This window comes from Steroidobacter agaridevorans (assembly GCF_009932555.1).
In the GTDB taxonomy this organism is placed as follows: Bacteria; Pseudomonadota; Gammaproteobacteria; order Steroidobacterales; family Steroidobacteraceae; genus Steroidobacter; species Steroidobacter agaridevorans.
In genome coordinates this window covers 448,735-620,447 of sequence record NZ_BLJO01000006.1, presented here as the reverse complement: position 1 = coordinate 620,447, position 171,713 = coordinate 448,735, and the positions used below count along the sequence as shown (strand labels likewise).

Annotated in this window: 158 protein-coding genes and 1 pseudogene (1 of these 159 running past the window's edge); 51 read left to right on the top strand and 108 right to left on the bottom strand. The window is 61.8% G+C overall.

The window, feature by feature from the left end; all coding sequences use genetic code 11:
* Positions 1 to 81: 81 nt before the first annotated feature.
* The 11 genes from hemE to GYH35_RS23700 form a co-directional block, all read right to left on the bottom strand.
* A complete protein-coding gene (gene hemE / locus GYH35_RS23750; RefSeq protein WP_161829637.1) occupies positions 82 to 1,167 on the bottom strand; it encodes a uroporphyrinogen decarboxylase in 1,086 nt (361 codons plus the stop codon).
* Between the two features lie 60 nt (positions 1,168 to 1,227).
* Positions 1,228 to 1,416, bottom strand: a complete 189-nt coding sequence (locus GYH35_RS23745) for a hypothetical protein (RefSeq protein WP_161810192.1) — start codon at positions 1,414 to 1,416, stop codon at positions 1,228 to 1,230.
* Positions 1,409 to 2,959, bottom strand: coding sequence for an anti-phage dCTP deaminase (locus GYH35_RS23740; protein ID WP_161829636.1), 1,551 nt, complete (start codon positions 2,957 to 2,959; stop codon positions 1,409 to 1,411). Before GYH35_RS23740 ends, GYH35_RS23745 begins: the two co-directional genes overlap by 8 nt.
* Before the next feature lie 174 nt (positions 2,960 to 3,133).
* Positions 3,134 to 4,297, bottom strand: a complete 1,164-nt coding sequence (locus tag GYH35_RS23735) for a deoxyguanosinetriphosphate triphosphohydrolase (RefSeq protein WP_161810194.1) — start codon at positions 4,295 to 4,297, stop codon at positions 3,134 to 3,136.
* Positions 4,294 to 5,394 carry a 3-dehydroquinate synthase gene (aroB, locus tag GYH35_RS23730; protein WP_161810195.1) on the bottom strand — a complete coding sequence of 367 codons (1,101 nt, stop codon included), beginning with the start codon at positions 5,392 to 5,394 and terminating at the stop codon, positions 4,294 to 4,296. The genes GYH35_RS23735 and aroB overlap by 4 nt, the downstream gene beginning before the upstream one ends.
* Complete coding sequence (gene aroK / locus GYH35_RS23725) at positions 5,391 to 5,939, bottom strand: shikimate kinase AroK (RefSeq protein WP_161810196.1); 549 nt, start codon at positions 5,937 to 5,939, stop codon at positions 5,391 to 5,393. The genes aroB and aroK overlap by 4 nt, the downstream gene beginning before the upstream one ends.
* A 101-nt stretch (positions 5,940 to 6,040) precedes the next feature.
* Complete coding sequence (gene pilQ / locus GYH35_RS23720) at positions 6,041 to 8,242, bottom strand: type IV pilus secretin PilQ (protein ID WP_161810197.1); 2,202 nt, start codon at positions 8,240 to 8,242, stop codon at positions 6,041 to 6,043.
* Between the two features lie 20 nt (positions 8,243 to 8,262).
* On the bottom strand, positions 8,263 to 8,784 hold the full coding sequence (locus GYH35_RS23715) for a pilus assembly protein PilP (RefSeq protein ID WP_161810198.1): 522 nt from the start codon (positions 8,782 to 8,784) through the stop codon (positions 8,263 to 8,265).
* A 32-nt stretch (positions 8,785 to 8,816) separates the two neighbouring features.
* Positions 8,817 to 9,512 carry a type IV pilus inner membrane component PilO gene (locus GYH35_RS23710; protein ID WP_202624544.1) on the bottom strand — a complete coding sequence of 232 codons (696 nt, stop codon included), beginning with the start codon at positions 9,510 to 9,512 and terminating at the stop codon, positions 8,817 to 8,819.
* Positions 9,509 to 10,141, bottom strand: a complete 633-nt coding sequence (locus GYH35_RS23705; RefSeq protein ID WP_161810199.1) for a PilN domain-containing protein — start codon at positions 10,139 to 10,141, stop codon at positions 9,509 to 9,511. The genes GYH35_RS23710 and GYH35_RS23705 overlap by 4 nt, the downstream gene beginning before the upstream one ends.
* A gap of 1 nt (position 10,142) precedes the next feature.
* A complete protein-coding gene (locus tag GYH35_RS23700) occupies positions 10,143 to 11,204 on the bottom strand; it encodes a pilus assembly protein PilM (protein WP_198683065.1) in 1,062 nt (353 codons plus the stop codon).
* Between the two features lie 525 nt (positions 11,205 to 11,729).
* On the opposite strand from GYH35_RS23700, the gene GYH35_RS23695 reads away from it, so the two are divergent.
* A complete protein-coding gene (locus GYH35_RS23695) occupies positions 11,730 to 14,207 on the top strand; it encodes a penicillin-binding protein 1A (RefSeq protein ID WP_161810200.1) in 2,478 nt (825 codons plus the stop codon).
* Between the two features lie 150 nt (positions 14,208 to 14,357).
* Positions 14,358 to 14,984, top strand: a complete 627-nt coding sequence (locus tag GYH35_RS23690; RefSeq protein WP_161810201.1) for a hypothetical protein — start codon at positions 14,358 to 14,360, stop codon at positions 14,982 to 14,984.
* Between the two features lie 23 nt (positions 14,985 to 15,007).
* Here the strand turns inward: GYH35_RS23690 and GYH35_RS23685 are convergent, their stop codons facing one another.
* The 7 genes from GYH35_RS23685 to GYH35_RS23655 form a co-directional block, all read right to left on the bottom strand.
* The gene (locus GYH35_RS23685; protein ID WP_161829635.1) at positions 15,008 to 16,303 is read right to left on the bottom strand and encodes a citrate synthase; all 1,296 of its coding nucleotides are present in this window, start codon (positions 16,301 to 16,303) and stop codon (positions 15,008 to 15,010) included.
* Positions 16,304 to 16,643: 340 nt separating this feature from the next.
* Positions 16,644 to 18,131, bottom strand: a complete 1,488-nt coding sequence (locus tag GYH35_RS23680) for a M48 family metalloprotease (RefSeq protein ID WP_161810203.1) — start codon at positions 18,129 to 18,131, stop codon at positions 16,644 to 16,646.
* 223 nt (positions 18,132 to 18,354) lie between these two features.
* Complete coding sequence (gene rpmE, locus GYH35_RS23675; protein ID WP_129641557.1) at positions 18,355 to 18,555, bottom strand: 50S ribosomal protein L31; 201 nt, start codon at positions 18,553 to 18,555, stop codon at positions 18,355 to 18,357.
* A gap of 456 nt (positions 18,556 to 19,011) precedes the next feature.
* Entirely contained in the window at positions 19,012 to 20,169 is a 1,158-nt protein-coding gene (hemW, locus tag GYH35_RS23670; RefSeq protein ID WP_235936846.1) for a radical SAM family heme chaperone HemW, read from the bottom strand.
* A 10-nt stretch (positions 20,170 to 20,179) separates the two neighbouring features.
* Entirely contained in the window at positions 20,180 to 20,785 is a 606-nt protein-coding gene (gene rdgB / locus GYH35_RS23665) for an RdgB/HAM1 family non-canonical purine NTP pyrophosphatase (protein ID WP_161829634.1), read from the bottom strand.
* A gap of 10 nt (positions 20,786 to 20,795) precedes the next feature.
* Complete coding sequence (gene rph, locus GYH35_RS23660; RefSeq protein ID WP_161829633.1) at positions 20,796 to 21,521, bottom strand: ribonuclease PH; 726 nt, start codon at positions 21,519 to 21,521, stop codon at positions 20,796 to 20,798.
* A gap of 144 nt (positions 21,522 to 21,665) precedes the next feature.
* Positions 21,666 to 22,412 (bottom strand): PP2C family protein-serine/threonine phosphatase, encoded by a 747-nt coding sequence (locus GYH35_RS23655; protein WP_161810206.1) that lies wholly within the window; start codon positions 22,410 to 22,412, stop codon positions 21,666 to 21,668.
* Positions 22,413 to 22,551: 139 nt separating this feature from the next.
* Between GYH35_RS23655 and GYH35_RS23650 the strand changes: the two genes are divergently transcribed.
* The 4 genes from GYH35_RS23650 to GYH35_RS23635 all read left to right on the top strand — a co-directional run bounded on the left by GYH35_RS23650 (position 22,552) and on the right by GYH35_RS23635 (position 26,148).
* Entirely contained in the window at positions 22,552 to 23,406 is an 855-nt protein-coding gene (locus tag GYH35_RS23650) for a YicC/YloC family endoribonuclease (protein WP_235936845.1), read from the top strand.
* Entirely contained in the window at positions 23,403 to 24,032 is a 630-nt protein-coding gene (gmk, locus tag GYH35_RS23645; RefSeq protein ID WP_161810208.1) for a guanylate kinase, read from the top strand. Before GYH35_RS23650 ends, gmk begins: the two co-directional genes overlap by 4 nt.
* A 111-nt stretch (positions 24,033 to 24,143) precedes the next feature.
* Positions 24,144 to 24,887 (top strand): SIMPL domain-containing protein, encoded by a 744-nt coding sequence (locus GYH35_RS23640; protein ID WP_161810209.1) that lies wholly within the window; start codon positions 24,144 to 24,146, stop codon positions 24,885 to 24,887.
* A gap of 121 nt (positions 24,888 to 25,008) precedes the next feature.
* Positions 25,009 to 26,148 (top strand): hypothetical protein, encoded by a 1,140-nt coding sequence (locus tag GYH35_RS23635; RefSeq protein WP_161829632.1) that lies wholly within the window; start codon positions 25,009 to 25,011, stop codon positions 26,146 to 26,148.
* Positions 26,149 to 26,224: 76 nt separating this feature from the next.
* Here the strand turns inward: GYH35_RS23635 and GYH35_RS23630 are convergent, their stop codons facing one another.
* The 6 genes from GYH35_RS23630 to GYH35_RS23605 all read right to left on the bottom strand — a co-directional run bounded on the left by GYH35_RS23630 (position 26,225) and on the right by GYH35_RS23605 (position 34,196).
* Positions 26,225 to 26,512 carry an NfeD family protein gene (locus GYH35_RS23630; RefSeq protein WP_161810211.1) on the bottom strand — a complete coding sequence of 96 codons (288 nt, stop codon included), beginning with the start codon at positions 26,510 to 26,512 and terminating at the stop codon, positions 26,225 to 26,227.
* 201 nt (positions 26,513 to 26,713) lie between these two features.
* Positions 26,714 to 28,639, bottom strand: coding sequence for a tRNA uridine-5-carboxymethylaminomethyl(34) synthesis enzyme MnmG (gene mnmG, locus GYH35_RS23625; protein ID WP_161810212.1), 1,926 nt, complete (start codon positions 28,637 to 28,639; stop codon positions 26,714 to 26,716).
* 85 nt (positions 28,640 to 28,724) lie between these two features.
* Positions 28,725 to 30,089, bottom strand: a complete 1,365-nt coding sequence (locus GYH35_RS23620; protein WP_161829631.1) for a DUF3999 domain-containing protein — start codon at positions 30,087 to 30,089, stop codon at positions 28,725 to 28,727.
* A gap of 32 nt (positions 30,090 to 30,121) precedes the next feature.
* The gene (locus GYH35_RS23615; RefSeq protein ID WP_161829630.1) at positions 30,122 to 32,860 is read right to left on the bottom strand and encodes a DUF2339 domain-containing protein; all 2,739 of its coding nucleotides are present in this window, start codon (positions 32,858 to 32,860) and stop codon (positions 30,122 to 30,124) included.
* Positions 32,861 to 32,935: 75 nt separating this feature from the next.
* The gene (locus GYH35_RS23610) at positions 32,936 to 34,015 is read right to left on the bottom strand and encodes a DNA topoisomerase IB (RefSeq protein ID WP_161810215.1); all 1,080 of its coding nucleotides are present in this window, start codon (positions 34,013 to 34,015) and stop codon (positions 32,936 to 32,938) included.
* A 16-nt stretch (positions 34,016 to 34,031) separates the two neighbouring features.
* Positions 34,032 to 34,196, bottom strand: coding sequence for a hypothetical protein (locus tag GYH35_RS23605; protein ID WP_161810216.1), 165 nt, complete (start codon positions 34,194 to 34,196; stop codon positions 34,032 to 34,034).
* A 136-nt stretch (positions 34,197 to 34,332) separates the two neighbouring features.
* Between GYH35_RS23605 and GYH35_RS23600 the strand changes: the two genes are divergently transcribed.
* Positions 34,333 to 36,366, top strand: a complete 2,034-nt coding sequence (locus GYH35_RS23600) for a S9 family peptidase (protein WP_202624542.1) — start codon at positions 34,333 to 34,335, stop codon at positions 36,364 to 36,366.
* A 9-nt stretch (positions 36,367 to 36,375) separates the two neighbouring features.
* Here the strand turns inward: GYH35_RS23600 and GYH35_RS23595 are convergent, their stop codons facing one another.
* Both GYH35_RS23595 and GYH35_RS23590 read right to left on the bottom strand, forming a co-directional pair.
* On the bottom strand, positions 36,376 to 37,251 hold the full coding sequence (locus GYH35_RS23595) for a hypothetical protein (RefSeq protein ID WP_161829629.1): 876 nt from the start codon (positions 37,249 to 37,251) through the stop codon (positions 36,376 to 36,378).
* The gene (locus tag GYH35_RS23590; RefSeq protein ID WP_161829628.1) at positions 37,248 to 38,645 is read right to left on the bottom strand and encodes a metallophosphoesterase family protein; all 1,398 of its coding nucleotides are present in this window, start codon (positions 38,643 to 38,645) and stop codon (positions 37,248 to 37,250) included. Before GYH35_RS23590 ends, GYH35_RS23595 begins: the two co-directional genes overlap by 4 nt.
* Positions 38,646 to 38,731: 86 nt before the next feature.
* Here GYH35_RS23590 and GYH35_RS23585 point away from each other — a divergent pair, with 86 nt between their 5' ends.
* Entirely contained in the window at positions 38,732 to 40,843 is a 2,112-nt protein-coding gene (locus GYH35_RS23585; protein ID WP_161810219.1) for an ATP-dependent helicase, read from the top strand.
* Between the two features lie 34 nt (positions 40,844 to 40,877).
* The gene (locus tag GYH35_RS23580) at positions 40,878 to 42,881 is read left to right on the top strand and encodes a C1 family peptidase (protein WP_161829627.1); all 2,004 of its coding nucleotides are present in this window, start codon (positions 40,878 to 40,880) and stop codon (positions 42,879 to 42,881) included.
* Here GYH35_RS23580 and GYH35_RS23575 read toward each other — a convergent pair.
* From GYH35_RS23575 to GYH35_RS23505, 15 genes are all read right to left on the bottom strand, one after another.
* A complete protein-coding gene (locus tag GYH35_RS23575; RefSeq protein WP_161810221.1) occupies positions 42,811 to 43,344 on the bottom strand; it encodes a DUF192 domain-containing protein in 534 nt (177 codons plus the stop codon). The two genes, GYH35_RS23580 and GYH35_RS23575, sit on opposite strands and share 71 nt — an antisense overlap.
* Before the next feature lie 21 nt (positions 43,345 to 43,365).
* Complete coding sequence (locus GYH35_RS23570) at positions 43,366 to 43,950, bottom strand: type II secretion system F family protein (RefSeq protein WP_161810222.1); 585 nt, start codon at positions 43,948 to 43,950, stop codon at positions 43,366 to 43,368.
* Between the two features lie 320 nt (positions 43,951 to 44,270).
* A complete protein-coding gene (locus tag GYH35_RS23565; protein ID WP_161810223.1) occupies positions 44,271 to 45,056 on the bottom strand; it encodes a type II secretion system F family protein in 786 nt (261 codons plus the stop codon).
* Between the two features lie 79 nt (positions 45,057 to 45,135).
* Entirely contained in the window at positions 45,136 to 46,428 is a 1,293-nt protein-coding gene (locus GYH35_RS23560; RefSeq protein ID WP_161810224.1) for a CpaF family protein, read from the bottom strand.
* Positions 46,429 to 46,454: 26 nt separating this feature from the next.
* The gene (locus GYH35_RS23555; RefSeq protein ID WP_161810225.1) at positions 46,455 to 47,003 is read right to left on the bottom strand and encodes a hypothetical protein; all 549 of its coding nucleotides are present in this window, start codon (positions 47,001 to 47,003) and stop codon (positions 46,455 to 46,457) included.
* Positions 47,000 to 47,194, bottom strand: a complete 195-nt coding sequence (locus GYH35_RS23550) for a hypothetical protein (RefSeq protein WP_161810226.1) — start codon at positions 47,192 to 47,194, stop codon at positions 47,000 to 47,002. Before GYH35_RS23550 ends, GYH35_RS23555 begins: the two co-directional genes overlap by 4 nt.
* Positions 47,195 to 47,450: 256 nt before the next feature.
* Positions 47,451 to 48,611 (bottom strand): hypothetical protein, encoded by a 1,161-nt coding sequence (locus GYH35_RS23545; RefSeq protein ID WP_161829626.1) that lies wholly within the window; start codon positions 48,609 to 48,611, stop codon positions 47,451 to 47,453.
* Between the two features lie 17 nt (positions 48,612 to 48,628).
* On the bottom strand, positions 48,629 to 50,860 hold the full coding sequence (locus GYH35_RS23540; RefSeq protein ID WP_161829625.1) for a TadE/TadG family type IV pilus assembly protein: 2,232 nt from the start codon (positions 50,858 to 50,860) through the stop codon (positions 48,629 to 48,631).
* Positions 50,861 to 50,896: 36 nt separating this feature from the next.
* Entirely contained in the window at positions 50,897 to 51,958 is a 1,062-nt protein-coding gene (locus tag GYH35_RS23535; protein ID WP_161810229.1) for a type II and III secretion system protein family protein, read from the bottom strand.
* Between the two features lie 3 nt (positions 51,959 to 51,961).
* Positions 51,962 to 52,759 carry a Flp pilus assembly protein CpaB gene (gene cpaB, locus GYH35_RS23530; protein ID WP_161829624.1) on the bottom strand — a complete coding sequence of 266 codons (798 nt, stop codon included), beginning with the start codon at positions 52,757 to 52,759 and terminating at the stop codon, positions 51,962 to 51,964.
* A 39-nt stretch (positions 52,760 to 52,798) separates the two neighbouring features.
* The gene (locus tag GYH35_RS23525) at positions 52,799 to 52,945 is read right to left on the bottom strand and encodes a hypothetical protein (RefSeq protein ID WP_161829623.1); all 147 of its coding nucleotides are present in this window, start codon (positions 52,943 to 52,945) and stop codon (positions 52,799 to 52,801) included.
* A complete protein-coding gene (locus GYH35_RS23520; protein ID WP_161829622.1) occupies positions 52,942 to 53,637 on the bottom strand; it encodes a hypothetical protein in 696 nt (231 codons plus the stop codon). The genes GYH35_RS23525 and GYH35_RS23520 overlap by 4 nt, the downstream gene beginning before the upstream one ends.
* 3 nt (positions 53,638 to 53,640) lie before the next feature.
* A complete protein-coding gene (locus GYH35_RS23515) occupies positions 53,641 to 54,438 on the bottom strand; it encodes a hypothetical protein (RefSeq protein ID WP_161829621.1) in 798 nt (265 codons plus the stop codon).
* A 2-nt stretch (positions 54,439 to 54,440) separates the two neighbouring features.
* A complete protein-coding gene (locus GYH35_RS23510) occupies positions 54,441 to 55,649 on the bottom strand; it encodes a pilus assembly protein TadG-related protein (protein ID WP_161829620.1) in 1,209 nt (402 codons plus the stop codon).
* Positions 55,636 to 55,929: a Flp family type IVb pilin gene (locus tag GYH35_RS23505; protein WP_202624540.1), complete on the bottom strand. Its 294-nt coding sequence runs from the start codon at positions 55,927 to 55,929 to the stop codon at positions 55,636 to 55,638. The genes GYH35_RS23510 and GYH35_RS23505 overlap by 14 nt, the downstream gene beginning before the upstream one ends.
* Positions 55,930 to 56,080: 151 nt before the next feature.
* On the opposite strand from GYH35_RS23505, the gene GYH35_RS23500 reads away from it, so the two are divergent.
* Complete coding sequence (locus GYH35_RS23500; RefSeq protein ID WP_161810235.1) at positions 56,081 to 57,370, top strand: metal-dependent hydrolase family protein; 1,290 nt, start codon at positions 56,081 to 56,083, stop codon at positions 57,368 to 57,370.
* Between the two features lie 12 nt (positions 57,371 to 57,382).
* Here the strand turns inward: GYH35_RS23500 and GYH35_RS23495 are convergent, their stop codons facing one another.
* Together GYH35_RS23495 and ada are read right to left on the bottom strand one after the other, a co-directional pair.
* Complete coding sequence (locus GYH35_RS23495; protein ID WP_161829619.1) at positions 57,383 to 58,159, bottom strand: dienelactone hydrolase family protein; 777 nt, start codon at positions 58,157 to 58,159, stop codon at positions 57,383 to 57,385.
* A 165-nt stretch (positions 58,160 to 58,324) separates the two neighbouring features.
* A complete protein-coding gene (ada, locus tag GYH35_RS23490; RefSeq protein WP_161810237.1) occupies positions 58,325 to 59,395 on the bottom strand; it encodes a bifunctional DNA-binding transcriptional regulator/O6-methylguanine-DNA methyltransferase Ada in 1,071 nt (356 codons plus the stop codon).
* 223 nt (positions 59,396 to 59,618) lie between these two features.
* On the opposite strand from ada, the gene GYH35_RS23485 reads away from it, so the two are divergent.
* On the top strand, positions 59,619 to 60,524 hold the full coding sequence (locus GYH35_RS23485) for a cytochrome c (RefSeq protein ID WP_161810238.1): 906 nt from the start codon (positions 59,619 to 59,621) through the stop codon (positions 60,522 to 60,524).
* Positions 60,525 to 60,534: 10 nt separating this feature from the next.
* On the opposite strand, the gene GYH35_RS23480 is transcribed toward GYH35_RS23485, so the two are convergent.
* The 12 genes from GYH35_RS23480 to rpmH form a co-directional block, all read right to left on the bottom strand.
* A complete protein-coding gene (locus tag GYH35_RS23480; protein ID WP_161810239.1) occupies positions 60,535 to 61,620 on the bottom strand; it encodes a hypothetical protein in 1,086 nt (361 codons plus the stop codon).
* Positions 61,621 to 61,678: 58 nt separating this feature from the next.
* Positions 61,679 to 62,059, bottom strand: coding sequence for an eCIS core domain-containing protein (locus GYH35_RS23475; protein WP_161810240.1), 381 nt, complete (start codon positions 62,057 to 62,059; stop codon positions 61,679 to 61,681).
* A gap of 199 nt (positions 62,060 to 62,258) precedes the next feature.
* Positions 62,259 to 65,363: a type I restriction endonuclease subunit R gene (locus GYH35_RS23470; protein WP_161829618.1), complete on the bottom strand. Its 3,105-nt coding sequence runs from the start codon at positions 65,361 to 65,363 to the stop codon at positions 62,259 to 62,261.
* Positions 65,356 to 66,537, bottom strand: coding sequence for an ATP-binding protein (locus GYH35_RS23465; RefSeq protein WP_161829617.1), 1,182 nt, complete (start codon positions 66,535 to 66,537; stop codon positions 65,356 to 65,358). Before GYH35_RS23465 ends, GYH35_RS23470 begins: the two co-directional genes overlap by 8 nt.
* 2 nt (positions 66,538 to 66,539) lie before the next feature.
* A complete protein-coding gene (locus GYH35_RS23460; protein WP_202624538.1) occupies positions 66,540 to 67,829 on the bottom strand; it encodes a restriction endonuclease subunit S in 1,290 nt (429 codons plus the stop codon).
* A complete protein-coding gene (locus GYH35_RS23455) occupies positions 67,826 to 69,382 on the bottom strand; it encodes a type I restriction-modification system subunit M (RefSeq protein ID WP_161810244.1) in 1,557 nt (518 codons plus the stop codon). The genes GYH35_RS23460 and GYH35_RS23455 overlap by 4 nt, the downstream gene beginning before the upstream one ends.
* A gap of 161 nt (positions 69,383 to 69,543) precedes the next feature.
* Complete coding sequence (locus GYH35_RS23450) at positions 69,544 to 70,593, bottom strand: Fic family protein (protein WP_161829616.1); 1,050 nt, start codon at positions 70,591 to 70,593, stop codon at positions 69,544 to 69,546.
* Positions 70,594 to 70,742: 149 nt separating this feature from the next.
* A complete protein-coding gene (mnmE, locus tag GYH35_RS23445) occupies positions 70,743 to 72,104 on the bottom strand; it encodes a tRNA uridine-5-carboxymethylaminomethyl(34) synthesis GTPase MnmE (protein ID WP_161810246.1) in 1,362 nt (453 codons plus the stop codon).
* Positions 72,105 to 72,120: 16 nt separating this feature from the next.
* The gene (gene yidC, locus GYH35_RS23440) at positions 72,121 to 73,836 is read right to left on the bottom strand and encodes a membrane protein insertase YidC (protein WP_161829615.1); all 1,716 of its coding nucleotides are present in this window, start codon (positions 73,834 to 73,836) and stop codon (positions 72,121 to 72,123) included.
* The gene (yidD, locus tag GYH35_RS23435; RefSeq protein ID WP_161810248.1) at positions 73,829 to 74,071 is read right to left on the bottom strand and encodes a membrane protein insertion efficiency factor YidD; all 243 of its coding nucleotides are present in this window, start codon (positions 74,069 to 74,071) and stop codon (positions 73,829 to 73,831) included. Before yidD ends, yidC begins: the two co-directional genes overlap by 8 nt.
* The gene (rnpA, locus tag GYH35_RS23430; RefSeq protein WP_235936844.1) at positions 74,056 to 74,526 is read right to left on the bottom strand and encodes a ribonuclease P protein component; all 471 of its coding nucleotides are present in this window, start codon (positions 74,524 to 74,526) and stop codon (positions 74,056 to 74,058) included. Before rnpA ends, yidD begins: the two co-directional genes overlap by 16 nt.
* On the bottom strand, positions 74,465 to 74,599 hold the full coding sequence (gene rpmH / locus GYH35_RS23425) for a 50S ribosomal protein L34 (protein WP_161810250.1): 135 nt from the start codon (positions 74,597 to 74,599) through the stop codon (positions 74,465 to 74,467). Before rpmH ends, rnpA begins: the two co-directional genes overlap by 62 nt.
* A 255-nt stretch (positions 74,600 to 74,854) precedes the next feature.
* Between rpmH and dnaA the strand changes: the two genes are divergently transcribed.
* The 4 genes from dnaA to gyrB all read left to right on the top strand — a co-directional run bounded on the left by dnaA (position 74,855) and on the right by gyrB (position 81,071).
* Complete coding sequence (dnaA, locus tag GYH35_RS23420; protein ID WP_161810251.1) at positions 74,855 to 76,222, top strand: chromosomal replication initiator protein DnaA; 1,368 nt, start codon at positions 74,855 to 74,857, stop codon at positions 76,220 to 76,222.
* 219 nt (positions 76,223 to 76,441) lie between these two features.
* Positions 76,442 to 77,539, top strand: a complete 1,098-nt coding sequence (dnaN, locus tag GYH35_RS23415; RefSeq protein ID WP_161810252.1) for a DNA polymerase III subunit beta — start codon at positions 76,442 to 76,444, stop codon at positions 77,537 to 77,539.
* Between the two features lie 21 nt (positions 77,540 to 77,560).
* Complete coding sequence (gene recF, locus GYH35_RS23410) at positions 77,561 to 78,625, top strand: DNA replication/repair protein RecF (protein ID WP_161829614.1); 1,065 nt, start codon at positions 77,561 to 77,563, stop codon at positions 78,623 to 78,625.
* 28 nt (positions 78,626 to 78,653) lie between these two features.
* Positions 78,654 to 81,071, top strand: coding sequence for a DNA topoisomerase (ATP-hydrolyzing) subunit B (gene gyrB / locus GYH35_RS23405; RefSeq protein WP_161829613.1), 2,418 nt, complete (start codon positions 78,654 to 78,656; stop codon positions 81,069 to 81,071).
* 67 nt (positions 81,072 to 81,138) lie between these two features.
* Here gyrB and GYH35_RS23400 read toward each other — a convergent pair whose 3' ends face one another.
* From GYH35_RS23400 to glyQ, 3 genes are read right to left on the bottom strand one after another with little or no spacing between them, the layout of a single operon-like run.
* On the bottom strand, positions 81,139 to 81,897 hold the full coding sequence (locus tag GYH35_RS23400; RefSeq protein WP_161810255.1) for a lysophospholipid acyltransferase family protein: 759 nt from the start codon (positions 81,895 to 81,897) through the stop codon (positions 81,139 to 81,141).
* Between the two features lie 14 nt (positions 81,898 to 81,911).
* Positions 81,912 to 83,993, bottom strand: coding sequence for a glycine--tRNA ligase subunit beta (glyS, locus tag GYH35_RS23395; RefSeq protein WP_161810256.1), 2,082 nt, complete (start codon positions 83,991 to 83,993; stop codon positions 81,912 to 81,914).
* Complete coding sequence (gene glyQ, locus GYH35_RS23390; protein ID WP_161829612.1) at positions 83,990 to 84,928, bottom strand: glycine--tRNA ligase subunit alpha; 939 nt, start codon at positions 84,926 to 84,928, stop codon at positions 83,990 to 83,992. Before glyQ ends, glyS begins: the two co-directional genes overlap by 4 nt.
* Positions 84,929 to 85,342: 414 nt before the next feature.
* Between glyQ and glnA the strand changes: the two genes are divergently transcribed.
* From glnA to GYH35_RS23365, 5 genes are all read left to right on the top strand, one after another.
* Positions 85,343 to 86,755 (top strand): glutamate--ammonia ligase, encoded by a 1,413-nt coding sequence (gene glnA / locus GYH35_RS23385; RefSeq protein ID WP_161810258.1) that lies wholly within the window; start codon positions 85,343 to 85,345, stop codon positions 86,753 to 86,755.
* Between the two features lie 176 nt (positions 86,756 to 86,931).
* The gene (locus tag GYH35_RS23380) at positions 86,932 to 87,660 is read left to right on the top strand and encodes a DUF4124 domain-containing protein (protein ID WP_161810259.1); all 729 of its coding nucleotides are present in this window, start codon (positions 86,932 to 86,934) and stop codon (positions 87,658 to 87,660) included.
* Between the two features lie 77 nt (positions 87,661 to 87,737).
* Positions 87,738 to 88,853, top strand: coding sequence for a nitrogen regulation protein NR(II) (glnL, locus tag GYH35_RS23375; protein WP_202624536.1), 1,116 nt, complete (start codon positions 87,738 to 87,740; stop codon positions 88,851 to 88,853).
* Complete coding sequence (gene ntrC / locus GYH35_RS23370; RefSeq protein ID WP_129641508.1) at positions 88,822 to 90,237, top strand: nitrogen regulation protein NR(I); 1,416 nt, start codon at positions 88,822 to 88,824, stop codon at positions 90,235 to 90,237. Before glnL ends, ntrC begins: the two co-directional genes overlap by 32 nt.
* A gap of 116 nt (positions 90,238 to 90,353) precedes the next feature.
* Positions 90,354 to 90,809, top strand: coding sequence for a tRNA (cytidine(34)-2'-O)-methyltransferase (locus GYH35_RS23365; protein ID WP_161810261.1), 456 nt, complete (start codon positions 90,354 to 90,356; stop codon positions 90,807 to 90,809).
* A 4-nt stretch (positions 90,810 to 90,813) separates the two neighbouring features.
* Here GYH35_RS23365 and GYH35_RS23360 read toward each other — a convergent pair whose 3' ends face one another.
* The 5 genes from GYH35_RS23360 to GYH35_RS23340 all read right to left on the bottom strand — a co-directional run bounded on the left by GYH35_RS23360 (position 90,814) and on the right by GYH35_RS23340 (position 93,539).
* A complete protein-coding gene (locus tag GYH35_RS23360) occupies positions 90,814 to 91,209 on the bottom strand; it encodes a VOC family protein (RefSeq protein ID WP_161810262.1) in 396 nt (131 codons plus the stop codon).
* Positions 91,210 to 91,213: 4 nt separating this feature from the next.
* A complete protein-coding gene (locus GYH35_RS23355) occupies positions 91,214 to 92,236 on the bottom strand; it encodes an NAD(P)H-dependent glycerol-3-phosphate dehydrogenase (RefSeq protein ID WP_161810263.1) in 1,023 nt (340 codons plus the stop codon).
* A gap of 7 nt (positions 92,237 to 92,243) precedes the next feature.
* Entirely contained in the window at positions 92,244 to 92,741 is a 498-nt protein-coding gene (gene secB, locus GYH35_RS23350) for a protein-export chaperone SecB (protein ID WP_161810264.1), read from the bottom strand.
* Positions 92,742 to 92,826: 85 nt separating this feature from the next.
* The gene (gene grxC / locus GYH35_RS23345; RefSeq protein WP_161810265.1) at positions 92,827 to 93,093 is read right to left on the bottom strand and encodes a glutaredoxin 3; all 267 of its coding nucleotides are present in this window, start codon (positions 93,091 to 93,093) and stop codon (positions 92,827 to 92,829) included.
* Positions 93,093 to 93,539 carry a rhodanese-like domain-containing protein gene (locus GYH35_RS23340; RefSeq protein WP_161810266.1) on the bottom strand — a complete coding sequence of 149 codons (447 nt, stop codon included), beginning with the start codon at positions 93,537 to 93,539 and terminating at the stop codon, positions 93,093 to 93,095. Before GYH35_RS23340 ends, grxC begins: the two co-directional genes overlap by 1 nt.
* 109 nt (positions 93,540 to 93,648) lie before the next feature.
* Between GYH35_RS23340 and GYH35_RS23335 the strand changes: the two genes are divergently transcribed.
* The 3 genes from GYH35_RS23335 to GYH35_RS23325 all read left to right on the top strand — a co-directional run bounded on the left by GYH35_RS23335 (position 93,649) and on the right by GYH35_RS23325 (position 97,406).
* Entirely contained in the window at positions 93,649 to 94,818 is a 1,170-nt protein-coding gene (locus GYH35_RS23335) for a murein hydrolase activator EnvC family protein (RefSeq protein WP_161810267.1), read from the top strand.
* A gap of 272 nt (positions 94,819 to 95,090) precedes the next feature.
* Positions 95,091 to 96,368 carry a S41 family peptidase gene (locus tag GYH35_RS23330; RefSeq protein ID WP_161829611.1) on the top strand — a complete coding sequence of 426 codons (1,278 nt, stop codon included), beginning with the start codon at positions 95,091 to 95,093 and terminating at the stop codon, positions 96,366 to 96,368.
* A gap of 6 nt (positions 96,369 to 96,374) precedes the next feature.
* Complete coding sequence (locus GYH35_RS23325) at positions 96,375 to 97,406, top strand: GGDEF domain-containing protein (protein WP_161829610.1); 1,032 nt, start codon at positions 96,375 to 96,377, stop codon at positions 97,404 to 97,406.
* 4 nt (positions 97,407 to 97,410) lie between these two features.
* Here GYH35_RS23325 and GYH35_RS23320 read toward each other — a convergent pair whose 3' ends face one another.
* The gene (locus GYH35_RS23320) at positions 97,411 to 97,809 is read right to left on the bottom strand and encodes an MAPEG family protein (protein ID WP_161810270.1); all 399 of its coding nucleotides are present in this window, start codon (positions 97,807 to 97,809) and stop codon (positions 97,411 to 97,413) included.
* Positions 97,810 to 97,960: 151 nt separating this feature from the next.
* Between GYH35_RS23320 and GYH35_RS23315 the strand changes: the two genes are divergently transcribed.
* Positions 97,961 to 98,335 carry a phage holin family protein gene (locus GYH35_RS23315; RefSeq protein ID WP_161829609.1) on the top strand — a complete coding sequence of 125 codons (375 nt, stop codon included), beginning with the start codon at positions 97,961 to 97,963 and terminating at the stop codon, positions 98,333 to 98,335.
* Here the strand turns inward: GYH35_RS23315 and GYH35_RS23310 are convergent.
* The 7 genes from GYH35_RS23310 to dtd all read right to left on the bottom strand — a co-directional run bounded on the left by GYH35_RS23310 (position 98,319) and on the right by dtd (position 105,730).
* Entirely contained in the window at positions 98,319 to 100,265 is a 1,947-nt protein-coding gene (locus GYH35_RS23310; RefSeq protein ID WP_161829608.1) for an OPT family oligopeptide transporter, read from the bottom strand. The two genes, GYH35_RS23315 and GYH35_RS23310, sit on opposite strands and share 17 nt — an antisense overlap.
* A gap of 4 nt (positions 100,266 to 100,269) precedes the next feature.
* Positions 100,270 to 102,087, bottom strand: coding sequence for a M2 family metallopeptidase (locus GYH35_RS23305; protein ID WP_161829607.1), 1,818 nt, complete (start codon positions 102,085 to 102,087; stop codon positions 100,270 to 100,272).
* Positions 102,088 to 102,105: 18 nt separating this feature from the next.
* Positions 102,106 to 103,584 (bottom strand): peptide MFS transporter, encoded by a 1,479-nt coding sequence (locus GYH35_RS23300; protein ID WP_161829606.1) that lies wholly within the window; start codon positions 103,582 to 103,584, stop codon positions 102,106 to 102,108.
* A 153-nt stretch (positions 103,585 to 103,737) separates the two neighbouring features.
* Complete coding sequence (gene tatC / locus GYH35_RS23295; RefSeq protein ID WP_202624533.1) at positions 103,738 to 104,505, bottom strand: twin-arginine translocase subunit TatC; 768 nt, start codon at positions 104,503 to 104,505, stop codon at positions 103,738 to 103,740.
* Positions 104,506 to 104,513: 8 nt separating this feature from the next.
* Positions 104,514 to 104,939: a Sec-independent protein translocase protein TatB gene (gene tatB, locus GYH35_RS23290; RefSeq protein ID WP_161810276.1), complete on the bottom strand. Its 426-nt coding sequence runs from the start codon at positions 104,937 to 104,939 to the stop codon at positions 104,514 to 104,516.
* A 20-nt stretch (positions 104,940 to 104,959) separates the two neighbouring features.
* On the bottom strand, positions 104,960 to 105,190 hold the full coding sequence (tatA, locus tag GYH35_RS23285) for a twin-arginine translocase TatA/TatE family subunit (protein WP_161810277.1): 231 nt from the start codon (positions 105,188 to 105,190) through the stop codon (positions 104,960 to 104,962).
* 78 nt (positions 105,191 to 105,268) lie between these two features.
* Positions 105,269 to 105,730: a D-aminoacyl-tRNA deacylase gene (gene dtd / locus GYH35_RS23280; protein ID WP_161810278.1), complete on the bottom strand. Its 462-nt coding sequence runs from the start codon at positions 105,728 to 105,730 to the stop codon at positions 105,269 to 105,271.
* Positions 105,731 to 106,238: 508 nt separating this feature from the next.
* Here dtd and GYH35_RS23275 point away from each other — a divergent pair.
* Positions 106,239 to 107,054, top strand: a complete 816-nt coding sequence (locus GYH35_RS23275) for a UDP-2,3-diacylglucosamine diphosphatase (protein ID WP_161810279.1) — start codon at positions 106,239 to 106,241, stop codon at positions 107,052 to 107,054.
* On the top strand, positions 107,051 to 108,088 hold the full coding sequence (locus GYH35_RS23270; protein WP_161829605.1) for a glycosyltransferase family 4 protein: 1,038 nt from the start codon (positions 107,051 to 107,053) through the stop codon (positions 108,086 to 108,088). The genes GYH35_RS23275 and GYH35_RS23270 overlap by 4 nt, the downstream gene beginning before the upstream one ends.
* Positions 108,089 to 108,453: 365 nt before the next feature.
* Here GYH35_RS23270 and GYH35_RS23265 read toward each other — a convergent pair whose 3' ends face one another.
* Complete coding sequence (locus GYH35_RS23265) at positions 108,454 to 110,115, bottom strand: cation:proton antiporter (RefSeq protein WP_161810281.1); 1,662 nt, start codon at positions 110,113 to 110,115, stop codon at positions 108,454 to 108,456.
* A gap of 151 nt (positions 110,116 to 110,266) precedes the next feature.
* Between GYH35_RS23265 and mrcB the strand changes: the two genes are divergently transcribed.
* Both mrcB and GYH35_RS23255 read left to right on the top strand, forming a co-directional pair.
* Positions 110,267 to 112,579, top strand: a complete 2,313-nt coding sequence (gene mrcB / locus GYH35_RS23260; protein ID WP_161810282.1) for a penicillin-binding protein 1B — start codon at positions 110,267 to 110,269, stop codon at positions 112,577 to 112,579.
* Between the two features lie 103 nt (positions 112,580 to 112,682).
* The gene (locus tag GYH35_RS23255) at positions 112,683 to 113,183 is read left to right on the top strand and encodes a tetratricopeptide repeat protein (RefSeq protein ID WP_161810283.1); all 501 of its coding nucleotides are present in this window, start codon (positions 112,683 to 112,685) and stop codon (positions 113,181 to 113,183) included.
* A 25-nt stretch (positions 113,184 to 113,208) separates the two neighbouring features.
* Here GYH35_RS23255 and GYH35_RS23250 read toward each other — a convergent pair whose 3' ends face one another.
* Genes GYH35_RS23250 through uvrD form a run of 3 tightly spaced genes read right to left on the bottom strand, consistent with a single transcriptional unit; the run spans position 113,209 to position 118,220 of the window.
* Entirely contained in the window at positions 113,209 to 114,657 is a 1,449-nt protein-coding gene (locus GYH35_RS23250) for a TrkH family potassium uptake protein (protein WP_161810284.1), read from the bottom strand.
* A 9-nt stretch (positions 114,658 to 114,666) separates the two neighbouring features.
* Complete coding sequence (gene trkA / locus GYH35_RS23245) at positions 114,667 to 116,091, bottom strand: Trk system potassium transporter TrkA (protein WP_407700221.1); 1,425 nt, start codon at positions 116,089 to 116,091, stop codon at positions 114,667 to 114,669.
* Entirely contained in the window at positions 116,052 to 118,220 is a 2,169-nt protein-coding gene (gene uvrD / locus GYH35_RS23240; protein WP_161829655.1) for a DNA helicase II, read from the bottom strand. The genes trkA and uvrD overlap by 40 nt, the downstream gene beginning before the upstream one ends.
* A gap of 124 nt (positions 118,221 to 118,344) precedes the next feature.
* Here uvrD and GYH35_RS23235 point away from each other — a divergent pair, with 124 nt between their 5' ends.
* The gene (locus tag GYH35_RS23235; RefSeq protein WP_161829604.1) at positions 118,345 to 119,118 is read left to right on the top strand and encodes a COG3650 family protein; all 774 of its coding nucleotides are present in this window, start codon (positions 118,345 to 118,347) and stop codon (positions 119,116 to 119,118) included.
* A gap of 2 nt (positions 119,119 to 119,120) precedes the next feature.
* Here the strand turns inward: GYH35_RS23235 and GYH35_RS23230 are convergent, their stop codons facing one another.
* The 11 genes from GYH35_RS23230 to GYH35_RS23180 form a co-directional block, all read right to left on the bottom strand.
* Positions 119,121 to 120,341, bottom strand: coding sequence for a VanZ family protein (locus GYH35_RS23230; protein ID WP_161810287.1), 1,221 nt, complete (start codon positions 120,339 to 120,341; stop codon positions 119,121 to 119,123).
* 16 nt (positions 120,342 to 120,357) lie between these two features.
* The gene (gene cyoE / locus GYH35_RS23225) at positions 120,358 to 121,263 is read right to left on the bottom strand and encodes a heme o synthase (protein ID WP_161810288.1); all 906 of its coding nucleotides are present in this window, start codon (positions 121,261 to 121,263) and stop codon (positions 120,358 to 120,360) included.
* A 62-nt stretch (positions 121,264 to 121,325) separates the two neighbouring features.
* Positions 121,326 to 122,315, bottom strand: a complete 990-nt coding sequence (locus tag GYH35_RS23220; RefSeq protein ID WP_161829603.1) for a COX15/CtaA family protein — start codon at positions 122,313 to 122,315, stop codon at positions 121,326 to 121,328.
* 100 nt (positions 122,316 to 122,415) lie between these two features.
* Positions 122,416 to 122,766, bottom strand: coding sequence for a cytochrome C oxidase subunit IV family protein (locus GYH35_RS23215; RefSeq protein ID WP_407700225.1), 351 nt, complete (start codon positions 122,764 to 122,766; stop codon positions 122,416 to 122,418).
* Between the two features lie 77 nt (positions 122,767 to 122,843).
* Entirely contained in the window at positions 122,844 to 123,518 is a 675-nt protein-coding gene (locus GYH35_RS23210; RefSeq protein ID WP_161810291.1) for a heme-copper oxidase subunit III family protein, read from the bottom strand.
* Between the two features lie 13 nt (positions 123,519 to 123,531).
* A complete protein-coding gene (locus GYH35_RS23205; RefSeq protein WP_161810292.1) occupies positions 123,532 to 124,224 on the bottom strand; it encodes a cytochrome c oxidase subunit 3 in 693 nt (230 codons plus the stop codon).
* Positions 124,221 to 125,990: a cbb3-type cytochrome c oxidase subunit I gene (locus tag GYH35_RS23200; RefSeq protein WP_161810293.1), complete on the bottom strand. Its 1,770-nt coding sequence runs from the start codon at positions 125,988 to 125,990 to the stop codon at positions 124,221 to 124,223. The genes GYH35_RS23205 and GYH35_RS23200 overlap by 4 nt, the downstream gene beginning before the upstream one ends.
* Positions 125,991 to 126,050: 60 nt before the next feature.
* Positions 126,051 to 127,403 (bottom strand): c-type cytochrome, encoded by a 1,353-nt coding sequence (locus GYH35_RS23195; RefSeq protein WP_161810294.1) that lies wholly within the window; start codon positions 127,401 to 127,403, stop codon positions 126,051 to 126,053.
* Between the two features lie 53 nt (positions 127,404 to 127,456).
* Positions 127,457 to 128,011, bottom strand: a complete 555-nt coding sequence (locus GYH35_RS23190; RefSeq protein WP_161810295.1) for a hypothetical protein — start codon at positions 128,009 to 128,011, stop codon at positions 127,457 to 127,459.
* 124 nt (positions 128,012 to 128,135) lie between these two features.
* A complete protein-coding gene (locus tag GYH35_RS23185; protein ID WP_161829602.1) occupies positions 128,136 to 128,750 on the bottom strand; it encodes a thioredoxin domain-containing protein in 615 nt (204 codons plus the stop codon).
* Positions 128,743 to 129,489 carry an SURF1 family protein gene (locus GYH35_RS23180; RefSeq protein ID WP_161810297.1) on the bottom strand — a complete coding sequence of 249 codons (747 nt, stop codon included), beginning with the start codon at positions 129,487 to 129,489 and terminating at the stop codon, positions 128,743 to 128,745. Before GYH35_RS23180 ends, GYH35_RS23185 begins: the two co-directional genes overlap by 8 nt.
* Positions 129,490 to 129,534: 45 nt before the next feature.
* On the opposite strand from GYH35_RS23180, the gene GYH35_RS23175 reads away from it, so the two are divergent.
* Positions 129,535 to 129,735 carry a twin transmembrane helix small protein gene (locus GYH35_RS23175; RefSeq protein WP_161810298.1) on the top strand — a complete coding sequence of 67 codons (201 nt, stop codon included), beginning with the start codon at positions 129,535 to 129,537 and terminating at the stop codon, positions 129,733 to 129,735.
* A 94-nt stretch (positions 129,736 to 129,829) separates the two neighbouring features.
* Here GYH35_RS23175 and GYH35_RS23170 read toward each other — a convergent pair whose 3' ends face one another.
* The 8 genes from GYH35_RS23170 to bioB form a co-directional block, all read right to left on the bottom strand.
* A complete protein-coding gene (locus GYH35_RS23170; protein ID WP_161810299.1) occupies positions 129,830 to 130,714 on the bottom strand; it encodes a cytochrome c oxidase subunit 3 in 885 nt (294 codons plus the stop codon).
* Between the two features lie 45 nt (positions 130,715 to 130,759).
* Positions 130,760 to 131,299 carry a cytochrome c oxidase assembly protein gene (locus tag GYH35_RS23165; protein WP_161810300.1) on the bottom strand — a complete coding sequence of 180 codons (540 nt, stop codon included), beginning with the start codon at positions 131,297 to 131,299 and terminating at the stop codon, positions 130,760 to 130,762.
* 1 nt (position 131,300) lies between these two features.
* Positions 131,301 to 131,426, bottom strand: a complete 126-nt coding sequence (locus GYH35_RS35175; protein ID WP_268894955.1) for a hypothetical protein — start codon at positions 131,424 to 131,426, stop codon at positions 131,301 to 131,303.
* Positions 131,426 to 133,018, bottom strand: a complete 1,593-nt coding sequence (ctaD, locus tag GYH35_RS23160; RefSeq protein WP_161810301.1) for a cytochrome c oxidase subunit I — start codon at positions 133,016 to 133,018, stop codon at positions 131,426 to 131,428. Before ctaD ends, GYH35_RS35175 begins: the two co-directional genes overlap by 1 nt.
* Before the next feature lie 7 nt (positions 133,019 to 133,025).
* Positions 133,026 to 133,886, bottom strand: a complete 861-nt coding sequence (gene coxB, locus GYH35_RS23155; RefSeq protein ID WP_161810302.1) for a cytochrome c oxidase subunit II — start codon at positions 133,884 to 133,886, stop codon at positions 133,026 to 133,028.
* A gap of 94 nt (positions 133,887 to 133,980) precedes the next feature.
* A complete protein-coding gene (locus GYH35_RS23150; RefSeq protein WP_161810303.1) occupies positions 133,981 to 134,502 on the bottom strand; it encodes a DUF2244 domain-containing protein in 522 nt (173 codons plus the stop codon).
* Between the two features lie 66 nt (positions 134,503 to 134,568).
* Positions 134,569 to 135,441, bottom strand: coding sequence for a malonyl-ACP O-methyltransferase BioC (gene bioC, locus GYH35_RS23145; RefSeq protein WP_161829601.1), 873 nt, complete (start codon positions 135,439 to 135,441; stop codon positions 134,569 to 134,571).
* Between the two features lie 41 nt (positions 135,442 to 135,482).
* Positions 135,483 to 136,538, bottom strand: a complete 1,056-nt coding sequence (gene bioB / locus GYH35_RS23140; RefSeq protein WP_161829600.1) for a biotin synthase BioB — start codon at positions 136,536 to 136,538, stop codon at positions 135,483 to 135,485.
* Between the two features lie 125 nt (positions 136,539 to 136,663).
* On the opposite strand from bioB, the gene GYH35_RS23135 reads away from it, so the two are divergent.
* Positions 136,664 to 137,395, top strand: a complete 732-nt coding sequence (locus GYH35_RS23135; RefSeq protein WP_161810305.1) for a ComF family protein — start codon at positions 136,664 to 136,666, stop codon at positions 137,393 to 137,395.
* 4 nt (positions 137,396 to 137,399) lie between these two features.
* On the opposite strand, the gene ubiA is transcribed toward GYH35_RS23135, so the two are convergent.
* From ubiA to rpoZ, 5 genes are all read right to left on the bottom strand, one after another.
* The gene (ubiA, locus tag GYH35_RS23130) at positions 137,400 to 138,269 is read right to left on the bottom strand and encodes a 4-hydroxybenzoate octaprenyltransferase (protein ID WP_407700224.1); all 870 of its coding nucleotides are present in this window, start codon (positions 138,267 to 138,269) and stop codon (positions 137,400 to 137,402) included.
* Positions 138,270 to 139,358: 1,089 nt separating this feature from the next.
* On the bottom strand, positions 139,359 to 141,497 hold the full coding sequence (gene recG / locus GYH35_RS23125; protein WP_161829599.1) for an ATP-dependent DNA helicase RecG: 2,139 nt from the start codon (positions 141,495 to 141,497) through the stop codon (positions 139,359 to 139,361).
* Positions 141,498 to 141,554: 57 nt separating this feature from the next.
* Positions 141,555 to 141,938 carry a Rid family detoxifying hydrolase gene (locus tag GYH35_RS23120; RefSeq protein ID WP_161810308.1) on the bottom strand — a complete coding sequence of 128 codons (384 nt, stop codon included), beginning with the start codon at positions 141,936 to 141,938 and terminating at the stop codon, positions 141,555 to 141,557.
* Positions 141,939 to 142,001: 63 nt separating this feature from the next.
* Positions 142,002 to 144,173 carry a bifunctional GTP diphosphokinase/guanosine-3',5'-bis pyrophosphate 3'-pyrophosphohydrolase gene (gene spoT, locus GYH35_RS23115; protein ID WP_161829598.1) on the bottom strand — a complete coding sequence of 724 codons (2,172 nt, stop codon included), beginning with the start codon at positions 144,171 to 144,173 and terminating at the stop codon, positions 142,002 to 142,004.
* A gap of 30 nt (positions 144,174 to 144,203) precedes the next feature.
* A complete protein-coding gene (rpoZ, locus tag GYH35_RS23110) occupies positions 144,204 to 144,494 on the bottom strand; it encodes a DNA-directed RNA polymerase subunit omega (RefSeq protein ID WP_129641457.1) in 291 nt (96 codons plus the stop codon).
* Between the two features lie 160 nt (positions 144,495 to 144,654).
* Here rpoZ and GYH35_RS23105 point away from each other — a divergent pair, with 160 nt between their 5' ends.
* From GYH35_RS23105 to GYH35_RS23035, 15 genes are all read left to right on the top strand, one after another.
* A complete protein-coding gene (locus GYH35_RS23105) occupies positions 144,655 to 145,290 on the top strand; it encodes a c-type cytochrome (RefSeq protein WP_161810310.1) in 636 nt (211 codons plus the stop codon).
* Between the two features lie 52 nt (positions 145,291 to 145,342).
* Positions 145,343 to 146,335: an oxidoreductase gene (locus GYH35_RS23100; RefSeq protein ID WP_161829597.1), complete on the top strand. Its 993-nt coding sequence runs from the start codon at positions 145,343 to 145,345 to the stop codon at positions 146,333 to 146,335.
* Positions 146,336 to 146,344: 9 nt separating this feature from the next.
* Positions 146,345 to 146,977 (top strand): 16S rRNA (guanine(527)-N(7))-methyltransferase RsmG, encoded by a 633-nt coding sequence (gene rsmG / locus GYH35_RS23095; RefSeq protein WP_202624529.1) that lies wholly within the window; start codon positions 146,345 to 146,347, stop codon positions 146,975 to 146,977.
* A gap of 110 nt (positions 146,978 to 147,087) precedes the next feature.
* Entirely contained in the window at positions 147,088 to 147,897 is an 810-nt protein-coding gene (locus tag GYH35_RS23090) for a ParA family protein (protein WP_161810312.1), read from the top strand.
* 15 nt (positions 147,898 to 147,912) lie between these two features.
* Positions 147,913 to 148,851 carry a ParB/RepB/Spo0J family partition protein gene (locus GYH35_RS23085; RefSeq protein ID WP_161811322.1) on the top strand — a complete coding sequence of 313 codons (939 nt, stop codon included), beginning with the start codon at positions 147,913 to 147,915 and terminating at the stop codon, positions 148,849 to 148,851.
* 99 nt (positions 148,852 to 148,950) lie between these two features.
* Positions 148,951 to 151,287, top strand: a complete 2,337-nt coding sequence (locus GYH35_RS23080; protein ID WP_161810313.1) for a DUF5916 domain-containing protein — start codon at positions 148,951 to 148,953, stop codon at positions 151,285 to 151,287.
* A 243-nt stretch (positions 151,288 to 151,530) separates the two neighbouring features.
* On the top strand, positions 151,531 to 151,863 hold the full coding sequence (locus GYH35_RS23075; RefSeq protein WP_161810314.1) for an ATP synthase subunit I: 333 nt from the start codon (positions 151,531 to 151,533) through the stop codon (positions 151,861 to 151,863).
* 21 nt (positions 151,864 to 151,884) lie between these two features.
* The gene (gene atpB / locus GYH35_RS23070; protein ID WP_161810315.1) at positions 151,885 to 152,727 is read left to right on the top strand and encodes a F0F1 ATP synthase subunit A; all 843 of its coding nucleotides are present in this window, start codon (positions 151,885 to 151,887) and stop codon (positions 152,725 to 152,727) included.
* A gap of 56 nt (positions 152,728 to 152,783) precedes the next feature.
* The gene (atpE, locus tag GYH35_RS23065) at positions 152,784 to 153,059 is read left to right on the top strand and encodes a F0F1 ATP synthase subunit C (RefSeq protein ID WP_116808431.1); all 276 of its coding nucleotides are present in this window, start codon (positions 152,784 to 152,786) and stop codon (positions 153,057 to 153,059) included.
* A gap of 78 nt (positions 153,060 to 153,137) precedes the next feature.
* Positions 153,138 to 153,617 carry a F0F1 ATP synthase subunit B gene (locus GYH35_RS23060; RefSeq protein ID WP_202624525.1) on the top strand — a complete coding sequence of 160 codons (480 nt, stop codon included), beginning with the start codon at positions 153,138 to 153,140 and terminating at the stop codon, positions 153,615 to 153,617.
* Positions 153,618 to 153,641: 24 nt separating this feature from the next.
* A complete protein-coding gene (locus GYH35_RS23055; RefSeq protein ID WP_161810316.1) occupies positions 153,642 to 154,178 on the top strand; it encodes a F0F1 ATP synthase subunit delta in 537 nt (178 codons plus the stop codon).
* Between the two features lie 39 nt (positions 154,179 to 154,217).
* The gene (gene atpA, locus GYH35_RS23050; protein ID WP_161810317.1) at positions 154,218 to 155,759 is read left to right on the top strand and encodes a F0F1 ATP synthase subunit alpha; all 1,542 of its coding nucleotides are present in this window, start codon (positions 154,218 to 154,220) and stop codon (positions 155,757 to 155,759) included.
* A gap of 22 nt (positions 155,760 to 155,781) precedes the next feature.
* Complete coding sequence (gene atpG / locus GYH35_RS23045; RefSeq protein ID WP_161810318.1) at positions 155,782 to 156,645, top strand: F0F1 ATP synthase subunit gamma; 864 nt, start codon at positions 155,782 to 155,784, stop codon at positions 156,643 to 156,645.
* Between the two features lie 38 nt (positions 156,646 to 156,683).
* On the top strand, positions 156,684 to 158,102 hold the full coding sequence (gene atpD, locus GYH35_RS23040; protein WP_161810319.1) for a F0F1 ATP synthase subunit beta: 1,419 nt from the start codon (positions 156,684 to 156,686) through the stop codon (positions 158,100 to 158,102).
* Between the two features lie 125 nt (positions 158,103 to 158,227).
* Complete coding sequence (locus GYH35_RS23035; protein WP_116808437.1) at positions 158,228 to 158,647, top strand: F0F1 ATP synthase subunit epsilon; 420 nt, start codon at positions 158,228 to 158,230, stop codon at positions 158,645 to 158,647.
* Between the two features lie 4 nt (positions 158,648 to 158,651).
* Here GYH35_RS23035 and GYH35_RS23030 read toward each other — a convergent pair whose 3' ends face one another.
* The 4 genes from GYH35_RS23030 to GYH35_RS23015 all read right to left on the bottom strand — a co-directional run bounded on the left by GYH35_RS23030 (position 158,652) and on the right by GYH35_RS23015 (position 161,203).
* On the bottom strand, positions 158,652 to 159,239 hold the full coding sequence (locus GYH35_RS23030) for a hypothetical protein (RefSeq protein ID WP_161829596.1): 588 nt from the start codon (positions 159,237 to 159,239) through the stop codon (positions 158,652 to 158,654).
* The gene (locus GYH35_RS23025) at positions 159,214 to 159,534 is read right to left on the bottom strand and encodes a hypothetical protein (RefSeq protein ID WP_161829595.1); all 321 of its coding nucleotides are present in this window, start codon (positions 159,532 to 159,534) and stop codon (positions 159,214 to 159,216) included. Before GYH35_RS23025 ends, GYH35_RS23030 begins: the two co-directional genes overlap by 26 nt.
* Before the next feature lie 83 nt (positions 159,535 to 159,617).
* Positions 159,618 to 159,953: a hypothetical protein gene (locus GYH35_RS23020; RefSeq protein WP_161829594.1), complete on the bottom strand. Its 336-nt coding sequence runs from the start codon at positions 159,951 to 159,953 to the stop codon at positions 159,618 to 159,620.
* A gap of 164 nt (positions 159,954 to 160,117) precedes the next feature.
* Entirely contained in the window at positions 160,118 to 161,203 is a 1,086-nt protein-coding gene (locus GYH35_RS23015; protein ID WP_161810323.1) for an alpha/beta fold hydrolase, read from the bottom strand.
* 138 nt (positions 161,204 to 161,341) lie between these two features.
* Here GYH35_RS23015 and mddA point away from each other — a divergent pair, with 138 nt between their 5' ends.
* Positions 161,342 to 162,106 carry a methanethiol S-methyltransferase gene (gene mddA / locus GYH35_RS23010; RefSeq protein ID WP_202624523.1) on the top strand — a complete coding sequence of 255 codons (765 nt, stop codon included), beginning with the start codon at positions 161,342 to 161,344 and terminating at the stop codon, positions 162,104 to 162,106.
* 37 nt (positions 162,107 to 162,143) lie between these two features.
* Positions 162,144 to 163,022, top strand: coding sequence for a hypothetical protein (locus GYH35_RS23005; protein ID WP_161829592.1), 879 nt, complete (start codon positions 162,144 to 162,146; stop codon positions 163,020 to 163,022).
* Between the two features lie 110 nt (positions 163,023 to 163,132).
* On the opposite strand, the gene GYH35_RS23000 is transcribed toward GYH35_RS23005, so the two are convergent.
* The 3 genes and pseudogenes from GYH35_RS23000 to GYH35_RS35495 all read right to left on the bottom strand — a co-directional run.
* On the bottom strand, positions 163,133 to 163,690 hold the full coding sequence (locus GYH35_RS23000; protein WP_161810326.1) for a phosphodiester glycosidase family protein: 558 nt from the start codon (positions 163,688 to 163,690) through the stop codon (positions 163,133 to 163,135).
* Positions 163,690 to 164,178: an NADAR family protein gene (locus GYH35_RS35500; protein WP_407700223.1), complete on the bottom strand. Its 489-nt coding sequence runs from the start codon at positions 164,176 to 164,178 to the stop codon at positions 163,690 to 163,692. The genes GYH35_RS23000 and GYH35_RS35500 overlap by 1 nt, the downstream gene beginning before the upstream one ends.
* 105 nt (positions 164,179 to 164,283) lie before the next feature.
* A pseudogene (locus GYH35_RS35495) lies at positions 164,284 to 164,826 on the bottom strand (cysteine hydrolase family protein); the annotation flags it as partial.
* Positions 164,827 to 164,943: 117 nt separating this feature from the next.
* Here GYH35_RS35495 and GYH35_RS22990 point away from each other — a divergent pair.
* Entirely contained in the window at positions 164,944 to 166,410 is a 1,467-nt protein-coding gene (locus GYH35_RS22990) for a protein adenylyltransferase SelO (protein ID WP_161829591.1), read from the top strand.
* A gap of 7 nt (positions 166,411 to 166,417) precedes the next feature.
* On the opposite strand, the gene GYH35_RS22985 is transcribed toward GYH35_RS22990, so the two are convergent.
* Together GYH35_RS22985 and GYH35_RS22980 are read right to left on the bottom strand one after the other, a co-directional pair.
* A complete protein-coding gene (locus GYH35_RS22985) occupies positions 166,418 to 167,377 on the bottom strand; it encodes a response regulator (protein ID WP_161810328.1) in 960 nt (319 codons plus the stop codon).
* 28 nt (positions 167,378 to 167,405) lie between these two features.
* The gene (locus tag GYH35_RS22980; RefSeq protein WP_202624519.1) at positions 167,406 to 168,929 is read right to left on the bottom strand and encodes a methyl-accepting chemotaxis protein; all 1,524 of its coding nucleotides are present in this window, start codon (positions 168,927 to 168,929) and stop codon (positions 167,406 to 167,408) included.
* A gap of 327 nt (positions 168,930 to 169,256) precedes the next feature.
* Here GYH35_RS22980 and GYH35_RS22975 point away from each other — a divergent pair, with 327 nt between their 5' ends.
* Positions 169,257 to 171,494, top strand: a complete 2,238-nt coding sequence (locus GYH35_RS22975; RefSeq protein WP_161829590.1) for a TonB-dependent receptor — start codon at positions 169,257 to 169,259, stop codon at positions 171,492 to 171,494.
* Between the two features lie 104 nt (positions 171,495 to 171,598).
* On the top strand, positions 171,599 to 171,713 hold the start of the coding sequence (locus GYH35_RS22970; protein WP_161829589.1) for an amidohydrolase family protein. The gene runs 3,206 nt beyond the window's last position; the window shows 115 of its 3,321 coding nt (coding positions 1–115); it begins with the start codon at positions 171,599 to 171,601; the stop codon falls past the right edge of the window.

Below are 171,713 nucleotides of genomic sequence, written 5' to 3'. Positions count from 1 at the left end.
CGCCATGCTACGAGACGGCACTCTCTACACCCCACCGGCGGTGGAACTCCATTGACAACAACATAGGGGCACCCCCCCGCGTTAGCGGGGGGTGTGATATTGGGGACTCAACTCGTGCACGGCGGCGATCATCGCGCCGGCGTGCTCGGGCGGCACCGCCGGATGGATGCCGTGGCCCAGATTGAACACATGCCCGTGGCCGTTGCCGTAGCTCGCGAGCACTCGTCCCACTTCCTCACGAATTCGCTCGGGCGCCGCGTACAGGCAGTTGGGATCGAGATTGCCCTGTAGCGCCACGCGATCGTTGACGAGGCGTCGCGCGTCGCCAAGATCGGTCGTCCAGTCGACGCCCAATGCATCGCAGCCGGTCTGCGCCATGATGCTCAGCCAGTCACCCGCTCCTTTGGTGAACAGGATCACGGGCACGCGTCGGCCTTCGGCTTCGCGCGTCAGGCCATCGACGATGCTCTGCATGTAGTGCAGCGAGAATTCCCGATACTGCGCCGGCGTGAGCACGCCACCCCACGTATCGAAAATCATCACCGCCTGTGCGCCAGCAGCGATCTGCGCGTTGAGATAAGCGCGAGTGGAATCCGCGAGCAGTTGTAACAACGCCCGCAAAGTGGCGGGCTCGTTGTACATCATCGTCTTGATACGAGAGAACTCACGCGAGCTGCCACCCTCGACGATATACGTGCCCACGGTCCACGGACTGCCCGCAAAACCAATTAGCGGTACGCGGCCGTTCAATTCCTTTCGAATCAAGCTCACTGCATCCATCACATAGCGCAGCTCGACATGCGGATCCGGAACGCCCAGCTTCTCCACATCCGCCTTCGACCGCACCGGCCGTTCGATACGCGGCCCTTCGCCCGTCTCGAACTGCAGCCCCAAGCCGAGCGCGTGCGGAATCGTCAGGATGTCGGAAAACAGAATGGCCGCGTCGAGCGGGAAACGCTCCAGCGGCTGCAACGTCACTTCGCACGCCAACTCCGGCGTCATGCACAGCTTCAGAAAACTCCCTGCACGCTCTCGCGTCGCCCGGTACTCCGGCAGATAACGCCCGGCCTGACGCATCATCCACACGGGGGTGCGCTCCACCGGCTGCCGCAACAGCGCGCGAAGGAGCAGGTCGTTCTTTGGGGTGGGTTTGGATGTACCAGTCATGATGACTGGTAATTTAGCACTTGCGCCCTGCCAGCGCGGATCAGAAACGAGCGGATCAGCTCAATCGATGAAATCACCCGGCGACAGCCGAATCCTGCCGTCGGGCAGCTTCTCGGAAGAGGACGACTCAACGTCGTCTTTGCCGCCCATGCCGGCGGCATCCTTGAGCCACTGCGGCCAACGCTCGATTCTTTGACGAGCAAGCTCAATCTGCTCCTCGAGGTCGGAACCTTTAACGGGCTTAATCATTCGAGGTTTCCTCCACTCGAGAAATATTGCCCCGGACGAGCGTGGCGGGCAGGACATTAGCAAGCACCGAATCTTCGATCAACAAATACGAGGGTACGAACCGCTTGAGCCTGGCCTCTGCCTTCCCTTCGATCCATGTCGTCGCGCAGCCTTGACCGTCCTTCCGTTCAGTCGCGCGAAACATCTCCGTATAAATGCTTGGCGCAACGCCGACAAACGGCTCGAACGTAACTCGGTCCGTTCGCCTCGCGCGCGGGTCGACGTCAATCATGTCCTCGTATAGCTCACGCGCGAGGCTCTTAGGATAGGGCTCGACATACACTACGCGACGAATCCCGGCAGAAATGATGTGCCTGGCGCACAAGTGACAGGGAAACGTTGTGCTGTACATGCTCGCGCCCTCTACCGCGATGCCGCGGTGCGCCGCCTCGGACAAGGCCGACATCTCAGCATGCACGGAACGACCGAATTCCAACAGGTTCTGAATGTGTGTGCCGTTCAGCGTGCCCGCGGCGATCAAGGAGTCTGCGTCTTCCTGCGAACCGTCCGGCGGCATCCATCCGGCCTCGCGTAGCCGCGAAAGTGCTTGCTTCAGCAAGCGACGTTTGAACTTGCTAGTGCTGTCGAAGCCTTTGACGAAGTCACGGTGATCTGGACTCTCGCCGTTCCAGTACAATCCGCCGCCGACCTTTGGCACATCGTTGCACCCAACGGCCAGAATACTGCCATCTCTGTTGGTAATGGCAACTCCGACCTGCCGCCCCAAATCCGCGGAGCGAAGCGCAGCCGCATACGCGTGGAACATTGCGAACTCATCTCGTGTCGGCGTTTCGAATGGATGACCAAACAGAAGACGAACATAGCGCGCCAGACTATCCTGCATTCGCTCCCGTGAACTTGCGTCCACGAAGAAGTCTCCGCGAGGGAACGATTCCCGAACACTCTGGCCGAGCTTGCTCTGTTCCTGCTCATCGATCTCGATCAGATGTTCCGCCTGCGCTCGAAAGCCATCGACGTACGTTTCGCCTCGCGACTCCGCGATCGTCGAGGCCAGCTTTTCGACACGATCCTGCCGAGGCGAGTAGGTGGAAATGACATTGAAGGCTCTTCCATAGACGTGGCGGAGCACTAGAATTTCGTCCGGGTGTTTCAACGAACGAATTACAAAGGCCATTCTCTGCAGCGGTCGCATCGCCCCGTCGGGTTGTGATCTACTGGACTGCAGCGCTCGCCTGCGTCGATTGATTGCGGAGATGGCGAGCAATGCCATGACCTCTCCGGCGTTTGTTCTATTGCGCAACTCAGTCCCAGCCTTCATGTACTCCCGGATTCGTTGAAATTCGGATTCAAACCCACCATTACCCAGGCGCACATAGGGCTCGAGCTGATGAAGCAAGGAGCTGACGTGTATTTCTTCAACCGTGTAACGCACGCGCTCGAGTTCGGAAGTGAGCGTGCGTGTCACGGCTTGCAGATCGGAGCCCACGGCGCCTACCAAACCGAATACCAATTCTGGGCCTGAGAGAGCGGATAACTGGCTCATGAGAAGCAGATCTGCTTGCGGATGACTACTCTGCTTGATCGTGCTTACAGGTCAGCCTACCCCTGGAAAGCGGTCTCTGAGCGCTTATTTATTCGGATGTAATGCTCACGCTCCGCGCATGAGCGGCGGAACATTCGCCGCGGCAAGGGTTACGCGGCAACAGCGCGGCGAACGTCAACTGCGCTTGGCCGGATCGAAGAGGCGTTCGTGTTCGACGATGGCGTAGCGGTCGGTCATGCCGGCGATGTAGTCGGCGACCGCGCGGGCGCGGCCGGGTTCGCCGGATTGGGCTTCCATCTGGGTGGCGATTTGCTGATGCTCGGTAGGCAGCAGCTCGGGGCGGGTGAAGAACGTTTGGAACAGGCTGCTGACGACTGCGTCTGCTTTGTTGGTCATGCGCAGGACGCGATAGTGGCGGTACACGTGCTGGAGCAGGTAGCGCTTGAGCTCGAGATGTTCGGCCTGCACCGGCTCGCTGAATTTAACCAACGCGGCGGGCGCGGCGCGCACCGCTTCGACGTCGGCTGGGGCGGCGGCGCGTAATTGGGCGGCGGTGTTTTCGATCAGATCCGTCACGACGTACGCGATCATGCGACGGATGACTTCGTGGACCAGCCGCCGGCCGTTCAACGCCGGATAAGCCGCCATCACAACGTCGTACTGCCGTCGGAACAGCGGCACTTGTCTCAATTCGTCGACGCTGATGAGGCCGGCGCGCAGGCCGTCGTCGAGATCGTGATTGTTGTACGCGATCTCGTCGGCCAGATTGGCGATCTGCGCCTCGAGCGTCGGCTGGCGGCGCTGGATGAAACGTTCGCCCAACTCGCCGAGCTTGCGCGCATTGTTCAGCGAGCAGTGCTTGAGAATGCCTTCGCGCGTCTCGAAGGTGAGGTTCAATCCAGCGAAGGCGGCGTAGTGCTCTTCGAGCTCGTCGACGACACGCAGCGACTGCAGGTTGTGCTCGAACCCACCGTAATCTCGCATGCAGGCATTGAGCGCGTCCTGCCCGGCGTGGCCGAACGGCGTGTGGCCGAGGTCGTGAGCGAGACAAATGGCCTCGCTTAGAGTTTCGTTGAGGCGCAGCGCTCGCGCGATGGTGCGGGCGATCTGCGCGACCTCGATGGAATGCGTCAGACGCGTACGAAACAGATCGCCTTCGTGATTGACGAAAACCTGGGTTTTATAAACCAGGCGTCGGAACGCCGTGGAATGCACGATGCGATCGCGATCCCGCTGATACTCGCTGCGGTAACGCGGCGCTTCCTCCGGATACTGACGACCCTTCGAGCGGGTGTCGCAGGAGGCGTAGGGGGCGAGCGGCGAGGGCGCGGCGCTCATGCAGCGGTGTCGAAATGCGTTCGCATCGTGGCGGCGAACGCTTCGCCGGAATAGTCGCTGACGACGTCCGCCTTGCCGAGGCTTCGCAACAGCACCAGGCGCAACTTGCCGTCGAGCACTTTCTTATCGAGCCCCATCAGCTCGCGAGCACGCTCGGCGCCAATGCGTGGCGGATCGACGGGCAGATTGAATCGCTTCAGCAAAGCGATCGCGCGTTGTTTGTCGGCGCCCGGCAGCCAGCCCAGCCGCTCGGACAAATCCGCTGCCATCACCATGCCTGCGGCGACCGCTTCGCCGTGCAGCCAATTGCCGTAGCCCGAGGCAGTCTCGATGGCATGACCGAACGTATGGCCCAGATTCAGAATGGCGCGCAAGCCGTGCTCGCGCTCGTCGATGCCGACGACTTCGGCTTTGATCTCACAAGAGCGGCGCACGGCGTAGATGACGGCACTGTCGAGCCGTTTCAACAAAGCCTCGGCATGCTCTTCGAGCCATACAAAGAACGCCGGATCGTAGATCAAACCGTACTTCACGATCTCGGCGATGCCGGCGGCAAACTCCCGCTCGGGCAGCGTGTGGAGCGTCGCGGTGTCGGCAATCACACAGCGCGGCTGATGGAATGCGCCGATCATGTTCTTTGCGCTCGGATGATTGACGGCAGTCTTGCCGCCGACCGACGAATCCACCTGCGCGAGCAGCGTCGTGGGCACCTGGATGTAATCGATGCCGCGCTGATAACAGGCAGCGGCGAATCCCGCCATGTCGCCAATGACGCCGCCGCCGAGCGCGACCACGGCGGCGTCGCGATTCATGCGCTCGCTCACCAGCGCATCGAAGATTCGCGACAGCGTGTCCAGCGTTTTGTATTGCTCGCCATCCGGCAGCACGACCGCCGCCGTGCGCTGCTGTTTGAGCGCCGTTTGCAGCGGCCGCAGATACAGCGGCGCGATGGTTTCGTTGGTGACGATGAGCAGGTTGCGGGCGGCAATGTGCTCGCTCAACAACTCGTCGTCCTCGAGCAGGTGCGGCCCGATCAGGATGGGATAGCTGCGCTCGCCGAGCGCGATGTCGACCCGTTCGTGCGGTTGGTGGCTCATGCTGGGGACAGCTCCTGCAAACGCTGCACGACCTCGTCGGCCACCGCTCGCACCTGCCGGCCATCGGTGCACACCACGACGGCGGCGATGGATTCGTACAGCGGAGCGCGGAAGGTCATCAGCTCGCGCAGCTTGCGCTCTGGATTTTCGGTGTACAGCAGCGGGCGCTGGCGGCCGTGCCGGGTGCGCTCCAACTGCTGATCGACGCTGGTCTGTAAATACACCACGCGGCCGCGGCTCGCGAGGTGCTCGCGGTTGTACGGCGACAAGACAGCGCCGCCGCCGGTGGCCACGATCACATCCTGCATCTGCGTGAGCGAGTCGATCACTTCGCGCTCGCGCTCGCGAAAGCCGGTCTCGCCTTCCTTCTCGAAGATATAGGGAATATCGACGCCGCAGCGATGCTCGATTTCGGCGTCGCTGTCGTAGAAGTGGAGATGCAGCAGGCGCGCGAGCTGCTTGCCCACGGCGGTCTTGCCCGAGCCCATCGGGCCGATCAGGAAGACGTTATTGCCGCGCGCCGGCTTGGTCGGTTCGGAGGTCATGGCAAGGCCGGACTATAAACGAAACAGGCCGCTCCGGGTTTGGAGCGGCCTGAAGGTCGTAAGTCCGATGCAGCCCGCGGCGCGGGCTACAGATCAGCTGATCAGTACAGGCTGGAGCCTTCGCGCAGGATGCGCGGGGTCACGAAGATCAGCAGCTCGTCCTTGTTGTCCGTGGTCGTGTTGTTCTTGAACAGGCGTCCAACGACCGGGATGTCGCCCAGGTACGGCACCTTGACCTCGGCTTCGCGACGTTCGGTTTCCAGGATGCCGCCGAGCACGACGGTCTGGCCGTCGTTGACCAGCACCTGAGTCACGATCTCGCGGGTGTCGATCGAGGGCACGAAGCCGCCGGTGGCGCTGGCGACCAGCTGACCGACGCTGTCCTTGGACACGGTGAGGTCGAGGATCACTCGGTTGTCCGGAGTGATCTGCGGCGTCACCTTGAGGCTCAGCACGGCCTTCTTGAACTGAGTGGTCGTGGCGCCGCTGGACGAAGATTCCTGGTAGGGAATTTCCACGCCCTGCTCGATCGTGGCTTCACGCTGGTTGGCCGTGATCAGACGGGGCGAGGAGATGATCTCGCCGCGGCCTTCAGCCTGTGCCGCCGACAGCTCCAGGTCGACCAGGTAGTCGGAGTCGATCAGGGCCAGCGCCAGCCGGCCCGCCGCGTTAGCAGCCGGCAGGTTCACCAGGTAACGATCCGCCGCCGCCTCGGGCAGGCCGAAGCCGCCGAGCTGGCCGTTGCTGCCGTTGGTCGGCGTACCGATCGGATTGCCATCCTCGTCGGCCACGACCGGATACGGGCTGATGCCGATCTGTTCTTCGGTGTTCAGCGGACCGCCGAGCAAGCCCAGTCCGTCGCTGCCGCCCGGCTGGAAGGCAACGTTGGCGCCGAAGCGCACGCCGAGGTCGCGGCTGTAATCGTCGCTGACGATCACGATGCGCGCTTCGATCATCACCTGCTTGACCGGGATATCGAGCGTCGACACCAGGCGGCGGATGTCCGCCAGGCGCTCGGACGTGTCCTGCAGCAGCAGGGTGTTGGTGCGCTCGTCGATCGCGACGCTGCCGCGCTCGGAAATCAGCGAGCCGGCGCCCGACTTGATCAGCGTGGCGAGGTCGGAAGCCTTGGCGTAGTTCACCTGCAGGTACTCGGTGCGCAGCGGCGAAAGCTCCTGAGCTTCCTTGCGCGCCGTCAGCAGTTCTTTTTCGCGGGCGGCGATTTCGTTGGCCGGCGCGATGAAGATGACATTGCCTTCCTGACGGGAGTCGAGGCCCTTGGTGCGCATCACCACGTCGAGCGCCTGATCCCAAGGCACGCTCTGCAGACGCAGCGTCACGTTACCGGCGACCGAGTCGCTGATCACCATGTTCTGGCCACTCGTGTCGGCCAACAGCTGCAGCACGGCGCGGGTTTCGATGTCCTGGAAGTTCAGCGTCAGGCGCTCGCCGACGTATTCCTTCTTTTCGCGCAGCTCGGGCGGCAGCTTCACGACCGGCTTCACTTCGATGGTGTAGACGTTGTCGGACTGATAAGCGAGCTGCTCGTAGTCGCCGGAAGCCGAGATCACCAGGCGGGTGCCATCGCCGACGCGCAGGGCGTCGACGCTGCTCACCGGCGTGGCGAAGTCGACCACGTCCAGCCGCTGCAACAGGTTTTCGGGGATCGCGGTCTTGGCGAAGTTCACGACGATCTTGCCGCCTTCCTGGCGCAGGTCGGCCGGCACCTTGGAGTCGGTCAGCTCGACGATGATGCGGGCCGAGCCGTCACCGCCGCGGCGGAAGTCGATGTTGTTGACGCTGCGTACGCCGGACACCGTGGCGGCGCTGGCTGGACGCTGAGCGGCTGCGGCGAGGCCGCCGGGCTGCGCGCTCGACTGCAGCGAGCGGCCGGTGCCGGCAGAGGCGAGCGACACCACGATGGTGTTGCCCTGAACGCGGGTTTCGTACGGCACCAGCGAGTCGACGTTGAGCACCACGCGGGTGCGGCCATTCGCTTCGGCGACGTTGACCGTGTCGAGCACGCCTTGTTTCACGTCGACTCGGCGCGAGGTCATCGCAACCGACGTGGCAGGCAGATCGAGCGCGATGCGCGCCGGATTGTCGACCGTGAACGTGAGCGGTGTGGGCGCGCTCTCGGCCAGGCGGAGCGTGAGCTCCACTTTGTTTCCGGCTGTGGCCTGCGCCTGGATGCTTTCCAGTCGATTGGTGGACTGCGCCCAGGCAGCCTGGCCGAACCCGGCCAGCGCGGCCAAGGTCAGGACCAGTCCCGCGGCAGACCGTTGCACGCTTGAGAACAACATTCTGTGTTTCTCCCTGAGAATCATTCGTTCAGCGCCAGCGCCGCTGGCCGCTCGATGTATCCGCCGAGACCGTCCGGGACGATCTCGATGATGGAAATGCGCGTGGGCGTGATGCTGACGACGCGGCCGTCGTTCTGCCCCATGAAGTTGCCAGGCAGCACGCGATGAACCAAGCCATCCTTGCCCTGGACCAGACCGAAGTTCTTACCCTGCAGCTGCAGGGTGCCGACCATCGACATGGTGTCGAGCGGAAACTGTTCGAGGAATTCGCGCGTGCGCTTGCTGTCCGGGCGCACGGCGTTGGCCACGTCGCTGCGCGTCGGCGCGCTCGGCACGAACGGCGAACGCATGCTGGACGCGTTGTACACGAAACCTTCGTAGGCCTTGATCTCCGGCAGCGGCTCGATGCGCTCGCCGGGGCGGCTCTTGATCTCCGCGACCTGGGCCTGCAGGTTTTCCATGTCCGTGGAGCAGCCGCTCAGCCACAACAGGGCGAGCGCGCTGGTCGCGAGAGTTCGGAGGTGCTTGTGATGTACCGTCATAAGTGACTGCTCTTTGCGTCGAAGGCGCGGCGTTACTTGGCTGCCGGCGGGCGACCCGCCTTCTGCGTTTTCGGCCCTTTTTGCGCCTTGCCACCCTTTTGCGTTGCTTGGGGTTGCTGGGAGGCTTGTTCCTCTTCGTCGAGATAACGATAAGTCTTGGCGGTGACGTTCAACTGCAGCTGGTCGCTGCCCGCATCCTTGCCTGCCGGCACGATCTCCACGTCATGCAGCGTCACGATGCGCGGCAGAGCCGCGATGCCGCTGACGAACGCGCCGATCGCATGGAAGCTGCCGGTGAGCCGCATCTTGATCGGCAGCTCGGCATAGAAATCCTTGTTGATCTGCGCCTGCGGCTGGAACAGCTTCTGATCCAGACCCGCGCCCGCACCCTGCTGCGAAATATCGGTCAACAGGTTGGGCACTTCGGTCTTATCGGGAAGTTTCCGGAGCATCGCACCGAAGGAGCGCTCCATTTCGGCGAGCTGCGCCTTGTAAGCATCCAGATTCGCCGCCTTGCGCGCCTTGGTTTCCAAGGTCTGCAACAGCTCGGTTTCCTGGGCGCGGGCCTTATCGAGCTCCGGCTTCTTGTCCTTCCACGCCAGGAAGTAGGACATCAGGCCGGCGGCGACGATGAAGATCAAGGCGATCGCGCCGAGCCGGAACGGCAGCGGCCAGCGGCTGGGATCGTTGGGATCGAGGTCGCGGACTTGATCGATGAAATTGCTCACGACGCAGCTCCTGTACGGCGTGGCGCCTTCGACTTCGGCGCGTTGGCTTTCGGCGCGGGCGCTTTACCAGCCTCGGGCGCGGCGGCCGCCTGCGGATTTTCCTGGGTCGCGTTCAGCGTGAACTGCGAGCCGGCGTCGGTCGCACCCTTGGTCTCGAGGATCTGCAGCGCCGGATCCTTCAGCCACTCCGAGCTGTCGATGTTGCGCATGTAAGAGGCCACGCGCGTGCTCGACTGCGCGACACCCTTCAACTCGATTTTCCTCTCGATCTGTTTCACTGAGGTGAGATAGATGCCATCGGGCGTGGTGCGCACCAGCTGATCGAACACGTGCACGATCTCCGGCCGGCTCAGCTCGAGCGATTCGATCACGGTGATGCGCGCCTGCAAACGTTGCTTCTGCTCTTCCAGATCCAGGATCTCGGCAATCTGCTTGTCGAGATCGCTGATCTGATCTTTCAGATAGGTGTTGCGCGCCATCTGATCGTCGATCGCCGACTGCATCTGCCAGTTGACTACCACGTACACCAGGAAGGCCGCGATCAGCGCGCCGACCGCGCCGACCATGAACTCCTGACGCTTGCGTTTGCGTTCCGCTTCCCGCCAGGGCAATAGGTTGATTCTTGGCATGTCAGTCGAAGCTCCGTAACGCGAGACCGCACGCTGTCAATAATGCGGTGGCATCTTTCTTGACCGCCTGCGCCTTGGCCTTCTGACTTACCTTCATCTGACCCAGAGGATCGCCTCGCTGTGATTCGATGCCGACGCGACTTTGGATCATTTCCGCGGCGCCCGGGATGTTGGCGCAGCCCCCGCAGATCAGAATCTGTTCAGGCTGCTCGCGGCCGGCGCCGGAGGCGAGGAAGAACTGCAGCGAGCGGCTCACCTGCTGGCACATATCGTCGATGAACGGGCCGAGCACTTCGGTTTCGTAGTTGCCCGGCAGACCGCCTTCTTTCTTGGCGCGGCCAGCCTCTTCCATGCTAAGGCCGTACGTGCGCATCACTTCTTCTGTTAACTGCTGACCGCCAAAGGCGAAGTCGCGCGTGTAAATGACTTTCAGATCTCGCAGCACGCTGAACGTGGTGGAGCTGGCGCCGAAGTCGACCACTGCGATCACGCGGCCGAGGCCGCCATCGGGCATCTGGTGAGTCAGCAAGCGGCAGGCATTCTCGAGCGCGAACGCTTCCACATCTACGATCCGCGCGGTCAGGCCGGCGGCGGCGCACGCGGCGATCCGCTGTTCGACGTTCTCGGAGCGGGTCGCGACCAGCAACACGTCGAGCATGTCCGGATCCTTCTCGGAAGGACCGATCACTTCGAAGTCGAAGCTGACTTCTTCCATGGGGAAGGGGATGTACTGGTCGGCCTGCATTTCCACCTGGCCTTCCAGCTCGTTCTCACCCAGCGTGCGTGGCATCTGGATGACTTTGGTAATCGCGGCGTCGCCGCTGATCGCCACCGCCGCTTCCTTGGCGCGCGCACCTGAACGCTTTACGGCTCGCTTGATCGCCTCGCCGACGGCATTGGCGTCGACGATGGCCTTTTCGTTGATGGAGTTCGGCGGAGTGGCTTCCGCGGCATAGGACTCCACGCGGTATTGACCGCCGCTCATGCTCAATTCAATGAGCTTGACCGAGGAGGTAGTGATGTCCAGTCCCAGGATGGGTCTGGATTTTGCGGTTAACAGCACGCTGGTTCCCTTTCTTGATCAACCACTTAGGGCACGATCGGAGATCGGACGCGAAACACGGGCGGCAACTATATACAGCCGTGACTTAAGTTGAATGTGAGGAGCCTCACGAAATACCATCGCGGTATTCCCGCAGCAAAAGTGCTTTTTTTGCAGTAGTCAGCGCATTTCGGCCGCGTTCATTCGCCAGAGACGAAGCAGATCAGAGCCTTACCCCCTGAACGGCGTCGAGTCTCGCCTCGGTGGCCGCGCTCTCTTGCCGATATCCCTGAACGCCGTTTGCGGTTTCGTGCCGCAGACCCAATCGGTGTGAAACCTCAGAGTCGTGTGCAACGATCTTCAGGGTCTGGCCTCAAATTCAGCCAGAGGAGGCATTGCTACTATCGGTGGGTCCCCGGACCGATGGCGCGATGCCGCGGAGCTTCGCCCCAAAGCTAGATTATGTTCATGGGTTCGGGGCTAATATTGCCTAGCAGCTTTTGATATAGCAACTGGCAAAGCAAGGACTTAGGATTTTTAGTTGCCATGCGACGTTACCTCAAATCCCCTCTTCGGCTGATCCTCGCGGGCCTGATCGGAGCGGGCGGCGCGGCGGTCCTCGGACTCGCCGGCGCCTATCAGTACCTCCGTCCCAGCCTGCCGGACGTGAGCGCCATCAAAGACATCCGGCTGCAGGTGCCGTTGCGGGTGTTCAGCCGCGACGGGCGGCTGATCGCCCAATTCGGTGAGCAGCGCCGCATTCCGTTGTCCTTCGAAGCCATCCCCAGCCAGATGATCAACGCGGTGCTGGCGGCCGAGGACGACCGCTTCTTCCAGCACGGTGGCGTCGACTATCCGGGCCTGGCGCGCGCCGTGATCCGTCACCTCCTGTCGGGCAACAAAGCCGAGGGCGGCAGCACGATCACGATGCAGCTGGCTCGCGGTGTGTTCCTGAGTCCGGAGAAGAGTTATCGACGCAAGATGGTGGAAATCTTCACCACGCTGCGGATCGAGCAGGAGCTCACCAAGCAGGAGATTCTCGCGCTCTATCTGAACAAGATGTTTCTTGGCCAGCGCGCTTACGGCATCGGCGCCGCGGCCGAGGTTTATTACGGCAAGGCGGTGGATCAACTGACGCTGCCCGAGATCGCGGTGATCGCCGGCACGTTCCGTCTGCCGTCACGCGACAATCCCGTCGCGAATGCGGAGCTCGCCCGGCAGCGGCGTTCGTATGTATTGCGTCGGATGCGCGAGAAGGAATTCATCACGCAGGCCGAATATGAGTCGGCATTGAATGCGCCCGTCGAGTCGAAGCTGCACGGACCCGCGGTCGAAGTCGAAGCTCCCTATATCGCGGAGATGGTCCGAGCCGACTTGTTCAATCGACTGGGCGCGGACGCCTACACCGCGGGCTATGAAGTCATCACGACGGTCGACAGCCGCCTGCAACACGCAGCAGTGAAAGCATTGCGTGGCGCATTGCTCGATTACGATCAGCGCCATGGATATCGCGGCCCCGCGGGGCGCGTCCCGTTGCCGTCGGGCGCGCGTGAAAAGGAATGGTCGCAGGCGCTCGAGGAATATGCAGTGCGCGGCGGTCTCGAGCCTGCGGTGGTGATCGCGACGGAAGAAAAGAGCGCGGTTGCTTACTCACGCAACGGCGGCCGCATCAACTTGGGTTGGAGTGCAATCAGCTGGGCGCGCAGCCCGCTGCCCGATGGCAGCGTCGGCCCACAGTTGCAACGCGCAGCCGATGTGCTCGCGGTCGGCGACATCATCTATGTCGCTCAAGAAGTGTCCGGCAACTGGCGCATGGTGCAGGTACCGGAAGCGCAGGGCGCGTTCGTCGCCATGGATCCGCAAGATGGCGGCATCGCCGCGCTCACCGGCGGCTTCGATTATTTCGCCAGCAACTACAACCGCGCGGTGCAGGCCAAGCGCCAGCCGGGATCCTCGTTCAAACCTTTCCTCTATTCGGCGGCGCTCGATCAAGGCTTCACGCCGGCCAGCATCGTCAACGACGCGCCGCTGGTGATCGAGGATGCGGCGCTCGAAGGCAGCTGGCGGCCGCAGAACAACTCCCGCGAATTTCGCGGTCCGATGCGTCTGCGCGAAGCGCTGGTCCGCTCGCGCAATCTGGTTTCGATCCGTGTGATGAATTCGTTGGGACCTGCGTACGCAACGCAGTTCATTTCGCGCTTCGGCTTTCCAGAGGACAGCTTGCCGCGCAATCTGTCGCTGGCGCTGGGCACCGCGCAGGTGTCTCCTTTGGAGATGGCCAGCGCTTACTCGGTGTTCGCGAACGGAGGGTTCCGCATCGAGCCCTATTTCATCCAACGCATCATCGACACCAACGGCAAGGTCGAGTTCGAGGCCCAGCCGAAGTTCGCCTGCGCCGACTGCGTCCAGCCGACGCCGGCCGAGACTGAAGGCGGCACGACCAATCTGCTCGATGCGCCGATCACCACGGCCACCAACGACGAGACGCGTTGGGGCGGCCGCACGTATCTGCAGGAAAAGTTTCTGGCGCCGCAGGTGCTCTCGCCGCAGAACGATTATTTGATCACCGACATGATGGCGGACGTCGTCAAACGCGGCACCGCCGTGCGCGCCCTGCAATTGAAGCGTGGCGACATCGCCGGCAAGACCGGCACGACCAACGACCGCCGCGACGCCTGGTTCTGCGGCTTCAACAGCTCGCTGGTCGGCACCGCCTGGGTGGGCTTCGATCAGGAACGTTCGCTCGGTCCGGGTGAAGAAGGCAGCCGCACCGCGCTGCCGATGTGGATCTACTTCATGTCCGAAGCGTTGAAAGGTGTGCCTGAACAAAAACGCACAGCGCCGCCGGGGCTCGTATCGATGCGGATCTCGGCGGATACCGGCCTGGCCGCGCGGCCCGGCGATCCGAACGCTATTTTCGAGACCTTCATGGCCGGACATCTGCCGCCGCAAGCCGAAGTCGACACGGCGCTGCCCGGCGACGAAGACGAAGAGAACAAGGAAAAGGACGACTCGCTGTTCTAGTTGGAAACAGCGACTCGGGCATCCTGCCACTCGCGCTGTGGCGCAGAGGGAAAAAGGCGCGACTTTTCCCCCTGCGCTCGCCGGCGGCGGCGGGCACATCCATGTGCCTGGGGTGGCACGAGTCGAGCGGTGCTGAGTACGGGAACGAAGATGAGCAAACGAAGTAATCCACGCGCGGAGCAGCTGCGCATGGCATTGGCGCAAGAGGCGGCGCGCATCATGTCCGAGCAGGGCATCGATGATTACGGCCTGGCCAAGCGCAAGGCCGCCGAGCGCCTCGGGGCGACCGACATCGCGGTGCTGCCGAAGAACACCGAGATCGAAGCCGCGCTGGCCGCACATCATCGTTTGTTCGAAGGCGATAAACACTCGACGGCGCTGAGTGCGTTACGGCGCACGGCCCTGCAGGCCATGAAGTTGCTGGATAGCTTTCAGCCGCGCCTGGTAGGGCCGGTGCTCAGCGGCACGGCGTCGGCGCATTCGGAAGTGAATCTGCACCTGTTCGCGGACAGCCCGGAACGGGTGACGCTGCATCTGATGGACAAGAACATTCCGCATCACCTGGCCGAGCGCCGGCTGCGTTACGAGCCGAATCGGCTGGTCTCGTATCCGGTCGTGCAGTTCGTCGCGGGGGATCGGGAAATCGACGCGGTCGTGTTTCCCATCGACGGCATTCGCCAGTCGCCGGCCAGCCCGGTGGACGGCAAGCCGATGCGCCGCGCGGATGCGGCGGAGTTGGAATCTCTACTGGAATCAGAGAGCAGCGACTACTACTGAGTCGCTGCTCTCACGCGCCAGAATCAGCGCTTCTCGATTTCGACGTACTTGCGATTCGCCGGGCCGGTGTACAGCTGGCGCGGACGGCTGATCTTCATGGTCGGATCGGCAATCATTTCCTGCCAGTGCGCCACCCAGCCGACGGTGCGCGCGATCGCGAACATCACCGTGAACATCGACTGCGGAATGCCGATCGCGCTGTAGATGATGCCGGAATAGAAATCCACGTTCGGATACAGCTTGCGCTCGACGAAGTACTCGTCCTTCAACGCGATTTCTTCCAGCTTCAACGCCAGCTCGAACAGCGGGTTGTCGGACTTGCCGAGCTTCGCCAGCACCTTGTGGGCCATGGCGCGGATGATGGTCGCGCGCGGGTCGAAGTTCTTGTAGACGCGATGGCCGAAGCCCATCAGCTTGAAGTTGTCGTTCTTGTCCTTGGCCTTGGCGAGGAACTTCGGCACGTTCTCGACGGTGCCGATCTGCTCGAGCATCGCCAGCACCGCTTCGTTCGCGCCGCCGTGCGCCGGGCCCCACAGGGCCGAGATGCCGGAAGAGATCGCCGCGTACGGATTGGTGCCCGTGCTGCCGGCGAGACGCACGGTCGAGGTGCTCGCGTTCTGTTCGTGGTCGGCGTGCAGGATGAACAACAGATCCAGCGCCTGCGCCTGCACCGGATCGATGTTGTACTGCTCGCACGGCACGGCGAAGAACATGTGCAGCAGGTTCGCGCAGTAATCCAGATCGTTGCGCGGGTACATGAACGGCTGGCCGAGCGCGTGCTTGTACGCGGCCGCGGCGATCGTCGGAATCTTCGCGATGATGCGATGGGCGAAGATCTCGCGATGACGCGGGTTATTGATGTCCATCGAGTCGTGATAGAACGCCGCCATCGACGCCACCACGCCCGAGAGCATCGCCATCGGATGCGCGTTGTACTGGAAGCCGTTGAAGAATCGCAGCAGCGATTCGTTGATCATCGTGTGGTACTGGATGGCGTGCGTGAATTCGGCCAGCTGCTCGGTGGTCGGCAGTTCGCCGTTGATCAGCAGGTAGGACACTTCCAGGAAGTTGCTCTTCTCGGCCAGCTGCTCGATCGGGTAGCCCCGGTACAGCAGCACGCCGTTGTCGCCATCGATGAAAGTAATTTTACTTTCGCACGACGCCGTGGCCATGAAGCCCGGGTCGAAGGTAAACATGCCGTGTTCCTTGGCGAGATTGCCGATGCTGAGCACATCGGGCCCGAGCGTGCCGCTCTTCACTTCGGCGAGCGACTTCTTGCCGGTCGCCAGATTGGTCAGTTCAAACTTCTTTTCAGCCATGACGATAACCTGGGAGCTAATTTCGCAAACAGATGCCACAGGGGAAGCCTGACCGGGCGCTTCGGTGAGGGAGCATCTGGCCAAGCCGTGGAGAAACGAGCGAGCCCATCCGTAGGCATTCGTTCGTCGCGGCTTTTTGCAAGCGCAAAAATCGGAGGCGCAGACTTACACGTCATCGCCAGCGAATCAAGCATGGAGACTGTCGTCGGACATTAGGAATGTGCATCGCTGCGGCTGCGATGCTATAGGCCCGACTCGGCTGCGCCGAAGTCCGCCGTTGTCTATTAGGCGGACTTATCTTTCCTTCGGCGAGATTAATCCTGGCGTCGAATAACTCCGACTACTGCACGATCTTGATGAGCTGACCGGGCTGCGGCTCTTTGTTCGGGTACAGATCGTTGAGCAGGCGCAATTGCTGTTCGGCGTACTCGGGCAAAGGTGAAGTTTTCGCAAGGTCGGCGATGCGCGTCGTCTCGGTGGCGCGGATCGTCTTGATCTTGTACGGCTCGGCGAGCGCGAACTCGTTCTGCTTCAGTCGCCGGAAGGTTTTCACCGAGGACATGAACAGCGCGTCGGCCTTGGGCGCGCCAGTGGAACCCTTGCTGGCGCCAGCGAAAATGTAGGCCAGATTGTTGTGATACAGGACCACGTAGCGGGCCGGCATCATGCCGAACGGCGTGTTCGCCGCTCGCACCACCGCGGTGTAACCCTGCAGACCATTCACTTCGATAGCCTCGGACTGACTGGCGCTGGAGCGCGCGAGCAAGCGTGAAAGAAATTCACGCGGCCCCGTGTTCGGCGGCGGCGCCTGAGTCTGCATCTGCAGAACGCTGTCCTTCTGCGGAGAGAGCGCGACGACGCGATCGGCCTGGTTCTCGACGCTCCAGCCGCTCGGGAAGGCGATCGTCAGCCCCATATCGGCGTGATAGAAGCGATTACCCTTGAGCACGCCCTGCGAGCGGCTCGGTCCCATCGGCAGGCCTTCGATGGTCTTCAGATATTTCTCGCGGCCGGGATCGAGATTGTCGGTCGGCCCGCCTTTGAGCTTCTCCGCCGCTTTCACCACTTCGGTCAGACGCTGATCGTTGTCCGGGTGAGTCGCGAATACGCCGTGATACACGCGCGGCTCCCGCTTTTCCTCGCGGGCGCGAGCGATCTCGTACATCTCCTGGTTCTTCAGCAGCCGGACCACGTCGATCATGCTGGTGGGCGCGAAGCCGACGTTCTTCAGATATTCCGCGCCGAGCTGATCGGCCTCGAGCTCCTGGTCGCGGCCGTAGCCGCTGACCAATGCCGCGCCGGCATAGTTGGCGAGACCCGCAAGATCGGCGCTGCCCGTGAAGAGACCGACGGCGGCGGCGCCGATGTTCGAAAGCGTCGACTTGCTCTGCTGCCGCACTGGATGGCGCGCGGTGACGTGGCCGACTTCGTGACCCAGCACGGCGGCCAGCTCGGCCTCCGAGTTGAGGTAATTCATGATGCCGCGAGTGATGTAGACGTAGCCGCCGCCGGTGGTGAAGGCGTTGATGTCCTCGCTATCGAGCACCATGAAGTGATATTCGAGCTCGGGCCGATGGCTGGCCTTGGCGGTGCGCTGGCCCACTTCATTGACATAGGCCTGCAGCTGCTGGTCCTCATAGGGCCCGCCGAACTGCTGCATGATCAGCGGATGAACTTCCTTGGAACGCTTGATCTCGCCGGATTCGCTCTGGAACACCAGATCGGGGCTGCCGGTCACGGGATTGGAAGCGCAGCCACTGAGCAGCGCAGCCGGCCCGGCGGCGAGGGTCATGAGCAACACGGCGCGAACAGAGTTTTTCAGCGGCATGGCGGCGTCCAACTCGGCAACGGCGAGGCGGCCATTGCACTCCATAGCTCTATGTCGATGCAAATCGTCGCGAGTTCCCTGACTGGATTCCCTTTCCCCTCGGAAAGGGTGGCACGAATAACGCGAACGACAAAAGGGCGCCCCGGAAACCGGAGCGCCCCTTCGATGTAGAGCCCGCCTGCTGAATGCCTGCTTAACGCCCCAGCTTCAGCCGGCTCGCATCTTAGCGAGCGTACTTCTTGCGGAACTTGTCCACGCGACCGCCGGTATCGACGATCTTCTGCTTGCCCGTGTAGAACGGATGGCAGTTGGAGCAGACTTCGATCTGCAGGTCATGGCCCAGCGTGGAGCGGGTAACGAAAGAGTTACCGCAGCTGCAGACCACGTTGATCTCTTTGTACTCGGGATGGATGCCGTCTTTCATGGCGCTATATCTTGGGTCGGACGGGGCCGAAAAAAGGGGGCGAAGTGTAGCGACCGCACGCCACCCTCGCAAGAAAAAAACTTATCGCAATCGAGGGCCGAATGGATTCGTAGGTACTTGACGGCGGTTATCCACAAAGTCTGTGGATAAGTTTGTGGATGACTCACCACCGCAGCGACCTCGGACCTTGCAGAATTGTGACGCTGTCAAATTGCTCAATTTTTCACCAGGGTATTTCACCCTGCGCTATCAATGACTTACGAAGCCCTGCTGATATATCGCATTTGATTTTGTCATCAACGTGGGGCGCGGACGACACGCTAACCGGTGTGTGCATAACCCCGCCGTGTGCAGTGCTAAGGGATCGGTTTTCAAAGAAAATTTTGTGGGACGGATCACACTGTTTGCGGTCGGGGGAAGGGAACTTTTCGCTCCGTCGCGACGTTCGGATTTTTCCTACGTGGGTAAGAACAGCTCCTGCAGATCGTTGAGGAAGCGCTGCCCCTCCGCCGTCGCCCGCCAATGTCGATCCCCATCGCGCTCGAGCAGCCCTTTTCGTTCCGCCTGGCTCACGCTCTGCTCGAGCACGGCGAACGACAAGCCGGTGCGTGACTCGAACGTCTCCTCGTCGAAGCCGTCGATCAGTCGCAGGCCGTTCAACATGAACTCGAACGGCAAATCCCCGGCCGGCACCACGCGCTGCTCGCTCACCCTAGAATCCGCTGCGCGGGACAAATACTCCCGAGGTTGCTTCACTCGAGCGGTCCGGACGATCGCTCCGCCGGCATCGGGTCGCGTCAGCTTGCCGTGCGCGCCGGCGCCGATGCCGATGTAGTCGCCGAACTCCCAGTAATTCAGATTGTGGCGGCTCCTGCGCCCCGTTCGCGCGTACGCCGAAACTTCGTACTGCTCATAGCCGCGCGTCGCCAGCAGCTCCTGAGAATCGATCTGCATCTGCCAACAGTCGTCCGGATCGGGCAATGGAGGCGGGCGGTGATAGAACACGGTGCCCGGCTCCAGCGTGAGTTGATACTGCGAGAGGTGAGTCGGCTGAAGTGCGAGCGCGCTTGCCAGGTCCTGCAGTGCTTGCGAGACGTTCTGCGCCGGCAAGCCGTACATCAGATCCAGATTGAAGTTGTCGATGCCGGCCTGCCCTAGCTCTTCCACCGCTCGCGCGATGTCGCCGGCGCCGTGAATGCGTCCGAGCAACTTCAACTGTTCCTCGTTGAACGTCTGCGCGCCCAGCGACACGCGATTCACGCCAGCATCGCGGTAGCCCGAGAAGCGGCCGTGCTCGATGGTGCCGGGATTCGCTTCGAGCGTGATCTCGATGCCCGGATCGAAGCGGATCTGTCGGCGCACCCCTTCGAGCAGTCGGCCGATCTGATCGGGTGCGAACAGGCTGGGCGTGCCGCCGCCGAAGAAGATCGAAGTCAGCGCGCGGCCTTGTGCCGCCGCCAGGTCGTTCTGCAGATCTTCGAGCAAGGCGTCGATGTATTGAGCCTGCGGCACCAACTCGGGCGCCGCATGCGAGTTGAAGTCGCAGTACGGACACTTACGCACACACCAGGGCATGTGCACGTACAAGGAGAGTGGAGGCAGAACCAGGGACACAAGCAACTCGCTATGACGCGATCGGGTAGATCCCGCGCACTTGGGTGATCAGACCTCGCAGCGCCTGGCCGCGATGGCTGAGCTGATTCTTCTCCGCCGCGGGCAACTCCGCCACTGTCAGCGGGCGATCGGCCAGCTCGAAAATCGGGTCGTAGCCGAAGCCGCCCGTGCCACGACGATTGCTGGTGATGCGGCCTTCCCAGCTCGCCTGACAGATCAGCGGCGACGGATCGCGCGGCGCGCGCAGGTACACCAACGCGCATTGATAACGAGCCGTGCGCTCTGCCGGCGATTTGCCTTCGAGCGCGGCGAGCAACTTGCGCAGATTGTCTTCGTCGCTCGCACCTTCACCGGCATAGCGCGCCGAGTAGATGCCGGGCGCGCCCTCGAGGGCATCGACTTCGAGGCCCGAATCGTCGGCGATGGCCGGCAATCCAGACGCTTCCGCCGCGTGCCGCGCTTTCAGGATGGCGTTCTCGACGAACGTCAGCCCGGTCTCCTCGACACTCACCGAGGTGAACTGCGACTGCGGCAGGACCTCGAATGCCGGCGGCGGCAGCAGCTCGCGCAGCTCCTTCAATTTGCCGGCATTGCCGGTGGCGATCACCAGACGCATCGGGGCCCGCTCAATCCGCGTGCAACGCTTCGAGCTGGCGCGCCAGCAGCTGACCGCAACCGTTCGCGGCCAGGTTCAACAGGGCATCGAGCTCGTCGCGCCGGAAGGCATGCCCCTCGGCCGTGCCCTGCACCTCGATGAAACCGCCGCCATTGTTCATGACGATGTTCATGTCGGTCTCGGCCTCGGAGTCTTCGGCGTAATCCAGATCCAGCACCGGCTGTCCCGCCCAGATGCCGACCGAGATCGCCGCCACCTGGCCATGGATCGGGCTGTCGCGCAGCACGCCCTTGCGCACGAGTGAATTCACGGCATCGACCATCGCCACATAGCCGCCGGTAATCGAGGCCGTGCGCGTGCCGCCATCCGCTTGCAGAACGTCGCAGTCGACGGTGATCGTGCGCTCGCCGAGCGCCTTCAAATCGATCACCGCGCGCAAGGCTCTGCCGATCAGGCGCTGGATCTCCAGCGTGCGACCGCCTTGCTTACCGGACGCCGCCTCGCGCTTGTTGCGAGTGTGAGTCGCACGCGGAAGCATGCCGTATTCAGCGGTCACCCAGCCCTTGCCTGAGTTGCGCAGGAAGGAGGGGATGGTTTCCTCGACGCTCGCGGTACAAAGCACGCGCGTGTCACCGCACTCGATCAACACCGAGCCTTCGGCATGACGGGTGAAACGACGAGTAATGCGGATCGGCCGCAGCTCATCGGGAGCGCGGCCACTGGGTCTGGATTTCATTAAAAGTTACCTCAAGCAGCCTTCCCTGGAGCGTCGGCCAGCCGTTACATCCGTGTACCGGCGTTCGCGCGGTTCGTGGCGACGTTAAGTCGCCCCGAAAAGGCATCCGCGCTCACCCTCCTCGGAAGCCGATTGGATTGCGGCTCAGGCGCCGATGTAGCGCATGACCGCAGCGGTGGAATTATCGCTGAAAGGCGACGCCGCCTGAACTGCGCGGCGGCCCAGGGCTTCCAGCCAGGCCCGCAGTTGCTGCGTGTCGTCACGGAAAAATGCGGCGATATCCATGTCGCGCAGATTTGCCCAGATGCCATCGGTACACAACAGCAGCACGTCGCCAGCCTGCAGTGCATGCCGGCCGCTGATGGTCATCTCCGGGATCGCCGGATCGCCGCCGAGGCAGCATTCGACGAAATTGCGCATCGGGTGATTGGGCAGCTCTTCCTCGGTGATCTTGCCTTCGCGCAACAGCAGCTCGACATGGCTGTGGTCGCGGGTGCGCGTCACCAGCTTGCCGTGGCGGATGTGATAGATGCGACTGTCGCCGACATGCGCCCAGTAAGCTGCGCCTTCCTGGACCAGGCACACAGCGATCGTGGCGCGCGGGCGCGCATCGATGCTCTGGCCGTTGCCCAGGCGGGCGACGTCGTCATGCGCGCGGCTCAGCGACAAATGCAGAAAGCCGATGGGATCGAACATCGGCAAGGGCGTTTGCTGGAAGGAATCGAGGAGGCTTTTCAGCGCCGTATCGGCGGCGCGGCTGCCATCGGAATGACCGCCCATGCCATCGATGACCACGAGCAGCGCGGCCTTATCGGTGGCAGCGACGGTCACACGGTCCTGGTTGTCCTCACGATCACCGATCAGACTTAAATCTGCATGCTCGATCCGCAAGCGCGGGCTCCGGCCGGACGGCTCTTCAGCTGATACACTTGCCCCTTTCAAGGCGTCGCTTTATAGCATCGCGTCACGCACCGTGTAAGACAGCGTTTGCCTTAATCTCTCCCAACGGCACGAAATAATGATCCGCAGCATGACAGGTTTCGCCCGGCGCGAGCGCCAGGGCCCATGGGGTACGCTGGTGTGCGAGCTGCGCACCGTGAACCATCGCTACCTCGAGACCTCGCTGCGCCTGCCGGAAGAGCTGAAGGCGCTGGACAACGACGTGCGCCAGGCGATCACGGCGGCGCTGCGCCGGGGCAAGGTGGACGCCAACCTGTACCTGAAGTCGGCCGCCGGCACGCAGCGCTCGCTGGAGCTGGATTCGCAGTTGCTGGACGAGTTGGTCGCCCGCGTGGAGCAGGTCCGGGGCCAGCTGAAGTATCCCGCGCCGGTCAGTCCGATCGATGTGTTGCGCTGGCCCGGTGTGGTGCGCGAAGCGGAAGTGGACATCAAGCCGGTGCTCGCGGCCGCGTTGGAGCTCGTGCAGGAAGCGCTGAACGAGTTGAACGACACCCGCCTGCGCGAAGGACAACGGATTCGCGAGTTGTTGCTGGCCCGGTGTTCGACAATGCGCACACAAGTCCAAGCAGTGCGCGCGCGCTTGCCGGAAGTTTCGCGGCGCATGCGAGAACGTATCGTCGAGCGGATCGCGCAACTCGGCACGACGGCGGATCCCGAGCGCCTGGAGCAGGAACTGGTGCTGTACGCGCACAAGATGGATGTCGACGAGGAATTGGACCGCCTCGGCGCGCATCTGGAGGAAGTGACCTCGGTGCTGAATTCCGCCGAGCCCGCCGGCCGCCGCCTGGACTTCCTGATGCAGGAGCTGAATCGCGAAGCCAACACGCTCTCATCCAAGTCTCAGGACAGCGAAACCACGCGCGCCGCGGTGGACATGAAAGTCGCCATCGAGCAGATGCGCGAACAAGTACAGAACGTGGAATGAGTGCAGTGTCGGTAACCCGAGGAAAACTCTTTGTGATCGCCGCGCCGTCGGGTGCGGGCAAGACGACGCTGGTCCGCGCGTTGATGGCGCGCGTGACGTCGCTGCGCTTTTCTATTTCTTATACGACTCGCAAGCCGCGGCCCAACGAACAAGACGGCCGCGATTACTTCTTCGTCGATCATGCCGAATTCGAGCGCATGGTCGCCGCCGGCGAGTTCCTCGAGCACGCCCGGGTGTTCGACAACTATTACGGCACTTCGAAACCTCAAGTCGAAAGCATGCTTCGCAAGGGCGAGAACGTGCTGCTCGAAATCGACTGGCAGGGCGCGCAACAGATTCGCCGCGCCATGCCCGAATGTCAGTCCATTTTCATCCTGCCGCCGTCGCGCGAAGCGCTCGAACAACGTCTGCGCGGCCGGCAAACGGACAACGACGAGGTCATCGCGCGCCGCCTGCGCGACTCGATCGCCGACATGTCACATTGGAACGAGTTCGACTACGTCGTCGTCAACGACGACTTCGAGCGCGCCACCGCTGAGCTCGAAATGATCGTCGCGGGCCTGGGAGACGGGTTGCGCCGTGACCGATCCGAGCTACAAACGTTGATACGACGCTTGTTGGGTTGAGCGCGGCGATATTTTTTTCTCGTGCGGCCGGACGCTGAACTTGCCGCCGGCGCCATGGACAAAGCTTCTGACCTGCCGCGGATCAGCGGCTTGTAAGCAAGGAACATTCACATGACATTCAGAACTCTTCAGCTCAGCACCGCCGCCGCTTGCGCGTTGTTGGTATCCGGCTGGGCTGCCGGCGCGGAAGTCGAGCGTCCGCGCACCATCAGCGTCTCCGGTCAAGGTGAGATTCAGGCTGAGCCGGATCGCGCCCTGGTCACGTTGGGCGTCGAGGCGCGCAAGCCGAAGATGGAAGACGCGCGCAACGAAGTCTCGAAGACCGTCGACGCCGTGCTGAAACTGACGCGCGATTTGAAGATCGATCAGAAATACGTGCGCACCACGCGCGTCAACGTGCAGCCCGAGTACAACTGGGACAACAACGCCAAGGAACGCAACCTGATCGGCTACTTCGTGTCGCGTCAGATCGAAATCGAGCTGCGCGATCTGGACAAGCTCGGTCAGCTGATGGAGAAGTCGTTCGACCTCGGCGTGAATTCGGTCGGCGATCCGCGCCTGGACTCGACCAAGCGGCGCGATCTGGAGCGCGAGGCGCTCGCGAAGGCCGTTGCTGACGCGAAGCTGAATGCGGAAGCCGTGGCCAAGGCCGCCAACGCTCGTCTGGGCGCGCCGCGTACGATTTCCGCCAGCTCCGGCTTCGTGCCGCCGCCAGTGCCGATGATGAAGGCCAACATGGCTCGCGCCGAGATGGCTTCCGACGCGGCCGGCTCCTATCAAAGCGGCCAGATGGGATTCAACGGCAACGTGCAGGTCGAGTACGATCTGATTCCGAATGAGCCGGGTCTCAAGTAACCATCCCTGGGACGTCGGCCAGCCGGTACTTCCGTGTACCGGCGTTCGCACGGTTCGAGGCGACGTTAAGTCGCCTCGAAAAGGCACCCGTACTCACCCGTCGTGGGGGGCGGCTATTCACATGAATCGCAGCTTTCACGGAACGCTACGCAGCGCTGCCATCGCGGCAGCGCTGCTCTTGATTCAAAGCGCCGCCTCCGCCATCGAAAAGCCCAAGCAGGCGGCTCCTCCCGAAGCCCCGCCGGAAGCGCCACCAGTGACCATCGCGCCGACGGATGAAACCCAGTTTCAGCAAACGCTGCAGCGGGTCACCACGTTTCGAAACTTTCGCGGGCTGAGCATCGGCGATGAAGCGATCGATCAGATCGCGCGTGGCGAGGCGGACAAAGCCGTCGCGGGCTTGAGCACGCTCGCCGCGCAGGGAAATCGGGATGCGAACATTGCCCTCGTGCGCATTCAGCACTTGTGCAATTCGGTGTCCCAGTCGCGCCAACAGGATTGGCAGGCACAGCTGCCGCAAGTCGCCAAACAATTTCCGGCGGAACGGGCCGGTCGGGTTGCCGGCGTGCTCAAAGCCCAAGCTGAATTCAGTCCACGCGCCAAACAAGGTTGCAGCCAGGCGCGCTTCGATTTTGCCGGTATCGAATCGCGCTTGCGTGCGTCAGCGGAAGCCGGCGATCCGGCGAGCGCTGCCGAGTTGGCGCAGTTCGTTCGCGATCCCGCCAAGCGCGAAGCCCTGTTACAGACAGCGATCAGTAAAAATTACGCACCTGCGATGTATGCAGCGGCGAGCAATCTGTTGATGGCCGTTCAGCGCGGCGAGACCACCGAGAACGTCAGCAAGATCCGCGATCTGCTCAAGGTCGCCGGCCGCAGCATGCCGAAAGCAAAACTGGACCTGGCGAACTGCATGTCGCTCGGCTGCGATGGTCATCCCGCCGATGCGCGTACCGCACTGGCGTTCGGCACCGACGCCGCACGCGATGGCGAGCCGACGGCGTTCTTGTCCATGGTGCGCATGCCATGGGGCCGGCAGATGCCGCGCGTGCAACTGCTGGCGTGGCAGTATTTCGGAGATCAGTTGAATGAAGCCGGCTGCATGGGCGACGCCTACATCGTCACGTCGCTGGGCTTCGCGCAAAGCATTCCGATGCTGGAAAAAGGCCAGCCCACGCAGGTGCTGGATGCGGCGAAGTCGCAAGCCGAAACGTTATGGAAAGATAACGGCGAGCGCGCGAAGAAAGAAAACGGCTGCCGCTAGTCAATTTTGATGGTCGAAAGCGGCCGAGGCCCTTTCGACACGCCCGGCAAAAGGCGCGACTTTTCCCGGGCTACCTTCAGGCGGCGACTCGATCGACCAGCAGCACCGTGCCGTCCACGCCGGTGACCCGAACTTTCGCGCCCGGCGGCAGATTCGGCCCGCGAATGTTCCAATCGCGATTGCCCAGACGGATGCGGCCCGCGCCGTTCTGCAGCCCCTGCTCCAACACCACGACCTGGCCGATGTGACTATGGCCGGAGCGATGGCTGGCGAGCGGGCTGTTCAACTCGCGCTGCCTCTGTGCGTACTGACGCCAGAAGTACAGGCCGAACACCGTGCTGGCAAAGAGAACGAACCAGATCATGGACGTGCAAAGTCAAAAGAGTGGAGCAACTGTAGCAGTCAGCCCTCGGGGAAACGACGAATGAGGTCACAGGCTGCGCTTGTGAGCCTCGTTCAAAACATCGACCGGGGACCGTCAGACTTTACGGAATGGCGAGCGGCGCCGCCATGCCCCTTCCGCAAGTTGTGAAGCAACTTCGAGTTCCGTGGAAAAGGCGCGAAATCAGCTGGCTCGCTGTGAGGGAACACCCTGACGGCGCTTCAGATGAACCAGCAAAAGTGAAATCGCCGCCGGGGTCACTCCCGGGATCCGCGCTGCACGACCGACCGTATCCGGCCGGGCTTCCTGCAAGCGCTGGCGCACTTCCATCGACAGCCCACGCACCTGCGCGTAATCGATGCTGTCCGGCAAACGCGTATCTTCATGACGTCGCTGCCGCTCGATTTCGTCCTGCTGACGATCGATGTAGCCGGTGTACTTGGCCTGCACTTCGACTTGCAGCTGCACCTGCTCGGCCAGCCGTTCGTCGACATCGGCAGCCTTCATCCAATCGGCCTTGCCGACCTGCTCGATCGACGCGAGCGCTGCGTACGACACTTCCGGCCGTCGCAACAAATCGAAGCCGTGTGCCTCGCGACTCAGCGTCGTGCCGAGCAATTCGAGCGAACGCTCTTCGGTGAGATGCTGCGGCCGGACGATTGCTTTATCCAGGCGCGTCACTTCGGCATCGATCGCTGCGCGCTTGGTGTTGAAGAAAGCCCAACGCTCGTCGTCGACCAATCCCAGCTCGCGGCCCTTCGCGGTCAAGCGCAGATCGGCGTTGTCTTCTCGCAGCAGCAGTCGATATTCGGCGCGGCTCGTGAACATGCGATAGGGCTCGCTCGTGCCGCGCGTGATCAGGTCATCGACCAGCACGCCGATGTACGCCTCATCGCGACGAGGCGTCCACGCTTCGCGCTCTTGCGTCAGCAGGGCCGCGTTCAAACCCGCGAGCAACCCTTGCGCTGCCGCCTCTTCGTAGCCCGTCGTGCCATTGATCTGACCGGCGAAGAACAAGCCGCCGATGAACTTCGTCTCCAGGCTGTAACGCAGGTCGCGCGGATCGAAGTAGTCGTACTCGATCGCATAGCCCGGCCGCGTGATATGCGCGTTCTCGAAACCTTTGATCGAGCGCACCAGGTCCAGCTGCACATCGAAGGGCAGGCTGGTGGAAATTCCGTTGGGATAGATCTCGTGAGTCGTCAGCCCTTCGGGCTCGATGAAAATCTGATGCGAGGTCTTGTCGGCGAAGCGATGGATCTTGTCTTCCACCGACGGGCAATAGCGCGGCCCGACGCCTTCGATGACGCCTGTGTACATGGGCGAACGATCGCAGCCCGCGCGAATGATGTCGTGCGTGCGCTCGTTGGTCGCGGTGATATGGCAATTCACCTGGCGCGGATGATCGCTGCGGCGGCCGAGATAGGAGAACACCGGCGCCGGCTCATCGCCTGGCTGCACCAGCAGGCCGTCGTAATTGATCGTGCGGCCATCGATTCGGGGCGGCGTCCCGGTCTTCAAACGACCGACGCGGAAAGGCAGCGCGCGCAACCGATCAGCGAGCCGATTCGACGGCGGATCGCCCGCACGTCCACCCTGATAGTTGGTGAGACCGACGTGAATTTTGCCAGCGAGGAACGTGCCCACCGTGAGCACCACAGCCCGCGCACGAAACTCGATGCCGGTCTGAGTCACGACGCCATGAACGCGCTCGTGCTCGACGATGAGATCGGCGACTTCCTGCTGAAACAATGTCAGGTTGGGCTGATTCTCCAGCATCGAGCGGACCGCGGCCTTGTAGAGCACGCGATCGGCCTGTGCCCGGGTGGCGCGAACCGCCGGGCCTTTGCTGGCATTCAGGGTACGAAACTGGATTCCGCCGCGATCCGCGGCCTGCGCCATGGCGCCGCCGAGCGCATCGATTTCCTTCACCAGATGGCCCTTGCCGATGCCGCCGATGGCGGGATTGCAGCTCATCTGGCCCAGGGTCTCGATGCTCTGCGTGAGCAGCAGCGTGCGCACGCCCATCCGGGCCGAGGCCAGAGCAGCCTCGGTGCCGGCGTGACCGCCGCCTACCACGATGACATCGAAATCTTGCGGAAAGCGCATGGGAATCAAGGTGCCCGCGCACCCGGCCCAGGGAAAAGGGCGCCCATTCTAGTTCAGACGCCGGACGAATTGTCCGGTCGGCTGCCTAGTTCGTGGGATGCCTTACCCGCTTCAGCAACGACAGGGCCATTCCGACCAGCAGCGCCACCCCGACCACCAGGACTACCCACAAAACCACTACCTTGGCCGGGGTCTTTTTCGGCACCGGTTTCAAGGCATCGGCGCCGCCCAATTGGACGACCGGGTCCACGAAGCCCTGTTCGATCATCCGCTCGCGGTCGGCGCCGCTGATGTTCGCGAGCAGGCCATCGCAAGCCGCCGGTTGGGCGGGTTCGGCCCGGCGACTGCCGAACGCCACCGTAAACGGGCCCGGGCCCTGCGTGACAAATCGCAGCTTGGCCGGCCGGTAACCCAGCTCGAGCGTGCTGTCCTGATACACCTGGGGATCTTTCAGAATCTGCAGGCGCCAATACCGATCGGTGGTCGCCGGGAACTGCGCCGGCGGACTTTCCCGCCGCACCGTGTCCGAGACGATGACATAACTTTCGCCGGTCCAGCGACTGCGCCAGGGCGACTCTTCATCCGGCCGGCTCTGCAAACTCACGCTGACCGTGCTGTTCTGTTGAGCCAGACGCACGCGCGCATACGTGACCGGCGCCAGATGCTCGGAATCGAAATACAAAACATCCGCTTCCTTGGATGCCATATGCAGCGCGTTGAACCACAGAGGTTCGATTTCTTCCGCCGCCCCAACCTGCTCGGCCGTGACCGAATTCAGGATCAACGGCGGACCGCTGTCGACTCGCTGCACCCGGAGATATTTGTAGTCCCGGTTCAGCAACTCGATGCGCTCGCGACGTAATTCCTGATCGCCCTGCTGCGCAAGTAACAACGTGCTGGCCGGCACGATGGTCTGCCACCGATCCAGATCTTCGCTGGCCTCGATGCGAACTTTCACCTCGGAAGCGCCATCGGGGCTGCGCCAATCGAAGCGAATCGCCCGCAACCGCGGCGCCTCGCGCGCATCTATGATATGAATCAGGCCGCTGACGACTTCAGGCTGGGCGGCCAACGATTCCTCCACGTTTACTCGAGTGCCGGAGGGAGTTTCGACGGCAACGCGCGAGTTGTCGGTGTAGACCGGATCGCGGCCACGCAGGACAAACACTGGCAGCGACCTCTCTGTGACTTCTGCTGTCGTGCTCGACAGACCCGCGCAAAACGCATGCGGCACCGGCATGCCGTCTGCGTTGAACACGCGCAGATCGCCGAGGTCGGCACGAGTCACGGCGCGATACACATCATCGGGCAGCACGGTCTCGACCATCGGCTGTGAGTAGTTCGCCCGGACCGACATGCCGCTGGCATAGTCGTTCTTGCTGGGCGGAGCGGCGCCGGCACTCGCTGCCAACAGACAGCCGAATGAAACAAACATTGCGCGCACGGTCATAGACGATTCCAAGGTGCTGTTGCTCGAGCCCATCATTCCGTTACCTGCTCGTTCACCTTGCGCGGCGGCAGAGGCGCGAGATAACCCGTCACCACCAGCAACGCGCCCACTGTGAGATACGAGGCAATCTTGCCGACCGCGCCGAGATTGCGCAGATCGATAACGACCAGTTTCGCGACCACGACGATCATCAACACCACACCGACGATCCACACGTAACGCCAGCGCTGGCGCGCCGCCAGCGTCATGGCGGCGAACCCTAGCAGGCCCCAGAAGATGGAGAGCGACGCCTGCACCAGCGTGGAATGCTTCATTCCATGGAAAGTGATCGGCGCCCCGAAGTTGTGATGCAGCGTACGAATCAACGCGGCGTTCAACCAGATGAAGACCAGGCCAGCGACGATTGCAAGCAGGACCCGGGAATCGAACTGCCAGCACGTCGCGCGCTGCTCGTCGCTGAGCGAGCTCCACCACATCGCGAGCGCTGCGAAACACAGTGCGACGCTGATATCGAGCGGGTTGAGCAATGGCAGATAGGGCAGCCAGGTCGAATCACCCGTGCTACTCAGGTTGATTACGAGTATCCACAGCGCCGTCGCAACGACGGCCGGAATCGCGCCGTAGATTCGATACGCTTGTTCGCGAGCCGCGACCGGCCAACGCGGACTCAGCTGTTGTCGTCCGAGCCAGGCGACCACCAGCGCGGGCACGACGCCCCAGGGCAATAGCGCCCACACGCCAGTCGTCAGCTCGGCGATTTGATAACTCGCTTCCCACGCGACGATGAGCGTGAACACCCAGGCTGCGCCGGCGTGGAGCCAGTTCAGTCCATGCACATCGCGGCTCTCGCCAAGACGCAGCATCGCGAAGTGCGCGACGAACAGCAGCACCCAACCCACGGCGCCCCACCAGGCGAATGGATGTCCAGAGTTCACCGCGCCTGTCAAAGCAAACAAGGCGGCAAGCGGCGGCAGGTACGTCGCGATCAGCAGCGGCAATCGCCATTCGCGTTTCAAGCTCAGCCAGGCCAGCAGCGCAATCGTCAACGCGACGAAGCTCAGCGCCGCGCCATATGCCGCATCCGGGAAGTACATTTCGATCTCGCGCAATCCACCCAGCAACCACCAACCGACGCCCCAGAACGTGAACACTGCATCGGCGCCGGACTCGTAGCGCGCCTGCCGCGCCTGATTGCGGAACAGCCAGTAGGCGCTGCAAATGCCGGAGATGCTGAGCATGACTGCGCCGAGCAACGTGCTGTTGAGAATCGGCAGGTCGTCGGCATTCCGATAGTGCATGCCGATCAGATAACCCAGGCCCGCCGCGATTTGCAGCAATGCGCCGAACGCTCGAGCCAGCTTGCGGTCCTGACGCACACCGAGCCACAACAAGCCGGCGCCTTCGACTGCCCACATTGCCGCCGTCGTGCGCGTATCGAATGCAAGTGGAATGGCCAGGCTGGCAAAGATCACACCCAACGCGGCGAATGCTTCGACCAACAGACGAAAACTCTCGCGACGCGTCTGATAAAGCACCCAGCCCAGCGCCAGGTAGAACGCGCCGAGCGCAAAGGCACTCCACGCCATCGCGTACTCGATGTGCGAGACCATCGACGCGTGCAAGCCGAACGCGACGACCGGCAATCCGAACACCAGCGAACCGGAAACGTAGCCCTTCAGATCGGGCGGCTGGCGCACGCAGTTCAAGATCGATACGCCGACATACATCAGGAAGAACAGGATGAGGAAGGCGTCGGCGGCGAGCAGATCGTCGGTTTCATAGCCGTTGAAACGCCACAGACCCGTGATGGTGAACGTGAACAGGAAGCCCAGCACATTGAGCACTTTCCACGTACGGAACCACGCCACCGCGAACACACCCAGGTTGAGCACGGCGTAGTAACTGAACAAAGCGATGTAGTTGCCGCTGCCCGTCGACACCATGATCGGCGCCAGGAAGCCGCCGGCCGTGCCGATGACTGCAAGCGAAAGCGCGTTCTGTCCGACCGCCAGAATGGCTGCAGCCAGCGCAATCACGACCATCAAGCCGAAGGCGAGCCCCGTCGGCAGCAAATCGAAACGAGTCGCTGCGTAGACGGTCAGATACATACCCGCGATGCCGCCACCTTGCAGCACCTCTGAATAGACAGGGCGCTTCTCCCGCAATCGCCAACCGACGATCAACAGTGCGAACGCGCCAATCGCAATCGCCACGAAACGCAGCTCGATCGGGAACAGGCTGTTCTCGGCCGCATACTTCGCCAGGAACGACGCGCCGAAGAACAAAATGACGATACCGATGCGCGCCATCGGATTGCCGCGCTCCAGCCAGCTGATGAACTCACCGACCAAGCGATCGATGGCGGAGGGCTCGGGCGGCCGCAGGGGTGCGGCTCGCTCGCGAGGGGGAGGCGGCGTCGAGGGTGTTGGCTGAACAACGCTGGGCTGCACGGCCGAGGTTACTTGTTCTGCCGGCGCCTGAGCTGCCACAACGACAGGCGACGGCGGCGGCGCTGGTGCGACTTCTGGCTTCGGCTCTGCGGCGCGGGGCTTCGGCTCGGGATACTCGACGCGCGTCCGGAGTGACTGCAGTTGCTGATCCAACGACTGCACGCGGCCGCGCAGATGAAAGATCTGGGCCAGCAATGCTCCGAGCAGCGCACCGAACCAGAAATTCTCGAGATCCGACGTCATCGACGCGCCGGCCGCGCCGAACAGCAACGCCAGACCTATCGTCAATCCCTTGGAGGATGTTTGTTTTTCCGGCTGCATGCCCGCACCGCTTTTGTGCCGGGCCGCGTCCCGGCGCGCGCATCTTGCTGGAGAGCCGGTCGAAGCGCAAACGACCTATTTCACGGTCGTCTTATGCTGAATCTTGAGCAACGCCAGCGCCGCCTGCTCCATCTGACGTGGCGACATCGACTTGTGCGGGACTCGTTTCTCGACGATGCCCGTCTTCCAGGCATCGAACACGACCGGATTGATATATGACTTGCGACACACCGCCGGGGTGTTGCCCAACGCCTCGGCAACATTGCGAGCCGTGGCGGCGACGCAGCCATTGAAGGCGCGCTGACTCATCGGTTCCTGGCGAGCCTGGCATGCCAGGAAGGCGATGGCTCGCAACGTGCCGCCCCAGGTGCGGAAATCCTTGGCGGTGAAATCGTTGTCGCCGCCCATGGCCTCATGCAGATACTCATTCACCATGCCCGAATCCACGGGCTGGCGCTTACCGTCGTCGTCCACGTATTGGAACAGCGCCTGTCCGGGCAGTTGCTGAATGTGTTTGATCAAGCGCCCGAGCCTGCGGTCGTCCAATACCACTTCGTGCGGGCGGCCGCTCTTGCCGCGGAAGTTGAACGACGCCCGTCCGTCCCTCAGAAACTTCACATGTTTGTTTCTGAGTGTCGTCAACCCATAAGACCGGTTGGCGCGCGCGTACTCTTCGTTGCCGACCCGAATCAATGTTTCCTCGAGCAAGGTGACGATGACCGCCAGCACCTTGTTCTTCGGCAGGCCGGGCAACGCCAGATCCTGTTTGAGCCGGCGCCGCAGCTTGGGCAGCTGCGCGCCGAATTCGATCATCTTGGAGAACTTGCCGTTGTCGCGCGTGGTGCGCCACTCGGCGTGATATCGATACTGCTTGCGCCTGCGAGCATCGCGCCCGGTGGCCTGCAGGTGGCCGCGCTCCTTGGTGCAAATCCAGACCTCTGTATACGCCGGCGGAATAGCCAGCTTGCGAATACGGGCGAGAACGCGCTCGTCGGTAATGCGCTTGTGGTCAGGCCCGAGATAGTAGAAGGCCTGACCCCGTTTGTGGCGCTCGATGCCCGGCTCGGCGTCCGATACATAGATCAATCCGTTCGCGCGTGCATGCTGATGAGCCTGCACGACCGATTCGGGAAGATCTGGCGGCAGGTCACGCATGGCGCGCTATCAAATGTTAAGAAGGACTGTCGGCATGCCCCCGGTGCAGCAGGCCCCAACCGATCAGCACCACGCCGATCAGCAGCAGCGCGTGCACGGCGAACACGGCCATCTTGATGCCGAGCCAGAGGACGGCCCACGCCACGACCAATGCAAATCCCAACCACACCAACGGTTTCATGGTCTCGCCTCTTGCGACCGAAGCAGCACTGCCGAAGGAAACGCCCGGACCATGTCTTGGTTCCTGGCGAGTGAATTGACGAAGGAATTGCCGTACGACACTCTGCGCTCCTCTTCCTCCGGGAGCCCCGATCAAAATGTTGAATCCCACGTTGCGTGCCTTGCTACTCGGCTGGGTCGCGTGCCAGTTTGTTCCGTCAATGGCGATGGCGGCGACCGAGCGGCGGCCGCTCACCGCCGACGACATCAACGCCGTGCGCGAGATCGGCGATCCACAGGTATCGCCTGACGGCCAGTGGGTGGCCTATTCGGTCCGCACCGCCGATCCGGTCAAGGACAAAGGCACCAGCCACATCTGGATGTCGAGCTGGGACGGCAAACAAAGCGTGCAGCTCACCAACTCCGATGACAGCGAGAGCTCGCCCCGCTGGAGCCCCGACGGCAAATATCTGGCCTTTCTCACTGCCCGCGGCGAAGACGATCCGCCGGAACAGGTGTGGCTGCTGGATCGCCAGGGCGGCGAAGCCAAGCCGCTGACCGGCTTCAATGGCGACGTGGTGGATTTCGAGTGGTCGCCCGACGGCAAGAAGCTGGCGCTGATCGTCAGCGACGAAGATCCCCGCAAGCAGCGTGGCGCGGACAAGGACAAGACACCGCTGCCCATCGTCATCGATCGTTTCTACTTCAAAGAGGACGGCACCGGCTACCTGGGGACGCAGCGCCGCCATTTGTATGTATTCGACATGGCTACGCGCAAGGCGGACAACCTCACGCCAGATCGTTTCGACGAAAGCATGCCGAGCTGGTCGCCCGACGGCAGCCGCATCGCCTTCTATAGCAATCGCAACGAAGATCCGGATCGCAATAACGAATACGGCTTGTACACAATCGAGCCGCGTGCCGGTGCGAACGCGACGCTGGTGACGAAGTTCCAGGGCGACGCCGGCGACTCCTCATGGATGAGCGCACCGACGTGGCGTCCCGATGGGCGGGAGCTGGCGTTCGTGACCGCGGGCGACCCGAAGCTCATTTATTACTCGGTTCACAACCTGGCGATTGTCGCGGCGACCGGCGGCACGTCGCGCATCGTCACGCAGGCTCTGGACCGCAATGTGATCGAGCCGCACTGGTCGGCAGACGGCAAATCCATTTATTTCCTGCTCGAAGACGATCGCAATCAGGTGCTGTCGCGGCTGAATGTGGCGAACGGCAAGATCGATCGCTTGCTCGACGGCCGACGCGAAACGACGGACTACGATCTGGGCAACAAAGGCCGCATCGCCGTGCTCGACAGCACGGTGGACTCGCCGGATGCGGTGTATGCATTCGACGGCAAACAGGCGCGCATGCTGTCCCACCACAATGACGAGTGGCTGGCAAGCGTGCAGCTCGGCGCGACCGAGGAGATCTCCTTTCCCTCGAAGGATGGGACGCGCATCAGCGGGTTCGTTGTGACGCCGCCCAACTACGACGCTAACAAGCGCTATCCAACCTTGCTGTGGATTCACGGCGGTCCGGTCTCGCAGTACGCGAACTCGTTCACGCTGCCGTGGCAGATCTTTGCGTCGCAGGGCTACGTCATCGTCTCTGCGAATCCTCGCGGCAGTTCGGGTCGTGGCGAAGCGTTCACGACGGCGATCTATAAAGACTGGGGCGGCAAGGACTCGGAGGACGTGCTCGGCGCGGTGGACTACGTCGTGCAGCAGGGCATCGCCGATCCGAACCGTTTGGGTGTCGGCGGCTGGAGCTATGGTGGCATTCTCACCAACGTCGTGATCGCCAAGGACACGCGCTTCAAGTCGGCGACCAGCGGCGCGTCGATCTCGAACGTGCTGGCGGGCTATGGCACGGACATGTACATCCGCGAGTATGAGATGGAGCTGGGCCTGCCCTGGAAGAATCTCGACACGTATCTGCACAACTCGTACGCGTTCCTGCATGCCGACCGCATCAAGACGCCGACGTTGTTCCTGTGCGGCGAGCAGGACTTCAACGTTCCGCTGCTGAATTCAGAACAGATGTATCAGGCGCTGCGCAGCCTCGGCGTCCCGACGCAGCTGATCATCTATCCGGGCGAGCACCACGGTATTCGCAAGCCGACGTACTTGAAAGATCGGATGCAGCGCTATCTGGATTGGCACGGCAAGTATTTGAACCTGCCGCACACTTGATAATCCGCGTTACTTCTTCTTGGCTTGCGCCCCTCGCTTAGCCGTGGGGCGCGGCTTCGATGTTTTCCGCAGGCCCTCGATCAACTCATCGCTGCGCGTCGTGCCGACAATCTGATCGCCTTGTACATCGTCGCGAATGCCCAGCGCTGCGGCGGCTGGCTGGCGAATAAGATACGCGCCTCGCGGCGTGAACGAGGTCGATTCCGCAGCGTCGTACGCCTTGTACCACCAGCGCGCCGCCTGCCAGATCGCCTCGGGACAACTTGACGCCGACGGCAACCCAGGACTGAGATCGATGTTGGCCAGGCCGTGGGCCCGCTCGAGCAGCGTCGCGGACGGGATGCCATGTCCCTGCATCAACGGATTACCGCGCTCGCCCACTGCCCAGCAATAGCCCAACCACGCAACGATCTGCGCCAACAGATCGACGATCGTGCGCTCCTGGCCGATGCGCGCGACGTGTTCCCGGATCGCGGCGTGATCATCCGTGAACTGCAGAATCGCAATGTTTGGATAGAAATTCGAATCGCCGTAACGCGATTCCGCATCCAGTTTCACCGCCTCCAGGCCATTCCGTTCCACTCGCGCGCTACTGTCGCTGATGGCATCGACGCGCGCCGTCATCAGCACATTGCCGTCGATGAGCAGGCCGCAGGTCGACCAGAAGCTCGGCAACAGATCCTGGCGCAACTCCGACTGCGCCACGCGCATCCGAAAGTCGACGATGGACGTGCCGCCGAGCAATACCACGCCATCGCGATAGCCCGTCGAGCGCAGCCAGGTGAAGTTCGCCGCTGCGCCTTGTGGGGCCGACCCCGCGGGCGTTTCCTTCAGCAGAGGATTGCCGCTGTCGACATCGGAGCGGCGCAGTCCGGAAAGATTCATTGGCTGATCCCTAAGAAATATTCCCGACGAAACGACGGGCGACTGGCATCGAGATCGTTCAGCCGCCACTGCGAAACTGTACAGAACACCCGCTGTCCGCGGCGATAGAACTCCAGCAGCATCGTGCATTCGGCGGCGGAATGCAGCGACTCGTCGGTATGCATGGTGGTGCCGCTAAACGAATGTCGGGCGGGTAAGCTCGCCTTTGCCGGTGCAGCCGCCCAATCGCCGAATACAGATAACAACTGTCCGCCGGCTACCAGCGCAAGCGGCGAACTGATCAGTTCAGTAACGCGCCGTTCGTTGCGTGCCGTGGCGCTTGCTGGAAACGAAGACCATGTGACGCGGCTGAAGTGCACGTCGCCTGTGAGCACGGTCGTACTGCGAGTTGCACGGCCCAGCAACTCCATCAGCTCGCTGTACTCACGCTCATAATCCGCGAGACGATAATCGCCAAGCTCGCCTCTGCGTTTCGAGGCTCGCTCGAAGAGCGGTTGACCCAGCACCAACACCCCCAATCCCTGCGGCTCCGCAGCCCAGGCTCGAAGCTGCTGCCACTGCGCGTTGGAGAACAGACGTTCGTCGGTGCGATTCACTCGGGCGTCCAACACGAAAAAATCCAGCGGCGGCACCTGGAAGCGTTGCCCGTTCGCTGTGTCGCCTTGAAACGTTTGTCCCAGTGCACGAGCGATTGCGCGCCACGCCTCGCGCTTGGTCGGGTCACTTGTATCGCGAGCGACCACACTTGGATGAGGCGCGTTGTTCCAAAGGTCGTGATCGTCTGTGCAGAACACATTCGCTCCCTGCGGCAAGACGGCGTTCAATCCCTGATCGGCAAACCACGTGCGCGCATAGGTCGCTGAATGCAGCCTCTCCAACTCCGCGACGCTGTGAGATTTGATCGCAAACTCGTACCACGGTGCGTCCAGATACACCTGATCGCCCGCCCAGATCCTCAAATGCGGCCGCAGCCCATTGCGATCGAGCTGCCCGAACAACGATGAAGCGAGACGCGAACGCCTGTTGCCCGTGAAATAACAAGACGACAGCAACACGCGCAGCGGCTTGGTTTCGTCGCCCAGCTGCCCGGGCAAAGTGTTGAAGCGCGCACGAGCCGGCTGGCTGTCGCCGAGACTCGCGCTGGCTTCGTACACGCGATCTGGCTGCAATGGCCCTGCATCGAGGAACTGGTAAAGCAGCGGCATGGCGCCCATGGGTTGCCAGGCGCTGGAGCGGGCGGGCGGGAAATCCTGCCAGTCTTTCACCGGCACCGGCGCCTCGATGCCGTTAACTCGCAACGAGATCGAGGCCAGCTGTGCTTTATCGACGCCGCGTGCACACAGCCATAGGCGGGCAGTGTGCTGTGTCACCAGATGCGGCAAGAGGTGGAGCATGGAGCGAAATTCTGCCGATCAATGCGTTACATCGGCAAGCAAGCAGCTCTGTCGTTATATACAGTTTTGCGCCATCATAGGCGGCGATGAGTATTGCAGCCAGCACCGCCCCCGATTCCGCGCCCGCCTTTGGAGAAACCCTGAACGCCGCTCAAAGGCGGGCAGCTCTCTATGGCGCACGTTCGGCCGAAGGATTCAGCGCGGGTCCGTTATTGATCATCGCCGGCGCCGGCACGGGCAAAACCAACACGCTCGCCCACCGAGTCGCGCACTTGCTGCTCGAAGGCGTGCCGCCCGAGCGCATTCTATTGCTGACGTTTACGCGTCGTGCCGCCCAGGAAATGCTCCGGCGGGCGGAACGGATCGCCACTCAAGCATTGGCCAACTCGCCGCGAGCCGGTTCGATTCACATCAATGCCGCGCGCCTGCTGTGGTCGGGCACGTTCCATTCCATCGGCAATCGGCTGATCCGCGAATATGCGCATGTGGTCGGACTCGAGCCGTCGTTCTCGGTGATGGATCGAGGCGATGCGTCCGATCTGCTGGACGTGGTCCGCCAGGAATTGGGCTTCTCGAAGAAGGAGAAGCGCTTTCCGCGCAAAGACACATGCCTTGCGATCTATTCGCACAAGGTCAACAGCCGCGCTCCGCTCGCAAAAACACTGCAGGATGCGTTTCCCTGGTGCGCCGAGTGGGCGGACGATCTCACCAAGCTGTTCCGCCGCTATGTGGAGCTCAAGCATTCACAGCAGCTGCTCGATTACGACGACCTGTTGCTCTACTGGCATTTGCTCGTTCAGGAATCGGAGCTCGCGCAAGCCATCGGCGCCCGCTTCTCGCACGTGTTGATCGACGAGTATCAGGACACGAACGCGCTGCAGGCGGAGATCGTGATGGCCATGAAGCCGCAGGGAGCCGGTGTCTGCGTGGTCGGCGACGACGCGCAGGCCATCTACTCGTTCCGTGCCGCGAGCATCGAGAACATTCTCGAATTCCCGGCGCGTTTCACGCCCGCCGCGGAAATCATCAAGCTGGAGCACAACTATCGCTCCGTGCAGCCCATCCTCGACGCCTCCAACATGTTGATGGGCGACAGCCCGCGGCAGTACCAGAAAGAGTTGCGCTCGGGACGCACGTCGTCGCGCCGTCCTTTTTATGTATCCGTTCAGGACGACAAGGCCCAGGCGCTCTACATCGTCGAACAGATCCTGGCGACGCGCGAACAAGGCGTCGCGCTGCGCCGGCAAGCGGTGTTGATGCGCAATTCACATCATGGCGACATGCTCGAGCTGGAGCTGATCCGGCGCAATATTCCTTACACCAAGTACGGCGGCTTGAAGTTCCTCGAAGCCGCGCACGTCAAGGATGTGCTGGCGTTACTGCGCTGGGCCGACAATCCGCGCAACCGAATCGCCGGGTTCCGTGTGCTGCAATTGTTGAGCGGCGTCGGGCCTGCGGTGGCCGACCGCTGCCTGAAAGTGTTCGAGGCCAGCGGCTACGCGTGGCCAACACTGGCTTCGTATCGCATGCCCTCGGCGGCAGAGCGGGAGTGGGCGGGTCTGGTGGAATTGGTGAGCGATCTCACCCAGGCGCCCGAATGGATCGGTCAGCTCGGCCGGCTGCGGAAATGGTACGAGCCACAGCTCGAACGCATCTACGACGCCGCACGCGTGCGCATGGGCGATATCGAGCAGTTGGAACGGCTGGCTGGCCAGTACGCATCACGCGAGCAGTTCATTACCGAGCTGACGCTGGATCCACCGCAGGTCACCAGCGATCTGGCCGGCGACCCGGCGCGCGACGAGGACTACCTGATCCTTTCGACCATTCATTCGGCGAAGGGCCAGGAATGGGACTCGGTGTATGTATTGAATGTGGCCGACGGCAACTTCCCCAACGAGCACGCGACCGGCCGGCCCGACTTGATCGAAGAAGAACGGCGGCTGTTGTATGTCGCCATGACCCGCGCCAAGCATGACCTGCATCTGGTAGCGCCCCTGCGGTACTACATCACTCAGCAAAGCCGCACCGGCGACGCTCACGTTTATGGCGCGCGCAGTCGCTTCCTGACCGATCAGCTCATGCAATGTTTCGAACAGCGAGCGTGGCCGGCAACACCGCACACTCCGGGTAACAAGGCCTCTGATACCAAAGTACGAATTGACGCAGCTGCGGCGCTGCGCGCAATGTGGGATTGACCTCTTTCCATAACAACTCTTCGGTCCACTCACTATGGCGAAGCGCACGACCCGCGCGGCGGCTGGCAGCAAGCGCAAGAAAGCTAGAACCTTCGACGTCCGCCGGGACACGCTCGATTTCCGGGACAAGATGTATGTTCCGACGCTGATCGAAGTGCCCACCGAGCGCGAGCTGGCGCGCTATCGCGAGCATCGCATCCCCATCCTGAATCAAGGATCCGAAGGCGCCTGCACAGGTTACGGCCTCGCAACAGTCGTGAACTATCTGCTGACCACTCGCAAAGTGGTGAGCGATTGCAATCCCGTCAGCCCGCGCATGTTGTATGAGCTGGCGAAGCGCTACGACGAGTGGCCGGGCGAAGGCTATTCAGGTTCGAGCGCGCGTGGCGCGATGAAAGGCTGGCACAAGCATGGCGTTTGCTCCGAAGCGCTGTGGCCTTCGGTCGCCACCAAGAGCAACAAGGGCCAGTTGCTGACCGGACTGAATGACGGGCGCACCGCCGATGCTCTGCGCCGTCCGCTCGGCGCCTACTATCGCGTGAATCACAAAGACCTGGTCGCCATGCACTCCGCAATCGCCGAAGTCGGCGTGCTGTTCGCCACGTCGAACGTGCATCAAGGATGGAGTGAGCCTGGCGAAGATGGCTTGATCGAGTATTCCGACACGCAGCTGGGTGCGCACGCCTTCGCTATCGTGGGCTACGACAAGCGCGGCTTCTGGATCCAGAACTCCTGGGGCGATGAGTGGGGCTACGAAGGCTTCGCGTGCATCAGCTATGACGACTGGCTGCAGAACGCCACGGATGTGTGGGTCGCGCGTCTCGGTGCGCCGATCGAGCTGAAGAAGAGCAGCTCGACTGCGGTCGCGCATTCCGCTTCGGCGGGCCAGTCGGCGGCATATTCCTATCCGGACTTGCGGCCTCACATCATCAGTCTCGGCAACGACGGCGAATTCAAGGCGGGCGGCAACTACGGCACATCGGCCGAAGAAGTAGCGCACTTGTTCAAGAACGAGCTGCCCAAGGCCATCGAGACCGCCGGCTACAAGCACATCCTGCTTTACGCGCACGGCGGATTGGTGAGCGAAAACTCGGCGGTTCAGCGGCTCGCGGATTACCGCTCGACCATGCTGTCGTCGGGCATTTATCCCTTCACATTCATCTGGCACACCGATTACTGGACCACCGTGAAGAACGTGCTCGACGACGCGTTCCGTCGTCGCCGGCCGGAAGGCGTGCTCGATGCCGCCAAGGATTTCATGCTCGACCGGCTGGACGATGCGCTCGAGCCGCTGGCCCGTGTGCTTTCAGGCAAGGCAGCGTGGGATGAGATGAAAGAGAACGCGCTCGGAGCGACTCAGAACACCAAAGGTGGGGCGCGCGCCGTGGTCGGTCATCTGAAGCGGTTGATAGACAAGCTGCCAGCCGCGCAGGTGCCGAAGATTCATCTCGTCGGCCACAGCGCCGGCAGCATCTTCCATGCGCCGCTGCTCACTGCGCTCAACGAAGCTGGCATCGACATCGAATCGGTCACGCTTTGGGCGCCGGCCTGCACGGTCGAGCTGTTCAAGCAGCACTACCTGCCTGCTCTCAAAAAGAAGCGGATCAAACGGTTCGCGCTGTTCGCACTCTCCGACAAGTCGGAGCAGGACGATCAATGCGCCAACATCTATCACAAATCGCTGCTTTATCTGGTCTCGCACGCCTTCGAGAATCAGCCGCGCATTCCGCTCTTTCGGGAAGGCGTGCCCATCCTCGGCATGGAAAAGTACCTGCGCAAGGATGCCGAGCTGGCGGCCTTGTTCAAAGGTGAGAATGCCAGCTTGGTCATCTCGCCAAACAACAAGCCGGTCGGTTCCATCGATGCCTCGACCTCGCTCCATCACGGCGATTTCGACGATGACGCCGCGACCGTGCGGGCGACGTTGCGCAGGATTCTGGGCGATGGCGTCGGCAAGAGCGAAGTCATCAATTTTCAGCGCTCGGCTTCATCGTTGCGCGAACGTCGTGTTCGAGCCGACAAGGCCGCGGGGTTTTAGGGGCCTCGCACTGGCGCGGCAACCGCAACGAGAATTGAATGGGCGTTCGCTCGCACTGAAGGTAATCCGCACGCGGAAATTTTCTCGTCGACCGTTCGCTGGGATCGTCCGGAGGACGGTCGACGATCAGATAGATGCCGACTGCCAGTTGCGTCGCTGCGATCTTGCCCGCTGCGAGCTCCAGCACCCGGGCCGTGCCCTTCGGTGCGATCACGATACGCCACGGCGGCACGTTTTCTGCGAGCGCCAGTACTCGCATCTGACGGCTGAGAAACACCACGTCGATGTTGAATCGCATTCCGAGCGTGTGCACGCTGCTCCCCGGCATCAAGAGCAGGCCCTCATGCTCGGACATGCTTCGGCGACGTAACAAGCCCATGCATCGCGAGCGGAACGAACAGGCCATGTGCACGTGACGCACGATGCACCGTCCAGTGGCGGTGCGTAGTTCCAGGGGTTTCATTGGCTTCCTTGCACTCCTCGATTAAAACAAGTCGAGCGCGCCTGCCTCCAGCAGCTGAATCACGATCGGAAAACCGATGATGATGAAGGTCGTGGGAAACAGCAGCGCGATCAGGGGGAACAGCATCTTCACCGGCGCTTGATTCGCCAGCTTCTCGGCTCGCAGGAATCGCTCCTGCCGCCTTTGGCGTGCTTGATCAGCCAGCACGTCGCCCAGTGAACCGCCCGTCTGCTCGGCTTGCGAGACGGCGGCGGCGAAGTTCGTAACCGCCGGCAACATGACTCGGGCGGCGAGCCGATCGAGCGCTGCCCGACGTGAAAGCCCGGCGCGCGATTCACGCAAGTAGCGGGAGAACTCCTGCTTTACTGGCCCTTCACGCAGCGCGCCGACGGCTTGCTCCAAGGCGGCAATGAAGTTCAGGCCAGCTTTCATCGCGAGGACCAGCACGTCCAGGAAAAAGGGGAAGTCCTTTTCAAATCGTGACTGACGGCGCTTTGTGACTTCGCGTAGCCGGAGGTCGGGGTAGAGAAACGATAGGGGGACGATGGCGATCGCGATTGTTATGTGGAGCGGGTCGCGCAGGTTGAACCCTGCGATCGCGACCACTGACGCAGTCGCGCCAACGACACCGACGACGCGGCGAATGATGAGGAATTCCGCGGGGCTGATCATGTATGCCGCGCCGGCCGCGTCGAGTTGTGTTTGAAGCACCTCACGCCGCTGCGTCGTGAGCGCCGCGTCGACGGCTTCGCTGTACCAGCGCATGGCGGGCCGAAGGAGTCGCAGGAACCACGGCAGCTGGTCACGCCAGCCTTCATCGCGAGTAGGCGATGGTTCCGTGCCTGTGCGCAAGGCTAGCGGGAGGAGAAGGACCAGGCAGCAGCTCAGACTCGCCAATGACATTGCTAGGTAGAGGCTCATCGCTGCTACACGTCGATGCGCACGATCTTGCGGATCATCCACGCCGCCAGCGTCATCATCGCTGCGATGATCGACAGCACAACCCAGCCATACCACTGCGTGAACAACAGACTCATGCGTGCAGGTTGCTGCTGATACAGGACGAAGCCGATGAAGACGGGCAGTAGTCCGACCACCCAACCTTGCGCTCGGCCCATCGAGGTGAGCGCATCAATCTTGCCTTCCATGTGCGCCTTCTCTTGCAGCGTTCGGGCAAGCGATTCGATCGTGTCGGCGAGATTGCCGCCAACGTGGCGCGAAACATTCATCGCGGTGTTCATCAAATCCAGCTCGGGCGCACCGACGCGCAGGCGCAGATCATTGAGCGAATCCGCCAACGGCCGACCAACGCGATGCTCCGCGAGCACGATGCTGAATTCCTGACTGAGCGGCACGGGTTGACGCGCAGCCATCAGCTCGAGGCCGCGCGCGAGATTGGAGCCTGCTCGTAGCGCCGAGCTCAGAGCGAGTAGCGCGTCCGGGAGCTGGTAGACGAAGCGCTTGCGCCGTTGCGTGGCGATGCGCTTTGCGATCAACCAGGGCCCGATGAGGCTTGCGATTGTGGCGCCGATCAAGCCCACTGGGCCTGCTAAGGCGTAAGCGAGTGACCCTGTGGCGACGGTCATGATCAGGCTGATCGCAAACAACGAGCGTGGGCTCGTGAGCACGAAGCTCTGCTTCAAGCTGGCGCCGACGCCGGCGATGAAGGAGCGGCGGTAGCTGAGCACAGCTCGCAAGGCCAGTGCTGCCATTAGGAGCGCAGCGATCGCCGCGCAAACGATTGGCGTCAAAGCTGTGTGAGCGAGCTGTTCCATGCTTCGTTTGCTCCGATCAACCGACGTCGGAAAAGATGCTCCGGTCCAAGTGGACGCCCGCCTCGTCCAAGGCTTCATAGAACGCCGGAGGCTGACCGTGTCCTTGAAAGCTTCCTACCACCGCTCCGCGCGCGCCGATGCCCTTTTGACGAAAGTGGAACAGTGGCTGCGTGAGAATCACATCTCCTTCCAGCCGTTCGACAGCAACAATGGCCGTGACCCGCCGCCGTCCATCGCTGAATCGGGACAGCTGCACGATCACGTCGACGGCCGAAGCGATTTGCTCGCGAATCGCACGCACCGGCAGTTCCATGCCGGCCATCAGCACCATCACTTCCAGGCGCGACAGCAGGTCTCGTGGTGAATTGGCATGTCCTGTCGTCAACGAGCCATCGTGGCCCGTGTTCATCGCCTGCAACATGTCGAGCGCTTCGCCGCCCCGGCACTCGCCGACGATGATGCGATCGGGCCGCATGCGAAGCGCGTTGCGCACCAGATCGCGAATCGTCACTTCGCCGCGACCTTCGACGTTCGCCGGCCTCGCTTCAAGCGACAGTACATGCGGTTGCGCGAGCCGCAGCTCCGCCGCGTCTTCGATGGTGACGATGCGCTCGCTACTCGAGATGTATTCCGATAGCGCGTTGAGAAAGGTCGTCTTGCCGGTGCCGGTGCCGCCCGAGACGATGATGTTCTTCCGATACTGGACACAGATCCTCAGAAACTCCGCCATCGCTGCGGTCAGCGCACCGATGTTCACCAGTTTCACCATGGAGTAGCGCTGGCCGGCGAAGCGCCGGATCGTCAGGATGGGACCGATCAGCGATAACGGCGGAATGATCGCGTTCACGCGCGAGCCGTCGGGCAGTCGTCCATCGACCATGGGCACGCCTTCGTCGATGCGACGGCCCAGTGGCGCGACGATCCGTTCGATCACGCGCATCAAGGATTCGGCGCTGATGAAGCGAGCGGGTACGGCGGACAGCAAGCCGTCGCGCTCGACGTAAATTCTGTTCGGACCGTTCACCATGACTTCGCTGATCGAATCGTCGTGCAGGTACGGTTCGATCGGGCCGTAACCCATGATCTCCGCGGCCATCTCCTGCACGAAGCTGTTAAGTTCGATACTCGGCGGCAAACGAATGGCGCCCGATGCGAGGATGGTCTGGATGGCCTGCTTCGCTTCGGCTCGCAAGTCCGTGCCGGCGAGTGTGTTCAACGCGGTGCGGCGGAATAGATCCAGCTCACGCAGGACCAGCGGCTGCAGTTGTTCCTTCAAGGCCGCTGACAACTCGGCATGTGGTGTGCTCATCGTGCGCTCCTTCGCGGCTGGCTGCGTCAATCGAGATAGCGAAGATGGGTCCAGGAGCGTCGTATGTGCTCGGCGACGTGCCTCAACTTGCCCTTCAAGGTGACGGCTTGCATCACGACCATCGGCCTGCCTTCGCGATGGCCACAGAAGACTCGGACGTCGACGGGTATGTTCTGGGCTTCGGCCTGGAAGGTGGTTTCGTATCCGATGAGGTCGCCGTACTGCGAAGGGCTGATTTGCTCGGGTGGCTGCGTGCGATAACGAATCGCCATCTGCTGCAGCACTCCGTGCGCGGCTGCCTCGAGCTCATCAGGCTCGAACTGCAATACTGGTGCGATCGTCCAGCTCATGTGTGTCGGCGGATAGGTGAGCGCGGGCGTTTCGGCGGTAAAGGTCAGCGAGTTGGGACTCTGCTTCAGCCTGGTTTCCCACTCCGGATCGTGCTCGGTCCAGATCTCGAGGTTCATTTCGGTAACGCGATGAATGTTCATGGGACGGCCGGCTCTGGTTCCTGCGATGGCGTCGGTCATGCTTGTTGCGCACAGGGATGCGATGAGCAACGTTGCTCGCTTCATGGTCCGGCTCCGTGCGCTATGAGGCCGACCAGGAAGGTGGTGGTCGTTGCGATCAGGCCAGTCCAGTGATTGGTTCTTTTGAAGGCGTCCCGCCAGTTCAGGCGAGACAGCATCAGAAACATCACTAGCCAGATGAGGGCATACGAGAGCACGAAGCGGCCGATGAGATTGCCGAGTAGGTAGGCGGTCATGCGAACGGCCTCGCGGTGAATTTTGCTCTACGCACGGCTTTCGTTCGCGCGTGAGCTCGCTTGCAAGATGGCTTGCTTTTGACGAGGCGGTTGCTTCGTTCGTACGCGTAACTTGTGGGACGGCGGATGCTTGCTACGCAGCGGCAATTGCGTGCGGATCTTGGATCTGTGTGGAAGGGTCGACGGTTTCGCGGTTTCATTGGCGTTCCTTGCCTTTGGTTCCTGCTTGGGGGGTGTTTGGTCTCGCCGTTTGTCCTTATGACGGGGACCGGTTCAGTACTTGGTCTAGGGGCGTGTAGATCACGCGGAGTTGCTGCTCTGTGATGTTGGTGTGATCGGCTAATAGCTGGCGCGCCTGGTGGGCGGGCTCTTCCAGGCCAATGTGCCATTCAATCGGCACGCCGCCCGCTTTCGCCGCGGCCCGCACCTGGCGCTTCGCTTCGTTCAACACTGGACCGTCCCAGCCGCGCAGGCCCCATTCCTTGGGGTGTCTCTTCAAACGTCGGAACAGCTTGGCGTAGAGCAGGACTTTGCGGTCGGGGTCGTAGCCGTCGAAGTTGATGCAATGGACGGTGTACTTGCGATTCGCCGGGGCGCCGCTGATGAACTGCTCGTAGACCGCTTCCTCCTTGTCCGGCGGCCAGCCTTCGATTGCGTACGTCGCATCGTTTACCAGCCCAAATTCGTCGAGCACATCCCTCACTCGCTTGCCTGCGGCGACGTCGGCTGGGTTGTTGGCGTCGGGCATGTGTGGGGTTGTTTCAATGAGGATGCCGTTGGCGAAGGGCTCGTGACGGATGTCGGGAGGGAGGCATTTCGAGAGATGCGGGAAGGGGAGGTAGAAGAGCCATTGGCCGGCGTAAGAGTCTCGGTGGCCTGATCTAACGGCATTCTCCCAATTCTTCAAGGAAACGCCGCCGACGTTGCAGCGCCACACTCTCACAATTGCCTCAAGCAGACGTGCAGCGAGCATTCGGCTAGGACGTCCTTTTCCCGAGATCTTCAACTTTGCTCCGGCACTCGAATCGATGCCGGCTGCACCACCGCGAACACTGAGATCGATGCCCCCTTCAGCGATAGGAACTATCGTGTCTGCCGCCAAACCAGATGTACAGAATGCTGCGGCAAAGCCAATGCGGCTCAGAGAACCCGGTTGCAGTTGGCCATCGGCGCCCATTTCCAGATGGTTTCTCGCTCCGAAAGTAGAGCTAGCGATCTCACTTATCGCGTTGTCGAGATCGCTTAGATCGCTGGCAACTACTGTGGCACGCTCACTTCCAATGACAGTTAAGTTGTCAAACGCCTCTGGATCAACTCCGCGCAACGCGATGAGTAACTCGCGCGTCCGGCTTTGAAAGCTACCAAACGTATCAGGCAGGCCGAACTGTGAGCTTCCCCAAATCGAAACTTGGTCCATGGCTTGCTCTCGGCCTCTTAACCTGTGATATCCGAAATTGGAGTGTAAATAACTACGATTCTGGCTCTGTCAGCGCGCACGTCGATCCCTTCGTCCAAAATGCTTGAGATCCGTAGGGCCATCTCCTCGTCGACAACGCGCCATTCGATAGAGGTATCAGTAGTGCGTAACGCGTCTATCTGGCTGCGAGCCTCCTCGACCAGTTTCTCAGATAGTGCACGCTTCAGCGGCTCATACCGACACTTATCCCCCAACGGGCACTCCTGCGTCCAATGCTTCGCATCTAACAACACGTCGCGGTCCGCGTCGTAGCCGTCGAAATTGACGCCGTTGACATTGTACTCAACGCCGCGGGGCGCGCCGGTAATCAGCTCCTGGTAGCGGTAGGCATCGTTGTCCGGGCGGGTGATGGAGGACCAGGCGCCGGGGCCGCCGTCGGTGGCGCCGAGGGTGAAGTTGCTGGGGCTGCGAGGGACGGAATAGCGGACGCGGAGAGTGCATGTGGCGTTGTGCGCCCAGACGCGCTCGTCGCCGATGAAGTAACTCTCATCCTCCGCGACGGTGAGATTGAAAACCTGCAGCGGCGCATCCACGCGGCGGTTCTCGAGCACCAGCGTGTCGCCATCCGCAGTGGCGATCGGTGCACCGAGTGCGATGTCGCGAACGGCGGTCCAGCCGCGGCCCTGCACCCATAACGGATGCTCTTCCGTAACCGCAAACCGCGATGCTTCAGTCGCAACGAAGTGATAAGAAGACGCGCGTCGCTCAAAGGTGTGAGTAACGAGTCGCGAGCGATCGGCATAGTCGTGCTCGCTGCGCGCATCCACCCAGTCGCCAGGCTCGAGCGATTGAATGGGAACATCGCGATCGCCGCTCCAAACCGAAGTGTCGGCGGCGAAGCTGGCGCAGCCGAGTTCACGCTTGGTGGCATCGGCCGCCGCCCGAAGTTCGAGGCGGCCGAAGCGGGCGAGCTTGGCCGCGAGCTTGAGCATGAACGCCGGGCTGACATAGCTGCCCAGCACGCGACCGCGATCGAACGCATCGCACTCGATGAGCTGGCTGAGGTCGTGACCCAGCGCGGCGCCGATGATCTCGGCGGTGCCGACGGGGTCCTCCATGAAGGACATCGCCAGCTCATAAATGCCGCGCGCCGTTTCGATCGGATCGGTGATCGCAGCGACGAGATCGCCGATTTGATCGCGCAGTCCTTCCCAGAACCCGCGGACAAACTCATACGCGTCGGCAGCAAGGCTGCGAAGCTCATCCCAAACGCGGCCAAGCGCACTTCGATCTTCGGCAACGGGCGCGTCCGGTGCAGCAGCCGTGCAAAGAGGCGGCTGACTGGCAGTGCCGGAACTACCGTCGCCGCTGTCGTGATCTCCAGCATCGCCACCAACCGAATCGGCAGGCGACGCCTCTCCCTCGCCGAAGCCGAAGAACCCCTCACCGAGCGAACTACCTGCGTCGTCTGCAGATCCCGGCGAGCTATCCGTATCGCCCGACGCATCTTCACCGCCGTTGTGACTTTCGCCCCCGCCCGGTGCGCCAGCACCAGCAGCGAATCGTTCGACTTCTGGAAGATCCGCACGCGAAACCAGCAGCTCGCTGAAGCGCAGCGGGCTTTGCATGCGCACGGTCGCCGTCGACGTGATCGGCAATCGATTCCGACGCAGCAGCTGCTGATCGAACGCATCGCTATCGCGCGTCAGCCCTAGCAGGCGCGAGATGAAGCCGTTGATCAGCGGAACCTTCAGCTCATATCCATACGTAACCTCGACGCGCAGCAGGTTCGCGTCTTGAACGTTGAGTCCGCCGCGGGCTCCCGGCTGCGTGTCGCGAGCGTGGAGGCGATCGTTTGGCAGCTCACGAACGCCATCGACCTCAATGGCGAAATCGTCGAACGCTTCACGCGTCGGGTTGAGGATGCGAATGCGCGCATCGGTGAGCAGTTGGCTTTCAAGCCGAGCAACCGACTCGGCGACGCCTTGCAGAGAAGCGTCAGGTGAACTGAGCGGCGCCAGCCCCTGAGCGAGGCCTCGTCGAATGGCGGCGGGAGTCGCATTGGCAACAGCGCCAGCGCGGGCTGCTTGTAAGGCGGCATGATTGAGCGTCGCCTTCGCCTGGTAGACGAAGCCGAACTGAATCACCGCCAGCGTGACGACCAGCAACACCGGCAGCGCAATCGTCGCTTCGACGATTGCAGCTCCGTATTGCCGCCACGCGCGGCGTGTCGTTTTGGTCACATCCATGTGACGCTCTCGCTTCCTTGCGATCTTCAGTGATCGCTAGTCTTTCAGCCGCGGCTTGAGTGCTTCGTCCGATTCACGTTTGAGCCGGTCGAACCGTTGCACGCCTTCGCTCACGGCATTCGAATCGGCGCCGATGATTTCCGGCGTGACAAGCACGACGAGTTCCGTCTCGCCGCGGCGAAACTGTCGCGACTTGAACAACTCGCCAATGACCGGCAGCGCGCCGAACCCCGGAAGTTTCGTGACCGTTTTCGCGTCGTCGGCACTGAACAGTCCAGCGACGACCATCGGCTCGCCGGAGTGCACGTTCATTTCTGTATTGGTCTTACGAGTCGCGAAGCCGGGAATACCGAGCACCGAGTTGGCTTTGTCGACGCTGCTCACCTCGACACCGACCTTGGTGCGAATCAGTCCGGCATCGTTGGCGAGCGGCTCGACATTGAGCAGGATGCCGAACTGCTTGAAGACGACGTTGAGCGCGCCGTCCTGGTTCTGAACGGGGATCGGCACTTCGCCGCCCACAACGAAGTCGGCCTGGCCGCCACTGATGCAAGTCAGCGTCGGCTCGGCCAGCAGACGAGCATCGCCGCGGTTCATGAGCAGATGAATGACCGAGTCGAGGCTCGATGTCAGCCCCACACCGTCCTCCGTGCTGAACACGGGTCCCGCGGCAACGTCGGCCCAATCGACACCGATATCGCGCAGCGCCGATTTGCGGACTTCGATGAGCTTCGCCTTGATGAGAATGGTGGTCTCGGCTTCCAGCGCCGGCGCTGGTGTCACGATGGGATCGACGATGCCGAGCACTTGCACGAGGTAAGCAACGCTCGACCCGTCACGAGACCAGATGCGCAGATCGGTCGTGCCCGCTTTGCGCCCGAGCACCAGAATTTCCTGAGTATCGTCGAGCACTTTGATGTCGATGGTCGCGCCGTCGCCGGCCGACACCCGTTTCGTGCCGGGTGAGCGAATCAACAAGCTTTGACCGACCGGCACCGACAGAACGCCAACCGGTGCATGCTCGAGCGCTTCGGTCGCCGGAGTACCGAGCATCAGCGCACTCATCAGCCAAGCGCCGACTAAAAGACTGACGCTCATGATTCAAACCCCGCCGAGGATCACTTGAACGCGCAACCGCGGCTTTGCAGGAACCTCCGCCGTGTCGCCTCTCAGTAAGCTTGTTTTCGTGACCCGAGCAATGCGCGTGATCGTTTGATCATTGGACTGACGAAGCGCCACCGTGATTCTTCCCGCTTCTTGCGCGAGTGTGATCTTGGCGGCGTCGGACGGACTCACCGCGACCGTAATGGTTCGGAACGGACCAGACTGCAGTCGATCTGGCAACGAATGTTCGTTAGTCTGGGTTCGCAAACCGGTCGCAATGACGGGTACCGAGAACAGCAGCGGCAAAGTGACACTGTCATTCGCGGCCGCCGTCGTAAAGAGCAGATCGATGCGATCGCCCGGCGCGAGCATGCCTGCAATCGAGGCCTCTTCATCGACCGGGAATGTCAGCGCACGCATCCCTTCCGGAAGCTGCGCGGAGAATCCTGCGCCTGCGCCCTGAGCAAGATGCGAAGTCAGAATCGTCTCGCCGCCGCGAACGGCGCGTGACAGTACTCGCCCAGCAATCTCACTCCATTGTTCCGAGCGCACCGCATCTGCGTGCAGGAATGTATTGGGTACTTCGCGAACCGCAACCGTCTGACCTGAAAGCACGGAGCCGGGCGGCAGGTCCGTCTTCGCAACGACGACGTTGATCAGCCGATACTGCTTTTGCAGTTGCTCGCGCTCCGCTTGCACTTCGCCAGCGATATAACCTTTAACGAAGTACGCCGCGCCCCCGCCAGCCGCGAGGGCGCCACCCAGCATGAGTGTGGTGATCCAGATACCTTTCATTGCTCGTTCCTTGAGCGACTTGACATCAGAACGGGACCATCAGAACGGAATCATCAAGGTCCAGGAGAATTCATCGTGATGCTCGACCAGCAACTCCAACGCTGCCTGCGCGCCTCGCCACACCACCATCAATCCGGCGAGGATCGCGAGGTATTCCGCTGTACCCCAGCCGCGTTGGTAGTTCATGACTTCTTCCAAGTGACCACGATTGCGGTACTCGCCGGGCGCGCCGCATCGGGAATAATCACCAGCAGTGCCTGCTCCGCCTGACGCTGCGCTTCAAGCACGAAGCCGCGATAGCTCTCTCGCGTTGGGCGCGTGTCGATGATGTTCCAGCCGTTGGTAATCAGGAGCTGAGAGAATGCCTGTGCTTCGATGAACGGTGCGCGTTCGCTGGACAGACTGATGTGTTCCGACTGCATTCCTGAGTCGTCGTACTGCTGCAGATTGACGATGCGAGCCGTCGACGGCCGTGGGAAATCCGTTTGCAGTTTGAGCCCGCCGGGATCGAGAGCTGGGCTGACCAGAATGGTCCCCTCGCTTCCCGAAGCCGCACGGCGCGCATGGACAGTGATGAAGTGATCTCGCGACTTGAGCAGCAGCACCTGCCACGATGAATTCACTGAGCGGCGCACGTCATGACTGCCTGACGACCTCAGTTCGGATTCGTAGTGAGCGAGGACTGCGTCCGGCGATAGCCGCGACTCGAAGGTCTTGAGCGACATCGGCAAGCCATTCATTCGCATGTTGCGAGCGATCCATTGCGTCGAGCCCTGAGGCGGAGCAGCGAGATCTGGCAAAGCCGTGCGTTCGGCATTGGCTGGCAAGACCAACTCGATGAGAAGTATCACGGTCATTCGGAAGGGCTTGGTCAGCACGGCTCACTCACCTTCCCGCTCGACGACGTAGGCGGAGGGCAGAGCATTGGAGCGAGGGCGCAGTTTCGGGTCCCATCCATACTGACCTTCGCCATACAGCGGGCCACCCTTGGTCGGCGCCTGCATCGAGAGGATTCGTCCCGGCAGCTCGAGATCTTCGATCAGCTCGTTGGCCGTGATGCCGTCCACTCGTCGGCCGAATTCGTTCTCATCACGCGGTGACCACGTGTCGCTCAGCAGGGCGCCAGTTGCACGTTGAACAAGAGGAGACTCGCGACCTGCGAGCAGCGGCCGAACGTTTGCTTCAATGGTGGCGCTGGCGAAGGAGCGACGATTCAAGTTGAGATCGTCCATCCTCAACGCATTGGCCGCCACGCCGACCGGCCCCGTTCCGTGCGCCAATCCAGGCACGAGCACGTAGCCCGCATCGACTGGAACCATGTCGTCCGAGGATCGAAAGGAAACAGCACTTCCGACAGGCGTGGTGAGCAAGGGCTGCCGGTAGTGCCGCCAGAGCGAATTTCGTGACACGCCTTCCGAACGCAGAGAATCGATCGCCACAATGCCCGTGCTTGGATCGCCAAACGACCGATCGAGCGCCTCCATCGTGACCTGCGCTTCCGACTTCGCATTGCCGCTCCACACGGTGCGCTCCCACACCGAGTAGCGAAGCGCGTCGAAGCTTTTATGTTTCACATCCAGCTGCTTGCCGAGCAGTGCGATGCAGCCGAGGAAGGGTGAAAGCACGGTTAAGGCAACGATAGTCTCGACCATGGCGTTGCCGCGATGGGTAGCACGCATGATCAAAAGCTCCAGGTGACGGGGGCGAGCTTCGCTTCCCAGAACGGATTGAACAGATTGGCGTACTCGTGCCGGCGCTCGCCTAATGACGCGAAAGCCGAGCCGCGCGGCCGTCGAAACTCCACGCGAGCCACGGCGGCAACGGCCAACGGTTGAGCCGTCGCAGTCATGCCGAGCAGATCCACGGTCGCGACGGTTGTCTGGGCCTTGGTCGCAATCGCGGCGATGCGAAGCGAGGTGTCGCCAGGCGACCCGGCAACGTTGTAATAGGCCGGCACGCCTGAATAGTCCGAGTCGAACTCACGCGCGGTCGCGGTACTGACTCGATCGCCGATTCGTTGCCAGCTGCGCCAGCCGAACACACCCCGAGTGCGAATCTGCAGCTGATCTTCCGCGCGCCAGTCCGCCAAGCTTGCGTTCTGGTTGACCGCAGTGGCTCCGCGCTTGCGCAGCTGAACCGCGAGCAGGTTCTCTCGCCAGCCGCGCTCACCGACGATCCAACGCTGCAGATCGGCGTTGCCGCGCAGGCTCGCATTTACCAGCTGCTGCATGGAGTTGCTATCGCGGCTGGCGGTGTAGCGCTGAATGAACGCGGGTATCGCTGCCGATTGCGTCATCAGTTGGGCTTCGAGCAGCGGCTGCAGCTCGTCCGGCATGCGCGATAGAGCATCGCCGTCATTGATGCGAATGTGCAGGTCGTATGTGCGGCCCGTCTGCTCCATCAGATTCTGCACGTTGCGAAACGCGAGCGAAGCATGGGCTTCCGCCTGCGCGGCGCGGATGTTTGCATTCCACGCGTCGAGGGCCGGAACCGTGATCTCCGCTGCTTGCTCGGTCGCGTCACGGACCTGAGCGGAAATCTGCTCGGCCAGGTCCACGTACTGGCCCACGTATGGAATCCACTGGGTGACCCGGTCGATCGCCTCGATCGAGTCGTTGATGTATCGCACCCAGCTCACATAGGAGATGAAGTGCCCGACGGCGACGTGATTGGCGACCATGGCTCGATTCGCATAGGCGATGAAGTTGAGATGGCGTGCGGTCCATACCGCACCGCTGTACGCCGCGGCATCCGCGGCGTTAGCGACCTGCGATCGTTCCGTGACCTTCTGCCCGGTGTTGAACATCACAGCCAGCACGGCACTGCTGATGAGCACACCGAACAGCGCGACCGGCGCGACCTGCCCGCGATGACGGTTACTGAGCCGCATTGGTTTGCTGGTTGTAAGTGGAGAGGCTGTCTGCCTGAGCCGCGCGGTTCTGAGCAGTCGTCGCGGAGGCCTGTGCGTCGGTGATGTCTTGTGTGGCCGACTGGCCCGCCATCTCGCGACTCATGCCGGCCATTTGGTTTTGCAGTACATCGCCGAACGCTGCGAACAAGCCGATGCCGGCTACCGCCACGAGTGCGGTGATGATGATGTATTCGCTCATTCCCTGGCCGCGCTGTGCATTGCGCGAGTGCGCCATCGACTTGATGCGTTTGCTATCCATTGCAGGTCTCCACGGGTTGGTGGCGACACAGTAATTGCGTGGGCCTGGCGAAAAACGCCAAATACATGCGCGTTCGTCGAGAAATAGCCGTGCTGTTTGCCTTTAGAGCATGAACGGGTATCGTCACAGCACCAAAAGACGGGAGGACGCGATGCGTTTAGCAGTGAAGTTGGCGTTGGGATTGGCTGCCGTCGTCGGTTCGGCGCAAGCCGCCGAGCCCACTCAGCCCATCGTGCTGAAGGCGGCTTATCTGTTCGATAGCAAGTCGGGCAACCTCACGAACGGCGGCGCCGTGCTCGTGGAAGGCGACAAGATCAAAGCGCTCGGCTCACAGGCCGCGCCGGCCAATGCGAAGGTGATCGATCTCGGCGATGCGACGCTGCTGCCGGGCTTCATCGATGCTCACACGCACATCACGAACGAAGGTCACGACGATTTCTACAAGGGCTTCCATGCGGACATGTATCGGTTCGCCGCCGAGCAGTCCTTCTACGCCGCGACCTATGCAAAGCGCACCATCGAAGCCGGCTTCACCACCGTGCGCAATGTGGGCGCGGGTGAGTTTGTCGACGTCGGTTTGCGGAATGCCGTCAACGCCGGCTTGACGCCGGGCCCGACGATTCTGACGGCGGTCCACTCGGTGGGCTCCACAGGCGGTCACTGCGATCAGGGTCCGTTCCCGCCCGATCGCATCGCGCCGCTGGGCGTGATGGACGGTGTGTGCAATGGCGCCGACGAGTGCCGCGCGGCCGTGCGCTATCAGCTGAAGTGGGGCGCTGACGTGATCAAGATCTGCTCGTCCGGCGGCGTGCTTTCGGAAGCCGACCCGGTGGATGTGCCGCAGCTCACGCCCGACGAACTGAACGCGATCATGTCGGAAGCTCACGCGTGGAAGAGGAAAGTGGCCGCGCACGCGCACGGCGATCTCGCTGCCCGTCAGGCCGTCGAAGCCGGTGTGGATTCCATCGAGCACGGCAGCTTCCTCAGCGATGAGACGCTGAAGCTGATGAAAGCCAAGGGCACTTACCTGGTGCCGACACGGTTGGCGGTCTGGTGGGTGAACCAGGTGGCCGACAAGTTCCCACCGGCGATTGCAGCCAAGGCCCGCGCGACTCTGCATGAGCACGAGCGCATGTTCCGCTCGGCGATGAAGATTGGCGTGCCGATCGCGTTCGGCACCGATTCGGGGGTGTCGCCTCACGGCATGAACGCGAAGGAGTTCAAGTTGCTGACGGACATCGGCATGCAGCCGGCCGCGGCGCTGATCTCCGGCACCCGTGAATCAGCCAGGTTGCTGGGCATTGCCGATCAGGTGGGCACGCTGGAAGCGGGCAAGATCGCCGACATCGTCGCCGTCAAAGGCAATGTGTTGAACAACATCGCCGCGACGGAACAGCCCGTGTTCGTGATGAAACACGGCGTGGTGGTGAAGCAGCCGTAACGAGGCACTGCTCTAGCTGAAGCGCTTGGCGAGGAATTCTTGCCAGCGCTTCCTCGCCAGCATTTGATAACCCTTGTCGAAGTGCGGCGACGAGGATTGGTAAAAGCCCGGACCGGCGCCTCCATATAAATAGAGCTCGCGCCGGTCCGGCTCGACCGCGACGAAGCGCCCCAGCCAATTCAGTTGCTCGCGGGAGATGGCCGGATCCGCGGTGCCGGCGTGAAACTGAACCGGCACATTCAAGCGCGCCAGCAACGTAATCAAGTCCGGCCGGGGATCGGTCTGGGATTTTTCGGCGGATTCGATGGGTGTGTACATGGCGATCACGCCCACCACGCCGAGCGGATCGTTCAGCGCCATCCGTAACGCCGTGTAACCCGCCGAGCCGAATCCCACAATCACGACAGGATTCGCGTTCGGCATATTGCCATTCAACGTTACGATGCCGGCGCGCACGTCGCTCTGGACATCGCGGCTGAAGGCCTCGCTCAGCATCGCGTCGGGATGAGTGGAAATCTTGGCGGTACCGCGCTCGGCGCAGTCGACGATCAGCGCGACGTATCCAGTCCGCGCGACCTCGCGCGCCATCTCTTGCAGTTCCTTGGGAATACCCGGGCTGTCGTGAAGGATGACGACAGTGGTGCGGTTGTCCGCGCCCATCGGAGTCGCGACGTACGCTGGCAACAGCGTTCCGGCGTTGTCGACGGTGAGGCCGCGTGCCTCGATGTCCCACACTCGAGCGGCGGCATCGGCCACCGCCGTCGCGCCGAGCGCCGACGCAGCGGTCAATTGCAGAGCCGTAGCAAGGAACTCCCGTCGCGTTGCTGGTGGCTCATCTTCGTCTAAACATCCCAGGCACATACCGCCTCCCGCAGCATGCTCGTCGCATGCGCGCTCATTATCAGCACGAGAGGCGAGTGCGCAAGGATGGGGCCCGAAGATGTGAACTGCCGCTCACCGCTTGCTCGCCGCACGTTCGGTATCGAGCAACACCCGCTTGCGCTGCATGCCCCAGCGATAACCGCCCAGCTCGCCCGTCCCGCGCACGACGCGATGACACGGAATCAACAGCGCCACTGAATTGGTGGCGCACGCCTTCGCAACCGCTCGCGCCGCGCTGGGTTTGCCGATAGCCGCCGCGACTTCCGCATATGACCGGACTTCGCCATACGGCACCTTCTGCAAGTAGCGCCACACGATCAGTTGGAACGCCGTCCCTCGCACGTCCAGCGGCAGGTCCAATCGCGGCTCGAGGCCTCGGAGGTGCCGATTGAGCGCGCCCATCCATGACTCGAACTCGGTGCGCGAGCTGTCCGGCATCGGCTGCACGGTAGCGGCGGCGAATTGCAGCCGCAAATCGTCGAGCAGAGCCTGATCGCTATCGCCAAACTGCAGGAAACAAATGCCGCGATCGGTGGCGCCGATCATCATCAAGCCCAGCGGCGTCTGGCCGCTGGCATAGGAGATGGTCAGCCCTTTGCCACCGCTGCGATATTCACTCGGCGTCATGCCGAGCTGGCCATCCGCCTTCTCGTAGACGCGGCTGCCGGAACCGAAGCCGGCTTGATAGATCGCATCGGCGACGGGCGCTTCGTTGCGGAGCTCCTTCTTGAGCATGCGAACGCGCGCGGCCGTCTGATATTCCTTCGGGCTGCTGCCCATGATGGCCTTGAAGCTCCGCTGCAGATGGAACGGGCTGTAGCCGGAACGCTTGGCGAGTTGCTCCAGGCTGAGCTTGCTGTCCGGCGCGGCGTCGATTTGCCGGGCCAACTCGTGCACCACTTGATTCAGCACATTTGCCGACGCGCCGGTCGGGCGACAACGCTTGCAGGGTCGCAACCCAGCGCGCTCCGCTTCTTCGGGGGTCGTAAAGAAACGAACGTTCTTGCGCAATGGCCGGCGCGAATTGCACGAGGGCCGGCAATACACGCCGGTGGTCATGACGCCATAGAAAAACTCACCGTCGCGGCTGGCGTCACGGCCCTGCACGGCGCTCCACAACTCCTCGTCTTTGGCATTCGACATGGCGGTTCTCCTCTTTGCCTGGGTCGCAGTTTTGCGTGCGGCCGGCTCGGAAGATTCCCGCCTCTTGCTGTGCAATTTTTTGGACTGATGCTTGGCCATGTCAGCTGCCGGAAGTGTAGCCCGCCCCTGGCGAAAGTGAGCACCGGGCATGGCTCTTCAGGGCCGGTGCCCGCTGCCCGTTGGTACGCTGTAATCCAGCCTTCGATATGCAGAATACGCCGCCATGAACAAGCTCATCAAAATTGTCGGGGGCTCGTTGGCGCTGCTGGCGGCCGGTGCCGCTATTGTGGCCGGCGCAGCAGTGGTGCTCAGCGAACGCAAGATGAATCGGGTGGTCGACGTGCCGATTGCATCGGTGAACTTCGCTTCCCTCAATCCCAACCTGGAGCGCGGTGAATATCTCTTCCAGACGCGTGGCTGCACGGAATGTCACGGCACTCGCGGCGAAGGCAAGACGGTGATCGACGATCCGAGCACCGGTTTGTATATTTCCTCGCCGAACATCACTCGCGGCGGCGGCGGGGCGGCCGCGGATTACACCGATACCGATTGGGTCGCACTCCTCCGACACGGCTTGACGCCCGACCGCACGCCGATATTCGTCATGCCGAGCGAGGATTACGCTCAGATGGCCGACGAGGATGTGGCGGCGCTGGTCAGCTACATTCGCTCGATGCCGCCGTCGGCCGAGCGCAAGGCGGAGATGCGCATCCCGCTGCTGGTCAAAGCGTTATATGTCGCCGGCATCGCCCAGGATTCGTCGGAGAAGATCGATCACACCAAAGCCGCGCCGAAGCGGGTGCCGGACGATCAGCACGCGCAGGGCGAGTACATCTCGAAGACTTGCATCGGCTGTCATGGCCAGGGCTTTGCCGGCGGCCCGATTCCGGGGGCTCCGCCCACCTGGCCTGCGGCGGCGAATCTCACTGCCTCGCCGGACAGCGCGATGACGACTCGTTACGCTTCTCTCGAACAGTTCCGCGAGATGATGCGGACAGGCAAACGCGCGGATGGCAGCAGCATCGGCGTGATGCCTTTCGAAAGTCTGCGAGCGATGAGCGATGCCGAACTCGATGCGCTGTTCGGGTTCTTGAAGACCCTGCAGCCCAAGGCGTCCGGCACTCGCTGATCGGCGTCCGTTATTGGCCGGCGGCGACTTTCTTGTAGCCCGCCGGCGGCTCGAAGGACTGCGGATCCACCTTGTCCGTGCTGACGGACACGAGCTCGGTGCTCATTCCCATCAAAGAGAAGAGGCCGCCCGGCAGTTGCGCGGGTGGCGCTGCCGCTTCGGGTGCGGGCGCGGCCTTCTTCTTTCCGAACATTCCGCCAAACGCGCCGCCCAGTGCCTCGCCAAGACTCGCCGGCGAAGCCGTGCTTGGCTGTTGACCGCCGGCTTGCATCTCCTGAGTGCTTTGGCACTGCGGGCCGCCCACGCCCAGACCGAAACTCAACTTGACCGGGTAGCCTTTCACATCGCGCATCTTGTTCGAGACTTCGCCCCACAGGCCTTGGTAGCGCCCGAACATGGACTCGGCGCGCTCGGCGAAATCACGCGAACCCGAAGTCGCCAGGCCCATCTTCTGTGCGAAGGCCAGCTGATACGCTTGCGCTTCTTCGGACGCCTTGAAATCGGGCGCGACCCACTGATCGAGCACCAGGCCGAAATCGCAAACCTGCCCCGTCTTCTTGTCCTTGCACGATTGCGTCGCGGTGACCGTTACTCGCTCGGCTTGATAGCCAGCGATGGCGGCTTTCTCGCCAGAGCGGATGACCTCACCCTTCGGTTCGGACCATTCGCACTGTGAGTCATCGACCCCCGAGGTTCCGCGTTGCTGCGCCGCCTGCGCCTCCTGCATCTGCTGCGAGACTTTCTCCATCTGAGCTCGGGTCTCGGCGAAGGTGGTTTCGGTATAGGTCTTCTGCTTGTCGTTGACCGAATACATCTTGTCCTGATCCAACCGAACGATCTCGGTGGAGTCGCCGATACCGCGCGCGAAGGTTCGCATCAGGCCGGATTCGAACTGCAAGTTGCTGTCGGTGCGAGCTCGCTGGCCCGAGATCGACGTGGTCGTCGTGCCGTTCATGTTGGCCATCTTCATCATCCCGGCGCCGCTGATACTCATGCGCTCGGTGATGATTACGTCGGCCTGCGCCGCATTGCTCAGAATCGCGGCGAGGGCGCCTGCCAGAAGGGCGCGCGTAGGAATTGTTCTGAACGATTGCATCGTAACCTCCATCTCCGAACTTCAGTGCCGGTCGAAGGTAACTAACGCAATCCTCCGCTCATTCCTGCCACTTTTGCAATCGCAAGTTCAGCGCACGCAAGTGCGCCGCCGCAAACGCTCTCGCTTCGATTTCGTAACAGTTATGCCAGTAACCGTTTCTGGCTGACTCCTGCAGATATCTCCAGATCGTGAGCCGCCGGGTCTGCCACTGTCGCAGCACATGGAAGTACTCGTGCAGGATCAGCTCGGGATCGTTCCAGAAATCTTTCGCTGATCCGCGAAGCAAGATTCGACCGCGTCTTGTCGTCGCGCGTGCACCGAGGTGCATGCGTGCGTACAAGGAATTTTCGATGACGCGAACGTGATCTACAGATTCGCCGAAGACTTCGCGAAGTGCGCTGGCGATGGGGGCGGGGATGGAGGAGCGATGGCCGAGCATATGGCCGCCCGAGCTACTTTCCGATGCAGAACGTGACTTTTACGCGCAAGCGAATGATTCAGCGATACGTTCTAGGCTACGCACCCAGAGCTGCGACACCAACTTGGGCCTACCGACCGGATGCTCGATGCATAGATGTTTGGCATCGGTTTCGACCGATTCAAACTGGAGAATGCCGCCTTCGATGATGCATGTCCTGTCATTGGATCTGCCCACCTACGCCTTTGAACTTTTCGACGAAAGCAGCGATTTTCTGGAAAACGCCTTGCTTTTTCGTGAGGTACTGCGGATTCAGCGGGCTCATTTTGGGCAGAATGCCATTGAGCTCGGTGCCATTATCGCTGGCGAACTCCCGTTTTAGCGAGGTGGTGATGTAACGCTTAGCCGCCTCGGGATTCAAGTGCTCGGCATCGATGAGCTCCAGCGCCTCACGCTGTTGTTCCGCTTGAGCAAAGGCGAAGAAGGCATCGATCACGCTGGCCTTGTCGCGAAGCCGATCCAGTTCGGTTTGGTTGATGAAATCGACCAGCAAGCCTTCTTTGGCGCGGTTGCCGAGGCTGGAACGAATCGCCCGGCGCACATCTTCAACCAGGGCAGCTTTTTCCTTTATTTTTTTGTTTTTTTCGAAAATCAATTCCAGGATGTAATCAAGATTGATTTCCAGCGACTTGAGCAGGTCCACCTCGAACACCACGTCATCCCAGTCGATGGTGGACTGGTCATTGTCGTTGCCTTCTTTTTGACGGCGCAACCAATCCCGGATGTCGTTATAGGCTGAACGGTAATCCTGAATCTTTCGCTCGGAGGGAATCCTGATGGCCTGCAGTGTTGCCAGATCATCGTCGCTCAAATAGTGGTGCGCCTTGAAGGCATCGAGGGCCTGAGGATCGCTCAGGTCGATGTCCTGCAAGGCTTTCAGGCTGGCGAATTCGTCGTAATTCTGCAGCACGTTCTCCACGCGCAAATATTCGCCGAACAACTTGGCAAACGCCTTTTTGTCGGACTCTCTGACGATTTCCGCGGGATCTGGAAAACGCTGCTCCAATTCCCTCACCACATCCATGAACCCGCGTCGCGCTTCACCGGTGAGCACGTCGGTGAAGCCTTCCATGTATTCCTTGTAGCTCTTTTCCAGCACCACGTTCCTGGTGTTCTTGTCACCAAACAGGATGATGGCTTCGACTGTCGCCTTCTCCAGGTCGCGGAAGGTGACGATATTGCCAAAGGTCTTGGTGGCGTCATGAATGCGGTTGGTACGAGAATAGGCCTGAATCAGACCGTGGTAACGCAGATTCTTGTCGACAAACAAGGTATTCAGCGTGGGGGCATCAAAACCGGTCAGGAACATGCCGACTACTATCAGCAAGTCGACATTCTGGTTTCTGACGCGCTGGGCCAGGTCACGGTAGTAGTTCTCGAACTCTTTGCTGTCCACGCCGAAGTTGGTTTTGAACAGCGCGTTATAGTCGGCTATGGCTGCGCTCAAGAACTCTTTGGCGCTGCTGTTCAGGGCGGAAACTTCAAAGCTCTCATCCGCAATATCGCCCACCGCGTCCTGTTCTTCATTGGCGGCAAACGAGAAAATGGTGGCGATCTTTAGCGGTTTTTCGCTGTCTTTCTGCAGGGCTTTGAACGCCTCGTAATACAGCTTGGCGGCATCTACACTGCTCACGGCAAACAGGGCATTGAAGCCCTTGCCGCCCGTCCGCAGGCGGTGAGTTTTCCGCCGGAAGTTGTTCAAGATGTAGTGTGCAACTTCGCGGATGCGGTCAGGGTGCAACAAGGCCTGCTTGTTTTCCGCCGCATTGAGTTTTTGCTCGTCCTGTTCGCCTTCGATGGCCTTGAACCGTGGGCGTACATCGTTGTAGTCCACCTTGAACTTGAGCACCTTGTCATCACGGATGGCGTCGGTGATGACATAGGAATGCAGCTGTCGGCCGAACACGGTGGCCGTGGTGTCGGCCCCCAGGGCATTTTGCGGAAGAATCGGTGTGCCGGTAAAGCCGAACTGATAGAACCGGTTGAATCTTTTCTTCAAGTTCTTCTGTGCTTCGCCAAACTGGCTGCGATGGCATTCGTCAAAAATGAAAACCACTTGCTTGCTGTAGATCGGCAAGTCGTTTGCACTTTTCATCAGATTGTTGAGCTTCTGGATGGTGGTGACGATGATCTTGTTGTCATCCTTGTCGATGTTGCGCCTGAGCCCGGCGGTGCTGTCCGATCCGTTGACGCTTTCGGGTGAGAAGCGCTGGTACTCTTTCATGGTCTGGTAATCCAGATCCTTGCGATCCACGACAAAGAATACTTTGTCGACGAACTCCAGTTCGGTGGCCAAACGCGCTGCTTTGAAGCTGGTCAAGGTTTTGCCGGAACCGGTGGTGTGCCAAACGTAACCCCCGCTTTCCGTGTTGCTCCAGTTCTTGGCTTGATAGGCGCTTTTGATCCTCCACAAGATGCGCTCGGTGGCGGCAATCTGGTAAGGGCGCATCACCAGCAGGGTATCGCTGACATCAAATACCGAGTAATGCAGCAGCACATTGAGCAGGGTGTGCTTCTGGAAAAAGGTCGCGGTAAAGTCTTTCAGGTCCTTGATCAAACTGTTATCGGCTTGCGCCCAGTTCATGGTGAAGTCGAAACTGTTCTTGTTACGCTGCGTCGTGTTGGCAAAGTAACGGGTGTCGGTGCCGTTGGAGATGACGAACAACTGCAGGTACTTGTACAGCGACTGATCGCCGTTGAAGCTTTCCTTGCTGTAGCGGTGCACCTGGTTGAAAGCTTCACGGATAGCCACGCCGCGCTTCTTCAGCTCGACCTGCACCAGCGGCAGGCCATTCACCAGCACGGTCACATCGTAGCGATTGGCGTGGATGCCAGTTTGTTCAAATTGCCTTATTACCTGCACCTTGTTGCGGGCAAGATTCCTTTTATCGAGCAAGTAGATGTTCTGGATGCGGCCATCGTCAAACACGAAGTCGTGGATGTGGTCATCATGAATCTTGCGCGTTTTTTCGACGATGCCCTCGCTGGGCTTGTCCAGCCAGGTTTCCACGAGGCGCGACCATTCGCCGTCTGAGAACTGGACATTGTTCAAGGCTTGCAACTGCTCGCGCACGTTGGCCAGCAAGGCCTCGGGCGTATTCAGACCGGTCGGATGTTCATAACCCTGATTGACCAGGTCCTGAATGAATTCACGTTCCAGATCGCCTTCGCTTTGATAGGTATCGGCAGCCCGCCATTGCTTGGTGTACTTGTCGAGTACAATGAAGCTGTTCGACTCGGCGGTGGGTTTGATGTCATCAACCATCCTGCACCTCCTGCTGCTGCCAATAGCCATACTTGTCAATCAGGTTGTTGAGCAAGAATTTTACAGTTTGCTTCTCTTGCACCGTCGGCTCGGTGACGGTCTCATCGGACAGTGTGCTGTGGCTGGTGAATTGGATGATGCGGTTCAAATAGGCCTGCTTGTCATCGGGTAAAAGTTCCGACCATCGCGGATATCCGAGGAAGCTGGCTGTTTTCTCGTATAAATTGCGTAGCAGCGTAAAGTGATATTTCTGCACCTGGTCGTTGGCAATCGCCTGCTCAAGGGTTTGTTTCAAATACAGGTGATACGAAAAACTCTTGTTGGAGTCGCCATGCTTTTCCACAAGGGCAAAGGAGCCAGCTTCAGAACGCTCCAGAAGATAACAGGCCCTGGAGTTGAGCTCGTTGTAGAGCACGTTGTAAAACAAGGGGCTATGGGTTGTGATGACAAACTTCAGGTCGGATTGGCTGCTTTTGATCAGCCCCGCCAGATTGACGGCTAGCTCGATCAGGTGGTTTTCATCCAGCGAGCTTACTGGATCGTCAATAAACACGTACTCCAGCCGATCGAAATCGTCGGTCTCACGCTCAGCAGGTTCTGAAATATTGAGGATGCCAATCACCTGTTCCAGCAGCGTGTAGAAAATGCTCCAGATGAAATTGCTTTCTTCGCCTTTGGAGATTTTCAGATTGCCCGAATGTTCATCGTCGCCGCTCTCAAGCGAAAACGTCACCTCTGAGAAGGCCTTCACCGCAATCTCTTTGCCGTCCTTATCTCTGCGTTTGTATTCTTCGTTGAACCGTGGCGTGAGCTTCTCGTTGGTGTAGTGCTGGAAGTTCGTGATGATGTTGCGGTCTTGGCCTTGATTTATCAGTATCCAGTCGGTAAACGAATTGGGCTGAATTCTCAACTTGGGCTCTGCATCCAGCTCTAAATCGTTATCCCAGTAGAACAGATCTTCGGTGAACGCGTTGTAATATAGGATCCTGGTGCGCGACAACTCGGGCCGATCTTCATCGGCATCCCCTTCGCCACCGTTGCTCTTGGGCGCAACCAGCCGTTTGAATTCCCGCGACAGTCGCGTTTTGCCATTGCCATTGAATGCATAGATCAATTGCACTTTTTTGTTGGTGCTTCTGAGTTGCTGAGCGATTTCCGCTAGCGTCTTGCTCATGGTCAGGCCGCCACTTTTGGCCTGGGAAAGTTGAACAACAGGTCGCGATAATATTCGTATTGCTTTTGGCGCAGCTCGATTTCGCGGGGCAAGTCTTCGCTGATCGAGTTGGTCAGGGTGTCGAATTTATCCAGAATGGCGACGATGCGGGATTGCTCGGCCAGCGATTTCTCAATGTCGCCCGGAAACGGGATTGGTATTCTGACCTTTGCAATGCCATTGATCAGCAGTCTATTAACCTTTCCGCGAGACACATGTTTCGCCTTCTCGTCAATGAATGAGGCCGTTTGCATCGCATAGGAGATGAATTTTGGATTCATCGAGTGGCGAAAAGCATAGCTGTCATCGTGAATGGCTACTTTTTCACTTCCAATCCAGGCGACAGACTTGCCGACATCTTCAACAGTTTCGCCAACACCTGTTATCAGCACATCACCAGGTTCTGCAAAGCGCAAAGAGTCAGCCATGTCACTTCGAACGCGGGAAAACGCTCGATCTGTCCAAACGCCGTATCGGGTGTATATCTCACCATAGTGAATGGCGCTGATACCCTCTCCGACATAATCATTCTTGGTAAAGCGCCTTCCTCGAATGAACTCGCCCAGTTCTCCCAGCGCTTTCCACTCAACCTCCCGTTCTTCAAAGCTCAATAGCTGGTCCCGATAGTATTTGTATTGTTTTTTTCGGGCGGTGATCTCGGCGGCGAGCTCGGCGGCAAGCTCGGCGGCACGCGCGCTAAAGGCGTCCAGGATGCGGACGATTTCGGATTGAATCTCGAGCGATTTCTCCAGGTCATCGGGGTATGGGATCGGGATTTTTGCTTTGCTCAATCCATCTGCATTTATTGCAGAGATTTTTCCAGACGAGATGCTTTTCTTTATCTGACCCTTGAATAGACTGGTTCGGAGAAAATGAGATACATACTTGGGATCCAATTTGCTTTTATACGAAAAGCACGCATCGTGAATTACGGCGTCACTTTTCCCCAACCAGGCTGTGCCGTTGCCAATGTCCTCTATGGTTTCACCTGCCGCGACGATAACCACATCGCCGTGATTGGCAACGCGTAGCTTTGAGGCCAATTCATTATCAACAAAAGATTTTGCTTTGCTGGCCCACACCCCGTAGTGCGTATACAGCTCGCCGTAGTGGATACATGGGAATCCATCGGAAACCATGTCTGTCTTTACGAAGCGTTTTCCCCTGATAAAACTACCCACTTCTCCTAGCGCCTTCCATTCGACCTCAACGCTATCCATCAGCTTCGCCATGAAGCCAATCTTGCTGCTCACGCTGCGACCTCCTCGCCTTCGATTTTGGCCACAATGGCGTCAATCTCGGCCCGCAGCCTGTCGATCCTGACGACAGTGTTTTTCAGTTCGGCATTGAGCTGTGCAATCTCCACCACTTCACGGTGGTCCTTGGCTTCGACGTAACTGCTCACCGACAGGTTGTACTCATTGGCCCTGATCGCTTCAAAAAGCACTGATTTGGCGAAGTGCTCCACGTCGGCCTTGCTGTCGAACACCTGCATGATCTGTTCGATATGCGCATCGGTGAGGACGTTGTTGTTGGTTTCCTTCTTGAACAGCGCACTGGCGTCGATGAACTGGGTCGTGGTGTCGGTCTTGTGCTTGGACAGCACCAGAATTTTGACGGCGATGGTGGTGCCGAAGAACAGGTTGGGCGCCAGCGAAATCACCGTTTCCACATAGTTGTTGTCCACCATGTACTGGCGGATTTTTTGCTCGGCGCCGCCACGGTAGAAAATTCCAGGGAAGCAGACGATGACGGCGCGACCCTTGCCGGAGAGGTAGCTCAGCGCATGCAGCACAAAGGCAAAGTCGGCCTTGGACTTGGGGGCCAGCACGCCTGCCGGCGCGAAGCGTTCGTCGTTGATCAGGGTCGGGTCGTCTGAGCCTATCCACTTCACCGAGTAGGGTGGATTGGAGACGATGGCATCAAAAGGTTTTTCATCGCCAAAGTGTGGGTCGACTAGCGTGTTGCCCAGCTGGATGTTGAATTTGTCGTAGTTGATGTTGTGCAGGAACATGTTCATCCGCGCCAGGTTGTAGGTGGTGTGGTTGATCTCCTGGCCGAAAAAGCCGTCTTCAATGATATGGGCATCGAAGTGTTTTTTGGCTTGCAGCAGCAGCGAGCCGGAGCCGCAAGCCGGGTCGTAAATCTTGTTGATGCTGGTTTGCTTGTGCATGGCCAGCCGTGCAATCAATTTGGACACGTGTTGCGGCGTGAAGAACTCGCCGCCGGACTTACCAGCGTTGGCAGCGTAGTTGGAGATCAAGAATTCGTAGGCGTCGCCAAACAGGTCGATGTGGTTGCCTGCAAAATCGCCAAAATTCAGCCCGGCCACGCCTTTGAGCACGGCCGCCAGGCGGGCGTTCTTGTCGGCCACAGTGTTGCCGAGGCGGTTGCTGGTGGTGTCGAAATCGGCAAACAGGCCCTTGATGTCGCGCTCCGAAGGGTAGCCATTGGCAGAGCTTTCGATGGCGGCAAAGATCCGGGCCAGGTCGGTATTCAGGCTTTCGTTGGTGTTGGCGCCGGCGGCCACATTGGCGAACAACTGGCTGGGGTAGATGAAATAGCCCTTGGTCTTGACGGCATCGTCCTTGATTTCCGGAGTGATGACACTGTCGGACAGCTGGGCGTAGTTGATGCTGTCGTCGTCGCCTTCGATATAGCTGGCAAAGTTCTCGCTGATGAAGCGATAGAACAGGGTGCCGAGGACATACTGCTTGAAATCCCAGCCATCGACTGCGCCACGCACATCATTGGCGATTTGCCAGATCTGGCGTTGCAAGGCGGCGCGTTGTTGGGTGCTGGTCATTGTGAGAATCCTGATTCAATACGGTTGCTTGGTCATTCCACAGCGGGTGGAAGTGACTTGAGTAGTGTTGGATGCGTATGGCTTGGCCAATGATCACTGCGTCCGAAAGTGCATTTTCTTTGGCTCAAAGCACGGGATGTGATCCAAGTAAAAATGAATAGTCACCTTTCGACCTTTTCCCATTTAGCTCCTCGCCCTTTGCCAGTCGGCACGATCAAGCCTTCGGTCTTCATGGCCCGCAACACGACCCGCACCATGTCACGGCTGATTCCTGGGCATGCGTCTTCAATTTCCGAAATGGAGAAGGGCGGCGTTCGTTTGAGCACTTCAGTCCTGACCCGCTCACCTTTATTACCTCTTCCTTGTTCGACGCTTCCGACACGCTCCTCGAATTCTTGGTAGGCGCGGAGCAGGACACCCCAAAAGTAGTCGAGCCACGGCTTCACATCGTGCCGACCTTCGTGCCACCCCTGCGAGCTGGCCTCCAGCGTTTCGTAATAGCCTTCCTTGGATTCTTCGAAAAGCCGCTCCAGGCTGATGTACCGGCCTACCGCGTAGTCGAACTGATACAGCAGCAGGATGGTCAGCAAGCGGGACATCCGGCCATTGCCATCCGGAAAAGGGCAGATGCAGAGGAAGTCCAACATGGACAACGGAACGAGCACTAGAGGGTCCGCCAGGTGTCGATCCAGCGCCGTCGCATAACGATGCGTGAGTTCAGTGACGGCCATCGGCGCTGGATGCGCGGCCACGGGTTGGAAGCGTATGCGCGCATCGCCATCCGGATGCCGCTCGACAATGTCGTTGTTGGTGGCCTTCCACCGGCCGCCGGGCTGCGGCATGTATCGGTAGAGCAGCGTATGCAGCTGGAGGATCACTGCTTCGCTGAAAGGCATGTGGATAGCCGCCTCGTGGATCAGGGTCAGAGCGTCGCGATAGCCGGCCAATTCCTGCTCCGAGCGGGTCTTTGGCTGGGCGTTGCGGATAACCAGCGATCTGAGGCGCGATGGCACAACCACCACGCCTTCCAAGCGGTTCGATGATTCGGTGGATTCGATGACAGCGGTCTGGCGCAGGTCACTCTGGATTTCGGGGGACTGTTCTATGAAACGCTGCTGCTTGCCCCGGTACTCCCCCAAGGTGCGCAGGGTGGCCAACTGCAAGCCGTCGTATCGCATCGCGGCAAGGTAGTTTGGGGCCAGTGAATGCATGGCGGGATCGGTGGGTACAAACGGGGTGACTATACCTTTTATTGGGGTATTTATGGAATAAAATTACCCCCTTTATATGGCATGGAGGCACTTGCCTTCCATGGCGGTGCGAACTGCGTTTTCAGCAGAGCGAGCGCCTGCTCATTTTTTTATTTCCCGATGCAGAACGTCGTGAAGATCCGTCCCAGCAAATCATCCGGCGTGAACTCGCCGGTGATTTCGCCTAGGCATTGTTGGGCCTGGCGCAATTCTTCGGCCATCAATTCGCCGGCGCGTTTTTCCATGAGCTGGCGTTGCGCTTCATTCAAGTGAGCGTACGCGCGATCGAGTGCATCGAGATGGCGGCGGCGGGCGGAAATGGTGCTGGTGCCGGCGCCCTGGAATCCCATGCATTCTTTTAAATGCTCGCGCAGCAGATCGACGCCTTCGCCAGTCGTCGCGGACACATGCAATCGCGGCGGTTGGGATTGTTCGTAACGGGACTGCGCCTGCGCGAGATCGATCTTATTCAGCACGACGCTCACGGGAATTTCCGCGGGCAGGCCGGCGAGCTCGGCGGTCATGCTCTCGTCGTCGAGAGCGCGAGTCGCGTCGATTACATAGAGAATGCGATCGGCGCGAGTCATTTCGTTTCGGGCGCGACGGATGCCTTCGGCTTCGACGACATCGGCATCTTCACGAAGGCCGGCGGTGTCGGCGATATGCAGAGGCATGCCATCGATGTGAATGCGTTCGCGGAGCACGTCGCGAGTCGTGCCCGGGATGTCGGTCACGATGGCGGCTTCGTAGCCGGCAAGGCGGTTCAGCAAGCTGGATTTGCCAGCGTTCGGGCGGCCGGCGATCACGACGGTCATGCCCTCGCGTAACAACGCGCCTTGTTGGGCCTTCGCGGTGATCTGTTCGCACAGATCGATCGTCGACGCGATGCGCTCGTGCAAAACGGTGTCGGCGAGGAAGTCGACTTCCTCTTCGGGAAAGTCGATCGCCGCTTCCACGTGCATGCGGGTTTCGGTCACCGCTTCAGTCAGCGAATGAACGGCGACGGAGAACTCACCTTGCAACGATCGAAGCGCCGCGCGCGCGGCTTGGCTCGAGCCGCTGTCGATCAGATCGGCAATGGCTTCGGCCTGAGTCAGATCGATCTTGTCGTTTAGAAATGCGCGCTGCGTGAATTCGCCCGGCTGCGCGACGCGCGCGCCGAGACCGAGCACTCGAGCGAGCAACATGTCCATGACGACGGGGCCGCCGTGGCCATGCAGTTCCAAGACATCTTCGCCGGTGAATGAGTTCGGCCCCGGAAAATACAGGGCGAGGCCGCCGTCGAGCATTTCGCCGTCGGCGTCCCGAAAGATACGCAGGGATGCGTGACGCGGCTCGGGAAGCTCGCCGAGCACTTCGGACGCGATCGTCGGAACGAGCCGGCCCGAGACTCGCACCATCCCGACGCCACCGCGACCCGGCGGCGTTGCGATGGCCGCGATGGTGTCAGTGTCGCCGGGACGGGTCGTCATCTCGAGTCGACCGGGGTCAGCTCCGGTCTTTCTCTCTACTACCTTCCGCTGCGACCAGCTTGTTGATGCGCCACTGCTGGGCGATCGACAGCAAGGTGTTGGTCAGCCAGTACAGCACCAGGCCCGCCGGGAACCAGGCCATGGTCACCGACATGATGATGGGCATGAACATGAAGATCTTCGCCTGCACCGGATCCGTGCTCGGCATGGGCTGCAGCTTGAACTGCGCGAACATCGCACCCGCCATCAGGATGGGCAGAATGAAATACGGATCGCGCGAGCTCAGGTCGGTGATCCAGCCGAGGAACGGCGCCTGCCGCATCTCGACGCTTTCCAACAGCACCCAGTAGAAGGCGAGGAAGAACGGAATCTGGATCAGGATGGGCAGACAGCCGGCGAGCGGATTGATCTTTTCCTTCTTATAGATCTCCATCATCTGACGGCCGAGTTGCTCGCGGTCGTCTTTGTAACGTTCCTGAATCGCTTTGATGCGCGGACCGAGGTTGCGCATCTTCGCCATCGAACGGCCGCTCGCCGCGGTCAGCTTGTAGAAGGCGAGCTTGATCAGGAAGGTGACGATGACGATCGCCCAGCCCCAGTTGCCGACCAGGCCGTACACCCACTCGAGCACGGTGAACAACGGCTGCGAAATGATGGTCAGCTTGCCGTAATCGGCGACCAGCTCCAGACGCGGACCGGCTTTGGCCAGCTGTTCCTGCAGCTTCGGACCGACGAACAACGTTTCATTGAAGGTGTGCTTGCCACCGGCCGGCACCGCTGCGAGCGGACCGCGATACGAAAGCACGAAATCGTTGTCGGAATCGAGGCTCAGCTGATAGTCGTAAGTAGCATCGACCGGCGGCACGGCAGCCGCGACGAAGTGGTGCTGGAGAGCAGCCATCCACCCGCCGGCAAACGTGCCTTTGAAGGCGCGATCGTCTTCGTCTTCGATGTTCAGTTTGCGATACGCCTTGCTGTCGAAGATCGCCGGACCGCGATAGGCGTAAGTCTCGACGTTGAAGTACGAGCGTTCGACGTGCTCGTAGTGACGGATCAGCTGCACATACGAAGCGGCTTTGTATTCGGTGCCCGACTGGTTATCGACGTCGTAGCTCAGATCGACCTGGTAGCTGCCCGGCTTGAACTTGAACGTCTTGGTGACCGTCACGCCCTGGCCGTCGGTCCAGGTCAGCGGCACGGCCAGTTCTTGCTGGCCTGCCTCTAATTTGTATTCGTTCGCCGCGGCCTGGTAACTCACCTGATGCGTCGGCTCGGCGCGATTGTCCGCTGCCCGCAAACCAGAACGCGCCACATACAGCGGCGGATTTGGAGTGAACAGGCGCACCGGCACATCCGGGCGATTCTTCTGAACGGGATATTTCAGCAAGTCGGCGCGGACCAGTTCGCCGCCACGAGTGCTGATGTCGAGCGAAAGCACATCGGTGACAACGCGAATGACAGGAGCAGTGCCCGCGATCGTCTCGTTGTTGCTCTGATTGACCGTGGCGGCCGATGTACCGCTCGCGGAAACGGGCGGTGCGGTCGGATCGTTCGACGGCAGATCCGGCAATGTGTCGTTGGCCGCGGGCGCGGCGCCGTTTGCAGACTGCGCTTGCGTAGCCGCAGTGCTGGCCGGCGCGGGCGGAGGAGCATAGTCCTTCTGCCAGGCCATGAAGTTGAGGTACAGGACCAGCGCGAGCGCGGCCCAGATGAATACTCGTTGGTTATCCATGAGGAACCGGCTTGGTATTGTGAGGAGGTGGCACCGGGTCGTAGCCGCCTTCGTTCCAGGGGTGACACCGCATCAGGCGGCGCACCGTGAGATAAGTTCCGCGAGCCGCGCCATGTTGTTGCAAGGCTTCTTCGGCGTAGCAGGAACAGCTTGGGTAGAAGCGGCAGGTCGGCCCAAGCATCGGACTGATGAAGTAGCGATAGGCTCGAACGGCAGCGGTCAGGATGGCGCGCATTGTTTTACAACCGTACGCCAGTGCTTTTCCAGGCTGCGAACGATGACGGCATTGTCCGCATCGCGAGCACCGGAGCGCGCATTGACGACGATGTCCACCGCAGGCAGTTCATGCTGATGCTGACGAAACGATTCCCTGACCAGACGCTTGATGCGGTTACGCCGCACGGCGTTTCCGATAGTGCGTGCGGCAATCGATAATCCAAGTCTCGGAATCGAACCGCCGCTGTTACGAGCAAGGACTGCGAAACAGGCGTCGGTGGAGCGGCGTGAATCCCGGTAGACGCGATCGAATTCGGATTTATGCCGGAGTCGCTGCGCCGGTTGAAAGCGTCGGGCCGGGGCTGGCAAGTCTAGGATCGGACGAGTGCGAGCGCCGCTGCAGAGCCGTCGCTCAGACAGTGAGACGCTTGCGGCCCTTGGCGCGGCGACGAGCCAGCACCTGGCGACCAGCACGGGTGGCCATGCGCGCGCGGAAACCGTGGGTGCGCTGACGTTTAACTTTGCTGGGTTGGTAAGTACGCTTCATGCGGGCATCTCAACGATGTCGTAACTTGGGCTCGGGCCAGAAATCGCGCTAAAACAAGTACATGCTGGCGCGCGTAGAGGGGCGGCAAGACTACGCACCACCCCCCTTACTGTCAAGCGCGAGAGTGCCTTTCGGCGCACAAAATTCGCGGCTACTGCCTGTGGATAACTGCCTGTCCAACGGTATAGACTCGCCGCCTCTCGCGTTGACCTGGCGCAGAACAATTCTTTCTTGATTCGATTAGGGGACGAAACCGTGCAGGGTTCGTTGTGGCGCCGCTGTCTCGCGCAATTGGAAGTGGAATTGCCGGAGCAGCAGTTCAATACGTGGATCCGGCCGCTGCAGGCCGTGGAGGACGGACGGACCTTGCGCCTGCTCGCGCCGAACCGGTTCGTCGTCGACTGGGTGAACGAAAACGTCGCTGGCCGGATCACCGAGCTGGTCGATGCGGTGGGCGAGGAGCCCACGCCGGCGGTCGTGCTGGAGGTTGGCTCTCGGCCGGCTGCTCCCGCGATGACGATCAACACTCATCAGCCCGTAGCTGCTACGCGCGCCCCTGCTTACATCGCCCCCGCTCCGGTCCGCGATATCCCGACCGTGCTGGGCAGCCGGCTCAATCCCGATTTCACCTTCACGAACTTCGTCGAGGGTAAGAGCAACCAGCTCGGCCGCGCCGCGGCTTTCCAGGTGGCCGAGAATCCCGGCCGTGCTTACAACCCGCTGTTCATCTATGGCGGCGTGGGTCTGGGCAAGACGCACCTGATGCACGCGGTCGGCAACATGATCAGAGCTCGTAACGAGCACGCCCGGGTCGCCTATGTGCACTCGGAGCGATTCGTCGGCGACATGGTGAAAGCGCTTCAGCACAACACCATCAACGACTTCAAAACCGCCTATCGCTCGCTCGATGCCCTGCTGATCGACGACATCCAGTTTTTCGCCGGCAAGGATCGTTCGCAGGAAGAGTTCTTCCACACCTTCAACGCGCTGTTCGAAGGCCAGCAGCAGATCATCATGACCTGCGATCGCTATCCCAAGGAGCTGGACGGTCTGGAAGAGCGGCTCAAGTCGCGCTTCGGCTGGGGACTGACGGTGGCCATCGAGCCGCCGGAGCTGGAAACCTGCGTGGCCATTCTCATGAGCAAGGCCGCTCAGACCCGCGTCGATTTGCCGGATGAAGTGGCGTTCTTCATTGCCAAGCGCATTCGCTCCAACGTGCGTGAGCTCGAGGGCGCCCTGCGTCGCGTGGTGGCGAACTCGCAATTCACCGGCCGTGCGATCACCATGGAGTTCGCGAAAGAGTCGTTGCGCGATCTGCTGGCTTCCCAGGATCGCATGGTGACCATCGAGAACATCCAGAAGACCGTCGCGGAATACTTCAAAATCCGCGTAGCCGATCTTCTGTCGAAGCGTCGCAGCCGCTCGATCGCTCGACCGCGGCAAGTCGCGATGGCGCTGGCCAAAGAGTTGACCAGTCATAGCTTGCCGGAGATCGGCGATGCGTTCGGCGGCCGCGATCACACGACGGTGCTGCACGCTTGCCGGGTGATCAAAGAGCTCAGAGAGTCGAACACGCGCACCAGCGAGGACTACTCAAACCTGTTGAGAACCCTGGCTGGATGACTGTGGATAATTTGTGAGGGAAGCGTGGGCTTTAGTTATCCACAATTGCCGCACAGTTTCGATACAAGCTCAGGGCTAGTTTGCAGATGAGTTTTGACGGCGCTAAGCAGCTGATGGAAAACCGAAAAAACGGGTTATACACAAGCGGCGCGGGCCTTCATAATCATCATAAATTCTTTAAATACTTAATCTCTAATTAAGATTGCTAAGGTGACCACGATGAAGTTCAGCGCTGAGCGGGAAAGCATCCTCGCGCCACTGCAAGCGGTAATCGGCGTTGTGGAACGGCGCCAGACCATGCCGATCCTGGCCAACGTCCTGATCTCCGGCCGCGGCGAGCAGCTCTCGATCACGGCGACGGATCTGGAAGTGGAGTTGGTGGCCAAGGCCAACGTCACGCTGCAAACGCCCGGCGAAATCACTCTGCCCGGCCGCAAGCTGCTGGACATCATTAAGGCGCTGCCCGACAAGGCTACGGTCACGATCTCGGTGGAAGGCGAGCGAGCGACGGTCCGCTCCGGCAAGAGCCGCTTCACTCTGGCCACTTTGCCGGCGAGCGACTTCCCGACCGTGGAAGACATCCGAGCTCAGAAGGCGCTGCTGATTTCGCAGTCCGCCCTGCGCCGCCTGCTCGACAAGACCCATTTCTCGATGGCCCAGCAGGACGTGCGTTACTACCTCAACGGCATGTTGCTGGAAGCTGATGGGAAAACGCTGCGAACGGTCGCGACTGACGGCCACCGTCTCTCCTATTGCGAAACCACGCTCGAACACGAGGCCGGTGCGGCTCAACAAGTGATCGTGCCGCGCAAAGGTGTCCTCGAGCTGCAGCGCCTGCTCGCGGGCGAAGGTAATGTCGAGCTGGCGATCGGAACCAATCACGTTCGCGCCCAGATCGGCGACATTCGCTTCACTTCGAAGCTGATTGACGGCCGTTTCCCGGAATATGGTCGCGTGATTCCGAGCAATCCCACCAAACGGATCAATGCCAATCGCGATGTGCTCCGCTCAGCGTTGCAGCGTGCAGCCATTCTTTCGAACGAAAAGTACCGTGGGATTCGTTTGGCGGTTCGTCCCGGGGTTTTGCTCCTGCAGTCCCATAACCCGGAGCAGGAAGAGGCCGAGGAGGAGTTGGAGATCAATTACGCCGGCGAAGAGCTGGAAATTGGCTTCAACGTGAACTACCTGCTCGATGCCTTGGCAGCAGTCGATAGCGGCGACGTCGTGATCGGCCTTACTGACGCGAACAATAGCTGCCTGTTGAGCTCGGACAGCGCGCCACAGGCCAAGTACGTCGTCATGCCGATGAGGCTATAAAGCAATGGCGGGCGTGCACCGGTGCTGACTGCGATCACGGTCGAAAACTTCCGTTGCATCGAACACGCCAGCCTCGACTTCGATTCACGCTCGACCGGCATTCTCGGTGACAACGCCTCCGGCAAGACCAGCTTGCTGGAGGCGATTTACTTTCTAGGGCATGGGCGCTCGTTCCGCAGCGCTCAGGCCGAAAAGCTCAAGCGAGAGGGCGCCAGCTTCTTTCGCGTCGTCGGCCGGATCGCGACTCATCGCGGCTTGCTGACCGCGGGCCTCGAACACACCCAAGGCCGAACTCAAGGCCAGCTCGCCGGCCAGGGCATTTCCGGCATCGCAGACATCGCTGAAGTCCTGCCGCTCCAGATCATCGACCCTGGCGTCCATCGGTTGGTGGAGGAGGGTTCGGCTCGACGGCGCCGACTGATGGACTGGGGAGTGTTTCACGTGAAACGTGAGTTCCTCGGTTACTGGCGGCGATATCAGCGCGCCCTATCGCAGCGGAACGCCGCGTTGCGCTCTGCGCATGGGGAGGAACTGATCCAGGCCTGGGAGCAGGACTTCTGTGCCGCCGGCGCAGAGGTCGATCGATTGCGAGCTCACTATGTGGAAGAGTTCAAGCCTCACTTCGAATCCCTGGCCGCCCGCTTGGTCGGGCCCGGCACGACGCTGACGTACCGTAGGGGTTGGCCAGCGGAGGTCGAGTTGAGAGAGGCGCTCCACGACTCCATATCTAGGGACCTGCGGCTCAAGACCACCCATGTGGGTCCGCACCGGGCGGATCTCGGATTCCTGATCGACGGGACGCCGGCGAGGGACCGGGTTTCGCGTGGCCAACAGAAAATGCTGGCGGCCGCTTTCATCCTGTCTCAGTTGCAGTGTCACACCGCTCTCGGAGCGGTGCCGACCACCCTCATGTTGGACGATCCGGCGGCCGAGCTGGATGTGGATAACTTGGGGAAACTTCTTCTGGCGATCGCCGAGATCCCCAGTCAGTTGATCGTCACTTCGGTTCACGAGCGGGGACTGAAGGGCATCGAAATTGGCCGTAGGTTTCACGTGAAACAAGGCAATTTCGAGCCGATGGTATAATGCCGCCGCACTTATTTCAGGCCGGACCATGACAGATAAAGACGTCTACGATTCCAGCAAAATCAAAGTCTTGAAGGGCCTCGATGCGGTCCGCAAGCGCCCCGGAATGTACATCGGTGACACCGATGACGGGACCGGTCTACATCACATGGTATTTGAGGTCGTCGATAACTCCGTCGACGAAGCACTGGCCGGTCACTGCTCTCAAGTGACCGTCACCATCCATGCCGATCAGTCGGTCACGGTGGCCGATGACGGCCGTGGAATACCTGTGGATATCCATCCGGAGGAGGGTCGTTCGGCCGCCGAAGTCATCATGACCGTGCTGCACGCCGGCGGTAAGTTCGACGACTCTTCCTACAAGGTCTCGGGTGGTTTGCACGGCGTCGGCGTGTCGGTGGTGAACGCCCTGTCCGAGTACCTGCTCCTGACCGTCCACAAAGACGGCAAGCTGTACCAGCAGGAATATCGGTTGGGCGATCCCCAGGCGCCCCTGGCGGAGACGGGGACGACGCAGAAGCGCGGTACGAGCATCCGCTTCAAGCCCAGCGCCCAGATCTTCACCAACATCGAGTTCGATTACGGCGTGCTGGCCAAACGGCTGCGCGAGCTGTCGTTCCTCAACTCCGGCGTCCGGATCGAGCTGATCGACGAGCGCGACGACAAGCACGAGGTCTTCCACCACGAAGGCGGCATCAAAGAGTTCGTCCGTTACTTGAACCGCAATGCTCAGGCCATCCACGACACCATCATCTGGTTCCGTACTCAGGAAGGCCCGATCACCGTCGAGCTGGGTCTGCAGTGGAATGACTCCTATCAGGAGAGCATGTCCTGCTACACGAACAACATCCCGCAGCGGGACGGCGGTACCCACCTGGCCGGCTTCCGTAGCGCGCTGACCCGCACGCTCAATGCCTACATCGACAAGGAGTTCTCGGCCAAGGACAAGGTAGCCATGAGCGGCGACGACGCCCGCGAGGGTTTGACCGCGATCCTGTCCGTGAAGATGCCGGACCCGAAGTTCTCGTCCCAAACCAAGGACAAGCTGGTGTCGTCCGAGATCAAAGGCATCGTCGAGTCGGCGGTGGGCGCGAAGCTGGAGGAATTCCTGCTGGAGCATCCGCCGCAGGCCAAGGCCGTCGCGAACAAGGTGCTCGAGGCTGCTCGCGCCCGCGAAGCTGCCCGCAAGGCTCGCGAGATGACTCGCCGCAAAGGCGCCCTGGACCTGGCGGGTCTGCCCGGCAAGTTGGCGGACTGCCAAGAGAAGGATCCGGCGCTGTCCGAGATGTTCCTGGTCGAGGGTGACTCCGCAGGTGGCTCGGCGAAGCAGGGCAGGGATCGGCGCACTCAGGCCATCCTGCCGTTGAAGGGCAAGATCCTGAACGTCGAGAAGGCGCGCTTCGACAAGATGCTGTCGTCGGCGGAAGTGGGCACGCTGATCACCGCGCTCGGGTGCGGCATCGGCGCGGACGACTTCAATGTCGAGAAGCTGCGCTATCACCGCATCATCGTCATGACCGACGCGGACGTGGACGGTTCGCACATCCGCACCCTGCTGCTCACTTTCTTCTATCGCCAGATGCCGCAGCTGATCGAGCGCGGGCACATCTACATCGCGCAGCCGCCGCTGTTCAAATTGAAGAAGGGCAAGTCCGAGCACTATGTGAAGGACCAGGCCGAGCTCGATTCCATGCTGCTGACTTACGCTCTGGAAGACGCGGAGCTGTTCGCCGACCCGGCGCAGACGACGCCGATGACGGGGTCGGCTTTGGAGACTCTGGCTCGCCGCTGGATGGAAGTCGCCTCGATCATCAGGCGCTCATCTCGCCGCTACGACGAGCGCGTGCTCGAACAGCTGCTGTACATGCCTGAGGTGACGCCCGCGAACCACGATCAGCTCGACTGGCTGACTCAGTGGGGCCGTACGCTGGAGACCCAGCTCAACGCCTACGACGATGCCGCTCGGAAGTATCGGGTGCGAGTGCTGGCCGCGGTCGATGGCGGAACGCCGAGGTTGCTGGTCGCTCGCATCGAGCACGGCATCACCCAGGAGAAGCACATCCATCGCGAGTTCTTCGAGTCGGCGGAGTATCGGAGCATTGCCGATCTCGGGACGACGCTCGCCGGGTTGTTCAAGCCGGGGGCTTACATCGCCAAGAACGACAGCAAGCAGGAAGTGAGTGGCTTCAAGGAAGCGATCAACTGGTTGCTCGAGTCGGGCCGCAAAGGGCAGAGCATCCAGCGCTACAAAGGTCTGGGCGAGATGAATCCCGAGCAGCTTTGGGATACGACCATCAATCCGCAGACTCGTCGTTTGATCCAGGTGCGCATCGAGGATGCCCTGGCGGCGAACGACATCTTCGCGACCTTGATGGGCGATCAGGTCGAGCCGCGACGTGAGTTCATTGAGAAGAACGCACTCGCCGTCGCCAACCTTGATATTTAATTAAATCTAACAATCGGCGGCAGGAACGTAGAGTTTCTGCCGCCGATGATCAAGGCAGAATTAATAATTAGCCGGCAGCGATCGGCCGGCCGGACGCATCCGTCACTCCACTCGCGCCAGTAGGAGAGAGTGTCGCGAGCTTCTTCTCGATCCACGCCCGCACTTCCTCATTGAGCTCACGAGGATCGCGACCTGCCGCATCGATGGGTGGGCCGATCACGACGCGAATCGTGCCCGGCTTCTTCACCCAGCCTCGGCGAGGCCAGAAGTAGCCGGCATTGTGAGCGACCGGAATGATTTTGCAGCCGGCTTTCGATGCGAGCAGCGAGCCGCTCACGCCGTACTTTCGAGTCTCGCCGACGGCGACGCGTGTGCCCTCGGGGAAGATCAGAACCCACAGCCCTTGTTCCAGACGCTGCTTGCCCTGCTCTACTACTTGGTTCACTGCTGTCGCGCCGGCCTTGCGATTGATGGCGATGGGCTTGAGACATTTGACGGCCCAGCCGACCAGCGGGATCCACATCAGCTCGCGTTTGAGCACCCAGGCTTGAGGCGGAAAGACAGCGGCCTGCGCGATCGTTTCCCAGGCGGATGAATGCTTCCACATGGACACGTGCGCGCCCGGCGGAATGTTTTCCCTACCCTCGACCGTATAGGTCAGACCGCAGAGCTTTGCGAGCAGCCACATGTTCACGCGGCCCCAGCTCCGCGCGATCGCGTACAGCTGTTGGCTTGGCAGCCAGCCAAACGCCAGCACGACGACTGCATAGAGCAGTGTCCCGATGAACAGCGAAGTGGTGAATAGAACCGACCTCAGCAACTGCATTCAGATGCCTCGTCCTAACCCGGCAATCGCGACAAGTCCGCCACCTGCAGGAACAGTCCGCGCAGGCGTACCAACAAGCCTAATCGATTGGCGCGCACGTCCGGATCCTCGGCCATCACCATCACCGAATCGAAAAAGCGGTCTACATCCTCTTTCAAGGTCGCGAGCTGCGTCAGTGCGCCGGTGTATTCACGGCGAGAGAACAAGGGATTGACCGCCCGCTCCATGGAAACAACGTGATCGAACAGCTGGCGTTCCGCCGGCTCGCGGAACTGACCGATTTCCACGATGCCAGAAAGGTCGCCAGTCGCTTTGCGCAGGATGTTGGCGATGCGCTTGTTCGCGGCGGCCAGGCTCGCGGCTTCAGGCAATGTCAGAAAGCCTTCGAGTGCCTGCAGGCGGATGTCGAGATCGAGCGTCGACTGCGGCTTGCTCGCGAGCACGGCATCGAACATTTCCGTCGTGACTGCACGGCCGCCCGCGTCCTCCAGATACGAAGACCGCAGACGCTCCATCAAATAGCCCCAGATCTCCTCGCCGATGTTTTCCGGCGCCGTGACCGGCTGCAACGAGACCGCCCCATCCACCAGCCGGCGCAGATCCAGATCGAGCTTGTGCTCGTTGATCGTGCGCAGAATGCCCAGCGCCGCGCGCCGCAGACCGTACGGATCTTTGGTGCCGGACGGCTTCTGACCGATGCTGAAAATGCCCGCGATGGTGTCGAGCTTGTCGGCGACCGACAGCGCGATGCCGGTCTTCGTGGCAGGCAATTTGTCGCCTGCGAAGCGCGGCCAGTATTGTTCCTCGAGCGCCGTGGCGACTTCGGCGTCTTCGCCATCGAGCTGCGCGTAGTACTTGCCCATCAGGCCTTGCAGCTCGGGGAATTCGCCGACCATCGCCGACAGCAAATCACATTTGCTCAGCTTGGCCGCGCGTGCCGCGAGCTCAGCACTGCCGCCGATACTTTCAGCGATCCGCTGCGCAATAGTAACGACGCGCATGCTCTTGTCGGCCAGCGATCCCAGCTTCGCCTGGAACGTCACCGACTTCAGTGCGGCGAACCGGGCCTCGAGACGGTCCTTCCGATCGGTGTCCCAGAAGAATGCGGCGTCGGCCAGGCGCGGACGCACGACCCGTTCATTGCCATCGCGCACCCGCTCCGGATCGCGGCTGGCGATGTTTGCAACGGTGATGAAATAGTTCATCAGCTGCCCGTCGCTGCTGCGCACCGGGAAGTAACGTTGATTGTCCTGCATGGTCGCGATCGGCACTTCCTGCGGCAGGCGCAGGAACTGTTCATCGAAGCGCCCCGACAGAGGGACCGGCCATTCGACCAGCGCCGTAACTTCATCGAGCAACCAATCCTCGATGACTGCCTGGCCGCCGATCGTCTCGGCGATTGCGTTCACTTCAGCGCGAATGCGCTCACGACGAGCTGCGACGTCGGCGACGACATGCCCCTTCTCGAGCAGCACTTCCGCGTACTTCGCCGGGTTGCCGATGGCCAACTGCTTCGGCCCGTGGAACCGATGACCCTGCGATTGTTTGCCCGCCGGGATGCCGAGGATCTCCGCTTCAACGACGCTCGAACCGAACAACATCACGACCCAGTGAACGGGACGCACGAATTCCTGCGAGCCCGCGCCCCAGCGCATGCGACGGGCGATGGGCAGACCCTCGAGCGAGCTCGTCACAATGCCCGGCAACAACGACGACGTAGCAGCGCCCTGCTTCGAGCCTTCGAACTGCAGCACCTTGCCCTTCGGCCCGTCGACCTGAACGAGCTGTTCGACGGTCACGCCGCACGACGCCGCAAAACCCAGCGCCGCCTTGGTCGGCTGACCATCGGGACCGAAGGCATTTGCCACCGCGGGGCCCTGACGTTTGATCTGCTGATCCGGCTGTTGATCGGCGACGCCCGCCACGAATACAGCCAACCGGCGCGGCGTGGCGTACCACTTCACGTCACCGTGTTTGATAGATGCGTCATCGAGTCCTTTGGTCACACCGGCGGCGAAGGCCTCGGCCAGAGTGAACAACGATTTCGGCGGCAATTCCTCGGTGCCGATCTCAACCAGGAAATCACGTTTGCTCATGCTGCGGTTCCAGCTTCGGCGGTCGCGCGATTCAGCATCGGGAAGCCCAATGCTTCGCGGGTCTTGTAATAGGTCTCGGCCACTTCTTTCGCGAGTGCGCGCACGCGCAGGATGAAGCGCTGACGTTCGGTGACCGAGATGGCCTTGCGCGCATCCAGCAAATTAAAAGTGTGCGATGTCTTGAGCATCTGCTCATACGCCGGCAGCGCCAGCCCAGCCTCGAGCAGCTTCTTGCAGGCGGCCTCGTGATCGTCGAAGTGACGGAACAGCAGCGCTGTGTCCGCCAGCTCGAAGTTGTACTTCGACTGCTCCACTTCGTTCTGGTGATAAACGTCGCCGTAGGTCACGCGGCCGAGCGGACCGTCGGCCCACAACAGGTCGTACACGCTCTGCACGCCCTGCAGATACATCGCCAGGCGCTCCAGACCGTAAGTGATCTCGCCCATCACCGGCTCGCAGTCGAGACCGCCCACTTGCTGGAAGTAAGTGAACTGCGTGACTTCCATGCCGTTCAGCCAGATTTCCCAGCCGAGGCCCCAGGCGCCGAGGGTTGGCGATTCCCAGTTGTCCTCGACCAGGCGGATGTCATGAGTGAGCGGATCGAAGCCGAGCGATGCCAGCGAGCCGAGATACAGGTCGACGATGTTCGGCGGCGACGGCTTCAACACCACCTGAAATTGATAGTAGTGCTGCAGGCGGAAGGGGTTGTCGCCATAGCGACCGTCCGTCGGCCGGCGCGAAGGCTGCACATACGCCGCGCTCCACGGCTCGGGGCCGACGGCGCGGAGCAGGGTGCCCGTGTGAAAGGTGCCTGCGCCCATCTCCATGTCGTAGGGCTGCAGGATCACGCAGCCTTGCTTCGACCAGTAAGACTGGAGGGCGAAGATCAGGTCCTGAAATGTCCGCGGCGGGACGACGGCTTTCGATGCGGCCATCTGGGGTCCGGTCAGTGGGGAAAAGCGCGCGAGTATACCGTGCGGGTTATGTTCCACGACCGCGCTCGTTGAGCAGCAGGTCTCACCCGCTGCAGCCCGCTACACCCGTGAAACGCTGACCTGCTACAGATTGGGGCCTGGGTACGACAGCGTGTGCACACGTATGGTGCGGCATCCTGTCTGTGTGCTCCAATTTGGGGCGTGGTTCTGTAATGTTTTCCGCGTCGCGCCACCAAAACCAAGCAGTTGCGCCATGACGGTGCGCTGGCATGCTTCCTGCAATTTTGTCAGGCGATTTGGTGGGCCCCGCTCGAAGAACACTCAGCCATGGCCCGCAGCCTCAACAACCTCCTGGCGTCGTAGCGGCGAGCGGCCCGGGACATCTCAATCTCGCTGTCTACCGGAGGAGAACTCATGACGACCCCCGCTGAAGTCCTCAGCATGTTGAAAGAGAAGGAGGTCAGATACGTTGACTTGCGCTTCACGGACACCCGCGGCAAAGAGCAGCACGTGACCGTCCCGGCGCACACCGTCGACCAAAGCTTCTTCGACGACGGCAAGATGTTCGATGGCTCCTCGATCGCCGGCTGGAAGGGCATCAACGAGTCCGACATGGTGCTCATGCCGGATGCCAGCACCGCTGTGCTCGATCCGTTCTTCGAAGAGCCCACGCTGATCATCCGCTGCGACGTGCTCGAGCCCTCGACCATGCAGGGTTACGAGCGCGATCCGCGCTCGATCGCCAAGCGCGCCGAGGCCTACCTGAAGTCCACCGGCGTCGGCGACAAGGCGCTGTTCGGCCCGGAAAACGAATTCTTCATTTTCGACGACGTGAAGTACGGCACCAACATGCAGGGGTCGTTCTTCGAGATCAATTCCGTCGAAGCAGCCTGGTCCTCGGGCAAGAGCTTCGAGGGCGGCAACATGGCGCACCGTCCGGGCGTGAAGGGCGGCTACTTCCCCGTGCCGCCGGTCGACTCGTTCCAGGACATCCGTTCGGCCATGTGTAATGCCCTCGAAGAGCTGGGCATGAAGGTCGAAGTGCACCACCACGAAGTGGCGACCGCCGGCCAGTGCGAAATCGGCGTGAACGCCAATACGCTGGTGAAGAAGGCCGACGAAGTGCAGATGCTGAAGTACGCGATTCACAACGTCGCGCACGCTTACGGCAAGACCGTGACCTTCATGCCGAAGCCCATCGTCGGCGACAACGGCAGCGGCATGCACGTGCACCAGTCGATCTCCAAGGACGGCAAGCCGCTGTTCGCGGGCGACAAGTACGCGGGCCTGTCGGACATGGCGCTGTACTACATCGGCGGCATCATCAAGCACGCCAAGGCCATCAACGCGTTCACGAACGCCAGCACCAACAGCTACAAGCGCCTGGTGCCGCACTTCGAAGCGCCGGTCATGCTGGCGTACTCGGCGCGCAACCGTTCTGCTTCCATCCGTATTCCCTGGGTGTCGAACCCGAAGGGCCGTCGTATCGAAGTGCGCTTCCCGGACTCGACCGCGAATCCGTACCTCGCGTTCGCGGCCATGATGATGGCCGGCCTCGACGGCATCCAGAACAAGATCCACCCGGGCGAAGCCGCGGACAAGGATCTGTACGACCTGCCGCCGGAAGAAGCCAAGAACATTCCGGAAGTCTGCTACTCGCTGGAACAGGCGCTGCAGGCTCTGGATGCGGATCGCGGCTTCCTGAAGGCCGGTGGCGTGTTCACCGACGACGTCATCGATGCGTACATCGCGCTGAAGATGCAGGAAGTGACCAAGGTGCGTATGTCGACGCACCCGCTGGAGTTCGAGCTGTATTACAGCGTCTAACCCCAGCAGTCAGCGGCGGTTCACGTTGGACGCCGGGCTTCACCGCCCGGCGTTCAGCCCGGAGCCGGCATTTCGGATGCATGCCGCTGCCGAGTTTTTGATTATGGTGACGGCCATCACAAATGCGCCGTCACCGCTTTTGTCAGGTCGAGGTGGAGCGGCTATGCTCATTACATATGCGTACGGCGCTTTATGTTCTCCTCGCACTGGCGGCACCGGCCTTCGCCGGTCAGACCGTTTACAAGTGGGTGGACGAGAAGGGCGTTACGCACTTTTCGGATCAACCCGTGGCCGGTGCGGAAAAGGTGGAATTGAGCGGCGGCGCGAATCGTCCCGCCAGTCCGCCGCCTGCTTACGCGCCGTCAGCGCCGCAGGAAACGCCGGTCAAAGCCGGTCCGGCTTATTCGCGCTTCGTCATCGTCAATCCCCAACAGGACCAAGCCATCATCAATACCGGTGGCACCGTCACCGTGCAATTGGCGGCGACACCGTCGATCGATGCGCGGCATACGGTGGCGCTGTACCTGGATGGCGCGCCCGTGGCGGGTTTCAGTGGGGACAGCCACGAATTCTCGAACATGCCGCGCGGTACGCATACCGTGAAGGCTGTCATCAGCGCCGGCGGCCAGACGATTCAAGAAACGCCGGTTGTTACTTTCCACGTGCGCCAGGAATCGGGCGCGCAGCCGCCGGTCGGTCCGGCCATGCGCAGCAAACCGCCGAAGCGTGCAGCGGGCAACAAGCTGGTGACCAAGCAGCCGAGCTTTGCCGCATTGAATGGCAGCAAGGCAGCCATCGATCCGCGCACCAATCTGCCGGTGAAAACCAAGCCCGCGCCCGTCGTGCCGCCGAAGGCGCCCGCAAAGCCGAAGCCCGCGCCAGTGGGCCAGAACACCGGCAAGTAACATTTGTTTCCACCTGCGCGCCGCTCGAGCGAGCGGCCGCGTCGTTCCTTCGCTCGTGGCCACGGTGAAGGACGCGAATGGCTGCACAGCCCTCACATCGCATGGCCACCGCTGACTCCGGGCGCATCCTCGACAGTCTCAGCACCAGCGTGCTGATCGTCGACCGCGCGCGTTCCCTGCTCTTTTTGAATGTTTCGGCCGAGACGCTGTTCGGCGTCAGTCGCAACCAGGTGCGCGGCCGTCCGCTGGCCGAATTGTTAGAAGACTCGGCCGTGCTCGATGAGGTCATCGACCGGGCGGCCACGACATCGCGTCCATTCTCACGGCGTGAGCTGCAGCTGCGTCCGATCTATGGCGACGGCGAGCTCGTCGTCGATTGCACGGTCGCTCCTTATGAAGAGAGTGGCGCGCCTGGCGCCGTGCTCATCGAAATCAGCGACGCCACTCAGCACCAGCGCATCACGCGCGAAACCGCTTTGCTCACGCAGATCGGCGGCAGCCGCTTGATGATTCGTCAGCTCGCGCACGAGATCAAAAATCCCCTCGGCGGATTGCGGGGCGCCGCGCAGCTGCTGGCACGCCAGCTCGACGACGCATCGATGCGCGAATACACGACGGTCATCATCAGCGAAGCCGACCGCTTGGTAACGCTGGTCGACACGTTGCTCGGTCCCGGTCATTTGCCCCGCAAGAAATCGATCAACATTCACGAGCTGCTACAGCACGTGGGTCATTTGCTCGGGGCTGACGCGCCGCCCGGCGTCGTCATCGATCGCGACTACGATCCGAGCCTGCCGCCGCTGAACCTCGATCGCGATCTGATCATTCAAGCGATGTTGAATCTGGGCAAGAACGCCATGCAGGCGCTGGCCCAGACCGCGGGTCGCAGCGGACGGCTGGTGTTGCGCACTCGCGCGCTCACCAATGTGAATATCGGCGCGCGTCGGCACCGACTCGTCGCCAGCGTGCAGTTCGAGGACAACGGCCCGGGCGTACCCGAACATCTGCGCGACACTTTGTTTTATCCGCTCGTTACGGGGCGAGCCGACGGTACTGGACTTGGTCTGGCAGTGGCGCAAGACCTGGTGAGTCGTCACGACGGCCTGATCGAATTCGAGAGCAGGCCGGGTCTAACCATCTTTACTATTTTGTTGCCATTCCATGTTACAGACCACACCAGTCAAGCCCCTTAATGTCTGGCTCGTCGACGACGATGCCTCCATCCGCTGGGTTCTGGAGCGCGCGCTGCGCCAGGGCGGCATGGCGCCCACGGCCTTCGATCACGCGGACACAGCGCTCGCAGCGCTACGCCGGGATCGACCCGATGTTTTGATTACTGACATTCGCATGCCGGGACGCAGCGGGCTCGAGCTGCTGACCGAAATTCGAGATAACCAACCCGATTTGCCCGTCATCGTGATGACTGCGCATTCGGATCTGGATAGCGCAGTCGCTGCTTATCAAGGCGGCGCGTTCGAATATTTGCCCAAGCCCTTCGATATCGATCAGGCGGTCGATCTGGTGCGTCGCGCAGCTCAGCAAAAGACGCGAGTCGAAGAAGCTTCGACCGAAGCGCGGCGTATTCCTGAAATGCTTGGCCAAGCGCCGGCAATGCAGGAAGTGTTTCGTGCGATCGGTCGGCTGTCGCGCTCCAGCATGACGGTGTTGATCACGGGCGAATCCGGCACGGGTAAAGAGCTGGTCGCTCGCGCCTTGCACCGTCACAGCCCGCGTGCAAACAAGGCGTTCATCGCGTTGAACACGTCGGCGTTCACGGCCGATTTGCTCGAGTCCGAATTGTTCGGCCATGAGAAGGGCTCGTTCACCGGCGCAGACTCGCAACGTCGCGGACGGTTCGAGCAGGCCGATGGCGGCACGCTGTTCCTGGACGAAATCGGTGACATGTCGCCGCAGTTGCAGACGCGGTTGCTACGTGTGTTGGCGGAGGGCGAGTTCTATCGCGTCGGCGGTCAGGTGCCGGTGCGAGTCGATGTGCGAGTGATCGCGGCGACTCACCAGGATCTGGAAGGGCGCGTGAAGCAGAACCTGTTTCGCGAGGACTTGTTACATCGCCTGAATGTGATTCGAATCGAAGTTCCGCCGCTGCGTCAGCGTCGCGAAGACATTCCCGAGCTGCTGATGCACTACCTGACCGAAGCTGCGGTCGAGTTGGGCGTCGAGTCGAAGGTGCTCACGCCGGAGGCGGCGGCGGCGCTGTCCAACTTCGACTGGCCGGGCAATGTTCGACAGGTAGTGAACGCGTGTCGTCGCCTGACGGTGACCGCGCCGGGTCGGGAGATCAAAGCCGAAGACATTCCGGCGGATCTCGGTGGCGTGCCGGGGCCGGCGAAATTGCAGGACGAGTGGACCCGCCAGCTCACCAACTGGGCCGAGAAGCGCCTCGCCGCCGGCGAAACCCCGCTGCTCGACGACGCCATGCCCGAGTTCGAACGCACGCTGATCCGCGCTGCCTTACGTAAGGCGGAAGGCGGTCGCCAGGAAGCGGCGAAGCTGCTCGGCTGGGGTAGAAATACGCTGACACGCAAGCTCAAAGAGCTGGCGATGGACGACGAATAACGCCGCATTGGCTGTAGGTGGGTTGCGCGGCTTCGCCGCGCTGACCAAGACAGCGCCATCGATCATCGACGCCGGCGCTGTTAATCTCCGCGCCTGTTGGCTAGCAGGGCGCTGAGTTGTTCCACGTCATTCTTTATCAGCCGGAGATCCCTCCGAACACCGGCAACATCATTCGCCTGTGCGCCAACTCCGGCTCGTCGCTGCATCTGATCCGGCCGCTCGGTTTCGATATCAGCGAGAAGGCCGTGCGGCGCGCGGGAATGGATTACGCCGATCTCGCGAACGTCAAAGCGTGGGATTCGTTGGATGAGTGCTTCAACGCCATTTCCGTAAAGCGTTGGTACGCCATCTCAACTCGCGGGAAGACCCGCTACGATCAGCCGAAGTTCGTACCCGGCGACGCGTTCGTCTTCGGCCCGGAAACTCGCGGCCTGCCGCAGGACCTGTTGGAAACATGTCCGGCCGAGCAGCGGCTCACGATTCCGATGCGTCCCGGCAATCGCAGTCTGAATCTTTCCAATGCGGCTGCAGTAGTCGTCTACGAAGCCTGGCGGCAGCTCGGATTCATTTGAAACCTCAGGCCAGATTGAGCTGCCAGGAAACCCCGAACCGATCGTTCACCCAGGCAAACTGCCGGCTGAAACCATAGTTGCCGCGCGGCATCAGCGTCGCCCCGCCCTCGGACAAGGCCGCCAACAACCGATCCAGCTCATCTTCCGAGCTGCACTCGATGAAGAACGAAAACGCCGGCGTGAAAGTAAAAGCATGCTTCACGGGGCTGTCGATGCACATCACGCTCTGACCGGCGATGGAGAGCGTGGCTCGCAGCACCGAGCCTTCCTTGCCGGCCGCCCCCGGCCCGTAGCGCTGGATATCGGTGACCTCGGTATCGGGGAACAGCGACGCGTAGAAAGTCATCGCTGCTTCGGCTTGTTCGCCCTGGAACATCAGAAAGGGCTGGATCGATTTCATCAGCTCACTCCGGCTTGAGCGCCCGACTCATCAATTCTTTCACCGCATCTTTGGGGGCAACGCCTTCATACACGACGCGGTAAACCTGCTCGCAGATCGGCATTTCCACGCCCGCTCGCTGAGCAACGGAGCGAACGGCGTTGGCCGCGAGCACACCTTCGACGACCTGGCCGATGGTCTTCTGCGCGGCTTCCACCTTCTCGCCCGACGCCAGCGCCAAACCAAAGCGTCGATTGCGCGACTGATTGTCCGTGCAGGTCAACACCAGATCGCCGAGCCCGGCCAATCCCATGAATGTTTCTTTCTTCGCGCCGAGCGCGACGCCCAAGCGGGTCATCTCGACCAGCCCGCGAGCGATCAAAGCAATTCGTGTGTTGGCGCCAAAGCCGAGGCCATCGGAAATGCCCGCGCCAATGGCCATCACGTTCTTGATGGCGCCACCGACCTCGACGCCAGTGATATCGGTCGACGTATAAGCGCGGAAGTTCTGCCCGGAGAAACGTTGCGCCAACTCGGCAGCGTAACCAGGATCCGAGGCGGCGATCGTCATCGCAGTCGGCAGACCGGCGCCCACTTCCTTGGCAAACGTAGGTCCGGAGATCACGGCGGTGGGAACGCTTTCGCCCAGCACCTCGCGCGCAACCTGGTGCGGTAGCAAGCCCGTGGAAACTTCGAATCCTTTCGTCGCCCAGGCCACGCGGGCATCGGGCAACAAATGAGGAGCGATCTCCTCGAGCATCCCGCGCAGGGCGTGACTAGGCACAGCCACGATGACATCGCGGCTTGCCTGCAGAGCTGACTTCAAATCAGGCTCGATACGCAGCTGCTCGGGAAAAGCAGCGTCTGGCAAATAGCGCGCGTTACGCCGATCTCGTTGAAGCTCGCCGAGATGCGTCGAGTCGCGTCCCCACAGCAAGGTGGGAAGCGCGACTCGAGCTAACTGGATTGCGAGCGCCGTGCCCCAAGAGCCGGCGCCCAGCACCACGCAGGTTGAGCTGTCGGCTGCCGCCTCTGGCGCGACAGACATGGCGCGATCAGTTGACGGAAGGAGCGCCCGGAGCCGTCGGCTGCTGCCCTTGACGAGCCGCGGCCTGCGCGAACAGCGCGTCGAAGTTCACTGGTGGCAGCAGGAACGGCGGGAAACCGCCCTTCATGAGCAGATCGGAGATCACCTGGCGCGCGTAGGGCAGCAAGTAGTTCGGGCAGAAAATGCCGAGCAGACGCTGCATGTCGGCCTGCGGCACATTGCGCAAGCCGAACGCGCCCGCCTGCTGCAACTCGACCAGCCACAGCGTCTTGTTATCGGCCTGGGCTTCGACGCGCACGGTCAGCACCACTTCCTTCATGTCACCGCCGATGTCGTTCACCGCGGTGTTGAGGTTCAGGTTGATCGTGGGGTTGGTGTTCGGATTGACGCGCGGGCCGGTCGGCGCCTCGAAAGACACATCTTTCAGATACACCGCCTGCGGCGCGAACTGCGGCGCATTGGGGTCGGCGTTCTGGCCGTTGGAGGCGGGTACTTCGTCAACCATGTCGAGTCCTCTGTCGTATTCGTCGAATAATAATGAGCGCGGAATACATGAATGTGACTGGAGCCGCGCCGGGTCTGCCCTGACCTTACTTGGGCAATTGGGCCAGCAGTTTATCCAATTCGCCGGCTCTATCGAGAGCCGCCAGGTCGTCGTAACCGCCGATATGGCGTTCGCCGATGAAGATCTGCGGCACGGTACGGCGGCCGTTACTCTTTTGCAGCATCACTTCGCGCTCGCCCGGCACTTCGTCGACCTTGATCTCACGAAAGGCCGCCCCTTTGCGCTCCAACAGATTGCGCGCGCGCTGGCAGTAGCCGCACCACCCGGTTGAATACATCACGATTTCGCTCATCAGTGCTTACCGTCCTTCTTGGCGCCGCCCTTCACCAACGGCAGGTTTTCCTGCCGCCAGCTGTTCAGACCGCCGCTCAAGGTCACCACTTTGTTGAAACCCGAAGCGCGCAGCTGGCGTGCGGCTCCGGCCGAGGTAAAGCCGGCATCGCAATAGACGATGACCGGCTTCTCCTTGAATTTCTTCAAGGATTCCGCGCGGCTGCCAATTTCAGCCGCAGGGATGTGGCGCGCCTCGATGATGTGTCCAGCCTCGTAGTCCTTGCTGTCCCGAACGTCGACCACCAGCGCGCCGGTGTTGGCGAGCCGGACCGCATCCGCCGTGCCGATGGCGCTGGCGCCGCGAGAGCGATGACGCATCTCGATCACGACCGCAAGAACGGCGAGAATCGCCGCAGCGGCGATCAGGAACGGATGGTTGGTGGTGTATTCAAAGAATCGATTCATTGCAGCAGGTCGGGATTCAACCCGTGGGGCTGGCAAAAGGGCGCGAAGTATAACAGCCGGGCCACGCTGCCAGTTTCACAAGGTTCGGGACCTGGGTTTCGCCTAGCCAATGTCAAAGTTGCGTCTCGTCACGGCCGTCCTGGCGGCCATCGTGTGCACAGTGGGGTTGGGGACCGGGGCTTTTCAAGCCTGGGCCGCCGCGCCCACCCCTGCCGCCAAGGAAGCCGAGCTCAAGCAGGTTCGTAATCGAATCGACTCCATCCGTCGCAGCATCCAGGCCGAAGCCGAGCGCCGGGATGCGCTGGCCGGGCAGGTAAAGGAAGCCGAGCTGAAGATTCAATCGGCCCGCGAGCGGCTTTCGGATGTGCGCGCCCGCCGGATTGCCGCCGAGAACAGACTTTCCGATCTCAAGGCCGAGCAGCAGAGCACCAGCAAGCGCATCGACGACGAGCGGGATGCGCTCGCGGCCGAAGTGCGCGTGGCATATATGAATGGCCGTCAGGAGCAGCTGAAGCTGCTGCTCAATCAGCAAGACCCAGCGCGGCTGGGACGCATGATGGCGTACTACGGATATTTCGGTCGCGCGCGCGCCGAACGCATTACGGCGATCAGTGAGCATCTGGCTCATCTCGAGCTGTTGGCAGAGAGCATTGCCAACGAGACCGATCAACTGCGACAGCTCGAGGAAGATCAGGCGAACAACGTGAAGTCGCTCGCCGGCGCCCGCGATCAGCGGGCGCGCACGCTCGCCCAGGTCCAATCGAAAATAAGAAACCGCAACGACGAGCTCGCCAAGTTGCAGCGTGAAGCGCAGGCGTTGGAGAAACTGGTCGAAGAGCTGCGCCGGGCGATCGAAGAATTTCCCGAGCTGGCCGAACAGCCCTTCCAGCGCGTGAAGGGCAAGCTGCCCTGGCCGGTGAAGGGCTCGCTGCTGGCGCGCTTCGGAACGTTACGTGCCGGCGGACCTCTGAAATGGCAGGGCATGGTTATCGCCGCCGACCGCGGCACCCAAGTGCGCGCGCCGTATTATGGTCGTGTTGTTTATGCCGACTGGCTGCCGGGCCTGGGCTTGCTGGTCGTGCTCGATCATGGCGGCGGCTATATGAGCTTGTATGGTCACAACGAGCAGGTGTATCGCCGCGTCGGCGATCGCGTTCAGCCGGGCGATGTGCTGGCCGCCGTGGGGGATGCCGCAGGCATGGGCAAGCCGGGTTTGTACTTCGAGATCCGCAAAGGCCGCTCGGCGCTCGACCCGGCCGACTGGTTGGCAAAACGCTGACCGTGCAGCGGGTCCGAAGCGGCTGGTCAGCCGATTCAGCCATGGACTGATTGTCGCTGCCAGCGTCGGACTGACAGCCTAGAACCACTGCGCTTAGACGGGGGTCACGGTTTGGATGCCGTGATCTCTCTGTCACAGGATTTTTGGCCATTCCTTGAACGGCGTCCCGGATTCGCGACGGCCGTGGGCCGCATTGTCGCCGCGAGCTGGACGTGTACTATGTTTAAAGGCCGCCGAACTTGAATTCTCACCCCCTCATGTCACGTGTAGTCATGCCGTTTCGTTTCGCGCTGATTCTGGGCGTCGGCGTCATCATGGGCTTTGGCCTGTCGATGGGACGCACGGTCCAGGCGCAGCGGGAGATCGAGCCGCCGACCGCCGTCATGAACGACGAGAGCGACAATGACGGCGACAAGACCGTGCCGTGGCAGGACGCGCGCCTGCTCGCCGAAGTGCTCGAGCACGTCCGCAAGGAATATGTCGAAAACATCTCCGACCAGGAGCTGATCGAGGCCGCCATCCGCGGCATGATCGCCGACCTCGACGCGCATTCTGCGTATCTGGACCCGCAGGAGTTCGACGAGATCCGCATCAGCACCACCGGTGAATATTCCGGCGTCGGCATCGAGGTCGCGCTGGAAAACGGCGTGGTGAAGGTCGTGAACCCCATCGAAGGCACGCCGGCGCAGAAGGCGGGTGTGCTGCCGGGCGACACCATTCTCGCGGTCGACGACGTGCCAGTCAGTGTCGAGAACCTGAACGACACGATCGATCGTATGCGCGGCAAGGCCGGTACTGCGGTGAAGATCAGCATTGCGCGCGCCGCCGTAAAGGATCCTCTCGAATTCACTTTGTCTCGCGCGGCTGTGCAGGTTCACAGCGTGCGCGACCAACTGCTCGATGGCGGCGTCGGCTATGTGCGCATCTCGCACTTCAGCGAAACGACCACGTCCGATCTGGAACGCTCGCTCGCGTCGCTGAAGAAAAAGAATGGCGCAGCGCTGAGCGGCCTGGTGCTGGATCTGCGTAACAATCCCGGCGGCGTGCTCGAAGCGGCGGTGGGTGTGTCCGACGTGTTTCTCGAAGACGGTGTCATCGTGACGGCCAATGGCCGCGCCGCCGACGCTCGTTTTGAAATGGATGCTCACCCGGGCGATACGCTCGAAGGCGCGCCCATGGTGGTGCTGGTGAACGGCAGCTCGGCCTCGGCGTCGGAAATCGTCGCCGGCGCCTTGCAGGATCATCGTCGCGCCACGCTGGTCGGTCGTCAGACGTACGGCAAGGGCTCGGTACAGACGGTGCTGCCGTTGTCCGATGGCCACGCCATCAAGCTCACGACATCGAAGTACTTCACGCCGTCCGGTGCGTCGATTCACGAGAAGGGCATCAAGCCCGACGTGATGGTGAACGAGAACGACGTGCCCAAGCCGAAGGACGGCGTGGATGTCACCGAGTCCTACGGCAGCAAGGAGGATGTCGAGCTGCAGCTCGCACTCAGCACGTTGCAGCAGAAGGCGGTCGGCGCCATTCGTCAGAGTCGCGCTCCGTAACATTGCATGCGCTCGGCCCAGCCTGCCGCGGCCCAAACTCAGGGATTTGCCGCCAGGGCATTGTTGTGCCTGGAGCTGCTGACGCTCGCGATCGGCGCGCTGCAATTCGCATTCGTTCCTGAGTCGGTCGAGCGGCCCATGCTGGCCGCAACGGCGCTGGGCCTGCTCACCGTCAGCATTCTTTTCTCGCGCACGGTGCCCGCGTTCCAGCGGCCGATCGCGCGTCAGCACTGCATCGATATCGCCGCGCTGATCGTCTGTATCACGTTGTTCGCTGTGGCGACGGGTTCGGCGCACAGCTTCCTCGTGCCGTTGTATCTGATCCCGCTGGTCGGCGCGTCGCTGGCCTTCGGTCGCTGGTGGGTCGTGCTGTTACTGACGACCGTCATCGCAGCGGTCGGCTTCCTGCTCGGCGCGCTGACGCCGCAGATGGATATCGCCGGTCCCGAGTTCGGTGTGCAATTGTTGAGCGTGCTGGCGCCGGGCGCCGCCGTCGCGTTGATCATCGCGGCGTTGATCGAACAGATGAACAGCGCCGTGCAAAGGATCAGCGATCTGGCCTCGACCGATGCGTTGACCGGCTTGCTGAACTTGCGCTCGTTCGAAGAGATCCTGCAACAGGAACATCGCAAGGCCGAACGCTTCGGCCGGCCTTACACCATCGTCGTGGTCGACGTGGACAACCTGGCCCACATCAACGAAACGATGGGCCACGAAGCGGGCAGTCAGATCCTGGGCGCGGTGGCCGCGGCCATCACTCGTTCCATTCGCACTTCGGACGTGGCGGCGCGGCTCGGGGGCGACGAGTTCGTGGTGTTGTTGACCGAGGCGGATTCGGCGATGGGCGGAGCCATCGCCACGCGCATTCGTAACAATGTTTATGCGGGCACCGTCTCAGTCGCGAATCGGTTGATCCGCGCCAACGTCAATGTCGGTACCGCCAACTTTCCCGAGGATCATCTTTATCCGAAGGAGCTGATGATCCTGGCCGATCAGAACATGCAGCAGGATCGCGCGCTGCGCCGGCCACCGGAATAAATCCTCAGCCCGCCGCGCCCATCAGAATCGCGCGGATCGCCCAGACCCCGATACCGATCAGCATGATCAGGACCGGGAAGATGCTCAGCCCGAAGCCGAGCGAGCGGCTCTTGGGCTCGCGCACATACGAAATGGCATAGATGGCGCGGCCCAGAATGAACACGACCCCCAGCGCCGCCGCCCACAGCGGGCTGACATAAGCTGCGAAAATCCATAGCGTCGGCAGGAACATCACCAGCTGTTCCTGGGTGTTCATGTGGACCCGGAAGTGGCGTTCGAAGATTTCGTTGCCGCTCGTGGCCGGCGCCGCCACTCCATAGCGGGTTCGGGCAAAACCGACCTGGAGCGCCAGCCAAAAGAACTGCAGCAGGGCGACCACGGTGACGATTGCGACAAAAGGCATTGCGTTCCCTCATTGACGAACTGGGCAGCTCCTGCACGTCCATGTGCCCGCTGCATTCGGGCATCCTGCCCAGCACCGACACAAGATAGGCGTATCATGAGCGCGACGGATGTGAGCCGTAGCTTACCCGTCGCGCCACGAGGATCGCATCATGACCGGATTTATCTTTCGCGCCGCCATCGTCGCCCTGGGACTCTGGCTGGCCACCCAACTCTTCGACGGGCTGCAGTTCGATGGCCCGGTGACGTTGCTCGCGGCCGCGGTGCTGCTCGGAATCGTCAACGCCATCGTCCGGCCGATCGCCGTGATCCTCACCCTGCCGCTGACGTTGCTGTCGCTGGGGCTGTTCCTGCTGGTCATCAATGCCGGCATGCTCGGCCTGGTGGCCTTGCTGCTCGGCGGCTTCGCCATCAACAGCTTCTGGACCGCGCTCGGTGCATCGCTGATCGTGAGTCTCACTTCCTGGCTGGCCTCGGGCATGATCGCCAACAACGGCCGCGTCGAAGTGATCACGATGAAGAAGTAAGCGCGCCCTTCACCGCGACCCGATACAGGATCCAACCGACCACGGCGAAGATCGCCAGGCCCACCAATTCGCCGAAGTGCAGGAACTCCGGCAACGACAGCACATCCGCACTCCCGCTGTACACGATGGGAATGGCGATCACGATGCCGAGCAGCGCCTCGCCCGTGATCAAACCGGCGGAGAACAACACACCCTTGCGGTGAATGCGCTCGGCGGCGTCAGGATCGTTGTGAACTCCCGCCGCACGCTCGACCAGATGGGCCAGCAAGCCGCCGAGGAAGATCGGCACGGTCAGATCCAGCGGCAAATAAATACCCACCGCCGCGGCCAGCACCGGTGTGCGGAAATTAGCGCCGCGCTTCTTCAGGATCTCATCGCAAACGATGATCGCCGCACCGATCGCTACGCCGATCCAGATCAAATCCCACGGCAGCTCGCCACCAAACAAACCTTTCGCCACTGAAGCCATCAGCGTCGCCTGCGGCGCCAGCAACGGATTCGGATGATCGGGTGTGGGGACGCCGATGCCATACGCTTTGGCGAGCAGGTTCAACACCGGCGCCATGACCAGCGCGCATGAGGCTGCGCCGATCGCCAGCATCACCTGCTGCCGCCACGGTGTCGCGCCGATCATGTAACCAGCCTTCAGGTCCTGCAGGTTGTCGCCGGCGACGGCTGCCGCACAACAGACCACCGCGCCGATCACGATCGCGGCGACCGGACCCAGCGGAGCATTGCTGCCCATGAGCGCGGCTAACACCAGCGATGCGAACAAGATGGTGCCGATGGTGATGCCCGAGACCGGATTGTTCGACGAGCCCACCAGGCCCGCCATGTACGCCGACACCGAGCTGAACAAAAAGCCCGCGACGATCATGATGATCGTCATCGGGATGGATACGGCGAAGTTCTGCACGATCGCGTGATACAGCCCCGCCAGCGGCAGGGTGAACGCGATCAAGCCGATCAGCACCGCCTTCATCGGCAGATCCTTCTCCGTTTCCGCGACTACTTTCGAGGCGCCGGCTCGTGCCGCGTCCAGACCGCTGCGGATGCCGGACATGAGCGACTTGCGCAGCGAAATCAGCGTCCAGATGCCACCGATCAACATCGCGCCGACGCCGAGGTAGCGGATCTCCGCGCTCCAGATCGCGCCGGCCGCGTCTTCAGCGCTCGCACCGACCAGTCGAGCCGCGAGATCGGGATTGCCGTCGAGGAAGTAGGCGCTGTAGATCGGGATGGCGATGTTCCAGGACAGGATGCCGCCCGCCACCACCACGATGCCGATGTTCAGACCCACGATGTAACCCACGCCGAGCAGCGCCGGCGACAGGTTCGTTCCCATGTACGCGATGCCCTTGCCGATGAAGCCGCCGAACGCAGCCGAGTCGGGCACCAGACGCAGGCCGCTCGCCGCAATGAGCTTGCCGAGGCCGCCCAGTGCAGAAGCAGCAGCGAGCACGCGAATGCCGCTGGCCGGATTCTCGCCGGCCTTCAGCACTTCAGCCGCGGCTTTGCCTTCAGGAAACGCCAGCTGCTGATCGACGATCAGCGAGCGACGCAATGGCACCGAAAACAACACGCCGAGGATGCCGCCCAAACCCGCGATCGCCAGCACCCACCAATATTGGAAGTCGGTCCAGTGGCCGAGGATCACCAGCGCTGGCACCGTGAAGATCACGCCAGCGGCGATCGATGAGCCGGCCGACGCGCCGGTCTGCACGATGTTGTTCTCGAGAATGTGACCGCCGCCGAGCAGACGTAGCACCGCCATCGATACGACGGCGGCGGGAATGGCGGTCGCGATCGTGAGACCCGCAAACAAACCAAGATAGGTGTTCGCGGCCGCGAGAATCATCGCGAGCACGACCGACAGAATGATCGCGCGCGGCGTCAGCTGCGGCGGGCTTTGAGTCGCAGATGTATTCATGAGATCACCAGCCGCAGGTTTGGCCTTTGTTCTGTTCTTCCAGCCAGGCGAGCAGCGGCGCGAAATATTCCGTGATCGCCGATGCATCCATTTCTCGTGTGCCGGTCAGCTTTTCGAGCGTGTCCTGCCAGGGCTGGCTCTGGCCCAGCGCCAGCATTTCGCGGAAGCGCTTGCCGGCTTCCTCGTTGCCGTAGATCGAACATTCGTTCAGCGGGCCTTGGAATCCGGCCGCCTGACAGAGTGCGCGATGAAACTGGAACTGCAGGATGTAAGACAGGAAATAGCGCGTGTACGGCGTGTTGGCCGGGATGTGATATTTCGCGCCCGGATCGAAATCCTCTTCGGTGCGGGGCACGGGCGCGGCCACTCCCTGATACTGCTCGCGCAGCTGCCACCACGCGGCGTTGTAGTTCTCGGGCTTGATCTCGCCGGAGAACACTTTCCAGCGCCACTCATCGATGAGCTTGCCGAACGGCAGGAACGCGAGCTTGTCGAGCGCCAGCCGCATCTGCTGGTTGATGGTCGCTTCCTTGCTCGGCTTGACCGCGCCAGCGAGTCCGATCTGATGCAGATAAGCCGGCGTCATCGACAGATTCACCGTGTCGCCGATGGCTTCGTGGAAGCCGTCGTTCGCGCCGCTCTGATACAGGTACGGCTGGTCCTTATAGGACAAGTAGTAAAACACGTGGCCGAGCTCGTGATACACCGTCATCAGGTGTTCCTGCGTCGGCTCGATGCACTGTTTGATACGCACGTCTTCCTTGCCGTCCATATGCCATGCGCTGGCATGACACTGCACGTCACGATCGCGCGGCTTCGCGAGCAAGGAACGTTCCCAGAAAGTCTGCGGCAGTTTCGGGAAGCCGAGAGAGACGTAGAAATTCTCGGCCGACTGCGTGATCTTCACCGGATCGTATTTTTGTTTCACCAGCGCCGCGGTCACATTCACGTCAGTGGCGCCAGGGTAGGGTTCGACCAGGGGATAGATCTCACCCCACTGTTGCGCCCACATGTTGCCGAGCAGCTGCGCTGGAATCGGCTTGTTCGACGGCACGTGCTCCTGGCCGTACGTTTTCTGCAGCTTGCCGCGAACATAACAGTGCAGCGAGCCGTACAGCGGCTTCACTTGTTCCCACAGTCGCGCGGCTTCCTTGGTGAAATCGTCCGGCGGCATGTCGTAATTCGAGCGCCACATCGCGCCGAGATCCGTGAAGCCCAGTTCTTTCGCGCCTTCATTCGCCAGCTCGACGAAGCGCACGTAGTCCTTGCGGATGGGGCGCGCCGTCGAATGCCAGCCGGTCCACGCCTCGGTCAGTTCGTCGTAGTTCCGGCTGTTGGCGAGGATGTCGCTGAGCTCGGTCTGGTCCTTACAGGATTCGGGTCCCTTCGGGCAGTACTTGGCGGCGCCGTACATGCCTTCCATTTTTGAAGTGACGGCTGCCAGCTCGGCACGCTTCGTAGCATCGGCGGGCGCGGGCGCAGCCACACCGAGCTTGAGCAATTGAACCGAGCGCGCGGCATTAGGGCTCAGCTGATCCGGTTTATAAGCCTTGGCTTTCTCGACCGCGCCGCTGAAATATTCCAGCACGCGCTCGTTGGCCTTTGCATTGAGGAACTCGGTGTCGACATTGATGAAGGTCGCGTACGCGAAGCCCGCCGAACTTTGCTCTTTCGACAGATCCGCAAGCTCGCGGTTGAGACGCTCGATGAACGCGTCTGCGTTTTCGGCGTGAGCCGCGGGAGGCTGTGGCTTGCGCTCGCAGCCCGCAATAGCAAGCACGGACGCGACCGCTGCAGTCAGTCGCACGCATAGACGAGTCATGGCTGTTCTCCGACGGAGTTACTTCACACCCGCCATCATCTTGCGGATGAACGGGGTCAGCACCAGCAACACCACGCCGGCGATGAAGCCCCACCAGAACAGATACAGGAATTGACCCGGCATGCCGGGCAGATTGTTCGGATCGATCTCGCCGGCGAACTGACCGGCGAGGTTGTTGCCGAGCGCGGTCGCGAGGAACCACAGGCCCATGACCTGGCCGACGAAGCGCGGCGGCGCGAGTTTGGTCATCGAGCTCAGGCCCACCGGGCTCAGACATAACTCGCCGAATGTATGCAGCAGATACGTGAGCATGAGCCAGGTCGGCAGCACTTTCTCGCCCGCGACGACGTAACGCGCGGCGAGGAACATCACCAGGAAGCCGAAGCCCATCAGGATCAGGCCGATGGCGAACTTCGCGGGCGCCGACGGATCCAGATTGCGACGGCCCAGATTCACCCAGATCGCCGCGAACACCGGCGCGAAAACAATGATGAACGCCGGGTTCACCGCTTGCAGCGTGCCGGCCGGCAATTCCCAGCCGAACATCACGCGATCGGTGTGACGCTCGGCGAACAGGTTGAACGATGCGCCGGCCTGCTCGAAGCCCGCCCAGAACATGGCGCAGGCGATGAACAGCGCGATCATCGCCACGACGCGCTTGCGCTCATCCAGCTGCAGACCGGCGGCGAACAGCAGGTAACCGAAAAAGCCGGCGGCCAGCGCCACCAGGGCCCAGTTGAGCGCCTTCGAGACAGCGAGGGGATCGAGCTGGACCATGCCGAGCAGCACCGCTGCCATGACCGCGACGAGCACGACCATGAAACCGACAATGGGCGTCCAGGTCGCGGGCTCGCCCATCGGCACGACACCCGAGGTGCCGAGGTAATGTTTGGTGACTTGGAACTGCACCAGGCCGATCAACATGCCGATCGCCGGCAATGCGAAGCCCGCATTCCAACCGAACGCTTCAGCTGCCATCGGCACCAGCAGCGAGCCCAGCGTCGCGCCGACGTTGATGCCCATGTAAAAAATGGAGAAGCCGGCATCGCGTCGCGAGCCGCCTTCGGGATAGAGCTGCGCGACGATGGCGCTGATGTTGGGCTTGAGCAGACCGACGCCGAGCACGATCACCATCAGGCCGATGAAAAACAGCTGCGTGTTGCCGGTGGCGAGGCAGCCGTTGCCGAGCATGATCATCACGCCGCCCCAGACCACCGCGCGTTGTTGACCGATCAGGCGGTCGGCGATCCAGCCGCCCAGCAGGGACAGCAGATACGTGCCGGAAATGTACAAGCCGTAAATCGCGCTGGCGGTGCGATCGTCCAGGCCCAGCCCGCCATCGGCGATGGCCGCGGTCATGAACAGGATCAGGATGGCCCGCATGCCGTAGTAGGTAAAGCGCTCGAACGCTTCGGTGGCGAACAGGGTCATCAGCCCGCGGGGATGCCCGAAGATCTGCGGCCCATGGGTGGAATCGCGTTCGATGCTTTGATTCATATGGGAAGGATCTCCCTGCGGCAGCTCGCGGGCGCGGCGCTGCTGTTGTTATGGGTGACAACCATGACAGAAATCATGGAGGCGCAGTCTCACCGAGAGCGCGCTGCGGAGCAAGGCGCGAAGCTCAAAAGCTTATCGTGTATACCGAGACGTTCAGGTCGCGTCGTCGTCCGTCTTGGTCTCGGCCCGCTTCTTCAACAGGAAGCGCGACAGCAGGATGCCGATCTCGTACAGCAGGTACATCGGCCCCGCCATCATGGTCTGCGATATCGCATCCGGCGGCGTCAGGAACGCGGCGACGACGAAAATTCCCAGCAGCACGTAGCCGCGGTTCTTGCCCATCGTGTCGACGCTGACCATGCCGGTCGAGGCGAGCAGCACGGTCGCCACCGGGATTTCGAACGCGATACCGAACGCGAAGAACAGCAGCAGCACGAAATCCAGGTAGTTCTGCATGTCCGTCATCATCTGCACGCCGGCCGGCGCGCTGGTGGTGAAGAACGTGAACATCAGCGGGAACACGACGAAGTAGGCGAACGCCACGCCGGCGTAGAACAGCACGATGCTCGAGACCACGAGCGGCACGGCAAAGCGCTTCTCATGCTTGTACAAACCGGGTGCGACGAACGCCCACGCCTGATACAGCACATAAGGCATCGAGATGAACAGCGCGACGAACAGCGCCAGCTTCAGCGGCGCAAGAAATGGCGAGACCAGGCTGGTCGCGATCATGGAAGTGCCCACCGGCATCTTCTGGATCAGCGGCGTCGCGACCAGCGTGAACAGCTGGTTCGAGAAATAGGCACAGGGCAGAAATACGATGCCGATGCAGATCACCGCACGCATCAGCCGGTCGCGTAATTCGACCAGGTGCGAGATCAGCGTGCCTTCGGCTAATTGTTCACGCTCGTCAGCACTCATGCGCGAGCTCATTGCACAGCTTTTGTCGCGGGCGTCTCGGCAGCCGATTGTGGCGGCGGCTCCATGCCGGAAACCATGGTTTGCAGATCCAGTCCCGAAGCATTGTGAGGTTGATCGCTGGCGGGTTGCGGCTCGCTTGGCGCGGCTGCCTCAGCATTGACCGTGGTCTCGGCATGGGGAGGTTCAGCCGGCGTGGCGGTATCGGTCGGGGGCGGAGGCGATGCGGGCGGCGGCGACTGCATCGGACGGGACTTGGCCATCTCGTCCAGGGACACTTCCTGTTCCAGCTGCGTGCGCAGCTGACGCGCCATGGCGCGGGCACGGCCGGTCCAGCGGCCGACCTTCTCGGCCAGGCCAGGCAACTTTTCCGGTCCCAGCACCAGCAGCGCCAGGCCCAGGATCAGGACGATCTCGGTGAAGCCGACTTCGAACATCGCGCGTCCGGGTCAGAGCATCAAGCGTTGGAGCTCTTGCTGCCCGTCTTCTCGGACGTCGAGTTGAAGTCCGCGTCCTTCTGGGGCGAATTGAGCTGCTGAGTCTCCTTCTCGTCCTCGCTGTCCATGGCTTTCCGGAAGCCTTTGACCGCGCCACCCAGATCCGAGCCGATCGTCCGCAGCCGCTTGGCGCCGAAGATCAACAGCGCAATGGCGAGGATGATCAGAAGTTCTTTGAAACCGATGCCCATTCGACTCTCCCGCTTCGCAAAGCCGCCGGATCATACGCCACCCACTTGTCGATTGGGTGTCGGCGGCCGTGGAAAACTCTAGCCCTTGCCCGATCCTTCCGGCGGCGCCTGCAGCCAGAACGTGACCGGACCGTCATTGGTCAGGCTGACCTGCATGTTGGCGCCAAACTCTCCCGTTTGGACCGCGCCCAGGCGCGCTCGTGCCCGCCCGACCAGATAGTCGAACAACCGCCGCCCTTCCTCGGGCGCGGCGGCCGGACTGAAGCCGGGTCGAGTGCCGCTGCGCGTGTCCGCCGCCAGTGTGAACTGCGAAACCAGCAACAGCTGTCCGCCGATGTCCTGCAGGCTGCGATTCATACGGCCTTCGCTGTCTGGAAAAACGCGGTAGGTGCACAGCCGTTCCAGCAGCCGGTCGGCCTGCGACTCGCTATCGCCGCGCTCCACGCCCACCAATACCAACAATCCCGTCTCGATGGCGCCGACTTGGCGATCGGCTACACGAACTTCGGCGTGGGTGACGCGCTGGAGCAGGCCGATCATCGGAAACCGGTGTTTGGAGGGTTTCCGCAGGATAGCGGACGCGGGTGAGACATGAATGAAGATTCCGTAACAGCGAATATTTTCCACAAAAGTGCAAGATCGGCGCTAATCCCGGCGCAGGGTCTCCACTCAGCAGCAGATTGTCCGTCTGTTTGACCGCTAGCTCGGAACGCAGGCCGCTTCGCGGCCGTCGGGAGATACGTCTGTGGCCTTTGGCGCGATCGAAGGTACAAGTGGAAAAATCAGGCGCAATAATCGCTGGTCTGGACGCCGATGTGCACTCCCGAGCCTCAACAGCAGCTCGAAAATGAAACTTGCTGCTGGATTGAGCGCTGTGGCCGGCCCGGCCGTGCCTCGGGGCGGGCTTATGACAGCTCCTGACCTGTCATGGAGTTTTCTCCGCCCAACCCGCTGACCCGTCAAAGAAACTTCCCGCCGTTGTCATTTACCGGTCACGTTCCGGGCCGAGTCTGCGCGCACCGCAAAGCCTCGTCGCAGGAGGTGAACCATGAGCCCGACTCCGAGCAAACCGGTCTTCCGCTTCCGCAGCGTGTTCATTTCCGACATCCATCTGGGCTTCCGCGGCTGCAGCGCGGACTACCTCTTGGATTTCCTGCACTCGGTCGAGTGCGACACGCTCTACCTGGTCGGCGACATCATCGACATGTGGAGCCTGAAGCGTTCGTTCTTCTGGCCGCAGGAACACAACAACGTCATCCGGACCATTCTCGGCAAAGCCAAGGCCGGCACGCGCGTCATCTACATCCCGGGCAATCACGACAGCGTGTTCCGCGAGTACTGCGGCATGGTGTTCGGCAATGTCGAGATTCATCGCGAGTTCGTCCACGAGAACGCCGACGGTCGCAAGTTCCTGGTCCTGCACGGCGACGAGTTCGACAGCGTCATCAAAGCGAGCCCGCTGCTCGAAGCGCTCGGCAATCGCGCTTACGCCTTTATTCTGAAGCTGAATCGCTATGTGAATTTTTTCCGGCGCGCGTTTGGCGCGCCGTACTGGTCGATCGCCGCGTTCCTGAAGCACAAGGTGAAGAACGCGGTGAAGTACATCGCGAACTTCGAGCGCGCGCTGGCCGATGAAGCGAAGCGCCGCAACCTCGACGGCATCGTCTGCGGCCACATCCACCGCGCCGAGATCACCGAGATCGACGGCATCACCTATTGCAACGACGGCGACTGGGTCGAGAGCTGCACGGTGCTGACCGAAGACGACGACGGCCACATGTCGTTGTTGCGTTGGACGGAGCAGAAACAAGTGGTGGCGCACACCGGGGTGGTTGCAACGCTGCCGATCGGGCAGGCCGCGTGAAGATAGCGATCGTTACCGATGCGTGGCGCCCGCAAACCAATGGTGTCGTCAAGACGCTGAGCACGACCGCCGACGGCTTGCGCGCGCTCGGCCATGACGTGCGCATCGTCGAGCCGAATCAGTTCAAAACGTTTCCGTGTCCTACGTATCCGGAAATCCGGCTGGCGTGGCTGCCGTACGGGCGTGCGTCATCGTTGCTCGAAGAGTTCGGGCCGGACGCGATTCACATCGCCACCGAAGGAACATTGGGCGCGGCGGCGAGGAAGTGGTGTTTGCGCCGGCGGTTTCCGTTTACTACGTCGTATCACACTCAATTTCCCGAGTACGTGCGCGCGCGGGTGCCGATTCCGCTTGCGGTGAGTTACGCACATTTACGTCGCTTCCATTCGGCGGCCGCACGCACCATGGTCGCGACGCCGGCGATGCAGCGTCTGCTCGAGTCACGCGGGTTCAGGAACATCGTGCGATGGACTCGCGGTGTGGATGTTTCTTTATTCAAGCCAAGAGACAAGCGTTTCCTGGATTTTCCTCGGCCTGTCGCGATGTATGTGGGGCGAGTGGCCATCGAGAAGAACATCGAAGCCTTCCTGAAGCTCGACCTGCCCGGCACCAAAGTCGTCGTCGGCGACGGCCCCGCGCGCGCCGAGCTGGAAGCGAAATATCCGAACGCGAAATTCGTCGGCTTCAAATTCGGCGAAGAGCTCGCGTCGCATGTCGCTGCATCGGATGTGTTTGTATTTCCCAGCCGCACGGACACGTTTGGTTTGGTGATGCTAGAGGCGATGGCCTGCGGCGTTCCGGTCGCTGCTTATCCTGTCACCGGTCCCATCGACGTCGTGACTCAAGGCGTCACTGGCGAACTCAACGAAGATCTCCGCGCCGCCACGTTAGCTGCGCTCAAGCTCGATCCAAACCAATGCCGCGCTTACGCGCTAGCAAATACGTGGGAAACAGCGACGCGGCAGTTTCTTTCTCATCTCGCACCGAGAACGGCAACTGCTGGGGTAGCTGAGTCGGCGCTCGACTCGGCCTAAGCGCCGGAGAAGAATCGTCTACCACGAGGAGAGCCAGAAAATCTCACACCATGGCTCCAGGCTCTCTTTGCCTTTCAACCTTGCAGCTCCTCTGCGCTATCGGGCGGCGTCAGGGTGGGAGTGTCTCCTTCCGGCAGCTTTTCGGCACACGGACGGGGCCGAAACAGCAGGGCTCATCATGGACGTGACGCGAGGGGCGCAATGCGCTCCGGCGGGCGCCCGGTGCCGGAAGGAGACACTCCCACCCTGACGCTGCCGAACCACAACGCGTCAAACGCACTCGGCAGCGCCTCGCCGAGCTACCGACGCATCGAACGGCACTCTGTAGCGCGACGCCGAGCCACCGAAACGCATCAACCGCACCCTTACCGAGCCGCCCCCAACATATCCAACGCCCCATGCAACAACGCAGTCGCCCCGGCGAGCTCCGGGACAATGACCAAGTGAGCCCCGGCGGCGCGTAAGGCCGGCTCATTCACCGACTGCTCAGCCCGCGCTGCTATAACCACCGACGGGTTAAGGTGACGCAACTGGCTGATCGCCGCCCGGGCGGGGGCGAAGTCGGGTAGGGCGACGACGGCGAGTCGGGCATTGGCGACATGAGCAGCTTCCAGCACGGTAGGCGAGAATGCGTTGCCATAAATTGCTGGCAAGCCATCGGCCACGCCGTCCCGCACCCGTGACAATCTCGAATCGATGACGGCGACGCTGATTCCCGCCTCCCGCAAGCCGCGGGCGACGCTTTGGCCCACTCGGCCGTAGCCGATGACGATCGCATGAGCTTCCAGTTGCGCGCCTTCGCCGCTCGCGCCGGTGCCGGTGTCGAACCAACGGCGCAACCCGCGATTGTGCAGCATGAATTCGCCGACCTTGGGCGCGATGGCGAATGCCGAGGGCGTCAGCACGATGGTGACCAGCGCCGAGGTGAGAATCAGATTGTAGAGCTGCGGCGAAAGGGCCTGAGTCTGCAGGCCGATTTGCGCCAGTACGAAATTCAGCTCGCCGACCGGGATCATGCCGAGCGCGGTGAAGGCCGCGGTGCGGGCGGTCAAGCGGAACGGCACGATGCCGATCGCGGTAGCCGCGAACTTCAGCAGCACAGTGAAAGCCGCCACCGCCAGCACCGCCGGCCAGTTCGTGACGATGAAATTGAGATCGATCAGCATGCCCACCGACACGAAAAACAGCGTCGCGAACAGGTCGCGCACCGGCACGACCTCGGAGATCACGCGATGATCGAACTCGCTCTCCGACAGCAGCAGCCCGGCCACGAATGCCCCAAGCGCGGGCGACAGTCCGAGCAGCGTGCTGACACTCGCCGCGCCCAGCGCCAGCACGGCGGCAGTGACGATGAACAATTCGGACGAGCGCATTCTCGAGACATGGCCCATCAGAAACGGCACGGCTCGCAGACCGACGGCCAGCGACACGCCGATGAACACCGTCGCTTTCAGAATGGTGATGCCGACGTCGACGGCGACTTCCATCGGCGATGCGCCGGTCTGCGTCGAGACCAGCTGCGGCAGCACCACGATCAGCACGACGATGATCAGGTCCTGCACGATCGCCATCGACAGCAGCAGCCGGCCATGGCTGGAGGCGATCTCGCCTCGGTCCAGCAATGTTTTCAGGATCACCATGGAGCTGCTGGCCGCGAGCGCGATGCCGAACACCGTGCCCGCCAGCACACCCCAGCCCATCACGATGCCGGCCAGCGTGCCGCCGAGAATCGTCAATACCACCTGCACCGAGGTGCCGATGGTGGCGATGGCCCGCACCCGCGCCAGGTCCTTGAGCGAAAATGCCACGCCCAGGCCAAACATCAGGAAGATCACGCCTACATCGGCCAGCAGTGCGATTTGCTCGCGGTTGCCAACGAATCCCGGGGTGAACGGTCCAATGGCCACGCCGGCCAGCAAGTAGCCGAAGATCGGCGACTGGCGCAGCCAGCTGGCGAGAAAGCCGCCGGCCACCGCGATGCCGAGCGCGACCGCGACGTTCAGGACCAGAGGTATTTCATGATTCATGCATGAGTCGTCGGGGGGCCTGAGGGCGGCTTTGAGTTCCGGCGCAAAAGGCAACGGCAATGTAGCATGCGTCGCGACTTTGCCACGGGTTTGCCCGAATCCTGCCGCAAGCTGGTCGCAGTAATCCTGCAGTGGATGACACGTATTCGAGATGAGAGCACTGAAAAAATATCGCAAGCAGATCTTTGCCGGCGTGGCCCTCGCTTTCGGCGTCGCGGCGATCGCGTTCACCGTCTGGGTGTTCACGCTGGACCGCAAGATCACCAGTCAATTCGAGGGACGCCGCTGGACGCTGCCCGCGCAGGTCTATGCCCAGCCCACCGAGTTGTATGTCGGCCAGACCTTCAGCGCCGAAACGCTCGAGCAGGATTTGCAGCGGCTCGGCTACCAGCGCGTCGACAAGCCCCAGCATCCCGGCAGCTACAGCCGTAAAGGCACGCGCATCGATCTGATCAATCGTCGTTTCCAGTTCTGGGATGCGCTGCAGGAGCCGCAGCTGCTGACCATCAAAACAAACGGCAACGCCGTCGAGGATCTGCGCAACGGCCGCAATGAGGAAGTGCCGATCTTTCGGCTCGACCCGCTGCTGATCGGCAGCATCTTCCCGATCCACGGTGAAGACCGCGTCGTGGTCACGCCCGAGGAAGTGTCGCAGCTGTTGCCGTCGGCGCTGAAAGTCGTGGAGGACCGTAAGTTCGACACGCACTGGGGTGTCAATCCCACCGCCATCATGCGCGCCGCGTTCGTGAACTTGCGCGCCGGCGCGATCGAGCAAGGCGGCTCGACGCTCACTCAGCAGCTGGTGAAGAGTTATTTCCTCGACAACCGGCGCACGATCGGTCGCAAGATCGAGGAAGCCATCATGGCCATGCTGCTGGAAGTGCATTTCAGCAAGCAGGACTTGATGAATGCGTACATCAACGAGATCTATCTCGGCCAGGACGGCCAGCGTGCGATTCACGGCTTCGGTCTCGCCAGTCAGTTCTACTTTGGCAAGCCGCTAGCCGAGCTGCAGCTGCACGAAGTTGCATTGCTGGTCGCCATCGTGCGCGGGCCGTCCTACTACGATCCGCGTCGTCATCCGCAGCGTGCGCGCGAGCGGCGCGACATGGTGTTGAAGCTGATGGCCGAGCATGGCGTCATCGCGCCCGACATGGCGAACAAGGCGGCGAAGCGACCGCTCGGCATCGTCAGCTCCGGCTCGCAGGCGGGCGGCGGTTATTACCCGGCGTTCCTCGATCTGGTCCGTCGCACGCTGCGACGTGACTATCGCGAAGAAGATCTGACCGAGGCCGGGCTGCGGATCTTCTCGACCCTCGACCCGACCGTGCAGACGCAAGCCGAAAAGGCGCTGACCCAGGAGCTCGATCGGCTCGACAAAACTCGCAAGACGAAGTCGAAGGCGCCGCTCGAAGGCGTAGTCGTCGTCACGGCCCCGCAGAACGGCGAAGTCATCGCAATGGTCGGCGGCCGGCAGGCGAGCTTTGCCGGCTTCAATCGCGCGCTGGATGCGAAGCGCTCGATCGGCTCGCTGGTCAAGCCGGTGATCTATCTGGCCGCCATCGAAAGCGGCCAGTTCAATGCCGCGTCCATCGTCGAAGACGGTCCGGTATCCGTGAAGCTCGCGAACGGCCAGCTTTGGGAGCCGAAGAATATTTCCGAGCAGTATTACGGTCCCGTGCCGCTGGTGCGCGCGCTCGCGCAGTCCATGAATCTGGCGACTGTGAATCTCGGCATGTCGGTGGGCCTGCCCAAAGTAACGCGTGAGTTCGTGGCGCTCGGTCTGGAGAAAGAGCCGCCGCAGTTGCCTTCGGTGTTGCTCGGATCGCTCGATGTTTCTCCGCTGGAAGTGGCGCAGTTGTACAACGCGTTTGCGAACGGCGGCTTCAGCACGCCGCTGCGGGCGGTGCGGTCGGTGCTCGACACGGAAGGCAAGCCGCTGAAGTCGTTTGCTCTGGAAGTGACGCCAGTGGCGAGCCCCGACGCGGTTTATCAGGTGAATCGCATGATGGTCGAAGTCATCGAGCACGGCAGTGGCCGAGGCGCGCGTGCGCAGATTCCGCCGGATGTCGTGGTGGCCGGCAAGTCGGGCACGTCTTCGGACTATCGTGACAGCTGGTTCGCGGGCTTCTCCGGCAGCCATCTCGCGGTGGTATGGATCGGGCACGATGACAATTCGCCCACCGGACTGACCGGCTCATCGGGCTCGCTGCCGGTGTGGTCGCGCCTGATGGCGAATCTTGGAACAACTTCCTGGAGTGCGCCGTTGCCGGAAAGCCTGGAAGAAACCTGGATAGAATTCCCGACCGGCCTGGGCGCCCGGCCGGACTGCGGCGAGGAACCGATCGCCATTGCCGTGCCCAAGGGGACCGAGTTGCCGATGCAGCCGTCATGCGGAACCAACGTGTTCGGGGAATTCGGCGAGAAGGCCAAAGAATGGTGGCGAGGCATCACCCGGCAATGACGAGGCGCCTGAATCCAGCGGTTCAGTTTCGGGCGAACACTTTTTCAGTCGATGACGGTCTAACAATCTTGTGATTACCTGGCAGCGGAAACTTCCCTCGCTCGTGGCTGTGCTCGTCGTTTCGGCGTGCGCGGTTCCTCCTCCTTATCGCGCGCCGGCGCCGCCCGCTCCGGTGCCTCCTCCGACGCAGGAGCCGCCGGTCGAAACACGTCCCGCCCCGGCGCCCGAACCGCCGGTCGAGCAACCGCCGCCACCCGCGCCGGTCGTTCGCGAGCCGGTGTTGAGCGCCGCTTCACGAGCGCTGGTGAGCCAGGCGCAGATCCAACTGCAGTCGAAGAACTATCCGGTCGCGGCGTCCTCGATCGAGCGCGCGCTGCGTATCGAGCCGGACAATCCGCTGCTGTGGATCGAGCTGGGCAAGGTACGGCAGGCGGAAGGGAATTACGTCCAGGCCGAGAACATGGGCCGCAAGGCGGCGTCCATGTCCGTCAATGCGCCGAGGGCGAACTCGTCGGCGTGGACTTTGATCGCCGAGTCGCTGCGCGCCAGAGGCAAGAACTCCGAAGCGCAGGAAGCGCTATTGCGAGCCCAGGGTGTTCGCTAAGACGGGCGTTCGCTGAAGCGCCGTCTCAGCGACGCCAGAACGATGGCGTCGCGATGACCAGCAGCGGGAAGATCTCCAGGCGCCCGAGCAACATCGCGATCACGCACAGCCATTTGCCAGCATCGGAGATCGAGCGAAAGTTCGAGGCGACCTCTCCCAGGCCGACGCCGTAATTATTGATACACGCCGCGATCGCGGAGAACGCCGTTACGTGGTCGGCGCCCGCGATCATCATCAATACCATCAGCACCGCGAACAGGATCATGTACACGGCAAAGAATCCCCACACCGAGTCGATGATGCGCCAGTCGACCGGCTTGCTGCCGATGCGCACCGGAATTTCGGCGCTCGGGTGGATCAGCCGCTGAACTTCGCGTTGGCCTTGTTTCCAGATCAGCAGCCAGCGAATCACTTTCATGCCGCCGGACGTTGAGCCCGCCGAGCCGCTGATGAAGGTCGCGAGCACCAGGATGACCGGGATCGCGCCGGGCCATACCGAGTAGTCGGTGGTGAAGAAGCCCGTGCCGGTTTGCGCCGAAATCGCCGTGAACACCGACGTCCGAATCGCGGTGTCCGTTGTATAGACGCCTTTGACGAGCAGCATTCCCAACGTCAGCAGGAACAGGCACGTCACCAGGATCAGGAACGCGCGCAACTCCGGATCGCGGAAATAATCCTGCAGGCGCCGATAGCGCCAAACGAAGAAATGCAAAGCGAAGTTGATCGAGCCGAGCAGCATGAACAGCGACGCTACGATCTCGATTGCGACGTTGTCGAAGTAGCCCAAGCTCAGATCGTGGGTCGAGTGGCCGCCGGTCGATACGGTCGAGAAGCTGTGCGCGATCGCATCGAACGGCGACATTCCAGCCATCCAGTAGCAGGCGGCGCATAAGACAGTGAGCGTCACATAGATTACCCACAGAGCTTTCGCTGTCTCGGTAATGCGCGGCGTGAGTCGTACGTCCTTCGCGGGCCGGGGGCTCTCCGCTTTCAACAATTGCATGCCGCCGACGCCTAGCATCGGCAGCAGGGCAACTGCCAACACGACTATGCCGATGCCGCCGAGCCACTGCGTCTGCTGACGAAAATACAAGATGGAGATCGGCAGCTCTTCGATGCCGACCAGCACGGTTGCGCCGGTGGTCGTGAATCCCGCGACGGCTTCGAACACGGCGTCCGTCAACCCGAGCTCGGGTCTATCCGAAATCAGCAGCGGCACCGCGCCCGCCAGGCCGAGCACGATCCAGAACAGCGAGACCACGAGGAAGCCATCTCGAACCCGCAGCTCGCGGTGCGCCTTGCGCGCAGGCCACCAGATGAGCGCACCGACGACCAGCATGCCGCAGAACGAATCGAAGAACGGTTGCCAATGAGCGTCCGCATAGTAGAGCGACACGCCGATGGGCGGCAGCAGGGTGACGCTGAACAACATCAGCAACTGCCCCATGATGCGCTGGACGGTGAGTAAGTTCATCGAGGGCGCTTATCTGGCGTGCCGGCGCGGCACATCGAACAAGCGCTCGACCGCTTCGACGTGGCGGCGGTCGGTGAGGAACAGAATCACGTGGTCGTCGCGCTGGATCACGGTGTCGTGGTGCGCTATCAGGACCTGATCGCCGCGTGCGATGGCGGCAATGGTCGTTCCCTCGGGCAATGGGATGTTTTCGATTCGTTTGCCGATCACCCGGCCCTCGCCCTGCACGCCGTGCACGATGACTTCCAGCGCCTCGGCCGCGCCGTGTCTCAACGAGTGCACGCGAACCACGTCGCCACGCCGCACGTGAGCGAGCAGCGAGCCGATAGTGACCTGCTGCGGCGACAAGGCGATGTCGATCGAGCCGCTCTGCATGAGCTCGGCGTAGGCCGGGCGGTTGATCAGCGCCATGACCTTGTGACAGCCCAGCCGCTTCGCCAGCATCGCCGACAGAATGTTGGCTTCTTCGGCGTTGGTGACCGCGACGAACGCGTCGGCGCTGTCGATGTTTTCTTCCAGCAGCAACTCCTCATCGGCGGCATCGCCACTGAGCACGATGGTGTTGCTCAGCTGCTCCGATACCCGCCGGGCACGCCGCGGGTCGCGTTCGATCAGCTTGACTTGATGATTCACTTCCAGCGTCTGCGCGAGCCGAAAGCCGATGTTGCCGCCGCCGGCGATGACGACACGGCGCACCGGGTCTTCCAACCGCTGCATCTCGTTCATCACGAGACGGATGTCTTCGCGAGCCGCGATGAAGAACACCTCGTCACCATGCTCGATGACCGTTTCGCCCTCGGGCTTGATGCTATGGCCGCCGCGATAGATCGCCGCGACGCGTGCATCGCGTCCTTCGATGTGAGTCGGCAATTGTTTCAGTTGCTGACCGACCAGCGCGCCGCCCTGCAAGGCTTTGACGCCGACGAGGCGGATGCGACCGTCGGCGAAGTCCAGCACCTGCAGCGCGCCCGGATACTTGATCAAGGCCACGACGTGCTCGGTCACCAGCTGTTCGGGGCTGATTGGCACATCGACGGCGAATGCGCGGTCCTCGTGCGAGAACAGCTTGGTGTGCTTGGTGAAATCGGCGGAGCGGATCCGGGCGATGCGGGTCGAGTCCTTGTTGAACAGGCTCCACGAGATCTGACAGGCGACCATGTTCACTTCGTCGCTGTTGGTTAGCGCGATGAAGATGTCGGCGTCGCGTGCGCCCGCGGCCTCGAGAACGCTTGGCTGCGTGCCGCTGCCGACCAGCGTGCGAATGTCGAGACGGTCCTGCAGATCGCGCAGCAGCTCGTCATTCACATCGACGACCGTGACTTCGTTCGCCGCTTCTCGCGCCAGATGGTAGGCGGCGGTGCGACCCACCTGTCCGGCGCCGAGGATGATTATTTTCATACCGGTTCCAGCTTCGCGTACGCCAGCATCAGCCACTTGGTGCCCTGGCGCTCGAAGTTCACTTGCACGCGCACCTGGCTGCCCTGGCCTTCGAGATCGAGCACCGTTCCTTCGCCGTACTTGCCGTGACGCACTCGCTGGCCGAGGCGCACGCCGCCCATGGCGCCGGGATCTTCCTGCACCCGACCGCCCATGCTTCGAGGGGTCGAGTAGATCGGGCGAGAGATCTGGATGCGGGGTCGGATCTCTTCGATCAGCGAGGCGGGAATTTCCCGGATGAAGCGAGACGGCGTGCCGTAGCTGTCCACGCCGTGCAGGCGTCGTTGCTCAGCGTAGGTGAGATACAGCTGTTTCATGGCGCGCGTCGTACCGACGTAGCAAAGGCGGCGTTCTTCCTCGAGCCCGTCCACATCGCTGATCGAGCGCTGATGCGGGAACAAGCCATCTTCCATACCGCACAGGAACACCACGGGGAATTCCAGGCCTTTGGCCGAATGCAGCGTCATCATCTGCACGGCATCTTCGCCGGCGCCGGCCTGTTCTTCGCCCGATTCCAGCACGGCGTGCGAGAGGAAGTTGGCGAGCGGTGAAATGTCGACGTCGCCTTCAGGCTCATAGCCTCGCGCGGCGGACACCAATTCGTTCAAGTTGTCGACGCGCGCTTCGCCGCGGTCGCCTTTCTCTTGCTGATAGTGCGCGACCAGGCCGCTTGCATGAATCACATGATCGACTTGCTCGTGCAGCGGCAACGTGCGCGTTTGCTCCGCCAGCTGCTCGATCAGCAACAAGAAGGCGTGTATCGCCTGCCCGCCACGTGCGCCCATCTCCTTGATGCTCGAGCCCGCGGCCTCCCACATCGAGGTGGCATTGGCGCGGGCATAGTTGCGGATCATGTCGAGCGTTTTGTTACCGATGCCGCGGGTCGGCAGGTTCACGACGCGTTCAAACGATGCATCGTCGGTACGGTTGTGCATCAACCGCAGGTAGCCGAGCGCGTCTTTGATTTCGGCGCGCTCGAAGAATCGCAGGCCGCCGTACACGCGATAGGGAATGCGGTGCGTGAGCAACGCTTCTTCGAACGTTCGCGACTGCGCGTTCGAGCGGTATAGGATCGCGCATTCGCTGCGCAGGCCGCCCTTCATCACGTAGTCGCGAATCCGATTGACGACGAAGTCCGCTTCGTCGCGCTCGTTGAACGCGGCGTACAGCTTGACCGCATCGCCTTGTTCGCCGCTGGTCCACAGATTCTTGCCGAGGCGGCCGCCGTTGTTGGAGATGAGTGCATTGGCCGCCGCGAGGATGTTGCCGGTGGAGCGGTAGTTCTGCTCCAGTCGGAACATCTGCACGTTGGGATAGTCGCGACGATACTGGTGCAGATTCTCCACGCGAGCGCCGCGCCAGCGATAGATCGACTGGTCGTCGTCGCCGACCGCGAACGGCAAGCCTTCGGGACCGGCGAGCAGCTTCAACCACGAGTATTGGATCGTGTTGGTGTCCTGGAACTCGTCGATCAGCACGTGGCGGAAACGTTGGCGGTAGTGATCCAACAGGGCCGCGTTATCGCGGAACAGCTCATAAGCGCGCAACAGCAGCTCGGCGAAGTCCACCACACCGGCGCGGTCGCACTGCTCCTGATACAGCCCATACAACTTGATGAACATGCGCCGCGTCGGATCGCCGTCATCCTTGAGTTGCTTGGCGCGCAGGCCCTCGTCCTTGCGGGCGTTGATGAACCACATGATCTCTTTCGGGACCCAGCGCTCCTCGTCGAGGTTCTGCGCTTTCAGCAGCCGTCGGATGGCGCGCAGCTGATCGTCCGAGTCCATGATCTGGAAGCTCTGCGGCAGATTCGTGTCGCGCCAATGGATGCGCAGCAGGCGATGCGCGATGCCGTGGAAAGTGCCGATCCACAGGGGAGCGCTCGGCACGCCAAGCATGGTTTCGATGCGCGCGCGCATCTCGCCGGCGGCCTTGTTGGTAAAGGTCACCGCCAGAATGCTGTGCGGGGAGGAGCCTTCGACCTGCACCAGCCAGGCGACGCGGTGGGTGAGCACCCGCGTTTTGCCAGAGCCGGCGCCGGCCAGGACCAGAGTCGGCGCCAGCGGAGCCGCGACGGCGGCGCGCTGAGCGTCGTTAAGTCCTTCAAGTAAATCAGAAACGTCCAGAGCGAGACCTCACGACTGGCCGCCGCCCGAGAGTGGGGCGGGGGCGTGAACCGAGGCCGCGCATTCTAGCAGGCCGGCCGTTTCTATATGCTGTGCGGCTAGAGCGGGTTGCCGGGAGGCGTGCATGCGTGTTTGGCGCGGGATGTTACTTTCCCATTGCGCGGTTTTGCTGACGTTGGCGGGATGCTCCAAGGCGCCGGAGCCCGTGGCGCCGGCCGCTGCGCCCACCGCCGATACCGCCACCTCCAGCCAGCCATCCGAAGCTCCCGCCACATCCGAGCCGCCCGCGGAGTCGGGGCTCGCCATCAAGCGCGGCATCGTCACGCTGGCCCCCGATCGCGCCAGTTTCCGTCCCTGTGGCGAGCAGAAGGATCTGCTGCTGGTCGATCAGACCGACGGCGTGTTGAAGCGCGAGTTCTCCGGAGAGAAGGATGCGAATGGTGCGGATCAGGGGTTGAAGCTGTACATCGAAGCGTATGGCGAGCGCGCTATCAATCAGCCCGCACCCGAGGGCTTCGCCGGTACCTTCTTGTTGGAAGAAGCGCTGTTCGCGGCGCCGGACGGGCAGACGCGCGGGTGCGATTCACCACCGCAGGATTACATCGTCGCCGCTCGCGGCAACGAGCCGTTCTGGGGCGCCGAGGTCACCGAAGCGGCATTGCTCTGGCGCCAGCCCGAAGATCCCAAGGAAATTTCCATCGCCGCGCCGCAGACGCAGGATTCCGAAGGGGCCGTGAGTTACGTCGCGGCCAACCCCGAGCACAAGATCGAATTGTTGATCGAAGCCCAGGCGTGCCGTGATGACATGTCGGGCGAGTACTTCGCGTACTCGGCGCGCGCGACGCTGGACGGGAAGAAATACACCGGCTGCGCACGCATCGGCAGCAGGTCGTTCTGATCTCACCTTTCGCGCAGAGACAGACTGTTGGTCGGGCCCGCGATCCGTCGCGGGCGATGACGTCGATACAGCGAACGGAACGTCAGGCCGATCGCCAGCGCCAGCAGCGGATCCGTGATCGAGGCATGTTCGCCGGGCAGCCAGATCTGCAGCAGCTCGACGACGGTGGCGATGGTCAGCATCACCCCGAACGCGAACTCCGTGGACGCGCCCCATTCGCGCACCACCCACAGCAAGGCGCCATAAAGAAACAATTTGCCGAACATCTCCACCCAGTCGACCACCGCCAGATTCCAGCCGGAATCCACCAGCGCCAGGAACGGCCAGAAATCGAACTGCGCGGCTTGCCGTGAGAAATCGAACGGCGCGAGCTCTTCGATGATCAACAACGCGACGACGGCGAGCACCAGCGCAGCCCGTCGTGGCCGCGGCCGCAGCCGATGCATGATCACGACCATCGGTAACAACAACAGCAGCGCCAGCAGTTCGGCGGGCACGAACGCCTGATTCGCGACGACCAGGCGGCCGATCAGCACCGCTGCCATCAGCAGCAACAATGTTTCCAAGCGCCGCGGCCGGCTGACCATCGCGGCGACCGCCTGATTCACGACCAGCCAGCAGGTGAGAAAGATCAGCACGGTGATGAAGTCGAAGGTGGGATTGAACAGCGGTCGCAGCGCTGCTTTCAGCTTGCCCAGATCGAACTGCGGCACGAACGGTGCGAAGCGCCATGCGAGCCACAAGCCGATCAAGAGGACCGCGCCAGGATCGCGCGTTTGTTTCTCCACGCGCGACGGCATGTGCATGAGATGACTGAGCGCAGTCCAGCCCATGCCGCCGATCGCGCCGAGCAGCGTGCCGCCGGAGTTCAACGCGAGATCGGCAAGGCTCGGCACGCGCTTCGATACGTACACCTGCGCGACTTCAATGCCGAGGGACAGCAGCGTGCCTAGCACTGTCGCAATCGTCACTGAAGGCCCGCGCCGGAGCCGCTCGTTCAGCCACAAATACAGACAGAAGCCGAGCGGTAGGTAGAGCAATACGTTGGAGATGCGATCGCCGCGGCCGGCGCGCGCCCACGACAACTGACTCAGTGCGCCGAGCAGGTCGCTCTGCGCATCGGGTTTTAGATTGAACGGATAGAGCGAGCCGTAGAGGATCAGCGCGATGACCGCGGCCGTCAGCCAGGGAATCGAGCTTCGTGGTGTGCGCGCCGGAGCCACGATGTCGGGAAGCGGGCTACGTCAGCCGGATGGTGACATAGTGATCGATCAGCAACGCCGCGAACAGCAGTGCCAGGTAGGTGATCGAGTAACCGAAGGTCTGCATGGGCAGACGGGCGTCCTGACGCACTTTGAGCTGCAAGGCGCGGAACAGGAACAACGCGCCGAGAATCAGCGCCGCCGCGAGATAGATCAGGCCGCTCATGCCGGTGAGGTAGGGCAGCAGCGTCACGATCACGAGCAGGATGGTGTAGAGCAGGATATGCAGCCGCGTGAAATCGCTGCTGTAGGCGACCGGCAGCATCGGAATGCCCGCCTTCGCGTACTCATCGCGCCGTGCAATCGCCAGCGCCCAGAAGTGCGGCGGCGTCCAGGTGAAGATGATCAGGAACAACAGCAGCGAGTGGGGATCGACCGAGCCAGTGACGGCCGTCCAGCCCAGCACCGGCGGAGCCGCGCCGGCCGCGCCACCGATGACGATGTTCTGCGGAGTCGCATGCTTGAGCCACACCGTGTAGATCACGGCGTAGCCGATCAGCGAGCAAAAAGTGAGTACGGCTGTCAGCGCATTCACACAGCCCCACAGCAACACCATCGACACCACGGCCAGCACGAGCGCATAGCCCAGCGCCTGACGCTCGGTGACGTGGCCAGTCGGCAGCGGGCGATTGCGTGTGCGCGCCATCTGCTCGTCGAAGCGGCGATCCAAGACGTGATTGATAGCCGCGGCGGAGGACGCCGCCAGGGCGATGCCCAGCGTGCCAAAAATCAGCGCATTGAGCGGCGGCAAGCCGGGTGCTGCCAGGAACATGCCGGCAATGGCCGTGAACATGATCAGCATCACCACGCGGGGCTTGCCCAGCTCGTAGTAATCGCGCCAGGAGGCGGCAGGCTGAAGTGAGGAGGTTTCCACGGCGGACATAGGCGAGACGGCAGTGACCAACGGCGGATTCTACAGGCACTTGCCTGCGCCTGGGCGCGAGATCAGCGTAACAGTCTGTTCATCCGCACCGTTGCCAGCAGCAGCAACGCCGCCACACCGTTATGCGCCGTGGCCAGCGCCAGAGGCAACGCGCGCATGACCATCACGGGACCGAGAATGAGCTGCGCGACCAAGATCAACCCGAGCACCACGCCCGCGGTCCGCACCGCCGGCGTCGTCCCCCGTCGCCAGGCGAGGAAACTCAAGGCGCCCAGGATGAGAGCCGCCGCGATCGCGCCCAACCGATGAACGAAGTGAATGGCCACGCGCGCCGGATGATCCAGCACGCCGCCCTCATAATCGATGCCCAATCCCCGCCACAGCACGAACGCGTCCTTCATGTCCATGTCCGGCCAATAGCTGTTCTGGCAGGTCGGGAAGTCCGGGCAGGCGAGGGCCGCGTAGTTACTGCTCGTCCAGCCGCCGAGCATGATCTGCAGAGCCAGCATCGCCAGTCCGAGCGCTGCAAGCTTGCGCAAGCCGCCGTTGTCGGATTGTTCCACGACCTGGGGCGGACGCATGGCCAGCCAGGCCAGCAGCGAGAGTGTCGACAAACCGCCGATCAGGTGCAGAACGACGATCAGCGGCTTGAGCAGCAGCGTGACGGTCCACATGCCCAGCAGCCCTTGGAATATCACCAGCGCGACCAGCGCGATCGGCAAAGCCACCGGCTGCTGCGGATCCTCGCGATTGCGGATGGCGAGACCGGCCAGCACCAGGATCAGCAAGCCCAGGCCCGAGGCGAAGTATCGATGCACCATCTCCTTGATGGCCTTGTGATACTCGAACGGCCGGTGCGGAAACGCCTGGTTGACGGCGTCGACGTTCTCGGCCGCGCTGCCGGCGCTCAAATGACCATAACAACCCGGCCAGTCGGGGCAACCCAGGCCCGCGGCGCTCAAGCGCACCCAGGCGCCGAGCACGACCACCACCAGCGCGAGCAGCACGCCGGCCAGCGCCAGACGGCGGAACAGAACCAAACTTGGAGTCATGAACTGCTGAGATTCGCGGCGATTTTAAGCGGGGCGCAATGATAAGCGTCCCGCCGCCCGTTGTGTGCCGGTGGGGCGATTTGCCCGCGCGTTCTTACAGTTATTTCACGAACGAGGCCAATCTCGTGAGGAACGTGTAGTCCCCTTCGATCGCCATCAGCCCGATCAGGATCAACAGCGTCAGTGGCGGCACCAGGATCGCCAGCTTCAGCGCCAGCCGTTCCCAGGCCATGTGCATGAAGATCGCCACGATGAAGCTCGCCTTGATCAGCATGAACACGATGATCAGCGTCCAGCGCAGCGCGCCCTGCAACTGGAAGTAATCGACCATGTAGGAAAATGCGCTGAAGACGAACAACAGCAGCCAGATCCACAGATACAGCTTGATGGGATGCTGCTGGCCTTCCGCATGGGCGCCGTGGCCGGCCGCATGTGCGGATGGATGATCCAAGGGTGCGTCCGCCTCGATATCGTGCTGTCTTACCGCCATGCCGCTCTCCGCAAGTAGGTTGGGACGGGCGCGGCCCGTCACCACAAATAGAAGAACGCGAAAATGAATACCCACACCAGATCGACGAAGTGCCAGTACAGGCCGGCGACCTCGACGGTCTCGTAAGTGCCTTTGCGATCGTAGAAGCCGCTCAGAACGCGCCACGCGACCACGCTGAGATAGATCACGCCGCCGGTCACGTGCATGCCGTGAAAGCCGGTGATCATGAAGAACGACGAGCCGAACTGGGCCGCGCCCATTGGATTGCCCCACGGACGCACGCCTTCATCGACGATCAGCTTGGTCCACTCGAACGCCTGCATGCCGACGAAACAAAGCCCCAGCGCCGCCGTTGCAAACATCAATTGGGCAGTGCGCTTGCGATCGCGCCGATAGCCGAAGTTCACCGCCATCGCCATCGTGCCGCTGCTGGTGATGAGCACCATGGTCATGATGGCGATCAGCAACAACGGAATATGATGACCGGCGACGGTGAGCGCGAATACTTCGGCGGTATTCGGCCACGGATCGGTCGTCGACATGCGCACGTTCATGTACGACGTGAGGAAACACGAAAAGATGAACGTGTCCGAGAGCAGGAAAATCCACATCATTGCCTTGCCCCAAGGCACCGGGAAGGCCTGCTTGTCCGCGGACCAGTCCGCGGTCACGCCTCTGAAACCAGGCTCCAAGGTGGCAGGTTCGTGGCTCATGCTTGCCTCTCGCTCACGTCGATAACAACACAGCGAACAGCCCCAGCCAGACCAGCAACAGGTAATGCCAGTAGACCGAGGTGAGCTCGACGCTCAAACGAACGTCGATCAGCTCCACGTCTTTGCGCAGCGAGCGCGCGAAGGTGCGCGCCCATACCACCAATCCGCCCAGCAGATGCAGTGCATGCACGAAGGTGAGCACGTAGAAGAATGCGACTGCGGGATTCAGCGGCGTGAAAAACTCGGAATAACGAATCTCGCTCCAGGCAAGCCACTGGCCGACCAGGAACGCGAGTGTCAGCAGGCCGGCTGCAAACAAGCGCACTCGAGTCTGGTCGACCTGACTCTTCGCGACCGAGGCCCGCGCCGACTGCATGGTGACGCTGCCGAGGATCAGCAGCACCGTGTTGAACCACAGGATCGTAGGATCGCGAATCGCCTTCCAATCGCCCGCGGCCATCGGCGAGCCGTGGCCCGCGTGCTGGCCCATCCGCATGTAATAGGCGGAGAGGAACAAACAGAACAGCGAGGTGACGACCGCAAGAAAGATCCACAGACCGATGCGCTTTGCCGAAACCGAGAAGCCCGTCCCCTGAGGAGCGGCGGCCGCGGTGGCTTCCCACGGCTTCGAGCGCAGCTTCATAACGAGTATGAACCACACAACGATGCCGGTGGCGAGCGCACCGTATGCGACCGTCAAGCTCATGTCGGCACCCCATGCTCACGGCCGACCGGCGTCTTATCGGAGTGCGGCACGTTCTGAGGAATGAAGTCCTCCGGCGCACCCGGCACGCTGTAATCGTAAGCCCAGCGATGCACTTCAGGCAGGTCCTTGCCCCAGTTGCCATGCTTCGGCGGCGTCTGCGGCGTCTGCCATTCCAGAGTCGTGGCGCGCCACGGATTGGGATCGGCCACCGGACCTTTGAAGTACGAGTGGATCAGGTTGTAGAGGAACACCAGCTGGGTGGCGGCGACGATCATCGCCGAGATCGAAATCCATTCATTGGCTTCATGGACCGAAGGCGGAATGAACTGAATGGCGTCGCTATAGCCGTAGTAACGGCGCGGCACGCCCAGGATGCCCATGTAGTGCATCGGCAAGAAGATCGCGTATGCGCCGAGGAACGTCATCCAGAAATGAAACTTGCCGAGCGCCTCATCGAACATGCGCCCGGTGATCTTCGGATACCAGTGATAGATGGCGCCGAACACCACCAGAATCGGCGACACGCCCATCACCATGTGGAAGTGCGCGACCACGAAGTAGGTGCCCGACAGCGGCACGTCGACCGTCACATTGCCAAGAAACAATCCGGTCAGGCCGCCATTGATGAACGTGAAGATGAAGCCGATCGCGAACAGCATCGGCACCGTGAGGTGCACGTCGCCACGCCATATCGTCAGCACCCAGTTGTAGACCTTGATGGCGGTCGGCACCGCGATGATCAGCGTCGTGGTCGCGAAGAAGAAGCCGAAGTACGGATTCATGCCGCTCACGTACATGTGGTGCGCCCACACGACGAAGCTCAGGCAGCCGATCGCCAGGATCGCCCACACCATCATGCGATAGCCGAAGATGTTGCGACGGGCGTGCGTGCTGAGCAGATCGGAGACGATGCCGAACGCCGGCAGCGCGACGATATAAACCTCGGGATGACCGAAGAACCAGAACAAGTGCTGGAACAGCAGCGGACTGCCGCCGGTGTGCACCGTCTTCTCGCCCATGGACGCCACGGCCGGCATGAAGAAGCTGGTGCCGATCAGCGAGTCCAGCGCCATCATGATCGCGGAAACGAACAATGCGGGGAACGCCAGCAAGCCGAGGATGGAGGCCATGAAGATGCCCCACACCGACAGCGGCATGCGCATGAACGTCATGCCTCGGCAGCGGGCCTGCAGCACCGTCGTCACATAGTTCAGGCCGCCCATCGTGAATGCGACGATGAAGATCGCGAGCGAGGCGAGCATGCAAATGATGCCCCAGGTCGCGCCTGGTGTGCCCGGCAGCACCGCTTGCGGCGGATAGAGCGTCCAGCCCGCCCCGGTCGGACCGCCGGGCACGAAGAACCCCGCCACCAGCACCAGGACCGCGAGCAGGTAAAACCAGAAGCTGAGCATGTTCAGATACGGGAACACCATGTCCCGCGCGCCCAGCATCAGCGGAATGAGATAGTTGCCGAAGCCGCCGAGAAACAGCGCCGTCAGCAGATAGATCACCATGATCATCCCGTGCATGGTGATGTACTGGTAGTACTCCTGCGGGGCGATGATGTTGAAGGTATCCGGAAAGCCCAGCTGCAGCCGCATCAGCACCGACATCGTCAGCGCCACCAGACCGATCGAGATCGCCACCAGTGCGTACTGCACGGCGATCACCTTGTGGTCCTGGCTCCAGATGTACTTGCGGATGAAACTCTGCGGATCGTGCAGGGCGTGCTCGTGATCGCGATCGGCGATTGCTACAAAAGCCATCGACACACACTCCTTCTACATGTTCTGGATAAGCCTTCTGATCTCGCCTGGGAGCGGGGTTTATAAGGTCCGTATGTAATCGAGAACGTCGGCGACGTCCTGATCGTCGGCGAGCACCTTCGCCATCGATCGCATCTGGGCGCCATGAAAGTCCTGTGGGTGACCGCCGCGAATGCCGTCGCGGAAGTGCTGGAGCTGGCGCGCCATGTACCAGTCGCTCATGTTGGACAGCCGGGGCGCGTTCGTCGCCCAGATGCCCTTGGCCGTGTCGCCATGACAGGCCGAGCAGGTTTCATACAATTCCTTGCCGCGAACCGGATCGCCTACCACGCTGGCCGCCGGACGCACTTCCGGCAGAGTCTTTATATAAGCAACGACGTTTCGAACCGCGGCGTCGTCGGCGAGCATGGACGCGAACGGAATCATTTGTTTCGCGGGCGCGTCCTGGTCATTCGAGCCGCGTACGCCCGCCTTGAAGCTCTGCAGCTGTCGCACCAGATACCAATCGGCCTGGCCGCTGAGCTTCGGCGCATTCAGCTCGCGATTGCCTTCGCCCTTTGCGCCATGACACGCCGTGCAGGTCGCGAACAATGCCTGGCCCGCGACCGGATCGCCTTTGGTCGCGGTGAGCGTTTGTTCGAACGTCGGCTGCGCATCGAGCCACTTATCGAAGTCCTCTTGGGTATTCACGACGACGCGGCCGCGCATGGCGAAGTGAGCCATGCCGCAGAGCTGCTCGCAGAGCACGTCGAACTCGCCGGTGCGCGTGGGCGTGAACCAGAAGTGCGTGACCATGCCGGGCACCATGTCCATCTTCACGCGAAATTGCGGCACGGCGAATTGATGGTTCACATCCTTCGCGCGCAACAGCATCTTCACGGGCTTGTCGATGGGCAGATGGAGCTGCGGATTGGAGACCAGCACATCGTCCTGACCGACCGGATCGTTCGGATCCATGCCAAAAGGATTGTCGACGCTGATCAGGTGGGCGTGCGATGCGCCGAGCTCGCCATCCTTGCCGGGGAACCGATAGCTCCAGGCCCATTGCTGGCCCAGCACTTCCACCGCCGCTGCGTCTTCCGGCACGGTGACGAATTTGGCCCACACCGACAGACCCGGCGCGAGCATCGCGGCGATGCCGACCGAGGTGATGCCGGTCAGCCACCATTCGAGTTTCTTGTTCTCCGGCTCGTAATGGGCTTTGTTGCCCTTGCGGTGCCGGTAACGAATGATGCAGTAGGCCAGGAACAGATTCACCGCGACGAACACGACGCCCGTCACCCAGAAAGTCACGTCGACGGTCGCATCGACGGTATCCCAGTTGGAGGCGATCGGCGTGAAGTACCAAGGGCTCAAGAAATGAAACAGCACCGTGGCCACGACGAGCACGATCAGTGCGATCGCTATCAGCATTGGCGGTTCCCCTCTTCGTTTCCCTGAAGCGCGCTTGTTGGTTGTTGTTGTCTTCAGGCTTTGGGTGCGGTGACTCGCTCCACGGACGTGAATGGGTTGACGAAGTGCGAATCGACGCCGACCATTTCGGCATCCGCATGACGTTCCGCCATCATTTTGCGGACCGTTGCTTCCTGGTGCTTACTGACATAGACCAGGATCAGATATTTGCCGGCGGCGATATCGTCGTGAAACTTCTTGAGCTTGTTGTTCTCGGTGGCGATGCCGGTCAGGCCGCCTTCCCACGCACCGAACAACGTCGCGGCGCCGACCAGGATGGCGTAGACCAATGTCGGGACTTCGAAGTCGGGGCCGAAGGGTTTGAAGTACATCAGCAGCCCGATGCCGATCAGGCCGGCGACGAAGCCGAGCGCCGCGCCGATGAAACCATCCCGGACAATGTCCAGTGTTTCTAAGTAGTTCGAGGAATGGATGTGTTGTTTCTTCAGGCCGCACTCATCTTTGGAGATGACGTGCAGATAGAAATCTTCGACGCCCACTTCATGCAGATCATCTGAAACGTCCTGTGTGCACTTCAGCGTCGACGACAGGTAGTAGATGCATTTCATGGCAATCCCCCGAGCTGCTGCAGAACTAATCGACCGTTACGCGATACCTCTTTTGTTCAATTCAATCTGCGCGCGAAGAAATGCCGTGGCGCACTCCTTCGCTAGCGGCACGAGTGTGTCACAGTTATCCGATATGCGACAGCTTCAGTAATTTCTTCAAATCTTCCAACAGCCCTTTTTGCGGCGCGTCAGGCTCATATTTCATCATCAGATTGCCGAGCGGATCGACCAGATAAATGCGTCCGAGGCTGGCTGCCTGGGCTGCATCCGGGAATGTTTCTAACAATGTCTGGCCCGCGGAATTATCGATGCGTCCGAGCAACAGGCCGCTTTGTTCAGCCTCGAGATAAGCCTGATCGCAGCAGTTGCCGCTGACCAGAAACACGCGCTGGACTCGTTCCATCTTGTCGCCGAGCGCCAGTCTCGTTTGACGCATCAACGTAAGGGCTTCCCGACATCGGGCGTCGCAAGCGCCATCGCCGATGAACAGCATGCTCCACTTGCCGCGCAGAGCATTCGCGGCAAGCGTTTGATCCGTCGCGCCCGGCAGCTCTACTTCCGGCAGCGGCCGCGCCGGCTGAATCAAATCGCCTTTGTTGGTGTTGCCATGGGGACGCACGCCCATGCCGTAATAGAGCACGAACGCCAACGCCAGCGGCGCGAAGAAGGCGCCGACCAGGATCCAGATTTGTTTGCGAGCGACCGGCCGGGGCTGGGCCGGGTCAACGGGACTATTCATCTGTTGCCTTCTTGGTACGGAAACTGGTGATAACGAACAGAATCACGGCAGCGGCGGCGAACGCGAACCACTGCACGGCGTAGCCGACGTGACGCTCGGGACGGAAGCCGAGATGGGCTTCCCAGATGCGTTCGTAGCCGTCGGGTTGTGAAGCATCGAGCAACAACAGTCCGGGAATGAGCTTCTGACCCAACTGCTGTTCGAGCGCAGCTTGCTGAGGAAAGCTGAGCACACGCGGCCAGGGAACACTGGCGTCCACCGACGGCGCCTTCAGCTCGATGCCCGCTCGAGGCAACTCATCGACGGTGCCGGTGATCGTGCGCTGGTCATTTCCGACCTGGATGTCCGGCAACTGACTGCGTGAGCCGCCCAGAGGCAACCACCCTCTATCCACCAGCAGCCAACCTGCCGCCGTTTCGAACGGAGTGACCACCCGATAGCCCGGCTGTCCGGCGTGCGAGGGCATGTTGTCGAGCAGGATCTGGTGTGCCGGATCGAACCGACCCGAAACTTCGGCTCGCTGATAGCGCGGCAGGCTGGCGGCGTTCTGCGGGGTGATCTCGACCTGCGTCTGCTGCGCGGTTGCATACTGATCGAGCAGCGCCTGCTTCTGATCGGCCCGGCCCAGCTGCCAGAAGCCGAGCCAGAGGAAGAAGGCCACGCCGAACACGGTCAGCGCGGCCCCGAACATGCTCGGACGCCAAACGCGGGTCTTCGGCTTTGTGTCAGTAGCGCTCACGATATACTGCTTGCGATCCGCGTGAAGTCGGATCAGGAGAGTGCCATGGTCAAGTTCTTCATCATCGCCTGCCTGGTCGCCATCGTGCTCAGCATGGCCTCCGGCCTGTTCTATCTGGTCACCGACAAGGGTACGTCGAAGAAGATGGTCAATGCGCTGTCGGTGCGCGTCGGGCTGTCCGTGTTGCTGTTCCTGCTGTTGCTGCTGGCCTGGTCGCAGGGCCTGATCACGCCGCAAGGCATGTAAAGCAAAAGGGCCGCCGCGTTCAGTTGAAGCGGCGGCCCCGGGAAGTCGCGGAGCGCTCGCAGATCGGCGCTCCGCAGTCAGTGCTGTCGACTGGTTACAGCCAGTACACGAATACGAACAGGCCCAGCCACACCACGTCGACGAAGTGCCAGTACCAGGCCACGCCTTCGAACGCGAAGTGATGCGTCGGCGTGAAGTGGCCCTTCAAGCAGCGGAACCACACCACCGCCAGCATGATCGCGCCCATGGTCACGTGGAAGCCGTGGAAGCCGGTCAGCATGAAGAACGTCGAGCCGTAGATGCCCGAGGTCAGCTTCAGGTTGTAGTGCTGATAAGCCTCGATGTACTCGTGCGCCTGCAGGTACACGAACAGGAAGCCCAGCGCGATGGTCAGGCCGAGGAAGATATTCAGCACGGCGCGGTTGCCGGCCTTGATGGCGTGATGCGCGATGGTGATCGTGATGCCGGAAGTCAGCAGGATCGCGGTATTGATCGCCGGCAGACCGAACGCAGGAATCACGTCGAAGTCGCCGCCGACATCGCCCGGGCCGTCGGTCGGCCAGGACGCTTCGTAGTTGTCGCCACGGATGATCTTGGTCAGCGCGCGCGTGCCTTCACCGCCCAGCCACGGCACCGAGAAGTTACGTGCGTACCACAGCGCGCCGAAGAACGCCGCGAAGAACATGACTTCGGAGAAGATGAACCACATCATGCCCATGCGGAACGAGCGGTCCACCGCGTCATTGTAGAAGCGGCCTTCGCTCTCCTTGATCACGGCGCCGAACCAGCCGGCGAACATGAACAGCAGGATGGCGAAGCCCACCGTCATCACCCACGGACCGGCGTTCGAGTGGTTGAGCCACATCGCGCCTCCGCCCACGGTCGTGAACAGAGCGATCGAGCCCACCAGCGGCCACGGGCTACTGTGGGGAACGTAATACTTCTCGGACGGCGCGTGCGTGGTCTGTGCGTGGGCCATAGTTATCTGCCACTCATTTCAACGAATCAGTTCGGTACTCAAAAATCAGCTGGTGCTCTTCGCGTCGTACATGACATACGAGAGCGTCAAGCGATCGATGTTCACGGGCAGCTTCGGGTCGACGATGAAGCGCACCGTGAGCTCCCGCTCCTGTTGCGCGTCGAACGGCTGCGGCGTGAAGCAGAAACATTCGGTCTTGTGGAAGTACTTGGTCGCTTGCAGCGGCGCGATGCTGGGGATGGCCTGAGCCACCACCGCCTGATTGCGCAGATTGCGCGCGTAAAACTTCGCTTCGCTCAAACGCCCGGGATGCACTTCGATGCTGCCGACGGCGGGCCGGAACTCCCAATCGCCGATCGCCGGCGAATCCGACAGCAGCTCGATCGTCACCAGCCGGTTCTTGTCTTCCGGCGCGGTGAAGCTGCTCGCCTCCACCAGCTTGGTGCGATCGCCGTAACCGGTGACGTCGCAAATCACGTTGTACAGGGGCACCAGCGCGAAGCCGAACGCGAAGCTGCCGGCAGCAAAGATCCACAGCTGCCGGGTCAGCGAGCGATTCGCCTTTTTGAGCGGTGCCTCTGTCATGTCACTGCGACCGCATCACCGCCATGGCGATGAAACCGAAATAGAACGACGCGGCCAGCAGCAACAGCCAGATGACCGTGCGCTGGATGCCCCGCTTGCGTTCCGGATCTCGAATCTCGGTAGCCATTACTTCACTTCAGGAGCGGTTTCGAAGCTGTGATACGGCGGCGGCGAGCTCAGGGTCCATTCCAAGCCATGCGGACGGCCGCTGTCCCAAACTTTGTCGCTCGCCTTCTCACCGCCACGGATGCACGAGACGACGATGTAAACGAACAGCAGCTGCGACAGACCGAAGCCGAAGGCGCCGATCGAGGAAATCATGTTCCAGTCGGCGAACTGCGTGGAGTAGTCCGGGATACGACGCGGCATGCCGGCCAGACCCAGGAAGTGCTGCGGGAAGAACAGCACGTTCACGAAGATGGTCGACAGCCAGAAGTGCGCCTTGGCCAGCTTCATGTTGTACATGTGGCCGGTCCACTTCGGCAGCCAGTAGTACGCCGCGGCCATCAGCGAGAACACCGCGCCCGGCACCAGCACGTAGTGGAAGTGCGCCACCACGAAGTAGGTGTCGTGATACTGGAAGTCCGCCGGCACGATCGCGAGCATCAAGCCCGAGAAGCCGCCGATCGTGAACAGGAACAGGAAGGAGATCGCGAACAGCATCGGCGGCTCGAAGCTGATCGAGCCCTTGAACATGGTCGCGGTCCAGTTGAACACCTTCACGCCGGTCGGCACCGCGATCAGCATGGTCGCGAGCATGAAGAACATCTGACCGGCCAGCGGCATGCCCACCGTGAACATGTGGTGCGCCCACACGATGAACGACAGGAAGGCGATCGAAGCGGTCGCGTACACCATCGCGTCGTAGCCGAACAGCGGCTTGCGGGAGAACGTCGGGATGATCTCCGAGACGATGCCGAACGCCGGCAGGATCATGATGTACACCTCGGGGTGACCGAAGAACCAGAAGATGTGCTGGAACATCACCGGGTCGCCGCCGCCGGCCGCCTCGAAGAAGGTCGTGCCGAAGTAGTGGTCGGTCAGCAGCATGGTCACGGCGCCCGCGAGCACCGGCATCACCGCAATCAACAAGTACGCCGTGATCAACCACGTCCAGACGAAGATCGGCATCTTCAACAAGGACATGCCGGGCGCGCGCATGTTCATGATCGTCACGATCACGTTGATCGCGCCCATGATCGAAGAAGCACCCATCAAGTGCACGGCGAAGATCAGCATCGGGAACGCTTCGCCGGTCTGCTGCGACAACGGCGGATACATGGTCCAGCCGCCGGCCGGGGCGCCGCCCGGCACGAACAGCGTGCCGATCAGCATGGTGAAGGCGAACGGCAGGATCCAGAAGCTGAAGTTGTTCATGCGGGGCAGCGCCATGTCCGGCGCGCCGACCTGCAGCGGAATCATCCAGTTCGCGAGACCCACGAACGCCGGCATGACCGCGCCGAAGATCATGATCAGCGCGTGCATGGTGGTCATCTGATTGAAGAACATCGGATCGACCAGCTGCATGCCGGGCTGGAACAGCTCGGCGCGGATCACCAGCGCCATGGTGCCGCCGACGAAGAACATCAACAGGCTGAACAGCATGTACAGCGTGCCGATGTCTTTGTGGTTGGTCGCGAACAGCCAGCGACCGATGCCCTTGGCCGGGCCGTGATCGTCGTGGTGATCGTGAGCGTGAGCGTCGTGTGCGTGTGCCATGGTTCTATTACTCCGCGGCAGCGGCCGTTACCGGCGCTGCATTCTCAACTTGGGCGGCAGCGGCGGGGGCTGCGCCACCCTGCTGCTCGGCGAGCCAGCTGTCGTACTCGGCCTGCGGCTTCACATGCACGACCACCGGCATGAAGCCATGGTCGCGACCGCACAGCTCGGCGCACTGGCCGCGATAGATTCCGGGCTCGTCGGCGCGGAACCACAATTCATTCACGAAGCCCGGGATGGCGTCCTTCTTCATGCCGAAGGCCGGCACCCACCAGGCGTGGATCACGTCGTTCGAAGTGAGCAGCACGCGCACCTTCGCGCCGACCGGCACCACCAGCGGCTTGTCCACTTCGAGCAGATAGTTGGGGACGCTGCTCGGGTCGATGCCCGAGCCGGTCTGGCGGGCGGCGTCGCTGTCGCGCGCCAGCGTGGAGAAGAACTTCACCTTCTGATCGAGGTATTCGTACTCCCACTTCCACTGATAGCCCGTGACCTTGATGGTCAGGGTCGAGTCGCGGGTGTCCTCGATCTTCACCAGCGTGGCGGCGGCCGGAATGGCCATGCCGACCAGGATCGCGACCGGAATGATGGTCCAGACGATCTCGGCCTTGGTGGAGTGGTCGAAGGTGGCCGGCACCGCGCCCTGCGAGTGACGGAACTTCACGATCGAGTAGATCATCATGCCGAACACCGCGATCGCGATCAGCACGCAGATCCAGAAGATCATCATGTGCAGGCCGTGGATGTCGCGACTCAGCTCCGTCACGCCGACCGGCATGTTGATTTCCCATGCCGCCAGCGCCGCCCCGGTGGGCAGTAACGCTGCCGCCGCTAGTGAACCGGCTGCGGCGTATTTCACGATCTTCATTGGCCCTAATGCTCCCAAGTGCTTCGTTCTGCCCGCGCCCGCGCTCGAAGTGCCGACACTCCGAGCTGCGCACGCAGTTCAACGCCGCGCTAACTCATAGCGCGGGCGTTTCGTTCATATTCCCCACCAGCTGCTTTAGACGCACCGCGAGGCTGCGGCGCTCGTCCTCTGTGAGAAACCTGCCCACCTCGCAGGCGTGACCACGCGACTCCAAGACGAGTCGGCTGGGATGTAGCGCCGCCGGCGGGGCGTGGAGTGTAACCCTCGACCAATGTCTAGGAAATACCGATGACTGCACACCACGGCGGTCCCAGTGTCTGATGATCACCGAGTCCTGGGTCACTGTAATGGTTTCCCGCTCCAGCCCTGAGCGCATGGAGGCGCGGACCGCCCAGGTCAGTAACCCGATTTCCAGGCCGGCAAAGGGCAGGACCGGCCAGAACCCCTGGGCTGTAAACATAAGTGCGACGGCGAAGGTGGGTATGGCGACCAACACGATGAAGATGCGCGCGGTCTTGGGAGTGAGCGACCGGTGGGGCACGAGCTCGAGCACCCGTTCCGCGGGAGCGGCGTCCGGGGTCGGGCGAGGCGGCGGCAGGTCGGCCCGAGCGTTCATCGTAAAGATGCTTTTACCAAAGAGTTACATTTTCTTTGTTACTGCTATCGATCGATTTCTAAAAACTTAACGCTTCAAGCGGGTGACGTTGCTCACTGGAATGCGTACTTCGCCCCCCGCGCGTGAGCGGGGACGCAGCTCGCCCGCCCAGGCATGACCGTAGACCACTTCGACGGAGACCGGTAGTGCGGCCTGTTCCGAGGCCGGTCGGACGGCTTGTCGCAGGGACTCGAGCCGGCCTTTGGCAGTCAGTCCGCGCGTCCGGCCGTGGGCCAGATTGCTCGAGCCGCTCGCGACCAGCTCGGTCAGCAACGCATCGAGGTGGGGGTAAGTTACGGTCAGCCGCTCGGTGTCCATCACCGGCTCCGCCAGTCCAGCGCGCATCAGCGCATCGCCCAGGTCGTGCATGTCGATAAAGCGATGAACGTGGGGGTAGGCGTCGATTTTTCGCCAGCCCTCGCGCAATTCGCGCAAAGTGTCCGGCCCGAGGGTCGCGAAGGTCAGCAGCCCGCCCGGCTGCAGGACCCGGCGGATTTCCTGAAACACGGCGTCCGGATCGTGGCACCACTCCAGCATCAGGTTGCTGAAGACCAGCTGCGCGCTGGCGTCTTTGACGGGAAGTCGATGCGCGTCGGCGGCGACCCGATGGAATTTGCGCAGCCAGCTCTGCTGGCGGTCGGCTTCCGCCAGCATGCGCGGCGCGAGATCGATGGCGATGACGTCGGCGGATTTGTAGCGGTGCTTGAGCGCCTTGCTCGCATGGCCGGTGCCCGCGCCGAGGTCGAGCACGACCTTCGGTTGCAGCTTTACGAAATCGAGCCGCTCGAGCAGCCGGTTGCGGATTTCGGCCGGGACGACGGCCGCGGCGTCGTAGGTCTTCGCGGCCTGATCGAAGGATCGTCTGACACGGGCGGGGTCGAGGTAATACTCATCGGGCATGGCCGAAGGATATCGCGCTTTGCGCTCGCGCCCGTCCCCCATCAATTCGCGATGAGTTGCTCGTCCTCGAAGCGGCGCGAGCAAGCAGGCGCGCTCTGCTCGGCCAGCGGCTCCGGAGTAATTCCGAGCTTGGCGAACAGCTGGCGGTCCTTGTCTTCTTCGGGGTTTTCGGTCGTCAGCAACTTGTCGCCGTAGAAAATCGAATTCGCGCCCGCGAGGAACGCCAGGGCCTGCGTTTCATCGCTCATGCCGGAGCGGCCGGCGGACAAGCGCACATGCGCCTTCGGCATCAGCAAGCGAGCGACCGCGATCACGCGCACGAAATCCACGCCATCCGGCTTCTCCGCGCCGTACAGCGGCGTGCCCGGCACCTGCATGAGCTGATTGATCGGCACGCTGTCCGGATGCTGAGGCAGCGTCGCGAGCGTGTGTAACAGCTCCGCGCGATCCTGTTCGTTCTCGCCCAGGCCGAGAATGCCGCCGCAACACACGTTGATCCCCGCGTTGCGCACGGCTTCGAGCGTATCGAGCCGGTCCTGGTAGGTGCGCGTCGTGATCACCTTCTTATAGTGAGACTCGGACGTGTCGAGATTGTGATTGTAGTAATCCAATCCCGCGTCCTTGAGCTGATGCGCCTGTTCCGGCGTCAGCATGCCGAGCGTCACGCACGTTTCCATTCCCATCGCACGCACGCCTTTGATCATCTCGGCGATCTGCGCGAGCTGCTTCGGCTTCGGGCTGCGATACGCCGCGCCCATGCAGAAGCGAGTCGCGCCGTTCGCCTTCGCTGCGCGCGCCTTCTCCATCACATCGTCGAGATCCATCAGCGGCTCGGACTTCAAACCGGTCTCGAAGCGGATGCTTTGCGAGCAATAAGAGCAGTCTTCCGGGCACGCGCCGGTCTTGATCGACAGCAAGGTGCTGATCTGCACCTGATTCGGATCGAAGTACAACCGATGCACGCGTTGCGCGTGATAGATCAGATCGGAGAACGGCAGAGCGAACAGCTCGCGCACTTCCTCCAGCGTCCAATCGGTGCGCACGGCACCCAGGCGATCGACCAGCGTAGCGTTGCGAACGGCTTCGGAACGGGTCATTTCCACGGCAAACCTCAATTTATTCGGGCGCTGCGCGCGGCTCGGCAGCTCCAAGCTCCCGTTCAGGCGTCGCGCAGGGTCAGTCGGCGCTGAGTATTCGTGGCCGCCGGGAAGCCTGTCAACCGATGGTGGGAATCACAGTCGACATTATCGGCCGATGGGCCGGCGCGGCCGCGCACTGTCTATGGCCGCCCCGCTGCGCGCTTTGCGGGCAATCCGGCCGAGAAAACCTCGATTTGTGCGCCGGTTGCGAGGGCGATCTGCCTTTGAACGACAACGCCTGCGAGCATTGCGCCGAGCCGCTGCCGGCTGTGCATTCCGGGCTGGCGCTGTGCGGTCGCTGTCTGCAGCGGCCGCCGGTGTTCGATGCCTGCGTCGCGCCGTTTCGTTATGCCTTTCCGGTCGATCGCATGATTCAGGGGCTGAAGTATCGGCGTGAGCTCGTGTATGGGCGAATCCTTGGGCAGTTGCTGGCTCGGCATCTTTCCCGCCGCCAAACGCGGCCCGAGTTGGTCATTCCCGTACCCCTCGGTCTCGCGCGTTATCGCGAACGTGGGTTCAATCAGGCGCGCGAGCTTGCGTTGCCGGTGTGCAAGTCGCTCGGGCTGACCGTGAGCAGTCATTTAGTTGCGCGTCATCGCGAGACGCAGGAACAGGCCTCGCTGGATCGGAATGAACGGCTCAAGAATACCCAGCACGCTTTTGCATTGACTGCGCCATTCACTGCACGGCATGTCGCAATCGTCGACGACGTGGTCACGACCGGCAGCACTGCCAACGAAATCTCAAAAGTGCTGCGCGCGGCGGGTGTGGAGTGGATCGAAGTGTGGGCGGTCGCTCGCGCCGAGCGGAAGTGACGTCTCAGCGGAACGTGTACTCCAGCACGATGCCGATGAACACCGACATGCCGAAGTAGTTGTTGTTGAGGAAGGCTTTGAAACAATCCTCGGGTTTGCGTTTGCGAATCAAGAATTGCTCATACAGAGCAAACATCGCTGCGAACGCCAGTCCCAGGCCATACCACAGACCCAGCTCCATCTCGTGCCCGATGAGCCAGAGGCCGAGCAGGGTCATCAGCTGCATGATGCCGATGATGAAACGATCTGCGTCGCCGAACAGAATGGCGCTCGAGCGGATGCCGAGCTTCTTGTCGTCCTCGCGATCCACCATCGCGTACATCGTGTCGTAAGCCACTGTCCACAACAGGCCGGCCATGAACATCACGATGGCCGGGCGCGGCACGGCGCCCGTCTGCGCGGCGTACGCCATCGGTACGGACCAGGTGAATGCGATGCCGAGGTAGGCCTGCGGCATCGGAAAGAAACGTTTGAAGAACGGATACGTGAGCACCAGTACGCCGCCGACCAACGTCAGCAGCTGCGCGAGCTGATTGAGCGTCAAAGCCAGGCCCAATGCGATCAATCCAAGTCCCGCGCACAGCGCGATTGCTTCTATCGGGTCGACCGCGCCGGTGACCAATGGGCGATCTTTGGTGCGCTTCACATGGCCGTCGAAATTGCGATCGGCGAAATCATTGATGGCGCAGCCGGCGGAGCGGGTGAGCACCGTGCCGAGCACGAAGACGATGAAAACATGAGGATCCGGCTTGCCGCCGGACGACAGCCACAATGCCCAGAGTACCGGCCACAACAGGAGCCAGATGCCGATGGGTTTGTTCAGCCTCGTTAGCGCTGCATAGGCACGCAACTTCGCCGCTGCGCCAGGAAGGATTTCAGTGACGAAGGAAGTGGCCGCGATCTTGTGCCCCAGCCACTGAAAGCGCTGCCGGATCGGCGCCAGCGGCTGCGGGGCGCGCAGTTGTTCAATGTCAGGTGGCGGGATCGGCTCAGAAGCCGTCGGCGCGGGCGCCGCTGTGCCTTCTGGCGTCGTCGCCATCATCGCGACTGTCTTGATGTAGTCGCGTTGAGAGGACCCGGCCGCAGCCACCGGCTTCGCCGGCTCGCTTCGCGGCGGCGCCGACGCTGTCGCTGCGCCGGACGATGCTGACGTCTTCGCGCTCGCTTGATGTGCCTGCGTTGGCGCGGCCGGCGTGTTTGTTACTTCGGACTGTGGCATAGGCCACGTCGTCGCCGGCTGCGGCGCTGTCGCTGCAGCGGAAGATGCTGATGCCTTCGCGCTCGCGAGATTTGCCGGCGTCGGCGCGGGCGATGTATTTGCTACTTCAGTCTGTGGTGCAGGCGATGGCGTCGCTGGCGCTGGTGCCTTCGGGCTCGTTTGATGTGCCTGCGTTGGTGCGGGCGACGTGTTTGCTACTTCGGACTGTGGCAAAGGCCATGTAGTCGCCGGTGACGCGGCAGCCGTCTTTGCAGTTTCAGTCTGCGCCGGCGTCCTGCTGGACTGTGCCTTCTCCGATCTTCGCTTAGCTTGCGCAGGTGTCGGTGCAGGCGGTGGAGGGGTTACGGCAGGAGCTGCTGTTGCCGCTGGCATCGCATTCAGCGGCTGCATCTTCTCCGGCTTCTGCTCGTCCGCAGACGGCGGCGCTTCGTGCGCAGGTGAAGCCGTAGCAGTTGGAGGCGTTGCCGGCGGAGTGACATTCAGCGGCTGCGTCTTGTCGGGAGCATGACTCTCCGGCGCCGCCGCCGGCGGAGCCGCCGCTGTCTTCGCAATCTCTTGCGGCGTCGGGGGCGGCGGGATGATGTGTAGCGGCTGGGTCTTTTCCATGTTGTGCTTGGCCGATGGCGTCGGCTTCAGCATATCCATCTGCGCAGGCGCGGACTTCGGCGCGGCTGGCGTCGTGTCCAGCGGTTGCGTCTTATCCGGGTGATGCGCGTTGTGTGAATCTGCCACGAATCTGACCGTTTAAACCTTGCCGAACCGTTCGCCCTGTCCAATCCAGCGCCGCAACAGCGGCGCTATGTTGGCCTCATTTTCCTTGAGCATCAATTCCGCCACTTCCTGAACTTTCGGCAGCAAATCGGCATCACGCACCAGTTCCGCCACGCGCATTTGCATCAGGCCGGTCTGTTTCGTGCCCAGCAGCTCGCCGGGCCCGCGCAATTCCAGGTCGCGACGGGAAATCTCGAAGCCATCGTTGGTCGCTCGCATGACAGATAAACGCTCACGCGCGACCTCCGACAGCGGCGTCCGATACAGCAGCACGCAGGTGCTCTCAGCCGCGCCTCGCCCGACGCGGCCGCGCAGCTGATGGAGCTGCGCCAGGCCCATGCGTTCAGCATTCTCGATGACCATCAAACTCGCATTCGGCACGTCGACGCCGACTTCGATGACCGTCGTCGCCACCAGCAGATCGATCGCGCCCTCTTTGAAGCGCCCCATCACCGCCTCTTTCTCTTTGGGCGACATGCGGCCATGAACCAGTCCGACCTTCAATTCCTGCAGCGCCTCGGCCAAGGCGGTGACCGTGTCTTCGGCGGCTTGCGCTTCGAGCTGATCGGATTCTTCGATGAGCGGGCAGACCCAATACGCCTGACGCTTCTGCCGGCAGGCATCGCGAATCCTCAACACGACTTCATCGCGCCGATTCTCGGGCAGCGCGACGGTCTTCACCGGCGTGCGCCCCGGCGGCAGCTCATCGATCACGGAAACATCCAGATCGGCGTAAGCCGTCATCGCCAGCGTTCGCGGAATCGGCGTCGCCGTCATGATGAGCTGATGCGGATATCGCCCCGACGCCAGGCCCTTTTCCCGTAGCAGCAACCGTTGATGCACACCGAAACGATGTTGCTCATCGACGATCACCAGGCCGAGTCGTCGAAACTCGACCTCCTGTTGAAAGAGCGCGTGCGTGCCGATCGCGATCTTCGCTTCGCCCGAGGCCAGATCCGCCAACGATCTCGCTCGAGCCGCGGCCGTGCGTTTGCCGGTGATCAACGCCGGATATAACTCCAGCGGCGCCAGCCAGTTTGTGAAATTGCGAGCGTGCTGGTCGGCGAGCAGTTCGGTTGGCGCCATTACCGCGACCTGAAAGCCCGCTTCTACCGCTCGCAACGCTGCCAGTGCCGCGACCAACGTCTTACCACAGCCGACGTCGCCTTGAACCAGGCGAAGCATCGGACTCGACTGCGAAAGATCGCGCTCGATATCACGCCACGCGCGCGTCTGCGCGCCGGTTGGTTTGAAGGGCAAGCTCTGGAGAAAGCGATCGATCAAGGGCTCGCCGACCGTGAACTGCCAACCCGGATCGCGCTGAATCTCACGTCGCAGCAATCGCAGGCTCAGCTGATGCGCGAGCAGTTCCTCGAATGCGAGACGTCGCTGCATCGGATGCTGCCCCGTCGCCAGCAAATCGAGATCCGCATCCGGCGGCGGCCGATGAACGTATTGAAGCGCTTCACGCAGCGGCGGCAGTTGCAGTTGCGCCAACACAGCCGGCGGCACCCAGTCCTGCACGGTTCGATTCGCAAACTCACGTAGCGCCATTGCAGTGAGCTGTCGCAGGCGGCCTTGTTGCACGCCTTCGGTCAATGGATAGATGGGCGTGAGCACATCCTCGGTTGTCGGTGCCGCATCGGCGGCGACGCGCCGATACTCGGGATGAACGATTTCCAACCCGCTCGGCCCGCGGCGAATTTCTCCGTAGCAACGCAGGCGCGTGCCGCGGCTCATCTGCTCGTGTTGTGAGTTGCTGAAATGAAAGAACCGCAACGTCAGCCAGCCGGAGCCGTCACCAATGCGACACAGGAGCTGGCGACGTCCGCGGAATGCGATCTCAGCCAGCTGCACTTCGCCTTCGACGACGGCGCGGTCGCCATGACTTAACGAGCCGATGGGAATGACTTGCGTGCGGTCTTCGTACCGAAGCGGTAACAGGAACAGCAGATCCTGAATCGTCGTGATGCCCAGCTTCGCCAGCTTCCCCGCCAACGCATCGCCAACGCCACGCAGGGCCGTGACCGGACGAATCTCCGGCGACACCGCGGCCGCGGGCAGGTCTGCGCCGCCTCGAGACCGTTTGCTGTTGGAAGGGGAAGGGCTCATTCACCGCAAGTGTACGGCAGCCGACGCCGGCAGCTGCCGCCATTCATCAAACCCTCTTCAGTCGAGCTCGACGATGCAATCGATCTCCACGTTCGCATTCTTCGGCAGCGCCGACACCTGCACAGTGACGCGCGAGGGATAGGGCTCGGCGAAATACTCCGCCATGATCTTGTTCAACGTCGGGAAGACGCCGAAATCCAGAATGAACACCGTCGCTCGCGTCACCTGCGAGAAGTTACCGCCGGCGGCGCCGACGATAGCCTTCAGGTTGTCGAACACGCGGCGGATCTCGGCATCGATCGAGGTTTGCACCATCTCGCCGGTGGCGGGATCCAGCGCGATCTGGCCGGAGACGTACACGGTCTTGCCCACCTTCACCGCCTGGGAATAGGTGCCGATGGCCTTGGGAGCGTTCGGAGTCGCAATGATTTCGCGCGCCATGATGATTCAACCGTTGCTGACGAGGAGCGCGGATTTTGCGCGCGTTCGCGCGCAATGGCCACCTCAGGCGATCACTCGCGTCACGCGCAATACTTCCGGCATCTTGCGGAGGTTCTTGATCACGTGCGCCAGGTGTTTACGGTCGCGCACTTGCAGATCGAAGATCAGGGTCGATGCGTCGCCGTCGCGCTCGTCGACCGCGACGTGTTCGATGTTGGTCTCGGTCGTCGCGATATTCGAGGCAATCGCCGCGAGCACGCCCATGCGATTCGCCACGTCGATGCGCACCTCGACGTTGAACAAGCGATCCACATTCGGCTGCCAGGTAACCGTGAGCCACTTGTCCGGCTGCTTGCGATAGTTGCGCAGATTGCCGCAGGCCTCGCGATGGATCACGACGCCTCGGCCGCTCGACAGGTACGCCATGATCGGATCGTTCGGGATCGGGAAGCAGCAGCGCGCGTAGCTGACCACCATGCCTTCGGTGCCCGCGATGGCGAGCGGTTCGGCTTGCGTGGTCGGTTCCGGCTGATGAGTGCCGTCCGCGGGCAACAGACGGCGCGCGACCAGCGCGGCCAAGCGTTCGCCAAGGCCGATCTTTTCGAACAACTCGTCCGGCGTTTTGAGATTGAGCTCCGCGGCGGCCGCCTGCAGACGCTCCTCCGGAATCTTCTTCAGCACCAGCGACACATCCTGCAGCGCCTGGCTCAGCATGCGCTTGCCCAGCTCGACCGCTTCGCCGTGTTTCAACCCTTTCAAGTAGTGACGGATCGCCGCGCGCGCTTTCGCGGTCACGACGAAGTTCACCCACGCGGGATTCGGCGTCGCGCCTTTCGCCGTGATGATTTCCACGGTCTGACCGTTACGCAGCGGCGTGCGCAGGGGCACGAGGCGGCGATCTACTTTCGCAGCCACGCAGTGATTGCCGATGTCCGTATGCACGGAATATGCGAAGTCCACCGCCGTGGCATTACGCGGCAAACGGCGAATCTCGCCGCGCGGCGTAAAGACGTACACCTTGTCCGGGAACAGGTCGAGCTTGACGCTCTCCATGAATTCCTCGGCGGAGTTGCCGCTGTGGGGCATCTCCATCAGGTGCTGCAGCCATTCGCTTGCGCGGTCGCGATAGGCGCGGCCTGCGTCGCTGGAATCTTCGCCAGTCTTGTACTGCCAGTGCGCCGCAATGCCTGACTCAGCGATGCGATGCATGTCCTCGGTGCGGATCTGCACTTCGATGGGCATGCCGTTCGGACCGAACAGGGTCGTATGTAACGACTGATAGCCGTTGATGCGCGGAATCGCGATGTAATCCTTGAAGCGTCCCGGCATCGGTCGATACAAGCCGTGCACGATGCCGAGCGCGCGATAGCAGGTGTCGATCGAGTCCACGACGATGCGGAAGCCGAACATATCGACGATGGACGTCAGCGGCGCGCGCTTACGGCGCATCTTCTGATAGATGCTGTAGAGATGCTTCTCGCGGCCTTCGACGCGGCCTTTCACCTGCGCCTTCTCGAGCGCGGTGCGCACGTTGTCCGCGATCTTGCCGACGAACTGCTTCTGATTGCCGCGCGCCTTCTTCAGCGCCTTTTCGATGATGCGATGACGGCCGGGGTAGAGCGCCTTGAAGCCGAGCTCTTCCAACTCCGACTTCACCGTATGAATGCCGAGACGATTCGCGATCGGCGCGTAGATCTCGAGCGTCTCGCGCGCGACGGTGCGGCGTTTTGCAGGCGGCACCGAGCCGAGCGTGCGCATGTTGTGCGTGCGGTCGGCGAGCTTGACCATGATCACGCGAATGTCGCGGACCATGGCGAGCAGCATTTTGCGGAAGCTTTCAGCCTGCGCCTCGGCGCGCGATCGAAACTGAATGTGATCCAGCTTCGAGACGCCATCGACCAACTCCGCGACATCGGCGCCGAAGCGTTCGGCGATCTCGTCCTTGGCCGTGGGCGTGTCCTCGATCACGTCGTGCAGGATGGCCGCCACGATGGTCGGCGCATCCATATGCAGGTCGGCGAGGATGTGAGCGACAGCGACCGGATGCGCGATGTAAGGCTCGCCGCTCAGGCGCTTCTGGCCCTCGTGGGCCTCGGCGCCGAATTCATAAGCGTCGCGGATCCGGTCGACCTGCGCGGGGGGCAGGTAGGTCTCCAGCTTATTGAGCAGCTGGTTGACCCCTATCGAGCGTCTTCCGGTAGGTAACAGGTTGAGGATGGAAGACGCGTAGTCCATAAGCTGAGGCTGGGGACTTTAAGGCGCGACTCAATCTCCGAGGCCGAGATGAGGCGCGCGCAGCTCGCCCGACATGCCTGCCATGTCCGGTTCAGGCATGAGCTCGGGCTGCGGAGCGCGCTCGGCTTCCTCGAGGATCTCGGGGCCGATGTGACCGGCGGCGATTTCGCGCAGCGCGACCACGGTGGGCTTGTCGTTTTCCCACTCCACGGTCGCCTCGGCGCCGTTGGCCAGCTTGCGGGCGCGCTTGGCGGCGACCAGCACCAGCTGGAACAGGTTCGGGATGTTGTGGAGGGAGTCTTCGACGGTAATACGGGCCATGGAAAACCTCGGACAGAACCAAAACGGGGGGAATGGCCTGGGAGTATACCCGAGGCAGTGCCCGGAACAGTGACTTCAGGTACCATACCGCGCCCCGCCGGCCGGGGTCCCTAAGGTTTTCTGGCAACAGTACGCCGGTAAGAAGCGGAGAGAGTGGGTTATGACGTTTCGATTGAGCCCGGTATCGGTCATCGGGCTGGGCTTGCTGGCTGCGGTTTCCCTGTCGTCGACCGCCAGCGCCGGCGATGCCGCCAAAGGCAAGGTCCTGGCTTACACCTGCCACGGCTGCCATGGCGTTCCCGACTATAAGAATGCTTACCCGAACTACCGCGTGCCGAAACTGGGCGGCCAGAACGAGGCTTATCTGGTCAGTGCGCTGAACGCCTACGCCAAGGGCGAGCGTCCGCATCCGACCATGCATGCGCAGGCCGCGACGCTGACCGACGAAGAGAAGGCCGACATCGCCGCGTTCCTGAGCGCGGGCGGCGGCATCCCGAACAAGGAAGTCGTCGGCACCCCGCCGCCGGCCACTCAGACCTGCGTCGCCTGCCACGGCGCCGATGGCGCCAAGACCGTGGCTCCGGACTACCCGAAGCTGGCCGGCCAGCCGGCGGACTACCTCGTGCACGCGCTCAAGGACTACAAGAGCGGCAAGCGCAAGAACCCGATCATGGCCGGCATCATCAGCGGCGTGGACGAGAAGGATTTCGAAGCGCTCGCCGAGTTCTTCTCCAAGCAGCAGGCCGTGTGCACCACCGATCAGGTTCGCGATCACGGCAAGTGCGAAACCGAGTAAGCGCGCACTCGCTTACCTGATTGTTCATTGACGCGCGCGGGAGCGACCTTTCATGCAGAGCTTTCGCGCGTTTCGCATCCACCAGGAAGGCGGCAAGATCGTCTCCCGCATGGAGACGATTGGCCTGAACGATCTCGCCGAGGGCGAGGTCGTCGTCAAAGTCCGCTACTCCACCATCAACTATAAGGACGCGCTCGCCGCGACCGGCGCGGGCAAGATCCTGCGGCGTTATCCGCTGGTGGGCGGCATCGATCTCGCGGGCGAAGTCGTGTCGTCCAGCGATCCGCAGTTTCAGCCAGGGCAGAAAGTGCTGGTGACGGGCAGCGAGCTGTCCGAAACGCGCGATGGCGGCTATGCCGAGTACGCGCGCTTGAAGAGCGATTCAGTCGTGCCGATTCCTTCGGGTCTGGATGAATTCCAGGCCATGGCGATCGGCACCGCGGGTTATACCGCCGCGCTCGCCGTTCATCGTATGGAGCAGAACGGGCAGCAGCCGGACGGCGGCGAGATCGTTGTAACAGGCGCGACGGGCGGTGTCGGCAGTATCGCCGTCGATATGTTGGCCGCGCGTGGCTACAGCGTCGTTGCCGTCACAGGCAAACAGTCTTCCGTCGATTATTTGCAGCGTCTCGGCGCCGCGCGCGTGTTGCTCCGAGATCGGATCAACACCGGCTCACGGCCGTTGGAAGAGGCGCAGTTCGCCGGAGCCATCGACAATGTCGGCGGCGAGTTGCTCACCTGGCTGACGCGCACGGTCAAGTTCTGGGGCAACATCGCCAGCATCGGCCTGGCGGCCAGTCCCGAGCTGAAGACCACGGTGATGCCGTTCATTCTGCGCGGCGTGAGCTTGCTCGGCATCAACTCTGTATACACGCCGCGACCGCTGCGCCTGCAGGTGTGGCAGCGGCTCGCGACCGATCTCAAGCCGCGCCATCTCGACAGCATCGTGACGCGCACGATTGCGTTCGAGCAGCTGCCCGGCGCGTTCGATGGTTATTTGCAAGCGGGTGTCACCGGCCGTACGGTCGTGCGCATCGCAGGTTGAGCGTTGTTCGTGAGCGATCCCACTCTCATTGCCGGTGCGGCTCAGCTGGGTATCGAGCTGACCGACCGCCAGGCCCAACAGCTGATCCGTCTGCTCGACGAGCTGGACGACTGGAATCAGCGCATGAATCTGACCGCGATCCGCGAGCGGCCCGCGCAGATCACCAAGCATTTGCTGGACAGCCTGTCCGTGCAGCCGTTTCTGCACGGGGAGCGAGTGCTCGACGTAGGCACGGGCGCGGGTTTTCCCGGCTTGCCGCTTGCCATCGTCAATCCTTCCAGGCAGTTCATGCTGCTCGATTCCACCGCCAAGAAACTGAAGTTCATAGAACATGCCGCAGCGTTGCTGGAGTTGCCCAATGTGCAAACCGTGCATACGCGCGCGGAAAATTTCCGCCCGGCGCAACGATTCGATATCGTGTTGTCGCGCGCGGTGGGGCCGGTAGAGCAATTCGTCAAATGGGCCGGTCATTTATGTGTCGGCGGCGGGCGACTGCTGGCGATGAAGGGGCGGTATCCCGAGGACGAGCTCGGCAAGTTGCCGAGCGGCTGGAAACTCGCGGCTATCCATCGACTTAACGTGCCCGCTCTGGACGAAGAGCGGCATCTTGTGGAACTCTGCCGCAGCCACGAGCGGCTGTAGCGCCACGGTCGGCGGTCGAAGCCCACTGCCTTCAGCTCAAGATTAACTTGCAGATTCAGCGTTGTGCCGATTGTGTGACTCACTAACGGACTGGTCCCATTCAATATTCCATGCATCGCATTCTCGCCATCACCAACCAGAAAGGCGGCGTCGGCAAGACCACGACGAGCGTCAATCTGGCCGCATCGCTGGCGGCGACCAAGCGACGCGTGCTGCTGATCGATATCGATCCGCAGGGCAACGCCACCATGGGTTGCGGCATCGACAAGCGCACCGTGGAGCGGTCAACCACTGACGTGCTGCTCGGTGACAGCGACGCTGCCTCGGCGCTGCGCGCGGTCGACTACGCGGATTTCAAGGTGATGCCGGCCAACCAGGATCTGGTTGCGGCCGATGTCGAGATGATGGGCAAGCCCGGTTGCGAGTCCCGCTTGCGGGACGCGCTGCAGCCGGTGCTGTCGGAGTTCGACATGGTGCTGATCGACTGTCCGCCGGCGCTGAACATGCTGACGGTGAACGCCCTGGTCGCGGCCGAAGGCGTGCTGATTCCGATGCAATGTGAGTATTACGCGCTGGAGGGGTTAACCGCCTTGATCAACACGATCGAACAGATCAAGGCCGGGCCCAATCCGAAGCTGGAGATCGGCGGCATCCTGCGCACCATGTTCGACCCGCGTAACAATCTGGCGAACGAAGTGTCGCAACAGCTGATCGAGCATTTTGGCGACAAAGTGTTCCGCTCCATCATTCCCCGCAACGTGCGGCTCGCGGAAGCGCCGAGCTTCGGCAAACCGGCGTTGCACTACGATAAAGAATCGCGCGGCGCGCTGGCTTATCTGGCGCTGGCCGGCGAAATGATTCGTCGAGAGGAAGAAACATTCAACGTGGCGCCGCCCGCTGCTGACGCGGTCGCGTCATAGTGACGAACCATGACAATGGCGAATAAACAACCCCGTCTCAGCCGTGGGCTGGGCGCCCTGCTCGGGCAGCCTGCCGCGGCCGCTTCTCCTGCCGCTGCTGCCGTGGTGACGGCGCTACGGCCGGTCGACGAAGAGTTGCGCAAGCTGCCGGTGGATTTGTTACAGCGTGGCAAGTACCAGCCGCGCATCGATCTGCGTCAGGAAACATTGCAGGAGCTGGCCGACTCGATCAAAGCGCAGGGCGTGGTGCAGCCCATCGTCGTGCGCCCGATCAATGCCGATGGCTCGTACGCGAACAATCCGGCGGAGAATCAGGCCGAGCAGCGTTACGAAATCATCGCCGGCGAGCGCCGCTGGCGCGCGGCTCAGCTGGCCGGTTTGCATGAGATCCCGGCGGTCATCCGCCGCGTGCCCGATGAAGCCGCCATCGCGATGGCGCTCATCGAAAACATCCAGCGTGAAAACCTGAACCCGCTGGAAGAAGCGCGCGCCCTTCAACGGCTGATTACTGAATTCGAAATGACGCACGCCACGGCGGCGGAAGCCGTCGGCCGCTCGCGTTCCGCGGTGAGCAATCTGTTGCGCTTGCTCGAGTTGGGCGAAGACGCCAGCAGGCTGGTCGAGCATCGCGAGCTCGACATGGGCCACGCGCGTGCGTTGCTCACCCTCGAGAACAAACGTCAGCAGGCCGAAGTGGCCTCGCAGGTCGCGCAGCAGAAGCTGTCGGTCCGTGAGACCGAAGCATTGGTGAAGCGGCTGCAGTCGCAGCCATCGGCGGGCTCGCACGATGCCGCGACCCGCGCCGATCCGAACATTCGCAAGCTCGAGGCGGACCTGAGCGAGAAGCTGGGAGCGAAAGTGCAGGTCCAGCACGCCTCATCCGGCAAGGGCAAGCTGGTGATCAGCTACCATACGCTGGAAGAGCTCGACGGCATTCTCGAGCATATTCGTTAGAACGGCGTCGCCAACGGCCACGCCTCGCCATCAGCAATACCAGGTAAGGTTCATGATTCGGCGTTTCAGGGAAGTCTGTTCGCGGGAGGTCCGTTCAATATGCGAACGGCGCCAGTGCTGAACGGCGCGGCGCCGCGCACTCCGCTCGCTACAATTCTGTGTGCGTTGCTGCTGCTGGCATTCGTTACGATTTGTTGTACGACTGCGCACGCCGAATTGGTTATCGACGGCCGCATCGACGAGCCGGAATGGCAGGGCGCGACCGTTTGCAAGGACTGGCAGCGCACATTGCCGTTCGCACGCGATCAGCCCCGTTACGGCAACGAGCTGCACATTCTCTCCACCGAAGGCGGCCTGGCCGCGGCGTTCGTCATCGATCAGCCGCCCAGCGAACGACGCATCAAGCCGCGCACGCCGCGCGATTCGGAGCGGCTGATCGGCGACACCGTCTCCCTGATGGTGGACTTCGACGCCAACGCGCAGATCGGCTACGAATTCACGGTCGGCCTGGGCGGCGGCATTCGCGACGGCTTGATCACCAACCAGAACAAATTCGACCGCGACTGGGACGGCGCCTGGCAGCACGCCGTCCACGAAACCGGGCAGCAGTGGTTCGTGGAAATATTCATTCCCTGGTCCAGCATCAGCATGCGGGGCTCGGGCGCCGATACGCGCACCATCGGCGTGTACGGCACGCGCTATCTGTTCGAGCGCGGCGAGCGCTATGCGTGTCCCGGCATCACCAGCGAAGCGGCGGTATTTCTTTCCGATTTCCAGCGCATCGAAATCTCACAGCACGCGTCGGTCGCGAGCCTGGATGTCGTGCCGTACGGCACGCTGATCTCCGATTTCGTCGATGACCACACGCGCTTCAAGGCCGGCGCCGACATCAATTGGAAAGCGTCGCCAAATCTGTGGCTGTCGGCGACGCTCAATCCCGACTTCGGCCAGGTGGAAAGCGACGAGCTGGTGGTGGATTTCTCGGCCATCGAGGTGGTGTTCACCGACAAGCGGCCTTTTTTCACCGAGAACCAGGGCATTTTCGATCTGCGCACGCCGACCAACGGACAACTCGTTTATACGAGACGCATCGGTGCGGCGGCCGACGACGGCAGTGCCGCCTCATCCGACATCGATGCAGCGCTCAAGCTCACCGGCACCGCGGGGCAGCTGGTGTACGGCGGCTTCGTCGCGCAGGAACACGACTATCGCAACGGTGCTGGCCGCTTGTTTGCGGCCACCCGCCTGGCGCTGCCGATGGATCATGCGCGCATCGGTTATCTCGGCACCTGGGCGGACCGGCCGTTTCTCGATCGCGACGCGCTCGTGAACGCTGTCGATTACGAGCTCACGCCGAGCGAGGACTGGCGCATCAGCGGCCAGGTGATCCGCTCCGATATCGGCACCAGCGGCATGAATCTCATGGACCTGGCGCTGGCGCGTGGCACCGAGCCCGCGCGTTTCGAAGAGAACACTCATGGTTACGAGAGCTGGCTGCAGGCCGACTTCAACCGCAGCTCGCCGCTCACGCACACGATGAAGCTGCTGTACATCGACGACTCGTTCGACCTGAACGATCTCGGTTACATGGAGCGCAACGCGCTGAAGCAGGTCGAGTGGGAAACCAATCTTCGCGTCGCCAGCGACGGCGGGCGCGTGAGCGGCGAAACGCAGCGGCTCTACACGTTTTATCGTGAGAACACCGACGGGCAACGGTTGCAATCGCGGTTCCTGTTGTCGCGCGATGTGAGTTACGCGAGTGCGTGGAAAGCTTTCCAGGAAGTGCGCTATGTGACCAGCGGCGTGGACGATCTGATCTCACGCGGCAACGGCCCGGTGCGCCTGGACGAGCGCGTGTCCGCATACATGGACATCACCACGCCGCGCTATGGCGACTGGCAATTCACATTGGGCGGCTATCTGTTCCAACAGGGGGTCGAGGACTATTCGGGCTGGCTGCAATTCCTGGCCGCCTGGTACCCGACCGAGAAACTGACGCTGCGGGTGGATTTATTGCCGCAATATTCCGCCGACTGGCTGGTCTGGGAGGACAGCAATCTGTTTGGCTCGTACCGCGCCAAGCGCTTCGACTACGACTTCCGCCTGGACTGGATTCCCGCGCCGCGCCATGAGTTGCGCGTCAAATGGCAGTGGATCGGCATCGACGCCGATCTGCGCAGCGCCTATCGCACCGATGCCGCGGGCAACCTGTTACCCAGCAGCGACCCGGTCGCGCCCTTCACCGTCAACAATCTCGGTCTGCAGATCCGTTACCGGTACGAGATCGGGCCGATGTCGGAACTGTTTCTGGTCTACGCCCGCGGCGGTTACAATTTCATCGACGAAGACGAGCGCGGCGTGAGCCAGTTGTTCCGTGACATGACCGATGTGCGGGACGCCGATCAGTTCCTGATCAAGCTCCGCTACAAGTTGTAATTCTGGCGTGGGTGACGCGCCGAGTGGTGTAGGTGGCTGCTGCTGTCAAGACCCTGAGACAAAATGCACCACCCGCACGGTGTCAACGCAGACCTATAGTCATAATTCACGATAAGACACGCTTCATCTTCCTTGTAGCACTGCAAAACGCTGCGTATAATTCGCCGCCGTTTCAGGCCGGGCGGTAATCCAATACGTGCCAAACACGTGAACGTCACTGCGCGCCGCGGCAAGCTCCTGGCGTTGAAATTCGCCGCCATACAGCTGGCATGCACGGGTCTGGCAGCACTCGTGTTCTTGATGTCGAGCGGCTGGAACGCGGCCCGCTCGGCAGTCGCGGGTGGTTTGATCATCGCGTTGGGGACTCTCGTGTTCGCATGGCGGTTGTTCGCCACAGACTGGCCGGCGGCCAGCGCGGCGCGCGGGTTCTACGCAGGCGAATTGTTGAAGTGGATTTGGGTGATCGGCGCATTTGCGCTGGCTTTGACTCGCGGCGGTATGGAACCGCTGCCCCTGCTGATCGGCTTATTGGCCGCGCAGTCCGGGTTCTGGGTCGCAATGGGAATCTTCAAATAGCTTTGTAGGCGAGGTGGGTTGATGGCTGAGCATGGTGGTCCGGCGACCATGACCGATTACATCAAGCACCATCTCCATTTTTTGGAGAAGCCCGTCGGTGAGGGCAGCTTCTGGGTGCTTCATCTCGACAGCATCTTTTTCAAGCTGCTGTGCGCCGCCGTGTTCCTGTTCCTGTTCCTGCGCGTGGCGCGTCGCGCGACCACCGGCGTTCCCGGCAAATTCCAGTGCTTCATCGAGATGATCGTCGAGTTCGTCGACACCTCCGTGAAGGAAACCTTCCATGGCAAGAGCAAGCTGATCGCGCCGCTGGCGCTCACCATCTTCTGCCTGACGTTCCTGATGAACTTCCTGGACATGATCCCGGTGGACTGGGTGCCGACTGCGGCGGCCGCGGCGGGCGTTCCTTATCTGCGCATCGTGCCGACCGCGGACCTCAACACCACGCTGGCCATGTCGCTGACGGTGTTCCTGCTGATCCAGGTTTTCGGCATCAAGCACAAGGGCATCGGCACGTTCGTCGGCGAGATGTTCACGGCGCCGTTCCATGCGCCGAACCTGATCGGCAAGATCCTGTTGGCGCCGGCCAATCTGCTGCTGCGCCTGATCGAAGAGGCGGTGCGCCCGGTATCGCTGGCGCTGCGTCTGTTCGGCAATATGTACGCCGGCGAGCTGATCTTCATCCTGATCGCCTGTATGACGCTGGGCGCGAGCCTGTCGAGCGGCCTCACCTACGTGATGGCGCCGCTGCAGTTCGTCGCGGGCTTCGTCTGGACCGCGTTTCATATCCTGATCATCACGCTGCAAGCATTCATCTTCATGATGCTGACCATCGTGTATCTCAGCATGGCCGCCGAGCATCACTGATTTCGTTTCGATCGTTTGATTACTAACTAGTTTTTCTGCACGCACCGGAGATTCAAATGGAGAACATCACTCAGATTGCCGACGTCATGAGCTTCACCGTGATTGCCGCGGGTCTGCTCATCGGCCTCGGCGCGCTCGGCACCGCGATCGGCTTCGCGTTGCTCGGCGGCAAGTTCCTGGAAGGCTCGGCTCGCCAGCCGGAGCTGACCGGCATGCTGCAGACGAAGATGTTCATCGTCGCCGGCTTGCTGGACGCGATTCCCATCATCGGCGTCGCCATCGCTCTGCTGTTGATCTTCGCGAATCCGTTCATCGGTCAGCTCGGCGGCTAATTCGCCGACCGAAAGTTCGATCGGCCAGGCGGTGTCAAGACCCAAGGTCTGGGCCGCCACAAGTGAATCGGAGCAAGCATGGATCCCACAATAACCATCGTCGTCCAGGGCATCGCGTTCTTCGCGGTGGCCTGGATGGTCATGAAGTTCGGTTGGCCGCACATCATCGCGGCCATCGAGGATCGGCAGAAGAAGATTGCCGAGGGTCTCGCGGCTGCCGAGAAGGGCGAAAAGAGCTTGGCGGAAGCCAAGAACTCGGCCAACGACATCATCAAGGAAGCGCACGCGCGCGCCGCGAAGATCGTCGAACAGGCCAATCGCCGCTCGGTGGAAATGGCCGAGGAAGCTCGCGGTGTCGCATCGGCGGAAGCCGAGCGTCTGATTGCCGGTGCGCGCCAGGAAGCCGCACTGGAATCGACTCGCGCCCGCGAAGAGCTGCGTCGCGACGCCGCCAATCTGGCGGTGTTCGGCGCCAGCAAGCTGCTCGGTCGTGAGATCGACGCCAAGGCCCACGCCGACTTGCTCGACAAGCTGGCGCTGGAGATCGAGCGCGGTTAACGCGCTCGTCGCAACGGAGCACTCATGGCCGAAAAAGCCACCATCGCCCGCCCCTACGCCAAGGCTGCGTTCGAATCGGCGCGTCAACACCACGCGCTGGAACGCTGGTCCAAGGTGCTGGCAACCGCCTCGTCGGTGGTGCAGGACGAGCGCGTTGCCGGACTGCTGTCGAGCCCGCGTGTCACGCCGGAGCAACTCTCCGGCTTGATCGCGGACATCGTCGGCAGCGATCTGGACGAGCAGACCCGCAATTTCCTGGCCACGCTGGCGAGCAATCGCCGACTGGTGCTGCTGCCGGAAATTGCCTCAATGTACGAGGGACTGCGGGCCGAAGCCGAGAACACCGCCGATGTGCAGGTGGTTTCGGCGGTGGAGCTGAACGAGGCGCAGAAGCAGCGCCTCGCGTCGGCCCTGAAGAAACGTTTGCAGCGCGAAGTGCGCTTGCATTGCGAAGTGGACGCATCGCTGATCGGCGGCGCCATCGTGCGCGCGGGCGATTTCGTCATCGATGGATCGCTGAAGGCGCGCCTCGACCGGTTGGCGGTCGAGATGAGTCATTGATAGCGCCGGCCCTTACACAGAATTGACCGAGGATTGAGCATGGCCATCAAGGCATCTGAAATCAGCGATCTGATCAAGTCCCGCATCGAGAAGTTCTCGAGCGCCACCGAAGAAGCGAACATCGGCACGGTGGTCACCGTGACCGACGGTATCGTGCGCGTGCACGGCCTCGCCGACGTGAAGTACGGCGAAATGTTGGAATTCCCCGGCGGCAGCTTCGGCCTGGCGCTGAACCTGGAGCAGGACTCGGTCGGCGCCGTGGTGCTGGGCGAGTACAAGCACATCGTCGAAGGCGACACGGTGAAGACCACCGGCCGCATTCTCGAAGTGCCGGTCGGCGAAGGCTTGCTCGGCCGCGTGGTCGACGCCCTCGGCAACCCGATCGACGGCAAGGGCCCGATCCAGGCAACCCGTAACTCGCCCATCGAGCGCGTGGCGCCGGGCGTGGTGTTCCGTAAGTCGGTCAGCCAGCCGGTGCAGACCGGTTACAAGGCCGTCGACTCGATGGTGCCCGTCGGCCGCGGTCAGCGCGAGCTGATCATCGGCGACCGCCAGACCGGCAAGACCGCGCTGGCCATCGACACCATCATCAACCAGAAGAACTCCGGCATTAAGTGTATCTACGTCGCCATCGGCCAGAAGCAGAGCTCGATCGCGAACGTGGTGCGCAAGCTGGAAGAGCACGACGCGATGAAGCACACGATCATCGTGGCCGCTTCCGCTTCGACGCCTGCTTCGATGCAGTACCTCGCGCCGTACTCCGGTTGCGCCATGGGCGAGTACTTCATGGACAACGGCGAAGACGCGCTGATCATTTATGACGACTTGACCAAGCAGGCGTGGGCGTACCGCCAGATCTCCCTGCTGCTGCGTCGTCCGCCGGGCCGCGAAGCGTATCCGGGCGACGTGTTCTACCTGCACTCGCGTCTGCTCGAGCGTTCCGCTCGCGTGAACGAGGAGTACGTGGAGAAGGCGACCGGCGGCCGCGTCAAAGGCAAGACGGGCTCGCTCACCGGTCTGCCCATCATCGAAACCCAGGCGGGTGACGTGACGGCGTTCGTGCCGACCAACGTCATCTCCATCACCGACGGCCAGATCTTCCTGGAAGGCGATCTGTTCAACGCCGGTATCCGTCCTGCGATGAACGCGGGCGTGTCCGTGTCCCGCGTCGGCGGCGCCGCGCAGACCAAGATCATCTCCAAGCTCGGCGGCGGCATTCGTCTCGCCCTCGCGCAGTATCGCGAGCTCGCGGCGTTCTCGCAGTTCGCCTCCGACCTCGACGAGTCGACCCGTCGTCAGCTGGAGCGCGGTCAGCGCGTGACCGAGCTGATGAAGCAGAAGCAGTACGCGCCGATGTCGGTGGCGGAAATGGCGCTGTCCATTTACGCCGTGAACAACGGCTACATGGACAAGGTCGAGCTGAAGAAGATCGGCGCCTTCGAAGCGGGTCTGCAGGCGTTCGCCAAGACCAACTACAAGGCAGCGGTCGACGGCATCAACTCGAACCCGGTGCTGTCGCCGGAGAACGAAGCTTCGCTGAAGAAGATCTGCGAAGAGTTCGCCACCTCCGGTACGTACTAACGCTCGTTTACCGAGAACGTAAATGCCCGGCGTAAAAGAAATCCGCGTCAAGATTGCGAGCTTCAAGAGCACGCAGAAGATCACCAAGGCCATGGAAATGGTGGCCGCGAGCAAGATGCGTAAGGCGCAGGAGCGCATGCGCGCGACGCGGCCGTACGCGGAAAAGATCCGCACGGTGATCGGTCACTTGCGCCTGGCGAATCCGGATTACAAACATCCGTTCATGGTGGAGCGCGACGTGAATGCGGTCGGCTTCATCATCGTCACGACCGATCGCGGCCTGTGCGGCGGCCTGAACGTCAATCTGTTCAAGGCCACGCTGGCCGCGATGCGCGACTGGCAGAAGCAGGGCAAGAAAGTTTCGGTGTGCCTGATCGGCTCGAAGGGCGTGCAGTTCTTCCGCCGTCTCGGCGGCGTCGAAACCCTGGCCACTGTCACGCACCTGGGCGACCGCCCTCACGTCAACGATCTGATCGGCACCGTGAAGGTCATGCTGGACCAGTACAAGGAAGGCAAGCTCGACCGCCTGTTCCTGGTCAACAACGAATTCATCAACACGATGAGCCAGAAGCCCGTCGTGCGTCAGCTGCTGCCGGTCGTCACCGAGGACGAAGACAAGCTGCAGAAGCTGTGGGATTACATTTACGAGCCGTCCGCGAGCGAGCTGCTCGAGGGCGTGTTGATGCGCTACATCGAATCGCAGGTCTATCAGGGCGCGGTGGAAAACGTCGCTTCCGAAATGGCCGCGCGCATGGTCGCGATGAAGAGCGCAACCGACAACGCCGGCAAGCTCATCGAAGAATTGCAGCTGATCTACAACAAGGCTCGCCAGGCGGCGATCACCAAGGAGATCAGTGAAATCGTCGGCGGAGCCGCCGCGGTCTAACGCTCGCGCGCGATTACAGAATTATTGAGGAACGACACATGGCAAGCGGCAAGATTGTCCAGATCATCGGTGCGGTCATCGACGTGGAATTCCCGCGCGACCAGATTCCGAAGGTGTATGAAGCGCTGAAGCTCGAAGACGTCGAGCTGACGCTGGAAGTGCAGCAGCAGCTCGGCGACGGCGTCGTGCGCACCATCGCCATGGGCGTGTCGGAAGGTTTGAAGCGCGGCCTGAAGGTCAACGCGACCGGCGCTCCGATCTCCGTGCCGGTCGGCAAGGGCACGCTCGGCCGCATCATGGACGTGCTGGGCACCCCGCAAGACGAGAAGGGCCCGGTGCAGACCAAGGAGCTGATGCCGATCCATCGCGCCGCGCCGTCTTACGACGAGCAGGCGGGCGGCCAGGACCTGCTGGTCACGGGCATCAAGGTCATCGACCTGCTCATTCCGTTCGCCAAGGGCGGTAAGGTCGGTCTGTTCGGCGGCGCCGGCGTGGGCAAGACCGTCAACATGCTCGAGCTGATCAACAACATCGCCAAGCAGCACTCGGGTCTGTCGGTGTTCGCGGGCGTCGGCGAGCGCACTCGCGAAGGCAACGACTTCTATCACGAGATGATCGAGTCGGGCGTCATCGACACCAACGATCTCACCAACTCCAAGGTGGCGATGGTGTACGGCCAGATGAACGAGCCGCCGGGCAACCGCCTGCGCGTGGCGCTGACCGGTCTGACCATGGCCGAATACTTCCGCGACGAAAAGAACGAAGCCGGCAAGGGCCGCGACGTGCTGCTGTTCGTCGACAACATCTACCGTTACACGCTGGCCGGCACCGAAGTGTCCGCGCTGCTCGGCCGTATGCCGTCGGCCGTGGGTTACCAGCCGACGCTGGCCGAAGAAATGGGCGTGCTCCAGGAGCGCATTACTTCGACGAAGACCGGCTCGATCACGTCGATTCAGGCCGTGTACGTGCCTGCCGACGACTTGACCGATCCGTCGCCGGCCACCACGTTCGCGCACTTGGACGCGACCGTCGTGTTGTCCCGTCAGATCGCGTCGCTGGGTATCTACCCGGCCGTGGATCCGCTGGATTCCACCAGCCGTCAGCTCGATCCGCTGGTCATCGGCGAAGAGCACTACAACGTCGCCCGCGGCGTGCAGGCTGTGCTCCAGCGCTACAAGGAACTGCAGGACATCATCGCGATCCTGGGTATGGACGAGCTGTCGGAAGACGACAAGCGCACCGTGTCCCGCGCTCGTAAGATCCAGCGCTTCCTGTCGCAGCCGTTCAACGTCGCGAAAGTGTTCACCGGCCAGGACGGCAAGATCGTCCCGCTCAAGGACACCATCCGCGGCTTCAAGGGCATTCTCGACGGCGAGTACGACAACCTGCCCGAGCAGGCCTTCTACATGGTCGGCGCGATCGAAGAAGCCGTCGCCAAGGCGAAGACGCTGCAGTAATTGTCAGGCGGCGGCCTTCATCGGCCGCCCATCGAAGCGAACTCGCGCGGCGAAAGTCGCGCCTTTCGCAAGCGAGGCGGAAAAGCGCCGCGAGCGATTTTTCCGCAATGGAGCAGTGAGAGCACATGGCAACTATTCACGTCGATATCGTCAGCGCCGAAGGCCAGATCTTCTCGGGCGAAGCCGCTATGGTTTTCGCGCCGGCCGCCATGGGCGAGATCGGTATCGCGCCTCGTCACGCGCCGTTGCTGACGACGCTCAAGCCGGGTGAAGTGCGCGTGCAACTGCCGGGCGGTGAAGAGCAGTTCTTCTTCGTTGGCGGCGGCGCCATCGAAATCCAGCCGCATCTCGTCACCGTGCTCGCCGACACTGCTCTGCGCGCCAAGGACATCGACGAAGCCGCCGCTCTGCAAGCCAAGCAGCGTGCGGAAGAAGCTCTGAAGGATCGCGCCGGCAAGATCGACGTCGCCGAAGCTCAAGCCGAGCTGGCTCGCGCCGTCGCTCAGATCAAGGCGATCGAGAAGCTGCGCAAGATCAAGCAGTGATCCGCTAGCGGGTGTCGCCCGCTGACAATGTTCCTTCACGCATCGCCTCGCCATCCAGCGAGGCGATTGCTTTTGGGGACTCCGAACGCACGCCGGAGCACGTTGCATCACGCTTCGGTTGGGCTTGTTCGAGGATCTGGCGAGGTTGCTGGCTACCCCAGAGCGCGATACCCACGAAGGCAGCAATCAACGCCAGATCGCCCGCCGCCGACACCACCGCTATCCGGCCGGTGCGGATCCTGACTTTTCCATGCACCTTCTGCCCGGGCGGCGGATATTGCCGGGCGCGAATCGAACGCAGCGCAGCTGGAACCATGAACGCGCCGAGGGAGATGGCGATCGCCAACGGAACGGCAACAAACACTACGTACAGCATCACGCTGCTGCCGGCAAAGCCAAGCACCGTCCGGCAGTGCGCAGTTCGCGCGAACTCGCTCCATTGCGGTAACGCCCACCATTGCCAGAATGCGAAGAAGATCGAGACGCAGCCTACGCCGACGATGGCGTGTCTGATCCGCTCTCGCAGCGAGTATCGCGGGGCGTACTCCTGTTGCTCTCGTTCCATTTCAAAGCGTTTCTGCGCTGTCCGCATCCAGAACGACTGCGCCGAGCTCGAGCATCTGAACCGTGAGGTTCCGCACGACGTCGGTCGCAACGTCGTCGTCGAAGTTGATAAACAAACAAGCGTCCGTGGCTATCAAAGAGGCAGCATGGCCTCCGATCTCTCCCTGTCCCTCGTCGTCACTCCAGACGATGGCACTGACAATGCGTTCCGCTAAAGCGCGGTAGTCGCCGCTCTTGAAACTGGGATCGTTATCGAGATCCAGAGGATCGATGGCGCCCTCGGGCGAGTAGGGTGTTTTGACGATAACCAGGCTGGTGGGCATTCCGTAGCTCCTCTCCGTGACGGCGACGGAATATCACAGCGAGGCCGTCCTGCCCTAGGAATTGGTTGGCGAAAAGCACGGGCCTACCGGCGCGTGAAGAACCAGGCGATCAGAACAGTCAGGACCAGATTGACCGCGTGCAGCAGGAGCGAAACAGCGAGCAGCGGCACGCGTACCGCGAAACTCGGCTTGCGAAACATAGCGGAGACACCGGTCTGAAGCAGCAGCACGGGCAGATGCCACGCTGCCCAGATGCGGAAGAACGCGACGCTCCACCATGGGCCATGGTCGAAGGGGTTGCCGCTGAAACCCTGCCGCGCCAAAACCCAAAAACGGGATTGCCAGAGGACCAGGAAAAGCAGCTCCACGGCAGCGAGTCGGGGCGCCATGTCGAGGGCGCCTTGAATCGTCGAATTCACGTCGACTCCGGCGGTCCTTTGACCGCCAGCCCACAGACGAGCGCCGTCAGATCAATGCGATCCAGCGCAAGTTGCTTCCACACCAAAACACCGCTGAGTAATCGTTATGTCCCGAATAATACGATCATTCGGCACACCCCGCGCTCGTTATTTTGGGAAATATGTCAGGTCGGTTCAGCTTTGAAGCCATGATCCCGCGCGAGCATCGCCGCCTGCGTGCGCGATTCGACATCGAGCTTCTCGAAGATTCGCGACACGATGTTACGAACCGTCTTCTCGCTGAGGTGCAGGCTCGTCGCGATCTGCGCATTGCTGTGACCGGCGGCCAGGCCGCCCAGTACGTCGCGTTCCCGAGGTGACAGCTCGCCGAAACGGTCAGCTGAGTGTTCCCTGCCGCCGCGTCCGGTGAACTCGAGCACGATCTCCTTGAAGTGCGCCCACGCCGGCTCGTGCTCGAGCAGCACGTGATTGCGCGACTCCAGCTGCACGAACTCCGCGTTGGGAATCTCGGCCGCCAGCTCGCGACTGGCGCTGAGCGGAGTGACTTGATCGTCGACAGGATGAATGACGAGTGTCGGCACCTTCAGTTGCGACAACAACTCTCTAACGTCCACTTCAGAACGGGCCAGCATCAGATGCGCGGCGATTTCGGGCGTCGTGGTCCGGCGGCAGAGCTCATTGAACCATTCGAGCTGCTGCTGACTGGCGCCCGGCGCGAAGCGCGAAGTGAACACCTGACGAAAGGCGACGGTGTCCGTGCCCCAGCCCAGGCGAATCAACTCGACGATCGCCTGGAAGCGCCGCAAGCCTTGCGGATCGCCGCGCTTCGCCCAACCGGTCGCGTAACCGCCGTAAAGAATCAGGTGCGACACACGATCCGGGTGCTGTACTGCATACGCAATACAAGCCGATGCGCCTTGCGAGATGCCAAGCAACGTCATCGGCTCATCGCAATCGGCCGCATCGATAACCGCAGTGAGATCGTCGACCCAGCGCGGCAAAGAAACTTCCGGGACTTCCCACTGCGACATGCCGCAGCCGCGCTCGTCGTAGCGGATGAAATGAAAATGTTCGGCGAAGAATTCGATCCAGTGTCGCCACACCGGGCTTTCCAGATCGTATTGCAGATGGGTCAGCCAGTTCGCTGCCTTGACCAGGGGCGGCCCGCTGCCGGTCGAGGCCCACGCGAGTCGTACTCCGTCGTTGGATCTCACGTACCGGATGGACTGACGAATCGTTTGATTCCCCATACGTGCCCTTTCTGCGGAGTCGGGACAAATGTCCCCGCCGCCCGGGCGATGATGCCTGCGTTCGGGACATCCTTCATCTGTTTCGCGGCGCCCGGCAGGACCATGCTACGAGGCCTCCACACACCCTCGGAGGCTCCCATGAAACGCACGCTGGTGTTGCTGTACGGAGTCGCGTGCTACGCCGTGTTCTTCGCCACCTTTCTCTATGCCATTGCCTTTCTTGGCAATTTCCTGATCGACAATGCCATCGATGCCGCCCCCGGCCGCGGCGTCGGCCAGGCGATTGCCATCAATATCGGGCTGCTGGCGGTATTTGCGCTTCAGCACAGCATCATGGCGCGGCCGGCTTTCAAGCGATGGTGGACGCAATTCGTGCCCGTCGCCGCCGAGCGCAGCACCTATGTGTTGTTGTCCAGCCTGGCATTGATCCTGCTGTTCGCGCTGTGGCAACCGATCGGCGCCGTGATCTGGCAGGTCGATAGCGCGCTCGGCAAGGGCCTGTTGTATGCCGGCTATGCATCCGGCTGGATTCTGCTGTTGACCTCGACGTTCCTGATCAATCATTTCGATCTGTTCGGGCTGCGCCAGTCGTGGCTGTATTTTCGCGGCCGTCCTTATACGGATATCGCGTTCCGCACGCCCAGCCTCTACAAGGTGGTGCGCCATCCGCTCTATGTGGGCTGGCTGCTCATCTTCTGGTGCACGCCGACGATGACGGCCGCTCACCTGCTGTTTGCGCTGATGACCACGGCCTATATTTTGATCGCCATTCAGCTCGAGGAGCGCGATCTGATTCGTGCCTTCCCCGAATATGCGAGCTACCGTCGCAGGGTGCCGGCACTGATTCCCTTCACCAAAGGGCGACGAGTGACCGGTCTCGCCGACGGCGTGAAACAGTCGTGATTCTGGCTGCGAGTGCTGTGATATATCGCGCACCATTATGAACGCCGCCCTCGTGGACGAGTCGCCCATCGACACCTCCCTGGAGTACTACATGGAGGAACGCGCCCTGGCCATTGCGCTCGCAATGGTCAGGACGCCCGAGGAGCAGGCCAAGATCGAGCACCTCGCGAGTCTTCGGGACGCTCTGATGGAACATCGGCAGGCGCACTCGAAGGAAGCCACTGCGAAGCGTCACGCGCGTGGAGAGATTTATTCCAAAGCGCGCGTGGCGGCGATCAATGCGCTTGCGCCAAGCCGCGAGGAAATGGATTCGAATGTGAAGGGCCTGTACCTGGAGCAGGGCACCTCCGAAGACGTCTTGCGAGCGCACGCACGTACTCACTTCGCTTCGGGTCTGGTATCGAAACGCCTTAGCCTGGCGCTGATGCCCGATGGCATCGCTGAATCCGCGCGCGAGATGCAAGAGCACGAAGAATCATTCGCTCGGGCCTGGATCGACGCAATCGGCGACTTGAGCTTCGTGAATGAAATGCGTGAGCTTCAGCGCGAAGCCGTGATGATGTTTCGAACAGCGAGCCGGCCGATGTACCTTGTCACGTATCCTGAGTCCGACGTGATGAATGACGAAACTGCGGCGGCGCTGGGCAAGGTCTGGAACAAACTCGACGCTTTGTCCCAGTCTCTCGGCGTTCAACCGCTCTCGGCATTCATTGCCTTCGATGAGGAAGGAGAAACGGCGGGAGCCGCCGCGTCCGAGATACTGACGACGGTTCGAGCTCTGATCGCCGCCATCGAGAGCGGCGCTCACAAGATCGCATCGAAGAAGCAGGTGCTCGAGATCCTTGCCAGCTTGAGCGCAACGCTCGCGAAGGCCGCAGGCAGCGGTGGGCGGGCCTGCTTCGACGTGGATGTTTGAAGCGATTCAACTTCGGCACAGCAGGACGCCTGCTTTGCGCCCTTCGATATCGAACCGCCCATACGCCTCGAAGAGCAGGGCGGCAATGCCGCATGGCCGCCGCCATTAATTTACAGGCCTGTTTCCACCACCGCGATCATAGGGCCGAGGTCGACGCTTGAATCTTTCCGCCCCTGGTCTGGAGCAAATAGAGACGAAACCACGCCATCGAAATAGAGGGCGTCCCGGCAGTGCAGCTGGTCTTTGAAGTAGGCTGCGAACTCGTAGAAGGTCACGGGCGCATTGCTGATCACAAAGATCGCTTCGCTGCCGCGCACGCCGACGCCATTGCGAATGTGCTTCGATTTGGAGGCGGGATTGAAAGCCGGGTTGATGGCGCCTCCTTCCAGCAGCAGCGGCCCCGATTGAGTGGCAAGTAACACTCCGGTTGCTGGCGCAGAATACTTCGTTGACCTGACGATCTGCGGTCCGGTCTTAGTGACGACAAAGACCCCGTTGGGCTTCATGAAGAAATTGCCGCGACCCCCTGCCAGGTTCAAGGGCGTGAGCTCGCGACCGTGCGCCACAAAGAGGCCGACCGGCGAAAGATCGGGTTCGAATGCGGTGAACTGCTGGCCGCCGGCAAGCAACGGCGCCGCGAGGAGCGTCAGGGCGAGGATGAGCTTCATCACACGTCGTGGCGTACTTGCATGAGAGCGAAGCCGAGCAGATTGAGTCCACGCCACGAGTTCGGATCATTGGCGCGATCGTGATCCTTCGCCATCCCGATGCCCCAGATCCTGTCGACCGGGCTCGCCTCGACCAGAATCCGAGAACCGGTGCTCTCCAGAAACTGGCGCAACGCAGGATTCTGAGAAAACTTGGCTTGGTTGGCCCGCACAACGATGCCAAACCTGTGCTCCGCCCACACGGCATCATCGAAGCCGCGCACCTTACGGCCGAGCGCTTTCGCAGCGCCGGGATTTGCGGCCTGGAGAATCTGCGCTCTCGTCTCCTGGTCGCCGAATAGAGCAGCCTTCTCTGCCATCATGAAGTGCTCGGCGGTCAAATAGCGCTCTGTGTCCACAACGAACGCAGCCTCATACCACTGACTGAAGCACGCCGCGGTCACTTGCTTGTTGCTGGTCTTGCGTCCCCAGAAGAACAGAAATTCCATGGGCTCGCCAGCGTTGAAACGAGAACGCAGGTTCTCGACATGCTGGCTGTCATTCGTCACGGTAGCTTTCGCCACCGTTGCGACCCTCTCGGTCTTGTTTTGGGGCAGCAGTCGATCAGTGGTTGTAATAGTCGCATATTCGCCATTGAGATTGGCGAGCGCCATTGCGTGGACCTCCTCCGCCGCGCGCTTCGTTCCGTGATAGTCGACCTTATCGAACGCAAAGGTTGCGTCCGCGACGACCTGCGTTTGGAATCCAAGATTACCTGCCGTTCGCGCCGTCGCCTCGACTGAGTTGTTCGTACTGACGCCGACGATCACCAGCTGAGAGACTCCTCGCACGCGCAGCCATTTCTCGAGCCCGGTATTCACCAGCGCATCCGGCACATTCTTCTCGACAACATGCTCGCCCGGCAGCGGCGCGAGCGCCTCCTGAAACTCAACGCCCGGCTGACCCGGCCAGAACGGCGAGCCAGGCGTTCTCGAGATGTGCCGAACGTGCACCACGGTCGCGCCAACACCCCGCCAGGCCTTCAGCAACGCCGCGATATTCCCTTCCGCATTCGGATTGTTCCTGGGCCCGGCGGCCGGGCTCGCCATGCCCTTCTGCATGTCGATGATGAGGAGTGTCGGCAAAGGTGTGTTCATAGCGTGCTGGCTGGAGCGCCGAAGCCTGAAATTCGAGATGAGCCCAAGTGTAAATGAACGCCCGAGTGTCATACATGTGCGCATGCAGGAGATCGAAGTGCGCGGTACGATGCACGAATGAAACTTGGCTTCGAACACAGCTACGCGACCCTGCCCGCAAGGTTCTACGCACGCGTCGAACCTGCGAAGGTTACCGATCCGCAGGTGGTCATTTTCAATCGCGCGCTGGCCGCCGAGCTGCGATTGGATCCCGACATGGACGCCCGCCAGGCCGCGGCGGTGTTCTCTGGGAATGAATTGGCGGAGGATTCGATGCCGATCGCGATGGCATACGCCGGCCATCAGTTCGGCTCGTTCGTGCCGCAACTCGGCGATGGTCGGGCGATTCTTCTGGGAGAAATCCGAGACCGTCAGGGCGTCCTGCGCGATGTCCAACTAAAAGGCTCCGGCCGCACGCCGTTCTCCCGGGGCGGCGACGGTCGCGCGGCGATTGGGCCGATGCTTCGAGAGTATTTGATCAGCGAGGCGATGCACGCCTTGGGTATCCCGACCACGCGGTCGCTCGCGGTAGTCACAACCGGCGAACAGGTATATCGAACCGAAATCCTGCCCGGCGCGATATTGACGCGAGTCGCCGCAAGTCACATCCGAGTGGGAACGTTTCAATACTTCGCCGCGCGTGGCGATCAAGAAGCGCTGCAGGAGCTGCTGAACTATGTGATCGCACGCCATTATCCCGACGCAAAAAATGCCGACGTGCCCGCGCTCGCAGTGCTCAAGGCGATCACGGCGCGGCAGGCGGCACTGATTGCCGATTGGATGCGCGTCGGTTTCATCCACGGCGTCATGAATACAGACAACATGGCGCTGTCGGGCGAGACGATCGACTACGGTCCCTGTGCCTTCATGGATCGATATGACCCGAGCACCGTCTTCAGCTCCATCGACCTCGGCGGCCGCTATTCCTATACGAACCAGCCCGGCATCGCGCAATGGAATCTCGCGCGACTGGCGGAAACATTGCTTCCGCTGATCGACTCCGACGAAAAAAAATCGATCGAGCTCGCGACCGAAGCGATCGAAGGCTTCGTGGCCCAATTCGAGACTGCGTTTCTCGCGCACATGCGCCGGAAGATCGGTCTTGCTTCCGCCGAGGAGGGCGATGCCGATCTGATCTCTTTGCTATTGGCGGCCATGCAAAAGGCTCAGACCGATTTCACGCTGACGTTCAGCAAGCTGTCACGCGTCGCAGACAACCCAAGCGACGACGCCACCGTGCACGAACTGTTCAACACACCCGCGGACATCGATGGCTGGCTCAAAGCCTGGCGCGCACGGCTAGTGCTAGACCCGCAAACGCCCGCTGAGCGAGCGGAAACAATGCGCCTCGCCAATCCCGAGTACCTTCCTCGCAATCATCGCGTCGAGGCAGCGTTACAAGCCGCAACCGCAGGCGACATGCAGCCCTTCAACGATCTGCTTGGAATTCTGCAGCGGCCTTACGAGCGACAACCGGACGCCGCGGAATACACGCAACCGCCGCCGTCGTCAGATCAGAAATACAAGACCTTCTGCGGGACTTGAGACGCGATCACGCCGCGTCTTGCGCCGGAACCGACTCCGAGCGAGCGGCCGATGACCTCGACATCATGTCGTTAGTACGACGGCTGCGCTCCGCCTGGCCGAGCAGCTCGAGGGCAGCAGGCGCGTCCTCGTCACCCGCGAATGCGGCCAGGCCAGTCGAGAGCCGAATGCCGCTGGCGGCGGAGCTCAGGCCCCAGTGAACGAACGCATTGCGAATGGTTTGTTCCATCGCACCGGCTTCGATCGGCCCGCTCTCCGGCATGACGACGACCAGCCGGCACGTATTGACCGGCGCGGGCAGTCGTACGACCCAATCGAGCTTTGGCCGCATGGCGTCGTGCGCGGCGCTGAGTAGCGTGTCTGAAATCGTTCCTGTCGTGGTGTGCTGGTTGAACGCAGCGACATCGGCCGCATCGAGTCCGACGCTCAGTAACTGCAACGGTTTCTTGGAGCGGCCCGCCTGAACGATTTCCGCACGCAAGCGGCCCACCAAATGACGCGCCGTGTGCGCGCCGTTCTCCAAATCGACGGTAGCCGGCTCGTGAGCACGACCAGTCTTCGAGGACTGGCGACGGCGAATGGCTACCACGCCAGCCTGCACGCGACCCACGATCTCGACGAGCGCGTTCTGACGCATCAAGTACTGATCAACGCCCATGCAATAGCCCCGCTCTTGAAATCGCACGTCCGCGATTTCCGTGAGCATGATGACGTAGACGGGCGCCAAGGAAAGAATGCGCAGCCGCGCGATGAACTCGATGTCATCGACCGCCGGCACGGCGCTGTCGGTGATGACGACGGGGAACCACTCGCGGGCGAACATCGTGAGCGCTTCGACGCCGTCGGCGGCGGCCGCGACTTCGAACCCCTGCAGCTTGAGCAGTGCCGCCGCCGACTCGCGCATGCCCACATCGGCGTCCACGATCAGGACGCGGCGGGGCGGCGAGAAATCAGGCGAAGCGCTCATGTCGAGAGGGTTCTTATGTGAGATGCGGCTACGGTACTCCTCCCGCCGCCACTAGCGTTAATGCGCTTGTCGTTTCTGTGAGCCGGCTCCCGGAGCGGGTGCGAAGTGGCGCACATATCGCCCGAAAAGGCCGTTTTCCCAGCTCGAATACGCTGACGGCAGCGCTGAGCTCTTCGCCGCGCTCATTGAGGTTTTCCGCGGTCGCGGCCATGGAGCGCACCAGCTCGCCGTTGCTCTGCGTGACCGCGTCCATCTTCTGCAACGACTGATCGACCTGTTGCAGGCCGCCGGTCTCGTGAGCAAACGAAGCCTGCAGCTTGTCCATGATGTCGGCAATGCCGCGCACACCGGCAACCAGGTCGTTCATCGTGACGCCCGCTTCGCCGACCAACGTGCTGCCGGCAGCGACGTTGTCGACCGAGTTCTCGATGAGTTGTTTGATTTCTTTCGCGGCGGTAGCGCTGCGCTGCGCGAGGCTGCGCACTTCCGAAGCGACGACGGCAAAGCCGCGGCCATGCTCGCCGGCACGCGCCGCTTCAACGGCTGCATTCAGCGCCAGCAGGTTCGTCTGAAACGCGATCTCGTCGATGACGCCGATGATGTCCACGATCTTGCGTGACGACGAGCTGATCTCACCCATCGTCGACACCACGCGCGAGACGACATCGCCGCCTTTGGCTGCGATCGTGACCGCCGAATCCACTAGCTGGTTCGCTTCGCGGGCCTGCTCTGCGTTGCGAGCGACGATATCGCCCAACTGCCGCACAGCATCGCCGGTTTCGGCAAGCGCGTCGGTCTGCGTGCGGTTGCGATCGGCGAGCTCCGCACTGTCGCTAGCGCTTTCACGCGCGGCCGCGGTGACCAGCTGAGTCCCGTCGGTGAGTGCTGCGATAGTGTCGCGCAGGCGAGTGATGACGCTATTCAAAGCCCGACCGGCAGGACTGACGACGGTGCCGTCCGATTCGCGCAGGTCGATCGTGCCCTGCCGATCCATGGCTTCCACGAGCCGTTGCAGCTCCGCCGCTTGCAGGCTTTCGGCGCGCATCAGATGCGCCAGATAGGAAAGGACCACAGTCTCCGCGATCACATAGGACGCATGGACCAGCACGATGCCCAGGCTGGGCTTGGTGAAGCACATGACGCCGTAGCCCCACTGCTGAAAATAGTAGAACGACAGGTGATGGGTCGCCGCCACGCCGGCGGCCATGACGATGGGCCGCCAGTCGCGATAGCAGAGCAGGAAGGCGAGCAGCACGAAGATACCGAAGTGCAGCTCCGTGAGACCGTAAGCTTGGTGAATATTGAGCGCGCAAAACACCATCAGCGACGTCGCGACGCTCATGCGCGTCAGCAGCGAGCCGGGGTAGATGAAGGCGAACGCACCCGGGATCAGCGCGGCCGGCAGACCGACCAGCAAGGCCCACTGCCAGGTGTCGTAGCGAGGCGCGAGCGCGAAGGTGAGGACCAACAAGCCGGCCAGCACTCCGACCATCAGGCGATCGGCTCGGACGTGAATGGCGTGCATGGCAGGGCGGGGTTGAGCAGTTGACATCGCGGAGCGCGGGAACTGGCAAATGTGAATCCACTATGTCGTCCGCCGGCGCTGGGAGGTTGAGGCCACAAGGTGTCCGACCTCCCAGTTCCATCACGACGCGCTTCTCAGATCGAGCGAACGCCAAAGCTGACGAAAAACTGACGGGCGCATTTCAAGGGCCCGCATGCACAAGGAATGGGCCCGGTCACGCGTGCACGCCTGAGCACGCCACGATACTCATATCCTTATAACTTTGATCCGCATCACAGTAATCCTACCCTCGGGTAGGTGGCGCGGCTGGTCCCGCGCCGATCTGGCCTGTTCCCGTCAAGAGGAGTCACTCCCATGCTGGCCGTCCGCCGCTCATTGTTGCTATCGAGCCTCGCGATCCCTGCTCTGATTGCCGCCCAAAACGTTGCCGCTCAGGAGGCGACCTCGTCCAAAGCCGACGACGACATCATCGATTACGTGATCGTCACGGGCTCGCAAGTATCGCTGCCGCCCGAGTACGCCGGCGGGCAGGTCGCCCGCGGCGGACGCGTAGGTTTGTTCGGCAATCTCGATGTCATGGATACGCCATTCAACAGCACGAACTTTACCGCCGAATTCATGCGCAACTTGCAGGCGCGAAGCGTAGCCGATGTCGTGCAGAGCGATCCCGGCGTGCGCGTGGCTCGAGGCTTCGGCAACTTTCAGGAGTTGTACGTCGTGCGCGGCTTCCCGGTGTACTCGGACGACATGGGTTACAACGGTTTGTATGGATTGCTGCCGCGTCAGTACGTCGCCGCCGAATTCCTCGAGCGCGTGGAAGTGTTCCGGGGCGCCAATAGTTTCCTCAATGGCGCTGCGCCCAATGGCAGCGGCGTCGGCGGTTCATTCAATCTGGTCCCGAAGCGCGCGCCCGACGCGGATCTGAATCGGATGACGCTGGGCTACGAGAACGATGGCCAGGCTTACGCTGCCGCCGATTTCGGGCGCCGCTTTGGCGGTGACGACAGCTTCGGCCTTCGCGCCAACGCTGTGCGTCGCGATGGCGAGATGTCGATCGAAGATCAGGAGCGGCAGCTCACGATGTTCTCGCTCGGTGTCGATTATCGCGGCGAGAAGGCGCGCTTCTCGGCCGACTTCGGCTGGCAGGATCACAATATCGATGCGCCTCGTCCGAGCGTGACGCCATCGCTGACGGCGATTCCGCGGGCGCCGGATTCGTCGAAGAACTATGCGCAGGACTGGACGTTCAGCAGCGAGAAGGATTTCTTCGGGGTCGCGCGTGGCGAGTACGACATCAGCGACAACATCGATGTTTGGGCCGCCGTCGGCATCCGCGACAGCGAAGAACACAATGCGTTGGCGAATCCGACGTTCAGCCCGACGGCAGCCGCGCCGGATCGTATCACCACGTACTTGTTCGAAAACTATCGCGAAGACCTGGTGCTCACCGGCGATACGGGCATCCGTTTCGAGTTCGATACCGGCCCGGTCGGCCATCGGGTCAGCGTGTCGGGCTCGTACTTCGATCTGGATTCGAAGAATGCCTATGTCATGGCGCTGCCGGCCGACCGCATCGTCACCGATCTGCGCAATCCGGTGCAGGCTGCGCGTCCGGACGGCACATTCTTTGGCGGCGTGCTGTCCGATCCGCGCACGACCACCGAGACGACGACGAAGAGCATCGCGGCCGCCGACACGCTGGCATTCGCCGATGAGCGCGTGCTCGTCACGCTCGGTGCGCGCTATCAGATCATCGAGCAGCACACCTTCAACTACAACACCGGGGCAGAAAACTGCGTGACTCCGCGTCCGGGCGCGACGCCCGTCTGCGGCTACGATGAAAACGTCGTGACGCCAATCGGTGCGGTTGTGTTCAAGATCGCGGATCAGTTCTCGCTGTACGCGAACTACGCGGAAGGTCTGCTGCAGGGGACGCAGGTCCCGACCACGGTCAGTACGCCGAGTGGCGTCGTCACTCCGGTCAACGGCGGTCAGACGCTGGACCCGTTCGTGTCGACGCAATATGAGATCGGCGCCAAGTACGACGGCGGCTCGATCGGAGCCACGCTGTCCATGTTCCGGGTGAACATGCCGACGGCGATTCTGGCCGGCGACGTGGTCCGCGATGACGGTGAGCAGCTCAATCGAGGCATCGAGTTCAGCGCTTACGGCCAGGCGGCCGAAAGCCTGCGTCTGCTCGGCGGCGTGACGTACCTCGACGCCGAATATCGCAAGACGGAGTTCGGGCGGAACGAGGGCAACACCGTCATCGGCGTGCCGGAGATTCAAGCGAACGTCGGCCTGGAGCTGGATGTGGCGAGAGGCTTGAGCGTCGACGGACGCGTCGTCTACACCAGCTCGCAGGAAGCCAACCTGACCAACACGCTGAGCATTCCGTCGTGGACGCGCCTGGATCTCGGTGCGCGTTACGAGCTGGAGCTGGGCGAAACGAGAACGCTGACCTTCCGCGCCCGCCTCGACAACGTCACGGACAAGAACTACTGGGCCTCGGTGGGCGGTTCGGCGGGTTCGAATTACCTCGTGCTCGGCTCGCCTCGCACATTCGTGCTGTCGGCCTCGCTCGATTTCTAACCTCGATGTTCGATGCGGTCGCCGTGTTCGGCGGCGGCCGCTTCTCTCCTGGCGCGAGCACGCCCACAATACGGCTCGGAACGTTCGCTAGCGGAAGTGTGCGCATGAAGGAGCCTGTGAAGGCTGCGGTTCTGGGACTCTGCCTGGTATTAACCTCGGTCGCTACGCCAGCGCACGAAGATGAAATGTTCTTTCCCATGCTCGCGCAAGGCATGCCTT

Coding starts and splice junctions, on each gene's coding strand:
- glyQ (WP_161829612.1), bottom strand. CDS start 84,928: ATGGCCGCATCGAAAGCCGTCGTCCCGCCGCGGACATTTCAGGACCTG.
- yidD (WP_161810248.1), bottom strand. CDS start 74,071: ATGCGCGCCATCCTGACCGCTGCCGTTCGAGCCTATCGCTACTTCATC.
- rph (WP_161829633.1), bottom strand. CDS start 21,521: ATGAAATCCAGACCCAGTGGCCGCGCTCCCGATGAGCTGCGGCCGATC.
- GYH35_RS23555 (WP_161810225.1), bottom strand. CDS start 47,003: ATGAAGCGAGCAACGTTGCTCATCGCATCCCTGTGCGCAACAAGCATG.
- GYH35_RS23120 (WP_161810308.1), bottom strand. CDS start 141,938: ATGGCGCGCGAAATCATTGCGACTCCGAACGCTCCCAAGGCCATCGGC.
- GYH35_RS23470 (WP_161829618.1), bottom strand. CDS start 65,363: ATGGTTGATGACATCAAACCCACCGCCGAGTCGAACAGCTTCATTGTA.
- GYH35_RS23235 (WP_161829604.1), top strand. CDS start 118,345: ATGCGTGTTTGGCGCGGGATGTTACTTTCCCATTGCGCGGTTTTGCTG.
- GYH35_RS23500 (WP_161810235.1), top strand. CDS start 56,081: ATGCGTTTAGCAGTGAAGTTGGCGTTGGGATTGGCTGCCGTCGTCGGT.
- GYH35_RS23015 (WP_161810323.1), bottom strand. CDS start 161,203: ATGGGGAATCAAACGATTCGTCAGTCCATCCGGTACGTGAGATCCAAC.
- GYH35_RS23595 (WP_161829629.1), bottom strand. CDS start 37,251: ATGAATCTTTCCGGACTGCGCCGCTCCGATGTCGACAGCGGCAATCCT.
- atpE (WP_116808431.1), top strand. CDS start 152,784: ATGGAGAACATCACTCAGATTGCCGACGTCATGAGCTTCACCGTGATT.
- GYH35_RS23580 (WP_161829627.1), top strand. CDS start 40,878: ATGGCGAAGCGCACGACCCGCGCGGCGGCTGGCAGCAAGCGCAAGAAA.
- ada (WP_161810237.1), bottom strand. CDS start 59,395: ATGTCGAATGCCAAAGACGAGGAGTTGTGGAGCGCCGTGCAGGGCCGT.
- GYH35_RS35500 (WP_407700223.1), bottom strand. CDS start 164,178: ATGGAATTTCTGTTCTTCTGGGGACGCAAGACCAGCAACAAGCAAGTG.
- GYH35_RS23330 (WP_161829611.1), top strand. CDS start 95,091: ATGCCGTTTCGTTTCGCGCTGATTCTGGGCGTCGGCGTCATCATGGGC.
- GYH35_RS23590 (WP_161829628.1), bottom strand. CDS start 38,645: ATGCTCCACCTCTTGCCGCATCTGGTGACACAGCACACTGCCCGCCTA.
- GYH35_RS23135 (WP_161810305.1), top strand. CDS start 136,664: ATGGTGGGAATCACAGTCGACATTATCGGCCGATGGGCCGGCGCGGCC.
- GYH35_RS23000 (WP_161810326.1), bottom strand. CDS start 163,690: ATGAAGCTCATCCTCGCCCTGACGCTCCTCGCGGCGCCGTTGCTTGCC.
- GYH35_RS23400 (WP_161810255.1), bottom strand. CDS start 81,897: ATGCAGTTGCTGAGGTCGGTTCTATTCACCACTTCGCTGTTCATCGGG.
- pilQ (WP_161810197.1), bottom strand. CDS start 8,242: ATGTTGTTCTCAAGCGTGCAACGGTCTGCCGCGGGACTGGTCCTGACC.
- GYH35_RS23605 (WP_161810216.1), bottom strand. CDS start 34,196: ATGAAACCGTTGGTGTGGTTGGGATTTGCATTGGTCGTGGCGTGGGCC.
- rdgB (WP_161829634.1), bottom strand. CDS start 20,785: ATGCGTCTGGTGATCGCCACCGGCAATGCCGGCAAATTGAAGGAGCTG.
- GYH35_RS23080 (WP_161810313.1), top strand. CDS start 148,951: ATGCGAACGGCGCCAGTGCTGAACGGCGCGGCGCCGCGCACTCCGCTC.
- GYH35_RS23535 (WP_161810229.1), bottom strand. CDS start 51,958: ATGAGCGTCAGTCTTTTAGTCGGCGCTTGGCTGATGAGTGCGCTGATG.
- recG (WP_161829599.1), bottom strand. CDS start 141,497: ATGAGCCCTTCCCCTTCCAACAGCAAACGGTCTCGAGGCGGCGCAGAC.
- gmk (WP_161810208.1), top strand. CDS start 23,403: ATGAGTGCAGTGTCGGTAACCCGAGGAAAACTCTTTGTGATCGCCGCG.
- GYH35_RS23175 (WP_161810298.1), top strand. CDS start 129,535: ATGGTCAAGTTCTTCATCATCGCCTGCCTGGTCGCCATCGTGCTCAGC.
- GYH35_RS23060 (WP_202624525.1), top strand. CDS start 153,138: ATGGATCCCACAATAACCATCGTCGTCCAGGGCATCGCGTTCTTCGCG.
- secB (WP_161810264.1), bottom strand. CDS start 92,741: ATGGTTGACGAAGTACCCGCCTCCAACGGCCAGAACGCCGACCCCAAT.
- GYH35_RS23575 (WP_161810221.1), bottom strand. CDS start 43,344: ATGAAACCCCTGGAACTACGCACCGCCACTGGACGGTGCATCGTGCGT.
- GYH35_RS23685 (WP_161829635.1), bottom strand. CDS start 16,303: ATGGCTGAAAAGAAGTTTGAACTGACCAATCTGGCGACCGGCAAGAAG.
- GYH35_RS23360 (WP_161810262.1), bottom strand. CDS start 91,209: ATGAAATCGATCCAGCCCTTTCTGATGTTCCAGGGCGAACAAGCCGAA.
- grxC (WP_161810265.1), bottom strand. CDS start 93,093: ATGAGCGAAATCGTGATGTATTCAACCGGGTGGTGCGGCTACTGCCAG.
- aroK (WP_161810196.1), bottom strand. CDS start 5,939: ATGACCTCCGAACCGACCAAGCCGGCGCGCGGCAATAACGTCTTCCTG.
- GYH35_RS23250 (WP_161810284.1), bottom strand. CDS start 114,657: ATGAACTTACTCACCGTCCAGCGCATCATGGGGCAGTTGCTGATGTTG.
- mnmE (WP_161810246.1), bottom strand. CDS start 72,104: ATGACGACCCGTCCCGGCGACACTGACACCATCGCGGCCATCGCAACG.
- GYH35_RS23615 (WP_161829630.1), bottom strand. CDS start 32,860: ATGCAGCCGGAAAAACAAACATCCTCCAAGGGATTGACGATAGGTCTG.
- atpG (WP_161810318.1), top strand. CDS start 155,782: ATGCCCGGCGTAAAAGAAATCCGCGTCAAGATTGCGAGCTTCAAGAGC.
- tatB (WP_161810276.1), bottom strand. CDS start 104,939: ATGTTCGAAGTCGGCTTCACCGAGATCGTCCTGATCCTGGGCCTGGCG.
- GYH35_RS23695 (WP_161810200.1), top strand. CDS start 11,730: ATGCGACGTTACCTCAAATCCCCTCTTCGGCTGATCCTCGCGGGCCTG.
- GYH35_RS23055 (WP_161810316.1), top strand. CDS start 153,642: ATGGCCGAAAAAGCCACCATCGCCCGCCCCTACGCCAAGGCTGCGTTC.
- GYH35_RS23480 (WP_161810239.1), bottom strand. CDS start 61,620: ATGCAATCGTTCAGAACAATTCCTACGCGCGCCCTTCTGGCAGGCGCC.
- GYH35_RS23325 (WP_161829610.1), top strand. CDS start 96,375: ATGCGCTCGGCCCAGCCTGCCGCGGCCCAAACTCAGGGATTTGCCGCC.
- GYH35_RS23565 (WP_161810223.1), bottom strand. CDS start 45,056: ATGGCAGCACTGGCCTTGCGAGCTGTGCTCAGCTACCGCCGCTCCTTC.
- GYH35_RS23275 (WP_161810279.1), top strand. CDS start 106,239: ATGAGCCCGACTCCGAGCAAACCGGTCTTCCGCTTCCGCAGCGTGTTC.
- dnaN (WP_161810252.1), top strand. CDS start 76,442: ATGAAGTTCAGCGCTGAGCGGGAAAGCATCCTCGCGCCACTGCAAGCG.
- GYH35_RS23680 (WP_161810203.1), bottom strand. CDS start 18,131: ATGCCGCTGAAAAACTCTGTTCGCGCCGTGTTGCTCATGACCCTCGCC.
- GYH35_RS23650 (WP_235936845.1), top strand. CDS start 22,552: ATGACAGGTTTCGCCCGGCGCGAGCGCCAGGGCCCATGGGGTACGCTG.
- GYH35_RS22985 (WP_161810328.1), bottom strand. CDS start 167,377: ATGAGCGCTTCGCCTGATTTCTCGCCGCCCCGCCGCGTCCTGATCGTG.
- GYH35_RS23090 (WP_161810312.1), top strand. CDS start 147,088: ATGCATCGCATTCTCGCCATCACCAACCAGAAAGGCGGCGTCGGCAAG.
- gyrB (WP_161829613.1), top strand. CDS start 78,654: ATGACAGATAAAGACGTCTACGATTCCAGCAAAATCAAAGTCTTGAAG.
- hemE (WP_161829637.1), bottom strand. CDS start 1,167: ATGACTGGTACATCCAAACCCACCCCAAAGAACGACCTGCTCCTTCGC.
- GYH35_RS23185 (WP_161829602.1), bottom strand. CDS start 128,750: ATGAATAGTCCCGTTGACCCGGCCCAGCCCCGGCCGGTCGCTCGCAAA.
- bioC (WP_161829601.1), bottom strand. CDS start 135,441: ATGCCCGATGAGTATTACCTCGACCCCGCCCGTGTCAGACGATCCTTC.
- GYH35_RS23205 (WP_161810292.1), bottom strand. CDS start 124,224: ATGAGCTTGACGGTCGCATACGGTGCGCTCGCCACCGGCATCGTTGTG.
- GYH35_RS23300 (WP_161829606.1), bottom strand. CDS start 103,584: ATGAATCAAAGCATCGAACGCGATTCCACCCATGGGCCGCAGATCTTC.
- spoT (WP_161829598.1), bottom strand. CDS start 144,173: ATGGACTACGCGTCTTCCATCCTCAACCTGTTACCTACCGGAAGACGC.
- GYH35_RS23620 (WP_161829631.1), bottom strand. CDS start 30,089: ATGACCGTGCGCGCAATGTTTGTTTCATTCGGCTGTCTGTTGGCAGCG.
- GYH35_RS23510 (WP_161829620.1), bottom strand. CDS start 55,649: ATGCGGCTCAGTAACCGTCATCGCGGGCAGGTCGCGCCGGTCGCGCTG.
- atpD (WP_161810319.1), top strand. CDS start 156,684: ATGGCAAGCGGCAAGATTGTCCAGATCATCGGTGCGGTCATCGACGTG.
- GYH35_RS23630 (WP_161810211.1), bottom strand. CDS start 26,512: ATGATCTGGTTCGTTCTCTTTGCCAGCACGGTGTTCGGCCTGTACTTC.
- tatC (WP_202624533.1), bottom strand. CDS start 104,505: ATGAGTGCTGACGAGCGTGAACAATTAGCCGAAGGCACGCTGATCTCG.
- atpA (WP_161810317.1), top strand. CDS start 154,218: ATGGCCATCAAGGCATCTGAAATCAGCGATCTGATCAAGTCCCGCATC.
- GYH35_RS23475 (WP_161810240.1), bottom strand. CDS start 62,059: ATGCTCGGCCATCGCTCCTCCATCCCCGCCCCCATCGCCAGCGCACTT.
- yidC (WP_161829615.1), bottom strand. CDS start 73,836: ATGGATAACCAACGAGTATTCATCTGGGCCGCGCTCGCGCTGGTCCTG.
- rpmE (WP_129641557.1), bottom strand. CDS start 18,555: ATGAAAGACGGCATCCATCCCGAGTACAAAGAGATCAACGTGGTCTGC.
- GYH35_RS23305 (WP_161829607.1), bottom strand. CDS start 102,087: ATGACTCGTCTATGCGTGCGACTGACTGCAGCGGTCGCGTCCGTGCTT.
- rpmH (WP_161810250.1), bottom strand. CDS start 74,599: ATGAAGCGTACTTACCAACCCAGCAAAGTTAAACGTCAGCGCACCCAC.
- GYH35_RS23190 (WP_161810295.1), bottom strand. CDS start 128,011: ATGAAATGCATCTACTACCTGTCGTCGACGCTGAAGTGCACACAGGAC.
- GYH35_RS23525 (WP_161829623.1), bottom strand. CDS start 52,945: ATGAACTACCAACGCGGCTGGGGTACAGCGGAATACCTCGCGATCCTC.
- coxB (WP_161810302.1), bottom strand. CDS start 133,886: ATGAAGATCGTGAAATACGCCGCAGCCGGTTCACTAGCGGCGGCAGCG.
- GYH35_RS23515 (WP_161829621.1), bottom strand. CDS start 54,438: ATGCGTGCTACCCATCGCGGCAACGCCATGGTCGAGACTATCGTTGCC.
- GYH35_RS23600 (WP_202624542.1), top strand. CDS start 34,333: ATGTTGAATCCCACGTTGCGTGCCTTGCTACTCGGCTGGGTCGCGTGC.
- GYH35_RS23210 (WP_161810291.1), bottom strand. CDS start 123,518: ATGAGCCACGAACCTGCCACCTTGGAGCCTGGTTTCAGAGGCGTGACC.
- GYH35_RS23335 (WP_161810267.1), top strand. CDS start 93,649: ATGTCAAAGTTGCGTCTCGTCACGGCCGTCCTGGCGGCCATCGTGTGC.
- GYH35_RS23550 (WP_161810226.1), bottom strand. CDS start 47,194: ATGACCGCCTACCTACTCGGCAATCTCATCGGCCGCTTCGTGCTCTCG.
- dtd (WP_161810278.1), bottom strand. CDS start 105,730: ATGATCGGCCTGCTCCAGCGCGTCACCCACGCCGAAGTTCGTGTAGCC.
- GYH35_RS23640 (WP_161810209.1), top strand. CDS start 24,144: ATGACATTCAGAACTCTTCAGCTCAGCACCGCCGCCGCTTGCGCGTTG.
- GYH35_RS23035 (WP_116808437.1), top strand. CDS start 158,228: ATGGCAACTATTCACGTCGATATCGTCAGCGCCGAAGGCCAGATCTTC.
- glyS (WP_161810256.1), bottom strand. CDS start 83,993: ATGAGCAAACGTGATTTCCTGGTTGAGATCGGCACCGAGGAATTGCCG.
- aroB (WP_161810195.1), bottom strand. CDS start 5,394: ATGAGCCACCAACCGCACGAACGGGTCGACATCGCGCTCGGCGAGCGC.
- GYH35_RS23150 (WP_161810303.1), bottom strand. CDS start 134,502: ATGAACGCTCGGGCCGACCTGCCGCCGCCTCGCCCGACCCCGGACGCC.
- GYH35_RS23540 (WP_161829625.1), bottom strand. CDS start 50,860: ATGGATGTGACCAAAACGACACGCCGCGCGTGGCGGCAATACGGAGCT.
- GYH35_RS23715 (WP_161810198.1), bottom strand. CDS start 8,784: ATGACGGTACATCACAAGCACCTCCGAACTCTCGCGACCAGCGCGCTC.
- GYH35_RS23545 (WP_161829626.1), bottom strand. CDS start 48,611: ATGGACCAAGTTTCGATTTGGGGAAGCTCACAGTTCGGCCTGCCTGAT.
- tatA (WP_161810277.1), bottom strand. CDS start 105,190: ATGGGCATCGGTTTCAAAGAACTTCTGATCATCCTCGCCATTGCGCTG.
- GYH35_RS23105 (WP_161810310.1), top strand. CDS start 144,655: ATGACGTTTCGATTGAGCCCGGTATCGGTCATCGGGCTGGGCTTGCTG.
- GYH35_RS23635 (WP_161829632.1), top strand. CDS start 25,009: ATGAATCGCAGCTTTCACGGAACGCTACGCAGCGCTGCCATCGCGGCA.
- GYH35_RS23585 (WP_161810219.1), top strand. CDS start 38,732: ATGAGTATTGCAGCCAGCACCGCCCCCGATTCCGCGCCCGCCTTTGGA.
- atpB (WP_161810315.1), top strand. CDS start 151,885: ATGGCTGAGCATGGTGGTCCGGCGACCATGACCGATTACATCAAGCAC.
- cyoE (WP_161810288.1), bottom strand. CDS start 121,263: ATGTCCGCCGTGGAAACCTCCTCACTTCAGCCTGCCGCCTCCTGGCGC.
- GYH35_RS23310 (WP_161829608.1), bottom strand. CDS start 100,265: ATGAATACATCTGCGACTCAAAGCCCGCCGCAGCTGACGCCGCGCGCG.
- GYH35_RS35175 (WP_268894955.1), bottom strand. CDS start 131,426: ATGGCTACCGAGATTCGAGATCCGGAACGCAAGCGGGGCATCCAGCGC.
- glnA (WP_161810258.1), top strand. CDS start 85,343: ATGACGACCCCCGCTGAAGTCCTCAGCATGTTGAAAGAGAAGGAGGTC.
- GYH35_RS22980 (WP_202624519.1), bottom strand. CDS start 168,929: ATGTCAACTGCTCAACCCCGCCCTGCCATGCACGCCATTCACGTCCGA.
- GYH35_RS23100 (WP_161829597.1), top strand. CDS start 145,343: ATGCAGAGCTTTCGCGCGTTTCGCATCCACCAGGAAGGCGGCAAGATC.
- GYH35_RS23705 (WP_161810199.1), bottom strand. CDS start 10,141: ATGCCAAGAATCAACCTATTGCCCTGGCGGGAAGCGGAACGCAAACGC.
- GYH35_RS23380 (WP_161810259.1), top strand. CDS start 86,932: ATGCGTACGGCGCTTTATGTTCTCCTCGCACTGGCGGCACCGGCCTTC.
- GYH35_RS23450 (WP_161829616.1), bottom strand. CDS start 70,593: ATGCATTCACTGGCCCCAAACTACCTTGCCGCGATGCGATACGACGGC.
- mrcB (WP_161810282.1), top strand. CDS start 110,267: ATGAGAGCACTGAAAAAATATCGCAAGCAGATCTTTGCCGGCGTGGCC.
- GYH35_RS23610 (WP_161810215.1), bottom strand. CDS start 34,015: ATGCGTGACCTGCCGCCAGATCTTCCCGAATCGGTCGTGCAGGCTCAT.
- GYH35_RS23485 (WP_161810238.1), top strand. CDS start 59,619: ATGAACAAGCTCATCAAAATTGTCGGGGGCTCGTTGGCGCTGCTGGCG.
- GYH35_RS23340 (WP_161810266.1), bottom strand. CDS start 93,539: ATGAATCGATTCTTTGAATACACCACCAACCATCCGTTCCTGATCGCC.
- mnmG (WP_161810212.1), bottom strand. CDS start 28,639: ATGCGCTTTCCGCAAGATTTCGATGTCATCGTGGTAGGCGGCGGTCAC.
- GYH35_RS22975 (WP_161829590.1), top strand. CDS start 169,257: ATGCTGGCCGTCCGCCGCTCATTGTTGCTATCGAGCCTCGCGATCCCT.
- GYH35_RS23220 (WP_161829603.1), bottom strand. CDS start 122,315: ATGACTCCAAGTTTGGTTCTGTTCCGCCGTCTGGCGCTGGCCGGCGTG.
- GYH35_RS23030 (WP_161829596.1), bottom strand. CDS start 159,239: ATGCGGACAGCGCAGAAACGCTTTGAAATGGAACGAGAGCAACAGGAG.
- GYH35_RS23265 (WP_161810281.1), bottom strand. CDS start 110,115: ATGAATCATGAAATACCTCTGGTCCTGAACGTCGCGGTCGCGCTCGGC.
- GYH35_RS23735 (WP_161810194.1), bottom strand. CDS start 4,297: ATGAGCGCCGCGCCCTCGCCGCTCGCCCCCTACGCCTCCTGCGACACC.
- GYH35_RS23200 (WP_161810293.1), bottom strand. CDS start 125,990: ATGGCTTTTGTAGCAATCGCCGATCGCGATCACGAGCACGCCCTGCAC.
- GYH35_RS23195 (WP_161810294.1), bottom strand. CDS start 127,403: ATGCTGATAGCGATCGCACTGATCGTGCTCGTCGTGGCCACGGTGCTG.
- mddA (WP_202624523.1), top strand. CDS start 161,342: ATGAAACGCACGCTGGTGTTGCTGTACGGAGTCGCGTGCTACGCCGTG.
- cpaB (WP_161829624.1), bottom strand. CDS start 52,759: ATGAAAGGTATCTGGATCACCACACTCATGCTGGGTGGCGCCCTCGCG.
- GYH35_RS23170 (WP_161810299.1), bottom strand. CDS start 130,714: ATGGCCCACGCACAGACCACGCACGCGCCGTCCGAGAAGTATTACGTT.
- GYH35_RS22990 (WP_161829591.1), top strand. CDS start 164,944: ATGAAACTTGGCTTCGAACACAGCTACGCGACCCTGCCCGCAAGGTTC.
- GYH35_RS23690 (WP_161810201.1), top strand. CDS start 14,358: ATGAGCAAACGAAGTAATCCACGCGCGGAGCAGCTGCGCATGGCATTG.
- ctaD (WP_161810301.1), bottom strand. CDS start 133,018: ATGGCACACGCACACGACGCTCACGCTCACGATCACCACGACGATCAC.
- GYH35_RS23560 (WP_161810224.1), bottom strand. CDS start 46,428: ATGAGCACACCACATGCCGAGTTGTCAGCGGCCTTGAAGGAACAACTG.
- GYH35_RS23505 (WP_202624540.1), bottom strand. CDS start 55,929: ATGGATAGCAAACGCATCAAGTCGATGGCGCACTCGCGCAATGCACAG.
- ntrC (WP_129641508.1), top strand. CDS start 88,822: ATGTTACAGACCACACCAGTCAAGCCCCTTAATGTCTGGCTCGTCGAC.
- GYH35_RS23320 (WP_161810270.1), bottom strand. CDS start 97,809: ATGCCTTTTGTCGCAATCGTCACCGTGGTCGCCCTGCTGCAGTTCTTT.
- bioB (WP_161829600.1), bottom strand. CDS start 136,538: ATGACCCGTTCCGAAGCCGTTCGCAACGCTACGCTGGTCGATCGCCTG.
- GYH35_RS23465 (WP_161829617.1), bottom strand. CDS start 66,537: ATGAGCAAGACGCTAGCGGAAATCGCTCAGCAACTCAGAAGCACCAAC.
- GYH35_RS23740 (WP_161829636.1), bottom strand. CDS start 2,959: ATGAGCCAGTTATCCGCTCTCTCAGGCCCAGAATTGGTATTCGGTTTG.
- GYH35_RS23165 (WP_161810300.1), bottom strand. CDS start 131,299: ATGACAGAGGCACCGCTCAAAAAGGCGAATCGCTCGCTGACCCGGCAG.
- rpoZ (WP_129641457.1), bottom strand. CDS start 144,494: ATGGCCCGTATTACCGTCGAAGACTCCCTCCACAACATCCCGAACCTG.
- GYH35_RS23455 (WP_161810244.1), bottom strand. CDS start 69,382: ATGACCAGCACCCAACAACGCGCCGCCTTGCAACGCCAGATCTGGCAA.
- GYH35_RS23005 (WP_161829592.1), top strand. CDS start 162,144: ATGAACGCCGCCCTCGTGGACGAGTCGCCCATCGACACCTCCCTGGAG.
- GYH35_RS23025 (WP_161829595.1), bottom strand. CDS start 159,534: ATGCCCACCAGCCTGGTTATCGTCAAAACACCCTACTCGCCCGAGGGC.
- GYH35_RS23745 (WP_161810192.1), bottom strand. CDS start 1,416: ATGATTAAGCCCGTTAAAGGTTCCGACCTCGAGGAGCAGATTGAGCTT.
- GYH35_RS23355 (WP_161810263.1), bottom strand. CDS start 92,236: ATGTCTGTCGCGCCAGAGGCGGCAGCCGACAGCTCAACCTGCGTGGTG.
- glnL (WP_202624536.1), top strand. CDS start 87,738: ATGGCTGCACAGCCCTCACATCGCATGGCCACCGCTGACTCCGGGCGC.
- GYH35_RS23315 (WP_161829609.1), top strand. CDS start 97,961: ATGACCGGATTTATCTTTCGCGCCGCCATCGTCGCCCTGGGACTCTGG.
- GYH35_RS23085 (WP_161811322.1), top strand. CDS start 147,913: ATGGCGAATAAACAACCCCGTCTCAGCCGTGGGCTGGGCGCCCTGCTC.